General features: G+C 59.9%; 169 protein-coding genes, 1 tRNA gene and 14 pseudogenes. 87 read left to right on the forward strand and 97 right to left on the reverse strand.

Going from position 1 to position 183,484, the window contains the following annotated elements; translation table 11 throughout:
- The first annotated feature begins 22 nt into the window (after positions 1 to 22).
- The gene (locus AC3WKX_RS05805; RefSeq protein ID WP_003208975.1) at positions 23 to 925 is read left to right on the forward strand and encodes a LysR family transcriptional regulator; all 903 of its coding nucleotides are present in this window, start codon (positions 23 to 25) and stop codon (positions 923 to 925) included.
- Between the two features lie 9 nt (positions 926 to 934).
- Here the strand turns inward: AC3WKX_RS05805 and AC3WKX_RS05810 are convergent, their stop codons facing one another.
- The 7 genes from AC3WKX_RS05810 to AC3WKX_RS05840 form a co-directional block, all read right to left on the reverse strand.
- On the reverse strand, positions 935 to 2,281 hold the full coding sequence (locus tag AC3WKX_RS05810; RefSeq protein WP_102368688.1) for an OprD family outer membrane porin: 1,347 nt from the start codon (positions 2,279 to 2,281) through the stop codon (positions 935 to 937).
- Positions 2,282 to 2,382: 101 nt separating this feature from the next.
- Positions 2,383 to 3,735 carry a citrate-proton symporter gene (locus tag AC3WKX_RS05815; protein WP_008436037.1) on the reverse strand — a complete coding sequence of 451 codons (1,353 nt, stop codon included), beginning with the start codon at positions 3,733 to 3,735 and terminating at the stop codon, positions 2,383 to 2,385.
- A 95-nt stretch (positions 3,736 to 3,830) separates the two neighbouring features.
- On the reverse strand, positions 3,831 to 5,219 hold the full coding sequence (locus AC3WKX_RS05820) for an amidase (RefSeq protein WP_087694889.1): 1,389 nt from the start codon (positions 5,217 to 5,219) through the stop codon (positions 3,831 to 3,833).
- A gap of 181 nt (positions 5,220 to 5,400) precedes the next feature.
- Positions 5,401 to 6,228, reverse strand: coding sequence for a hypothetical protein (locus tag AC3WKX_RS05825; protein WP_087694888.1), 828 nt, complete (start codon positions 6,226 to 6,228; stop codon positions 5,401 to 5,403).
- A 3-nt stretch (positions 6,229 to 6,231) separates the two neighbouring features.
- Positions 6,232 to 6,420: a hypothetical protein gene (locus tag AC3WKX_RS05830; RefSeq protein WP_003208968.1), complete on the reverse strand. Its 189-nt coding sequence runs from the start codon at positions 6,418 to 6,420 to the stop codon at positions 6,232 to 6,234.
- A gap of 122 nt (positions 6,421 to 6,542) precedes the next feature.
- Positions 6,543 to 7,121, reverse strand: coding sequence for a helix-turn-helix domain-containing protein (locus AC3WKX_RS05835; protein WP_023658720.1), 579 nt, complete (start codon positions 7,119 to 7,121; stop codon positions 6,543 to 6,545).
- Positions 7,109 to 9,064 carry an oxidoreductase gene (locus tag AC3WKX_RS05840; protein WP_102605441.1) on the reverse strand — a complete coding sequence of 652 codons (1,956 nt, stop codon included), beginning with the start codon at positions 9,062 to 9,064 and terminating at the stop codon, positions 7,109 to 7,111. The genes AC3WKX_RS05835 and AC3WKX_RS05840 overlap by 13 nt, the downstream gene beginning before the upstream one ends.
- Positions 9,065 to 9,195: 131 nt before the next feature.
- Between AC3WKX_RS05840 and AC3WKX_RS05845 the strand changes: the two genes are divergently transcribed.
- The 11 genes from AC3WKX_RS05845 (at position 9,196) to AC3WKX_RS05895 (ending at position 22,407) form a co-directional block, all read left to right on the forward strand.
- A complete protein-coding gene (locus AC3WKX_RS05845; protein WP_102605442.1) occupies positions 9,196 to 9,954 on the forward strand; it encodes a class II aldolase/adducin family protein in 759 nt (252 codons plus the stop codon).
- Positions 9,955 to 9,995: 41 nt separating this feature from the next.
- The gene (locus AC3WKX_RS05850; protein ID WP_102605443.1) at positions 9,996 to 10,634 is read left to right on the forward strand and encodes a TetR family transcriptional regulator C-terminal domain-containing protein; all 639 of its coding nucleotides are present in this window, start codon (positions 9,996 to 9,998) and stop codon (positions 10,632 to 10,634) included.
- Positions 10,635 to 10,788: 154 nt separating this feature from the next.
- Complete coding sequence (locus AC3WKX_RS05855; RefSeq protein WP_102605444.1) at positions 10,789 to 11,580, forward strand: enoyl-CoA hydratase/isomerase family protein; 792 nt, start codon at positions 10,789 to 10,791, stop codon at positions 11,578 to 11,580.
- Positions 11,581 to 11,621: 41 nt separating this feature from the next.
- Positions 11,622 to 12,782 carry an acyl-CoA dehydrogenase family protein gene (locus AC3WKX_RS05860; protein WP_008436052.1) on the forward strand — a complete coding sequence of 387 codons (1,161 nt, stop codon included), beginning with the start codon at positions 11,622 to 11,624 and terminating at the stop codon, positions 12,780 to 12,782.
- Positions 12,783 to 12,800: 18 nt separating this feature from the next.
- On the forward strand, positions 12,801 to 14,900 hold the full coding sequence (locus tag AC3WKX_RS05865) for an acetate--CoA ligase family protein (RefSeq protein WP_102605445.1): 2,100 nt from the start codon (positions 12,801 to 12,803) through the stop codon (positions 14,898 to 14,900).
- Positions 14,901 to 14,911: 11 nt separating this feature from the next.
- Positions 14,912 to 16,522, forward strand: a complete 1,611-nt coding sequence (locus AC3WKX_RS05870; protein WP_102605446.1) for a 5-guanidino-2-oxopentanoate decarboxylase — start codon at positions 14,912 to 14,914, stop codon at positions 16,520 to 16,522.
- A 12-nt stretch (positions 16,523 to 16,534) separates the two neighbouring features.
- On the forward strand, positions 16,535 to 18,121 hold the full coding sequence (locus tag AC3WKX_RS05875) for an ABC transporter substrate-binding protein (RefSeq protein WP_102605447.1): 1,587 nt from the start codon (positions 16,535 to 16,537) through the stop codon (positions 18,119 to 18,121).
- Positions 18,122 to 18,286: 165 nt separating this feature from the next.
- Positions 18,287 to 19,246 carry an ABC transporter permease gene (locus tag AC3WKX_RS05880; RefSeq protein ID WP_102605448.1) on the forward strand — a complete coding sequence of 320 codons (960 nt, stop codon included), beginning with the start codon at positions 18,287 to 18,289 and terminating at the stop codon, positions 19,244 to 19,246.
- Between the two features lie 3 nt (positions 19,247 to 19,249).
- A complete protein-coding gene (locus AC3WKX_RS05885) occupies positions 19,250 to 20,077 on the forward strand; it encodes an ABC transporter permease (protein ID WP_102368693.1) in 828 nt (275 codons plus the stop codon).
- A 2-nt stretch (positions 20,078 to 20,079) separates the two neighbouring features.
- Positions 20,080 to 21,699, forward strand: coding sequence for an ABC transporter ATP-binding protein (locus AC3WKX_RS05890; RefSeq protein WP_008436058.1), 1,620 nt, complete (start codon positions 20,080 to 20,082; stop codon positions 21,697 to 21,699).
- 9 nt (positions 21,700 to 21,708) lie between these two features.
- Entirely contained in the window at positions 21,709 to 22,407 is a 699-nt protein-coding gene (locus AC3WKX_RS05895) for an NAD(P)H-dependent oxidoreductase (protein WP_008436059.1), read from the forward strand.
- A 124-nt stretch (positions 22,408 to 22,531) separates the two neighbouring features.
- Here the strand turns inward: AC3WKX_RS05895 and AC3WKX_RS05900 are convergent, their stop codons facing one another.
- Both AC3WKX_RS05900 and AC3WKX_RS05905 read right to left on the reverse strand, forming a co-directional pair.
- Positions 22,532 to 23,608 carry a 3-deoxy-7-phosphoheptulonate synthase gene (locus tag AC3WKX_RS05900; protein WP_003208943.1) on the reverse strand — a complete coding sequence of 359 codons (1,077 nt, stop codon included), beginning with the start codon at positions 23,606 to 23,608 and terminating at the stop codon, positions 22,532 to 22,534.
- A gap of 338 nt (positions 23,609 to 23,946) precedes the next feature.
- On the reverse strand, positions 23,947 to 24,081 hold the full coding sequence (locus AC3WKX_RS05905; RefSeq protein ID WP_003208942.1) for a hypothetical protein: 135 nt from the start codon (positions 24,079 to 24,081) through the stop codon (positions 23,947 to 23,949).
- A gap of 145 nt (positions 24,082 to 24,226) precedes the next feature.
- On the opposite strand from AC3WKX_RS05905, the gene AC3WKX_RS05910 reads away from it, so the two are divergent.
- Entirely contained in the window at positions 24,227 to 24,979 is a 753-nt protein-coding gene (locus AC3WKX_RS05910) for a carbon-nitrogen hydrolase family protein (RefSeq protein ID WP_102605459.1), read from the forward strand.
- A gap of 13 nt (positions 24,980 to 24,992) precedes the next feature.
- Positions 24,993 to 25,427, forward strand: a complete 435-nt coding sequence (locus tag AC3WKX_RS05915; protein ID WP_102368696.1) for a GNAT family N-acetyltransferase — start codon at positions 24,993 to 24,995, stop codon at positions 25,425 to 25,427.
- A gap of 64 nt (positions 25,428 to 25,491) precedes the next feature.
- Here AC3WKX_RS05915 and AC3WKX_RS05920 read toward each other — a convergent pair whose 3' ends face one another.
- On the reverse strand, positions 25,492 to 25,731 hold the full coding sequence (locus AC3WKX_RS05920) for a DNA-binding protein (protein WP_003208935.1): 240 nt from the start codon (positions 25,729 to 25,731) through the stop codon (positions 25,492 to 25,494).
- A gap of 81 nt (positions 25,732 to 25,812) precedes the next feature.
- Here AC3WKX_RS05920 and AC3WKX_RS05925 point away from each other — a divergent pair, with 81 nt between their 5' ends.
- From AC3WKX_RS05925 to AC3WKX_RS05960, 8 genes and pseudogenes are all read left to right on the forward strand, one after another.
- A complete protein-coding gene (locus AC3WKX_RS05925; protein ID WP_023658724.1) occupies positions 25,813 to 26,178 on the forward strand; it encodes a helix-turn-helix domain-containing protein in 366 nt (121 codons plus the stop codon).
- A gap of 151 nt (positions 26,179 to 26,329) precedes the next feature.
- Positions 26,330 to 26,971, forward strand: a complete 642-nt coding sequence (gene gacA, locus AC3WKX_RS05930) for a response regulator transcription factor GacA (protein ID WP_008436066.1) — start codon at positions 26,330 to 26,332, stop codon at positions 26,969 to 26,971.
- 1 nt (position 26,972) lies between these two features.
- A complete protein-coding gene (gene uvrC, locus AC3WKX_RS05935; protein ID WP_032899474.1) occupies positions 26,973 to 28,811 on the forward strand; it encodes an excinuclease ABC subunit UvrC in 1,839 nt (612 codons plus the stop codon).
- Between the two features lie 32 nt (positions 28,812 to 28,843).
- Positions 28,844 to 29,404 (forward strand): CDP-diacylglycerol--glycerol-3-phosphate 3-phosphatidyltransferase, encoded by a 561-nt coding sequence (pgsA, locus tag AC3WKX_RS05940; protein WP_003208929.1) that lies wholly within the window; start codon positions 28,844 to 28,846, stop codon positions 29,402 to 29,404.
- Positions 29,405 to 29,467: 63 nt separating this feature from the next.
- Positions 29,468 to 29,543 (forward strand) — tRNA-Gly (locus tag AC3WKX_RS05945).
- Between the two features lie 226 nt (positions 29,544 to 29,769).
- Positions 29,770 to 31,611 (forward strand): tyrosine-type recombinase/integrase, encoded by a 1,842-nt coding sequence (locus tag AC3WKX_RS05950; protein ID WP_057976730.1) that lies wholly within the window; start codon positions 29,770 to 29,772, stop codon positions 31,609 to 31,611.
- Positions 31,575 to 32,273: pseudogene (locus tag AC3WKX_RS05955) on the forward strand (NAD(P)-dependent oxidoreductase); the annotation flags it as partial. The gene AC3WKX_RS05950 and the pseudogene AC3WKX_RS05955, both read left to right, overlap by 37 nt.
- A gap of 60 nt (positions 32,274 to 32,333) precedes the next feature.
- Positions 32,334 to 32,462, forward strand: a complete 129-nt coding sequence (locus AC3WKX_RS05960) for a hypothetical protein (protein ID WP_255312017.1) — start codon at positions 32,334 to 32,336, stop codon at positions 32,460 to 32,462.
- Between the two features lie 124 nt (positions 32,463 to 32,586).
- Here AC3WKX_RS05960 and AC3WKX_RS05965 read toward each other — a convergent pair whose 3' ends face one another.
- Positions 32,587 to 33,375, reverse strand: a complete 789-nt coding sequence (locus tag AC3WKX_RS05965; protein WP_057976741.1) for an SDR family NAD(P)-dependent oxidoreductase — start codon at positions 33,373 to 33,375, stop codon at positions 32,587 to 32,589.
- Between the two features lie 111 nt (positions 33,376 to 33,486).
- Here AC3WKX_RS05965 and AC3WKX_RS05970 point away from each other — a divergent pair, with 111 nt between their 5' ends.
- From AC3WKX_RS05970 to AC3WKX_RS06000, 7 genes and pseudogenes are all read left to right on the forward strand, one after another.
- On the forward strand, positions 33,487 to 34,398 hold the full coding sequence (locus tag AC3WKX_RS05970) for a LysR family transcriptional regulator (protein ID WP_197678989.1): 912 nt from the start codon (positions 33,487 to 33,489) through the stop codon (positions 34,396 to 34,398).
- 60 nt (positions 34,399 to 34,458) lie between these two features.
- On the forward strand, positions 34,459 to 34,935 hold the full coding sequence (locus AC3WKX_RS05975) for a hypothetical protein (protein WP_178083045.1): 477 nt from the start codon (positions 34,459 to 34,461) through the stop codon (positions 34,933 to 34,935).
- A 245-nt stretch (positions 34,936 to 35,180) separates the two neighbouring features.
- Positions 35,181 to 35,555: a heme-binding protein gene (locus tag AC3WKX_RS05980; RefSeq protein ID WP_223816886.1), complete on the forward strand. Its 375-nt coding sequence runs from the start codon at positions 35,181 to 35,183 to the stop codon at positions 35,553 to 35,555.
- A gap of 33 nt (positions 35,556 to 35,588) precedes the next feature.
- On the forward strand, positions 35,589 to 35,864 hold the full coding sequence (gene frmR / locus AC3WKX_RS05985; protein ID WP_102605449.1) for a formaldehyde-responsive transcriptional repressor FrmR: 276 nt from the start codon (positions 35,589 to 35,591) through the stop codon (positions 35,862 to 35,864).
- 65 nt (positions 35,865 to 35,929) lie between these two features.
- On the forward strand, positions 35,930 to 37,039 hold the full coding sequence (locus AC3WKX_RS05990; RefSeq protein WP_060765788.1) for an S-(hydroxymethyl)glutathione dehydrogenase/class III alcohol dehydrogenase: 1,110 nt from the start codon (positions 35,930 to 35,932) through the stop codon (positions 37,037 to 37,039).
- 76 nt (positions 37,040 to 37,115) lie between these two features.
- Positions 37,116 to 37,685, forward strand: coding sequence for an S-(hydroxymethyl)glutathione synthase (gene gfa / locus AC3WKX_RS05995; RefSeq protein ID WP_060765787.1), 570 nt, complete (start codon positions 37,116 to 37,118; stop codon positions 37,683 to 37,685).
- A 145-nt stretch (positions 37,686 to 37,830) separates the two neighbouring features.
- Positions 37,831 to 38,612 (forward strand): annotated as a pseudogene (locus AC3WKX_RS06000) (NAD(P)/FAD-dependent oxidoreductase); the annotation flags it as partial.
- A gap of 70 nt (positions 38,613 to 38,682) precedes the next feature.
- Here AC3WKX_RS06000 and AC3WKX_RS06005 read toward each other — a convergent pair.
- The 3 genes and pseudogenes from AC3WKX_RS06005 to AC3WKX_RS06015 form a co-directional block, all read right to left on the reverse strand.
- A complete protein-coding gene (locus AC3WKX_RS06005) occupies positions 38,683 to 41,679 on the reverse strand; it encodes a Tn3 family transposase (protein ID WP_102605450.1) in 2,997 nt (998 codons plus the stop codon).
- Between the two features lie 23 nt (positions 41,680 to 41,702).
- Positions 41,703 to 41,936 (reverse strand): annotated as a pseudogene (locus tag AC3WKX_RS06010) (putative toxin-antitoxin system toxin component, PIN family); the annotation flags it as partial.
- The gene (locus AC3WKX_RS06015; protein ID WP_102605451.1) at positions 41,936 to 42,175 is read right to left on the reverse strand and encodes a ribbon-helix-helix domain-containing protein; all 240 of its coding nucleotides are present in this window, start codon (positions 42,173 to 42,175) and stop codon (positions 41,936 to 41,938) included. The pseudogene AC3WKX_RS06010 and the gene AC3WKX_RS06015, both read right to left, overlap by 1 nt.
- A 314-nt stretch (positions 42,176 to 42,489) precedes the next feature.
- On the opposite strand from AC3WKX_RS06015, the gene AC3WKX_RS06020 reads away from it, so the two are divergent.
- The 3 genes from AC3WKX_RS06020 to AC3WKX_RS06030 all read left to right on the forward strand — a co-directional run bounded on the left by AC3WKX_RS06020 (position 42,490) and on the right by AC3WKX_RS06030 (position 43,483).
- A complete protein-coding gene (locus AC3WKX_RS06020) occupies positions 42,490 to 42,732 on the forward strand; it encodes a hypothetical protein (protein ID WP_102605452.1) in 243 nt (80 codons plus the stop codon).
- Positions 42,733 to 42,899: 167 nt separating this feature from the next.
- Positions 42,900 to 43,217 (forward strand): hypothetical protein, encoded by a 318-nt coding sequence (locus tag AC3WKX_RS06025; RefSeq protein ID WP_095030924.1) that lies wholly within the window; start codon positions 42,900 to 42,902, stop codon positions 43,215 to 43,217.
- A complete protein-coding gene (locus AC3WKX_RS06030) occupies positions 43,214 to 43,483 on the forward strand; it encodes a hypothetical protein (RefSeq protein WP_095030925.1) in 270 nt (89 codons plus the stop codon). Before AC3WKX_RS06025 ends, AC3WKX_RS06030 begins: the two co-directional genes overlap by 4 nt.
- Positions 43,484 to 43,558: 75 nt before the next feature.
- On the opposite strand, the gene AC3WKX_RS06035 is transcribed toward AC3WKX_RS06030, so the two are convergent.
- Positions 43,559 to 44,179, reverse strand: a complete 621-nt coding sequence (locus AC3WKX_RS06035; RefSeq protein ID WP_173883064.1) for a glutathione S-transferase family protein — start codon at positions 44,177 to 44,179, stop codon at positions 43,559 to 43,561.
- Positions 44,180 to 44,521: 342 nt separating this feature from the next.
- Between AC3WKX_RS06035 and curR the strand changes: the two genes are divergently transcribed.
- The 9 genes from curR to AC3WKX_RS06080 all read left to right on the forward strand — a co-directional run bounded on the left by curR (position 44,522) and on the right by AC3WKX_RS06080 (position 53,145).
- A complete protein-coding gene (curR, locus tag AC3WKX_RS06040) occupies positions 44,522 to 45,115 on the forward strand; it encodes a TetR family transcriptional repressor CurR (RefSeq protein ID WP_095030926.1) in 594 nt (197 codons plus the stop codon).
- Positions 45,116 to 45,229: 114 nt separating this feature from the next.
- On the forward strand, positions 45,230 to 46,264 hold the full coding sequence (gene curA / locus AC3WKX_RS06045) for an NADPH-dependent curcumin/dihydrocurcumin reductase (protein WP_095030927.1): 1,035 nt from the start codon (positions 45,230 to 45,232) through the stop codon (positions 46,262 to 46,264).
- A 117-nt stretch (positions 46,265 to 46,381) separates the two neighbouring features.
- Positions 46,382 to 46,606: a hypothetical protein gene (locus AC3WKX_RS06050; protein WP_095030952.1), complete on the forward strand. Its 225-nt coding sequence runs from the start codon at positions 46,382 to 46,384 to the stop codon at positions 46,604 to 46,606.
- 98 nt (positions 46,607 to 46,704) lie between these two features.
- Positions 46,705 to 47,166 carry a (2Fe-2S)-binding protein gene (locus AC3WKX_RS06055; protein ID WP_095030928.1) on the forward strand — a complete coding sequence of 154 codons (462 nt, stop codon included), beginning with the start codon at positions 46,705 to 46,707 and terminating at the stop codon, positions 47,164 to 47,166.
- A gap of 1 nt (position 47,167) precedes the next feature.
- Positions 47,168 to 49,360 (forward strand): xanthine dehydrogenase family protein molybdopterin-binding subunit, encoded by a 2,193-nt coding sequence (locus AC3WKX_RS06060; protein ID WP_102605453.1) that lies wholly within the window; start codon positions 47,168 to 47,170, stop codon positions 49,358 to 49,360.
- 10 nt (positions 49,361 to 49,370) lie between these two features.
- Positions 49,371 to 50,591 (forward strand): cytochrome c, encoded by a 1,221-nt coding sequence (locus AC3WKX_RS06065; protein WP_095030930.1) that lies wholly within the window; start codon positions 49,371 to 49,373, stop codon positions 50,589 to 50,591.
- A 13-nt stretch (positions 50,592 to 50,604) separates the two neighbouring features.
- Positions 50,605 to 51,813, forward strand: coding sequence for an XdhC family protein (locus tag AC3WKX_RS06070; protein ID WP_102605454.1), 1,209 nt, complete (start codon positions 50,605 to 50,607; stop codon positions 51,811 to 51,813).
- A gap of 28 nt (positions 51,814 to 51,841) precedes the next feature.
- The gene (locus tag AC3WKX_RS06075; protein WP_095030932.1) at positions 51,842 to 52,180 is read left to right on the forward strand and encodes a putative quinol monooxygenase; all 339 of its coding nucleotides are present in this window, start codon (positions 51,842 to 51,844) and stop codon (positions 52,178 to 52,180) included.
- On the forward strand, positions 52,177 to 53,145 hold the full coding sequence (locus AC3WKX_RS06080; protein ID WP_102605455.1) for a GTP 3',8-cyclase MoaA: 969 nt from the start codon (positions 52,177 to 52,179) through the stop codon (positions 53,143 to 53,145). Before AC3WKX_RS06075 ends, AC3WKX_RS06080 begins: the two co-directional genes overlap by 4 nt.
- Here AC3WKX_RS06080 and AC3WKX_RS06085 read toward each other — a convergent pair.
- From AC3WKX_RS06085 to AC3WKX_RS06110, 6 genes and pseudogenes are all read right to left on the reverse strand, one after another.
- Positions 53,123 to 53,722: a nucleotidyltransferase family protein gene (locus AC3WKX_RS06085; protein ID WP_102605456.1), complete on the reverse strand. Its 600-nt coding sequence runs from the start codon at positions 53,720 to 53,722 to the stop codon at positions 53,123 to 53,125. The genes AC3WKX_RS06080 and AC3WKX_RS06085 overlap by 23 nt on opposite strands.
- Positions 53,723 to 53,965: 243 nt before the next feature.
- Entirely contained in the window at positions 53,966 to 55,090 is a 1,125-nt protein-coding gene (locus tag AC3WKX_RS06090) for an alkene reductase (protein ID WP_095030935.1), read from the reverse strand.
- Positions 55,091 to 55,185: 95 nt separating this feature from the next.
- A complete protein-coding gene (locus AC3WKX_RS06095; RefSeq protein WP_102605457.1) occupies positions 55,186 to 55,863 on the reverse strand; it encodes a type 1 glutamine amidotransferase domain-containing protein in 678 nt (225 codons plus the stop codon).
- A gap of 85 nt (positions 55,864 to 55,948) precedes the next feature.
- Entirely contained in the window at positions 55,949 to 57,106 is a 1,158-nt protein-coding gene (locus tag AC3WKX_RS06100; RefSeq protein WP_102605458.1) for an iron-containing alcohol dehydrogenase, read from the reverse strand.
- A gap of 27 nt (positions 57,107 to 57,133) precedes the next feature.
- Positions 57,134 to 57,619 (reverse strand): SDR family NAD(P)-dependent oxidoreductase, encoded by a 486-nt coding sequence (locus AC3WKX_RS06105; protein ID WP_256579817.1) that lies wholly within the window; start codon positions 57,617 to 57,619, stop codon positions 57,134 to 57,136.
- Positions 57,620 to 57,913: 294 nt separating this feature from the next.
- Positions 57,914 to 58,120, reverse strand: a pseudogene (locus AC3WKX_RS06110) (transposase); the annotation flags it as partial.
- Here AC3WKX_RS06110 and AC3WKX_RS06115 point away from each other — a divergent pair.
- From AC3WKX_RS06115 to AC3WKX_RS06125, 3 genes and pseudogenes are all read left to right on the forward strand, one after another.
- Positions 58,092 to 58,507, forward strand: a pseudogene (locus AC3WKX_RS06115) (EamA/RhaT family transporter); the annotation flags it as partial. The pseudogenes AC3WKX_RS06110 and AC3WKX_RS06115 overlap by 29 nt on opposite strands.
- Positions 58,508 to 58,988: 481 nt before the next feature.
- The gene (locus AC3WKX_RS06120) at positions 58,989 to 60,545 is read left to right on the forward strand and encodes a methyl-accepting chemotaxis protein (RefSeq protein WP_102604613.1); all 1,557 of its coding nucleotides are present in this window, start codon (positions 58,989 to 58,991) and stop codon (positions 60,543 to 60,545) included.
- A gap of 252 nt (positions 60,546 to 60,797) precedes the next feature.
- Positions 60,798 to 60,914: pseudogene (locus tag AC3WKX_RS06125) on the forward strand (lysis protein); the annotation flags it as partial.
- A 602-nt stretch (positions 60,915 to 61,516) separates the two neighbouring features.
- Here AC3WKX_RS06125 and mobH read toward each other — a convergent pair.
- Positions 61,517 to 63,373, reverse strand: a complete 1,857-nt coding sequence (mobH, locus tag AC3WKX_RS06130; RefSeq protein WP_057978232.1) for a MobH family relaxase — start codon at positions 63,371 to 63,373, stop codon at positions 61,517 to 61,519.
- Positions 63,374 to 63,668: 295 nt separating this feature from the next.
- Between mobH and AC3WKX_RS06135 the strand changes: the two genes are divergently transcribed.
- Genes AC3WKX_RS06135 through AC3WKX_RS06145 form a run of 3 tightly spaced genes read left to right on the forward strand, consistent with a single transcriptional unit; the run spans position 63,669 to position 64,836 of the window.
- Positions 63,669 to 63,989: a type II toxin-antitoxin system PrlF family antitoxin gene (locus AC3WKX_RS06135; RefSeq protein WP_057978243.1), complete on the forward strand. Its 321-nt coding sequence runs from the start codon at positions 63,669 to 63,671 to the stop codon at positions 63,987 to 63,989.
- Positions 63,989 to 64,447 carry a type II toxin-antitoxin system YhaV family toxin gene (locus AC3WKX_RS06140; RefSeq protein WP_057978230.1) on the forward strand — a complete coding sequence of 153 codons (459 nt, stop codon included), beginning with the start codon at positions 63,989 to 63,991 and terminating at the stop codon, positions 64,445 to 64,447. Before AC3WKX_RS06135 ends, AC3WKX_RS06140 begins: the two co-directional genes overlap by 1 nt.
- Positions 64,448 to 64,476: 29 nt before the next feature.
- Positions 64,477 to 64,836 carry a DUF3742 family protein gene (locus tag AC3WKX_RS06145; RefSeq protein ID WP_057978241.1) on the forward strand — a complete coding sequence of 120 codons (360 nt, stop codon included), beginning with the start codon at positions 64,477 to 64,479 and terminating at the stop codon, positions 64,834 to 64,836.
- 8 nt (positions 64,837 to 64,844) lie between these two features.
- On the opposite strand, the gene AC3WKX_RS06150 is transcribed toward AC3WKX_RS06145, so the two are convergent.
- The 16 genes from AC3WKX_RS06150 to AC3WKX_RS06225 all read right to left on the reverse strand — a co-directional run bounded on the left by AC3WKX_RS06150 (position 64,845) and on the right by AC3WKX_RS06225 (position 78,782).
- Positions 64,845 to 66,368 (reverse strand): conjugal transfer protein TraG N-terminal domain-containing protein, encoded by a 1,524-nt coding sequence (locus AC3WKX_RS06150; RefSeq protein WP_057978227.1) that lies wholly within the window; start codon positions 66,366 to 66,368, stop codon positions 64,845 to 64,847.
- Positions 66,369 to 66,383: 15 nt separating this feature from the next.
- Complete coding sequence (locus AC3WKX_RS06155) at positions 66,384 to 66,722, reverse strand: hypothetical protein (protein WP_057978225.1); 339 nt, start codon at positions 66,720 to 66,722, stop codon at positions 66,384 to 66,386.
- The gene (locus AC3WKX_RS06160) at positions 66,719 to 68,110 is read right to left on the reverse strand and encodes an integrating conjugative element protein (RefSeq protein ID WP_057005376.1); all 1,392 of its coding nucleotides are present in this window, start codon (positions 68,108 to 68,110) and stop codon (positions 66,719 to 66,721) included. Before AC3WKX_RS06160 ends, AC3WKX_RS06155 begins: the two co-directional genes overlap by 4 nt.
- A 10-nt stretch (positions 68,111 to 68,120) precedes the next feature.
- Complete coding sequence (locus AC3WKX_RS06165) at positions 68,121 to 69,056, reverse strand: TIGR03756 family integrating conjugative element protein (protein WP_057005375.1); 936 nt, start codon at positions 69,054 to 69,056, stop codon at positions 68,121 to 68,123.
- Positions 69,053 to 69,472 (reverse strand): TIGR03757 family integrating conjugative element protein, encoded by a 420-nt coding sequence (locus AC3WKX_RS06170; RefSeq protein ID WP_057005374.1) that lies wholly within the window; start codon positions 69,470 to 69,472, stop codon positions 69,053 to 69,055. Before AC3WKX_RS06170 ends, AC3WKX_RS06165 begins: the two co-directional genes overlap by 4 nt.
- Before the next feature lie 194 nt (positions 69,473 to 69,666).
- A complete protein-coding gene (gene radC, locus AC3WKX_RS06175; RefSeq protein WP_231990967.1) occupies positions 69,667 to 70,146 on the reverse strand; it encodes a RadC family protein in 480 nt (159 codons plus the stop codon).
- Between the two features lie 193 nt (positions 70,147 to 70,339).
- Positions 70,340 to 71,089 (reverse strand): DsbA family protein, encoded by a 750-nt coding sequence (locus tag AC3WKX_RS06180; protein ID WP_057005372.1) that lies wholly within the window; start codon positions 71,087 to 71,089, stop codon positions 70,340 to 70,342.
- Positions 71,090 to 71,105: 16 nt separating this feature from the next.
- Complete coding sequence (locus AC3WKX_RS06185) at positions 71,106 to 73,970, reverse strand: conjugative transfer ATPase (RefSeq protein WP_057978224.1); 2,865 nt, start codon at positions 73,968 to 73,970, stop codon at positions 71,106 to 71,108.
- Entirely contained in the window at positions 73,970 to 74,404 is a 435-nt protein-coding gene (locus AC3WKX_RS06190) for a TIGR03751 family conjugal transfer lipoprotein (RefSeq protein WP_057978221.1), read from the reverse strand. Before AC3WKX_RS06190 ends, AC3WKX_RS06185 begins: the two co-directional genes overlap by 1 nt.
- Positions 74,385 to 75,821, reverse strand: coding sequence for a TIGR03752 family integrating conjugative element protein (locus AC3WKX_RS06195; RefSeq protein WP_057978220.1), 1,437 nt, complete (start codon positions 75,819 to 75,821; stop codon positions 74,385 to 74,387). The genes AC3WKX_RS06190 and AC3WKX_RS06195 overlap by 20 nt, the downstream gene beginning before the upstream one ends.
- The gene (locus tag AC3WKX_RS06200; protein WP_057978218.1) at positions 75,811 to 76,719 is read right to left on the reverse strand and encodes a TIGR03749 family integrating conjugative element protein; all 909 of its coding nucleotides are present in this window, start codon (positions 76,717 to 76,719) and stop codon (positions 75,811 to 75,813) included. Before AC3WKX_RS06200 ends, AC3WKX_RS06195 begins: the two co-directional genes overlap by 11 nt.
- A complete protein-coding gene (locus AC3WKX_RS06205) occupies positions 76,716 to 77,408 on the reverse strand; it encodes a PFL_4703 family integrating conjugative element protein (RefSeq protein ID WP_048350987.1) in 693 nt (230 codons plus the stop codon). The genes AC3WKX_RS06200 and AC3WKX_RS06205 overlap by 4 nt, the downstream gene beginning before the upstream one ends.
- Complete coding sequence (locus tag AC3WKX_RS06210) at positions 77,405 to 77,806, reverse strand: TIGR03750 family conjugal transfer protein (RefSeq protein WP_028622317.1); 402 nt, start codon at positions 77,804 to 77,806, stop codon at positions 77,405 to 77,407. The genes AC3WKX_RS06205 and AC3WKX_RS06210 overlap by 4 nt, the downstream gene beginning before the upstream one ends.
- 10 nt (positions 77,807 to 77,816) lie before the next feature.
- Positions 77,817 to 78,143, reverse strand: a complete 327-nt coding sequence (locus AC3WKX_RS06215) for a TIGR03745 family integrating conjugative element membrane protein (RefSeq protein ID WP_082631599.1) — start codon at positions 78,141 to 78,143, stop codon at positions 77,817 to 77,819.
- A gap of 52 nt (positions 78,144 to 78,195) precedes the next feature.
- Positions 78,196 to 78,429: a TIGR03758 family integrating conjugative element protein gene (locus tag AC3WKX_RS06220; protein ID WP_057978215.1), complete on the reverse strand. Its 234-nt coding sequence runs from the start codon at positions 78,427 to 78,429 to the stop codon at positions 78,196 to 78,198.
- Complete coding sequence (locus AC3WKX_RS06225) at positions 78,426 to 78,782, reverse strand: integrative conjugative element protein, RAQPRD family (RefSeq protein WP_057978213.1); 357 nt, start codon at positions 78,780 to 78,782, stop codon at positions 78,426 to 78,428. Before AC3WKX_RS06225 ends, AC3WKX_RS06220 begins: the two co-directional genes overlap by 4 nt.
- A 376-nt stretch (positions 78,783 to 79,158) precedes the next feature.
- Between AC3WKX_RS06225 and AC3WKX_RS06230 the strand changes: the two genes are divergently transcribed.
- On the forward strand, positions 79,159 to 79,482 hold the full coding sequence (locus tag AC3WKX_RS06230) for a helix-turn-helix domain-containing protein (RefSeq protein ID WP_024718120.1): 324 nt from the start codon (positions 79,159 to 79,161) through the stop codon (positions 79,480 to 79,482).
- The gene (locus AC3WKX_RS06235; RefSeq protein WP_173883009.1) at positions 79,479 to 80,768 is read left to right on the forward strand and encodes a type II toxin-antitoxin system HipA family toxin; all 1,290 of its coding nucleotides are present in this window, start codon (positions 79,479 to 79,481) and stop codon (positions 80,766 to 80,768) included. Before AC3WKX_RS06230 ends, AC3WKX_RS06235 begins: the two co-directional genes overlap by 4 nt.
- Before the next feature lie 15 nt (positions 80,769 to 80,783).
- Here the strand turns inward: AC3WKX_RS06235 and AC3WKX_RS06240 are convergent, their stop codons facing one another.
- From AC3WKX_RS06240 to AC3WKX_RS06315, 16 genes and pseudogenes are all read right to left on the reverse strand, one after another.
- The gene (locus tag AC3WKX_RS06240; protein WP_057978209.1) at positions 80,784 to 81,533 is read right to left on the reverse strand and encodes a TIGR03747 family integrating conjugative element membrane protein; all 750 of its coding nucleotides are present in this window, start codon (positions 81,531 to 81,533) and stop codon (positions 80,784 to 80,786) included.
- On the reverse strand, positions 81,530 to 83,701 hold the full coding sequence (gene traD, locus AC3WKX_RS06245; protein ID WP_102604611.1) for a type IV conjugative transfer system coupling protein TraD: 2,172 nt from the start codon (positions 83,699 to 83,701) through the stop codon (positions 81,530 to 81,532). Before traD ends, AC3WKX_RS06240 begins: the two co-directional genes overlap by 4 nt.
- A 10-nt stretch (positions 83,702 to 83,711) precedes the next feature.
- The gene (locus AC3WKX_RS06250) at positions 83,712 to 84,263 is read right to left on the reverse strand and encodes an integrating conjugative element protein (RefSeq protein ID WP_102604610.1); all 552 of its coding nucleotides are present in this window, start codon (positions 84,261 to 84,263) and stop codon (positions 83,712 to 83,714) included.
- Entirely contained in the window at positions 84,260 to 84,790 is a 531-nt protein-coding gene (locus AC3WKX_RS06255) for a transglycosylase SLT domain-containing protein (protein ID WP_231984252.1), read from the reverse strand. Before AC3WKX_RS06255 ends, AC3WKX_RS06250 begins: the two co-directional genes overlap by 4 nt.
- 35 nt (positions 84,791 to 84,825) lie before the next feature.
- The gene (locus tag AC3WKX_RS06260; protein WP_102604609.1) at positions 84,826 to 85,563 is read right to left on the reverse strand and encodes a TIGR03759 family integrating conjugative element protein; all 738 of its coding nucleotides are present in this window, start codon (positions 85,561 to 85,563) and stop codon (positions 84,826 to 84,828) included.
- A 9-nt stretch (positions 85,564 to 85,572) separates the two neighbouring features.
- Positions 85,573 to 86,229 carry a hypothetical protein gene (locus AC3WKX_RS06265; protein WP_102604608.1) on the reverse strand — a complete coding sequence of 219 codons (657 nt, stop codon included), beginning with the start codon at positions 86,227 to 86,229 and terminating at the stop codon, positions 85,573 to 85,575.
- Positions 86,226 to 86,810 (reverse strand): PFGI-1 class ICE element type IV pilus protein PilL2, encoded by a 585-nt coding sequence (pilL2, locus tag AC3WKX_RS06270; protein ID WP_173883008.1) that lies wholly within the window; start codon positions 86,808 to 86,810, stop codon positions 86,226 to 86,228. The genes AC3WKX_RS06265 and pilL2 overlap by 4 nt, the downstream gene beginning before the upstream one ends.
- A 226-nt stretch (positions 86,811 to 87,036) precedes the next feature.
- Positions 87,037 to 87,345 (reverse strand): hypothetical protein, encoded by a 309-nt coding sequence (locus AC3WKX_RS06275; protein ID WP_048350974.1) that lies wholly within the window; start codon positions 87,343 to 87,345, stop codon positions 87,037 to 87,039.
- Positions 87,346 to 87,795: 450 nt separating this feature from the next.
- Positions 87,796 to 88,623 (reverse strand): DUF932 domain-containing protein, encoded by an 828-nt coding sequence (locus AC3WKX_RS06280; protein WP_048350973.1) that lies wholly within the window; start codon positions 88,621 to 88,623, stop codon positions 87,796 to 87,798.
- Between the two features lie 263 nt (positions 88,624 to 88,886).
- On the reverse strand, positions 88,887 to 89,438 hold the full coding sequence (locus tag AC3WKX_RS06285) for an STY4534 family ICE replication protein (RefSeq protein WP_102604607.1): 552 nt from the start codon (positions 89,436 to 89,438) through the stop codon (positions 88,887 to 88,889).
- 319 nt (positions 89,439 to 89,757) lie between these two features.
- Positions 89,758 to 90,599: pseudogene (locus AC3WKX_RS06290) on the reverse strand (adenine nucleotide alpha hydrolase family protein).
- A gap of 144 nt (positions 90,600 to 90,743) precedes the next feature.
- Positions 90,744 to 91,106, reverse strand: coding sequence for a DUF3085 domain-containing protein (locus tag AC3WKX_RS06295; protein ID WP_048350971.1), 363 nt, complete (start codon positions 91,104 to 91,106; stop codon positions 90,744 to 90,746).
- 83 nt (positions 91,107 to 91,189) lie between these two features.
- On the reverse strand, positions 91,190 to 91,990 hold the full coding sequence (locus tag AC3WKX_RS06300; RefSeq protein WP_102604606.1) for a GTPase: 801 nt from the start codon (positions 91,988 to 91,990) through the stop codon (positions 91,190 to 91,192).
- A 309-nt stretch (positions 91,991 to 92,299) separates the two neighbouring features.
- Complete coding sequence (locus AC3WKX_RS06305; protein WP_048350969.1) at positions 92,300 to 93,013, reverse strand: DUF5983 family protein; 714 nt, start codon at positions 93,011 to 93,013, stop codon at positions 92,300 to 92,302.
- Between the two features lie 1,603 nt (positions 93,014 to 94,616).
- Positions 94,617 to 96,641 (reverse strand): DNA topoisomerase III, encoded by a 2,025-nt coding sequence (locus AC3WKX_RS06310; protein ID WP_048350967.1) that lies wholly within the window; start codon positions 96,639 to 96,641, stop codon positions 94,617 to 94,619.
- A 309-nt stretch (positions 96,642 to 96,950) separates the two neighbouring features.
- Complete coding sequence (locus AC3WKX_RS06315) at positions 96,951 to 99,377, reverse strand: ATP-binding protein (RefSeq protein ID WP_048350966.1); 2,427 nt, start codon at positions 99,375 to 99,377, stop codon at positions 96,951 to 96,953.
- 422 nt (positions 99,378 to 99,799) lie between these two features.
- On the opposite strand from AC3WKX_RS06315, the gene AC3WKX_RS06320 reads away from it, so the two are divergent.
- A complete protein-coding gene (locus tag AC3WKX_RS06320) occupies positions 99,800 to 100,039 on the forward strand; it encodes a DUF7740 domain-containing protein (RefSeq protein ID WP_082136479.1) in 240 nt (79 codons plus the stop codon).
- 201 nt (positions 100,040 to 100,240) lie between these two features.
- Here the strand turns inward: AC3WKX_RS06320 and AC3WKX_RS06325 are convergent, their stop codons facing one another.
- The 10 genes from AC3WKX_RS06325 to AC3WKX_RS06370 form a co-directional block, all read right to left on the reverse strand.
- Positions 100,241 to 100,636, reverse strand: coding sequence for a single-stranded DNA-binding protein (locus AC3WKX_RS06325; RefSeq protein WP_019689279.1), 396 nt, complete (start codon positions 100,634 to 100,636; stop codon positions 100,241 to 100,243).
- Positions 100,633 to 101,148 (reverse strand): DUF3158 family protein, encoded by a 516-nt coding sequence (locus AC3WKX_RS06330; protein ID WP_048350965.1) that lies wholly within the window; start codon positions 101,146 to 101,148, stop codon positions 100,633 to 100,635. The genes AC3WKX_RS06325 and AC3WKX_RS06330 overlap by 4 nt, the downstream gene beginning before the upstream one ends.
- A complete protein-coding gene (locus tag AC3WKX_RS06335; RefSeq protein WP_048350964.1) occupies positions 101,145 to 101,972 on the reverse strand; it encodes a PFL_4669 family integrating conjugative element protein in 828 nt (275 codons plus the stop codon). The genes AC3WKX_RS06330 and AC3WKX_RS06335 overlap by 4 nt, the downstream gene beginning before the upstream one ends.
- A 515-nt stretch (positions 101,973 to 102,487) precedes the next feature.
- Positions 102,488 to 103,675, reverse strand: coding sequence for an STY4528 family pathogenicity island replication protein (locus AC3WKX_RS06340; RefSeq protein ID WP_048350963.1), 1,188 nt, complete (start codon positions 103,673 to 103,675; stop codon positions 102,488 to 102,490).
- Positions 103,675 to 104,235 carry a DUF2857 domain-containing protein gene (locus AC3WKX_RS06345; protein ID WP_048351254.1) on the reverse strand — a complete coding sequence of 187 codons (561 nt, stop codon included), beginning with the start codon at positions 104,233 to 104,235 and terminating at the stop codon, positions 103,675 to 103,677. The genes AC3WKX_RS06340 and AC3WKX_RS06345 overlap by 1 nt, the downstream gene beginning before the upstream one ends.
- An 11-nt stretch (positions 104,236 to 104,246) precedes the next feature.
- The gene (locus AC3WKX_RS06350; protein WP_102604605.1) at positions 104,247 to 105,953 is read right to left on the reverse strand and encodes a ParB family protein; all 1,707 of its coding nucleotides are present in this window, start codon (positions 105,951 to 105,953) and stop codon (positions 104,247 to 104,249) included.
- On the reverse strand, positions 105,946 to 106,206 hold the full coding sequence (locus AC3WKX_RS06355; RefSeq protein ID WP_048350961.1) for a hypothetical protein: 261 nt from the start codon (positions 106,204 to 106,206) through the stop codon (positions 105,946 to 105,948). The genes AC3WKX_RS06350 and AC3WKX_RS06355 overlap by 8 nt, the downstream gene beginning before the upstream one ends.
- Positions 106,190 to 107,053, reverse strand: a complete 864-nt coding sequence (locus tag AC3WKX_RS06360) for a ParA family protein (protein ID WP_102604604.1) — start codon at positions 107,051 to 107,053, stop codon at positions 106,190 to 106,192. The genes AC3WKX_RS06355 and AC3WKX_RS06360 overlap by 17 nt, the downstream gene beginning before the upstream one ends.
- Before the next feature lie 36 nt (positions 107,054 to 107,089).
- The gene (locus tag AC3WKX_RS06365) at positions 107,090 to 107,299 is read right to left on the reverse strand and encodes an AlpA family transcriptional regulator (protein WP_048350959.1); all 210 of its coding nucleotides are present in this window, start codon (positions 107,297 to 107,299) and stop codon (positions 107,090 to 107,092) included.
- Between the two features lie 495 nt (positions 107,300 to 107,794).
- Positions 107,795 to 108,688, reverse strand: coding sequence for a LysR family transcriptional regulator (locus AC3WKX_RS06370; protein ID WP_048350958.1), 894 nt, complete (start codon positions 108,686 to 108,688; stop codon positions 107,795 to 107,797).
- Positions 108,689 to 109,003: 315 nt separating this feature from the next.
- On the opposite strand from AC3WKX_RS06370, the pseudogene AC3WKX_RS06375 reads away from it, so the two are divergent.
- A pseudogene (locus AC3WKX_RS06375) lies at positions 109,004 to 109,253 on the forward strand (hypothetical protein).
- Positions 109,254 to 109,507: 254 nt separating this feature from the next.
- Here the strand turns inward: AC3WKX_RS06375 and AC3WKX_RS06380 are convergent.
- Positions 109,508 to 110,206 (reverse strand): pentapeptide repeat-containing protein, encoded by a 699-nt coding sequence (locus AC3WKX_RS06380; RefSeq protein WP_048350957.1) that lies wholly within the window; start codon positions 110,204 to 110,206, stop codon positions 109,508 to 109,510.
- Between the two features lie 190 nt (positions 110,207 to 110,396).
- Between AC3WKX_RS06380 and AC3WKX_RS06385 the strand changes: the two genes are divergently transcribed.
- The 8 genes from AC3WKX_RS06385 (at position 110,397) to AC3WKX_RS06420 (ending at position 121,370) form a co-directional block, all read left to right on the forward strand.
- A protein-coding gene (locus AC3WKX_RS06385; RefSeq protein ID WP_088500423.1) for an IS3 family transposase occupies positions 110,397 to 111,547 on the forward strand; the annotation gives its coding sequence in 2 pieces (ribosomal slippage) (positions 110,397 to 110,631 and positions 110,631 to 111,547; 1,152 coding nt in all).
- Between the two features lie 804 nt (positions 111,548 to 112,351).
- Positions 112,352 to 113,473: an alcohol dehydrogenase catalytic domain-containing protein gene (locus tag AC3WKX_RS06390; protein ID WP_102604603.1), complete on the forward strand. Its 1,122-nt coding sequence runs from the start codon at positions 112,352 to 112,354 to the stop codon at positions 113,471 to 113,473.
- 48 nt (positions 113,474 to 113,521) lie between these two features.
- Complete coding sequence (locus AC3WKX_RS06395) at positions 113,522 to 114,802, forward strand: acyl-CoA dehydrogenase family protein (protein WP_102604602.1); 1,281 nt, start codon at positions 113,522 to 113,524, stop codon at positions 114,800 to 114,802.
- A 12-nt stretch (positions 114,803 to 114,814) separates the two neighbouring features.
- Positions 114,815 to 115,564, forward strand: a complete 750-nt coding sequence (locus tag AC3WKX_RS06400) for an SDR family NAD(P)-dependent oxidoreductase (RefSeq protein WP_102604601.1) — start codon at positions 114,815 to 114,817, stop codon at positions 115,562 to 115,564.
- 108 nt (positions 115,565 to 115,672) lie between these two features.
- Positions 115,673 to 116,425: an SDR family NAD(P)-dependent oxidoreductase gene (locus AC3WKX_RS06405; protein WP_102604600.1), complete on the forward strand. Its 753-nt coding sequence runs from the start codon at positions 115,673 to 115,675 to the stop codon at positions 116,423 to 116,425.
- 112 nt (positions 116,426 to 116,537) lie between these two features.
- Entirely contained in the window at positions 116,538 to 117,899 is a 1,362-nt protein-coding gene (locus tag AC3WKX_RS06410) for a carbohydrate porin (RefSeq protein WP_158244065.1), read from the forward strand.
- Between the two features lie 33 nt (positions 117,900 to 117,932).
- Positions 117,933 to 119,372 (forward strand): MFS transporter, encoded by a 1,440-nt coding sequence (locus tag AC3WKX_RS06415; RefSeq protein ID WP_158244064.1) that lies wholly within the window; start codon positions 117,933 to 117,935, stop codon positions 119,370 to 119,372.
- A 372-nt stretch (positions 119,373 to 119,744) separates the two neighbouring features.
- Entirely contained in the window at positions 119,745 to 121,370 is a 1,626-nt protein-coding gene (locus tag AC3WKX_RS06420; protein WP_102604597.1) for a methyl-accepting chemotaxis protein, read from the forward strand.
- Between the two features lie 16 nt (positions 121,371 to 121,386).
- Here AC3WKX_RS06420 and AC3WKX_RS06425 read toward each other — a convergent pair.
- The 3 genes and pseudogenes from AC3WKX_RS06425 to AC3WKX_RS06435 form a co-directional block, all read right to left on the reverse strand.
- A pseudogene (locus tag AC3WKX_RS06425) lies at positions 121,387 to 121,571 on the reverse strand (IS66 family transposase); the annotation flags it as partial.
- Between the two features lie 793 nt (positions 121,572 to 122,364).
- Positions 122,365 to 123,006, reverse strand: a complete 642-nt coding sequence (locus AC3WKX_RS06430) for a TetR/AcrR family transcriptional regulator (protein ID WP_102604596.1) — start codon at positions 123,004 to 123,006, stop codon at positions 122,365 to 122,367.
- An 80-nt stretch (positions 123,007 to 123,086) separates the two neighbouring features.
- Positions 123,087 to 123,665 carry a flavin reductase family protein gene (locus tag AC3WKX_RS06435; protein ID WP_207241476.1) on the reverse strand — a complete coding sequence of 193 codons (579 nt, stop codon included), beginning with the start codon at positions 123,663 to 123,665 and terminating at the stop codon, positions 123,087 to 123,089.
- 1,331 nt (positions 123,666 to 124,996) lie between these two features.
- On the opposite strand from AC3WKX_RS06435, the gene AC3WKX_RS06440 reads away from it, so the two are divergent.
- The 7 genes and pseudogenes from AC3WKX_RS06440 to AC3WKX_RS06470 form a co-directional block, all read left to right on the forward strand.
- A complete protein-coding gene (locus AC3WKX_RS06440; RefSeq protein ID WP_102604594.1) occupies positions 124,997 to 126,052 on the forward strand; it encodes a maleylacetate reductase in 1,056 nt (351 codons plus the stop codon).
- A 44-nt stretch (positions 126,053 to 126,096) separates the two neighbouring features.
- Positions 126,097 to 127,053, forward strand: a complete 957-nt coding sequence (locus AC3WKX_RS06445; protein ID WP_102604593.1) for a VOC family protein — start codon at positions 126,097 to 126,099, stop codon at positions 127,051 to 127,053.
- An 11-nt stretch (positions 127,054 to 127,064) separates the two neighbouring features.
- Positions 127,065 to 127,700, forward strand: coding sequence for an alpha/beta hydrolase (locus AC3WKX_RS06450; protein ID WP_102604592.1), 636 nt, complete (start codon positions 127,065 to 127,067; stop codon positions 127,698 to 127,700).
- Between the two features lie 6 nt (positions 127,701 to 127,706).
- Positions 127,707 to 128,405: a 3-oxoacid CoA-transferase subunit A gene (locus AC3WKX_RS06455; protein ID WP_219736685.1), complete on the forward strand. Its 699-nt coding sequence runs from the start codon at positions 127,707 to 127,709 to the stop codon at positions 128,403 to 128,405.
- The gene (locus AC3WKX_RS06460) at positions 128,402 to 129,043 is read left to right on the forward strand and encodes a 3-oxoacid CoA-transferase subunit B (RefSeq protein ID WP_102604591.1); all 642 of its coding nucleotides are present in this window, start codon (positions 128,402 to 128,404) and stop codon (positions 129,041 to 129,043) included. Before AC3WKX_RS06455 ends, AC3WKX_RS06460 begins: the two co-directional genes overlap by 4 nt.
- A 10-nt stretch (positions 129,044 to 129,053) precedes the next feature.
- Positions 129,054 to 130,250, forward strand: a pseudogene (gene pcaF / locus AC3WKX_RS06465) (3-oxoadipyl-CoA thiolase).
- A 390-nt stretch (positions 130,251 to 130,640) separates the two neighbouring features.
- Positions 130,641 to 132,030, forward strand: a pseudogene (locus AC3WKX_RS06470) (tyrosine-type recombinase/integrase); the annotation flags it as partial.
- Between the two features lie 87 nt (positions 132,031 to 132,117).
- Here the strand turns inward: AC3WKX_RS06470 and AC3WKX_RS06475 are convergent.
- The 4 genes and pseudogenes from AC3WKX_RS06475 to AC3WKX_RS06490 form a co-directional block, all read right to left on the reverse strand.
- Positions 132,118 to 133,086: a Dyp-type peroxidase gene (locus tag AC3WKX_RS06475; protein ID WP_102604590.1), complete on the reverse strand. Its 969-nt coding sequence runs from the start codon at positions 133,084 to 133,086 to the stop codon at positions 132,118 to 132,120.
- Between the two features lie 352 nt (positions 133,087 to 133,438).
- Positions 133,439 to 134,662: an MFS transporter gene (locus AC3WKX_RS06480; RefSeq protein WP_173883007.1), complete on the reverse strand. Its 1,224-nt coding sequence runs from the start codon at positions 134,660 to 134,662 to the stop codon at positions 133,439 to 133,441.
- A pseudogene (locus AC3WKX_RS06485) lies at positions 134,659 to 135,471 on the reverse strand (alpha/beta hydrolase); the annotation flags it as partial. The gene AC3WKX_RS06480 and the pseudogene AC3WKX_RS06485, both read right to left, overlap by 4 nt.
- Before the next feature lie 9 nt (positions 135,472 to 135,480).
- Positions 135,481 to 135,930, reverse strand: a pseudogene (locus AC3WKX_RS06490) (SDR family NAD(P)-dependent oxidoreductase); the annotation flags it as partial.
- A gap of 817 nt (positions 135,931 to 136,747) precedes the next feature.
- On the opposite strand from AC3WKX_RS06490, the gene katG reads away from it, so the two are divergent.
- Positions 136,748 to 139,018 carry a catalase/peroxidase HPI gene (gene katG, locus AC3WKX_RS06495; protein ID WP_102604588.1) on the forward strand — a complete coding sequence of 757 codons (2,271 nt, stop codon included), beginning with the start codon at positions 136,748 to 136,750 and terminating at the stop codon, positions 139,016 to 139,018.
- Between the two features lie 44 nt (positions 139,019 to 139,062).
- On the opposite strand, the gene AC3WKX_RS06500 is transcribed toward katG, so the two are convergent.
- Both AC3WKX_RS06500 and AC3WKX_RS06505 read right to left on the reverse strand, forming a co-directional pair.
- A complete protein-coding gene (locus AC3WKX_RS06500) occupies positions 139,063 to 140,823 on the reverse strand; it encodes a sensor domain-containing phosphodiesterase (protein ID WP_102604587.1) in 1,761 nt (586 codons plus the stop codon).
- 216 nt (positions 140,824 to 141,039) lie between these two features.
- Entirely contained in the window at positions 141,040 to 141,879 is an 840-nt protein-coding gene (locus AC3WKX_RS06505) for an EcsC family protein (protein WP_003208925.1), read from the reverse strand.
- A gap of 163 nt (positions 141,880 to 142,042) precedes the next feature.
- Here AC3WKX_RS06505 and AC3WKX_RS06510 point away from each other — a divergent pair, with 163 nt between their 5' ends.
- From AC3WKX_RS06510 to AC3WKX_RS06530, 5 genes are all read left to right on the forward strand, one after another.
- A complete protein-coding gene (locus tag AC3WKX_RS06510; RefSeq protein ID WP_102604586.1) occupies positions 142,043 to 143,170 on the forward strand; it encodes an alpha/beta hydrolase family protein in 1,128 nt (375 codons plus the stop codon).
- Between the two features lie 142 nt (positions 143,171 to 143,312).
- Positions 143,313 to 144,182 (forward strand): isocitrate lyase/PEP mutase family protein, encoded by an 870-nt coding sequence (locus AC3WKX_RS06515; protein ID WP_003208921.1) that lies wholly within the window; start codon positions 143,313 to 143,315, stop codon positions 144,180 to 144,182.
- A gap of 165 nt (positions 144,183 to 144,347) precedes the next feature.
- The gene (gene tauA, locus AC3WKX_RS06520; RefSeq protein ID WP_087694293.1) at positions 144,348 to 145,334 is read left to right on the forward strand and encodes a taurine ABC transporter substrate-binding protein; all 987 of its coding nucleotides are present in this window, start codon (positions 144,348 to 144,350) and stop codon (positions 145,332 to 145,334) included.
- A gap of 2 nt (positions 145,335 to 145,336) precedes the next feature.
- A complete protein-coding gene (gene tauD, locus AC3WKX_RS06525; RefSeq protein ID WP_102607480.1) occupies positions 145,337 to 146,170 on the forward strand; it encodes a taurine dioxygenase in 834 nt (277 codons plus the stop codon).
- Between the two features lie 14 nt (positions 146,171 to 146,184).
- Positions 146,185 to 147,198 carry a GNAT family N-acetyltransferase gene (locus AC3WKX_RS06530; RefSeq protein WP_102604584.1) on the forward strand — a complete coding sequence of 338 codons (1,014 nt, stop codon included), beginning with the start codon at positions 146,185 to 146,187 and terminating at the stop codon, positions 147,196 to 147,198.
- A gap of 2 nt (positions 147,199 to 147,200) precedes the next feature.
- Here AC3WKX_RS06530 and AC3WKX_RS06535 read toward each other — a convergent pair whose 3' ends face one another.
- The 13 genes from AC3WKX_RS06535 to paaG form a co-directional block, all read right to left on the reverse strand.
- Entirely contained in the window at positions 147,201 to 147,752 is a 552-nt protein-coding gene (locus tag AC3WKX_RS06535; RefSeq protein ID WP_102604583.1) for a GNAT family N-acetyltransferase, read from the reverse strand.
- A 258-nt stretch (positions 147,753 to 148,010) separates the two neighbouring features.
- Positions 148,011 to 150,065 carry a phenylacetic acid degradation bifunctional protein PaaZ gene (paaZ, locus tag AC3WKX_RS06540; protein ID WP_102604582.1) on the reverse strand — a complete coding sequence of 685 codons (2,055 nt, stop codon included), beginning with the start codon at positions 150,063 to 150,065 and terminating at the stop codon, positions 148,011 to 148,013.
- Positions 150,066 to 150,094: 29 nt separating this feature from the next.
- A complete protein-coding gene (locus tag AC3WKX_RS06545; RefSeq protein ID WP_003208909.1) occupies positions 150,095 to 151,741 on the reverse strand; it encodes a cation acetate symporter in 1,647 nt (548 codons plus the stop codon).
- A complete protein-coding gene (locus tag AC3WKX_RS06550) occupies positions 151,738 to 152,046 on the reverse strand; it encodes a DUF485 domain-containing protein (RefSeq protein WP_003208907.1) in 309 nt (102 codons plus the stop codon). Before AC3WKX_RS06550 ends, AC3WKX_RS06545 begins: the two co-directional genes overlap by 4 nt.
- A 161-nt stretch (positions 152,047 to 152,207) precedes the next feature.
- Positions 152,208 to 153,284 (reverse strand): 1,2-phenylacetyl-CoA epoxidase subunit PaaE, encoded by a 1,077-nt coding sequence (gene paaE, locus AC3WKX_RS06555; RefSeq protein ID WP_003208905.1) that lies wholly within the window; start codon positions 153,282 to 153,284, stop codon positions 152,208 to 152,210.
- Positions 153,285 to 153,317: 33 nt separating this feature from the next.
- Positions 153,318 to 153,851 (reverse strand): 1,2-phenylacetyl-CoA epoxidase subunit PaaD, encoded by a 534-nt coding sequence (gene paaD, locus AC3WKX_RS06560; RefSeq protein ID WP_102368708.1) that lies wholly within the window; start codon positions 153,849 to 153,851, stop codon positions 153,318 to 153,320.
- Entirely contained in the window at positions 153,838 to 154,599 is a 762-nt protein-coding gene (gene paaC, locus AC3WKX_RS06565; RefSeq protein ID WP_003208901.1) for a 1,2-phenylacetyl-CoA epoxidase subunit PaaC, read from the reverse strand. The genes paaD and paaC overlap by 14 nt, the downstream gene beginning before the upstream one ends.
- An 8-nt stretch (positions 154,600 to 154,607) precedes the next feature.
- A complete protein-coding gene (paaB, locus tag AC3WKX_RS06570) occupies positions 154,608 to 154,889 on the reverse strand; it encodes a 1,2-phenylacetyl-CoA epoxidase subunit PaaB (protein WP_003208899.1) in 282 nt (93 codons plus the stop codon).
- Between the two features lie 27 nt (positions 154,890 to 154,916).
- The gene (gene paaA, locus AC3WKX_RS06575; RefSeq protein ID WP_003208897.1) at positions 154,917 to 155,906 is read right to left on the reverse strand and encodes a 1,2-phenylacetyl-CoA epoxidase subunit PaaA; all 990 of its coding nucleotides are present in this window, start codon (positions 155,904 to 155,906) and stop codon (positions 154,917 to 154,919) included.
- Between the two features lie 412 nt (positions 155,907 to 156,318).
- Positions 156,319 to 157,644, reverse strand: coding sequence for a phenylacetate--CoA ligase PaaK (gene paaK / locus AC3WKX_RS06580; protein WP_102606076.1), 1,326 nt, complete (start codon positions 157,642 to 157,644; stop codon positions 156,319 to 156,321).
- A 101-nt stretch (positions 157,645 to 157,745) separates the two neighbouring features.
- Complete coding sequence (gene pcaF / locus AC3WKX_RS06585; RefSeq protein ID WP_063029023.1) at positions 157,746 to 158,957, reverse strand: 3-oxoadipyl-CoA thiolase; 1,212 nt, start codon at positions 158,955 to 158,957, stop codon at positions 157,746 to 157,748.
- Complete coding sequence (gene paaI, locus AC3WKX_RS06590; protein ID WP_008431049.1) at positions 158,950 to 159,399, reverse strand: hydroxyphenylacetyl-CoA thioesterase PaaI; 450 nt, start codon at positions 159,397 to 159,399, stop codon at positions 158,950 to 158,952. Before paaI ends, pcaF (AC3WKX_RS06585) begins: the two co-directional genes overlap by 8 nt.
- 14 nt (positions 159,400 to 159,413) lie before the next feature.
- Positions 159,414 to 160,205: a 2-(1,2-epoxy-1,2-dihydrophenyl)acetyl-CoA isomerase PaaG gene (paaG, locus tag AC3WKX_RS06595; RefSeq protein WP_003208887.1), complete on the reverse strand. Its 792-nt coding sequence runs from the start codon at positions 160,203 to 160,205 to the stop codon at positions 159,414 to 159,416.
- Between the two features lie 361 nt (positions 160,206 to 160,566).
- On the opposite strand from paaG, the gene paaY reads away from it, so the two are divergent.
- The 3 genes from paaY to feaR (AC3WKX_RS06610) all read left to right on the forward strand — a co-directional run bounded on the left by paaY (position 160,567) and on the right by feaR (AC3WKX_RS06610) (position 163,135).
- Complete coding sequence (gene paaY / locus AC3WKX_RS06600; RefSeq protein WP_003208885.1) at positions 160,567 to 161,157, forward strand: phenylacetic acid degradation protein PaaY; 591 nt, start codon at positions 160,567 to 160,569, stop codon at positions 161,155 to 161,157.
- Between the two features lie 63 nt (positions 161,158 to 161,220).
- Positions 161,221 to 162,144 (forward strand): phenylacetic acid degradation operon negative regulatory protein PaaX, encoded by a 924-nt coding sequence (gene paaX / locus AC3WKX_RS06605; RefSeq protein WP_003208883.1) that lies wholly within the window; start codon positions 161,221 to 161,223, stop codon positions 162,142 to 162,144.
- Positions 162,145 to 162,220: 76 nt separating this feature from the next.
- Entirely contained in the window at positions 162,221 to 163,135 is a 915-nt protein-coding gene (gene feaR / locus AC3WKX_RS06610; RefSeq protein WP_003208881.1) for a transcriptional regulator FeaR, read from the forward strand.
- Between the two features lie 130 nt (positions 163,136 to 163,265).
- Here the strand turns inward: feaR (AC3WKX_RS06610) and AC3WKX_RS06615 are convergent, their stop codons facing one another.
- The 6 genes from AC3WKX_RS06615 to AC3WKX_RS06640 all read right to left on the reverse strand — a co-directional run bounded on the left by AC3WKX_RS06615 (position 163,266) and on the right by AC3WKX_RS06640 (position 168,246).
- Positions 163,266 to 163,787: a cytochrome C gene (locus AC3WKX_RS06615; protein WP_102606077.1), complete on the reverse strand. Its 522-nt coding sequence runs from the start codon at positions 163,785 to 163,787 to the stop codon at positions 163,266 to 163,268.
- 124 nt (positions 163,788 to 163,911) lie between these two features.
- The gene (locus tag AC3WKX_RS06620; RefSeq protein ID WP_003208877.1) at positions 163,912 to 164,433 is read right to left on the reverse strand and encodes a methylamine dehydrogenase light chain; all 522 of its coding nucleotides are present in this window, start codon (positions 164,431 to 164,433) and stop codon (positions 163,912 to 163,914) included.
- 19 nt (positions 164,434 to 164,452) lie between these two features.
- The gene (mauD, locus tag AC3WKX_RS06625; protein WP_003208875.1) at positions 164,453 to 165,073 is read right to left on the reverse strand and encodes a methylamine dehydrogenase accessory protein MauD; all 621 of its coding nucleotides are present in this window, start codon (positions 165,071 to 165,073) and stop codon (positions 164,453 to 164,455) included.
- A gap of 3 nt (positions 165,074 to 165,076) precedes the next feature.
- On the reverse strand, positions 165,077 to 165,616 hold the full coding sequence (locus tag AC3WKX_RS06630; RefSeq protein WP_003208874.1) for a MauE/DoxX family redox-associated membrane protein: 540 nt from the start codon (positions 165,614 to 165,616) through the stop codon (positions 165,077 to 165,079).
- A gap of 12 nt (positions 165,617 to 165,628) precedes the next feature.
- On the reverse strand, positions 165,629 to 166,777 hold the full coding sequence (locus tag AC3WKX_RS06635) for an amine dehydrogenase large subunit (RefSeq protein WP_003208872.1): 1,149 nt from the start codon (positions 166,775 to 166,777) through the stop codon (positions 165,629 to 165,631).
- 344 nt (positions 166,778 to 167,121) lie between these two features.
- A complete protein-coding gene (locus AC3WKX_RS06640) occupies positions 167,122 to 168,246 on the reverse strand; it encodes a sensor histidine kinase (RefSeq protein ID WP_102606078.1) in 1,125 nt (374 codons plus the stop codon).
- 211 nt (positions 168,247 to 168,457) lie between these two features.
- Here AC3WKX_RS06640 and AC3WKX_RS06645 point away from each other — a divergent pair, with 211 nt between their 5' ends.
- The 9 genes from AC3WKX_RS06645 (at position 168,458) to feaR (AC3WKX_RS06685) (ending at position 176,301) form a co-directional block, all read left to right on the forward strand.
- A complete protein-coding gene (locus AC3WKX_RS06645; RefSeq protein WP_003208868.1) occupies positions 168,458 to 169,606 on the forward strand; it encodes an acyl-CoA dehydrogenase family protein in 1,149 nt (382 codons plus the stop codon).
- A gap of 17 nt (positions 169,607 to 169,623) precedes the next feature.
- The gene (locus AC3WKX_RS06650; RefSeq protein WP_003208867.1) at positions 169,624 to 169,995 is read left to right on the forward strand and encodes a hypothetical protein; all 372 of its coding nucleotides are present in this window, start codon (positions 169,624 to 169,626) and stop codon (positions 169,993 to 169,995) included.
- A gap of 3 nt (positions 169,996 to 169,998) precedes the next feature.
- Entirely contained in the window at positions 169,999 to 170,469 is a 471-nt protein-coding gene (locus tag AC3WKX_RS06655; RefSeq protein ID WP_008431069.1) for a nuclear transport factor 2 family protein, read from the forward strand.
- Entirely contained in the window at positions 170,466 to 171,593 is a 1,128-nt protein-coding gene (locus AC3WKX_RS06660) for an amidase (protein ID WP_102606079.1), read from the forward strand. Before AC3WKX_RS06655 ends, AC3WKX_RS06660 begins: the two co-directional genes overlap by 4 nt.
- Before the next feature lie 24 nt (positions 171,594 to 171,617).
- A complete protein-coding gene (locus tag AC3WKX_RS06665; protein WP_102606080.1) occupies positions 171,618 to 172,901 on the forward strand; it encodes an aromatic ring-hydroxylating oxygenase subunit alpha in 1,284 nt (427 codons plus the stop codon).
- Entirely contained in the window at positions 172,898 to 173,389 is a 492-nt protein-coding gene (locus AC3WKX_RS06670) for an aromatic-ring-hydroxylating dioxygenase subunit beta (RefSeq protein WP_008431075.1), read from the forward strand. The genes AC3WKX_RS06665 and AC3WKX_RS06670 overlap by 4 nt, the downstream gene beginning before the upstream one ends.
- Before the next feature lie 139 nt (positions 173,390 to 173,528).
- Entirely contained in the window at positions 173,529 to 174,269 is a 741-nt protein-coding gene (locus AC3WKX_RS06675) for an SDR family NAD(P)-dependent oxidoreductase (protein ID WP_003208858.1), read from the forward strand.
- Positions 174,270 to 174,369: 100 nt separating this feature from the next.
- On the forward strand, positions 174,370 to 175,320 hold the full coding sequence (locus AC3WKX_RS06680; protein ID WP_102606081.1) for a PDR/VanB family oxidoreductase: 951 nt from the start codon (positions 174,370 to 174,372) through the stop codon (positions 175,318 to 175,320).
- A 60-nt stretch (positions 175,321 to 175,380) separates the two neighbouring features.
- Positions 175,381 to 176,301 carry a transcriptional regulator FeaR gene (gene feaR / locus AC3WKX_RS06685; RefSeq protein ID WP_023658728.1) on the forward strand — a complete coding sequence of 307 codons (921 nt, stop codon included), beginning with the start codon at positions 175,381 to 175,383 and terminating at the stop codon, positions 176,299 to 176,301.
- Between the two features lie 147 nt (positions 176,302 to 176,448).
- On the opposite strand, the gene AC3WKX_RS06690 is transcribed toward feaR (AC3WKX_RS06685), so the two are convergent.
- Positions 176,449 to 177,054, reverse strand: a complete 606-nt coding sequence (locus AC3WKX_RS06690; protein ID WP_087695222.1) for a response regulator transcription factor — start codon at positions 177,052 to 177,054, stop codon at positions 176,449 to 176,451.
- Between the two features lie 219 nt (positions 177,055 to 177,273).
- On the opposite strand from AC3WKX_RS06690, the gene hpaC reads away from it, so the two are divergent.
- Positions 177,274 to 177,786 (forward strand): 4-hydroxyphenylacetate 3-monooxygenase, reductase component, encoded by a 513-nt coding sequence (gene hpaC / locus AC3WKX_RS06695; protein ID WP_003212611.1) that lies wholly within the window; start codon positions 177,274 to 177,276, stop codon positions 177,784 to 177,786.
- 130 nt (positions 177,787 to 177,916) lie between these two features.
- On the opposite strand, the gene AC3WKX_RS06700 is transcribed toward hpaC, so the two are convergent.
- The 3 genes and pseudogenes from AC3WKX_RS06700 to AC3WKX_RS06710 all read right to left on the reverse strand — a co-directional run bounded on the left by AC3WKX_RS06700 (position 177,917) and on the right by AC3WKX_RS06710 (position 181,434).
- On the reverse strand, positions 177,917 to 178,747 hold the full coding sequence (locus AC3WKX_RS06700) for a methyl-accepting chemotaxis protein (protein WP_371132386.1): 831 nt from the start codon (positions 178,745 to 178,747) through the stop codon (positions 177,917 to 177,919).
- A gap of 24 nt (positions 178,748 to 178,771) precedes the next feature.
- Positions 178,772 to 180,058: pseudogene (locus AC3WKX_RS06705) on the reverse strand (HAMP domain-containing protein); the annotation flags it as partial.
- A 53-nt stretch (positions 180,059 to 180,111) separates the two neighbouring features.
- Positions 180,112 to 181,434 carry an alginate export family protein gene (locus AC3WKX_RS06710; protein WP_102606083.1) on the reverse strand — a complete coding sequence of 441 codons (1,323 nt, stop codon included), beginning with the start codon at positions 181,432 to 181,434 and terminating at the stop codon, positions 180,112 to 180,114.
- 226 nt (positions 181,435 to 181,660) lie between these two features.
- Here AC3WKX_RS06710 and AC3WKX_RS06715 point away from each other — a divergent pair, with 226 nt between their 5' ends.
- Positions 181,661 to 182,050, forward strand: coding sequence for a c-type cytochrome (locus AC3WKX_RS06715; protein WP_003212617.1), 390 nt, complete (start codon positions 181,661 to 181,663; stop codon positions 182,048 to 182,050).
- A gap of 13 nt (positions 182,051 to 182,063) precedes the next feature.
- Positions 182,064 to 183,484, forward strand: a 1,421-nt coding sequence (locus tag AC3WKX_RS06720; protein WP_102650955.1) for an aldehyde dehydrogenase family protein, incomplete at its 3' end; no start/stop codon positions are given.

Here is a 183,484-nt window from a genome sequence, read left to right on the forward strand (position 1 = left end):
CCCCAAAAAAGGAGCACCCCCCATGCAACTACGCGCCTTGCGATATTTCCACGAGGTCGCCCGCTGCGCCTCCCTGCGTAAGGCCGCCGAACGTCTTTACGTCACCCCCACCGCCGTCAGCCGCCAGATCGAACACCTGGAACACTTCTTCGGCGCCGCCCTGATTGAGCGCGGCCCCCGCGGCATCCGCCTCACCGCCGAGGGCGAATGCCTGGCCGAACAAGTCACCTCAACCCTGCGCGGCCTCGACCAGGTACGCGAAGTCATCGCCAGCCGCCAAAGCCAGGTGGCCGGTAACATCAGCATCCATGTGTCAGAAAGTATCGTTTCCACCGTGCTCGCCCCGGTGCTCGCCACCTTCTACCGCGCCCACCCCAAGGTCACCTTCAACATCGTGATCGCCAGCGCCTCGGCCACCCTCGACGCCCTGTGCAGCGGCGAGGCGGACCTGGGCCTGGCGTTCTACCTGCAAGAGCGCGCCGACGTCGAAGTCACCGCCCACTGCCAGTTATGGCACCGGGTGCTGGTCAGCGCCGAACACCCCTTCGCCCAGCGCGACAGCATCGAATTGAGCGAACTGCAAGGCCAGCCCCTGGCGATTCCCGACTCGGCCTACGGCGTGCGCCAGGCCCTGGAAGTGGCGGCAAAAAAACGCGGCGTCACCCTCGAGCCGGTGTTCACCACCAGCTCCCTGGAAGTGCAGAAGAGCCTGGCCCGGCAACGGGCAGCGGTGCTGATTTTGCCCCAGGTCGAGGCAGACGTGCGGGACCTGGGCGACGGCCTGGTCGCCGTGCCGATCGCCGATGAAGACCTCGGCCGCATCCGCATCGACCTCTGCGTGTACCGCAACCGCCCCCGCTCGGTGGCGGTGCTCAAGTGCCAGGAAATGCTGGCGGGGGCGATGCAACGTTGTTCGCTGAACTGAGCCTGAGCCTCAGAAGATGTTGATCGGCACATTGGCGACGAGGCGGAACTCATCGTAGCTGCCGTCAATCTGCCCGCCGCTGGCGCGATGGTTGTAGACGATGGTGCGCAGTACGGTGTTCTTGAGTGTTCCGGACTGAATCACATAGGCCAGCATCAAGCCGTTTTCGTTGTGCTTGGCGCCATCCAGGCTGCGCACGTTGTAGCCGGTGTTGTGGCCGTTGCGGTCGCCATCGTAATGGGTGCCGTCGATGTCCCAACCCTTGGCGTGCCACAGGCTGGCGGTGAGGCCGGGCACACCGTAGGCGGCGAAGTCCAGGTCGTAGCGCAACTGCCAGGACTTTTCGTTGGGGCCGTTGTAGTCCGAGTACAGCGAGTTGGCCATGTAGTTGCCGGTGGACTCCCACACGTAGTCGAAGTATTCGTTGCCGAATACCTGCTGCCAGGCAAGGGTCAGGCTGTGGGCCAGGTGCGTGGCGGTGAAGGCCAGGCTGGCGGCGTTATTGTCGATGTAGCCGAGGTTTTTGTCGCCCGAGTCGCTGGTGTGGTAGTAGTTGAAGGCGGTCTTCAAGGCGATGTCGCTTTTGTCACCGATGCGGTGGGTCAGGCCGACGTAGGTCTGGTCCCACATGTCTTCGAAACGCGACGCGTAGACGCTGGCTTCCAGCCCGTAACCCGGTTTTACCGTGGCTCCCAGGTAGCTGATGCGTGCGCCGCTGTAGGCGCGGTTGCCGAAGGTGGTGGTGAGCTTTTCGGCGCCGGTGCCGGTGCGTGGAATCGCCCGCTCGAAGCTGCCGCCCTGCACCGACAGCCAGTCGAATTCGTTGCTGAACAAGCCCACGCCCTGGAAGCTGGAGGGCAGGGCGCGGTTGTCCTTGTAACGCAGGATCGGATTGTCGGTCATCAGCCGACCCGCCTTGATCTCGGTGCTGGACAGGCGAAAACGCACGTCGCCCACCCCCAGCCGGCTCCAGGTGGGAATCGCATCGCCGTCGCCGTCCACCAGCACCCGGTCGCCGCCATTGGCCACCTTGCCGTGCCCGCGCTCCAGGTTGACCGCGCTGAAGATCCCCGCGTCCACACCCACGCCAATCAGGCCCTGGGTGTAGCCGGAGCTGTACTTGAGCATGCTGGTCTGCACCCAGGTTTCCCGCACACGCGTGGGCTCGACGCCGCCGGCTTTCTTGATGCTCAAGTGGGTGGTGCGTTGGGTGTGCTGGTTGGAATAGTAGTGGCGCAGGTTCAGGTCCAGGGTGCTGCCTTCGAGGAAGCCCGGTGCGCTGGCCTGGGCGTTTTCCTGGGCGAAAGCCTGGGTGCTGGACGCCAGGGTGACGGCCAGCAAAAGACGTGGATACATGGTAAATCCCCATACAAATCAGACGTAAGGCGACCGTCCCGGCAGGCCTTCAGGTGCTGCCGGTCGGTGGCGAAAAGACGCGGGACAGTGGGAAAAGGTATTCAGCGAACCGAAGCTTCTGTGAGCCGGGTTTCGCGGGCCGGGCTGCCGGGCAGCGGCGGACGGGTTTCCTTGGCGAACCAGGCGGCGGTGAGGCACACCAGGTTGGCGATCAGCAGGTACCAGACCGGCGACATCGGGTCGCCGGTGGTGCCGATCAACCAGGTGATGATGATCTGCGCGGTGCCGCCGAACGCTGCCACACCGAAGGCGTAGACGATGGAGAAACCGGTGGAGCGCACGGATTTCGGGAAGCTTTCCACCAGCAACACGATCAGCGCCGCGCCACTCATGCCGTGCAGGCCCGAGAGTACCGCCAGGGTCAGCAGGAAGGTCGCCGGGCTTGGGTGCTCGGTCATCAGTTGCAGGGCCGGGAACAAAATCAACAGCAACACCACCCGCGGTGTCATCAGGATCGTACGGCGCCCGAAGCGGTCGCAGAGCATGCCGCCGGCCACCGCGCACACGGCCATCGCTGCGCCGGCCACCAGGGTCGAGAGCATCGAGATGCTGGTGGGCAGCTTCAGTTCGGTGAGGGCGAAGGTGGTCATGTAGTTGAGGAAGTACTGGGTGATGGTGCTGCCGGAAAGGATCAGCAACCCCAGCACCAGTGCGCGCCGGTGCTTGCCGCAGACTTCTCGCACCAGGTCGCCGGTGCTGGTCTGCTCGCCGTGGCCGTGGAAGGTTTCGGCGAGGTTGCGGCGGATGTAGATGCCGATCGGCAACACCAGCAGGCCGAACACGAACGGCACGCGCCAGCCCCAGCTGTTGAGGTCTTCCGGGGACATGACCTTGGTCAGGGTGAACCCTACCAGCCCGGCCACCATGGCTGCGACGCCCTGGGCGACTACTTGCCAGCAGGCGTAGGTCCCGCGTTTGTGGGGTGGCGCCGCTTCGAGGATGTAGGTGGTGGCGGGGCCGGCTTCACCGCCCCAGGCCAGGCCCTGGATCATGCGGGTGAGCACCAGCAGGATCGGCGCCGCGATACCGATGGTCTCGTAACCGGGCAATATCGCGATGCTGCCGGTGCCCACGGCCATCATCACCAGGGTCAACAGCATCGCCGGTTTGCGCCCGACGCGGTCGGCGTAGGCGCCGATCAGTACTGCGCCCAGGGGCCGGACGATAAAGCCGATACCGAACGCCGTGACCGACAGCATCAGGCTGACGAAAGCGCTGTCGGACGGGAAGAACGTGTGGCCGATCATCACCGCAAAGGTTGCGTACACACCAAAGTCGAAAAACTCCACGGCGTTGCCCAGGACCACGGCGAAGATGCTCTTTTTGCCGGCGTCCGGGGACGGTGTTTCGGGTGCGTGATCAGGATCGGATCGTGTCAATTGCTCAGTGTGCATACCAGCCCCTCGATTTTAGTTATAGGTCGTCCGAGCTCCAGGCCAAGAGGGCCCGGAGCTGGCGTGTGGGTGGGCAGTTCTTACAGCGTCAAAAGTCAGGAAGGATTCGGCCAGTGGTGGATTGCGCCACGCCAGCTCTCGTAGGTTTTAGCGATTTGCAGCAGCCATTGATCGGCAAAACGCGGGGCGATCATCTGCAGGCCGATGGGCATGCCATCGGCGGCGAAACCGCAGTTGATCGACAACGCCGGTTGCTCGCCCATGTTCCACGGCACCGTGAACACGATGTGTTCGAACGGCAGTTGCGGGTTGTTGCTCGGTGATGGCCACTCGGCCGGGAACGCATTGACCTGGTTGGTGGGGGACAGCACCAGGTCGAGTTCGGTGAACACCTGCGCGGCGCGGCGGCGCATTTCAAAGGTCTGGTTGAAACCCTTTACGGCTTGTACGCCGCTGATCTCGGCGCCCGGCGCGGCCCAGTCGCGGATGTACGGCAAGACCTTGTCGAACTGCTCGCTGCTCAGGGCCGACAAATCGCCCCACTGGCGGGCGCGCCAGAAATGGTCGAGGCCATCGAGTTGTGCGCGGTCCATGATTGGCGGGATCAGCGTGACCTTGGCGCCGTGGGCTTCGAACAGCCGCGCGGCTTGCTCCACGGCTTCACAGACGAAGCCTTCAGGCTGCATGCCTGCGCCGGGTTCAAGCATCAGGCCGACGCGCAGGCCCTTGACCGAGAGCGGCTGGTTACTCCACTGGGTGGTGAGCGGCGGCAGGCTGGTGGCATCGCGGGCATCGGGGCGGGCCAGGTGTTGCATCAACAGCACGCAGTCGTCGACGGTGCGGGTCATGGGCCCGGCGGCGCGGCCGGTGTAGTACGGGTCGATGGGGATGCGGCCCAGGGTCGGCTTGAATCCCACCAGGCCGCACCAGGCGGCGGGCAGGCGCACCGAGCCACCGATGTCGGTGCCCACGTGCAGCGGGCCGTAACCGGCGGCGGCCGCTGCGGCGGCACCGGAGCTGGAACCGCCGGTGTTGTTGGCGGTGTTCCACGGGTTGCGGGTGATGCCGTGGAAGCTCGACAGGCCGGAAGACAGCATGCCGAAGTCCGGGTTGGTGGTCTTGGCCAGGATTATCGCGCCCGCTTCACGCATGCGGGCTGCGGGCGGTGCGTCCCTGAGGGCCGGGGTCAGGCGGGTGGCCGCGCTGCCGAGGGGAATGGGCACGCCTTCGGTGGCGATCAATTCCTTGAGAGTCACCGGTACGCCATCAAGGGCGCCGTTGGGTTGGCCCTTGTTCCAGCGCTCGGTGGAGGCCTGGGCCTGCTGGCGCACCTGTTGCGGGTCGAAGGCATAGAGCGCGTTGATCTGCGGCTCCCAGCGGTCGATGTGGGCCAGGAGTTGGTCGTAGTAGTCGATGGGCGCGAGTTGCCGGCTGGCAAATTGCGCCAACAGTTCGGCGGCCGTAAGGGTATGCAGGTCAGTCATCGAACGCTTCCTTGTGATGGGCCGGCTGGCTCATGGCGGGTTGCAGTAGGAACGACTATATAAACCCCGGTGTGAAGCGGCCATCACAATTGGTGCAGTTCAGTGTTGCGTTTTTGTGTGCACTGAAACCGGCGGGTAGATGTGGGAATGGCTGGAAGATTTACTGTTTGGCGGGAGGACCTCAGGCGCAGGCACCTGGCGTCTTTTTCCTGCGTGCCGACTCACGACGATAGCTCCGGATAGGCTGGGGTTTCGCCCGTATGCGGGATTGGAAAGACATCCACGTCGCAGGGTCAAAGCGGGTGGCTGATACCACCGCTTCCTGGAGCAGCATGATGGAAATAGCGTCTGACGCATCCGGGTATTCAGTATCGAGGATGATTTCCAAGGTGTCCTTGTCGCGATAGCCGCTGCAGGTCGGAATCAGACTGAAGGCGTGATCTATACCTTCGGACTCATTCGGCTCGCAGATGGATGAAACAACGCCCACATAAACATTCCGATCGTTCAGCGTGAACATGCATTGAGAGCCGCGCGCAATGGATTCCCTGAGTAGGGTCCTGAGGGGGCGCCCCGTTAGAAGCTCGAGCATCAATTGCTGGTTCAGTTCCTCCTCTGAAGCAAGTTGCAGTCTTCGTCGACGCCAACGCACAAATAATCGCGCCCAGCAGTAGGGAATGATCATGGCTGTCAGGCCGACCTGGAGCAAAAATACCCAGAGGCCATGATTTCTCTCGGTGGCAATATCCAGCTCTATCAGCAGCTTGCCTAGATAAGCACTGTAATCAATGGGGATTGTCTGGCCAGCCAGTTGCAGCGGCTGTTTGGACAGGCAAAGAATCAAAGTGGTCAGTACGAACGACAGTACGAGGCAGGTCCAGCCTAATCTTGCGACCTGTAGATAGAGTAACTGGCCCTCAAAGCGGTGGAGGCGGCAGTAATGGCCGGGGTGTTTCAAACACACCAAATAGCCACTCACCAGTAACGGCAGTATCAGTAGTAGCCCCATGGGTTATTTGAATATCAGTTCACGTATCTTGCGCTTGTGTTCCTTGAACTCGGGTGAGTTGGCGATTTCCGCCGGGTCGACAGAAATACCCCACTCACCCACTATCCTCATGGTTTTGTACCGCTTGATAGCCCTGATATTTTCCAGATCTTCCTCAGTGGGTTTCTTGAACCAGGCAAACGACTCAAACATGACCGGCACCCTCATAAAAAAGTAGTCGGTTTTATAGCAAGAGCCGTTTTTACCGACTACTGATGGCCCCCATCCAGAACTCCCCGCGTATCGTAGGAAACGTCCTTAGTTGCCCCAACGGTCTAAAACGTCGGCGGCGTAATCACCCAGATCACCACCGCATCCACCTTTCCGGGGTTGCCATAGCGATGGGGCTCACTGCTGGGGAAGCTGAAACTGTCGCCTTCAGCCAGCTGAAAATGCCGCTCGCCCACCCATAACTCAAACGTTCCGCTCAACACATAACCCGCCTCTTCACCCTCATGGCTATAGCTCTGCTGGCTATAGGTGCCCGGTGGAAAGCGCGAGTGCAGCATCTCCAATTGATGATTGGGCAGGGGCGTCAGCAACTGGTCGACGATCCCGTCCTCATAGTGAATGCTCTGGCGATTGTTCCTGCGCACCACAAAACCTTCATCCTCCGCTGCCGGCGTGGTCTCGCTGGCAAAAAACCACTGGATCGTCACCCCCAGGCTGCGGGCGATGTTGAACAGGGCCGGGATCGACGGGTAGGCGAGGTTGCGTTCCAGTTGGCTGATATAGCCGGCCGTCAATTCGCTCATCTGCGCCAATTCGGTAAGCGTCATGCCCCGGGCCTTGCGCAAGCCGCGGATGCGGGTGCCGAGAAACAGCTGTGGAGGTTGGTCGTTCAAATGTCCCACGCTACTTTCAATCCTTCATAAATCGCCTCTTCGGCGGTACGCGGCGCCAGGCAATCGCCGATCCGCGTGAACGCCACCAGGCCTTCCAGTTCTGCGCCCAGAGTGTCCACCGGCTGGTGGCCCTGGCACAACACCAGGGTGTCGATATTTTCCAGCAGCATCGGCTCGCCGCTGGCGGTGTGTTGCAGGTAGACGGTAGTGTCGTCGCAGCCGTACAAACGGGCGTATGGGATGATCGGAATGCCCAGCCGATGCAGTTCGCCGGCCAGTTGGTCACGCACGTACAACGGCAGGTTTTCCCCGCAATGGGTACCGTTCACCGCCAGTTGCACCTGATGGCCGGCACGGGTGAGGCGCTCGGCAATGCCCGGGCCGATCCAGTCGCAACGCCAGTCCACGACGACCACCGAACGGCCCAGTTGCACCTCATCGCGCAGCACTTGCCAGGCATCCACCACCTGTAGCTCGCCGCCGCGTTCGAAGGCCGGCCAGTAGGGCTCGGCGCCGGTGGCGATGATCACCCGGTCAGGTTGTTCGCGTTCCACCAATGCGCGGTCGACGCGGGTGTTGCGCACCACGCGGACCCCGGCCAGTTCCATCTCGCGCTGCAGGTTGGTACTGGCCCCGCCGAACTCGCTGCGTCGGGGCAGTAACTGCGCCAGAAGCACTTGGCCGCCCAATTGGGCACTGGCTTCATACAAGGTCACCTCATGTCCGCGCTGCGCCGCCACCGCTGCCGCTTTCATCCCTGCCGGGCCGCCACCGGCGACCATGATCCGCTGGCGTCGCAGTGCCGGTTGCAGTTGGCCAAACTGCAATTCGCGGCCGGTCTCGGGATGCTGGATGCAGGAGATCGGCAGGCCTTTGTGGAAGTGGCCGATGCACGCCTGATTGCAGGCGATGCACGCCCGTACATCCTCGGCATGGCCGCTTGAGGTCTTGGCCGGCATGCGCGGGTCGCAGATCAGTGCGCGGGTCATGCCGCACACATCGGCCTGGCCGCGTTGCAGCATCAATTCGGCCTCCTGGGGCTGGTTGATGCGCCCGGTGACGAACAGCGGAATCGACAGGTGCGTCTTGAACGTCGCCGCTTCTGTCGCCAGGTACGCCGGGGCAATGGCCATGGGCGGCACGATATGGATCGCGCCGCCGAGGGAGGCCGAGGTGCCGGCAACGATGTGCACATAATCCAGGTGTGATTGCAGCTGTTGCACGGCGGCCAGGGAATCCTCTTCGGTCAGGCCTTCGGGGTCGCGTTCATCGGCAGAAATGCGCAGCCCGATGATGAAGTGCTCGTCGGTTTCGGCACGCACCGTGGCGATGATTTCCCGCAGGAAACGCAGGCGTTGTTCCAGCTCGCCGTTGTAGCCGTCGGTGCGGCGATTCACCCGCGGGTTGAGAAATTGCGCAGGCAGGTAACCATGGCTGGCGACCACTTCCACACCGTCAATCCCGGCCTGATACAGGCGCCTTGCCGCAGCGCCGTAGCCGGCGACGATCTCGTCGATCATTGTCTGGTCAAGGGCGCGTGGCATCACCCGGAAGCGTTCGTTGGGCACCCCGGAAGCCGAGTAAGCCACCGCCAGCAAACCGTCGGCCGACTCCATGATTTCCCGCCCTGGATGGAAAATCTGCGACAGCACCACGGTGCCGTGGGCGTGGCAGGTTTCGGCCAGTCGGCGATAGCCGTCGATGCAGCTGTCATCGGTGGCCATCAGCACATGGGAGGTGTAGCGGGCGCTGTCGTGCACCCCGGCCACCTGCAACACAATCAACCCCACGCCGCCTTCGGCGCGTGCCCGGTGGTAGGCGATCAACTGCTCGTTGACCTGGTTGTCGGTGGGCATCGAGGTGTCGTGCCCGCTGGACATGATGCGATTTTTCAGGCGTTTGCCACGCAGTACCAACGGTTCAAAAAGATGCGGAAAGGCATGGGGCGACATGGTGCGGATACTCCAGGCGCTGTTGTTATTATTTTTCTATAGGAGGTCAGCCTCAGTAAAAAATCAACTTGTTTTTTTACTGGCGACTGGATTAGCGTCAACCACATCACCCACCCGCCTGGAGAATAAAAATGCCTGGGGCCACCGAACGACAGCTGCGCGAAGAGCTTGCCGCCTGCTACCGGCTGATCGCGCACTTTCGCATGAGCGATTTGATTTTCACCCATATCTCGGTGCGTATCCCGGGGCCCGAGCATCACTTTTTGATCAACCCCTATGGGCTGATGTTCGAGGAGATCACCGCCTCCAGCCTGGTGAAGATCGGCCTGGACGGACGTGCGGTCGAGGCTTCGGCCCATGGTGTCAACCCGGCGGGGTTTGTGATTCACAGCGCGATTCACGGCGCCCGCGAAGATGTGCAGTGCGTGCTGCACACCCATACCCGCGCCGGCTGTGCGGTGGCGGCCCTGGAATGCGGGCTGTTGCCGGTGAACCAGATTTCCATGGAGTTCTACGGCAAGGTCGCCTACCACGACTACGAAGGCGTGGCGCTGGACATGGACGAGCAACAGCGACTGGTGCGCGACCTCGGCGACAAGCCGGTGTTGATGCTGCGCAACCATGGTTTGTTGACGGTAGGGGAGACGGTCAGCCAGGCGTTCCTGCGCATGTATTACCTGGAGAAGGCCTGCGATATCCAGATCGCCGCCCAGGCGTGCGGCAAGCTGATCCTGCCGCCTGCGCACGTGTGTGAGTACACCGAGCGGCAGTTCAATGAGCCAGGCCGGCCACTGGAAGAGGGCGAACTGGCAGACCCGGACGCCATGCAACTGGCATGGGCGGCATTGCTGCGGTTACTGGATCGGGTGTCGCCGGGGTTCCGGGAGTGAGGTAGAGTCGTCCAGCCGACTCAACCCAAGGACACCGCCTCATGACCCAGGAATCCCGTTTCTCCCGCATGGAACCGGAGTTGCGCAAGGCCAATCTGGTGCAGGCGACGTTGGCCTGCCTCAAGCGCGACGGCTTCCAGGGCGCGTCGATCCGCAAGATCAGCGCCGAGGCCGGGGTGTCGGTGGGGCTGATCAGTCATCACTACTCGGGCAAGGATGAGCTGGTGGCCGAGGCCTATCGGTCAATCACCCGGCAGGTGATGGACCTGCTGCGGGATGCGATGGCCAAGGCGCCGCCCAGTCCGCGGGAGCGGCTGTCGGCGTTCTTCCGCGGCTCGTTCTCCCCCGAATTGCTCGACCCGCAACTGCTGGATGCCTGGCTGGTGTTCTGGGGGGCGGTCAAGACGGCCCCGGCGATCAACCAGGCCCACGAACACTCCTATGGCGAGTACCGCACCATCATGCGTACGGCCTTGGTGGACATGGCCGGGGAAGAGGGCTGGAAGCAGTTCGATGCCGATTTGGCGGCCATCGCCTTGAGCGCCTTGCTCGACGGCTTGTGGCTGGAATCGGGGCTCAATCCCGGCACCTTCACCCCGGAGCAGGGCATCCAGATCTGCGAAGCCTGGGTCGATGGCTTGCAGTCGGGCGGGCGCAAGCGCTTCCAGATCAAACCCTGAACTGACGATTCCGCGCCGCCTGGACGCAATGTCCGGGCCGGCATTTTCCCCTCGAAAAATATTTGCAGTTACCCGATTGCCTCCTTACTGAACACTCGTTTAGTATCGCCCCATGTCGCACCCCTCAAGCCAATTAAAATAATTCGAGGATTCCATGACTACAGATCCGTCCGTGCTCACTCAGGTGCAGGCAGGTGTTGCCTGGATCACCCTCAATCGCGGCCCCCAGCGCAACGCCCTGGACATCCCGACCCTCAAGCACCTGCATGCCTTGCTGGACGGTTTCAACCGCGACCCGGCTGTGCGCGTGGTGGTACTGACCGGCAGCGGTCGCAGCTTCTGCGCCGGTGCCGACCTTGCCGAATGGGCCGATGCCGAAGCCCGTGGCGCCCTCGAAACCTACGGCTGGACCGAAACCGCCCACGCCCTGATGACCCGCCTGCACACCCTCGCCAAACCCACCCTCGCCGCCATCAACGGCACGGCGGTCGGTGCCGGCATGGACCTCACCCTGTGCTGCGACCTGCGCGTCGCCGCGCAATCGGCACGCTTCAAGGCCGGCTACACCAGCATGGCCTACTCGCCGGACGCCGGCGCCAGCTGGCATCTGCCGCGCCTGATCGGCAGCGAGCAAGCCAAGCGCCTGCTGTTCCTCGATGAATTGTGGAGCGCCGACCGCGCCCTGGCCGCCGGGCTGGTGGGCGAAGTCGTTGCCGACGAGCAACTGCATACCCACGTCGCCGAGCTGGCCACGCGCCTGGCCAACGGCCCGACCTTTGCGTTTGCCCAGACCAAAACCCTCATCCGCGAAGGCGCCGGGCGCAGCCTGCCCGAGCAGCTCCAGGCGGAACTCGCCGCCGGCCTGCTGTGTGGACGCAGCGCCGACGGTGCTGAAGCCCTGCGCGCCTCGATGGAAAAGCGCCCACCGAACTTCTCCGGCAACTGATTCCCCTTCAAAACACCCTCGAACGATCGACAGGTAGCGCCATGAATTTCCAGCCCAGCCAAGAACAAGACATGTTGGTGGACGCGGTACGCAGTTTTGTTGCCAAGGAGTTGTTGCCCCACGAGGAGGCGGTGGACCGCGCCGATGAAGTTTCGCCGGAGCTTGCCGCGCAGATTCGTGACAAGGCCATCGCTGCCGGTTTCTATGCCTTCAACATGCCGGAAGACGTCGGCGGTGGCGGCCTGGATTACCTGTCACAGGCGTTGATCGAGCGTGAGTTGTCGAAAGTCTCCTGGGCGCTGCATGTGTTTGTCGCCCGGCCGTCGAAAATCCTCATGGCCTGCACCGGCGCGCAGATTGGCGAGTACCTGTTGCCGTGCGTGCAGGGCAAGAAGATCGACTGCTTTGCCCTGACCGAACCGGGTGCCGGTTCCGACGCCAATGCGATCAAGACCCGCGCCGTGCGCAGCGGTGATGACTTTGTGCTCAATGGCAGCAAGCACTTCATCAGCCACGCCGGCCACGCGGATTTCGCCATCGTGTTTGCCGTTACCGACACCTACGAACACAACGGTCGCCAACGCAATGCGGTGACCTCGTTCCTGGTGGACCGTGGCACGCCGGGCATGACCATTCGCCGGGGGCCAAAATGCGTCAGCAACCGCGGCTACCACACTTATGAAATGTTCTTCGACGACTGCCGCGTACCAGCCTCCAAAGTCCTCGGCGAAGTCGGCAAAGGTTGGGAAGTCGCCAATGCCTGGCTGACCGCAGGCCGGGTGATGGTGGCTGCCAACTGCGTCGGCCAGGCCCAGCGTGCGCTGGACGTTTCCCTGCAATGGGCGGCCGACCGCAAGCAGTTCGGCCAGCCCATCGGCACCTACCAAGGCATCTCGTTCAAGCTCGCCGACATGGCCACGCAAATCCGTGCGGCCGAACTGCTGACCCTGAACACCGCCTGGAAAATGGACCAGGGCACCATGACCGACGGCGAGGCCGGCATGGCCAAGTTGTTTGCCAGCGAAGTACTGGGCAAGGTTGCCGATGAAGCAGTGCAGATCTATGGCGGCATGGGTTTGATGGACGAAGGCCCGGTGGAGCGCATCTGGCGCAACGCGCGGATCGAGCGGATCTGGGAAGGCACTTCGGAAATCCAGCGCCACATTATTGCCCGCGAACTGTTGCGGCCACTGTTGCGCTGATCGGGTCGGAGAACGCTTATGTCCCAGGCTATTCGCGACAATCTCAAGCGCCTGCTGGCGCCCCGTCACCTGGCGTTTGTCGGTGGGCGCAGCATGGCCCGTGCCCTCAAGCGCTGCGCCGAGGGTGGTTTTGCCGGCCAGATGTGGCTGGTCAACCCGCAACATGACAGCCTCGATGGCGTTCCCTGCGTGCGTCGCGTGGCCGATTTGCCGTGCGGTCCGGATGCGGTGTTTATCGCTACCAATCGCGAGCTGACCCTGACCTGTGTCGCCGAACTGGCGGCCATTGGCACCGGTGGCGCCATCTGCTACGCCTCCGGGTTTGCCGAAACCGGCGCCGAGGGCCAAGCCTTGCAGCAACAACTGCTCAAGGCCGCTGGCGAGATGGCACTGCTGGGCCCCAATTGCTATGGCCTGCTGGATTACCTGCACAGCTCGGCGTTGTGGCCGGTGGCCCATGGCGGCAAGCCGGTCGAGAAGGGCGTTGCGGTGCTGACCCAGAGCGGCAACTTTGCCTACAACCTGTCCATGAGCGACCGTTCGCTGCCGGTGGCCTATATGGCGTCGGTGGGTAACCAGGCGCAGTTGGGGGTTGCCGAGTTGATGGACGTGCTGCTCGACGAGCCGCGCGTTACAGCGATTGGCTTGCACCTGGAAGGCTTGAAGAATGTGCCGGGGTTCGCCCGTGCGGCCCACAAGGCCCTGGAGAAAGGCATTCCGATCATCGCCCTGAAAACCGGAGTGTCACAGATCGGCGCCGAGTTGGCTTTGAGTCATACCAGTTCGTTGTCGGGTTCCGATGCGCTGTACGACAGTCTGTTCGCGCGCCTGGGTGTGATCCGGGTCAGCGGGCCGGTGAGTTTTGTCGAGACCCTGAAGGCGGCGGCCTGCGGTAATCTGCCGGCGGGCAACAGCCTGATCGCCCTGGCCTGTTCCGGTGGTGATGCCGGGTTGATTGCCGACTACGCCGAGCGCAACGATTTGAGCCTGCCGAAGCTCGACGAAGGCCAGCGTGAAGAGTTGGCGCAGGTGCTGCCCAGCTACGCCAACCTGGTCAACCCGCTGGATTTCACCACGGCCATCTGGGGCAACAGCGACGCGCTTAATACGATGCTCGACACGGCACTGCGCACCGAAGCGGATGCGGCAATGCTGGTGCTCGACTACCCGGCGGAATTTACCGGTGAGCGCAAGGAGTGCGACCTGCTGCTGGAGCTGTTTTGCTGTGCGCTGACTCGCCACGGCAAGACTGGCTTTGTCACCTCTGCATTTCCTGAATTGCTCCCGGCCCACGCTCGCGAGCGTCTGCATGCCCAGGGCGTTGCCGCGTTGCAAGGCGTGGAAGATGCGCTGGCGGCCTGGGGCCGGATTGCCGACTATCAAGACAATCGCCGGGCGTTGTTGGCGCGGGGTGAGTCGATACTGGTGCCGCTGTGCCCGCAAGCGCTTGAACAACACGGACAGTCGCTGGATGAATGGGATTCCAAGCAGGCTTTACGGGCTTTCGGCCTGACCACGCCAGCCGGTGTCTTGAGCACTCCCGAGCGGGCCATCGCCGATGCCAAAGTGCTGGGTTACCCGCTGGTACTCAAGGCCGTCAGTGCCGACTTGCCGCATAAAACCGAAGCCGGCGCCGTGGCGCTCAACCTGCAGGACGGCTTCGCCTTGACCGCCGCCCTGGCCCATATGCGTGAGCGGATTGCGGCCTATGCACCGAATGTACCTTTCGATCATCTGCTGCTGGAGTCCATGGCTACGTCGCCGCTGGCCGAGCTGATTGTCGGCATCAAGCGCGAAAACGACTTCGGCCTGGCGCTGGTGATCGGCGCTGGTGGAATCCTCGTGGAGTTGCTCAAGGACAGCCGCAGCCTGCTGCTGCCCACCACCGACGACGCAATCCGCAACGCCTTGCTCAGCCTGCGCAGCGCCGCATTGCTGCAAGGCTTTCGCGGACGCGAAGTGGCCGACATGGAAGCCCTGGTGGCGGCGATTCGTGCGGTGGCCGACTACGCCTGCGCCAACGCCGGGCAATTGCTGGAACTCGATGTAAACCCATTGCTGGTCAATGCCCGGGGCGCCACGGCGGTCGATGCATTGATCCGTCTCGCCCAGGCGTGAAGGAGATGACAATGCAAAGCAAAACCTTGACGGGCGGCCAGGCCCTGGTGCGATTGCTGGCCAACTATGGTGTCGACACGGTGTTCGGGATTCCCGGCGTGCACACGCTGGAGCTGTATCGCGGCTTGCCGGGCAGCGGTATTCGGCATGTGCTGACCCGCCACGAGCAGGGCGCCGGCTTTATGGCCGACGGTTATGCGCGGGTCAGCGGCAAGCCGGGGGTGTGTTTCATCATCACCGGGCCGGGGGTGACCAACGCCGCGACGGCGATCGGCCAGGCGTATGCCGACTCGATTCCGCTGCTGGTGATTTCCAGCGTCAACCACACCGCCAGCCTCGGCAAAGGCTGGGGCTGCCTGCATGAAACCCAGGACCAGCGGGCGATGACCGCGCCCATCACTGCGTTTTCAGCGGTGGCGTTGAGTGCCGAGGATTTGCCGGAGTTGATCGCGCGGGCCTACGCGGTGTTCGACAGTGAGCGACCGCGCCCGGTGCATATTTCGGTGCCGCTGGATGTACTGTCGGCGCCGATCAAACGGGACTGGAGCAATGAGGTGGTGCGCCGTCCCGGGCGTGGCTTGCCATCGGCTGAAAGTCTTGATCAGGCGGTGGCAAAACTGACCGCGGCCAAGCGCCCGATGATCATTGCCGGTGGCGGTGCGCTGTTGGCGGCCGATGCCTTGCAGCGCTTGAGTACGCAGTTGGCGGCGCCGTTTTTCAGCAGTGTCGCCGGCAAGGGATTGTTGCCGGTGGAGCATCCGCTGAATGCCGGTTCGACCCTGTGTGTCGAGCCCGGCTGGCAGCTCATCGCCGAGGCGGATGTGGTGTTGGCCATCGGCACCGAAATGGCCGATACCGACTTCTGGCGTGAACGCCTGCCGATTAATGGCGAGCTGCTGCGGGTGGATATCGACCCGCGCAAGTTCAACGATTTCTATCCTTGCGCCGTCGCGTTGCACGGTGATGCCCAGCAAACGACGCTGGCTTTGCTGGAACGCTTGCCAGCCACGCCGCGCAACGCGGATGCCGCCACCGCTGCGGTCGCGACGTTACGCCAGGCAGTCAGCAGCGGCCATGGTCCGTTGCAACGGATTCACCAGGCGATTCTCGACCGCGTCGCCGCCGAGTTGCCCGCCAATGCCTTCATCAGCAGTGACATGACCCAACTGGCCTACACCGGCAACTACGCCTTTCCCAGCAACGCCACCCGCAGTTGGCTGCATCCCACCGGCTACGGCACCTTGGGCTATGGCCTGCCGGCCGGTATCGGCGCCAAGTTCGGCGCACCGCAACGGCCCGGCCTGGTGCTGGTGGGCGACGGCGGCTTTCTCTACACCGCCCAGGAACTGGCCACGGCCGTGGAAGAACTGGACAGCCCGCTGGTGGTGTTGCTCTGGAACAACGACGCCCTGGGGCAGATTCGCGACGACATGTTGAACCTGGACATCGAACCCATCGGCGTACTGCCGCGCAACCCGGACTTCGCCGCCCTGGCGCGGGCGTTCGGCTGCACGGTCAGCGAGCCACAGAACCTGGATGAGCTGCAGACGGATTTGCGTAACGGTTTCAAGCGCAACGGCGTGACCTTGATCGAGTTGAAGCATGCCTGTGTGAACCTTTAGAGGAGCAACACCATGAGCGAAAACAACAACAAAATGACTCAAGCGATGCACCGGCGGGACTTCCTCAAGCACAGCGCCGCAGCCGGTGCCGTGGCCGCCGCGTTTTCCATGGGCCTGCCGCTGCAGGCCTTTGCCGAGGAGGCCACGCCCAAGCCGGGCGGCGTGCTGCGCATGGGCCTGGCCGGCGGCAGCACCACCGACTCCCGCGACCCGGGATCCTGGGTCGACACCTTCACCTTCGTCGGCTTTTCGGCGGTGTACAACACCCTCACGGAAATCGCGGTGGACGGCAGCGCCATCCCCGAATTGGCCGAAAGCTTCGAGTCGACGCCCGACGCGCGCACCTGGACCTTCAAGCTGCGCCAGGGCGTGACCTTCCATAACGGCAAAAGCCTGACCGCTGACGACGTGGTGGCCTCGATCAACCATCACCTGGCAGCCAACTCCACCTCGGCGGCCAAGACGGTGATCGGCGATGTGGCCAGTGTCAGCGCCAAGGGCAGCGATGCCGTGGTGTTCGAACTGCACTCGGGCAATGCCGATTTCGCCTATGTGGTCGCCGATTACCACCTGGTGATCATGCCCGCCAAGGACGGCGCCGCCGACTGGCAGGCCGGGATCGGCACCAGCGGTTATCGCCTGAAAAGCTTCGAGCCGGGCGTACGCATGGACCTGGAGCGCAACCCTGATTACTGGAAGCCGGGCAGGGCACACTTCGCCAGCGCCGAGCTGTTGGCGATTGCCGACGGCGCAGCGCGGGTCAATGCGCTGGTCACCGGGCAAGTCGACGTGATCAACAAGGTCGACCTGAAAACCGTAGCCCTGCTCAAGCGCAATCCCACGCTGGTCATCGAAGAAACCAAGGGCGCCCAGCACTACACCTTCCCGATGTTGTGCGACAGCAACGAGTTCAAGAACAACGACATCCGCATGGCGATGAAGCATGCGATCAACCGCGAAACCCTGCTGGCCTCGGTGCTGCATGGCTATGGCCTGGTGGGCAACGACCATCCGATCCAGCCGGGCAGCCGCTTCATCAACGCCGCCCTGGAGCAGCGCACCTACGACCCGGACAAGTCGCGATTCTACCTGCGCAAGGCCGGTGTGGAGTCGCTGAAGGTGCGCCTGCAAGCTTCCGATGCCGCCTACACCGGCGCGGTGGATGCTTCGGTGCTGTTCAAGGAGCAGGCGCGCCAGGCCGGGATTGATATCGACGTGGTGCGCGAGCCGGCGGATGGCTATTTCTCCAACATCTGGATGAAGCAGCCGTTCACCACCTCGTTCTGGTACAGCAGCCTGACTGCCGACCGCATGTTCAGCATCGGCTACGCCAAGGGCGCGGCGTGGAACGAAACCCATTGGGATAACGACCGCTTCAACCAGTTGCTCAACGCAGCGCGAGGTGAGATGAACGCGCCGCTGCGCCAGGAGATGTACAACGAAATGCAGAGCCTGTGCCGGGACGACGGCGGGGCGATTGTGCCGTTGTTCGCCAGCTCCGTGGCGGCCCGCTCGAACCGCGTCAGCCATGGACCGCTGACGGCGCCGTATGGGGAACTGGATGGGTTGCGGTTGATCGAGCGATGGTGGCAGGCGTGAAGATTTCAGAAACGCCACAAATCAATTGTGGGAGCGGGCTTGCTCGCGAATGCGGTGGGTCAGTCTCTATCTGTATTGGCTGACACACCGCTTTCGCGAGCAAGCCCGCTCCCACATTGGTCCTGTGTCGCCTTCGAGAACATGCCCAACTCATGAGAACCGAACATGAATAGCCTATTCAAACTGGTACTCCAACGCCTCGCCCTTGGCCTGCTGTCGTTGTTCGCCGTCTCGGTGATCATCTTCCTGGCGGTCGGCATGCTCCCCGGTGATATCGCCCAGGCCATGCTCGGCCAGTCCGCCACGCCGGAAACCGTCGCCGCCTTTCGCGCCCAACTGGGCCTGGACCTGCCGCCCCTGAGCCGGTTCGTGCAATGGTTGCTGCGCCTCCTGCACGGCGACCTCGGTGCGTCCCTGGCCAACCAGCGTCCCATCGCCGAACTGATCGGCGCACGCCTGGGCAACACCTTGCGCCTGGCGGCACTGGCGGCGTTGGTCTCGGTGCCCCTGGCGCTGGTGCTGGGGATGCTCGCCGCGCTGTACCGCAACAGCTGGTTCGACCGCCTGCTCAACACCTCGGCCCTGAGTGCGGTGTCGTTCCCGGAGTTCTTCGTCGCCTACCTGCTGATCCTGGTGCTTTCGGTCAAGCTGGGCTGGTTTCCCAGCCTGTCCAACCTGGCGCCGGATGCCTCATTCGCCACCATTCTCGAACGTTCGGTGTTGCCGGTGGCCACCCTGAGCCTGGTGGTGATCGCGCAGATGATGCGCATGACCCGCGCCTCGCTGATCAACCTGCTGGCCAGCCCGTATATCGAAATGGCCCGGCTCAAGGGCATCAGCCAGTCGCGGATTATCTGGCGCCACGCACTGCCCAATGCCCTGGCGCCGATCGTCAACGTGATCGCGCTCAACCTCGCGTACCTGGTGGTGGGCGTAGTGGTGGTGGAGGTGGTGTTTGTCTACCCGGGCCTCGGCCAGTTGCTGGTGGACTCGGTGTCCAAGCGCGATATCCCGGTGGTGCAGGCGTGCAGCCTGATCTTTGCCGCCACCTACATCCTGCTCAATACCGGCGCCGATGTGCTGTCCATCGCCACCAACCCACGCCTGATGCATCCCAAGGGGTAGACCATGAGCCTTCTCACACAAGTGGCCCGGGCGCCGTTGAGCGCGAAGTTCGGCCTGCTGGTCATCGTGCTGTACGTGCTGGTGGCGTTATTTGCGCCGGTGCTCGCACCTTACGGGGAAACCCAGGTGGTGGGTGACGGGTTTGCGCCCTGGAGCGGCCAGTTCCTGCTGGGCACCGATAACCTTGGGCGGGACATGTTCAGCCGCCTGGTGTATGGCGCGCGCAACACCCTGGGCATCGCTTTTTTGACGACGGTGCTGGCGTTTTTACTGGGTGGCTTGAGCGGCTTGATTGCGGCGATCAAGGGCGGCTGGGTCGATCAAGGGTTGTCGCGGGTGGTGGACATTCTGATGGCGATCCCGCAGCTGATCTTCGCCTTGCTGATTCTCAGCGTGGTGGGCACCAATGCCACCTCGCTGGTGCTGGTGATTGCACTGCTGGATTCGACCCGGGTGTTTCGCCTGTCCCGGGCCGTGGCGATGACCGTGGTGGTGCAGGACTTCGTCGAAGCCGCGCGCTTACGTGGGGAAGGGCTGTGGTGGCTGGTCACCCGCGAAGTGCTGCCCAATGCCGCCGCGCCATTGATTGCCGAGTTCGGCCTGCGGTTCTGTTTCGTGTTCCTGTTTATCAGCGCGCTGTCGTTCCTTGGCCTGGGCATTCAACCACCCACCGCCGATTGGGGCAGCATGGTCCGCGACAATGCGGTGCTGATTACCTTCGGCGACATCAGCCCGTTGCTGCCGGCCCTGGCGGTGGCGTTGATCACCGTCAGCGTGAATTTTGTCGTCGACTGGATGCTGCATAAATCCAGCGGCCTGAAGGAGTGTTGAGGATGGACAAGCCACTGCTGGAAATCCGCAACCTGCAGATTGAAGGGCATTACGAAGACGCCTGGCATCTGCTGATCAAGGGCATCGACCTGACGTTGCAACGGGGTGAGGTACTGGGGCTGATTGGTGAGTCTGGCGCGGGTAAATCAACCCTGGGCCTGGCGGCCATGGGCTTTGCCCGCGACGGTTGCCGCATCACCGGTGGCTCGGTGTGCTTTGACGGTATTCAGCTGTTGCAGGCCAAGCCAGAAGCGCTGCGCAAGCTGCGAGGACTGCGCATTGCCTACGTGGCGCAAAGCGCTGCCGCGTCGTTCAACCCGGCCCACCGGCTGATTGACCAGCATGTGGAAACCGCCGTGATCAACGGTGGCATCAGCCGCGCCCAGGCTGAACGCGAGGCGGTGGAGTTGTACCGCGTGCTGCGCCTGCCCAATCCGGAAACCATCGGCCAACGGTATCCGCATCAGGTCTCCGGTGGGCAGCTGCAACGGGTGATGACCGCCATGGCGATGGCCTGTCACCCGGACCTGATCATCTTCGACGAACCCACCACCGCCCTCGACGTCACCACCCAGATCGAAGTGCTGGCGGCGATTCGCGATGCGGTGAAAACCTTCGGCAGTGCCGCGCTGTATATCAGCCATGACCTGGCAGTGGTCGCGCAGATGGCCGACCGCATCATGGTGCTGCGCCACGGCAAGCTGGTGGAGGAGGCCGAGACCCGCGCCATGCTCAGCGCCCCGCAGCAGGACTACACCAAATCCCTGTGGGCGGTGCGCAGCTTTCGCACCGAGCCCAAGGCTTGCCCGCAGCAGCAGGTGCCGTTGCTGGAAGTGCGCCAGGTGTGCGCCAGTTACGGGCATCAGCCGGTGTTGCATGACGTGTCGATGAGCTTGCATCGCGGCCAGACGTTGGCGGTGATCGGTGAGTCCGGCAGCGGCAAAAGCTCCACCGCACGCTTGATTACGGGGTTGCTGCCGGCTACGGCGGGGCAGGTGCTGTATGACGGTGAAGCGTTGCCGGCGGACTTTCGCCGGCGCAGCAAGGAGCAGTTGCGACGGATCCAGATGATCTACCAGATCCCCGATACCGCGCTGAACCCGCGCCAGCGCATCGTCGACATCATTGGCCGGCCACTGACCTTCTACCTCGGCCTCAAGGGCAAGGCCATGCGCGCCCGAGTCGCCGAGTTGCTGGAGATGATCGAGCTGGACCCGGCCACCTTCATGGAGCGTCAGCCCCGTGAGCTGTCCGGCGGCCAGAAGCAACGTATCTGCATCGCTCGCGCCCTGGCGGCCGACCCACAATTGATCATCTGCGACGAAGTGACCTCGGCCCTGGATCAGTTAGTGGCCGAGGGCGTGCTGAAACTGCTCAACCGCATTCAGCAGCAGTTGGGCGTGGCCTACCTGTTTATCACCCATGACGTGGCCACGGTGCGCGCCATCGCCGACGAAGTGGTGGTGATGCAGCGGGGCAGGGTGGTGGACCAGGGCAGCCGCAGCGCGATCTTCACCCCGCCGTATCAGGACTACACCGGCTTGCTGTTTTCATCGGAGCCGGAAATGGACCCCGACTGGCTCGACCATTTGCTGGCCAAACGGGCCGCGCTTACTTCTTGAGGAGTTTTTATGAAGGTGTTGATTGTCCACGCCCATCCCGAGCCGCAGTCGTTTACCGCGGCCTTGCGTGACCAGGCCACGGCTACCCTGCAAGCGCAGGGGCATGAGGTGCAGGTCAGTGATTTGTACGCGATGAACTGGAATCCCGTAGCCAGCGCCTCGGACTTCACCTCGCGGGAGAACCCCGACTACCTGGTGTATGCCCTGGAGCAGCGCCTGGGGGTGAAAAGCCAATCCATCGCGGCGGATATCCAGCAGGAGTTGGACAAGCTGCTGTGGGCCGATCTGCTGATCCTCAATTTCCCGATCTTCTGGTTCTCGGCGCCCGCGATGCTCAAGGGCTGGATTGACCGGGTTCTGGTGTCGGGCGTGTGCTACGGCGGCAAGCGGTTCTATGATCAGGGCGGGCTCGCCGGCAAGAAAGCGCTGGTCACGGTGACCCTCGGCGGGCGCGAGCATATGTTTGGCGAGGGTGCGATTCACGGGCCGTTGGAGGACATGCTGCGGCCGATCCTGCGTGGCACGCTGGCGTATGTCGGGTTTGAGGTGCTGGAGCCGTTTGTGGCGTGGCATGTGCCGTATATCAGCGCCGAGGCCCGGCAGGATTTTCTGCGCAATTACCAGCAGCGGCTGGAAGGGCTGGCGGATGACCAGCCGTTGGTGTTTCCGAAGCTCGAGCAGTTTGATGAGGCGCTGTACCCACTTTAGTCAAGTGAATGAAGATCCAGTGTGGGAGCGGGCGTGCTCGCGAAAGCGGTGTGCCAGTTGATGCATGTGCTGGCTGGACCACCGCATTCGCGAGCAAGCCCGCTCCCACATTTGATCTTCATTGTCAGGCGCGATTGTGTACCCGCAACCGCTCGGCAGCGCTGCGCAGCAGCTGTTCCGTGCCGTCCCAGCCCAGGCAGCCATCGGTGATCGACACGCCGTATTTCATCGACGGGCTCAATGGTTGGCAGCCTTCAAACAGGTGGCTTTCGATCATCATGCCGATCAGCGAGGTGTCGCCCTGCAGGCGCTGTTCCAGCACGTCGTTGAACACCGCCGGTTGGCGCAGCGGGTCTTTGCCGCTGTTGGCGTGGCTGCAGTCGACCATGATCCGCGGCGCGACTTTGCTCTTGGCAAGGTCGGCGTGAACCTGGGCCACGCTCTGGCGATCGTAGTTCGGCCCACGATGGCCGCCGCGCAACACGAGGTGAGTGTCGGGGTTGCCCGGGGTCTGGATGATCGCCGGATGGCCCTGGCTGTCGACACCGAAGTGACGGTGCGGGTGAGCGGCGGAGCGCATGGCGTCACAGGCGATGGCCACGCCGCCGTCGGTGCCGTTCTTGAAGCCCACGGGCATGCCGAGGCCGCTGGCCATTTCGCGATGAATCTGCGATTCGGTGGTGCGCGCGCCAATGGCGACCCAGCTCAGCAGGTCATCGAAGTAGCCGGCAGCCATCGGTTGCAGCAGCTCGGTGGCGACCGGCAGGCCCAGGCGCAGCATTTCCCGCATCAGTTCCCGGGACAGGGTCAGGCCGGCGGCCATGTCGTCGCTGCCATCCAGGCGTGGGTCGTAGGCCAGGCCTTTCCAGCCGATGGTGGTGCGGGGTTTTTCGACGTAGGCGCGGATCACCAGCAGCATCTGGTCACTGACTTCATGGGCCAGTTTTTTCAGGTTGCGTGCGTATTCCATGGCCGATTCCGGGTCGTGGATCGAGCACGGGCCGACGATCACCAGCAGGCGTGAGTCTTCACCCTTGAGGATGGCGCGCACGGCTTGGCGATGGGCGTGGATCTGTTCGTTGAGGAATGGGCTCAGGGGCAGTTGGTGCTTGAGCTCAAGGGCACTGGGCAAACGCTGGGTCAGCGCTTCATTGGCGCAGGACAGGGTGGAAACAGGCAGAGCGGCGATCGAGGCGTTCATATTTGGGCTTCCTGGGCAAGCGGCGGGCTGTTCCCGCACGCTCTGCCCTACTGGGGTGTTCGACAATTGGCCGTATTGGCTACGTGTGCTGGCTTGCCACCAATAGGTGACCGATCGGAGGCGGCAGGCTGTCCCGAACGGAGCTTGCTAAATCGCCAGGCGGTGGAGGTGTCGTAGCGGTAATAGGTGGCGTAGTTCATGGCGTGAGTCCTTTAAGTGTTCGGTGTGTGGCAAAAATAATAAGGGCTGAAAAAACAAAACCCCCGGTCGGGGAGCCGACCGGGGGTTAGATTTCTCTGGTAGGCGACCCCTTGAGTAGTGGGCGCCGATTTCAGGTATCAGGCGCGCCAGTGGCTAAACCAATACCCAAAATAAAAGCTGACCAGTGCGCTCAAACCGCTCACGCGGGCAGCCACGACCGAGCGCTGGGCGCTGGCAGCAGGGCAAACCTGAGTGTGGGTGAGTTGCAACATGGTGTGTCTCCAAATGATGGGGGGAGCTTAACTGAGGCGAGCGGGTGGATTCAATCAGTAATTTCTATTGAGGTTGGGTACTTACGGCTATGACCCAAGTGTCGATATGCTGCACGGACTTCACGATGATTGCCTGGATGCGACCATGACGGCCTTGACGATTGCTGCTGCCCAATCCATTTCCATTGCGGGCGACGTACCCGGAAATATCGCGCGTCACTTGGCTTTCATGCGCGTGGCGGCGGAGCACGGCGTGCAGTTGCTGGTGTTTCCGGAACTGTCCCTGACCGGCTATGAACCGTCACTGGCCGCCGGGCTGGCGATCGCGCCCGGGGATGATGTAGTGGCGCCGCTGCGGGAGATGGCCCGTGAGTTGCGCATCACCGCGGTGGTGGGCATGCCGATTCGCCTGGGGGGCGCCAGTGAGGTGTTGATCGGTGCGCTGGTGCTGGGGCCGGATGGCTCGGTGGCGGTCTATACCAAGCAGCATCTGCATCCCGGTGAAGGCGTGGCGTTTGCTGCGGGGCAGGGCGGGGCGGCCCTTGAATGGGGGGACGACCGGATCGCCCTGGCGGTATGCGCGGATTTTTCCCACGCCAGCCACCCTCGACAGGCTGCCGAGGACGGGGCGAACATCTACGCTGCGGGTGTACTGATCAGCGAAGGCGGCTACGCGCCGGACACCGCCTTGCTACAGGGCTATGCCGCCGAGCACCGGATGCTGGTGCTGATGGCCAACCACGGCGGTCCATCCGGTGGCTGGGCCTGCGCCGGGCGCAGCGCAATCTGGGGCGCCGACGGTGGTTTGATCGCGGCTAGCCCGGGTGTAGGCGATACGCTGGTGATTGCACGACGCGACACCGGCGGCCAGTGGCAGGGAGAACAGGTGGCAATCTAGGGAGTTCAGGCACATGGCGTTTCAACTGCAGGCCGCGACCAGCCAACACCTGGCCTTCGCCCGGACCCTGACCCACCAGGCAATGGGTAATTATTATCGCCAATACGACTTGTCGTGGTCCGATGCCGGTTTCGATACCGCCTGGGCCGGACGAGAAAACTGGCTGATCTGTCGCGATAACGAGGTGCTGGGTTTCATCAGCATCAGTCGTGACCCCAAGGCACTGTATATCCGCGAATTGCACATCCTTGAGGCGTTTCGTCATCAAGGGGCTGGCGGCTGGGTTATCGAGCAGATGGTGTACAAGGCGCGCGCGGAAGGGCTGGGTCTTTTACGGTTGACCGTTTTCAAGACCAACCCGGCGCGACGGCTGTATCAACGCAAGGGCCTGGAAATCGTAGATGCGGAGGATTGCTTCTGGCGCATGGAGCGCAATTGCCGGCCGTGATCAGGTGTGAGTACTGCCAATTTTGGGAAAACAGGCACTTGGTTTTAATAAGCGCATACTGACTTCAAGAAATGACTTCCTGATCTTGCCTTACGGTTTCGTCCTCAACCGGGATGATCCCGTCCTTCATGCCTAACAGGACCGCGACCTTGTGGGCTTCTCCCCGCCGTCCCTTTTTGCGCCCAGCGAGCACTTGATAAGTGGTTGCCGGGTCCACGCCATGTTCCCGGGCGAACGCTTGAACAGACTTACCTTGATGTTCCAGCCAAGCCTTGGCTTGTGCAGCAGTGCGAATACCGGGCATAGTTCAAAACCGTTCAAGTTTGTGTAAAACGAGATGAGTGTGTCACCTCTTGGGGTGTGCCAAATAGGATCATACATCCAAATGAGTGGAATCGGTTTCCGGTTAAGGCAAGAAAGAGAGCGACTTGGCCTGTCGCAGAAAACTTTTGGTGAAATAGGAGGTGTAGAAGCTAACGCACAGGGGAAATACGAAAATGGCGGCCGTGCGCCCAAGGCCGATTACTTGTCCCGGGTGGCAGAAAAAGGTGTCGATATCCTGTACGTGTTGACCGGCACGCCGACGCCGACCCAACTGGAAAATCTGAGCCAAATCGAAGAAAAAGTGCTGGGCAACTACCGTGCGATGTTCAAGGAAGACCAGGATGCAATCCATCGCCTGACTTCTACCCTGGCCGAGCATTCACTCTCCACCAATGGAAAAAACCGGTCATCGGCCCCGGATTCCTGACCTTTTACCCAGGAAATTGAGCCGCCCGCCACTCGGCGGCGGCCCGTTGTGCATTGAAACTCTATATATATGACGCTTGCAGCTAGGTCTGCGCCGTGGTTTTTTGCTAAGGTGTTCAGCAACCTATAAGACCATATCGCGAGGTGTCTGCTTGATTAGGGTGCTAGTAGTCGATGACCATGATCTCGTTCGTACAGGCATTACACGAATGCTGGCTGACATCGATGGCCTGCAAGTAGTCGGCCAGGCCGAGTCAGGGGAGGAATCCCTGATCAAGGCCCGGGAGTTGAAGCCCGATGTGGTTTTGATGGACGTCAAGATGCCTGGGATCGGCGGTCTTGGCGCCACTACAAAGTTGTTGCGCAGCCATCCGGATATCAAAGTCGTGGTAGTGACCGTGTGTGAGGAAGATCCTTTTCCTACACGGCTGCTACAAGCGGGCGCGGCTGGCTATCTGACAAAAGGCGCGGGATTGGCGGAAATGGTCCAGGCCATTCGCCTGGTATTTGCCGGCCAACGCTACATCAGCCCGCAGATTGCCCAGCAGCTGGCGATCAAGTCGTTCCAGCCCACCAGCGACTCGCCGTTCGATGCGCTGTCGGAGCGGGAAATCCAGATCGCCCTGATGATTGTCGGCTGTCAAAAAGTCCAGTCGATCTCCGACAAGCTGTGCCTGTCGCCGAAAACCGTGAACACCTACCGTTATCGGATTTTCGAAAAGCTTTCCATCAGCAGTGATGTTGAATTGACCCTGCTGGCGGTACGCCACGGCATGGTAGATGCCAGCGCCTGAAATGACAGCTCCTGAAATAAAGGTCCAATTCGATCCGAGTGCGTTCCTTGCAACCTGCAGTGGCCGTCCCGGCGTGTATCGCATGTTCGACAGCGAAGCGCGCCTGCTCTACGTCGGTAAAGCCAAGAACCTGAAGAGCCGCCTGGCGAGTTACTTCCGCAAGACCGGCCTGGCAACGAAGACGGCGGCACTGGTGGCGCGTATCGCCCAGGTGGAAACCACCATCACCGCCAACGAAACCGAGGCGCTGCTGCTTGAGCAGACGCTGATCAAGGAATGGCGGCCGCCCTACAACATCCTGCTGCGTGACGATAAGTCCTACCCGTACGTGTTTCTCTCGGACGGCGACTTTCCGCGCCTGAGCATCCATCGCGGCGCCAAGAAGCAGAAGGGCAAGTACTTCGGGCCTTACCCCAGCGCCGGCGCCATCCGCGAAAGCCTGAGCCTGCTGCAAAAGGCGTTTTTCGTGCGCCAGTGCGAAGACAGTTTCTACAAGAACCGCAACCGCCCGTGCCTGCAGTACCAGATCAAGCGCTGCAAGGCGCCGTGCGTGGGCCTGGTTGAGCCTGCGGAATATGCCGAGGACGTGCGTCACTCGGTGATGTTCCTCGAAGGCCGCAGCAATGCCCTGGCCGATGAGCTGTCCGGCGCCATGGAGCAAGCGGCCAGCACCCTGGATTTCGAGCGCGCCGCAGAGCTACGCGACCAGATCTCCCTGCTGCGTCGCGTGCAGGACCAGCAGAGCATGGAGGGCGGCACCGGTGACGTCGACGTCATCGCCGCCTTCGTCAACCCGGGCGGCGCCTGTGTGCACCTGATCAGCGTGCGCGGCGGCCGGGTGCTGGGCAGCAAGAACTTCTTCCCCCAGACCGGTATAGAAGAGGAGGTCGCCGAAGTCATGGCGGCGTTCCTCGGCCAGTACTACGTCAGCAGCCCCGAGCGCGACCTGCCGAGCGAGCTGATCGTCAACGTGGTGCATGAGGACTTCCCGGCGCTGATCGAAGCGATTCACGAATTGCGCGGCCGCGAGCTGGACATCAGCCACCGCGTACGCGGCACCCGGGCCCGCTGGCAGCAACTGGCCGTGACCAATGCCGAACAGGCCCTGGGCGCACGTCTGGCCAACCGCCAGCACGTCGCCGCACGGTTTGACGCTTTGGCCGAAGTCCTCAACCTTGACGAGCCGCCCCAGCGCCTCGAGTGCTACGACATCAGCCATTCCAGCGGCGAAGCCACCGTGGCCTCCTGCGTGGTGTTCGGGCCTGAAGGACCGATCAAGTCCGACTACCGGCGCTACAACATCGAAGGCGTTACTCCGGGCGATGACTATGCCGCCATGCACCAGGCCCTGACCCGCCGCTTCAGCAAACTGAAGGACGGCGAGGGCAAGCTGCCGGACATCCTGTTGGTGGACGGTGGCAAGGGTCAGCTATCCATGGCCCGCGACGTGCTCAATGAACTGGCGGTGCCCGACCTGATCCTGCTCGGCGTGGCCAAGGGGGCCACCCGCAAGGCCGGTTTTGAAACCTTGTACTTGAATGATGCCGCCCATGAGTTCACTTTGAAGGGCGACTCCCCGGCGCTGCATCTTATCCAGCAGATCCGCGACGAAGCCCACCGTTTCGCCATCACCGGCCACCGCGCCCGACGTGGCAAGACCCGGCGTACCTCAACCCTGGAAGGGGTGGCGGGGGTCGGGCCAACGCGGCGGCGGGACTTGTTAAAACATTTTGGTGGCTTGCAGGAGCTGTCCCGTGCCAGCATCGAAGAAATAGCCAAAGCTCCCGGTATCAGTAAAAAGCTCGCAGAGTTGATTTATGCAAATCTGCACAGCGAGTAGAATGCCTTCTCACCTCGTAGCCAGTTGTGCCGATGAATATCCCTAATCTGATCACCGTACTACGCGTCCTGCTCATTCCGATTTTCATTTTGCTGTTTTACCTGCCGTACGAATGGAGTTACATGGCATCCAGTTCGGTCTTCGCCTTCGCGGCTGCCACCGACTGGCTGGACGGCTACCTGGCCCGCCGCCTGGAGCAGAGCACGCCGTTTGGCGCGTTCCTGGACCCGGTGGCCGACAAACTGATGGTAGCGGTCGCCCTGGTGCTGCTGGTGCAGGAACATGGCAACCTCTGGCTGACCTTGCCGGCGGCCGTGATCATCGGTCGCGAGATCGTCGTCTCGGCCCTGCGGGAATGGATGGCCGAAATCGGCGCCCGTGCTCACGTGGCCGTGTCCAACATGGGCAAATGGAAAACCGCGGCGCAGATGCTTGCCCTGGTGATCCTGCTGGCCAACCCGTCGGATTTCTCCTTCTGGGTATTGCTGGGCTACGCCTTGCTGCTGATCGCCGCGGGGCTGACCTTGTGGTCCATGCTGCAATATTTGCGCGCCGCCTGGCCGCATCTGCGCACTGAGGTTGAAAAGAAATAAAACTTTTTTGAATCAAGGGGTTGACGGGTGATGAGGATTCTATAGAATGCGCATCACCAAGACGCGGGAATAGCTCAGTTGGTAGAGCACGACCTTGCCAAGGTCGGGGTCGCGAGTTCGAGTCTCGTTTCCCGCTCCAAATTATGATCTACAGAGTTCCGTTGAGTTCTGTAAGTCGTTGAAATCAGGACCTTAGGGTCCTTTTTTCGTTCCAGTGAGTTCCACTGGAAACCACCGACAGCCACGACTTTTAAGTCCATTTTTAAGTCCATCAATACGGGTGTCACGGTTTCCGGATTGTTGCTGGAGGGGCGAGGCCTACGCGACCAGTATCTAGTCCTGACCAAGAGTTCAGGAGCTAGGGCATGGCACTCTCAGATCTGGCTGTCCGGCAAGCAAAAGCAACCGGAAAGCCCTACACCCTCGGCGACCTTGATGGGCTATCCCTGGCGGTGGCACCTGAAGGCGGCAAGTCGTGGCACTACCGCTACTACTGGGCCGGTAAGCAGAAACGCATGTCGCTGGGCACTTATCCCGAGGTCAGTCTCCGGGAGGCTCGTTCTTTGCGCGACGAAGCCCGAGCTCTTTTGGCCAAGGGCATCAACCCCCGAGCACACCGTAAGCAGAAGCGGCAGTCCGTCCGTCTCGCGGACGAAAACACATTCAAGGCAGTGTTCGACACGTGGGTAGAGCATCGTAGACTCGTTCTCAAGGAAGGACGGCAGAGCACGCTCTCACAGATCCAGCGTATTTTTGTCAAAGACGTACTTCCTGCTCTTGGGAAGCGCTCAATCTACGAAATCCAGCGGTCCGACCTGCTGGAGGTCGTGGCGAGGATAGAGCGCAGAAAGGCGCTCACTAGCGCCGAGAAGGTCCGGACCTGGTTCCGGCAGATGTTCCGTTACGCATTGATCATCGTCCCCGGGTTACCGCTGAATCCGGCGTTCGACCTGGACGTCGTCGCGTTGCCCCAGCCACCTGTGCGCCATAATCCATTCCTGCGCATGCCCGAGCTCCCGGCCATGCTCCAAATACTACGTCAGTATCCCGGTAAGCTGCAGACCCAGCTTGGCCTTCGGTTGCTATTTTTGACGGGAGTGCGTACGGGGGAGTTGCGGCTGGCGACGCCGGATCAGTTCCACCTCGATAAAGGCCTCTGGATCATCCCCCCTGAAGTGGTGAAACAGCTGCAGCTTGAACTGCGGAAGGAGGGCAAGCGTTCCGGTGGTATCCCGCCCTACATCGTGCCGCTCTCTGTGCAAGCTGTGGAGGTCGTTCGCCACCTGCTCGATCAAGTGAAGCCAGCCCAGCGGTACCTGTTCGCTCACTACAGTGACTTGAAAAAGCGTATCAGCGAAAACACGCTTAATGCCGCGTTAAAACGGATCGGGTACAAGGATCAACTGACAGGTCATGGCATCAGGGGAACTATTTCCACCGGCCTCAACGAAATTGGCTACCCGAAGATTTGGGTCGATGCGCAGCTCTCTCATTCAGATCCCGATAAGGTGAGCTCGGCGTACAACCATGCCGAGTACGTGGAGCAGCGGCGGCGCATGATGCAGGATTGGGCCGATAGACTGGATCTCTTCGAGCAGTGCCGGGTTGAAGCGGCTAGCATGCCGATCACCATTCGCCTAGAAGGTGTTCCGCAGTTGGCGGGAGGTTTTGACGAAGTGGTCCCTACCGCGACGCGCGCTCCCATCCTGGGGGCGACAAGCGCAGGAAGCACAATGCCGACGCTGCCTGCAGCCGCTCAACGCATATCGGCTGTTTCAGGACTAGCGCTTGGGCTTTCGGATATACAGCGAGAGCGAATGGAAATGCTGGAGATGTTCAACGCACCACATAATCTCCCGGTGGCGGTGTTTGCTGAGATGGCTGGTAAATCACGCAGATGGATCAGTTACGAGGTTCAGGCCAAAAGAGTGCTTGCGTTGAGCCTGGGTAACCAGGGGCGGCGCGTTCCAGATTGGCACCTAGATCCCCTGAAACATAAGCTGGTGCAGGCTGTTCTGAAGCATTCGCAGGACGCTGATTCCTGGGCGATTTACCGAGCATTACTGAATCCCCATGGAGTGCTGGATGGCCGCACGCCGATTGAGGGCGTTACGTCAGCGAATTTCCATGAGGCTGTTATGGCCGCGTGCTTTACTTTGAAGAGTAGCGAGACCTTGCACACGCAGTTCAACGCGGTGTTCAGGTGACGACTACGCCTGGTGTGCTGACCGACGACGTCGCAGACATGGGCATGGGCCTGCTGATCATGACCTTACGTGATCTGGGCACCGGCGACCGCATCGTGCGCGAAGGCCACTGGGGCTCCGTCGTACAACCACTGGCGCGAAAAGTTACCGGCATTCAGCTGGGTATCGTCGGGCTGGGCCGGGTTGGACATGCCATCGCCAAACGCGCCTTAGCCTTCAACATGACGGTGAATTACACCGATCTGCGTGAGCAGCCACAAAGCGGCTACACCTTTGTTCCGGATCTGATCGAGCTGGCGCGCCGCAGCGACGTGCTGATGCTAGCGGCATCTGCCGATCAAGGCAGCGCAATCATCACTCCAACGGTACTCGAGGCACTGGGCGCCAATGGCTATCTGATCAATGTCGCACGCGGCAAGTTGGTTGATGAGCCAGCGCTGATTGCTGCCTTGAGCAACGGCACCATCGCCGGTGCAGGCCTTGATGTTTTTGTCGATGAGCCTCGCGTTCCGGATGCCCTGCGCTCGTTGAACAATGTGGTGCTGCAGCCGCATCGCGCCAGCGCTACCGAGCAGACCCGATTGGCCATGGGCGAAATCGTGTTGGTCAACCTGCAGGCCTGTTTTGCGGGTTCACCGCTGCCTGCTGCGGTCGCTTGCTGAGACACGCTCTACATATCATTCCAACAATAAAACTTCCCGCGAGGGAAGCCGGAGAGCCCCATGACCTCCAAGACCGCACCGTTAGAAATCCCGCTTGAAAAGGCCCATGTCGGGCGTCGCCGGTTCGTCATTCTCGCGCTGATTTTCATTGTCACCGTCACCTCCAAGTCACCAGCGTGGCCACCATAGCCAAACTGGTTGCGCTTGCGCGCAACGCGCCATGCCTGGCGCACCCCAAAAAAACATGGTTCTTGAACCATGGGGCATCAGTTTTCTGGCTGTTCAAACCACCAGAACGAGGTGCGATGAAGGCTTAAATGCTGTCCACAATCCCGCCTTCCACTCGCAGTGCCGCGCCCGTCGTAGCCGACGACAGGGGCGAAGCCACGTAGGTCACCATGTTCGCCACTTCGTCCAGCTGCGCCGCGCGGCCGATGATCGAGGAGGGACGGTGCTGTTGGACGAATGCAATGCCCGCTTCTTCCAGTGTCTGGTCGGCAGGGGCATTTGCCATCAGCATCTGGGCCGCGCCTTCAGACAACGTAGGGCCGGGCAATACGCTGTTCACGGTCACGCCTGTGCCTGCGGCCATCTTGGCCAGCCCGCGAGCCAAGCCCAACATGGCGGTCTTGCTCATGCCGTAGTGCACCATGTCCGCCGGGATGTTGTAGGCCGACTCAGAGGCAATGAAGACCACGCGGCCCCAGTTGCGTTCCAGCATCTGCGGCATGTAGGCCCGCGACATGCGAACGCCAGACATCAGGTTCACATCCCAGTAGCGCTGCCACTCGTCGTCGCTGATGTCAAAAAACGGCACGGTGCCATAGATGCCCAGGTTATTGATCAGAACGTCGCAGTGCGGCGCTTGCACCGCCAACTGTTGGCAGCCTTCGGCCGTGGCCAGGTCAGCAACCACGCCTTGCACCTCAACGCTTGGTGCGTGGGCCTGCACGGCGGCTACAGCCTTGTCCACCGCTGCCTGCGTGCGGCCGTTGACCACAACGTTTGCACCAGCCTGAGCCAGAGACTTGGCAATCGCCAAGCCAATGCCAGCAGTGGAACCCGTGATGACGGCAGTCTTACCGTTTAAGTCGATGTTCAGCATGGTGAGTATTCTCAGTGAGTGGTTGCTATGCAGTCACTGTAGAAACGACCCGATAAAAGATAAATGCGCGCATAATATTTTGATTAAAAACTATTGGTTTCTAATCCTGTGGACAAGTTCAGCAGCATGATGGTCTTCGTCAAGGCGGTAGAGAGTGGCTCCTTCGCAGCTGCCGCTGATGCGCTGGAGCTCTCTGCCCCCATGGTCGGCAAGCATGTGCGCCAGTTGGAGCAGCAGCTCGGTGTGACCTTGCTCAACCGCAGCACCCGCCGCCAAAGCCTGACGGAAGTGGGGCGCAACTACTACGAGCGCTGCAAGATCGTGCTGGTGGAGGTGGAAGCAGCCGATGCCATTGCCCGCGACAGCCGTAAATTGGCGCAAGGCCATTTGCGTATCAGCGCTTCCATCAACTATGGCACCCATTGTTTGGCTCCCGTGCTGGCCGGTTACCGTTCCAGTCACCCGCAGGTCACACTTGGGCTGGAGTTGAGCGACAGCGTGGTGGACGTGATTGCCGGTGGCTATGACGCAGTGTTTCGCGTGGGTACGATGCCCGACTCAGGCCTACGTGCGCGGCCCTTGGCGCCGTACCGCATGGTGGCTTGTGCGGCTCCGGCCTATCTAGTCGAACATGGCGCGCCACAAGCACCGGCTGACTTGGCGCAGCACCAATGCCTTGGCTTCACCCACTGGTCTCCGCGCGAGGTCTGGTATTTCGATGGGCCCAATGGCCGCGAAAAAGTTGCCATTCATGGGCCGCTCTCTGCCAACGTTGGCCACGCGCTGCGTGTGGCGGCGTTGGGGGGCATGGGCATCATCTTGCAGCCCGAGGCACTGGTGGCCGACGACTTGCGGGCGGGTTGCTTGCAGCGCGTGCTGCCCGACTACGCCGCCCCAGCTCTGCCCGTGCATTTGGTTACGGCGCCGGGGCGGCTGCGTACCCAAAAGCTGCAAAGTTTTTTGGACTATATCGTCGAAGTGCTGGGGCCGCAGTCGGGCGGGAGAGGCACCAACAGGTGATTGTGGGGAGCGAGAAACCGGTCAACCGAGCGATCTCTATTTCATCAGGCGGTGAAAGCGGTGGTCGAAGGGTTGCCCCCGCAGTTCAAGGCGGTGAAGGCACTGATCAACAACGTCGGTCTAGCTCTGGCGCCCAGCGCGGCGCAGAACGTCGATCTGAATGATTGGCACACCATGATCGACACCTGGTCGCAGAAACTGCCCGACTGGCTGGGCTTGCACGTACGTTGCTTCGCTTTTCTCGGCGGGACGTCAGAAATCCTGGTGCCGGATTATGTGGCGCGCCACATAATCCGGCTTTTGTTCCCTTCGCCGTTATGTTCCCAGCGCGGGCGTTTGGCCGTACTTCAAGGCGACTGCGCCGGTAAACGCCACATAACGTTTCACTCTGGTCGGATGATGACCTTCCACCCTGTTTCATGGAATGGAGGTTGTCATGTTGGAACGTTATTTCTTGAAGCCGCAAACTGTCGATCGGATTCGCGGCAATTGGCTTGTTCAACCGGTTTTTCTCCCGAGCGCAGAAATGCACCATAAATTTTCTTAGCCATTGCGGCTCTGTCTTGTGCATTTGCTCAGTCGGTAAAATGCCGACTCTCAAGCAACCAAACCAGTCATCACCTTGCACTCTGCGAAAGCCGCAATCAATCGAGAAACAATCCTCATGAAAACGCGACTCCATCGTCATCTGTATCGTAGGTGATGGGGTCGGGAGTGGGATGGTCGAAGCCTCGATCCCAAAGTAGAAGACGGCCTCGATTTAAGGTTTCATCACGAAAGCATTGGAGGAGCAAATCGTCCAAGGCCATCTACACTTCCAAGAGCTGCCTAGAATCCTACCGATGAAAGGTGGCGTCCCTGTCGCGCTCAATGAACACCTTGCGGGAACTATCCGCGTCGCCGGTGACATGTCACGTGATGATGGGATGATCGCCGAAAAACCGCTGTCAGACTCGCTAGCCCGAAACCTCGACAATGAATCTCTTGTTCGTTCTGAGTCAAGATGGCCGCCCCGCTATCTGCCCATTAAACAGGTAGTAGGCGTGCAAAAGGCTGCAGCGACTGTGAGCCGCACGATACAGCTGTATACTCCGGGGGAGTTTCACAATATACTCCCAGCCAGTATCTTGATATGTTCCCTGCCAGCACCAATGTAAAATTCCTGCTTCAGACTGCCAAAGGGTTATCACATGCCACATTCACCTGAAGAGAAGAAGCGCGTTCTGGCTAGAGTTCGCCGTGTAAGAGGTCAGCTCGATGCACTGGAATCAGCGCTGGAAGCGGGTGCTGACTGCGCGCCTGTCCTGCAGCAAATTGCTGCAATTAGGGGAGCAGTGAACGGGCTGATGGCTGGGGTACTGGAAAGCCATCTAAGAGAAGAATTCACGACATTAGTAGATTCAACTGAGGCGCAGCGGTCTACTATTGATGAGGTTATTTCCCTGGTGAAGACGTACCTGAAATAGCAATCAATGGCCTACCGCGATGACAGCCCAGACTAAATGAGCACCATCCTCTGGAGAAAAACCATATGAAATCTCGTGCTGCAGTAGCCTTCGAAGCAGGTAAACCGCTTCAAATCGTAGAGATCGACGTCGAACCACCTCGCGCAGGCGAAGTGCTGATCAAGATCACCGACACGGGTGTTTGCCATACAGATGCCTTCACCCTGTCCGGTGATGACCCTGAAGGCCTCTTTCCTGTCGTTCTGGGCCACGAAGGCGCTGGCGTTGTCGTTGAAGTGGGCGAAGGCGTAACTAGCCTCAAGCCTGGCGATCACGTAATCCCTCTGTACACCGCAGAATGCGGTGAGTGCCTATTCTGCAAGTCTGGAAAGACCAACCTATGCACCGCAGTGCGTGCGACCCAAGGCAAGGGTGTTATGCCGGATGGTTCTACGCGCTTCTCCTACAACGGCCAGCCTCTGTACCACTATATGGGGTGTTCGACTTTCAGCGAGTACACGGTGGTTGCTGAGGTGTCGGTCGCAAAGATCAACCCAGATGCCAATCATGAGCACGTCTGCCTGCTGGGCTGCGGCGTGACTACCGGTATCGGCGCTGTGCACAACACCGCCAAAGTACAGCCAGGCGACACCGTGGCTATTTTCGGCCTGGGTGGCATTGGATTGGCAGCAATTCAGGGTGCACGTCAGGCCAAAGCCGGTCGCATCATTGCTATCGACACCAACCCTGCCAAGTTCGACCTAGCTCGCCAGTTCGGTGCGACTGACTGCATCAACCCTAAGGATCATGAGCAGCCGATCCAGCAAGTCATTATCGAAATGACTGGCTGGGGCGTGGATCACTCCTTTGAGTGCATCGGTAACGTGCACGTCATGCGTGCTGCGTTGGAGTGCGCCCACCGTGGCTGGGGTCAGTCCATTGTCATCGGTGTTGCCGGTGCAGGCCAGGAAATCTCTACACGCCCATTCCAGTTGGTTACCGGGCGCACCTGGAAAGGCTCCGCATTCGGTGGCGTGAAAGGCCGTAGCCAACTGCCGAAGATGGTTGAAGATTCGATGAAGGGTGAGATCGAACTCGCCCCGTTCGTGACCCACACCATGCCCTTGGAGCGCATCAACGAGGCGTTCGACCTTATGCACGAAGGGAAGTCGATCCGTACGGTAATCAAATACTGACGGGTTCCCCCCTTGGGCATATGCCCAGGGGGGGGCTGTCGTATTCCCCCCACCCACGCAACGTTGGAGATACAAAGTGAGCAATGTAAAACTGCATCCTTCTCTGGATAACGGTATCAAAACTGCCATCGACGGGTTCGCCGGTGGCACCCTTCAGTGCCTATGCGCAACCAACAAGGTTGAGGTCGAGGTAGGTGCTCAAACTCTGCACAATCATGCGTGCGGTTGCAGCAAGTGCTGGAAGCCTGCAGGCGCGAAGTTTGCGGTGATCGCGGTTGTTCCTCGTGACAAGGTCAGCGTGACTGCTAACGCCGGAAAACTTGCTATCGTCGACGCAAACGCCACTATCCAGCGTCATGCTTGCAAAGACTGCGGTGCGCACCTGTTTGGTCGGATTGAAAACACTGGTCACGCCTTCCACGGCCTGGACTTTGTTCATACCGAACTGTCGCCACAAGCCGGTTGGGCTGCTCCAGGCTTTGCCGCGTTCGTTTCTTCGGTAATCGAAACCGGCACTCCGCCAGCAGAGATGGATGGAATCCGTGCCCGCTTCGGCGAAATCGGCCTTCCTACCTATGACTGCCTGTCCCCGGCACTGATGGACGCCCTGGCTACTCATACCGCCAAGCAGAACGGCGTGCTCTAAACTGTTTGCAACACCGTAGTCGATAAGCAATACCTCCGATAACACATAGTGCTATCGAGCGTACTCGCTCGCCCGTAAAAAGGCGGGTGAGCGAGTACATCCTTTTTTTTCAGTGCATCTTTCAAATTTATTTAGAGCGACTTCAATGAAACACAAAATCGTTATTGTTGGGGGCGGTGCAGGTGGATTAGAGCTGGCGACTAAGCTAGGTAAGCGCTTTGGGAAATCAGACAAGGCGTCTATTACTCTGGTCGATACCAATCTCACACACGTTTGGAAACCGCTTCTTCACGAGGTCGCTGCGGGTGCGCTCAGCTCGGCTACCGAAGAACTTAATTACCATGCTCAGGCTAATGGAATCACTTTTCCTTTGAGCTAGGCACGATGGAGGGCCTTGATCGAAAGGCCAAGACACTGAGTCTGGCCGCTGTTATGGATGAGGACGATAAGCCTCTCATCGCTCCTCGAACTCTCTGCTACGACACATTGATCGTTGCAGTTGGAAGCAACTCAAACGATTTCGGTATCACTGGAGCCAGAGAACACGCGGTTTTTCTGGACACCCGAAAACAGGCTGATTTTTTCCATCGCAAGTTGTTGAATGCTTATCTCTCCTCCACTAGGCACCAAGATGCTACAGGGGCGATCTCCATCGCTATTGTGGGCGCTGGCGCAACAGGTGTAGAACTCGCCGCAGAACTACGCCATGCGGCTGAAGAGCTTTTTAGCTATGGTTTGGGGCAGGTTAAGCCGGACAATCTTAAGATTACTGTGATCGAGGCTGGCCCTCGGATCTTGCCTGGACTGCCAGAGCGTATCAGTAACTCGGTGTTGAAACAGCTGACTCATCTGGGCGTTAACGTCTTGGTGAACGCTGCAGTATCTGGCATCGACGAAACAGGTCTCACGACACGTGAAGGCGGGGTTTGGGGAGCAACGGAACAGAAAGTGCACTTAAGCTCGGATGTCCTGGAGGCGACCTTTCACCGAAGAGATGTCACTGATCGTCGTCTGGATTGCGCAGCGGTCTCAGCTCACCTCGAGCAACCTCTTCCGGTACCGCGAAGGAGTACCGACCCAGCATGTTGATGTGCTCATAGATCAGCGGCGACAGCCGAGCCAGATCCTCCTCCTGCACCGGGTAGCCGTGCTGCCTTAGCCGTTCCACGGCGGCGGTCATGTAGAGGGTGTTCCACAGCACGATGATATTTACCACCAGGCCCAAGGCGCCGAGTTGGTCCTCCTGACCTTCGCGGTAGCACTGGCGAAGCTCGCCGCGTTTGCCATGGAACACGGCACGGGCCAGGCTGTGCCGGCCTTCGCCGCGATTCAGCTGGGTCAGGGTGGCACGACGCTTGGATTCGTCATCAATGTAGGTCAGCGTGTGCAGAGTTTTCTCGATCCGTCCGAACTCTGCCAATGCCTGGGCCAGACGGGTCGGACGATCCCCCATTTGCAACGTGCGCATGATGCCGGTCGCCGGTACCCGACCGAGCTTGAGCGACCCGGCGAGACGCAGCAGGTCATCCCAGTGCTCGGCGATCAGGTCGATTTTTACCGACTGGCGTGCCAGTCCGTTGAGCTTGCCATAATCCGCGTCTGGGCTCGTGCGCCAGAAGCGGGTACCGCCGACATCGGCTAGGCGCGGGCAGAAGTGATAACCGAGCAGGCGGAACAACCCGAACACCACATCGCTGTAGGCACCGGTATCGGTCATGATTTGTGTTGGCTGCAATTCGGTCTGTTGTTCCAGCACGACCGCTAGCAATACCAGGCTGTCGCGCAAGGTGCCAGGCACCGTGATGGCGTTCAGGCCGGAGAACTGATCGGAAATCAAGTTGTACCAGGTGACTCCCCGTCCGGTACCGAAATACTTCGGGTTGGGACCGGCATGCACGGTGCGCACCGGTACGACGAAACGCATGCCATCGGCGGAGGCCACCTCGCCGCCGCCCCAGACCTGAGCCAGCTCCAGTTGGCTTTGCGCAGACACCAGAATGGCATTGGCTGCTGACAGGGTGTCGTCGCGGAGATAGTTCTGGCTGACCCAGGACAGTCGGTCACGGCGCAGCGCTTGGTTATCATTGCGTATCAGTGGCTCCAGGCCGGTGTTGCAGGCTCCCCCCAGGAGTACGGCACACAGGCTTGTCACTAGGTTATCGGCCCGCGCATTGCGTTCGGACACATGGGTGAAGGCTTCAGCAAAGCCGGTGCGGGCGGCGATTTCCAACAGGATTTCTGGCAGATCGACACGCGGCATCAAGTCGGCCACGGCCGCACGCAGTTGCAGTAGCGAGTTCGGTTCCTCCAGCTTGTCCAGCGCTCCGAGGGACAGCTCAGTTTTACCATCAGCGCTCTCGCTCAACTGGATGGCAGGGTTTTCGGGCAAGCGGGCAGCGACTGCCTGCCACGTTGCATCCAGCTCGACAGACAAGGCGTCCAAGGTGGTTTTGGCATCGATGGTCAGGCCCAGCGAGCGGCAGATGATCGGTCGTGCCGTCAGCCATTCAGCGCCATCGAGCAGACCGATACGCGGGTCGGCATAGCGCCAACTGGGTGAAACAAAGACATCGCGACGACGTAGGGCAGTGCGCAGTGCATCAAGCGTACAGAATACATAGGCACCCATGTCGAGGGAGCCATCTTCGCGGGTGATGTGCTGCTGCCAAGCCTTGGCCACGATCTCCTGTGGAGCATCGTCTTCCGGTTTTCTACGAGGTAGGTTCAGTTGCAACCAGTCCAGACTAGCCGCCACACCCTTGCCAGCTGGACTGAAGCCAAAGCGAATATGCTTCAATAGGTCGGGGAGGAAACGGCGCACGCTGCGGTAGCGCTCCTCCAGGGCGAGGTAATACACATCGTTGGCCGGACGGATCAACGCGGTGACCTCTTCGAGGGCTTTCTCCAGAGTGATACGTGGCAGTTCGTTGAACAGCCGGGCGCGGACGTTGTCATCGCTAATTGAGCTATCCAACACCACCTTGCAGGCGGCGGCGAGCGTTGCTGCCGAGCGATCCAGGTCTTTTAGGCTACGCAACCGAGCTTTCTTGTCGGCCCTCTCTGCGTTGCTGAACAGGTCGCGCAGTAAAGCTTCCAGAACTTCCAGGGCGTCGTCATGCGCAGTCGCCTCCAGACAAAGCGCAAACGCCACCAACGTTGCCATCCGCCACGATGCCGGCAGCCGGTTGATCGCTGTGACCTTGGCCGTGTTGGCAAAGCGTGCCAGGGCCGCGATTCGGCTGGGCGGGATATGCGCCGCTGCGGGCAAGGTGATGCCGATGCCACGCACGTCATCGAGCCGCCGCAGCGCTCGGATCAGTGCAGGCCCACTGATCATCACCGGGCCGAAGCGCAATTGATCCAGGCGGGAGTAGCGGTTACCTTCGACTACTACCAGTAATTCTTGCAGGTGCTGTCTCTGTTCATCGGTCACGCTGCGGCCCAAGGTGAGCCAGAGGCGTTCTTCGACCCGACTGCGCAGTTGCGCGATAAACCGCTCCAGTACGGTTACGCCAGGCAGTAAAACCTTGTGCGTCAGCAACCAGGTCGTCGCCCGATTGAACAGCTCACCAGGACGATCTGTCCCTGTCCAGCAGAGCGTATATAGCCAGCGAGCAAGTCGAAAGCCGACGCTGGAGTCAGCAAACACTTGATAGCCATAACGCTCCTGAATCTCGCCGGCATGACGTTGACGCTGACGGGTTTCAGCATAGGCCAGGATGCAAGTCGGATCATTGATGCCGAGCTGACGACTGAGCGCTTGCAGCACCTCATCCGGAACGGCTGAAAAGTCTTCAGGGAAGGTGCCCAGGTAGCGGACGCTGGTCAGTTGCGTGGCGTAGCCGAGGCGGTTGTGTTCGCCGCGCAGCGGCAGGAGGGCTTTGTGGTCGTCATCGCTCAGGTGAAAATAGCGTTCCAGCTCTTCGCGGCTAGGAGGATCGACATAGCGACCAAAGCCGTCGCGTTGCTCTTGAGTCAGAAAGTCAACCGGCATCGATCACAGTACCTCGGTGCAGACCGCTCCAGTACCATCGCCCGTTGCAGGTTATTGATCATGGCACCCACGTTGGCAAGCTGCAGGATAGCCTGAAGCTTGGGGTAACGACTGGCGCGACGAATTTCATCGAGCTGTGCCCGTGAGGTCACTACCTCGAAACGTGCCGCCCGCCAAGCCTGGTAGATCGCATCGGGCGCGCCATGCGGTGAAATCAGCGCGCTGAACAAGATGTTGGTATCCAACACGACCCGCATCAGCGCCTACGTGCCCAGTGGAGCGCTTGATCAACTGCTTCGGTCAGTTCTGCCTCATTCAGAGGGGCGTTAGCGGCCTTGGCCTGTTCGGCGCTCAGTACAAGGATGTGTGCCCGCACCGTTTCTTCGATGAAGCGCGACAGATCGCCCTTATGCCCACCGCCTTGGCTGGCTAGAAACATGCGAAGCGATTGGTCAGTGTCGGTGGAGACAGCGACGTTCCAGCGAGTGGTTTTCATGATTTTCTCGTCGAAAGGTGTTTATGTGCCTATACACTCACCATACGCCACTCTGCAACAGTTCGAATAAACCTTAGTTTTGTCTAACTTTGACGCGACATGACTCATATCAATTTAAGAGAACAGCACCAATTGATGAGCTCTGACCCACCTTGTGCATGGGATTTCTGACAAGCAAGCATTCAGAAACGCTATGCATCATCTTTGTCTATGCTCAAAACTCCCCTTCAAGAAAGTGAGGCATGGAGCATGGCGCCGGAGACACTGTTCATTACCGAGCGTGGTCTGTTGACGAACAGAAAGGACCCCACGACATGACCCAGACCGAGAAAACCCCTGAGCAACTTCAAGCGCGCATTGCCGAGTTGAAAGCCCAGTATCAGCAGCTGCAGGACAATTACGACGATGAAGTTCTCTTGTGCTCAAGCCTGCTGCGCGCCTTGGTCAACGCTGACGCTGGCTTCTGTGAGACGCTGGTCAAGCATGCCGATTGCTCGGCTGAGCGTAAGGCCGACGCGCTGGATTACCTCGTCGATGCACGCGCGGGGTATGGCTGAGTGGACTGATCATAACGGCGTTTTCGTTCAATCGCCCCCCACAAACAGGCCCACTGCGGTGGGCTTTTTTGCGTCGGCTGGACGCCACAACCCTATAGACTGGTCCATCAGTCATAGGGCGAGTGGTTAATCCACAGGTCGTCCCTTCCCCGATAGGAAACGCTGTAATGCCATTAACCATCACTAATCCTTACCGTCTGCGTTTGGAGTGCCTCCGTAACGTGTCGCCAGGCTGCGCGGACTTGGCCGGACGCATTGTTGTGGCGTTACGTACTGAAGTCATGACCCTATCCACCGCGACTCTAATCGAGGATTTATTCGATCACCTGGACGCAATTGCCGCGCAGCACAGCGGTAGTGTCACGCGTCTGGGTATATGGATGATGGGCTTGATCCACGCCAAAGCGTTGCTAAGCACGGAGGTAGAGACGTTCCTCTCTGACGCCGCCACTTTGGGCGGCCCATCCAGTGTGGGGCCGGCATGAGGGAAGGCATTCACGAAGACGCGCTACGGGCCATGCTCGAGGGCGGCGCGGTGCGCGAGGTGCTGGTCAGCCGGCACGGCGAAAAATGGGGTTTGGGGATTCGTCTGGGCGGCGCCGGATCACGCTGGCTGCCGATCCGCTCGCGGCGCGAAGCACTGCGCACCTGGGCCAGTTTGACCGCCGTGGGACGCTTTGCCGAAGCCCAGGGCGTGAAGGGGTTTATGGTAAATCAGAGCAGCATCAGAGCAGCAAGGGCGCGGCTCTGATGCTCCGCTTCCGACCAACAAAGGTCGGTGGCGATAGTGAGAAGCGTACTAAAAGTGGACCGTACTAGGAGCGATTCAGTTTGCGTCGATTCTCAGTGCGCGTATATAGCTATTCTGATTTTCAAGGTTGCGAACATAGCGCTCAATATGTAATTTGCTCCCAGGTTTTAGCCAATTGAGTGCGCCTTTCACGACAAACCCCAGCATGAAGTCTGCTCCTGTGAGTCGATCTTCGACTAAGAATCTCCTATCCTTTAGATAGTCGTCTAAATATGAAAAAACTTTATCAAATTCCGCTCCGGCGTAATCTTCGAGAAACTTGAGATCAGTTCCAGATTTAATTTCAAATTCGTTAAATACCTTCAACAAAAATGGCAGCATTGCTGAGCTTTCTGAAAAGTGAATCCATGTTAGGTAATCGATGTACTCAGCTGAATCTTCATCAGGCGCTAAGTGAGGCGCAAATCGCTTTATCAGAATTTCCATCATCGCACCCGACTCAGCAATAACCTTGCCATCTAACTCAATAACCGGCGATTTGCCGAGTGGGTGCATGGCCTTGAGTGAAGCGGGTGCTAAATGGGTTTTTTCATCGCGCTGGTATTTGATCAACTCATAAGGCTGGCCTATTTCCTCCAGTAGCCAGAGGATACGAATCGAGCGTGAAGCATTCAGGTGGTGAAGTTTTATCATCATTTTAACTCCGACGGGGTGTGCGCTGGCCCATTAGGCGCAGTGCTGATGGTGTGGTCATTAGACGGTGGCTCGCATGCTACTCGGTTACTAGTCAACCGGTCTACTACTGCTTAATTAGGCTCAGCGCTGCATATTTTGCCTACGGATTGGACTCCCTATGGTGCGATTTACGTTAAGGCTTGGGGCTGCTGTAAGCGCCGGAGGGTGGCAGGCGCGTCTAGATTTAGCTGAATCGAGCTTTTCGATGCCGCATGAGGTGGGTGGCGGATTGGCAGTGTTGCTATAGTAGAGCATTGACATTCAAAGTAGACGACTGGTCTAATTTTTTGGTAATCTTCCGCAATGAAGCAGACTTACGATGATACGCGCCAACATTTACTCGACACCGGCCATCGCATGATGGTGGTTAAGGGCTTTACGGGTGTGGGACTTAACGAGATTTTGCAGGCGGCCAGCGTGCCGAAAGGCTCGTTCTACCATTACTTCAAGTCCAAGGAGCAATACGGCCAGTCCTTGCTGGAGGATTACTTCCGCACTTATTTGGCGAACATGGACGAGCGTTTCGCGGTAAGGGGCAATACTGCCCGCGAGCGGCTCATGGGCTATTGGCAGAAGTGGCTTGATAGCTATTGCGAGCCCTGCGATGAGCAGAAGTGTCTGGTCGTGAAGCTGAGCGCCGAGGTGGCGGACCTGTCCGAGTCAATGCGCATTACGCTGCGTGATGGATCAGATCAAATAATTGAACGTATCGCTGGCTGTATCGAGCAGGGGCAGCGCGACGGCTCGTTGCCGCAAGGTGATGCTTACCGAACAGCGACAGCCCTTTACCAGCTTTGGCTCGGAGCCAGCCTGCTGAGCAAACTCCACCGTAATAGTCGGTCGCTGGAAAACGCCAAAGCTACGACCTTGGCCATGCTGGCGTTTAATCAAGCCTGATGATGAGATTTCCCACCCGTAGGTGGGTGTTCTCTATCATATTTGTAGCAGACTGGTCTAATTAATTTGTGGCACCCCTAACCATTTCTCCAACACCAGCCCTGGAATTTGAACATGCCCCAGTCAAAGCAAGTGAATCGCCGCGTTGTTCTGGCGTCGCGTCCGCACGGTGCGCCTGTCGAAGCGAATTTTCGCATTGAACAAAGCCCCATTCCTCAACCTGCAGAAGGCCAGGTGCTGTTGCGTACCGTTTATCTGTCGCTCGACCCTTACATGCGCGGCCGCATGAGTGATGCACCGTCCTATGCTCCTCCGGTGGAAATCGGTGGGGTCATGGTGGGTGGTACTGTCTGCCGTGTGCTAGCTTCGAAAAATCCGGCCTACAAAGTCGGTGACTGGGTGCTGTCCTTCAGTGGCTGGCAAGACTATGCCCTGTCCGATGGCAGCGACCTGACTCCTTTGGGTAATTCGCCGACTCATCCGTCTTATGCCTTAGGCATATTAGGTATGCCTGGCTTTACCGCTTACATGGGCTTGCTTGACATTGGCCGTCCCCAGACTGGTGAAACGCTAGTGGTTGCGGCGGCTACCGGTCCGGTGGGAGCGACTGTGGGGCAGATCGGCAAGATCAAAGGCTGTCATGTGGTCGGAGTAGCAGGCGGGGCGGACAAATGCCGGCATGCCGTCGAGGTGCTGGGTTTTGATACCTGCATAGATCACCGTGCGCCGGACTTCCCCGAGCAACTGGCCAAGGCCTGCCCTGCGGGTATCGATGTCTATTTCGAAAACGTCGGTGGCAAGGTTTTCGCTGCGGTTCTACCGCTGTTAAACGCCAAAGCCCGTGTGCCGGTCTGCGGCATTATTGCGCATTACAACGATACCGATTTACCCATGGGGCCAGATCGTTTGCCATCTTTGATGGGTGCCATTCTGCGCAAACGCATCAATGTCCAAGGCTTTATTATTTTTGATGATTATGCGCACCGTTACGACGAGTTCTTTAACGAAATGTCGAGCTGGTTGGCGCAGGGGCGGATCAAGTATCGCGAGGAATTGGTGAGTGGTTTGGAAGAGGCGCCCAATGCCTTTATTGGGCTACTAGAAGGTAGAAATTTTGGCAAATTAGTAGTTCGCGTCAGTGACCACTGAATGCCTATTGTTGTGCTGACATAATTTTTGCTCTGCCACTTCACGTTCCTGAGTGGTAGGGCTTTTTTATTTATATATTCCAGTCCAATGGACGCAGCACTGGCTGCAGAGAGCTTTATGACTACACGCAGTAAAGATTTAGGTTGGCGAATTTTGGTGGGCTGTCTGGGGCTATACCCAACGCTCTTATTGGTACTGAGTTTATTGGGGCCGCTGACCCATGATCTGAGCTTTCCGCTGATGGTCTTGGTGGAGGTGGTGGTTTTGGTGCCTTTCACTCAGATCATCTCCTTTCCGCTGGCAGGGTGGCTGGTTTCTCGTTTAAGGCGAATTAATCAGTGAGTACGTGGACTGTTTCAGTCAGCGTCACGTGCCATTAACACATTAAAAAGCGATGACTACAGTTGTCGGCATTAACCCAATTAGGCAGAGGAAATACCATGCAAACGTTAATCATCAACGGACAGTCGCAGCAGGTTGACGTTGCAGCGGATATGCCTCTGCTGTGGGTCTTGCGCGATGTGCTCGGCCTGACAGGGACAAAATACGGCTGTGGCATTGCTCAGTGTGGGGTGTGCACCGTGCATCTCGACGGCCAGCCGATCCGTTCGTGTGTGACTCCTATTTCGGCTGTGGCAGGTCGCTCAATCACCACCATTGAGGCCATCGGTGAGACGGCCGTGGGCAAAGCCGTGCAGCAGGCCTGGCTAGCGCATGAGGTGGTGCAATGCGGTTACTGCCAGTCAGGACAGATCATGGCAGCAACTGCTCTTCTGAATAGCCAGCCGACGCCCGATGACCAGGCGATTGATGCGGCCATGGCTGGTAATCTTTGTCGCTGCGCCACTTACACCCGCATTCGCACGGCCATTCACAGTGTTGGCCGTGTAGAGGAGGCGTGAGATGAAAAAGCCTAACGAAATGAATGTTCATATGTCTCGTCGTCGCCTCCTGCAGGGCAGCGGCATCGCCCTCGGCGGCTTGGTGTTGAGTACCTGGCTACCGCCCTTAGTGTCCAAGAGTGCAGCCGCCGAGGCGGCTGCCGCAGGCCGGCTGGGTGATCGCTCCGCTGAGGGTTACGGAGCCTTTGTTCGGGTTGGCCACGATGGCGTGGTCACGGTGATCTCGCCAAAAATTGAAATGGGCCAAGGCGCACAGACCGGTATTGCCATGATGGTGGCGGAGGAGCTTGAAGTAGGCCTCGATCAGGTCGTTATTCAAGAGGCGCCACCAAACTCGGCGCTGTATACTGACACCTTGCTGCAGTTTCAGGCCACCGGTGGCTCGACTTCTACCCGCTACACCTGGGAGCCGCTGCGTCGGGCGGGCGCCACGGCGCGTATCCTGTTGATCCAGGCTGCAGCGCTGCAATGGCATGTAGCGCCGAGCCTGTGCCATGCGCAGAACGGCCAAGTGTTTGGCCCTGGTGGCTTTCAGGCTAAATACGGCGAACTGGTCGAGGCCGCGGCTACGCTGCCACTACCCACTGACGTACCCTTGAAAACCCCCGAGCAATTCAAGCTGTTGGGCACCCCCGCGCAGCGCCTGGACACGCCCGCGAAGGTCAATGGTAAGGCGCGCTTTACCATCGACCTACAAATCCCCGGCATGCTGGTTGCCTCCACCATCACCTGTCCTGTGTATGGCGGGCGATTGCGTACGGTTGATGATGCTGCGGCACGGCGAGTGCCAGGGGTTCGCGACATCGTGCGATTGGACAATGCCGTGGCTGTTACCGGGAGTCACTTCTGGGCCTGTCAGCAAGCCATCAAAGCGCTGAAAATCGAGTGGGACTTTGGGCCGAATGCCTCTATTGGTTCTACGCATCTGGACCAAGAACTACTCGCGGCCAGTAGCCGTGATGGCGTGGTCGCTAAACGCACCGGCGACATTGAACAAGCCAAGCTACAAGCGGCCAGCCAGTTCGAAGCTGTTTACGAGCAAGCGCTGTTGTCGCATTCGCCGCTTGAGCCCATGAGCTGCGTGGCCCATGTGCGCAAAGATGGCTGCGAGCTGTGGGTCGGCACCCAAGTGCCAGTTTTCGCTCAACAGACAGCAGCCAAAGTCACCGGGTTGCCAGTTGAAAAAATCCAGGTGCATAACCAACTGATCGGAGGGGCATTTGGCCGGCGTTTGGAGTTTGACTTCATCACTCAAGCGGTGGCCATCGCGCGGCAGGTTGATTACCCGATCAAGCTGATCTGGAGCCGTGAGGAGGACATGACCCACGACCTCTATCGGCCGCTGTATGCCGATCGTATGAAAGCCGCCCTCGACGACAAGGGGCGTCCGCTAGGATGGGAACATCGCATTGCCGGCGCCTCAATTCTCGCCCGCTATGCCGGCAGCTTGCCACCCAACGGCGTGGATGCCGATGCCGTTGAAGTTGCGGTGGACCCTATCTATAGCTTGCCGCATTTGCAGGTTCGTTATATCCGCCAGGAGCCTAGCGTCGTGCCTGTGTCGTGGTGGCGAGGCGTGGGCCCGCTTCGCGGCACCTATGCCCATGAGTGCTTCATTGATGAACTGGCGCACAACGCCAAAGCCGACCCAGTGGCCTACCGCTTGGAGCTGATGGCTGAACAACCACGCGCCCAGGCAGTGCTGCGTTTGTTGGTTGAGAAGACTGACTGGAATAAGCCTTTGCCACCCGGACAGGGTCGAGGTGTGGCGGTCAGTGCGGTGTTCGGTAGCTATGTGGCCACTTTGGTTGAACTGGAGATGCAGGGCGACTTTGGCGTGCGCATCAAGCGCCTGGTCAGCGTGGTCGATTGCGGTTTTGCAACTAACCCGACGTCGGTTAAGGCACAGATCGAGGGCGGCACCTTGTTCGGCCTTTCCGCTTCGCTGTTCAACGAAATCCTGATCGAAAACGGTCAGGTGCAACAGACCAACTTCCACAACTACCGACAGCTACGTATCAACGAAGCGCCTGCGGTGGAGGTGCATTTGCTTGCGAGTCTGGAAACGCCGGGTGGCGTGGGCGAGGCCGGTACTGCGTTGATCGGCCCAGCCTTGGTCAACGCCCTTTACGCAGCATCGGGCCAGCGTATACGTCGTTTGCCGCTTAGCCGTTTCGGCTATTACCCGGTTTAAGGAGCTACTGATGAAATTAATAAGAAGCCTACTGATGTTCGCCAGCGGGGCTTTACTGGCGCAAGCGGCCAATGCACAAGAGGATTCCCTCGCTAAAGGCGAATACTTGACGCGCGCCGCCAACTGCGTAGCTTGCCATACCGTGTCAGGTGGTAAACCGTTCGCAGGTGGCGTCGAGTTTAAGCTACCGTTCGGCTCGCTGTTTTCGCCCAACATCACCCCGGACACGCAAACAGGCATCGGCGCATGGACGAATGAAGAGTTTGTAAGCGCGTTGCAGACCGGCGTGGGCCGTGATGGAAAACACTACTACCCGGCGTTTCCCTATACTTCCTACAGCAAAATGTCTCGAGATGACATCCTCGCCATCAAGACCTATCTCGACAGCCTAGAACCTGTCGAGCAGGCACCGCGCGAAAACCAAATTGGCTTCCCGTTCAACCAGCGTTGGGGCATGGTTCTTTGGAATTCCCTCTTCCTTAACGATGAACCATTCCAAGCGGACAGCCAGTACTCTGCCGAGCGCAATCGCGGCCAGTATCTAGTAGAAGGGCCCGGGCACTGCGGTGAATGTCATTCGCCGCGTAACTTGTTCCAGGCGGTCAGTAACGATCGTTCGCTGGCCGGCAACCTTATCCAGGGTTGGAATGCTTACAACATCAGCGCTGACCCGGTGCATGGCATCGGTGCCTGGCCCACGGACGTACTGGCCAACTACTTGAAAGACGGGGCAGCGCCAGGCTTGGGTTTGTCCGCTGGGCCTATGACCGAAGTAGTCGAGCACAGTTTGCGCTATCTGACCGACGCCGACCGTCACGCGATCGCCGTGTTCCTCAAAGACTCACCCGCGCGCAGCGAAGGTGTGGCTCGTCCGCAGCAGGCAGCGCTTGCGGAGCAGGGCAGTGGCAATCCACTCGGCAATAAGTTGTTCGCTGGAGCTTGCGCCAGTTGCCACCTCTGGAACGGCACTGGCAGTCAGAGCCAAACGGCTATGCTGCTAGGTTTGAAGACAGTCAACGACCCTACCGCAAGCAACTTGCTCGGCGTCCTGTTGAGCGGGCATGGCTCGGCCGACGCCCAAGTAAACCGGCGCATGCCGTCGTTCGGGCGCATTTACACCGACCAAGAATTGGCTGCGCTGAGCAGCTTCATCCTGCAGCGCTTTGGGGATAGTGGTGCGCAGGTATCGGCACCGGCTGTGGCCAAGCGACGGACTGAGTCCCTTCATTGAGTGGAGGTATGTAATGTCGGGCCTGAATGCACTGTTGGACGCACTCTTGGTGGAGCGCGAAGCTGACCGAGAGGCGGTGCTTGCGACTGTGGTAAGGGTCGAAGGCTCTGCGTATCGGCGGCCGGGGGCGCGCATGCTGGTTTCGCGTTTCGGCAGGCCTGAGGGCACCATCAGTGGTGGCTGCCTGGAGGCGGAAGTGGCCAAAAAAGCTTGGTGGCTGACCGAAACCGGGCCGACGTTGCGTAGTTACAGCACCGCAGAAGCGGACGAAGCCAGCGAGGAAGCGCTGAGCTTCGGCCTGGGCTGCAACGGTAAGGTTCACGTGCTGTTCGAGCGTCTACCGGCCAGCGGCCCGTGCGCGTTGGTCGATGCCTTGCTCAGCGTGCGCTATACCCATCAACCGGCGGCCATTGCCACAGTGATTGCCAGTCCAGCGGGTGTTTCGCCACGGTTAGGCGAGCGCTTGTTCTTAGTGCCCGGGCAGCGCGCCGCGGGTGAGCTGCGGCACTCGGTGTTGGCTGAGCAGATCAGCTCGGATTTGCAACAAACCCTGGTACGCGGCAAGTCATCCCGCTGTCTCTACCCGAATGGTTCTGACGAGGTGGACGTGCTCCTGGAGTACATACCGCCTGTGCTGCGTCTGGTGATATTCGGTGCGGGCCACGATGCCCAGCCGCTGGTGCGCATGGCCAAACTGTTAGGCTGGCATGTCACGGTGATCGACGGGCGGGCGCACTTCGCCCGAGTCGAGCGCTTTGCCGACGCTGACCAGGTGCTGGTTGGCGATGTCGAACAGCCTTTCGCCTACCGCGAACATGTGCGTGGGGCCGCGGTGGCGGTGATGACCCACAGCCTGGTGCAAGACGCGCATTGGTTGCAGGGCGTGCTGCACAGTGAACCCTGCTATGTCGGCCAGTTAGGCCCGCGCGAGCGCACCGAGCGCCTGTTAGCCGGCATCCACGAGCATTTGGCTAAACCACAGGACGAGCTGCCGGGGCTGGATTATTTGCATTACCCGATTGGCTTGGACCTGGGCGGCGACACTCCGGAAAGCGTAGCCATGGCCATGCTCGCGGAAATTCAGGCGGTGCTCAATGGCCGCAGTGGCGGCAGCCTGCGCTTCAGGTCTGCGAGCATCCATGACAGCGATCCTGTGGTGGTTGGCCGGGATGAAACGGATGTTGTTGCAGAGGGTTGTCGGCATTTCGCCGTGCAGCGTTGACGATTTATAAAGCGAGGAACCCATCAGCATGAGTGAAGCCATAAGTGTTGTAGCGATATTGACAGCCAAGGAAGGTAAAACCTCGGAGGTTGAGCGGGTCTTGCGCGCCTGCGTGCAACCATCGCGCGCCGAAGACGGTTGCCTGTCTTACGTCCTGAGTCGTTGCATTGAGCAGGCCGGGCGTTTTGTCTTCGTCGAGCGCTGGGCCAGCCACGAGGCGATAGCGCGCCATCGGCAGATGTCGCATTACACGGTCATGGCCAAAGCGCTTGACGAGCTGCTGAGCGATCGTCAGGTTTATGTGCTTGAAACGCTGGCGGAGAACATCGAACCCTCCACTGATTCCCACGCGGGCGTTGTCGGGTGATTGTTGATCGACATGGCCGGCGTTTCCGCAAACTGCGCCTGAGCCTGACCGCTGCCTGCAATTACGCCTGCACCTACTGTGTGGCCGATGGCCGTCGGTTAGTGGCGGCGCGGGATGAATTGACGGCCGCGTCGATGCTGCGGGCCGTTGAGTTGCTCAGGGATGTTGCCGGTGTTGAGGAGCTGCGCATTACCGGCGGCGAGCCGCTGCTGAGCGACAGGCTGGAGCCCTTTCTCCGGGGGATAGGCGTATTGGGGTTGCAGGACATTAGCCTGACCACCAATGGCCAGTTATTGGCGGGCAAGCTGCAGTTATTGCGCAGCGCGGGTATCCGGAGGCTCAATGTTTCCCTTGATACGCTTGACCCGAGCGCCTTCCGCAAGATCGCCAAGGGCGGCGACCTGCAAACTGTGCTGAGCGGGATCGAGCAGGCGCGCCGAGCCGGCATGATCATCAAGATCAACATGGTCCCGATGCGAGGCAGCAACCTCGACCAAGTTATGCCCATGCTGGGGTTCTGTTTGGAGCACGGATACGAATTGCGCTTTATCGAACTTATGCGGATGGGCCATTTGGCCCAGCATGCAGAGGCTTTCTGCACACAGTTCGTCGGCCAGCGCGAGCTGCTGGAGCTTATCGGTGAGCGTTATGAATTCACCCAAGCTGAGGCACCAGTAGACTCCACCGCGCTGCGTTATAGCGTTGGCGAGAGTGGGGCATTTGGCATTATTGCCAACGAAAGCGTGCCATTTTGCCGTAGCTGTAGCCGCCTGCGTTTGTCGTCTACAGGCTGGTTATACGGATGCCTGTCCTCGAACCGCGGACATTATATGGGTGAACTGTTGGAGCTGCCGAGTGAACAGGCGCACCCGCAGCTGGCCGGTTTGCTCAGCCAAGCGCTGGGGGACAAACAGGACGCAGCGTTTACCGGCAGCGCGCTGATTATGAAGTCGCTGGGTGGCTGAGGTCAGCGGGCTTGTCGACGTCTTGCAGAATGCCGCTGTCATTGAACGTCACTTCAATCACATGCTGCGCATGGGTGGCTATTAAACCCTTGGCCCCATTCTCCCCTTGCAGTTGCATCAGCTCCGGCCAAAAGCGCCGGCCGAACAACACCGGGTGTCCGCGCTGGCCATCGCAGTAAGCGACAACAATATGTTCAGCGTGCGCATGCGCGCGCAGCTGCAGCAGCGTTGCGAGAGAAACCCACGGCATATCCCCGAGCAGCACCGCCACCGCGTCGGCCTGAGAGTGTGCAAGACTCTTAATACCTGCCGCTAGGCTTGAGCCCATCCCCTGTTTGGCCTGTGCCGCACGAACCACCTGAATGTACGGCGGAATAGCCAGGGCCTGCGCATCGTCTTCAGCCTTCAATACGATCCGAACATCACTGAAGGCTTCTTGCGCCCGCAGCAATGTTGCCACCAGTAGGTTGTTACCGTCGGCCAGCTTGGCCAGGCGTTTGTCGCTGCCAAAGCGTTGTCCGTAACCGGCGGCGAGTACTAAACCGACACACTCCGGGTAGCTGTGCAGTTCTGTCATGTTGAGATGTCCCTCATGGTTTGCCAGGTTATTTATCTCCGCAGCGCTGAGTGTGGACGGGTAGGCAAGGTGTTGAGTGGCAATCAGGTGTGTCTCGCGAGTAAGGCTCCATTATCCAGACGCGGCATGACGGCGTAAGTAATTCTGCGCTACAGCGAAGTCGCTAGCGAGGTGGCGACCGCTTTTGTTGTGCCTGAAGAATACGGCCGTCAGGGTTAAGCCGTGACGGCCGGTGGAGCGGATTTACTCGGCGTAGGTCGGGTAATCGCTGTACCCCTTTTCCGTGCCGCCGTACATGCTGCTTGGGTCGACCGGGTTGAGCGGCCAGCCATTGGCAATGCGCTGCGGCAAATCGGGGTTGGCAATGAACGGGCGACCAAAGGCAATCAAGTCGCCCAGGCCAGCCTCCAAGGTTTCCGCGCCGCGTTGTGCGGTGTAGCGGCCGGCGTAGATGATGCGCCCGCTAAATACCTGCCTGATTTCGCGGCGGAAGCCTTCGGGAAGCGCCGGGGCATTGTCCCAGTCGGCCTCGGCAATCGACAGGTAGGCGATGCCGGCCTCTTCGAGCACCTTGATGGCCTCGATGTAGGTGCTGTGTGGGTCTTCTTCGACAAGGCCCAAATAGACCCTGTCCTCTGCTGTACTTTCAAACAACGGCGCGAAACGCACGCCTAGGCGGTCAGCACCGACAACTTCGGATACGGCCTGGATAATCTCGCGCAGGAAGCGCAAACGGTTGTGCAGCGAACCGCCATATTCATCGTCGCGCTGGTTGCTGTGGGCGGAGATGAACTGGTTGACCAGATAACCGTTGGCGCAGTGAATTTCCACACCATCAAAGCCTGCACTCAATGCATTGCGCGCGGCCTGCGCGTACAGCTGCACCAGTTCTTTTACCTCGGCATTGGCCAATGCGCGAGGTACCGAAGGCTCGGCTAAAGTACCTGCACCTGGACCGGTTTCAATAAATACTTTGACGTTGTTCGCAGCAATAGCCGAAGGCGCTACTGGCGCGGCACCATTAGGCTGCAGCGAGATGTGCGATACCCGGCCGACGTGCCAGAGCTGGGCGAATATGATGCTGCCAGCGGCATGCACGGCATCGGTGACGTTGCGCCAACCTTCGATTTGTTCTTGGCTATGAATGCCTGGCGTCCAGGCATAACCTTGGCCACGGGGTTCGATCTGGGTGCCTTCTGTCACCATAAAGCCCGCCCCAGCGCGTTGCTGGTAATAGGTGGCCATCAATGGGTTCGCGATATTACCTGGCTGTGTGCTGCGCGAGCGGGTCAAGGGTGGCAGAACTATACGGTTGTTGAGCACATAAGGGCCCAGCTGCACTGACTGAAAGAAACGACTTGTATCCATTTTGTGAATTCCTGGTTAGGCCCGCGGCAACCGAAATGGCGCGGGCGAAAGTTGGTATATGCCAGTACTGGTAGAGGCATTAGCCTTACGCGGCCTTAGGCCAGTAGTTTCAGCAAGGCGTGCGCAGTGGCTGCGGAGGAAGCCGGGTTCTGGCCTGTGACAAGCAGCCCGTCGGTTACAACATGGACCTGCCAGTCGGTGTTTTTGCTGTAAATACCGCCCTGCGCCTTGAGCATGTCCTCGACCAGAAACGGCACCACCTGAGTCAGGCCCGCGGCGTCTTCCTCGCTATTGCTGAAACCGGTGACCGCTTTGCCTGCGATCAGTGGCTTACCGTCGCTGCCCTTGACGTGGAGCAATACCGCCGGCGCGTGACAAACAGTTGCGATCGGCTTGCCGGATGCGTTGGCGTGCTCGATCAGGGCGATGGACGTGACATCTTCGGCAAGATCCCACAGCGGGCCATGGCCGCCGGGGTAGAACACAGCATCAAACTCGGCGCTGGAGAGGTCACTGAGCGTTCGCGTATTTGCCAACGCTTTCATGGCGGCGGTATCGGCCTCAAAGCGACGAGTGGCGTCGGTCTGGAAGTCGGGCTCGTTACTCTTCGGATCCAGCGGTGGCAGGCCGCCTTTTGGCGATGCCAGAGTCAACTGCGCACCGGCATCGAGGAAGGCGTAGTAAGGCGCGGCAAGCTCTTCAAGCCAGAAGCCGGTCTTTTCGCCCGTGTCGCCCAGTTGGTCGTGGGAGGTTAAAACGACGAGGATTTTCATGCGGTTTACCTTTTGCTTCAATACGCGGGTTGGCGTTTTTCAGTTAATTGCTGCGCCGCTAATTAATGGGCGCATCGAAGAGGGCTTAGAGACTCGCCTCTAAAATCTGGCGGCTGACGTCTAGGGTGACGTTGCTGTGTTCACCCAGTGCCGTCAGGCGGTGAGCATCTAGCTGCTTGAGCAATCCGTCGATGTCGTCCGCGTCGAGTTGGTAAGCTGCTAGGCGCGTGGGTAAGCCCAGGCTCTCGAAGAACGTCCGGGTCTTCTGGATGGCGGCATCAATGCGCTGCTCGTCATTACCTTGACTGATGTGCCATACCCGCTCGGCGTATTGCAGCAACTTGGCGCGCTTGGCCTCACGGCGAACCTCTAGGTTGGCGGGCAATACGATTGCGAGCGTGCGTGCGTGATCGATGCCGTGCAGTGCGGTCAGCTCATGGCCGATCATGTGGGTGGACCAGTCCTGCGGCACGCCCGCGCCGATCAGGCCATTGAGCGCTAAGGTAGCGGTCCACATGAGGTTGGCGCGGGTGCTGTAGTCCGCGGACTCTTTCAGTATTTGCGGGCCGATTTCGATCAGTGTTTGCAGCAGCCCCTCAGCGAATCGGTCCTGAACCCGGGCATCCACCGGGTAGGTCAGGTACTGCTCCATCACATGCACGAACGCGTCGACCACACCGTTTGCCAGTTGGCGAACAGGTAGGGTTTGCGTCTTACTGGGGTCGAGAATCGAGAACTGCGGGAACACATGGACGCTGCGAAAGGGCAGCTTGGCTTGCGTCGCCCGGCGAGTGACCTCTCCGTTATGGTTCATTTCAGAGCCGGTGGCGGGAAGCGTCAGCACGTTAGCGAACGGAAGCGCTTGGCGGATTCCTGCCCCGCGTGTTTCCAAAATGTTCCAGGCATCGCCCTCGTAACCGACCGCAGCCGCGACGAACTTGGTGCCGTCGATCACCGAGCCACCACCCACTGCGAGCAGGAAGTCCAGCTGCTGCTCACGGACCTGCGCCACGGCCTGCATCAAGGTTTCGTAGCTTGGGTTCGGTTCTATACCGCCGAACTCCTGTACATGCCGGGCACCCAGCGCTTCATTTACTTGCGCCAGGGTGCCGGTCTTGCGAGCGCTCTGGCCGCCGAAAAGCACCATTACGCGTGCATCGGTCGGCACCAAATCATCCAGGCGGGCGATCGTGTCGGGGCCAAAGACAATGCGGGTGGGATTGTAGAAGTCGAAATTAAACATGCAGTTACCTATAAATAGACCAGTCTGCTATTCGATGTGCAGAGCTAGATGCGCTACCTGTCGCGGCTTAGCCTTATTCATTGGCTGATGCGAGCATTCGTTGGTCTGGATTAGGCAGCTGGCTACAATATAGGTAGAAATAGACCAGTCGTCTATGGCAAAGTGGGTTACGTTGAACGTGCCATTGAGGTTGACTTGAACCACCTTCGCCCACTCAGCCGGATCCAATTTCTCGACAGGAGCGGTAGGCCCTGAGATACCAGCGTTATTAACCAGGACGTCCAGGCCGCCCAGGGTCTTGGCTGCCAGCGCGACCATTTTTTCAATGTCAGCTTGACTGGAGATGTCGCACAGGGTGGTTTGTACTCCTGGGAAATCCGTTTCGAGTTTTGCTAGGCCATTGGAATCAATGTCACAAACAAAAACCTTGGCACCTTTGGCCGTGAAGGCTTCGACAATGGCACGGCCGATACCACCCGCCCCTGCTGTAATCAAAACACGTTGCGCCGTCATGCTTAGTCTCCTATCACGTAAGAACAGGCAGAGCCGTAAATCCGGACTCTCTAGGGTTACTCAGTCACGTATACGATAGCTCCCGAGTTTTAATAAATGAAATCTATGATTGATATATGTCATATAATTAGACCAAATAGGTTTAGGGGAGGTCTGAAGTCCCCCCCCCCGATTTATTGACATTCCAGCCATTGGGAGTTCAAAAGTCGGTGGACAGCCAAAAATCAGGTGTTGGTTCTACTTAATTTATTGTTTTTCCTTTGAATAACACCTTTTATCCGCGCATTTCGCGAATCACAGGCGCACCACTTCCGCAACCAGCAGCCGTTTTCGCATCTTCAGGTTCGACAAGGCAAATAGCGTGGTCTGTTGCGCGGTGTTTTTCATCCGTCCGCGATAGCGCACTTTCGTATTGCCAAACTGGCGTTTGATCACTCGAAGTGGATGTTCAACCTTGGCCCTTACTGTAACTACGCTCGGCCTAATACTTCTGGTTGGCTTTCTAGGGTATGGCGTCAGCTTGGTGTTGTTCGTCCTTGCCCTTCGCGGACTTGGAAACGCTCGAGTCGGTGCGTGCTTCTCAACGCCTCCATTTCTGGGGGCGGTTATCTCGATTCTGATCCTGGGTGAGTCAGTGTCGCTTTTGTTCTTATTCGCTGCCGCATTGATGGCCATCGGTGTCTGGATTTATCTCACCGAAAATCACGCTCACGAACATCAGCACAACCCCTCAAGCACAGCCATCGTCATATCCATGACGAGCACCACCAGCATGAGCATGAATTCGACTGGGATGGAGTGGAACCACGTAGCCACTTACATGAGCACGCCGCGATCCAGCACACCCACTCGCACTTCCCCGACATCCATCATTGTCACAAACATTGATCCTATTGGGCAGATCGACAGTATTCACTTTGACGGGCACCGACTCGGCTGCTGGCCAAATGCGATATCAGCGTAATATGGGTTTATCCCGCATTTTATCCGAGAGCCATGTCAGCCGGGCCTTCCTGCTGGCTGGTGTTGGCCAGGGACGGCGAATCCGTCTCATGCCTGTCCCACCTCTGTCCGCCATTCCGTCAAAGCGTGGTCAAAGTGGCGGACACCAGGGCATAGGCATACCCCATAACCTTGTCACTCTCCGACACACCGTGTTGATTCCTATACTGAGTGTCATTTCCTACACGCCGGAACCTGAGAAAACCTGATATTCAAACCGCAGGTGGCGGGTCATTCATGGGGGTTTGAGCCTCTGAGCCTCGAGACACATTCCGCAATATGTTATTGCTCAAGCCTATCGACGAGCCAACCGATAAACATCTGTGATAAATCCGTAGGCAAACTCAATCTACTGCTTGGAGTATTTATGTTCGGCTGGATCAGCAATATCCGTGTAGGTACCAAGCTCGGTCTTGGGTTCGGCCTGGTATTGGCGCTGACTTTTTTCCTTGCTCTCACCGGCTGGATAGCCATCAATGTTCTTGCTGAACGCGGCGTCAAAGTACAGGACATCGCTCGTGTCAGCGAGATGACCAAGGACCTGCGAATTCATCGTTTGCAGATGGAGCTCAACCCAAAGGGGGAGAGCTCCCGGATGATCCTCCAGACGCTCGACGAACTGGCTGGGTATTTGAACTCTGCGCGTGTCCAACTGACTGTGCCCAGCGATGCGGCGCTGATTGATCAGCAGAAAACCGCGGTCAAGGTGTATCGCGATGCCTTGGGCGCCTTAAACCAGGTGGGAACCAATCTGGCTCCGGTGTTCGCCCGAATGGGCGCGCAAGGCGACATTTTGCTCAATACCACCCAGCAGTTGATAGCGTCGCAATCTGCCAAGCGCGATGCCGATTCGTCTTTTGCTAAAACTCTGCTTGCTAGTATCGCTGCGCTGGCGTTGCTGCTCGGCGCCGTCGCGGCTTGGATCATTACCCGGCAAATCGTTACACCGTTGCAAAATGTCCTCAAGGACGTCGATCGTATTGCCTCCGGCGATTTGAGTCAGGATTTGGAGGTTAATCGCCGCGATGAGCTGGGTCAACTGCAGAGAAGCCTGCAACAGATGACCACCAGCCTGCGCGAACTGATTGGCGGTATCGGCGCCAGTGTCATCCAGATTGCTAGCGCTGCTGAAGAGTTGTCAGCCGTCACCGAGCAGACCAGTGCTGGTGTGAACAGCCAAAAAGTCGAAACTGATCAAGTTGCTACTGCCATGAACGAAATGACCTCCACCGTGCAAGAGGTCGCGCGTAATGCGAAAGAGGCCTCTGACGCCGCCGCTACCGCAGATAAGCAGGCCCGCGAAGGTGACAAAGTTGTTGGTGAGGCCGTGGCTCAAATCGAACGCCTGGCTATCGAAGTCGGCAACTCCACCGTGGCTATGAGTAATCTCAGAGAGGAAAGCGACAAAATCGGCGGCGTGCTTGATGTTATTAAGGCGGTCGCACAACAAACCAATCTACTCGCTCTCAATGCCGCCATTGAGGCAGCGCGAGCGGGTGAAGCTGGACGAGGTTTTGCGGTAGTTGCCGATGAAGTTCGTAGCTTGGCGCAGCGTACCCAGCAATCTACCGAGGAAATTGAAACGCTGATCTCCAGCTTGAAAAACGGCACTCAAGAAGTCTCCGCCGTTATGGAGAGCAGTCGTATATTGACTGATAACAGTGTTGAATTAACTCGTCGTGCCGGAACCTCTCTGGAAAATATCGCCCGCACGGTGTCTACAATCCAGTTGATGAATCAGCAGATTGCCTCAGCCGCTGAACAGCAGATCGCAGTGGCTGAAGAGATTAACCGTAGCGTGCTGAACGTGCGTGATATTTCTGAACAAACCGCTGGCGCGAGTGATGAGACAGCCGCCTCAAGTATCGAGTTGGCACGCTTAGGTCATGAACTTGACGACTTGGTTAAGCGCTTTCGACTATAGGGCTGGTCTAAAGCGCACCCCAATCAGCTATCCAGGATAGATTGAGGCTGACGAGCATGACTGCATGGGGGCGCTTCACAAATTGGAGTAGCGCTTTACGCAACACCTCCGCAGGCTTGTTCCGCAACTGGCCAAGCTGCCAGTGAAAAACACTGCAATATCGTGAAAACCATAGTGGAAACCAGCGTCTGGAAACCATGACTTTTGACAGCAGGTGCGCCGCTGTCTGGTTTGCTGTAGTGCCGTACCCAGCGGGCCAGATTTGCCCCAGCACATGCTCAACGAATTATCGGAATCACCGACGCCAGCGATCAAGGACTGATCGCGTTACGGGCTTGCCAGGCGTACGTCAGGGCCGTGGTGCGCTAAGCTGATCTTGAAGGTTAAGCCATGCACAAGGAGCGGCGATGGATCAGCATTTTATTTGGATGGGAATACTACTGATCGTTTCCTGGGTCGTAAGCGTGTCGCTGATTATGTACGTGCTCGCCAAGTAGAAAAGCAAAGCCCCGGAGGTTCGCGGCTCCAGGGCTTCTATTTTCGCCTCCATCCCTTAATGTTTGGCGAACGTGGTCAAGAGATTACCAGCGGTCTCTGGATATTTCACTACGACTATAGGTGATTGTGTTCGGTCAGCGGGGTGTCGAGGGAGGAAGTGCGAAATTCGCACGCCCTTTTAACCATCTTCCTTGTTAGCCGCCGATGGCATCGTGAAGCACGACCTCATGCACTAACTATCCCTCACCGCTGGTGGAAAACCCCGGAGACTCGTGGAGCAGTCGTCGATGGCTATCCAACGTCCCCCGCTGGGGGAGTTGTCCGTCGCCAGCCGAGACTGGAGACTTCCGGCAATGGCGGGAGTTAGCTTCCTCAAATTGTGGGCGTTGGCCAGCCCGCAGTGCGGGGCGAGGTTTTGTCACTCAACCGTGGGGGGATCATCGCAGGAAGAATATCGTTTACGTGAGAGCCTTTCATATCGCGCCCTTGTGCTTCGCGGCAGAGTTCGTCGTTGACAACACCGTGAGATAAGGGTTGTTCATAGGGATGTCATTGAACAGTCGCAGAGGGTCATTCAGCAGATAGCCATGCAGCCTGCGTGATTTGCGCGGTCCGGTGACTTCACAGGACCAGATGTTCAAGCCGTTCTCCTGCTTTCGGTGCAAGTCCAGCTTCTCGAAGCGCTTTTGCACCCACTGCCAGTCTGTCGTCTTTTCTTCTTTGGCGAAGACGGCTGACTGTGGGTGTTCCTGTGCGTAACGTTGAAACAGCCCAGGACTCACCAGGTACACGGTATCGGCTACGGTATGGACCAGAGCTTTCGCGTCATTGATGATCAGCTTGCGGCTATCAATGTGCTGGTGCAGCCAAATCATGAAGTGTTCGCCTGAGAGCCGCGTCCATGGGGCTTGCTCCTGTATGACAGATACTGGTGACGTAGCAGGCGCATTGGATTCTTGTTGAACTGGCGTTCGTTTGGGTTCGTTGTTGCCCGGTGGTGAAGGTCTAATGTGTGCGTTATCCGGCGTGGCGAACAACTCCAGTAGATCATCCAGTCCATCAGCAGGGACCGCGGTTGCGGCTGGTATCACTGGTGCGGATGAAGGCCTTCCGTTCACCGTCATCGCAGCGGCTTCGCCACTGGGCGGTATGCAGGCGGTAGACTCTATTGACGCAGCTTCTTCCTGTACGACCTTCACAGTGCCGCTAAAGGGCGAGGGCCGCTCCCCGGTTTCCCAGATTAAGGCTGGGGCCAGCCGTAGCAAGGTGAACGTATGCGACCATCCACCCTCGCTCGTGATGACTGCCTTCCAGATGGCCTTGTCATCGGCTGTTGGCTGAAGCATGCCGTGATCTTGCAGAACGTTGAATACTGCGGTGTTACTCGATGGGATGCCTTCGATGCCTTGCGAAAGCAGGTGCGCGCGCAGCTTGTCTGAGACGGTCTTGCTGACGAGCCATAAGGCGTCCTGTGTCAGCCAGCCATCTGATGCTTGGGGCTGGTTCAACCTCAGCTCCTCCTTAAGCAGGAAGCGCAGTCCCTCCAGCAGTTTGCGTTGCAGTGCGTGTTTCGGCGCGGCCATCGCCCTGGCTGGATCGCCACCCAACTCCTGAGCGACAGAGGCACGGTCGGCCTGGGTTACGAGCTCACCGAGCACGCCGGCATGTTCATATTGGCCTGCCAGCACATACAGTAACGACGACCACAGCGCGGGATAGTCGCTGAGCCAGTCCAGGATGTGACCATCAAGCAGGCGGTTGTAGAGTAGTCCGGTTGCGGCACTGTGCAGCCGGTACTCACGCTCCTTGCGATAGCGGAAGCGGTACGGATGCAACAATGGTCCGTGCCAGGGGTGCCAGGTGTTGCCGTCGGCATATTCCACATGAAGGTCGACGGCGATCTTGCCAATATCGTGCAGGAGCGCTGCGTAGGCAATGGCGGCTGTCCAGGCTTCGGCTTGTGCTACTTGGTCCTCAGGTGTTGTGCCTGCTGGAAGAAGGTGCGATTGCCGCAGCTTGAGCGCGTAGGCGACGATTTCCAGCCCGTGGTCGAGCATGCCGCCTGGATAGGCATGGTGATGGCTTTCCGACGCGGGGAACTGCTGGACCAACTCGGCGTAACGTTCCAGTGGTGCGAGATACAGGGACCTGAACTGCTTGCGTGAGAGCGAAGTACGTTGCCAGATGTGTTCTAGCAACTTCTGCCGGCGTGGGGTGGCCAGCAGCGATGCGGCCGACTCCGGCCGCGTCAGCCCCTTACCTTTTACAGCCGCTTCCGTGGGCGCCATCGGTGCCGACGCCGAGCGTTTTCGTTGGAACAGCGCGAACATGATGTCACCTGACGTTGCGGTGGATGGGAGAGCCTTTTCCTTTTACGGGTAGAGCCTTTCCCCTTGCCCCCATTCCATTGACCCTTCCCAGCCCTTTTACCTTTATCGAAGCCTTTACATGTAGCTCGGCTCGGGGAGTCGCTCTACAAGCTATCCGACACGGGGTCAGTCCTTTTTTTTTTGAGGTAAGCGCGATCCGCCTACCGGCGTCTGAAGATCTCGCCAATCTGTCTTGACGAGGAAAGGAATGTTCCTTACCATCGAAAAAACTGTCATCCAAGGAGCACGCCACGCCATGCCAGCCATTCATGAACTAGCCACGCTCACATCGAAGGGCCAGATCACGCTGCCCAAGCCGATCCGTCAGGCGTTGGGCGTCGATACCGGCGGCAAGGTAGCGTTCGACCTGGGCGAGGATGGACAGATTGTTGTCACCCGCGCGAATGCCGAGCACGAAGATCCGGCCATCGGCGCGTTTCTGAGTCTGTTGGCCCGCGATATCGAGGCTGGTCGGCATGTTCGCGGGTTGCCGGACGAACTGGCTCACGCCATGCTGATGCAGGCTGGGCGTGATGTGAATCTGACCAACGAGATTGACGGCGATGTGGCGCTCTGATGCAGCGGCACGGATGGACGCTACTCTTCCACGACTGTGTGATCGAGCAGTTGCAGAGGTTGTATACCGCCGCGCAGCGCGCGGAGCAGAATGACCCGATAGGATTTGCATCCAATGCCAACGTCAAGCTGTTCCGAGCCCTGAGCCAACTGGTGCTTGAAGTCGTTCCCGATGAGCCGGCGCGCGATGAGTACCGTCAAGGAAACACACTGGGGCCGGAATACCGCCACTGGCGAAGGGCCAAGATTGGGAGACGGTTTCGGCTATTCTTCCGTTATGACTCGAGGGCGAAAGTGATTGTCTACGCTTGGGTCAACGATGAGCAAACGCTGCGTGCATCGGGGAGCAAGTCCGATCCATATGCGGTGTTTGAGAAGATGCTGGGTCGTGGAAATCCGCCAGACGACTGGGACGCGTTGGTGACAGCCAGCCGGCAGAATTGGAGCAAACTGGAGTAATTGTTCAACGCGCTTAGCAGGTGATGACTATGAGCACAAGAACTCGCATCAGCAATGCAGAACGCTTTGGCCGCTGGCTCGGCCGCAGATGGCGTGCTTATGTGTGCAGAGAGCGGCGGGTATCGGGATGGCTGATTGGGCAAGGCGTGCCTACGTCAGCGGCGGCTGTGTTGATCTGGGGCGTCAAGCTCGCGGTACTGGCTGTGCTGCTCTATACCGCGTTCTGGCTGGCTTTGCTGCTGATATTCGGCGTGGTCATCTCCCGGGTGGCAAATAACGCAGAATTAGATGAAACGTCTGAGCCTGAGTGGAAAAACGGACCAGCCGGCTTCGGACTTTACACGTATGATGGCTATCGTATCGATCCGCACGTTCATGATGACAATTGACTACCCGCTCATTTCTTTGAAACGGCCTTCATCAATGCATTGGGTCCCTTTCCACCGGCGGCTTTTGCATCTCCTGTAGCGCCAACAAGCCCCTGAAGAATGTTCCCTGCTTGGATACCCGCCCAAGATAGCGCCATCACCCAGAAGGTTGGCAGCACAATGAACATCGTCCCCATGACGAAGTTCAGCAACAGATCGCCAAAGGCGTTGTTCAACCCCATCACTGGATCGAAATTAGTGACGGGCCGGTTCCAACCCCAGCCCGAGCCATAGAGCGCGTTGAGGATGGTGCTGTCGATCCAGCGAGCGAGCTGGAACCAGAAGTCGACGAAGAACAGCGCGAACTGGACCACGCTGACGGTGACCACGGTCTTCAGGTCGTAGGTGCCCATCAACAGCACTAGCGGGATGCAGATCACCAAGGCCATCTTCAGCAGCGACAACACCATTGGCAGGGCCTGGCGCACCACGTCCATCGCCGGAAATGCAGGAATGGCTCCCACCGCAAGACCTACGTCGCCCGCCGTGCGGGTAACGATGTTCGGCAGGGTCTTGTCGATCTGGCCACCATAGTCGGTGTAAACCGTTCCCTGATTGAGCTTCTGTTGGCGCGGGGAGGCGATCGCACGGACCACCGAGTTATCCACTTCGGCACGACTCAAGAATCCGGCCCATCCTGCCATTCGGTTGAGCAGGTTGGGGTCGACTTGGGCCAATAGCCGTGTGCGCAACCCGTTACTGCCATCGCTCCACCACTGATGACATGTTGGATAACCCGCTCCGCTCGGCACCTGTGCGAGTCCGGCGTCTCGGTTGCTATCGTAGGGCCAGCCATCACGGGGTGTCTTAGCATGGTAGGTGTCGTAGAAACCGTTGGTGTTGACGAAGTAACTGGAGCCGATCCAGGTCACGTCATGCATCTGTGCTTCATCCAGTTCCGGTCGACTCATGAACAATTTCGCCCTGGCGGGTCCATAGCAGTCGTGGGTGAAGTCCGCCACGTCCTGTGCGAGGAGGGGGTCGTCAATGCGCGTAGTGTTGATGTCCATCCTCATTTGTCGCAGATCTGTTCCGCACGGGATCGCCGCAACCGAGGCCCCCGTCACCGCACGCGAGAGTGCATGCATGAATGCCCACCACACCGGCACCTTGGCACTCTGGTTGTTGAGCGTGCTGAATGACTGCGACCAGCCGGTATCCGTAGGTTGCGGAATATTAACCTGGCACTGTGCCGATCGCGCCTGGTCGTACTTGATCGTGCCGAGGTCAATATCGATAAACGGGATGCCGGCGAACATCAGCACGACGATGGCCACCCAGATGCGGTTCTCGATGCGCATCGAGGACAGTACGCCCTTGTTGCCTTCGTCGGCCCCTTCAGTACGTGCTTTGAGCCATTCCTGGATAATAATGGCTATAAAGGGAATGGCGAACACGCCGCTGGAAACCAGCACCGCCCAGATGCCGTTGTGGACGATCCAGCCCACGAGGGTCAGGTAATACTCCAGATAGTCAGTGGTGAAAAGCGTCATGTTCCAGGTCTCCCGCTAGACCGCCTGCATCAGCAGGCTGGCCTCCAGTGCGACGATCGCAGTGACTCCGGCGATTTCGGTACGTAGCAGCCGGCGCTGTGTCGAGGCATCCGATTCGCGTGCCAGCAACCGACGGCGCATCCACACCCAGCCATAGACAGTCGCCCCGTAGAGGCAGAGCCGCCACAGCAGGAAGTAGCCAGCCGCGTTCGCCAGCCAGAGTTCCCAGCCGGCAATGCTGCCGACCCGATAGAGGCCAGCGATGTTGGCCGCCACTGCCAGCGCAACGAGCAGCAGCATCCATAGCAATGCCCTGGCGACGCGCCAGCGCGGCCGTAGCCATGCTGCGTTCATGGCGGGTCTCCTGGATGGGAGCGCTGTAACTGGTCGAGGCGATCCGGCACCGGGTCGCCCTCGTAGATACCACGCGAGCCTGACGCGCGCGTGCCATGGCGCTGAATGATCGTCATCGGCGAGTTGTTTGCCAGCTCGCGCCTGATCTCCAATTCGGTTTTGAGGTTGAGGATTTCGCGGTCGAGCGTGTCGCTTTCATGATTGACCGCTTCGACGGCCAATTGGTTAGCCGCGACATTGGGTTCTTTCTTGCCGGTCAATAGTGTGCGCTGCAGCAGCAGAGCCTTTTCCAGTACCGACGCCAGCGCTACCTCGGACGCTAGGCGGTGGGCGAGGACATCTTGGTCGGGTTCATCGCGCAGCGCTTCGATCACGCCGCGGGTAACCGGCAAGGATGTACTGCCGGCTGCACGCAAGTTCTCAGCGGTGGTATGGCGGGCGCCGCTGATCAATTCCTGCAGCGTTTCCAGCTTGGCCTCGTACTCTTCCTGAATCAGCGGCGTCAACCCGACGCCTGGCACGGTCTGGGTCTTGGTGCAGATCGCGCAGGTGCGCTGCTCCTGTTCGCCGAGCACGCGTGTGGCCCAGTCGGTGGCCGCTTGCGGCGACGACCAGGTCTGGCAGGCCAGGCTATTACAGCTCGTCGGGTCGATGGATGTTGGGTCGGTTGCACTGCGGCCATTGACCAGGTTGTAGCCGGCACGCGTTACATCGCCGATCACTTTGATCGACGGCTGGCCGGCACCGCCAGCATTGCCGCCGCCCACCCACGGCACGCCATCCTTGCCCCGGCTGGTCTCAGCCTGTTCGATGGCTGACACCGCGTCAGTGCTCGCCACCGCCTGGCGCAACGCCATCCCCTCGGCGAGCTGGCTCCAGCTCATCTGTCCGCCTGCCGTGTCGGCCATCTTCTCGGCCATCGCGCGGCAGGTCAGTTTGGAACGATCGAAATCGAGCCTGGCCTGAAGAATACCGTTGGTCAACAGGTTGTAGAGGCCGGGGTCTGCCCGCTGAATGATCAGCGCCGGCAACGACGCGACCGCGCTCGTCGCGTTCTGGATCACGCTGCTCATGATGTTCTGAAAGCCATTGGTGAGGCCGTTGAGCTGATTCTGGATCGTGGTGCTGATGTTCATGTCGCCGCACATCAGGTTGCTGTTCCAGCCCGCGCCCACACCGAGCGAATGCATGCCGGCCGCGCGGCTCATAGACACCGCGCTGCCGCCACCGATCGAATACATGAGGTCGTCGCCAATCACGCTGCCGCTGTTCTGGAAACCGTCAGTTTGGGCCGATACCAGGTTGCTGACCAGCACCAGCGCGCTGGCCAGCAGGGCCACCTGCCACCGCAACGGCAATGGGTGGAAGAGGGTGACAGGACGCTTCATTGTTTTCCCCTCAGTTGAAGTCTGTACTGCCGAGGAACGTCTGCCCGCGGCGTTCGCAACAGCTGTATGGGCGCCAAAGCGCCCAGGCATAATCACCTTGCTGGGCCTGGGTCAGCGGTTCGCTGTGGGGGAACACCGCGCAGCTGTTGGAAAGACGCGGCGTCAGCTCCTGCCACTTGCCGGTCGAGGCATTGCTTTCCTCCAGCGCTCCGGCCGGCCAGTAACCGGGCTGCGAGTTCGCGAGCAATGGCTGATAGACATGCAATTGCCCCCGCCGGGTGACGATGTCGCCGGCGCGTTGGGCGACCACGGCACCGGTCTTATAATCGTCGGTCTGATGCAGAAATCCGCCGCGCGGATAGACGGCGCCCCACAGGTTGAACGTGCTGCGCGCGCCGATCTCGCGCATGCCCGGAATCAGGGCCTCTGGGTACACGGCTTCGGGCACGTTGTAGCGCCAGGCCACGGTGTCGAGCGTGCTCAGCAGGTACGGCATGAACGCGGTGCCGGCACCTTTGCAGGCGTAACCTGAGGTGCTGGCAAATTGGCCGAACACATGACCGCCGGGATGGCCGATCACGTCGGCGTTCTTGAACTTCGCCATGTTGCTTTCATTGTCATGGTTCGTCGTGCCGTCGCCACCGGCCTGGGCCGTCACGTTGGGTGCGCTCATGGCCCGCACTTCGAGCCACGGGTTCTCACCGGTATTGGAGTAACTCGAAACCACGGCATCCGGAATGTAGTGGCGCACCTTGGTGGACGTCCGCACCGAGCAGCCGAACGGCGTGCAGAACAGCCAATAGCAGATCCCTACCACCCGGTATTCCAGGCACGATGGGGACAAAGTGGAAGACACGATGGTCGCGGTGTTGAGCGCGAACGATGACGAGGCGGTCATTAACAGAATGGTGGCGATGCCGGTACGCCGAAGCCGGGCACACTTCATGGTTGAGTCCTCCGGTAGGCCTCGATGCGTGCGATCGCCGTGGCGACGCCCGGCTCGCCATAAACTACGTAGCGTTGATCCATGACGATGGCGGGGAGAGAGGTAATGCCCAAGCTCCAGGCATCGGTCACGTCCTGGTAGGTCCTGGCCAGACGCTGCTCCAGCGCGGGGCCGCCGTGCTTGAGGCGCTGCTGTACCAAGAGTGACGCTTGCTGGACATCACTTGGAAGATCGGTCGACAGTTCGGCTTCAATACGCGCGGGTGCATCCAGCTCGATCAGTCGGTCAGGTGTACCTTGCACGGGATGTTGGCGGTCGGTGATGACCCAGATATCCATTGCACTAGCCGCAGAGGCACACAGCGCAATGGCCAAGGCCAGGCAACTGATCGGGCCGGGCGAAAGAGAACACAACATGGCGCAGCATCCGGTGGTTCATGACCTCGGTAGTGCAACGCATCGCGCTTAACGCGACAACAAACAATCGGAAAAGGGAGGTGCCCGGTTTCCATGCACCGATGAATCGCGGTATTTCGTGGACCGCAGATACCCCATCGAAAGCATCGCTTCCGATGGGGTGTTGGAGCGTCAGCAAGCTGGCGCGAGGAGGATCAGATCAATCCGTGTTCGGCGAACGAATAAGGATCGCCTTTCCCGATGATGAAGTGATCCAGCAGACGGATATCGACCTGTCCCAATATCTCCTTCAATCGCTGGGTCAACGTTTCGTCCGCCGTACTGGGTTCAGTACAGCCGGAAGGGTGATTGTGGCAGAGCACCAGAGCGGCGGCGTTATGGTCCAGGCAGCGCTTGAGCACCACCCGTGGATAGACGCTGGCGCTGTCGATAGTGCCTTGGAACAAAGGCTCGTAGGCCAGCACCTGATGCTTCGAATCGAGGAACACGGCGCCAAAGACTTCATGCGGCTGTGCTGCGATTTTCAGCTGCAGGAAATTGCGCACATCCTCCGGGCTTTGCAGCGAGGGGCCACGAGTGAACACTCGCTGCTCAAGGATGACCAACGCCTGTTCGATGATTTGGTCGTCGTCCGGTGTGCCGACGGGATTGAGTGACGCATTACCACTGATCATGGCGAGGGATGTGGACATGGGAACCTCCTTTAGGAATTGGAGGCAGCCGTCCCTGGAGGGCGGACCCTCCGGAGACAGTGACGATAGGCATCCGCCATCGCTTGCGCAGATGACCGTTCGCTCGGGGGATGCGTGGCGAACTGGCGTGCAGTCAACGCGGTCGAAACCGCGCCATAGCCTTGAAGACCGCGGGCTATCTGGGCATGTCGCCGACGACGTCGGCAGGCATTTGGTGATGAAGTTGTGCTGCGTATGGCGCCGTACCGTTGGACACCAATAGGTCCAATGCCGACAGCAACGCGTCGCCTTCGGCCGGGCCGGCCAGGGTCAGTGACTGGCCGCTGTGGTGGTCGATCAGACGCAGGGTCGGGGTGGCGCTCACGCCGCCATGGCGTGCTTCGTTGGCCTGCCCCTGGATGATGGTGTCGGGCCGCTCACTGGCGAGGCAGGCTTGCACGGTTGGGTCCTGGCCGTGGTACTCGGTGTCGGGCGGCAGGCCCTGGCCGTCGCTGCGGGTGTGCTGGTAGATCCAGGTGATGGCTTGCCAGAACGCATCATGGCCGTGGGACTCGCCGATGCATTCGGCCAGACGCGCCTGTCGAGTCGCTGCCGGCTCGTGCATGGCTAGCGGCAGGTGGTGCCATTGCAGATTCACCTCCGGGTGCTGGTCGATCCAATGCCGCAGTATGGGGTCATAGGCCTTGCAGTAGGGGCATTCGAGATCGGCGTATTCGACAATGGTGAAGCGCGCATTCATGCGTCCATAGCGCCAAGGTGGGCCGGCCGGGTGCTGGGCAGCGGTGGTGTCCGACGTGTGGGTTGACTCATGCGACTCGTCGGCCCACGACCAAAGCCAGAGCACGAGCAGGCCAGCAATCACCCACCCCAGCAGCCAGACCCCGCACGGCCACCGACGGTAGAGGAGGAAAGTGGGCGAAGGCATGGCGGAATCCTCGACGTCAATCAAACAGGTCGTAGCGCAGCGGCTCGATGCCCCGCGCTCGGTCGATCTGGTCGGCAACGCGTAGCGCGGCTTCCAGTTCACTGATGCCGTGCTGCTGCATCAACTGAAAACGTTCGGCTTTCTCTTCGGGTTCCGTCATTGCCAGCGCCAGGTACAGGCTGGGCGGTACCGCACGGAACAGCAACTCCATTGATTTTGACAAAATCACCCCCTCCGTGAATTTTCCGGCTTCCTTGCGTGCGGACAGCATCAGGGCCTTCTGCGAGGCGTTCAGTTCACGAAACCGGGCAATCTTCTCCACCTCGTCGGGCGGCATGCTCAGGCAAATCCACCACTCGATCATGTTGAGCATGGGCTCGGCGGCTTTCGGCAGGTCGTCCAGGTTCTGCGTTGCCAGCCAGTACCAGGCGCCCAGTTTGCGCCACATCTTGGTGATCTTGACCACATAGGGCGCGAGCAGCGGGTTCTTGGTGATGATGTGGCCTTCATCGGTGACATTGATGATCGGGCGGCCGAGGAACTGGTCGCGCTCGGCGATGTTGTTGACGGTGTTGATCAGCGAAATGTAGGCAATCGACAGCTGCGCGTTGTAGCCCTCGCGGGCGAACGTGGCCAGGTCGACAACCGTGATATCGGCCTCCGGCCAAGGCGTACCCGGCCTGTCGAACATCTCGCCATCGACGCCCTGGCAGAACATGTCCATCGCATCGGCCATTTCCAGCAGACGAGTACGACGTGTCTCGGGTAACGTCGAATCGCAACCGCGTTCGCGCAGCGCATTGCGTACATCACGGGTCAGTACCGTGCGTTTTTCTATCACGCAGCGATGGGCGGCCTCGAGGATGCACTGACGGATCAGGCTGCGATCGGCACGGGTCATCCTGGCTTCCTCTCTGTCCTCCCCGCCGGTGATCATCAATCGTGCGGTGATCTCCAGTTCACCCAGCACATCACGTTGCTCGTCAGCACTGGCATCGCCCTCGGCGGATTCTTCATCGAGCGCGTCGGCATCGAGTGTCTGGACCTGGCTGGGCGTGTCGACCAGGCGCCAGGCGTCGGCGAAGGGCGCAAGGCTCACGCCTGCACCGGGCGAAAGCCTGACGCGATGCACCGTCAGCCCCAGACGCGCGGCGAACTCACCGTAGAGGCCAAAGCTGTTACCGGCTTCCACGATGAACAGCCGTGGCCGGTAGATGGCGGTGATCTGGTTGAGGATGTTGTTGAGCGTGGCCGACTTGCCTGAACCGGTGGGGCCGAACAGGAACAGGTGTGCATTCATCTGGCGGTCGAGTCGGTTCAACGGATCAAAGGTGATGGTGCCGCCGCCACGGTTGAAGAAGGTGATCCCGGGGCGGCCGGTGCCGGCACTGCGCCCCCAAGTCGGTGCCAGGTTGGCTACATGCTGCGCGAACATGAGTTGGGTGTACCACTGACGCTTGTCTTTGCCCGGGTCATAGACACAGGGTAACCAACGCAGATAGCTGTTGAGCGGCGCGACTTCATCTTCTTCGCGCACCGGTTGCAGGCCTGCGTTGAGCAGGACGTTGCCCAGTTGCAGACCGCGGGTATCGAGGTCTGCCATGTCCCGACCCCGAAGGTAGAACGCCAGCGAGGCGCGATACAGCTTGTGTGCACTGCCAATCAGCCCGCGCGCCTGCTGGACGTCCTTCAATGCCTGTTCCGAGGCCAGGGTTTCACCAACTGCCTTTTTCGCCAGGTGATTCAGGTGCGCCTCAAGAATGTCCTGCGGCGTGACGACCATCGTCAGGCACATCACCGTGTCTTCGGGCATCTGATCCATCAGGGCATTGATCGCATCACCGCCCTTGCGGGTTTCACCGGTGATGTGCCCGGTGTTGGGCGGCGTGCGCAACCGGTCGACAACAACGGTCCGGTGGGGCAGGTCGTCGAAGTACCACAGGCCGTTTTCGACGTCAGAGCGGGGCTGGCCGAAAAACAGGCGCTGCGCGAAATCCGTACCACTGGCCAGTTCCAGCTCGCCGGGTTCGGACTCCGTCGGATAGGACGTGAGGCGGTAGAAGCGTTCGCGGTCGTCTAACGTGGGGCCGAGCATCGTCGGCCGCGGGTTGAACCAAAGCACCAGCCAGGCATGAATATCTGCCGCCTGCAGGCGACGGGCGCGTATGCCCGCATTGGACAGGCCGCCGAGCAGCCGGTCGCAAATGACATTCAATGCCTGCTCGGGGGATTGCCCGCGTCGGGCGGGCGTACTCCCAGCCCGCCGATATACCACCAGGCGGACGCGGCGCGTTTGGCCGCGCCAGGGTAACTTGGTGACTGTGCGGTCCTCGAACAGGCCGCCCTGCTTGGCAACGGCCCGCAGATGGTGACCGAAAAAGCGCAGGTAGAACTCGCTGAAGGCGCTGCCCTGTGCCCGTGGCTGGAGATAACTGCGCAGGGAGGCAAGGTACGGGTTCCAGTCGGTCTCGTCCTGAGCGTAGAGCTGCATCACCCAGGGCGAGTCATCCAGTTCATCGAAACTGTCCTGTAGTGCGTTTTCCAGGGCGTCGCGCGCCTGCGCAAGCCAGGCCGCCTCACGGCCCTCCGTACCGACGGGCATCAATTCAAAAAATGCCGCGACGGAGACGCCGTCTTCGAGCAGCATGCATTTTGAGTCGGACAGGTATTCGACCCAGGGCAACAGATCGGCAAACGAGGGCGCGACGTCATAAAGCGCCTGCTCGTCAGCCTGTGTGGCAGGACGCCGCCGCGTGGCACCGGGCTTGCCCGGCGTCGGAATGCCGTGAGCCTGCAGTTCGGCAACATGGCGTTCCCAGGCATCCGGCGTTGGCCTGTCTGTCTGAGTTGTCTCAGGTACGCGGGAAAATGGCCAGCGCATCAGTAGTTCTCGACCCGTTCACCGGGCATGGCGTACTGGACCCGCTGGTACAGGGGAAAGACGGTCGTGTACCCGGGAACGGGAGCGGGATCAGTGCCTGCCAGATGGGGGAAGACGTACATCACAAGGTCTGGATTGGGCAGGCGGTGGAACTGCCGGTAGATCTCGTTCTGCGCGGTGCGGGTATAGCTTGCGTTGACAGTCGGCGCCGCGTTCACATCGTCTTGCGTGAGTGACCGACGCAGCGACTGCCGGGCGTCCAGCAACTGCTGGGCACTCTGCCCGCCACGCGCGGCACCGCCGGTCTCCTCGTTCCAGATATCGAGCATGGTGTTGCCGTCATGCGGCAGCATCTTTTCCTTGCTGGTCGAGCAGCCGGCCAAGGCCACGGCCACCATGAGGACCGTCAGGCCGTTAATCCAGATCCTGCGCATGGGGAGCGCCTCCTAAACGGTGATCGACGCGACGACCTTTGGGGGCGTAGTCGATGCTGAGGGGTTGTTCGAGATGGACGGCGACCTGGGCACCGGGCTTGACGTAGACGGCTGCGAAGGCCTGCCCGTAGAGCTTGTTCACCCACTGCGACATGTCCTGCACACCGCCCGCGAGGATGCGGCCCACCGCTTCGTTGCCGGTAATACCCACGGTGCCCATTGAACCGTTGTTGTTAGCCACCACAGCGACGCTGTCGTTGTCCGATTTGATCAGCGATGCGACGCCGGCACCCGCCGCCGTAATCAGCGCCTGACTGCCGAGGTACTGCTGGGCGTTGCTGCGGCGTTCACCTGAAACGCACGGGATGCCATAGGGATCGCTGATCCAGCCCAGGCCTTCCTGGGTAGCGTTGCTGCCCCTGTTGTCCTGCTGCTGGTTGCCACCGAGCTGGCCCTCTTCGGGCACGGTGCGGATGGTGCCGTCATGGAACACGAACGTCACACTGCGGATCTGGCCGCGCACGCAGGACAGCGTCCAGTCGCCTGATGCGGTACCGCTGACCACCGCGCCGGACACCTCGGGGAGGTCGATGCCGTTGGCGGTGAGGTTGTCGGGACCAATGAGGACCTTGAACGGGTAGGGGTCATTCACCGTACCGTCCACCGGCACGCGCCCGATCAACGCAGTCATCGCAATCGAGCCCATCAGCGTTGCGTTGGTTGGCACGGTGTAAACCGGCGTTGCGGTGGACACACCCGTCGCCTTGCTGCCAGCTTCCACGACGGTCTCCCGGGTCGCTTCCAGCGTCTTCTGCGCGGGCCCGAAACGGGTGGGGAAGCTGAAGCTGTCGCGCTTGCCAGAGGCGCTACTTTTACCATCGCGCCTGGCATCGTCCGGTTCAATCCAGTGAATACCGTCACTGCCGAGTCCATCGCCGTCCCCGGGTTTCAGGCCCAGACCGATGGGAAGGTCGGCATCGCCACGCTGACTGGACAGCCCTTCGATTTGGCGCTGCAGGTCTTGCAGCAAGCCCTGAGCTTGCTGCCGCTCGCCGGAGACCTGCTCACGGTCGTTGCGCAACTGGTTGCGTTCAGTCTCCAGCGCACTTTGGATGCGCCGGTCAATTGAGCCTTCACGCTGACGCAACCGCTCGTTTTCAGACTTCTGCGTTTTGTTGTCCGCCATCGCACCCTGCAATTCGGTACGCAGTTGTTTGACCTGACCTACCAGCGTCGCCACGGTGTCGCGGGGCGTGTCGCCTTCGATACCCAATGCCTTTGCCTCTTGCGGCGTCAGCCGGGGAGTGCCGTCATTGACCGGTTGGACGTTACCGTCGGAAAACAGCTTGATCCCGACGAACACCAGCAAGAGCGCCATGGGCACCATCAGCCACTTCAGCAGACCGTTACCTTTCATGACGAACTCCGTCCTTCGGGGCAGGCGTTGAGGGGGACGGCAGATTCAGCGCTGCATTGATCGGGCTGACTGCCGGCAACAGAGATTCGGCCAGGCCATGCCCTCGGGTCACCAGGTAAACCACCGAGGTGTCTTCCGGGGTACCGACAGGGCCCAAGGCTGAATGCTGAAACGTTGCGTTCGTGAAATCACCCAGCAGTTCGCGCGGATCCAGGGTGAGCCAGTAGGTCGACCTGTTGGCCAACCTGACGGCGGTCACCCACAGATCATCCAGCCGCCAGGCGGCGATGGCTCTGGCCTGAACGGGCAGGGTGGGCAGCAGCGCGTCTAGGGGCTGATGGCGGCGCAGGTTCACGCGCGTCACGCCAGGAACGGATTCGACTGTGCGCAGTGGGGCGTACAGGTGCTGCGCGGCGTAGCGGGTCAGAACCACGGGCACAGGTGTTTCACGGGCAGCACGAGGCGGGCTGGTCGTGTCGGCGCTGTCATGACTGTCCTGAGATGTCTGCGCCTCGCCGTAGCGTTGAGCAGGGCCCTCAGCCTCAACAATGCGCACGGGCTCCATCGCTGCCTGGCCTGCCCGAGCGGGCTCAGCCGCGATGTCCAGCAGGATCAGTGTCCCGTTGTCAGCATCCTGCAGTTGCAGGCGTGTTGGTTCGATGGGCTCACTGGCGCGCAGATAGAGTGCACCACCGGCACTTTGTACCCGCAGGCGTCCGGCGAGTGAAGCAGGCACACCCACGCGGACGTTGCGGTCGATGAACACGATCCGCTCCTGATCCACGACCAGGGAAACCGCCAGGGGCAGGCGCTCCCAGCGAAGGATCTCCACGGCGTGGACTGTCGGCGACAGCACAACGGTGAGCAGCAGGCTGAAGGCACAGAGCAGGTGTTTCATGGCGTCTCTCCCATAGCGCCACCCAGCCCGCCCGGCGTGGTGCTGGCAGGTGTGACGGGGTCGGGGCTGATGATGCGTTGCGGCGCGCCGCTGTAGCAGTCCAGGGCCAGGCCGAACGGGTTGCGCTCGGGGTCGACGTCCACCCGTACGACCTTGAGCGGGTAACGAACCAGCGCTCGTTTGACCTGCTCGGCGCCGTAGTACTCATCCGCCGTCACATCAAGCGTGACGATCCAATCGCGGTCGGAGACGACTTTCACCCGCTGGGCCGGGTTCTCGCCGTAGCCACGCCCCGGAATTTCATAAATGCCTCGTACCCGCTGGCGTAACTCACCTGCCGTACGGCGGTATTCATAGTCATTGCGCAGAAAGGTCTGGCAGGCGGGGGTGAAGTAGGGCGCCAGTACATGAATGTTGCGCGCATAGTCTTCGTCACCGTTGGTGGGCCAGCGCTGGAGTTGCTGCCAGATGTAGAACGAGAAGGCGTAGACGCTTTCGGGTGGCACTTCCCACCATTTCCGGGTACTGCCGGAGCGCAGGTCGGGCGGGACGTGCACGGTCAGGTCACGCGGTGCGCTCCACCAGCCGCCGCCCATCACCAAGGCGATAACAAGTAGTGCGCCAAGCCCCAGCCGCAAGGTCTTGATGTGCGACTGGAGGTGAGTGATTTCGTTCTTGAACCGGCTCACGCTGCCTTGCTCCTGCGCGTGCTCCAGTAACCCGATCGGATCACTAACGCGTGCGCGCCCACAAAAGACGCTAAGGCTGGATGACGCTGTGCAATACGCCACTGCAGTTGGCGATACAGCCAGGTATCGGGTCTGCCACGTTTCTGGCGACGCAGCATGCCTCCACCTGCAAACACCCCGGCAGCGATGCCCAGCATGATGGCCGTGGGCACGATGGCGATCGTCGAAAATACAAAGGCCAGCGGCACGCCAACCACCAGGCTGCCTGCCGCCGACAGCCCGGCGCAGATCCACAGCTCATCCGCGGTAAGGCCGCGGACGACCACGGGGTGACGGTTGAGACGGTGTGGAAGAAACACCACCGTCCCGTCAGGCCGAATGTCCTGATGCGTGCTCATGGCATGACTCCTAGAGCACGCCGGTGGCTTCAGTGAGCAGCCAGACACCAACGACCAGCAGGACGGCGCCCACGGCCACCGTCAGGCCGAATTGCCCCCAGGTTTTGCGGCCCGTGTGGATTTCCGCATAGGTACCGTAGGCGTGGTAGCAGACACCGACAAACATCGAGGCGACCACCAGCAAGGCAACGAGCATCACGATGTCGTAACCGTAATTGCGCAGCGTCTCCATGATGCCGGAGCCGGTGCCCCTCGACGGATCTTCCAGGGTTGGGAGGTCGGCCCGGACAAACGTCGGCAGCATGGCGAGTGTGGATGCCGAGGTCAGGACGGCCATACGTGCCGAATGCAAGCGATACGAGAGCAGGTTCATGATGTGAGCCTTTGCGTTAGGAGAGCAGGAAAAAAGTCAGCACCACGTACATCGCGATAAACCTCACCGCAACGCCGACGAACTGACGCTGGGAAATCCGCTGTTCCGACCAGCCGACATAGGCTGTGCGCAGGGCCCATACGCCCCACAGCAGCAGGGTTGCGAACACGGCGCCGAGCAGTACGCCGGCGACAGCAGAGGGGGTGAAGCCTGCATTGGCCTGAAAGGCGGCAAGCTGGTTGGCGTTCATCGGTCATCCTCCTGTTTGGCGTCCTGGCGGTAATCGCCAAGCAGTGCAGAGGGATCGCGTGGCTGTGCACGCTGAGGCGTCAGGTAGTCGTTGATGCCCGACCGCATGCGCTGCAGGTCGGCATCCAGACGCCGATAGTCGAAGTGATAGCGGGAGCGTGACTCGGGGGCGGTGCTGGCGGATTGTTTGGCCAGACGGTCAAGCAGGTCGAGCTGGCGGGCGACGGCCGCCAGGTGTTCACGCTCATACCCATCGTCAGCTGCGGCGGCGAGCTGTGTGATGAAGATACTGGTGAGCAGCAACGCTACGACAGGACGTCGCCATGCGTAAGCCGAATTGTGAAACCTTGCCATTGCGCCATTTCCGATGGACTCGAATGGCTCGATGCTGCGGGGATAGCTGGTGGAAAGCCGCAAACAATGGGGAGTTACTCCTCACCACTTTCCTTACAACATTTTTTTGGTGGTGTTGCGTTGTGCATTCTGAAGAGAGTGGCAGGGGCGATTGTTTCATCGCAGAACAGCTATCTCTTCATCTGTGTCTCTGCGTATCGAAATCGTGGACGCTCAGGGCGGATATCTTGTCAAATTTCACTTTAGCATTCTGATTGGAGTGCTAATCGCTTATTAGCGCTCCCGTGGGATGTTTATTGACAACAGTAACAAGGCGTGAGGTAATTGTTCTCATGGGAACTGATAATAGCCTTAAGCGTTCCTATGAGGATGATAAATGAGTACACCATTGCCGTTGCCCGTCGAGCGGGCGCTCCGCAAGCTCGGCAGCGACATTGAGCTTGCACGCAGGCGTCGACGGATTTCACAGGCCTCGCTTGCAGAGCGAATGGGAGCTTCTGTGTCCACTGTTCGGCGCATGGAGAAAGGGGATATGCGGGTGCCTATTCATTTCTTCGCCCGCGCCTTGCACGTGTTCGGTGAGGTACAGGCGCTGGCCAACCTGCTGGATACGGCGCACGACGACATCGGGTTGACGCTGATGGATGAACAATTGCCTAAACGTGTACGCAGTAAACCGCCGGCATCGGGGGCATTATGAAATCGGTTACTTCAGTTCGCCAGCAAGTCCAGGTCTGTCTTGGTAAGGCGGGAATACCTGTTGGCACTCTTATTTACGTCAAGCAGGGACGCCGTGAGAACACCACCTTTGCCTATGAGCAGGGATGGTTGGGGAATCAGGAGGGGTTCAATGTTTCTGCCGATCTCAGCCTGATCTCGGGTTATCAGCCACGTAGAGCTCCCTCAGCTCACGATTCGGTCTTTCATTTCGCCATTGCCGATACGACACCGGACGCTTGGGGACGCCGGGTCATCGCACGTGACCATGCCAAGCGTCGTAAGGGTAATCCATCGCTCGCGTCGCTGACAGAGATGGACTACCTGCTGGCGGTTGACGATTTCAGCCGGATCGGCGCGCTGAGACTGCGCGATCAGAACGGACATTATTGCCGGACGATTGAAGATGGACGGCGCGCTACACCGCCACTGCTGGAATTGCAGCGCATCTACCAGGCCAGCCGGGCAGTTGAGAAAGGTCAGGAAAGCACTGAAGATTTGCGTTACCTTCAGGGCAAAGGCACATCGCTCGGCGGGATGCGCCCCAAGAGCACGGTGGTCGATGAGGATGGCGCACTCGCCATTGGAAAATTCCCAAGCGTGGGCGACACCCGTAGCGTGACGCGCGGCGAAGTGCTGGCCTTATGCTTGGCAAAACAAGCAGGTATCAATGCCGCGCCGGCCCGTATCATAGAGTTGGACGGCGTACCGGTCGCTATCATCCGTCGTTTCGATCGCGATAGTGCTGATGGGCGTATTCCATACCAGTCCGCCGCGTCTTTGCTGCAGGCGTCGCGCGAAGAGGATCGAAGCTATACCGAAATTGCCGATGCTATCCGTTCCGTGGGGTATGCACCGACCGCAGATGTGCAGCAGCTGTGGCGGCGACTGGTTTTTAACCTACTGATCACCAATGTGGATGACCACCTGCAGAACCATGGCTTTCTTCATGTGGAAAAGGGGCTCTGGCGGCTGGCACCGGCATTCGACGTCAATCCCTTCCCGGACAAAGAGCGAGAGTCGAAAACCTGGCTGTCGGAGGAGGATGGACCGATCACCGATCTTGAGATGCTGCTGGCGCGGAGCACCTATTTTTCGTTGAGTCGGGAGGATGCGTTGGCCGTGCTGGCAGAAGTGTATGACGCCGTGCTGGACTGGCGGCAGATTGCGCTCAGTGCAGTGGTGGGGTTGCAAGCGAGCGAGTTGGACGATTTTGCGCCAGCGTTTGAGCACGAGCAAATGGAGGCGGCGCAGGCATTACTGGCCTGAAATACCGGTCAGCACTTATAGGTATTTTTTGAAGCTGCCTGCTGCGAGGTCTGTTGCGGCACCTAACAGAATTGCGCAGGGAAGCAAGATAAGAAGCGGGTGTGCGCTGACGGGCAGGGTCAGGTAAAGGACCCAAGGCATGACGGCGAGAGGCATCAGACTGGCCTTTGCCCGGTGGTAGACAAAGCCTGACTCACGGCCCGCACCAAAGCGCCTGATGTCCCGCCGCACCAGGCCATCGACCAGTCCGACGAAAGCTGCCATCAGGAATAGTGGGATGGTCAGTACCAGCACCAGCAGCCGGACGAGGAACACCAGTAGCGTGTACGCACTGGCGATCAGATCGTTCTCCAGGTACACATAAACCTGACTCAGATAAAAACGGAAATCCCGACCCGCTCCCTGGCTGGGTGAACTGGCTTTGGCCGATGCGTCGCGCATCCAGTCAATGAGCCCGCTTTTGACGAACACCCATTGGTAAGCCGTTTCTACCAACCAGGACGCCGTTTGTCCCGGTTCCTGCACCACGGCGCTGCGTGTGAAGTGTTGTGAGAGTTGCGTCAGTTCGTAGTCCAGCATGCCTTGCGCGTGCCGCCAGCCTTGATCGGCCCAGAACAGGTGCATACCCACACATTCGATCACGATGGACAGAAACAAAGACCCCAACAGCACGGCCACAAACCGGAATGGCAGCGTGATGATGCCGGTGATCAAACCCTGCTGTTGGGTCTGCTGGCGCTGCGCTGTGTTGGCCGGGTCACTCACGGTTGCGCCTCTTCAGCATCCACTTCGGCGGTCGCCATATGCCGGATCCCGTCAAGCAGGTCATCAGGCAGAGGGGCATCCTGCAGGCCCGGTAGTGCTTTGCTGTCCCACCAGTCACCCGCCTCGACGTAGTGTTGGCGCATGTACCCAGCAAGCTGCTGCAGGTCCCTAGGCATCACTTCGTCAGGGTCGGGTGCCGGCAGCGGCATGCGAATCTTCCAGAGGTTGCCGCCTTCGATCAGTGCAAAGCACTGCCCCTTGGGCAGGCCGACAACATGGGCGGGTTCGATCAGGGGCACACTCGTCGTCGTGATGCGGTCCTGGGTGTTGCTGGTAAAATCGGTCTTGCCGTGAATGTCGGAGCTGTCGGTGGCGCCGCTCATCAGTGAGGTGGTGTACACCTCAACCTTCGGCAGTTGTTTCGTGAGTAATTCGGCGGTCGCAGTTTCCCGCACCCTCAACATAAACAGATTGTTGAAGTTACCGACCACTTGACCGGCTTTGGCGCGGTTGCCAATACGCGCTTCAATGTCACTGAGCGTTTGCGTGTAGGCGGTGACCTGGAGACCGGCACCGCCGCCTTTGTTGACCATGGGGATGAACTCATCACCCATCAGTTCGTTGAACTCGTCGGCGTGCACGTTGATCGGTACTTTGACCCCAGACGCCGTGCCGGGTAGACCATCGTCAATACCGAACTTGTAGATGTGTCCAGCGACCGACACCAAGTCGCTGAACATGCTGTTGCCCACGGCGGCTGAAACCTCGGCATCCGAGAGCGCATCGAGGCCCACATACACCACGGCCTTCTTCCGGATAATCTGCATCCAGTCGAAAATGGGCCGGGGGTCGGCCAGATCGGCATAGTCCGGGGCCAGCAACTGAGAAATCTTGCCGGTCGTGAGCTTTTCCAGCAGGGGCAGCAACGAGGCGACAATTTTGTCAAAGTAGGTGCGGTCATAGCGTACGGCAGATCTGAGCCCGTCCAGCACCGGATCGTAGACCCTGACCTGTGACAGGTATTGTTCGAGCGCAATGACGCGCTTCTCGCGGCCGATCATGTTGCGGGGAGTGTTCTTGTCGTTGAGCCTGGCCTCGATCTGCACGATGACTTCCCAGGCCTTCGGCTCGTTGCTCGCGAAGTAGTGCTGGGCGTATTCGATAAACAAGGCATCGATGTTCACCACGTGCCGCTGGATCAGCAGGTAGTCGGGCCGCTGCCCCAGCTCGACGAGTGCACGGGCGATGATGTTGACGAAGCGCCAGGCGAACTCGCGAAACGCCGCGGAATTACCCTCGCCGGAGAGTTGGCCGGCAATGCGCGTGGCCACCTCGCTGATGCGACCAAACCGTCCCACGGCGTTGTAGCGGGCGGAAATATCTGGCCAGCCGAGGTGAAAAACATAGAACTCGCCCTCGCGCCCGGCGCGTTTGGCCTCGACATACATGCGCTTGAGCAGGTCCGCATCGCCTTTGGGGTCGAAGACGATGACCACTTCATGCTCGCCGGCTGCGTTACGCCGCCGGATGTCCTGGGTGATGAACAGCTCGGCGAGTCTTGTTTTGCCCACCCGCGTGGTGCCCAGGACGAGTGAATGCCCAACCCGTTCCCCCAGCGGCAGCGTAACGTCCACTTCATGCGGTTCAATGCCATGCAGGCGCGGCATGCCACCGACTGGAGGTAGCGGCCGCGCCGGATTAAATGGGCTGTCCCAGGCCGTCAGTCGGGCAAGCTTTGAGAGTGGGAAGGGTGCGAATTCCACCCGCTCTTCCAGGCAGCGGGCGATGCGGTAGGCAGCCGTGGGTTCCACATAACGACGAAACTCGGGGCGGTACGTTTGCATCAGCCGATGCGTGTGCCGTTGATCCCAGCGAAACCCCCGACCGATGAACAGGCGCTGCTGACTGACCGGCACAGCACGGCTGGTCATCACGTACTTCGGCAGACGGCGGATATTGCGGCGGTAGCGCAGGATGGCCCAGGCTTCCCGCAGGCGGATCGCGCCAAAGGCGAAGAATGCCAGGGCCGAGCCCAGGCCGAGCAGCGGATTGAGCGCGAGCGACCATGGCGCCACCAGGCACAGAAGCGTGGCAGCGGCGCAGACGGCCACGGTGTACAGCTCCACCGCTGGCCGTAGTAGGACTTCCACCGCATGAGGCTGGGCCATGGCGAGTGGCTCACTGCTCAATGCCGGTGGCAGTGACCAGTACGGGGCAATGGTGCAACCCCAGGCGTTCTGCGAGATCGTCGCCTGATACCGGCGACAGTGTCAGGTCCGGGACCAGTCCGCGCAAGGTGGCAAGGGCGTCGGCAGATGCCACGTTGACGACCAGGCCGACCGCCTTCAACTCGCCCAGGATTGCTGCACGCTCGCGTAACCATTGGCGCGAGTGGTCGTCATCGCCGACCAGAAACATTGGCCGCAGCCCGGAGGCCTGGATGACCCTGCGCGGCTCCTCCCCCGGCGACAGCCGCCCGGAACGAACCGGCAGCATGTCTGTTTCGCTGAAACGTTGCTGTGACGGATGAGGTGCGGAGAGGGAAGGGGCTAACGGCTGGTCCTGGCGTGGTCGTAGATTCAGTGATTGGTAGTAGGGCCATGCCGAAACACCGCCACGGTCTTCGACCACGATCAACGAGGCGGCGTCTGCGAGCGCTCCCCCGGTGGCCAGGCATAGCAGGCCGAACAGCGATGGGGCGGCGATTCGCAGAGGAGGATGGAGCTTCATAGTGGTTTTCTCCTGAGGGAGTTTTCAGCGAGGGCGCCGCCGAGCACGCGCTGCAGGTGCTTGTGCACACTCATGCGGTAGCGGGCAGCCGGTGCCCCACCTGCCGGGCGGTGGTAGCGTCCAATGGCGAGCAGCCAGTCCTCGCCGTCGGTGTGCTGTTCGCGCAGAATTTCCGCTGCGATAGCGAGGTTGCGATACGGGTCGAGTAGATCGCAGGGCTGCGGGTAGCGGTGCTTCTGATAACCCAGATTGATCTGGCCGAGGCCGACGTCGACCCGTGTGTGGGGAGCCTCCCACAGCGCCTTTTGCAAACCCGCACAGGCTTTGGCGCGGGAACTGAAGCGGTGCGGCACGCCCGCCACATTCAGGGTCCAGGGCCACGGCACCAGCCGGCCATCGCGTTGCAGGCCGCTCTCCTGCAACGCCACCGCATACAGCACCGCAGAGGGAATGCCAGCCCGGTGAGCTGCGATCTGATACGCCGGAGGCGGTACGTCCTGCGCGCCGGCGGGGGCGATTATGGTCATCCAGGCCAGTACCACGAGCCGATGACGCCAGCGGGTCACTGCCGTTGCCATTGGCCATTGACCTGTCGCACAACGGCAGGCAGGCCCCCCGGCAGGCCCAAAGACAGCCAGCGACCGGCATCGTGGTTGAGCGTGATTGAACCGTTGCGTACGCGATCTGGATTGATACTGGCGCGTTTTGCCCAGTCGCGAATGAGCGCGTCGTTGGCGCGGCTGCCAACCATGTAGAGGTCGAAGCCGACATCGGATACCTGCAACTGCTGAACCGCCAGGCCACATGGCGCGCAGCCGTCCTTGATGAACACGGCGATGCGGTCGGTGCTGTTGGCGGTGGTGGAGGAGTTGTCAGGAGTTTGGCTGGGCAGGATGACACGCTGCATGCCCGGGTGCAGGCGTTGCCAGGCGGCGTCGTAGGCCCGCTGGTATGCCAGCGTCTTTTCGACGCGGCGGGCTTCAACCTGAACCTGCAACTCGGCATAGCGGTCGCCTTCTTCCTCGGAGCGCGCTTCGATGCCGAGTGCGGTCAATGGGTCGAGGTTGGGCGAAAAGATGCCCAGCGGTCCCTGCATCAATTGGCGATAGCGAGCCCATTCCTCTGTGTGCAATCCCCAGTCACGGGCCTGTTGTTCGTCGCTGACGCGTGAGGTCGTTGTTTGTTCCTCGCTGGGCGAGACGGTAGAGGCGATCGTGCGAGCGTTCTGTGCGATTGCCGGAGAGAGAAAGGAGACGGCCAGGCTCAGCGTTAACGCGCGGAAGACGAGAGTGTTGTTCATTCCGAGCTCCTACGGCAGCGTCAAACGATGCATCTGGCCACCGTTCTCGCGCTGAAACACGGCGGCCTGGCCATCGATGGCTTGCAGGCGCCAGCCGCTGTCAGTTTCACCGGGACGCAGGACGCGCATCTCGGAAAAGGCGGCATTGCCGGTTGGCAGGATCGACAGAAATCGTTCGCCGCCGCGAAGCTCGATCCCCATAACCGTAAAAGGTAGGCCCGCTGCTTGGGTCGGTTTTGTCGGGGGTGTCACACGGGTGCGCACCGGTACTGGAGTCGTCTGGTTGGGTTTATCCAGACGGGCGGTCAACTGGTCGATGCGTGTTTCCAGAGAAGACAGGCTGGCTGCTGTCAGACGCTGCTCGAGTCCGATTTCGATGGCGGTCATTCGTTGCTCAAGTGTTTTGCTATCAGTATCATAACGGGCTTGGGTCAAGGTAACAGGCCGTTTCTGCAGAACGTCGAGGCGCTGGCTCAGATCAGTCAGCCGGGCTTCCAAGGTAACAACCTGGCTGCCCTGAGCGCTGGCGCTGGTCTGGGTGGCCAGACTCGACAGCGAGACGTGGTTGACGATCGTGGCTGCGCTAATCAGGATCAGCCATGCGATGCTGGCCGCACGCAACAGCATGCTGCGGGAGTCGCCTGGGGTGGATTGAAATTCCCTCATGGTCTGGCCTCCGTTTTCAATGGAGGCCGCGCTATGTCGACAGGGGCGACCGGTCCGGATTGGGAAAGTGCACCATCGGTGGTGGGCTGCACTGCGCGTGTGAAGCAGATCCGGCGTGCGCCGTCGTCGACCTCCAGATCCCAGGCAGGACCGGCCAGCGTGAGCAGGGCATCACGCAACAACAGCGGGCCCAGTCGGTAGTGCGAAGCCGGTAGCGGGAGCACATTCAGCGCTGCGATATCACTGCTGGAACACAACTGGTAGCCAGAACGGAGCAGGACATGACGCAGGGCGCCCCCAACGGTGGCTGTGCGTGTGTCGGGAACGGTCACGTCGACGACCTGAAACAATAGGTCCTGTTGCGCTAATACCGGAGCCAACTCGACCAGGGTGTACCTGCCATAACGCACCACTGAGATGAACTCCGGCATCCCGCGCGCGGACGCGCTGGGACCTTTCTCTGCGGGTTTAACCGGAGTGGGTGGAGTCGGAGCGGATGCCGTCGTGCAACTGGCCAGAGCGGCTGTCATCAGCAGGCAGAGTAAGACCTTGCTGGGGTGATTTTGGCTGAATGCTGGCATCGGTCGATTCTCTGGAGCGTGGAACCGACACCATCGCCTCACAAGGCCGGTGTATCAGCAAACAATAGGATTCGCCGAGTCACCAGATTAATCATGCCTTTGGCCTCGCTCGGAAACTCTGCCTTAGGCCAAGGGGGACAGGGGCCGAGTTAGGCCCCCGGGCGGTGAAAAAAGTGACTGACCGGTACTGGCGACCGGAAGTCGGTAGATAATGGCAAGAACGGCCTCAGCGTTCCGACGGTAGTCGGATCATGGTGGCACTGCGGTCGGCCTCGGACATGATGCTAAGGCTGATTTCACGGGTGACCACGTAGAATGAATTGAGCTGCCCGTCGATCTTCAGCGCGGCGTTGTTGGCGTACCAGGTCTCGTCGGAAACCTGGCCCCAGTCACCACGCGCATGACGTTGAAAGAACGGCATTGGATCAAGGCGACCTTCACGCATCAGGCGATCGACGCCCTTGCTGAAGATCAACGCGCCAACCGGAAACAACAGCTTGGAGTGGTGGCGGTGATATCTGGATGAATGTGCCATGGAAGTCTCCTTGTTGAGGACCACAGCACCCTTGGGGGGATGGGCCCCAACAGGTGGATAAACCGACAATCTCGGCCTTCAGGGGGCAACTGCCTCGACGAGTAATTGAATGGTCGTGAGACTGCGTTGCTCGTCAGTGATAACCACCAACGCTAAATCACCACTGATGGCACGGTGCTCCTTGGGCGGAGAAGGGCTGCGCGGAGCGCAGATGTGGGAGGTATCGAAGGTTCATGGTAAAGCTCCTTTGGGATAAAAGAAGTCGGTCCGTGGATGCGCAGTAGCGGTTGGATGGCGGATGCATGGGGCATGGTGATGTCCTTACGAAGAAGCAGGGACGGCACCAGCCCGTGAGGCCAGTACAGTCCCTTGGGGATTGAAGAGCGCTCTGGCAGGAGCAATGTGTGAGAATCGCAGACTCTGCCCGGAGTGGGCAAAGTCAGCGAGCGGTCAAGCTTTGAGCTGTCGCAAACCTTCGGCCAGCAACCACAACGCCCGATTGAGGCGCACGTTCTGGTCGATGCCTTGCACAGGGCGTGTGCGTTGATGGCGACCGTTGGCGGTCCGACTAGACAGACCTCCTTTGACCAGATTTTCCTGTACTCGGTTAAACACCGACCACAGATCCGTGCGTTGGTCATCGAACCGGCGTGTCGCCAACACCTGGCTTTCAGTGATCGGCAGCACCTTGTCCGGGCTGTCGTACTTGAGCATCAGTGCCGAGCGCGCAAAGACCTCTGCTTCGCCATCGTCGAGCATGATAGCTCGCATGGCTTCGTGGGAGTCCTGTACTTGGTCGAAGCCACGCAGGACTTCATAGGCGCCCTCGATGACATGTTCCGTCACGTTGCCCTTGTGAGGCACACGGACGTCACCGACGATGTTGCCGCACACCAGACCGTTTTGGCAGACAAAGCGGAACATGCCCGCCAGCATCTGATAGCTGCTCGTACCGTCGTGACTATTGAGCAAGATAATTTCATTGGCCTCTTTGCCATTGATCTGGCTCGCATGACGAAGCCGGAGCATGTGCTTGGTGAATTCACGACGGTCTTCGTGACGCACGCGGGTCTGGCATACCATGAAGGGCTCGAACCCTTCATCGCGTAGTTTCGCCAGTACAGCGCAGGTCGGTATGTAGCTGTACCGCTCGGAACGGCTTTCATGCGGGTTTTCCGCGAAGATGGAAGGGGCGACTGCGCGGATCTGGTCATCGGACAGCGGATGATCAGTACGTAGCACGGGGGAACGTGATGCAAAACGAGAGGCAAGTTGCATGACAAACTCCTTGAAAATTGAGCAGCCGACAACGACTGGCTAGGAGCCAGGCGAGCACGAGTGCATAGGACAAAAAGCCCCGCGATGCAGGGGCTGGACGAAACTTGGCAGGAAGAAGCCCATCTGCATGTCGGTCGTACCGATGCGGATGGATACGCCAATGGCGTAATAACCCAATAGGCAATGAAGGAAGGCCGGGGCTTATGTTGGCCCGATATCAACCGCACGAGGGTTGAATCGAAGGACCACCCCGGCGTTACGGATCAGAACGACTCGGCCAGTGCCGGTGTTTGTGCATCGGTGGCTTCGTCGACAGGTTCTGCAACAGGCTCGGAGGTTTCCGAAGCGGGTGCTTCCTGGCTGACAGGCGATTCGGAAGCCGCAGGGGCTTGCGATTCGCTTTCATCGGCCTTGGTCGATTTCGGCTCGGCCTTGTAAACCAAAGCACTGTCGACCTTGATCCAACTGATGAACAGCAGACGGGCCTTGAGGCTCACTCCCTGTTCGCCTGCACGTTTACCTTTGGTGTAGGTGAACGTATCAGCCCACAGGTCGCTGAGTCGGAACCCGATCATCACTTTCTTCTCCGCCTCGACGGCCTCGATGCAGCGACGAACCAGGTGTTGTGCTTCCGAGCCCGATACGCGCGTATCAAAACGCACGTACGAGACGTCGTCGCTCGGACCATTGAGCGCTGCGATATCGCAGGCCAGGAACGGATCACCTTTCTTTGGCTTCACTTCGCGAACGCGATTGAGATAACCGAGGCCGGTGATGTGAAGATCGAAAAAGGTTTTTTCGGATGAAGTGGTCATGGTGAATCTCCAGACTTGCAGGACAAGAGTGCGGAGACACACCGACCTGGACGGGAGGTGTGTAACCCCCGCGTGGGTTGATGGATCCTGGGATCCGGTACAACTAGACTGGCATCACCATCGAAGACTCGATGGGCGTTCGCATCTGGGATGCCGAGTGCGAACTGGATTGATCAACGCGGACGGAACCGCGCCGTAGTCTTGAAGATCGTGACCACCTGGGCATGTTGCTGACAACGTCAGCGGAACATGGCTGAAACGTGGCACCCGTGGGATGTGCCCGCTACCGGAAATCGGTACTGGCGCGCATCCCCATTGTTCAGTCACCACAAAAACAGGCGATGGACGCTTCGTCGGAATCGAACATGTCGCGCTGGTGGGCGGCGAATCGGGCCAGGTCGGCATAGGTCGGGCCATCGTTGCGAAAGCGGGCGCCGCTGGGTTTGCTGGCAAGACTCAAAGACTCCATACGTATCCACCAGACGGCGGACCCCGGTTTGGCCTTGAACAGTGCCAGCCGCTGTCCCTGTGGCTTGAGAAGCACAGGTCGCAGTTGCCTTCGAGCGTGCGGCCGTTCACGGTCAGCAATTCCAGATCGAAGGGCTGGGCCTACCAGAAGGCGGTCACCTCGCGCATGCTCACGCCAGCCTCGGCCAACGGCATGCACATCGTCTCTCTGCTGGACTCTGTGGAATGACCGCGCGTCCTGATCTTCGCCACGCGGCGCTGCTCGTCAGCCCGGATGCCGATGAACTGATCCCAATCGGTCCAACCCAAACTGCTTACGAACTTGTGCATTGCACGGATTTTCAGGGAGGTGGTGCAACCCAGAGCTACCGGGTTGGGCAGGTGCTGGCGCTTGCGGATTAGCGCCTCGAAGGGTTCGCCTTGCCGGCTGGCGTTTGCGAAATTGACCACCGCGAAGCCGGGCAACGCATCGCGATATTCGAGCCATTGGATCGGCACCTGCCACCGTACGCTGCACTCGCGTACGAAACGCAGCGTGGCCTCCACTTCCTTGCCGGTGTTGGCGAAGCAGACTACGGTATCCGCAGGCAGGCCCGCATTGGCTTGCAGCACTCGCCACAGCATGTAGGCGCTGGTGCGACCGCCGCTGAAACTGATACAGGTGGGTTGGTCAATCTTGAATGGGTCGCGCATGTGAGCTGTCTCCAGGCTGGTGTGCCGACAGGCACCGACGGCAGAGGGAACTCCTTGTGAAAGGAACGAGAGACAGGCATGCGGTCACATGGCCGTTGTTCAGAAAAAGGCCCCCGGATGGAGGCCTTGTGATCAGGTGGTGAGCTAGCCTTTACCAGGCTTGGACGCAACGGCTTGCAGCGAAAGCTGTGTCGGCGTGGCCGACAATTCAAGATCGTCTTCACTGTTGAGGATGCGGGTGAAGACAGTATCGTGGGGATCAAGAAACTCCCCGAAGTCATCCCCGCCAAGCTCGGTGCGGGCGAGTTCCCACCAGTCATCGAACGGATCAATGTCGGGATTGCAGCCGACGGCGTAGGCCAGCAGTTTTTGCTGCCCTTCAGGTGTACGCTCGCCGAACTCGGCCAGGAAATACACCCCATGATCCTTGGCGAGGATGAGGCGGCTCTTGTGAGCGATAGCCTCGGCCAGCACGGGACGCAAATTTGTACCTTTGAATCGCAACATGGTGATCTCCATTGCTTGAGGAAAATGCTTCCCACCAGGAAGGCAGGAAGCTGGACAGGTAAGGAGTGGTGTTGGGCGACTGATCAATGCCGGATCGGCTTGCGCCCGTCCGACAGGATTTCCACCTGGATCTGCCGCCAATGCCCGTCGTCGATCAGGTGTTCCAGCGTTTCGCCGAGCATGTCGAAGTACACCTCGTCCACGCGCTGGATGAGTTCATCAGCGTGGCGCAACTCCACGGCGTAATGGTCGCCGGCACGGTCATAGAGCACCGTGACGCGGCCCTGGAATTTCTCCGTGGAGACCGTGAAGCTGATCGCGGGTGGCGTCTCGATGATGTTGTTGGGCAACGGGTCGACCCAGGTGAAATCCCTGGCCTTGGCATCCACCAGGAGGTGGGTGATGCGCCGGAAACCATCGGGAGCGGGCAGTTGCTCCAGTTGATGAACGAGTTCCTGCAACTCCGGGCAACGCAGTTCAGGAGCCGGCAACTTGGCCGGTGCTGATCCGAGAATGTGTGTCTTCACCGTGTATGGAGTGCCGTCTGAGGCCACTTCTGCGCGCTCTTCGGGCGTATCCGCGCGAAGACCGTCGAAGCGACGACGAACATAGGGTTGGACTTGTACCTTGGTGCCTTCGTCGGGTTCCTGGCTCACCTGCTGGCGATCCAGTACGGCGAATTCGGCACGACCGATCTTGACCACAATGACCTGATCGGTCTTGGCGACAATTTTGCCCTCGAAGGGCTGCGGGTCCATACGGACGCCGAGCGAGAGTTCCTGCGGAAGGTCTTCGTAGATGCGGAACTTGAAGCTGCGAACATTGCGCGGAACATGGGCCGACACCAGCTCTGGTATCTGCGTGCGAATGGATGAGTGATCCATGGGGAGACTCCTTTGAGGAAAACAAGGGACTCCTGCCCGCAAGGGAGGGTATCCCTTGGGGGGTGGGTAAATAGATGCTGCGTGCATCAGGGAGCACAGTGACCAGCGCGCAAAACCGCACCGAAGTCTTGAAGGTCTCGACTACCTGGGATGGTGCCGGCTACGCCAGCAAACCTGTGCGCAGAATGACATCGCCACACGGCGGTAGGCCCGCGTCAATCGGCAACCGGTGTGCCCCGCATTTGTCGTTTCATCCGAGCAGAAAAAAGCCCCTCGGTTGAGGGGCTAGAAGGTATGTCGTGGTAAGGGTCATTCTTCGTACAACGGCAAGCCGTCAAGTACCGGTGCGTCGGCGTCGAAGATCAGGATGCGGACATCAGCCAGTGCGGCCAGAAGAAGAACATTCACCAGCGACTCCGGCATGCCTTTGTCGCATTGTTCCTGCCGCAACTGCTCGGCGGTGATGCCTTCGACGTACTGCAGGTTGGCATCGGTCCAGGGCGTGGCAATCACCTTGACGCCGATCGCCGGGCTGTATGGGATCCGGAAAGCGACGAACAGAAAGCCGATCGGCGTGGCGATGTCTGCAAGCTCTGTCAGGTAGCAACCCGCTTCTTCGGTGATGTGCGCCGTGCTGATTTCCCAGCATCGGCTGTAGAAGCCAGTCTCAAAAGTCAGGCGCCGTACAACTTCCCGCGCGTCCTCAGCGGCGTAGGTATCGCCGATGTGGATGGGCTGCCCGGCATCGCCGCCGAGGATGGCGTGGACCACCGAGCGGACGATTCCTTCGGTTTGGCACTGTGCCTCAAGGTCGTCGCCGACCTCCTGGCCTTCCGTGATCAGCGCGAAGTCGTTGCACAGGATGCAGGGAAACTGCGCGATTTGATCGTCCAGAAGGTGTGCTTGGCTGGGATGAAGTTGCCGCCATACGGGCGGGCTGTCGTCTTCATAGGTGATGCAGAGAGTACGAACGACATGCAGGTTTTGGTAGCCTCGGATGAAAGGATTGGGAGTCTGAGACATGGTATTTCTCCAGCAGAGGTTAGGCGGAACCCATCCCCAACTGGGGATCGGGTCCCAGTGGGTGAATAAATGCAGGCGCTTCAGTCGAAGCACTCAGCTCGGAGGTATCAAGCAGAAGCTGCGCAACGTGCGCTCGCAGGATCGCTTGAATATGCAGGTCGGAGATGCCGACAAGTAGGCTCACCGTCTAGCGCTTGAGCAGGCACGATGTTTCATCGATCTGGTTCTGCGGCGCGGCCTCGCGCAGTTGTTCGCCGAGATTCAGTGCCTGTGTTGAGTCGTGGGTGGAATATCACCTCGTTGCTGATGACGCAGCCATGGCCGCAGAACTCGAATAGTCGTGATTTGCTGCACAGTGCCATGGGAGCCTCCAGAAGACGATGCGCCATAGGCGCGGTGGATTGAATTCGCGTAAGCCGACACGACGGCAGTTCTGAACTGGTCAGTGCCATGCGTCGAATGAAGAAACGCGGGGTTGCGCGGGAATGAAGAGCATCGGCGCTAGGTGTGGCGCACGTCCGCGTAAAACGATGCGAAACGGACTGGATCGGTCTACGTGGAACCTCCACGTCGCAGCCTGAGGACCGTGGCTGCTGGCATGGTGCTGACCGGAGTTAGCAACAGATGGTGGCAGAATGGCAAAGCGGCTTCATGGCGTCTGCCGACAATGGGCTTTTTGCGCGCCCCTGTTATTGCAAGACCTGTTGCAGGTGTCGTCCGAGCTAGGCCGCAAGGCACGGCCATTGAGTTGCCAATGGCTTTGCAGCGAGGTGCACGCGATACGGCACCAGGGTGTAGTCGTCCGGTATGCCTTAAAGGCGGCACTCCTTGGGCATTAGCCGGAGCCCCCGTCATTGGTACCTGTCCGCTGTGCCGGGGTATTCCCGTAGTAGCAGAAATAGGGTTTCGTAGTTCGGCACCGGTATGGGGCTTTCGTCCTCATTACCGGTGCTGACGCCTAATTATGGCGACATGCCACTCTCCCTGTTCGGCGGCCAAGTTCATGACTTTGATGTGGCGGCACACGCTGCCGTACCGAAGGGGTTGAAGGTGCATGTGTCCATCTTCTGTTCTGGTTGTGGCGAAGTCACCCGGTTCTGGACAGGTCGCAGGCAGACGGCGTTCAAGATGCAGAGAGGAACAAGGCGCTGGAGGCAGTACGCCTCCAGCGGGGGACAGGGATACCACCTGTGGCTGTCGCAGGGACTCTGGCCGTCGTCAACGCCTGTCGCTGGAGCAGATCGCACCCGACCCGTTTCGTGGCTGGGGTCGATATCTTTCGGCGCACATCCGCGCACAAAAGGAGCCCGTTGTTTCACCGGCGGGCACCGGAGGCGAGCACCGTCGTCCCCGAAGGGTCTCCTGGCATCTCGCGCGCAAGGCGCCAGGAGACCCTTCGGGCCGGACGTAGAGAGTGCCGATCAACAGGCCGTGCATCCGGCCGGGCAGGAAAGCACCTTCAATCCTCCCGACGACACGAGCCGCTGGAGAGGTACATGCCATTGCAGAAGGCGGGGGCATGCTTGGGATGCCCCGCGGGTAGCGGGGCCATGCCTGACAACCGCTGGAAAACGCGGCTGGGGCAGGACGTGTCTGGCAGGCGTCAGGAAGCTCTGGGAGCGGTCCGCCGCTTGCGCGAAGCGGCTCGCTTGCCACCGGACGATTCGATTGCTACGGTGCCTTTACAGTCAGGATAACGGTTGCACGACCAAAAAGGACCTGTTTTGCCGGTGCGCTGCCGCGTCGCTGCACCACACAATGGGCAAGCCGGACCTTCGGGAATCTGGATGGACAAGGTGATGTCACGGTACTGTTGCACGAGTTGCGTGATCCAGACCGATTGCTTCTCGATGAAGGTGTCCAGGGTCAACTGACCGGTTTCGATCAGGTCCAACGCCTGTTCCCAAATGGCGGTCGTGCCCGGGTCGGCGATGGCCGCTGGAACTGCGTCGATCAGGGTGAAAGCCGCCTCGGAGGCGCGGACGGATCGACCTTTTTTGACCAGGTAGCTTCGGCCCAGCAAGCCGTTGATGATGTTCGCACGGGTGGCCTCGGTGCCGATGCCCGTGGATTCCTTCAACTTCTGCTTCAGGCGTGGGTCGGTCACCAGTTTGGCGACACCCTTCATGGCTTTGACCAACTCACCCTGCGTGAACGGTTTGGGCGGCAGTGTCTTCAGCGCTTTCAGATCGACAGAGCCTACCAGGCAATGTGTGCCCTCGGATAGCAGCGGCAGGATCTGGCTGCGTTGGGCGGGCTCGTCGTCCGCACCGTCGGGTGTGCCCGGCCCGCTGTTGATTAGTGCCCGGTGCCATCCCAGGACGGCAACCTGCTTACCCGTTGCCTGCAGTGTCTGGCCGCCGGCTGACACCGTGGCGACTGTTCTGTCGAACTCATGGTGAGGTAGAAACTGGGCCAGGTAATGCGAACGGATGAGCCGATAAACGGCCCGCTCCTTCTCCGACATGGCAGAAAGGTTGGTCGGCTCCAGCGTGGGAATGATGCCGTGGTGAGCAGTGACTTTCGCATCGTTCCAGGCGCGTGAGCGTTGGGTGCGGTCGAGTTGGTCGAATAAGGGGCGCAGGCTGGGATCAGTGGCGAGGATGGCGTTGAGTACCGTCGGCACTTCGGCCAGCATGCTCTCCGGCAGGTAGCCGGAGTCCGAGCGGGGATAGGTGGTCGCCTTGTGCGTCTCGTACAGCGATTGCGCGATGTCCAGTGTCTCCTGAACGTCGAGAGCAAACTGACGCGAGCAGACTTCCTGCAGCGTGCTGAGGTCGAACGGGAGAGGCGCGACTTCGCGGACCCGCTCGGTTTCCACCGACAGCACCTGCGCCTCACGAGTGCCGCCGATTTGGCTTACTGCCTGCCGGGCCGTTCGTTGGTCCAGGCACCGACCTGCAGCATCGGTGGTGGCATCGGGCGGCATCCAGTTTGCGGTGAAAGAATTGCCAGCGTGCGATAGCTGCACGTCGACGGACCAAAACGGAACAGACACGAACCGGGCGATCTCGCGGTCACGATCAACCACAAGACGCAGCGTGGGCGTCTGCACACGACCGACTGAGAGGACACCCTGGTAGCCGGCTTGGCGGCCGAGCACCGTGAACAACCGGCTGAGGTTCATGCCGATCAACCAATCGGCGCGAGAGCGGGCGAGTGCCGAGTAATACAGCGGCAGGGTCTCATTCGAAGGATTGAGCGCGTCCAGTGCCTTGCGAATGGAAGCGTCATTCAGTGCCGACAGCCACAGCCGTTGAATGGACCCACGGTAGCCGCACAGATCGATAATCTCGCGAGCGATCATCTCGCCTTCGCGATCGGCATCAGTGGCAATCACCAGTTCGGTGGCGTGGCCGAGCAACTGTTTGACGACCTTGAATTGCGCGGCAGTGGAGGCCTTGACCTCGCTGCGCCAGCGCTCGGGGATAATGGGAAGCTGTTCCATGGACCAGCGTTTGTACTGCTCGCCGTACGCTTCCGGTGGTGCCGCCTCGAGCAGATGGCCGATGCACCAGGTCACGACAATTCCTGGTCCGTTGTAGCAGCCAGTTCCGCGCTGTTTCGCACCCAGCACACGCGCTATGTCTTTGCCCTGCGAAGGTTTCTCGCACAGATACACGCGCATGCAGCCTCCTCGGAAATAGCGTGGTGTCCATCGAATGAGCACCAGCATGTCCGGGGAGACCACGAGAGACCGCAAACAAGGTGGACTCGACAATGACCGGCTTTTTGAGCGGGGGGAGTAAGGTTGAGTCCAGGGTCGTTTAGGAGATTGCCAGAGAAGGCGCTTCGTTTCGCGCGCGCGGGGAACTCAGTGGATGTCCATGGCGCTATACCCTGGGTATAGCGGTGTCCGCTGGAAGCCGGTATTTGGCAGGCCGACAGGCGCTGGCGCATTGAAGGCGACCATCGACTGCTACAGCCGCCACTCGGATCAGGCATCCGGTTCTTCACGCCACTTCAGATAATCACCCACACAAAAGAAGCCAGCAGCGGCCGCATTGCGCTCAAGCGTCCATGCAGTCTCGCCGGGACGGATCAGCACCTGTAGGTCTTCGGAGAAGTGCGCCGTCGAGTCGGCATGAGAGCCCCCTTGACGACCATCGGGCGGGTCGGCGTCTTTGAGGTCGCCGTCTTCAAATTCATCATCGCCAGAGTATTCCTGGTCGTCAGCCTCCCAGGGCTTTGCGGTCCACAGAGCATGAAGCAGGTCATCGCTCAGATCCTCGCGCAGCAAGTAGCACAGTGCGTCAGGATGGACCTCGTCGACCTGTACATGGAACAGCGTGGCGAATCGACGCCGTGCAGCCTCTTTGGCCTCGGTCTGGGCTTTCTCATAGGTTTCGATTTCGGCCCAATACGTGGCTTCTTCCTCGTCGTACTGGATCTGCGCTGAGGCACATTGCGCCGTGTCAACCCGGTGCTGCGCCTCGATGAGCTTCTGGTCAGCCTCGGCACGCGTCAGAACCTCCGACCAGTCGGGTGTCGGGGAACCGGTGCCAGCGACAGCAAGAAGCGTGTTCTGGTAATCGATGAAGGCCCTATTTTCGTCAGGAACCGGGTCGACGACGACAGGGTCGTTGCTGACATCTTCGATGGTCGGTGGTAGGTCGCGCTTCTCGCGACCGCTGCCGGCACGGTCGACCAGAAAGCGTTCACGCCAGGCCTCGCCACGCGCACGCTTCCCATCGCCCTCGAGGCTCATGGTGTACTTCATCAGCCACATGTGCATGTAGCGCTGGCGTTGCGCGCTGTGCTGCAGGGCGAGGTCATGGAAGCGCTGATAGAACGCGTCATCATGGCCACAGTCGAGGCTATCGCCTTCGTGGGCAACCTCGTGCTCGATAAGGGTAAAAATGTAGGCAGCGGTCCTGAGTGGACTCGATTTTAGCCGCTTCACAAGGGTGACGTCGACGGCGATGTAACTGCTGCCGTCGGTCCACGCCTCGGCGATGTTGGACTGCCCGAGAAGAATGTGTAGCGATTTACCCTCACGCACATGGCCTCCGTATCCAGGCCGGCCACCCGTGCACAGGGCGGCGTAGTGATGCAGGCACCAGCGCAAAGCAGTCCAGGCGCGGCGTGTCTCGCGATCGAGCGCATCTTTTTCCATCAAGATATGGGTCCGCTCAATGAACGCGTCGCGCAGTGTTGAAAACGCGAGCAAGTCCGGAACGTAGAGGCCGTTCAGCCACCAGTACTGTGTGCCGTTCTGCTCCACGTCGTGGTGAAGGTTGGCATGGACCCGAACGATACACTCGACAAAATCCTGTGCGTTGTAGCAGCCGAAGCGGTCGAGTGTGGTGGGGTGAACGATCACGGCGATACCTTCGCGGGCGATGGCTTCACCCTTCGGGACATCGAAGGCGTTGTCGACGACCGCGAACCTGCCGCCTTGCCGCTTGTTGTGGCTATAGCGGCATTTGCGCAGAAAGTCCTCCAACGACACGTGCCGCTTGCCGGGCAGAAGCGTGACGACCTCTTCCTGAGAGTAGATCTGAACGATGTTGGCATCGCCCGAAAGCAAGGCCCGCGCGGATTTTTCACGGCGAGCCTCGGTTTTACGGTGGTCACCAAGACGGGACGCCATCTGGTCAGCCATCTGGCCAAATTGTCTGGCAACTGATTTCCACACCGGGCAGGTCTTGCGCAGGATTTCGGTACGGGAGACGTTCAGGCCAATGGCCTTTTTGGAAACGATGAGGCCGCCCGCGCCCCACGTGTGAGCGGGATCGTGGCGTACCAGTACGCCCTGGTTGTAGATGGAGACGGCACCGTCCGCTTTCACGCGATACCAGGCGAATTCGTCCTCGGCATCCCAGCGCTCGGTGCGAGGATCGCGTGTGATGCACCGGCCATTCAGCTCAACAATGACGGGGGTGTAACGCACCAGGTCCCGAACCTCCTGGATGGTCGACATCAACTCCGCATCACTCAGGACTTCGTACCAGTCGCCAGAGATCGAGCAGCCCGGCGATGCGTCCTGGAGGTCGTCAAGATCGTAGTGATAGCCCATCTCACGTGTATCGACGGTCATCATCCAGGCGTTCGAGCGCCAGACTGTTGTGGCATGGGCCATGATCTGGCCGCGCCCGAGCCGGAAACGGCCGTAGGTGGCGTCGCCTTCATCGTGTGGCGTGCCGAACCGACCAAAGTACCGAACGACATCTTCGCGGCGGGCAAAGCCCTGGCCGTCGTCGCTGCAGGTGAAGCCGGTGCGGGACATCGAAAGATGCACAGAGCTGGCCCTGGCATCGACCGAGTTCATCAGCAACTCGATGATGGCTTTGCCGATGGAGCCCGCCTGGCTGTAAATGATGTGGTGGATGATCTGCGGATCGAGTTCGAATGGCAGACGCATGGACCCTCCTTGTAGCGTCAGGTCAAAATATTGATGAAAACGCCGTCCATCTCATTGCCGATGCGCAATGAAGAGCCCGGCATTCGACCTGTGCACCGGGAGAGGATGGATACGCGATCATTGATGCCGGCGATTACCGGGTTTGTCGAAAACCTAACCGTGCCACTGCTCATCCGTATTCAGCGTGAGCGGGTGTGATCAGACCGGAGTAAGCGGCGTGTGATGGAGTTCTCAGGAGGTTCAAACGTGTCGTGAGATGGCACGTCGGGAGCACTGTCATGTACCGCGGACTGCGACCTCAGTGGACGTCAGTGGAGCTATTTGACATGATCCAGACCCAAGCGGGTGGGTGCAAAGTGGCGAGACAGCGAGTGATGGCCATTAAGCTGCCCCCCTGATAAGCCGAAGAAAGACACTATGCAATGGGTCAAGTGTTAGTGGCGATTTGCAGCGAGAGTGAGGTGATGGCGAAGACGCTGACCGATGCATATCTAGTGCTGCTGTTAGCGGCGACCATCCACGGTACGGATGCCGCCGTGCGTGATACAGCGAAGCGCTGTGCCAAAACGCTGCCGAGAAGCAAGCGGCATGTGATGTACCAGATAGTGGACAGCAAGGAGCCGCTCAGGCTTGTGTTCCACATCGCGGAGAATCTGGACTGATGTAGCAAGCGAGGAGAGTCTGCAAGAGTCGGAAGCCATGAGGCCGCGAATGGAGGCCGTAGGTTGGTTCTCCGGGAGCTTCTCCATGTGCCGCGAACTGTGGATCTCAGGGGAACTCCATGGACGCTGGCTGTTGTCCGGTGAGCGACTGGTGGTTGGCGCAATCGCTCAGCGGGAAAGGTGCACGCAGGGCGGGAATGATCACTCGTTCTCGGCTGGCTCCGCCGCAGCGGGCTTGGCCCCGAGCACGACAGACTCAATGCGATAAGGCAGGATGCCAGCGCGGCGGGCTTCGATCTTGAAGGTCACACGCTCGTTTTCGTCCGCATCCTCCCAATCGTCTTTCACCGCCCGACCTTCGACCAAGACGCGCATGCCCTTTTGGTACAGCGCGGCCCAGCGTTCGGCGTCGCGATGCCAGATTTCGACCGGCGCCCAGAACCCACCGCGATCTTCAAAGCCCTCCTTGGTAGGCACGGGATTGTCGAAGTAGACATTCAGGCGCAACAGCCTGCGCGGCTCATTGTTGCCGTTCGGAAATTCGCGGAATTCTGGCGCCGAACCGATGTTGCCCTCACCGTAGAAATGCGTGCTCATGAGTGTGACTCCTTGGGGTTGGTGGCGTGGACACGCCGTTGGTAAGCCCCCTCGGCATGGGCCAACATGCTGGCACACTCCAAGGTTTGGCGGGCGATACTGTGAGTGAGGCTGATCTGCAGGTTCAGAACGATGCGCTGCACCTCGATGGCGAAGAGGTCGTCGATCAGCGATGCCGGTGTGCCGGGGCTGGCAAGCAGCTCCTCCCACAAAGCAGTACCCATGCGCGAACGATCGAGGTTGCGCCAACGCAGAAAGGTCGTGCCTGCGCCAGTGGTTTGCTGGGCCAGTTGCACGGCAAGCAGGTTGAAGGGGTGGCTGCGGGCCTGCGACAGCACCTTGCGCTGCGCCAGTCCGATCAGATCGTCCCGCAGTGCTTGGCACTGGCTGGCCCAGGTCGCAAGCTCCCCATTACCTTTAAAAGGCTTTAAAAGGCCTTTTAGGTAGCCTGCGTGTTCCAGCCTCTGGAAGTCAGCCTGTTCCAGTGCCAAGAAGCGGTTGGATGCGGTCATTCTGGGTGGTCCTCGCCGTCCAACGACACGGAAGAGTCGTCGCCCAGAGGCACCCCGTCAGATACGGCTGGCTCAGCCGCGTTGGGTTCACCGGCTGGCGCAACGTCGGAGGTAGTTGACCGGGTTGGCGCCGATGCCAAAGGGGCGCGACGGATGAGCGGTGGCGCAAAGCGTGAACGGCGTGTGCCATCGAGCACGTCCTGCGGTAGTTCACCGTATTTCTCCAAGGCGGCACGCGCCGCGGCATTGTTGGCAGCGAAGTCGTCGCGCTGGGTACCGGAGTAGCGGTACTGCTGCGCCAGGCTGAAAAGGCTGCGCAGCGCATGCGCGCCTTCATTGAGCCAGCGTTCTAGGGTGCTGCGGTCGATTAGGGCGGTGTGGTGCGCCAAGATCAGACGCCGGGCTAGGTCGTCGTAGTCGGCCAGCAGATAGACCGCCATGAAGCCGAGCTGCGAGGCCACGAACAGCGGCAGCTTTACTGGCTGGACGTTGAGGTTCTCGCCCAGGCTGAGTGCGGCCGGTACATCGGCCAGCGCCTGATCAACCTGTTCGCGCAGGGTCTGGAGTTGTGCCTTGGTGGTGCTGAGCTTGTCTTCGATGCGCAGCATCCACCAGTCGGAGTAGGGGTCGTCTTGCTCAGAACCTCGCTTGAGCTTGGTCATGATGGCGACAAAGCCGTTGAGCCCGACAATGCCGGGCTTGCCCTCGGAGGGCGTACGTCCGTGCCAGATACGGGACGCATGATGGGTGTGCAGCGTCAGCGACATCGCGCTGCGCAGCGAGCCAAGGTTCAACTGCAGGGAAGATTCGAGTTCGGTGGCCATCGTGACGACTCTCGCTGAAGAAACGAGTCGCCAGCATCGGCATTGGCCGGAAGGGTGTCAGTCATCAAATCGCACCGCCTGAACGCCTGTTTGTGAATTCACACTTCCGCAGTGAAATCTTGCACCTCGCTGCGGATGAGAGGGTTGCGTGAGGCGATCTACGTTTGTTGCCCGCCACCGTTGCCGGAAGGCAGTGTGTTCAACTATACCAGTGGTATAGGCGACAGCGGCCTTCGGTGGACTCTTCAGGCGGATGACCTGGGGCTGGAGGTGATGCGTTGCCGGAAGGCAGTCTGTTCAACTATACCAGTGGTATAGGCGACGGTGGCCTTCGGTGGACTCTTCAGGCGGATGACCCCGGGACTGGAGGTGATGCATTGCAAGGAAGGCAGTGTGTTCAACTATACCAGTGGTATAGGCGACCATGGACATCGTTGGACTTGCTTGCGGAGATATGGGACAAACCCTGATGTTGAGCATTGCAAAACGCCATTGATAGCACGTGAGCGCTGCTTTCACCTGCCGAGCAGTGAGCGTAGCCGTGCGATGTTCTCTCGGGCGACTTCTGGGCCGACAGCCTGCATTGGCTGCGGCTGCGGCTGCGGCTGTGGGGGCGGGCTTACCGGGGGGCTGGATTTTTCCTGGCCGGTCCATGCGCGAAATTCACCCTTCATGGCTTTCTGAATGATGCCAAACAGGTAGCCCGCAGGGTTACGCACCGAGCTTGCCCGACAACGTGCATCCCATTCGTCGATGATGGCCTGGTGCAACTCGGCATCCACGGGCTGCAGTGCGGTCAGCGCGCCTGATTGCTGCTCTGCTTTGAGTGTCATGAAGCGTTCGGGTAGGCGAAGTTTTCCCCGCTCGCGCGGTACTGTACGTACTTCTTTTAGTTCTTTTTCTTTACGTACAGTACTATCGGTCTTCGGAATCCGAAGCGAGCCGGTTTTTTTGGGTTTTGCGCCTGCTTCGGATTCCGAAATCGGGGGGGCAGGATTCCGAAGTAAGTCTTTGAGGCCTTCTTTGGATTCGTGGTCATCCCCAGGTTGTGGATAACTTTTCTCCTCGGTCCAGCCTCGTGCCGCCAGCCGTTGTGATAACACCTGGAGCCTGCTCGGCAGTGCCCGCGCCCTGAGCAGGGGGTCGTCGCCCATTTCTTTGAGGGTGTGCACACCGACGCGCTGGACAGATTTGCTGGCGTGATTCAATGACTGGCTGACCAGACCCAGATAGTCCGGGTCCAGCTGAATGGCTTCATAGGGCGTCAGAGGCTCGTCGTGCAGCACATAGAGGTTGCCCTGTATTCGTCCTGTTTTCGGATCACGATGGCGTCTCACCAGACTGATCCAGCGCGTCAGGCGCAGCAGCGTTAGCGCGCGGGCGACGGTCTCATGGGATGCGCGCGCCGTACACGGCATTGAAGCCAGATAGGGGCAGAGCTGGTCGTAGGTGGGAAAAGCAGTGATCCCGTCGTCGTTGAGCAGCAGACGAAAGACCTGCCAGGCGTTTCGTTCAAGCGGAGTCAGACGGTTATCCAATAGCAAGGCACGGGGCACGCTGGCATGACGATTGCCGCTGAAGATGAATCCATCAGAGTGAGTGGGTACCGGTGTCGCGTCCGGGGGCGGTTGCATGTGCTGCAGTGTCCGGTCGAACAGTTCTCCCAGCGATATGGGACCGTGTGAATGACGTGGACTGTCCATCAAACCAGCCCTGCATCAATCCACCCTTGGATAGCGCTCCAGATCACTGAGATGGGCAGGCCCGTGGGTTCTGCAAGATCGGCTGTAATCGCAAGCATTGCCATGTCGTCGGTCAGCGCAGTGCCACGCTCTTTTATGGTTTTAGACCAGCGATACCACAGATCGGAATCCTGAGCCTCTGTCAGGACCGGATGCCGACCCTTACGTTTTGGGAGTCCGATGACGTCGCGCCTGAGGGCGATCTCCTGGTGGGTCAAACCGTAGAACTTGCTGATGAGTTCTGTGCTCGCGCCCAGTCGCAGGAGTCGGTCGATCTCCTCGATTTCCCGTGCGAGATCCTCCACCTGGCTCAGGAGACGTCGAAGCACTTCCGGGTTCACGCTCACGGAGCACCATGAGACGGTGGCGTTGGCCAGGAGGCTGGCCATGGCCGGATGCTTGAGTGCATCCAGAGCAGCATCGTCGAATCCCATGGACTTGGCCCGGCGCAACTGGCCATTGCGCAAATCGTGGAGCGCTTGCGCGATGACGGCCTGATTGAGCGGATGCGGTTCGGGCATGGCGGCCGCCCTCATGATCCGTTCATGGCGGTATTGCCATCAGTGATGTCGGCCTTGATGTCCAGCAACCGCCGGGCAAGTCTCAATAAGCGGAAAAGCTTCACCAGACTCGTATCGCTCAATCGAGCGGCATGTTGTGATGACGGGGTGCGTTCCAACCCCAGCAGAAGAGTGCCCAAATCTCCAGGCATTCGTAAAGGCGGAGTCCCGTCCGGCTGGTAGGGAGCGCTCAGGCTATGCAGCAGTAGTAATGCACCACGGAGATTTGGGGGCGTGTCCGCATCGCCAGATGTTCCCGCGCATGTGAAGCCTATGCCCTCGTCGCAAGCGACAATGGCATCTTTCAGACCCGCTTCGGTGGCGATCTCATGCGCGAATTGAGCGATGTGGATGCGCAGTCGATCGGGCGTGTCGAGGCTGGGGTCGATGTACCAGACATCCGAGATGGGATAGAGACCTCCAGCCTGAACAGGGATGGCCTGTAGTACGTTATTTCCGAAATCGGGTGGTGTCTCGCCGACATGGTCGGTCACCAATCGTTGGATCGACTGTAGGCGCTCGGTGGTCTCGGCAGGCGAAACGATATGTTCCTCAATCAAGACCGAGCGATCGTCCTTTTCCTGTTGATCCTCATTCGCGTCGGCCGGAGGGCGTGTTGCCGATCCACCTGGTAGCGTATGGGGCTCGCTTGCAGATGTTCGGGGTGTCTCCGTCGTCCGCGGTGTGGATGCTGACGGCGGCGGTGCGGTCGTCGATGGCAATGTAGGCTGGCGCGTGGGTGCCTGTCCGGTCGTCGCCGTGCTGGACGTGTTGTTGGGGTCACTATTTAGCAGTTGCCAGCGCTTCTCGGAATCGGTGATTTCGAACGCCAACGTGTCATAGTCCACCCCGAGCAAGTCGGCCATTTGACCGATCAGCTCATCCTGTACTCGCTGCGCCGCAAAGCTCCCAGGGGAGTCAAATACCATCAGCACGTCTTGGAACAGCGTCGCAAAATCAATGCTTAAACTGTTCGTGGTCACGCGCGCATCCCAGATCCGGGAACCGGCTCTACGCAGGCTGGTCAGTTGCTCGACTTGGGGGCGTCCCAGGCCGGCATAGAGCACGTTCGGTATCGCTGGCAGCAGGAACTGGATGGCCTCCTGCATGCGGCTGATGTGGGGCTGAGGCACGGGGTAGCCGTCAGCCTTGAGGCGTCGGGCAAGCTCTGACTGCGACAGCGATTTACCATCCTCCTGTTCATAGAGCTCACGGACTTTTTCAACACCCAGGGCACGTTCGATAAACGACAGGCCACCGTGAAGTTCGTTTTCTGCGAGATGTCCCGTCAGGGCGACGATCTCACCGCGCTCCGGCCATGGGCGGAACAGGCAGCCGATACGGAAGAATCGTTCGTCTTTGCTCTCACTCCACAGATCGCGCAGTATCGCCAGGCGCGTGTTGCCGCCGTTACGAATGATGTAGTGATCGGCACCGGGGCGACGGGTGATCGGCGGCGGGGCATCCAGCCCACGCTGGCGGATGGACGCTTTGATCTCCTCGTACAGCGGATTGCGCGTCAGCCTCGGATCGAGCTCATAGGGGCGCAACTGGTCCAGCGTCACCATCATTGGAGTATCGGCGATCGGCTCCGTCAGGGTATCCGCAACGGGTCCGGAGCGTCCAAAACCGTCGCTCATCAGTTTATTGGCTATCTCTTGAGGGGAGGCATCAGTCATAGTCGGCCCCCTCCTGAGCAGGGTGCTCCGCCGTCATGGCGTGACGTTGTGCACGACGCAACATGGCGCGCGCATTGCGTTCTGCCCGGTGATCGCTGGCTGTCGCGCTGGTATAAATCGGCGGTAAGCCCGGCTTGACGAATTTGAGGTGCCCGCCAGGTGTTCGGGAGACATTCCAACCCTCGCTCAGGGCATGTTCAATCAGCGGAAGTAGTCGCTTGTGGCCACGGGCTAATTCATGGGCGTTCGACATGAGAATGTCTCCCCTCACACTTCCCGGTGACCAGGGCGAACTGTTCCTGCCATTGCGGGCACAGTTCGCTGGCCAACCCGCGCACAATGTCCAGCGCGGCTGCCGCGACTCGGCCAGTGGGCCGTCGGTGCTCAACCCGATGGACCGGCAAACCACGCGTTGCCGCTCGGGGAAATGCCTCGATTGCGGGGATCTCGGTACGCAGGACGTGAACCCCTTCCTGATCTCGGAAGATCAAACGCAGTGTCTGCTGGATCAGCTTTGCATTGGCAGACACAGCAGGTACGCGGTTGAGCAGGAGATTAAGGTGCGGAGGGTTAATGCCCAGATGCCTATAGAGGGCGATGTCTTCGATGAGCTGCAAAGTGCCTCGGCGCATTTCACGCGCGGCGAGGATTTCGGGGGTTACGGGCGAGACCGCCTGCTCGGAGGCCAGCACGGCCATCTCCAGCAGCACACTGCGAGCGCCTTGAGTATCGAGTAGCACTAGGTCGTAGTGCGGCCGAAACACCGGTAGCAGGTGCCGCAGTCGAAGTCGCCCATCCGGTGCATGAAGCAAGAGGGTATTCAACTGCCGATGCTCGTCATTGGACAGAATGACGTCCAACCGGTCTATGACGGTGCGCGATACCAGGCGCGCAATGTCGCGTTCGTTGAATGCCAGCAGCTCATAGATCCCGTATGGAGCCCGACTTGCAAGCTCGTAGTAGGATGACAGCGTCGGCTGCATATCAAGATCAAGCAACAGAACCCTTAGGCCGGCATCGGCGATAAAGCCGCCGAGGTTCGCGGCTACGGTGGTTTTTCCTACGCCGCCTTTGGTCGAGATAACAGAGATCACCTGCATGGCTTGCTCCTCTTTGGCAAGGAATGGGGAGCTCAGTCAGACGCGTTCTTTAAGACGGTCAGTGATCCACTGGTCGATCTCAGTGGAGTCCCAGCCAACGGCACGGACGCCAAGTTTTATGGCTTTGGGGAATTGGCCCGCTTTCATGAGGCTGTAAAGATAGGCGCGCTTGAAGCCTGTCTTGGCCTCAACTTCAGGCCGGCGGAGAATGCGTCGCTCCGCTGGAGCCGAGTTCTGTTCAGACATAGCAGTCACTCCTTAATGCTCAGTGGCACTTCTCGGGTTGACCTGTATTGAATCGCTGCCACCCCTGAAGCACATCAAACAATAGGACTGTGCTGACCACCGTATTGATGCTCCGTCATCCAAACTAAGGCTGCGAGGCAAAGCATTGCGGCCAACGCTATCCGTGGAGCTGACACTGTTAAAAGGTTCGGCGTCTTGATAAATAGTCTGTCTGGCGGAGGCTCGCTGTTCAAATCATAAGCGAGTGAACGCGGCATTTTTTGTCATGCGGGCGACAGAAAATGTCCGTCAGTAACGGTAGGTTGTGATTGACAAGCGCTACACGCTAGCGCGCTTGTGCATGAGCCGGTGCACACCAACTGAACTCAATGGCTAGCCCCTTTATCTCGCGACGATGAAGGGGATATTTGGGTCGTGCTCCAGACAAAAATGTATGGAACTTAATGTGAGAGTCCAGAACTGAGGATGGGGTGATCATTCTTGCTCACGCATCGGTCATGCTTCCCCGATTTGTTGCGCTCTTTTCATGAAGCGCTCCAGCTCTGCTGAAATTGGCCTCTCCGGTACAACGATGAATGTTGCCGTGTCGGGGATATCGTCGATCACCTGCCGAACAATGACGTCAGGGTGGTTGTAAATGGAAAGCTGCGATTCCAACCCGATACCAATGCCATAGCCAGCGGCCACCAGCATCATCATGGGCTCATGACCAGAAACCTGTTCAGCAATGGTGGGAGAGGGCAGCGAGTCGTCCTCAAACCAATGATTAATGACATTGCGTCCTCCGGCGCAACGTTCAGGATGGCAAAGAATCAGGGGGTGCCGGAGTGCTTCCCCAAGAGGCACTTTATCCAGGGAAAGCAGCGGATGGTGAGTGGGAATAGCAATGGCAGGGCGTTCGGCCCAAACCCTTAACTTTGTGAAGCCATTGGTGGCGTCTGTGCTGTCGACAGTGAAACCCGCATCTATCTCGTCGTGTAAGAGCGCTTTGTGCATCTCGTTGACTGTCATTTCACTGATTCTGATTTCCGTACTTGGCTCCTCCTCACGGCAGCGCGCGAGCAACCGTGTCAAGCGCGGTTGAGCCAAGCTGTCCGACAGACCGATGCGCAGCCGGCCGTGAAATCCCCGCGATGCTGACTGTACCCGGCTCTTGGCGCTATCTATGAAATCAAGGATTCGGCGAGCTTCCTCGCGAAACACTTCCCCTGCCCAAGTAAGACGAATACGCCCTTTGGTACGATGGAATAACTGAACTCCCAGATGATGCTCCAGCTCTTTGATGGTGCGAGACAGAGGTGATGGTTCGATGTGGACTCTGGCAGACGCGCGTGCGAAGCTCTGTTCCTCTGCGACCACCAGAAAGTAATTCAAATGTCGGACTCTCATTCGACTTGCTCCTTTTACTCCATTGGTTGTTATTAATTGCCCTGATTGCTGGCAAAGCTTCCCTGCTCAGTGTGCGACGAAGCCCTATGATTGCCTCGGTAGGCTCACCTTCCGCAGGAGGAGCAGGTGTGAGCGAGTAGGCTAAGCAAAGAGATCCGAGAGCGATTGAGCAGCGGGCGTGACGCCGCGAAGCATCCATAGATGCAATGCTGCAGATAATATGAGTAAGGCTGTCCTGATCTTTGGGGTTCATACCGGCGGGTTTCGCTATCGCACACGGGGCGAGGTCCAGCATTGGCAGTCATGGGGGGCGTTATGACAATTCGCAGTGATTTTTTCTGGAGGTGGGCTGATCCAAATCTCCATCATAGGATCCATGAAGAGATCCTTCACGATGGAAAGCACATCGATGTTCAAGTGCGGCTTTCCCGTACAGGGGATGCCAGATGTTTATCAGTGTGTATGGCCGTCAGGGAGTCCGTTGTATGAAGAAGCTTTTGTTGCTCGCCCAAATGAGTCGATGACTGCAGCTATGGCCTGGGGGGCGGGCTCAAATGATGGCTGACAGATAAATGCTGCAGGCCGATGTTCAAACAGTGATTCGAGCTGGCCTATGAGGATTTTGACGGGGGTGACGCAGGGACTGAGCGCCACTAAAGCTCCACGACACCACCACATCCGAATCAGCCAAGCACCTCGACCGAGAATCATTGGCGCGGGTTTTGGGGACAGCACTGAGTCGTTATTTCTATGACAGCGACCTGCCCATCTACAATGCTATCCGTCACCGATGGACTACTTGCCGTAGCCCACGCTTGTTTAGAGCACTGTCAACCCCAACCCGCCGAGCAGCATGGATGCTTGCGTGCGGGAAATGATCGCCCCCTTGAACAGTTTAGCATCGACTAAGCGAAGCCCATCAAGGCTGGCTTCCCGCAGATCGGCCTGATCGAAGCGGGCGTCATTAACCCGTGCCAGTGAAAGACTGCCTCCATTGACAAATACGGCCTTGCGAAAATCGCAGTGGCTTAGGTCAGCCTCAGCGAAGTCCAGGTTGTTTAACTCGCTCTTATAAAACGAAATGCCCGGCAAGCAGGCGCTGCGGAGTACGCAATCGTTGAATTGAAGCCCCAGCGAGGACACATCGATAAAGTTGGCACCGGTGAGCTTACACGCCTCGAAGCTGACATGTGCCAGCTTGCTACGCTGCCATTTGCTGTTGTTGAGGTCGCAGCGTTGGAATTTTGCATCGGTCAACGTAGCCGAGGCGAAAATTACCTGAGCTCCACGGCAGTTGAGCCACTGGGTGGCATCCAGCTTCGCGGCAGTGAGGTCGCTGTTGGCAAAAAGGCATCGCTCGAAGCGCGCACCACGCAAATCTAGACGCGATAGATCTTGCCCACTGAAATCGACGTTGGTGAATGCCAGCCGCCTATCCTGAGCCGCGATCAATGCGGCCAGGCCACATCTATCAAGCTCATCTTGGTCAACGCTGCAGTAGGCCTCTTCGTGATCCATAAATTTCCCGTAGCTGTATGTTGGTTTACGTCTATGAAGTGATGCACTCAGTCGATCATTTTGTCGAAGCATAGATATCTGGCAAGCCAGCTGTAGAATCGCACGGTAAAGCATTCAAACATCACAGGTGAATCGCCCCTAGTTTCGTAGACACCTCCAAGCCTTAAAATGAGGCCCATTAGGAGGTGCCATGAGCAACCAGCGATATCCCGAAGAATTCAAAATCCAGGCGGTCAAACAAGTGACCGAAAAGAAGCTTCCTGTCTCGGAGGTGGCTGCACGATTGGGTGTGTCCGTGCACAGCCTCTATGCCTGGGTTAAGCGCTACACCAAGCCCCAGGAACAGCGCGTTGAGGAGGATGATCAGAGCGCTGAGGTTCGTCGTCTACGGGCCGAGCTGAAACGGGTGACGGAGGAGCGAGACATCTTAAAAAAGGCCGCCGCGTACTTTGCCAAGGAGTGCGGCTGAAGTACGCCTTTATTAAGCAGCAAGCGGGTCATTACGCGATTCGACGGCTTTGCCTGACGCTCAAGGTTCATCCCAGCGGCTACTACGCGTGGCTATCAGAACCAAAATCTGCGCGAGCCAAGGACGATCAGCGACTGCTTGGACTGATCAAACACTCCTGGTTGGAAAGCGGTGGTGTTTATGGCTATCGCAAGATCCATGATGACCTGCGAGAGGTTGGTGAGAGCTGTGGCCGTCACCGGGTAGCTAGGTTGATGCGCCTTGAAGGTTTACGTTCTCAGACTGGGTATCGACGGAGGCCGGGAAAATATGGCGGTAAACCAGCCGTTGCCTCACCGAACTTACTGAAGCGCCAATTCGATGTCAGAGAACCCAACAAAGTCTGGGTCACAGACATTACCTACATCCGAACATATGAAGGCTGGCTGTATTTGGCCGTGGTGCTCGATCTGTTTTCACGCCAGATCATTGGTTGGTCAATGAAGTCGCAGATGACCAGCGACGTAGCCATTGATGCACTGCTGATGGCGGTTTGGAGACGTAAGCCGAAGCAAGAGGTGATGATCCACTCGGATCAAGGCAGTCAGTACAGCAGCTCAGACTGGCGAAGCTTCTTGAAAGCTAACAACCTGGTAGCCAGCATGAGTCGTCGAGGTAACTGCCACGACAACGCTGTGGCGGAGAGCTTTTTCCAGCTGCTAAAGCGGGAGCGGATCAAGCGTAAAATCTACACTACACGCCAGGATGCTCGGGATGATGTGTTCGATTACATCGAGATGTTTTACAACCCAAAACGACGCCACAGTTTCAACAATCAGCTGTCACCGGTAGAGTTTGAAAAGCGTTACGCAGCGAGCCTGGAGAGTGTCTAGGAAACCCGGGGCGATTCAAGGCCTGCCATGGCTGCCTTGCCAAAATGGCTTAGTCGGCAAGTGTATCTAAACGGCCCTAGCTTCCTAGAAAGAAAACGTCGGGCTGATGATAGGCGGCAATTCTATCCTGCACGATCGAGCGGTTCATCGCCTCGGCGGTGCTCTTAAGTATGAGAGGTTTGAGGTGAATCGGGGAAGGACCGACGTGAGCGGAACTCCATATCAGTATCGTCTCACCCGACACCGGTAGGTTGTCGGCGTGCAGCCTGTATCACGCGGTGCTCCCGCAGCCCAAGGTGCCGGCTTCCTCCTATGCCGGATCATCGGCACCTCAATGATGTATTCCTTGGTAAACACAGTGAACACCGACAGCATTCTGTTCTGGATTCCTGGAGTGCCACTGTGGGCGCTTGCTGCGGTATGACGCCACCTCGCGAGTTCTGGAAGTGATACCGGCCCCTCCACGCAAATTCTCCTCATCGGGGCCTGCGGCAATGATCTCGACAACGCCATCTGGACTCCGGATTTTGGCGAAAACTTCCGCTTTTGTACGAAAGATCGCGATCTCGCGATTCCGAAAGAAATTCGCCTGGCTGCGGGGTAGTTCCCCCGCTTCACTGTGCGCACGTCCCGCGGGCTAAGTGATGGCTCGCGTGCGTCCAGTTTCCTGATCCTGCCCCTATCGCGACGCGCAGCAAGAATGTTGCACATCGAGATTGACGAATGTCTAGACAGTTGTATATATTTCGGGTCAGTCGCGTGCCTTTGGTAGCGAAAATAAAAATAAATTGAGAGGAGAGATCTATGAAGGCAGCTGTTTGGCGCGCTGGAGAAGAGCCCGCCATATCCATTGAAGAGGCCTCCCTATTGCCTCTCCGGCCTCGAGATGTCGTGGTGCGTGTAGAGGCATCAAATGTGTCGATCTCGGATCATCTATTGCTCGCGTTCGATCCCATCCAGGTTGGATGGCCTGCCCCGCAGGTCCTCGGTCATGCCGCAGCCGGGACGGTAGAGAAGATTGGAAGTGATGTGCGCCGCGTCAAGATTGGCGATCGTGTCATCGTCACAAGTACACCCAACTGTGGAGAATGCTATTTCTGCCTGCACGGTCGTCCGGATCAGTGCGCCACTATGGTGTTCGTCGGTCCGGCCCATGCGACCTTGTCGGACGGTACCCTGATCTATCCAAATGCCAGTGTCGGCAGTTTTGCCGAGCTGGCCGTCGTACCTGAAACTCAGCTCACCGCTGTCAAGACTGATCTACCCAGTGATCAGCTCTCACTACTAGCAAACCCGGTGGGTACCGGTGTCGGCGCCGCGCTACGCACCGCACCGATCAAGTCCGGTAGTACGGTTGCAGTAGTCGGTTGTGGCCCGGTTGGCCTGGCCTACATTCAGGGCGCCCGGATCGCTGATGCTGCGCAAATAATCGCTATCGATCCACTCCCCGAGCGGCGCGCATTGGCGATGAGATTTGGCGCCACACACAGTATTGACCCAGCCCAGGTTGACCCTGTCGAGGCAGTTCTCGATTTGTCAGAGGATGCCGGTGGCATGTTGCAAGGCCGCGGTGCTGATTATGTCTTCGAGTCGGCGGCCGAATCGCATGCGATCGAGCAGGCTTGGGCTATGGCGAGAGCGACCGGCCATGTGACGTTTTCAAGCGTCTGTCTGGACATGATGACCGCAAAGATCACGTTTCCAGCGCTGCCCTTCGCCTTGGCCGGTAAGACAGTTCATTCCTGCCAGTATGGCTCGTTAGACCAACGTCGCGACTTGCCATGGCTCATCGGCTTGGCTGAGCGGGGAAAGCTTGATCTCGTAGGCATGATTGACCGCCGCTATCCACTGACTCAGTTGTTGGATGCCATGCGCGATGCAGGTACGAGGAGCGTTATCGGTCCGACGCTCATGCCCTTTGCCTGAAACGATTCCCAACCCCATACACATGCGACAACCCTAGGAGAACGTGACATGCCGGTGAATCAACCGTTGAAGTCTACCGCCGAACTACCCATTGTGCAGGCAACCCGAGAGCAAGCAATACCCAATGCGGACACGCTGGTGTCCAGGGCCCTAGCCCTACGCGATACTATCCGCGCGCAGGCAGAGGAAGCCGAAGGACTTGGCCGCTATACGTCGGCGATGCACGAAGCTTTTTTGAATGCTGGCTTCTATCACATGCTGACGCCGAAGATGTATGGCGGCTACGAAACCGACTTGCGGACTTTCGCCAAGGTGATCATTGAGGTCGGACGAGGTGATCCCGGAACTGGCTGGTGTCTCTGCCTTGGTCATGGCCATGCACTCACTACCGCAGCGCGCTGGAATAAGACAGCACAAGACCAGGTTTTCAACGATGAGGCGGGCTATTTCCGCGCGTCCCACTCCCTGGTGCCGGCAGGCAAGGCATTTCCGGTCGAAGGTGGATACCGTATTCAGGCTCGTTCGCCTTACCAGTCCGGCATTCCCTATTCCACTCATGCAACAGTCAATGTTCAGTTGGTAGAGAATGATACTGCCCCAGGAGCAGCGCCACGCTTCCTGCAGGTTCTGATACCGGCTGGCCAGTTTCAGATTCTCGACGATTGGGGCGGTGACAAGGTCGTCGGCATGCGCGCCAGTGGATCCAACACCGTCGTGGTCGACGATCAGTTCGTGCCCAGCGAATTCGCGATCGAAATCGACTGGCTTGCCGAGGCCGAGCTGTCCGAGTCCGAAGGTACACGCCTGCATCACAATCCGATGTATCTAGGTGTATCACAGGGCTTCCTTAACCTGGAGCTTGTTAGTTGCATAGTTGGTGCTGCACGAGCCGCCATTGACGAATTCATGCGGCTGATGCGTTGTAAGGCTATCCCGATGCCGCCATACACGCCGCGTGTTCAGGACCCGATGTACCAACGCGATCTTGGAACGGCCGTGCTGAAGACCAATGCCGCCGAGGCGCTGGTACTGCATGCTGCAGATGTCTATACCCAGCATTGTGCCGATGCGGTTAACGGCATTCGTCCCTTCGATCGAAAGAGCGATATCGACGTTTTCGGCTTGCTCCAGGAGGCAGGAAAGATGGCCTGTGAAGCAGTTGAAACGCTGTTCCGCTCCGCAGGCTCCTCGGCAGCGACTAAGGGGCAGCCGATGCAGCGCTATATGCGGGACGTACTAATGTACCGCACGCACACCACCGCTCAGTTCGAACTCATGGCCCAGCGTATCGGTGCCGTGCAGATCGGCGAACGTAACTCGGTTTGGTAAGCGGAGGCGGCCATGGCATTACAAGGACTCGCTTCCAAGGTTTTTATCGTGACTGGCGGTGCGTCGGGTATTGGGCTCGCCGCCGTGTATCGCCTGGTCCAGGAGGGCTGCAAGGTCGCCGTTGTCGATCGATCGCCGCTGGCTCTGGAAACGGCGCTTCGCGACTTCGATCCTGAGCAGGTGCGGGGGATCACTGCTGATATCGCCAATCCAGCTGACGTCGAGCGTTATTTCAACACCACACTCGATTATTTCGGGCAGGTCGATGGGTTGTACAACAACGCCGGGACCACCGGCCAAAACGGTGAGCTGGTCGATATACCACTGGCTGCGTTCGAGCACATTCTGCAAGTCAACATCGTCGGGACACTGCTTGGCATGCAGCGGATGTTGCAATTGGCGAGAGCGAGTGGGACGCCCGGAGTGATCCTGAACACCGCCTCAGGCCTGGCCTTGCGTGGCGCCGCGCAGCAAGGCGCGTATGCAGCTAGCAAAGCCGCAGTTATCTCGATGACTCGTACTGCCGCGCTGGAGGCGGCTCCCCTAGGGGTAAGGGTGAATGTACTGCTACCTGGTCCCACGGCTACACCGATGCTGATGGATAACCCTAGGGAGCTGCTCGAAGGATTCGAACAGCAAATGCCGTTCAAACGCTTTGGCGAGCCAGATGAGCTAGCTGCTGCGGCGGCCTGGTTGTTGAGCGAGGAAAGTTCCTTTTGCACCGGGTCCGTGTTTGTCGTGGATGGCGGGCAGGGCGCTTGAAATTCTAATGATCGGCCTCGTACGACTCGCTAGCGGCAGCACCTGCTGCCGCTAGCGAGCGGGCAGGCTCAGATTGTGGTGATAATTAATAAGAGGAAACACCAGATCATGCGTGATTTGACCGGAAAGATCGCGGTTGTCACTGGCGGGGCCCGCGGGATTGGACAAGCCATCATCAAACGGCTGGCCGAAGACGGCGCAGACATCGTTTCGATTGATCTCTCACCTTCAGATGAGACCTGCGAAATAGTCAAGGGCCTAGGCCGTAAAGCTCTTGGGCTCATCGCGGATGTGTCGTCCTTCGACGCGCTGGCCGCTGCCGCCCAAGAGGTCGTAGAGCACTTTGGCCCCGCACATATCCTCGTCAATAATGCCGGCTTGCATCCGCACATGACTATGTTCGACAAGCTGACGCCGGAGTTGTGGCGCAAGACTATGACGGTCAATCTCGATTCGATGTTCTATGCGGCCAAGGCTTTTGTCCCCCAGATGCGCGAGAACGGTTGGGGCCGGATCGTCAACATGTCATCGTCGGTGGTCAACGTGGCGCCGCCGGGGGGGATCCACTACATCACCTCGAAGGCCGGCGTCCTTGGGTTGACGAGGGGCTTGGCAAGAGAACTGGGTGTCGACGGCATTACAGCCAACGCCCTTGCCCCTAGCATCGTCGAGACGCCCGGATTCGAAGCCATGGGACTTTCTCAGGAGATGCTCGACGCTGTCATTTCCCAGCAGTCAATCAAGACACTGACCCAGGTCAGTGACTTGACCGGAACGGTCTCATTCCTGTGCTCGGACGAAGCTCGTCTCTATACCGGGCAGCATGTGCATATCGATGGCGGGATCGTTTTCGCGGATTGAGGTCCTCGCTATCGCTCAAGTCCAATCACAAAGAGGAATTTGCTCGGTTCATTAAGCGACAGATCGCCGCACAGAAATGGTGGCGATACATCATATCCCTGGGAGGGGAACCATGTATAAAAATAAGATCCAGCCTTGGGGGCTACGAGCTTCTGGGATGATGTCCGTGTGCTTTTCGTTTGGTCTGCTGCTGCAAACTTCTGTCGTTCACGCCGAGGCCCCGTTCGCAGATATCGGTGCGAATCTCAAGGATGCAGGGATAACTCCGCACCTATTTACGTGGAATACCTTTATCAAGAACGTTTCTGTGGGACCGCGCGAAGGTGAATCGGCGCTGTCCACGAACATCCTAGCCGGTGCGGACTTTGATCTTGAGAAAAGTCTGGGAGTACCAGGCGGGACATTTCTTCTCCAATATATTTTTTTTCCTGCAAATCGTAACGTCGATGCAACGTCTCCGACGGGTGATTACTTCGGTGCTGCCGGTGGAATGTATGCTGGACAACAGCAAAGCGATATTTCTACGGGATATTTGTCCCAATTTGCCTATCGACAAAGTTTGTTCGATGACAAGGTAGAGCTTACCGTCGGCCGTTTCAGCGCAGGTGTCGAGTTCTATCACAAAGGAACGCTGGACTGTCTGCTCAAGGTCGATTGCGTCGACCCAGTCTTCGAAAAATCAAGTGGCTCATTGCCGCCGCCGTATGGCAGTTGGGCCGGTATGGCAAAGGTCAAGTTTACCGATCGCATTTATGCCAAGGCCGGTATCTTCCAGCTCGATCTAAACCAGTACCTGGAGAAGAAACACGGATTCAATTGGAGTACACATGATAGTCTCGCCAACAATACGAACCTCGAAATAGGCTATGAAACCGACTTTTCCCAGGTTCGCTACCCTGAGCATTATTGGGCCACTATCTTCAACAATAGTTATGACCTAGTGTCCGACGATGGCAGTGGTGATCATGCAAATGGCACCACGGGGTTCATGCTTAACGCACGCAAGACGGTGTGGCGGGCCGACGGGGGTGAAGGGAACTCTCCCTTCCCAGAGTCTATTATGCTATACGGATCGTACAGCCAACTGATCAATCCTGACTCAGTATTGAGTGTTCAGCAACGTCCCTTCAAGCGGTCAGCCGAAGCCGGTGCCAGTTATATCGGTCCATTCAATCGCCCGATGGATGTCGCCAGCGTTGCCGTATCGATGAGCCAACTATCGGACCGCTACCACGATTTCGTCACAAATATGGTCCCCGATGCAAAGTCGACCAGTGTCGCTATACGTGCGAAATATAACTTCATGCTGTCTCATGGTTTTTTCGTTGAGCCGGGACTCTCCTACGTCTTCAATCCAGACGATACTGCCAATGCCTATGGGTTGTTCCGGTCTTCGTCGACCGAGCAACTTGATGACGGTTTAATGGTCCGTCTGACGGTGGGTTGGAATGTCGGCCAAGCGCTTGGTCTTTGATGCCACGCATACATGCTCTCTGAGGAGCTTCATATGAGTACGACAAAATTTACCCCACGCAGCACCAGCGGTTGGATTGGCATTCTCGTCATACTTCTGTTATTGACCGAACAGACAGGGCTGGCCACCGCGTTGTTTGCATCAGCTTTACCTAAATTGGGAGGGCATTTCCAAACCCCGCACATTGTCTGGGTACTCTCCATGACCACGCTGGTCGGCTCCATCGTCACTCCGCTCGCTGGCAGGTTGGCGGATTTGTACGGTAAGAAACGTATTCTGGTGGCGCTCTCAGCTATCGCAACGGTCGGATCAATCATTAGCGCTACGGCGAGTTCTTGGGAAGCGATGCTGTTCGGGCGCGCTCTGAGTGGTGTCTCGATGGCCTTCCTACCATTGGGATATTCGTTGATACAGGATATTTTCCCCGAACGACTGAGGAGCATTGCCATTGCAGCCTCTACCAATGGCTTGGGCCTTATCACGGTCGTCGGGCCCCTGATCGCCGGGGTAATGATCGACACGCTTGGGGTGATGTCGATCTTTTGGCCGATGGTGCTGTTATCTCTGGCGGGTATGATTCTAATGATCTTATTCGTCCCAGAAACGACGGTGCGTGCCAAGGGGAGTGCCGACTGGTTCGGCGCAGTACTTCTCGGTGCAGGGCTGGGAGGTATTCTCTACGCGTTGGACATGGCGCCGTCGTGGGGGTGGGCAAGCAATAAAACTCTCATTTTCAGCGCCGCAGGGCTGGTCTTGATCGGAGCATGGGTGGCATGGGAGAGGGTCTGTTCGGCACCGCTTGTCGACATTCGGGTGCTCACCAATCCGGTCGTACTAAAGCTCATGCTGGCTGCCGCTTCTGCCATGACCGTTATCCCCGGCATTGCCAGCATCTTCCCGCTAATGCTGATGACGCCCCCGTCGCTCGGAATAGGCTACGGCTTGGGCGTTAACGCAACGCAGGTTGCCTTCCATACGCTGCTCGGTGGTACGCTATTGGTTCTAGGTGGGCTTTGGGTTGGTGCGACCTCGCACCGTATCCAGCCAGCTGTACATATCGCCATCGGCGGTATTTGCCTGGTAGCCGCATCAGTATTTTTTGCTTGCCTTCATAGCAGCTCATGGCATTACGTCATTGCCTATGGGCTGATGGGGCTGGGAGGTATGATTCTAGCAGCCTGTCCCATCTTGATCGTGACGGTGGTGCCCGCTGAGTTCCGTGGCGTTTGTGCGGCGTTACTAGGCGCAACAACGTCAGTTGCCGGAACACTTGGCACCCAGCTGACATTCTCAATCATCGGTACCGAGATGGTGTCCTTTTCTGACGGATTTCCTATCTATCGTAGTGCGGGATTTACGATGGCGTTTTCGATACTGGCAATCATTGCCCTTATTGCGATCGTGGTAGGTGTGTCCTTAGGCAAGTCACATGGCGTCGAGCGTACCTTGTCAAGTGCCTCCCCGGTACCTTGAAGTCTGTGCAAGATCTAGCAAGCAATAAGCAGAGATAAAAATCAGCAGTGATTCATCGTCGATGCGGTTGTAACTTTTTCCGAAAAGCTGATACCGCTTCGTAGCTAAAGGCGATGATACTGCGGTAATGCACTCGAACGAGTGGCGAGAGTTGTGTTTCTGTTTTGTTAAGCAAAGATTTTTCTTGGTCAAGGACGACTTAGCTGTCGGAGATCGAGTCTGGGTTTCATTGCGCAATGAACTAATAGCTTGATTGTTGATGGTGTAAATCTCTAAAGGGTTGCGTATTTGGGTTGGGTAGTCGTTTAAGAGAGAAGGTGGGGTGCAGCCGACGTTGGGTTATTAACGAGCCGATATACGAGGATAAAAATTATGAATTTAAGAGCTTTGAGCATTGGTAAGCGTGCTGCGGCGATTTTTACTATAATCGCAATTCTTATTTTGGCAGTGGGGATAATATCTCTATTCCAGACCAAAAAAATGGATCTCGCGAACAATGAGATTCGTACGGCATGGTTACCTTCAATGATCTCTTTGGGGGATATAGGTGCTCAGGTCGGCTGGATTAGAGCATTAACTTTGCGAAGCGTAATGCTTGAAAGCAGAGCTGAGCGAGAAAAAATATTTCAAATGGTTAAGGATGTGAATTTATCAATAGGAAGGCAAGTTGAATCTTACGAAAAGACGATCCGGACGGAGCAGGAGAGGGTTCTTTTTGATAAATTTTCCGCCGCTCTTTCCACGTATCAAGAATATCAAGATCAAGTGTTGGGCGCGAACCTATCTGAACAGCGCGAAAATGAGACAACTGTGATAAATGGGCCTCTGGATCAGTATGCTGATGCGTTAATGATTGCAATGCAAAGCCTAAATAAATTCAATGTGGACGGAGCCTTGGCTGGCGCTCAAGTTAGTAGTGATACCTTTGGTGCTTCAACGCGTATCATTACTATGTCGATAATTGTAATGTTGGTTGTTGTAGTTGTGATTGCTGTACTGCTGGTTCGTAGTATCGTTTTCCCATTGGCTGATGCTATAGCCGTCGCAAATCGTGTTTCAAATTGTGATTTAACTCAAGAGGTTGTAGTAAGTGGGAAGGATGAGCCAGCACAACTGCTGATGGCTTTGCGAAAAATGCAGAATAACTTACGAGACACAATTCATCAGATTTCAAACTCGTCGGATCAACTGGCATCTGCGTCGGAAGAGCTTCATGCTGTAACTGAGGACACCAATCGGGGTCTTAACCAGCAAAGTGTTGAAATTGACCAAGCAGCAACTGCAGTAAATGAAATGAGCGTTGCCGTTGAAGAGGTGGCAAGCAACGCCGTTAATACAGCTGACGCATCAAGAGAAGCAGATCAAAAAACGCACGAGGGACGCGCCAAGGTAAATCAAGCGTTAGACTCGATAAGCGTGCTCGCCAATAACGTCTCGGATACTTCTCGAGAGGTTCAGCAGCTTGCTGAAAATATCAATGAAATTGGTCAAGTATTGGACGTAATTCGGTCAATTGCTGATCAAACTAACTTGCTTGCTCTAAACGCTGCTATTGAGGCGGCACGAGCTGGTGAGGCCGGTCGTGGTTTCGCTGTCGTAGCGGACGAGGTCCGAGCATTGGCTCATCGAACCCAAGAGTCGACTGCGGAAATTGAAAGAATGATTGATAGTATTCAATCCGGCACTGAGCGTGCCGTAGTGGCAATGGCTGAAAGCCAAGAACGAGCCGCTACTACTTTGGAAGTTGCGAAAGCGGCGAATGAGGCTCTCGAAACTATCAGTGAGGCTATTGCCTCTATCAATCAAAAGAATTTGGTTATTGCCAGTGTCTCGGAAGAACAGGCCAAAGTTGCCCGTGAGGTAGACCGAGCCATTGTCAATATTCGGGAATTATCTATGCAAACTTCTGCGGGCGCTAACCAAACCAGTGCTGCTAGCCAAGACTTGTCACGCCTTGCTGTGGACCTCAATACGATGATTTCAAAATTCAAAGTTTGATTAATGAAGTTTGGCTAGCATGCATGACATCGGCAAACGGGCCAGCTTTTGGTAAAACCATTTCGATGAGGTGTGGTACTACCGGTGCCAGGTTCAGCGTTTCGCCCTGCTCATAAATCCACTTCCCTCGGATGTGGCGCTTAACCTTGACACGCTGAGCGTGTAGTCAAGCTTATCGCTGGCATCTTCGCCGATGCGTTTTCAAGCGTAACTACATACCAAGCCCCAAGAGTCACACCTATACTTTGAGGATCGCTTCGCGTCACGTACCCAAGGCAGAAGCCATATAGGTAGTTCCGCACGCACGGATCTGTGCGAGGGGCGATAGGTAGTTGCCGTCCCTAGCAACCATTCAAGAAGCTCTCATTGCAAGCGCGGCCGACGGACTAGTCGAAGGCACAGGTTTGGGTGCAGACTGTATATGAGGGGCAACGGGAAGGAGTTGCAGACTGTCCCGGTGACAGGGGTTGTAGCCAGCTGATGCTAACAGCGATGTGCATGGCTACCCGTTGGTTCTCTCGACGAGTGCCTGCTTCCTGGTAATAGAGTCTAAGCGTTGGGAGGAGAGGAATTTTTTCCTAATGACCGAGAAACCGATGCTTTGCGTATGAGGGAGCAATCGTGGTTAGCTAATAACCCTGCTGGCATCCTCCGCTCGGCAGCTCTACCGCCTTGCTTAATCCAGGTGCAAGCAAACAGAACCGAAGCTATAAGCCACCAGCCATATTTTTGGCTATCCAGATCCCAATTCAGATTTGTGTGATGTGCTCGACGAGACCCTCGCGAGGGTTTACAACAGCAACCATGAGGTTGCGTTTATTGTGGAGATTCGCTGGGAACCGATCTGTGCATGTATTTTATCTGAGAGCACGTGATATCGGTGCAGCGGTGGCGATTCACGATATCACGCCACTTGCGCCACTGCGCTCTGCGCCCACCAACGAACCAGGGCCGTGGGAATCTTGTCGCCGAAGAAGACGAGGATGGGATGCTATCAATGGTCCTTCCGCAGTTCATCCGACTCAGGTTTGAGACAGTCCCACCAAATGTCAGTCAAGGCTTCGAGCAAGACTGTACGCCCATGGGGAAGCTCACCGCGGTTTAGGATAAAGCACATCCTGTCTAGTTGCAGAAGCATCATGCCCATCCGCATGCGGGCTACGGGCAACTGCTCGGGAGTGAAGCGACTCAAGTAGCTGGGCATCGCATCAACTGCCTGGATGTTGCGCTCGATCCAGGGACGGGTCATTTGCGGTTCGAGGGCAATGACCTGTTCTGTGATTTCAACAAGGTCGGCTGATTTCTCCCAAAACGAAACGGCCTTTTCGATCCACTCGTGCAATCCAGTTCGAGTAGGATAGGCGCCGAGCGCATCAAAGTCCGAGATGATATTAAGGATCTCATCATCGATCGAGGTATGCCAGATCTCGATCAACACTTCGACCTTGTTAGTAAAATGAATATAGTAGGTCGCGCGACTTACGCCGGCGCGACGAACAATGCTGTCGACAGATGCTGCTTCGTACCCCACCTCCAGAAACTCTGTTCTCGCCGCCTGCGCAATCTTGGCCCGAGTCTTCTGGCGTGGACTAGCTAGGGCTCTCTGTTTTTTTTGAGGGGGTAGTGGAGTCCGCATGAAATCTCGCAAAAGGGGAATCGGCAACCTGGGAGGATCGCACGCTGACAACGTATCAGTAAAGGCGCCTCCCAGCGTATTCAGGCCTGAAGTTTCGTTACTTCGCAGAGAGAATGCCAGCACCGGTCATGGTAAATCAACGGCCTAGCAGAGTCGCTTCGCCCGGCATCTTCTACTGTCCCGATCTCTACCGCTTGGACAGCAACGACCGTGGATCCAGCGATTTCCATTTGATCGATGATCATGCCCCGAATCCATACCGGAGCTGCCAGGAATACTGGCTCCCCCGAGGCTAGTCGTCCCCACTTCGACGTATCACCGAATCGGTCAGCGCCACGTTGTGCACATAGCTGTGCAATGTCCATCTGGCCTGCCTGCAGTAAATGAACGACCAGCGAATTTGCCGCTTTGATGCTCTGGGCGCTTCCGGAAAAAGCTGACAGTGAGAACGCCAAGATTGGTGGCTCTGCGCTCACGGATATGACCGAGGTAACCGTCAGTGCGGTTGGGCCCTCGCCAGAGTCGGCCGTAATGACAGCAACTCCCGCAGCATGATTACGGAATGCATCTTTGAATTGTTCGGTCACAGTCGCCGACTCGGCGGATTGGAACGTCCGATCCACGCTTTTCATGGGTGACACCTCTTTAATCGTGCTCACGATGAGCTCCTTGCGATGATGCGCCTAGCATGCAGGCTTGGTTAAAGTCTCGATCAAGGCCACGATGTTGACACTAGTCTAGACACGTGTCTATTTAAATTTTTGCGATGCGCCCTACCTCGTCGTCGATAGGGTAAAAACGTTCACCGCTGATTTCTGCTCATCCATGCTTTCGAGGCTCGATTTTTCTAGCTTCTAGAGCATGGGCATGTGGAGGGGAAGCCAAGTGAGGCGCTGGGTCTCTGTGGGATCCTAGGCAGGCCTGTGTCCTTGTATCTCAAGCGTATGCAGGGCCTCTTTATTGGAAGCAATGCTGAGCCCGCTGCCCGAGGCATGACACCTCGACTCGCAGAGTTCGTGACCTGTCGTCGTTTGCTTGTCGTGCTTTCATGTACTCCGCCATCGCGAATGTTTCACGTGCCGCGCGGTTCAAGGTTGGAGAAGCTAATTGGATAGGGCGATATCAGTGGAGTATTGCGCGGCTTGCCGACGATTTGGGTCAGTTGCTTACTTGAGCAACTGCGCGCGGTGACCTGGTTCTTCAACTCAATTGGCACACATGTTGGTAAGCCTGAGAGGGCAATTGCAGCGAAAGGCCGTCCGAGAGCTGGTTGGAGCCACGCTCGATATTGGCGATGGATGATTCGTCCTACCCGCAGCCACTACTACGCCGCTCTGGTGGGTCGATCAGATCCAGCATCAGGTCTTTTGAATCGGCTGGAGCGTTCAAGTGATACCGACCGACCCTGTACGGGCAATTCCCGTCAGCATCGGTCAGTAGATTTGCTCCGTGACGACCGACATGACGACGGCCTACGTGCTGAAGAGCCGGATGCGCTACCTGGCTCGCGAAACCATTTTCAACCTATTCCAGGGCAGTCACCAAGCGCAAGGTTCCCTGGCGTAGCGGGCCATCAAGCCGAGTTGCTGGCCTGCAGCGAGTCCGAGAGCTTGGCGCATGCAAGGAAGGGCGGTTTAAGGAGAAATACTACCTGCTATTGCTTGATCGTAGAGCTGGGCACCTCAGAGTTTTGATTGGCACGGACCGAACGTAATGGATCGCTGTTGTTCGTGCGCGAAGTCTTTTGCAGGCCAGCCTTCTCCCTGAAGCACACTTTCAAGACATGCATTGTCGAACCTCAAGGTCACCAAATGCCGGGCGTACGGCGACCGCGTCTAGAAATATTTTTTTCTCAGGATCCGTGACGTCTTCCCAGGCGCTCCGCCGATGGAATCCCCAAAACAAACAGAAACTCTGCAGACAGGTAAGCACTGGAAGTTGACATGTGTCTAGACACGTGATTATATTTTCCGAAACGGAGGAGTCATGCATGTATTCATTCACCTATGACGTGTTACCGGCTCGTGTTGTATTTGGAACGGGTACGTCTAAGAACATCAGTGACGAAATCAAAAGATTGGGATGTCGCCGGGCGCTGGTGCTGACAACGCCGCAGCAGAGCGGATTGGGTGAACGTGTCAGCACTGAGCTAGGCGAGTTTTCGGTCGGCATGTTTAACGGCGCCGTCATGCATACTCCGACTGACGTCACTGAGATAGCTGTAAAGGTTGCTCAGGAGTTACGAGCGGATTGCTTGGTCGCTGTGGGAGGCGGATCGACGATCGGTTTAGGGAAAGCTATCGCACTGCATACCGATCTGCCGCAGATCGTGGTTCCTACAACGTATGCAGGCTCCGAGGCGACACCGATCATTGGTCAGACCGAGAACGGCCTGAAGACCACTCAGCGCACCTTAAAGGTGTTACCGGAAGTCATTATCTATGATGTCGACTTGACACTGGGCTTGCCGGTGCAAATGACCGTGACAAGCGGCCTGAATGCCATCGCCCACGCCGTGGAAGCGCTCTACGCAAAAGACACCAATCCACTGATCTCCATGCTTGCTGAGCAAGGCATTGCTGCCATCGGTCGTGCGCTGCCACGTATCTACGCCAATCCGGAAGATCGCGAGGCTCGCTCCGATGCACTGTTCGGCGCTTGGGCATGTGGCACCTGCCTGGGCGCTGTGGGCATGTCGATCCATCATAAGCTCTGCCACACCTTGGGGGGCAGCTTCAATCTGCCCCATGCCGAGACTCACACCGTAGTGCTGCCCCATGCCGCCGCCTACAACGCCAAGGCAGCACCCGAGGCAATGGCGCGCATTGCCCGCGCCCTGGGCGTGGACGACGCGCCGCGCGGGTTGTTCGATCTGGCCGCCAAGCACGGCGCACCGACCAGCCTCGCGCAGATTGGTATACAAGCGGGAGATATTGGCCGGGCCGTGGAGATCGCTTGTGCCTCGCCGTATTGGAATCCACGACCAATAGAACCCGCAGCTATTCGTGAACTGCTTGACAACGCTTTTGAAGGCAAACGCCCTTAATCCGCAGCACCTCGTTCGTAAAGCTCAAACAATAGGAGAACGTCATGCAACTCAACCCGCACATTCAACGCCACCACCACATCACCCTCAACGTCGGCGGTGCCCAGGAAGATTACGACTTCCACACCAAAGTGCTGGGGCTCAAAAGCGTGAAGAAGACCGGCCTGTACGATGGTGCCGAGCCAATTTATCACCTGTACTATGGCAATGACATGGGTGAAGAAAGCACGTTGGTGACGTGTTTCCCCATGCGCCAGTCCGGGCGCAAGGCCAAGCGTGGCACAGGCCAAGTCAAGACCCTGGCGTTGTCTGTGCCGGTGTCGTCTCTGGGCTTTTGGGCTACGCATCTCACCAACAATGGGTTCAAACCTGAGCTGCTTGAACGATTTGGTGAGCAGCTGCTGCACTTCGCGCACCCTTGCGGCATCGAATACGAGTTGGTGGGCATCGCCGATGACGATCGCAAACCGTACTCCAATGGGGTCATCCCAGAAGGGTTCGGCATTCGCGGCACCCACGGGATCACGGTTTCCGTGCGCGATATGGAAAATTCTGCGGAGTTCATGCACTACGGTTGGAGCGGAAAGCTGGCGAACACCGATGGTGCCTTCACTCGCTTCCATGTCGGTAAAGGTGGCAGCGGCACCATCATCGATTTCCAACACGAACCTCAGCTTGAGCAGGGCACCTGGGCATACGGCGAGGGCACGGTCCACCATTGCGCTTTCGAGGTCAGTGACCTCAGCGTTCAGAAGAGCGTGAAGTACCATCTGGAAGGGATGGGCTACACCGACGTGTCCGACCGCAAAGACCGCGGGTATTTCGATTCGATTTACGTGCGCACTCCAGGCGGCGCACTGTTTGAGGCCACCGTCTCCAAGCCGCAAGGCTTCCTGGTCGACGAACCTTATGAATCGCTCGGTCAGACCATCCAGATTCCTCCCCAACTGGGCGATAAGGCAGAGGAAATCTCGGCGTACCTCGAACCGCTGAAATACTGAGGGCGCGCAGGATGAACGATAACGTCCACCTGCGCCTACCGACCTACGCCTCGGGCCCCGCGCCCGAGGCCGTGGGCATGGTGGTCATCCTCATACATGGGCGCACCCAGAGCCCGGCTGACATGTTCGCCATCGCCGAACGCGTCGACCTGCCGGATGTGCCTTACATCGCCATCGAAGCCGCAGGTAATTCCTGGTACCCAGACAAGTTCATGGCGCCACTGAAAAACAACCAGCCTCATCTGGACTTCGCCCTGGAGCGCTTGGAGGCGCTGGTCATCGAGCTGGAGGAGCGCGGCATACCGCGTGAGCGCATCATCCTGCTCGGTTTCTCCCAGGGCGCTTGTCTGGCCTGCGAATACCTGTACCGTCATCCACGACGCTGGGGCGGATTGATTGCTTTCACCGGTGGCCTGATTGGTCCGCCAGAGACGCAATGGCCCGCCCATAGCGATCAACTGGCCGATATGCCCGTACTGATTAGCAACGGCTCCACCGACTCATGGGTGCCGATGTCACGCTCGCGCGAAACGGCTGATGTCTTTCGCCTGATGGGCGCCCGGGTGACCGAACATATTTACCCTCCTCGCGAACACGGCGTCATTGACGACGAAATCGCTCAGGCGCGGGCTCTGCTTCAGCCCTAGGCCTATTTGTCCCTATTTCTTCGGAGTTTCGCGTCAACGATCGACAAGACCGTATCTTCGTTCGAGGCCGCTGTGGCCGGCATCCAGGATGGCGCCACAGTGATGATCGGCGGCTTCGGCACCGCCGGCATGCCGGACGAATTGATCGATGCACTGATCGCGCATGGAGCGCGTGAGTTGACCATCGTCAACAACAATGCCGGCAACGGCGAGACTGGCCTGGCCGCGCTGATCAAGCACAAGCGGGTGCGCAAGATCATATGCTCGTTCCCTCGCCAGGCCGATTCGCAGCACTTCGACGCCGCCTACCATGCCGGCGAGATCGAGCTGGAGCTGGTGCCACAGGGCAACCTGGCCGCGCGCATCCATGCCGCCGGCAATGGCCTCGGCGCGATCTTCACCCCCACCGGCTACGGCACCGAGCTGGCCCAGGGCAAGGAAACACGCGAAATCGACGGTAGGCACTACGTACTGGAATACCCGATCCATGCCGACTTCGCACTGATCAAGGCGCACAAGGGTGACCGCTGGGGCAACCTGGTGTACCGCAAGACCGCGCGCAACTTCGGTCCGATCATGGCGATGGCAGCCAAATGCACGATCGTTCAGGTGAGCGAGGTGGTGACATTGGGCGAGCTGGATGCGGAGTCGATCGTGACCCCCGGTATCTTCGTGCAGCGCGTGGTCGCTAAGGAGGCCGCATGAACCGTTTGAACCGTGAGCAAATGGCCGCGCGTGTGGCGCGCGACATTCCCGAGGGCGCCTACGTCAACCTCGGTATCGGCCTGCCGACCAAGGTCGCCAACTACCTGCCTGCCGACAAGGAAATCTTCCTGCACAGCGAAAACGGCGTGCTCGGCATGGGCCCGGCCCCGGCACTCGGCGAGGAAGACCCGGAACTGATCAATGCCGGCAAACAGCCGGTGACGCTGTTGACCGGCGGCTGCTATTTCCACCACGCCGACTCCTTCGCGATGATGCGTAGCGGGCGTTTGGACATATGCGTGCTGGGTGCCTTCCAGGTCTCCACCCAGGGTGACCTAGCCAACTGGAGTACCGGTGCGCCGAAGGCGATTCCGGCAGTGGGTGGCGCGATGGATCTAGCCATCGGTGCGCGCGACGTGTTCGTGATGATGGAACTCTTGACCAAGACCGGCGAGAGCAAGCTGGTAGCTGAGTGCAACTACCCGCTGACGGGCCTGCGTTGCGTCTCGCGCGTCTATACCGACTTGGGCGTATTCGCAGTCGGCAAGAACGGTGTAACGGTAATCGAGACCATAGACGGAGTGTCGCTGGACGAACTGCGGCGCTTGACCGGCCTGCCGCTAGAAATGGCTGCCTGAGGAACATGCAATGAGCGAAACTTACATCATCGACGGCATCCGTACCCCGATCGGCCGCTACGTCGGCGCGCTGGCGGGCATTCGCGCCGACGACCTCGGTGCGCGTTGCGGGCGCGGCACCCGGACATGGATCCGGCGCTGATCGAGGACGTCTATCTTGGCTGCGCCAACCAAGCCGGCGAGGCCAACCGCAACGTCGCTCGCATGAGCCTTCTGCTGGCCGGCCTACCGGTAACGGTGCTCAGCAGTACGATCAATCGCCTGTGCGGGTCGGGCCTGGATGCGCTCGGCACGGTCTCGCGGGCGATACGCGCTGGCGAGCCCTGTCTGGCCATCGGCGTCGAGTCGATGTCGCGTGCGCCGTAAGTGCTGGGCAAGGCGGCCAGCCCGTTCGCTCGTGACCAGATCATTGAAGACACCACCATGGGCTGGCGCTTCGTCAATCCGGCGATGAAGCGCCTGTACGGCGTAGAGCTGATGGGCGAGACTGCCGAGAACGTCGCTGAGCGCCATGGCATATCGCGCGAGGATCAGGATGCGTTCTCGCTACGCAGCCAGCAGCCAGCAGCCAGCAGCGCGCCGGTGCGGCGCAGGCGGCTGGCTATTTCCACGGTGAGATAGTCGCGGTCAGCGTGCCCGGTCGCAAGCGCGGCGAAACGCTGGAAGTATCGCAGGACGAGCATCTGCGCCCGGACACCAGCGCCGAAGCGCTGCCCAGGCTCAAGCCGATCTTCCGCCAGGCCGGCACTGTCATCGCCGGCAACGCCTCGGGTATCAACGACGGCGCCGTGGCGCTGCTGCTGGCACCCGGCGAGCAGGTCAGGAAGCTCGGGCTGACACCGCGCGCGCGTGCTTGGTTTCGTTAGCGTCGGAATCGAGCCCGATGGGCATCGGCCTCGTACCGGCCACCCACAAGCTGATGGCGCACCTGGGGCTGCGGATCGATGATTTCGATTCGATCGAACTCAACGAGGCGTTCGCCGCCCAGGGCCTGGCCTGCGTGCGCGAACTAGGCTTGGCCGACGATGCCGGGCACGTCAATCCCAACGGCGGCGCGATCGCGCTCGGCCACCCATTGGGCATGAGCGGTGCACGCATCGTGCTGACCCTGCTGCGGCAACTAGAGGCCAGCGGAGGCAGGCGCGGCCTGGCGACGATGTGCGTCGGCGTCGGCCAGGGCGTGGCCCTGGCGATCGAGCGTGTTTGATTCTGATACCCCCCTGGCGCTCGCCGGCATCGAAGCCGATCCTTGCAGTTTCGACCTCCTCTCACCGGCCGGCGGTAAGCCCCATCAGCCTGTCGGCATCCTCCACGCCGTCCAGCGACCAGAGCAAGTTTAGCAACGGCTGCCCGACACACCCTGAGCCACCGTATGCCACGAGCTCGCGAAGTTTGGCCTCCAGATCGGCATCGCGCTCTCAACCGCGCGATCGGGCTGCCACATGCTATCTCTGCACGCTGGGTCAACACTCGGCCGCCTTCGAAGCGAGCGGCCGCGCGCGCATTTTCAGTAAAACAGGCCAGTTGTCGCATCACCGCCGGGCGGCGGGGATAGGGCGTCTCATAGTCATGCATCGGCGTCTCCTCCAATGAGCGGATCGGCAAGCAAAAGCGCATCTCGCTGGGCAACCACTCTGAAATCGGACTGCACGAAGCACACACCTTGCGTGACGAAGCGCGGGTGCTCCTGGACAAGGGCATCAATCCCCATACCGACCGCAAACAGAAGCGACACGTCGTCAGGCTGGCTTCGGACCATACGTTCAAGACCGTCTTCGATAGCTGGGTCGAGCATCGCGCCAAGGAACTCAAGGAAAGCCGGAACAGCACGATGTTGCAGATCAAGCGAATCTTCGGGAAGGACATGTTGCCCAGCCTTGAAAAGATGTCGATCTACGACATTGGCCGGCCTCAGTTCTTGGGCGTCCTGGCGCGCGTCGAGGGACGCAAGGCCTTCACCACGGCCGAGAAGGTCCGCACCTGGCGGGGCCAGTTGTTCCGCTACGCCCTGGGCATCGTCGAAGGTATGGAGGCCAATCCGGCCACCGACCTCTGGGTGGTGGTCGAGCCCAAGCCCCCGGTGAACCACAACCCGTACCTGCACCTGCACCTGCCCGAGCTTCCCGAGTTTCTTCAGAAGCTGCGGCTCTACAACCCGCGTGGCTGGCAAACCCAGCTCGGCATTCGGCTGCTATTTCTGACCGGGGTGCGCACCGGCGAGCTGCGACTGGCGACCCCGGATCAGTTCGACCTCGATCGCGGCCTGTGGATCATTCCACCGCAGATCGTCAAACAACTTCAGGGCGAGATGCGCAAGGTCGGCAAGTGTCCGCAGGACGTGCCGCCCTACATCGTACCGCTGTCGGTCCAAGCCATCGAAGTCGTGCATCACCTCTTGGGCGAGATGAAGCCGGCGCAGCGTCACTTGCTGACGCACCGTAGCGACCTCAAGGAGCGTATCAGCGAGAACACCCTGAATGCCGCCTTGAAGCGGATGGGCTACGAGGGCCAATTGACCGGCCATGGCATCCGCGAAACCATCTCGACGGCGCTCAACAAAGTCGGCTACCCCAAGATCTGGGTGGATGCGCAGCTTTCACACTCCGACCCAAACAAGGTGAGATCGGCCTACAACCACGCCAAATATGTAGAGTCGCGCCGCCGGATGATGCAGGACTGGGCCGACCGGCTCGAACAGGGCGAAGTGGAAGCTGCCAGCGCGCATCTCACCATTCGTATCCAAGGGGGGCGGGCGATGGCAGAAGAAGAGCCTGCCGCAACCGTCGCTGTGTCCCCTGAAGCCTCTGTAAACCCTCGTCGTGACGCCGAACGACGCCGGAATCACGCTCCAGCAGCTGCCGCAGGTGCCTCCACCGCCCACCCGGGCACCGGAGCCGGAAGTGTCTGCCATCCAACGCGAGCGCGAGGACATGCTGGCGATCTACGAGTCGCCACGCAGCCTGCCGTTCCCACTGTTCGGCAAGCTGTTGTCCATCGGCTTGGGAACCGGGACAGCGCGGTAGCTCTGGAAAGCGCATAGGGCGCATAGCCCACGTGGGGGCTGCGCCCCCGCCCTACGTTTGCACCGCCTGCACGAGTTCGCTCAGCGTGCGGGGCGCGGGAGCGAAGAACACGGCGCCGGTATGCGCGGTCGAGAAATCGAGCAGACGGTCGTGCATGCCCGGCGGATCGCCGAGGAACATGCGCTCCAGCATCTTTTGCGTCACCCACAGATGCCTGGAATAGCCGATGAAGTAGGTGCCGTATTCGCGGTGGCCGGGGCGGCCGAAGGGCATGTTGTCGCGCAAGATATCGTGCTCGGTGCCGTCGTCGTCCACGATGGTGGCGAGGGTCTTGTGCGACTTCTGGCCGCTCGGCGCATCGGGCAACTCGACATTGCTGACGATCTCCCGACCGATGATCTGCTGCTGCTCATCCTTGGAAAGCCCGGCCCACGGCTGCATTTGGTGCAAATACTTCTGCACTACCACGTAGCTGCCGCCGGCAAACTCCTGATCCTCACTGCCGACCAGTGTGGACGCGCCAATGTCGTGGCCAGTCGGATTGGCGGTCCCATCGACGAAGCCAAGCAAGTCGCGTGAGTCGAAGTAACGAAAGCCCGCCACCTCGTCGGCCAGCGTTACACTGCTGCCCAATTGGTCCAGCAGCAAGCGCTCAAATTCAAATGCGAGATCCTCGCGTTCGGCCCGGATATGAAAGAAAAGATCACCCGGCGTGGCCGGCGCCGTGTGCTTGGCACCCTTAATGGGCGCGAAGGGCCGCAGTTCCTTCGGGCGCTTGCTGGTTTGAAAACGGTCCCACAGTTCCGACCCAAGAGCGGTGATGCACGACAGTCGGCCGTTGAGATCGCGAAAGCCGACGGTCTTGATTAGATCGTCGAGTCCGTCCAGGACGCGGGCGACTGCCTGCAGGGACTCGCGGCCCTCGGCGACCGTTAATGTAAGAAACACCGCCGCGCGCGATAGTGGCGCATCAATGCTTTGTGAGTCGATTGGCACTCTATCCCAACTATTTTCAGCCATTTTCACCTTCCTAATACCGGTTTGTCAGGCAGTCGCGGTACGACGCGATCTAACCCTTTTCTGATTCATCATATAGCCAGACATGGAAACGCCATCAGCTCTTCTTTCCATGGTGCCCTCATCCCGCGTGGGTACAATTCCCCAAAGTTCGCGAACTCCCCGCCGATTGCCGATGTCGCAATTCCACGAGTGAACCTCCATTGGTGGATGTCAATTAGTCAGCGCATATTTACGAGACTTGGTGACAGAAATGACAGGCACTCATAAGGTGCATTCATGAATCGGTGATCGGAGTAAACTTTCCGTTCTCAGATGATTACTAAATTCACCGGGCTGTTGGCTCCCATGTCACTCAAGCAGCGTGCGCCGCCTGCTTATGAGAGGTCAGGAGTGCCAGCAAAGCCGCGAGCAGCAGCACGGATGCACTTGCGATGAAGGTGATGCGATAGCCGCTCCCATCGAACAGCATGCCGCCAACAGTCGAACCCAGCGCGATCGAGAGTTGAATCACTGCCACCATCAGGCCGCCGCCTGCTTCGGCGTCCTTGGGCAGCGACCTGGCCATCCACGACCACCAGCCCACGGGCGCCGCCGTTGCGACCAGTCCCCACAGTCCCAGGAGCACAAAGGTCGCCAGCACGCTGCTGCCAAAGGCAATCAAAGCCAGCGCGATGGCTGCCATCACCAGAGGAATCAAAACCAGAGTGCGATACATGCCCATCTTCAGGAACGTGCCGATCAGCGTGGTGCCGATGAAACCCGCGATGCCGATCACCAGCAGGATCATCGACAGCGTGGTGACGTCCACGAGGGTGACCGTCTCCAAGAAAGGGCGCACGTAGGTGAACAGTACAAACTGCCCCATGAAGAAGGCCCCAACGCCCAGCATGCCGAGCGTGACCAAGGGTCTCTTGAACAGTCGAAAGACGTTGCCGGAGCCCGCCGTGCGTGGCTCGGCCTTCATGGATGGCAGGCTGACCCACTGCCAGGCCATGGCGATCAAGGCCACGGGAACCAAGCAGAAGAAGGCGCCACGCCAGCCGATGACGCCGCCGAGATAACTGCCCAACGGCGCGGCCACCACAGTAGCCAGCGCGTTACCGCCGTTGAAGATCGCCAGCGCCTTGGGCACGCTGTGGGGCGGCACCAGTCGCATGGCGACAGCAGCCGACATGGACAAGAAACCACCGACCACCACACCGATCAGTGCGCGGCCGATCATGTAGATCACATAGTTCGAGGCTAGTCCGACCACCAAGCCCGAGATACACATCAGGCCAGTCAGCAGCAGCAACAGGGTCTTGCGGTTCATCGAGCCAGCCAGCGATGACATCGAAAGGCTGGTCAGCACGGCGAAAGCGCCGGAGATAGCGATACCGTAGCCCGCCAGGCCTTCGCTGACCTCAAGCTCCGTCGCCATAAGCGTCAGCAGGCTGACGGGCATGAACTCGGAGGCGATCAGGGCGAAGACGCACAGCGTCATCGCAAAGACGCCACTCCAGAAAGCGGGCTGATTCCCGCTCTCTTGGGGTACGGGCTCGACGCCCGCAGATAAATCAGAAATTTGAGCAGTCATGAACTTTTATACCAAGTGCTTATTTTGAAGACGGAGGTCAGCTTGTCCCACGGAATCATGGTCACGCTGTCATACAGATTGACATGGCCAGCACCGGGAACCCAGACCAGTTCCTTCGGCTCTGTAGCCCGCTTGTAGACGTCTTCGCTGAATTCATTGGGGTGCGCCTGATCGCCTGTGATGAACAGCAGCGGGCGCGGGGAGATCGTCTCGATGTCGTTGAACGGATAGAAATTTACGAACCGGACTTCGCTGGTCAGCATGCGGTTCTGCGTCTCGCTCTAGTGTGCGGCCTTCAGGAATAGCGATCCCGCGCGGTGTGCGGTAGAAGTTCCAGAACTCGCGTGTCACAGGATCGGTGCTCGCGTCCGGCTTTGTGGGCAAATAGCTGAGGAAGATCCCTTGCCAGTGGAAAACTCCTCATAGCGCTGCACTGCGGCTTTGGCGAGCATGTCTTTGCGCTACTGCAGCGTCAGCGCATGGTTCAGCCCGTTGCGAGTGACCGCGCCCATGTCATACATGCTGACAGTGGCAATGGCTTTCAGGCGCGGGTCCATTTTTGCGGCACTGATGGCAAAGCCGCCGCTACCGCAAATGCCCAACACGCCAATGCGATTGCGGTCGATAAATTCCTGCGTACCGAGATAATCGACGGCTGTGCTGAACGCTTCCGAATACAGTTCCGGCGCTACGAGATTGGGAGGCTGTCCCTCGTTTTCACCCCAATAGGGCAGATCGATTGCCAAAATGACAAATCCCTGCTCCGCCAGTTTTTGGGCATAGAGCATTGAGCTTTGCTCTTTGACCGCCCAGTCTTTTTCGGTGACTTCGCTGATCGGCCCCACCGGTTGCTCGATACCGGCGTTGTTGAACGCGAGGTCGATTCGACCGAACTTCGCTACCGCGAGTTCTACTGCCTTCTTGACCTGTTCGTTGCTGCGTACATCGCAAGCGACAACGAGAGATTGGCCACCAATCCGCTAGATGACCCGTGCCGTCTCCTGCGTACCTTGTTCAGAGATGTCCACCAGGACGACGATTGCGCCTTCTTGCGCAAAGACGATGGCGGTGGACCGCCCGATACCGCTCGTGGCGCCAGTGACAAACGCCACTATCCCTGCAAACCGTTGGCTGTGCTGGATGTTCATAAAAATTGCTTGTCGGTTGAAATGCGTGCAATAGCTGCCGCTAAAGCCGCCACCAATCATCAAGAGCGGCGGAAAGGAATGCTTCGACTGTGTATGGAATCGCACGCGATAGCAGTGCATGGCTCATGATTAGAAGGGCCATCAATTCCGATAAATGGGGGTGGTTTTCATGTACTTGTGAAAAAACTCAATAATTGAGAGGTGTCCGGTGTCCGGTGTCCGGTGAACGGTGAACGGTGAACGGTGAACGGTGAACGGTGAGAGGTGAGAGGTGAGAGGTGAGAGGTGAGAGGTGCTGCTACCACCCATGGACCCTCGCCAGATCAGCGGCTGCTTATGCTCACTGGAAGTCTGTTTGACTCGCTGTACCAGGCCCACCACAGCTCAGCATGGAATTATTTTCCCCTGGCTGTTGACAGGATGGTCGAACAAGTCCAGAATTGCGTCCATTCCTGAGATAGGAAAGCGGAAAAACCTTTGTTAATCAAATGGTTAGAGGCTAGATTAGAGTCTCGTTTCCCGCTCCAAACACAAAGAAAAAGCCACTCAATAGAGTGGCTTTTTTTTGCCTGCGATTTAAGGAATAGACGCTTCGGCGTCTTTTTCGTTTCTGCGAGACGCTTGGCGCCCGCAGGCTCCGGTGCGCTATCTACTCTTCGACGAACTCGGATTTGTAGGGTTGCCATTTCTCACACGCATCGGTAGTCGCCTTCCTATAGACGTTCACCCGGCCTCTCTCTGAAGTGAATGGCCATTCTGCACGCCCGATCCGCAGGTAAAGATGGCTTCAACGCAAATAGGCTGCCTATCAAGCGATAACGTTCTGACTATTAGAGTTTTCCGCGATCGAAGCTAATCTCAGCACTCAGCCATCAATGTCTGAGGTGCGCCAGTGGCGCGATGGTACGGATGAACATGACTAAAAGGTGTGCCAAGCATGTCAACTGAATCGAAATGCCCTTTCAACCACGCTGCGGGTGGCGGCACCACGAACCGAGACTGGTGGCCCCAGCAACTGAACCTGAAGATCCTGCATCAGCATTCCTCCCTCAGCGACCCCATGGGTCAGGGCTTCGATTACGCCAAGGCGTTCCAGAGCCTTGACTTTGAAGCGGTCAAGCAGGATTTGCGCGATGTCATGACGCAATCCCAGGACTGGTGGCCGGCGGACTTTGGCCATTACGGCCCGCTGTTCATTCGCATGGCCTGGCACAGCGCCGGGACCTACCGTACCGCCGACGGTCGCGGCGGTGCCGGTTCCGGTCAGCAGCGCTTTGCACCGCTCAACAGCTGGCCTGACAACGTCAGCCTGGATAAGGCGCGTCGCCTGATCTGGCCGGTCAAGCAGAAGTACGGCCGGCGGATTTCCTGGGCCGATTTGATCGTACTCACCGGTAACGTCGCGCTGGAGTCCATGGGGTTCAAGACCTTCGGGTTCTCCGGCGGTCGCCCGGATGTCTGGGAGCCGGACGAGGACGTTTACTGGGGCGCCGAGACCACGTGGCTGGGGGGAGAAGAGCGTTACGGCGTGCAAAAGAAAATGCAGCAGCCGGGTGATGGTCCGTTGGTGGCTGAACCGCAGAACCATGGCAACGAAGAAAGCCGCACCGGAGGCGGTGAGCGCAACCTGGAAAATCCCCTCGCCGCTGTGCAGATGGGCTTGATCTACGTGAACCCGGAAGGGCCTGAAGGTGTTCCGGATCCGGTTGCCTCGGCGAAGGATATCCGTGAAACCTTCGGTCGCATGGCGATGAATGACGAAGAGACCGTAGCCCTGATCGCCGGCGGTCACGCCTTCGGCAAGACCCACGGCGCAGGTCCGGCGGATAACGTCGGCCCGGAACCGGAAGCGGCTGGCCTGGAAGAGCAGGGGCTGGGCTGGAAAAACAGCTTCGGCAGCGGCAAGGGCGGTGACACCATCACCAGCGGGCTGGAGGTGACCTGGACTTCGACGCCGACAAGATGGAGCAATGAGTACCTCGAAAACCTCTTCGGCTTTGAATGGGAACTGACCAGGAGCCCGGCGGGCGCCCATCAGTGGACACCGAAGAACGGTGCCGGCGCCGGCAAGGTTCCGGATGCCCATGATGCCGGCAGGCGGCATGCGCCGAGCATGCTGACCTCGGACCTGGCGCTGCGTTTCGATCCGGCGTACGAACAGATCTCCCGACGTTTCCTGGCCAACCCGGACCAACTGGCAGACGCCTTTGCCCGTGCCTGGTTCAAACTTACCCACCGCGACATGGGTCCGCTTGCGCGTTATCTCGGCCCGGAAACCCCCGCGGAAGAGTTGCTGTGGCAGGACCCGATTCCTGCGGTCGATCATCCACTGGTGGATGAGCAGGATGTGGCGGCGCTCAAGCAGAAGATTCTCGCCGCGGGGCTGACGGTCTCGCAGCTGGTTTCGACGGCATGGGCAGCGGCGTCCACCTTCCGCGGCTCCGATAAACGCGGAGGAGCCAATGGCGGGCGCCTGCGCCTGGCTCCGCAGAAGGACTGGGCGGTCAACCAGCCTGAGCAACTGTCGGGCGTACTGAAGCGTCTCGAAGCTATTCAGGGCGACTTCAATGCCGCACAGACGGGAGGCAAAAAGATTTCCCTGGCCGATCTGATCGTGCTGGCGGGCAGCGTGGGAGTTGAGTTGGCGGCAAAAAATGCCGGCCGCCAGACCACGGCGCCTTTCACGGCAGGGCGCACGGATGCTTCCCAAGAGCAGACGGATGTCGAGTCGTTCGGTTTCCTTGAACCGGTCGCCGATGGCTTTCGCAACTACCAGAAGGGGCACTACAAGGTGTCGGCCGAAGCGTTGCTGATCGACAAGGCGCAACTGCTGACATTGACCGCACCCGAAATGACGGTGCTGTTGGGCGGACTGCGGGTCTTGGGTATCAATGTCGGGGAAAGCAAGCACGGGGTGTTCACCGAGCGCCCGGGAACCCTGACCAATGACTTCTTCAGGAACCTGCTGGACATGGGCGTTGAATGGAAGCCAGTCACCGGCAGCCACGATACCTTTGAGGCGCATGACCGCAAGACCGGTGCCGTCAAGTGGACTGGCACCCGGGTCGACCTGGTGTTCGGTTCGCATGCCCAGTTGAGGGCGCTGTCCGAAGTCTATGGCAGTGCCGACGCCGAGGAAAAGTTCGTCGAGGACTTCGTGGCGGCCTGGACCAAGGTGATGAACCTGGATCGCTTTGAACTGGCCTGACACTGGCGCCTGACGTTTACAGGCCCACGCTGTGGGCCTGTTCGCTAGCGGCCTGGGCTTATCCAGGTTTCCAGGTCCGTTGCGGTCATGGGCTTTGCTATCAGGTAGCCCTGCGCTTCGGAACATCCCCACTGTATCAAGAGGTCGAGGATTTCCTGGTTCTCTACGCCTTCGGCAACGACTCGGTAGCCGAGCCCTTTCGCCAGGCCTATCAGGGTTTTAACCAACTGCTTGTCATTTTGATTGCTGCCCAGCCCGCTGATCAATGATTGATCCAGCTTGACGGTAGTGGCCGGCAGTTCCTTCAGGTACGCCCAGTTGCTGTAGCCCGTGCCGAAATCATCAACCGCGACCTCTATGCCAATCTGCCGAACGCGCTGCAGTTGCCGGATGACTTCCTCAGGGTTGGTCATCAACATGCTTTCGGTAAACTCAAGTTCAAAGTCGGCAGGGTCAAGGTCATGCCGGTGAAGCTCATGAATCATCGCGTCCACGAACTCGGAGCTTTCCAGATCGCTGACGGTAATGTTCATCGCTATTCGCAGGCGCACGCCTTGTGCTTTCCAGGCTGCGGCTTGCCGGATGATTGCCTTGAGCACCCATAATCCAACGGACGGTATCAACGCGGTTTTTTCGGCCAGGGGGATGAACTCGGCAGGGCTGATGGGGCCAAGCAACGGATGGTTCCAGCGTAGCAATGCCTCTACCGAATCACAGCTTCCCGAGGGCAGTTTGATTTTGGGCTGATACACCAGGCTGAACTGTTTGTCGCAGCTGACCGCTTCCGGCAATGAACTCAACAGCATGAACGCGCGTTGTTGAGCTGCATCAAACTGGGGTTCATAAAGAGACCAGCCCAGCTTGCGGTCACGCGCCTCATCTGCCGCACTCACCAGCAGGCGTAGCCAGTCTTGCTGGCCGGAGTGGTGAATGGGCAGCACGCCAATCCCGACTTGCATGAGGATGGGGATGCCGTGGCATTCAACAGGCTTTTTGAAGTCCTTGAGAATACTTTCGCAGATGTGCTCGGTGGTTTGATTCTCCTCTAGGATGAAGCCAAACCGCGTCGGGCTGATTTTGTAAAGCAGGCACTGCGCGGGTAACAGGTTTTGCAGGCGAGATTTGATCGCCAGAACCAGGTCTCCGGCAAAGCTGTAGCCCAGGGCCTTTACAATATCGTTGAGAAACTTTGGCGAGATAATGTCAACTGCGTACACATGGCACGCGTTTTCAAGCTTAAGCGCTTGACGTATATCTTCCTCAAGCCTGAGTCGATTGAATAGCCCAGTCGGTTGGTCTACGAAGTTGCGGGACCGCATGCCCTGTATGCGCATCATGACCAGCTCGGCAAAGTCGTTGAGCATTGCACTGTCACGCTCGCTCATGGGAGGGCGGGGGACAGTATCAATGATGCAGAGACTTCCCAGGGTAAAGCCATCCTCCGTGATCAATGGCGCGCCCGCGTAATAACGAATATGCGGCGGCCCCGTGACCAGGGGATTGTCTTTGAAGCGGGCATCCAGCGTTGCGTCCGACACCTCCAGCAGGGCGTTGTCCAGGGTAGAGTAGGCGCAAAAAGACACTTCTCGCGGTGTCTGCGTTTCTGTAATTCCCACCCGTGCCCTGAACCATTGCCGGTGTTTATCGACAATTGAAATCAGTGCGATGGGGGCGTTGTAATAGGCAGACGCCATCTCGACGATCTTTTCAAATACATCATCACTATCGCTGTCGGTTGGACAAAATTTCGCGACCTCTTTTAGCCGTTCAATTTCATTCGGCGGAATAGGAGCGCCTTCGCCCATGACAATCCTCAAAGTGGTTACGTTCGTACAACAAGGTATCAGACAGTGCCATCATTATGATGTTGTTTTTCTATTCATCAGATAGCTCAAGGGTATGGCGTCCGGGTGATCTCTTCCTGCGTATCTCCCTAATTCTTGCGCCCTGCGGATGAATGTACGCGCGGGGCAGCGAAGTGGATGCACGGCATTAAAAATTTTTCCGGCATTTCCGCGCTTCTAGTTCACCCGTGGCGCCGCCTTGATGGCCATGTACGCATCCTTGATGGGCTCAAAACCATATTTCTCTTCCAGCCGTTTCACGATGAAGTGCCCCCGCGCCATGTCCTGGTAGAAGTGGGTGAACAGCGTATTGATCGTCGCCCCGGTAAAGGCGCCCATCACCGGAACGGCCTGGGCTGCGAACTTGCTGGAAATGGTAAAGCCAAAACGTGTCGCGACTTTATCGATGAGGATCGCCAGCCATTTCCCGGCTTGGCCCGGGGACAAGCTGCTGATGGCCTTGGAGCCCTGCTTGGCGGCGATCCCCGCCAGTTCCTTGGACAGTTGTTGCATGGCCTGGGTGGTGAAGCTGCGGGTCATGTAGTAACCGGTCTCCGTTGCATCGTCGGCCTGGCTGGTGCCACCCATGGCAAACACCTCGATGCAGGCTTGTTTGGTCGAAAAGTCGCCCAGGTCGAAACCCTCGCTGCGCGCCACGTCGGCGACCGCGCGCATCATGATGGTGGTGGAGATCGGCAGCTCGATAAACAGCGCCGCGAAACCGAAGGCCCCGCCGATGGCGCCCGAGGTGGCCGCAAAAGCCTTGTGCAGCCGGGTCGAGGCCGGTTTTCTCGGACTGTTGTCCAGGCTTTTCAGCGCCGCGCCGGCGGATGAATGCAGCGCTGCCGCCACCGCGCCATTGATCCGTTTGGAAACCACCCCCGGCAATGCCTTTACCGCGCTTTCAATCGGGGAGCCGATCATGCCGGACAGCCTGGCCGTCAGGGAGGGTGACTCCAGCAAACCGACGGCCCGCTTGAGATCCTGATAGTCCTCGGGATTGTCTCTGATGCTCACAGGCGTCTCCTTGAAATTTTTCCGGCTTTGATAAAACAAAGACCCGCGAAGAGGGCCATCGTGCCGTCACGCTTTACCCATTCTTTACCTGCGCGGGTGCTGCGTTCGCCGGCGGGTCGGTTAGGCTGCCAGTTACCTTGAACTGAACGGCGGTGTGAATCGAATGAACCTTCAACCTCGGTACTGGCTGGCGGTGAGCGCCCTGGTGGGCAGCCTGGGATTGATTGCGGGGTGTGCGGGCGATCCGCCAAACCCGCGGGCCGAATTCAGCGAGCGGGTCAACAAGGAACTGAGCACCGCGTATCAACCGTCCCATTATGAAACGTCCGGCTGGGGCGCGACCTGGCAGCTCGACAAGCAATCGGTGAACGTTGCGTGGCTGGCACCGGTGACCCATGAGCGCCTGCCGCTGATTATCTACTTGCCGGGTTTGGGTGAGCCGGCCTCGGGCGGGGTGGCGTGGCGCAAGGCTTGGGCGCAGGCCGGTTATGCGGTGTTGTCGGTTCAGGAACCCGCCCATGATCAGTCGATCTTTGCCTCGCAGCAGGCGTTATATGGCGACTTTCGCGGGATGGCGAGCAGTCATTACTCCGCCGCCGCCCTGCGTGACAGGCTGTCGACCTTGCAGAAAGTCCTGAGCGAAGTTCGGGCACGGGCCGCCAAAGGCGACGCGCAACTGGCGGCCATCGACTGGAACCAGGTGGTGGTGGCCGGCTTTGATTTTGGCGCGCAGACCGCAGAGGCACTCGCCGGGGCGCTGGAGCCCGGGGCCACCCCGGGCGTCGGGATTCAACCCAAGGCGGTGTTGCTGCTCAGCCCTTATGTAGACGCCGATGCCCGGCCGGACGTGTTTGCCCGGATAACGGCGCCCGTGCTGTCGATGACCGGCCAGCAGGATGAAGATCCGTTCAACTGGGTCAGCTCTTACCGTCAGCGAGAGGTGTTGGGCGAGTCGGTGACAGCGGCGGGCAGTGTTCAGCTGGAGTTGAACAGCGCGACGCACAAGACCTTGTCCGGGAGCGAGCTGTTCAGCCGGCCGGCGAAAAGGACCGACAAGGGCAGTGCTTCGTCTGGCGACGCGCCCAAGGGGCGAGGGCACAAGCACGGCGCCAAACCTGGCGGCGGCGGCCCGATGGCGGGCGAACCGGCGCCGGACCCCAAGCAGGTGGCCGCGATTCAGGCCATGGGTTTGGCGTTCCTGGATAGCCGGGTCAAACACAATCCCGCCGCCACCGAATGGTTGCGACAGGGCGCGTCAACCTGGCTGGGTGAGGCGGGACGGTTGAAGTAATGGCGGCGGGCTTCCCCCCGCCAAGCGTGATGTATAAGTTTCTCAAACGTCATCAACCATCTTTTTCCGGCGTGATACGCTAGCCTTACTTTTGAATTGGCACTGGTCGTTCCCGCGTATACGGCGACAGTGAGGAGTGAACATGTCGAAAATTTCCCACCAGGATCTACGGCGCTCGTTTCGCGAGCTGCTGGCCTCCCAACACTGCTTTCACACCGCCTCGGTGTTCGACCCGATGTCCGCCAGGATCGCTGCAGACCTGGGCTTCGAAGTCGGCATCCTGGGAGGCTCGGTGGCGTCATTACAGGTCCTGGCTGCACCGGACTTCGCGCTGATTACCCTGAGTGAGTTCGTCGAGCAGGCCACCCGCATCGGCCGGGTGGCGCAGCTTCCGGTGATCGCCGACGCCGACCACGGCTACGGAAATGCACTGAACGTGATGCGCACCGTCCAGGAACTGGAGCGTGCTGGCGTCTCGGCGCTGACCATTGAAGATACCCTGCTGCCCGCGCAGTTCGGGCGCAAATCCACCGACCTCATCAGCACGGAAGAGGGCGTGGGCAAGGTCAAGGCGGCCCTGGAGGCCCGGGTCGATCCGCAGCTTTCGATCATCGCCCGGACCAACGCCGCCGTGCTGCCGGTGGAGGACGTTATCCATCGCACCAAGGCGTATCAAGAGGCTGGCGCAGACGGCATCTGCATGGTGGGTGTCCGTGACTTCGACCACCTTGAACAGATCGCCGAAGGCCTGACGGTGCCGTTGATGCTGGTGACCTACGCCAACCCGCATCTCAATGACAACGAACGCCTGGCCAAATTGGGTGTGCGGATTGTGGTTGCCGGGCACGGCGCGTACTTCGCCTCGATCAAGGCCACCTACGACAGCCTTCGCGAACAGCGCAACCTGACGCGCAGCACGTCAAACCTGACCGCCAGCGAACTGACCCACACCTACACGTTCCCCGACACCTACGTGAGCTGGGCCAAAGAGTTCATGGATGTCCAAGAGTGACATGACCCTGCAGGAGCGAGCTTGATCGCTCCTGCAGAAGCTCTAAGCTAATTCCATAAAATTATTTATTTTATTTTTTATAGATCAATATCATCTAACTGAGTTGACCCTTGGAGAGCCGGAGTCCGCGCTGTTCAAGTCTTATCCGCTCAGGAATCTATAAAAATGAACACGCTGAAACTGGCCCGCAACCTCCTCTCGGCCGTGGGCCTCGCTGTCCTCTCCCTAAGCGCTCAATCCGCTGACCTCACCATCGGCTACATCAACGGCATCGACCCGATCAAACGCGCCATCGCCGATGGCGAATATGAAAAAGGTATCGGCCAGAAGATCGATTGGCGCAGATTCGACGCGGGCCCGGCCGTCCTGGCCGCCATGGCTTCCGGTGATGTGCAGATCGGCAACCTGGGTTCCAGCCCGTTGGCCGCGGCGGCTTCGCGAAACATGCCGCTGGTGGCGTTCATTGTCAGCGCGCAGATTCGCAGTTCCGAGGCCCTGGTGGTTCGCGACGGCAGCGGGATCAAGACCCCTGATGACCTGATCGGCAAAACCATCGCCGTGCCCTTTGTGTCGACCTCCCATTACAGCCTGCTGGGCGCGCTGAAGCACTGGAACCTGGACCCGCGCAAAGTCAACATCGTCAACCTGACACCGGCACAAATCACCGCCGCCTGGGCCCGCGGCGATATCGACGGGGCGTTTACCTGGTCGCCTGCCCTGGGTGAAATCCGCAAGACCGGCAAGATCCTCACGGATGCTGCCGAAGTTTCCAACTGGGGCGCCCCGACCTTTGAGGTGTGGGTAGCGCGCAAGGATTTCGCTGAAAAGAATCCGAAGGTCGTTGCCGATTTTGCCAGGGTCAGCCTGGCGGCGATTGCCGATTACGCCGCGCATAAAAAAGACTGGACCGCTGATTCTGCCCCCGTGAAGAGCATCGCCCGGCTCACAGGCGCCAACGCTGCGGACATTCCCGAGCTGCTCGAAGGCTCGTCGTTCCCGACGGCCGCCGAACAAAAAAGCGCGCAATACCTCGCCGGTGGCACCGCCAGGGAAATCGGCAAGACCGCCGAATTTCTGAAAGAGCAGGGAAAAATCGAAAAGGTCCTGCCTGACTATTCCGCCTTCGTCAGCGACAAGTTCATCGGAGAATAATCATGGGCCTGACGCTTCATCCCCTTGGCCCTACCATCGGCGCCGAGGTTGAGGGGCTGGATATGACCCTGCCTCTGACGGATCAACAACACGACTGGGTGGAGCAAGCACTGCTGCAGCACCAGGTGTTGTTCTTCCGTAACCAGGCCATTACCCCCGGGCAGCACGTGGCATTTGCCGCGCGGTTTGGTGATTTGCACCGGCATCCGATTTACCCGCACGTTGACCGGCACCCGGAACTGCTGCTGATCGACACCGCCGTGACCGATGTCCGCGACAACGCCATCTGGCACACCGATGTGACCTTCCTCGCCGCACCGGCGATGGGCTCCGTGTTGGCGGCCAGGCAAGTGCCTGCGTTCGGCGGGGATACGTTGTGGGCCAATGGCGTGGCTGCGTTTGAAGGGTTATCGGCCCCCGTCAGGCAACTGCTCGACGGCCTGACCGCCACCCACGAATTGACCAAATCATTTCCCACCGAGCGCTTCGGCAGCACGCCCGAAGCATTGGCGCGCTACGAAAAAGCCCGGAAGGATCACCCGCCGCTGTCACACCCGGTGGTCAGGACGCATCCTGCCACCGGGCGCAAGGCATTGTTTGTGAATGAAGGCTTTACCACGCGGATCAATGAGCTTGAGGCGGCGGAAAGTGATGCGTTGTTGCGGTTATTGTTCAGCCACGTGAGCCGTCCGGAATTCACCGTGCGTTGGCGATGGAAGGCGAATGATGTAGCGTTCTGGGATAACCGCATTACCCAGCATTACGCGATTGATGATTACCGACCGCAAAGGCGGGTGATGCACCGCGCGACGATTTTGGGTGACGTGCCTTTTTGATGGAGGATCGGTCGATGGACTTGCCCTTGGTGATCAACCCTGACGACTATCTGGAAACCGAGTTCGGCAGGGAATTCACGCCTGAACGAAATCGACAGGCATGGCAGCTCGCGTATGCGCGGTTGAGGCACGAGCTGTCACAGGCGGCAAAGGGCACTCATGTGTACGTGGTCATGGGCGTGCAGGGGGCGGGCAAGTCTCGCTGGGTGGCGGAAAACCTTGAGCGATTGGGGCACGGCGCAATCGTCTTCGATGCTGCTTTGCCGGCGCGGCGTCATCGGGAGGAGCTGCTGTCCATCGCGAGGGAATATGCAGTCCCGGTGATCGGCATCCTGGTGAGTGCACCGCTGGAGCTGGCGTTATCGCGAAATGCCCAACGCAATGCCGACAAAAAGGTGCCGGAGGACGCGCTGAAAAGCGTGTTCAGCATGCTCGAGCCACCCAGTGAAGACGAAGGATTCGTGTGGGTGCAAACCATTGAACAGCAGGCGCCGCTGCCCACAACCCTGCAAACTGACCGGATGACCCTGGTTGCGCCCGACGTGGCGCTCGCTGAAAAACTCGCCGATGCCTTGAACGCCAGCTACGCACTGCACCGCCGGTTTCTCGTATGGAGCAAGCCGCACTGGACGCGGGAGGACACGCAGGAAAGCCTGCAGCGCGCGGCAAAAGACTTCGATGCGCCTGTCGGGGAGAAACGGTATTTCCTGTTATCTCGCGACGAGCCCCAGGCATTGGTGGGCTGTATCGGCCTGCTGCCGCTGGCCGATGAGATTCACAGCTACGAAGTTGGCTATTGGGGCAATCAGGCACACGCCGGTCATGGGCTGATGAGGGAGGCATTGACCGCTCTGGTTTCGCAGTTGAGCGGGCACACACTGCGCCTGACCACTTCTTCGGCGAACATATCCAGTCAACGACTGGCTGAGGCAACGGGGTTTGAATGGGTGGAAACCCTTCAAGGCGCGCGGCGCTGCGAGTACTTCGGCGTACGCGATACGCTGGTTTACCGCCGGACCGCGCGCTGACACTAAAGGTACTCACACTCCCCACGCAGCAGCGAAAGCTGAACCAGGTCTTGATGAGCTGCGTTCCAGTAACCCGCCTGCCTCAACGTTCCTTCACGCACGAACCCGGCTTTCTCAAGCAGGTTCAGTGACCGAGCGTTGTCAGGATGAACCAGCGCCTCGATCCTGTTGAGTTCCATGTGCTGGAACGCCCATCGAAGGGCGGCGTAAACCGCCTCCTTCATGAGCCCCTGTCCCTGTGCCGATTGCGCCATCTCAAACCCTATGGCACAACTGCGCCACGCACGATTCCATTTGAAGAAACCACAGGTGCCGATCAGCGCTGCCGTGGCTATGTCCTCAATCCCCCAGCGAATCCCCGGATTGGGTGAGGTGCGCCAACTGGCAAACAGCTCGATCAGTTGCTCCGCTTGATGAGGCTCGGTAATTGGGTCGGCACCGAACCACTTCATTGCTTCAGCGTCGCTATGAATCGCAAACAACCCCACCGCATCCTCCTGTGTAAGTTCTCTGAGGGTCAGGCGTTCGGTTTTGAGAGTCGGAAAATCGGACACTGCGGGCGTCACCTTTTAGAAAAACGATTCGCTAAGGTGTGTCGTGCGGAATAAAAAATCAATCTGTTCAGTGGTGACGCAGGGCGTCACGGGATACGAATACACGCTCCTGATCAACTGAGATCCACTGAGACCAACTGTGGGAGCTGTCGAGCCCCAGCGAGGCTGCGATGCAGGCGCCGCGGTCTGGCAGGTACGGCGCGGTGATCCCATCGCAGCCTCGCCGGGGCTCGACAGCTCCCACATTGGTTTCAGCACTCACTCCTCGCGTTTGACCACCAACGTCAAGATGTCATAACTGGCCACCAGCTCACCCAACTGGTTGGTCACCTCCACATCCCACGCCACCACGCCTTGCGGAATGCCCTGGGGGCTCTTCTTGCCCTGGTCGATCTTGCGCTTGCAGGTCAGCCGCGCCTGGATGGTGTCGCCAATGCCCACCGGGTTGATAAACCGCAGGGTGTCCAGTCCGTAGTTCGCCAGCACCGGCCCCGGTGCCGGGGACACAAACAGCCCGGCCGCCGCCGACAGCACAAAGTAACCATGGGCAATGCGTTTGCCGAATTGCGATTCCTTGGCTGCGATGTCATCGAAGTGCATGTAGAAGTGATCGCCCGACAGGCAGCCGAAGTTCACCAGGTCGGCCTCGGTGACGGTGCGGCGGTGGGTCAGCAGCGATTCGCCAATCTGCAGGTCCTGGAAGAAGCGGCGGAACGGGTGCACTTCGGTCTCGATGACCTTGGCGCCGCGTACGTACTCGCCGGTGACCGCCGCCAGCATGGTCGGTGAGCCCTGTACTGCTGCGCGTTGCAGGTAGTGTTTCACGGCGCGCAAGCCGCCGAGTTCTTCGCCGCCACCGGCGCGGCCCGGGCCGCCGTGCTTGAGTTGCGGCAGGGGCGAGCCGTGGCCGGTGGATTCGGCGGCGGATTCGCGGTCGAGCACCAGCAGGCGGCCGTGCCACGCGGCAGCCACCGGGATGGCTTTGGCAGCGATCTGCGGGTCTTTGGTGATCAGGCTCGCGACGAGGCTGCCTTTGCCGCGTGCGGCCAGGGCCAGGGCTTCGTCGAGGTCGTCGTAGGCCATCAGCGTGCTGACCGGGCCGAAGGCCTCGATGTCGTGGGCGCCGCCTTCCGCATACGGGTCGCGGGCTTGCAGCAGGGTCGGGGCGAAGAACGCGCCCTGGCTGACGTTTTCACCGCGGGGTTCAAAGCCGTCGCGGGCGCCGAACAGCATGTCGCTGCTCTGCAACAGGCTTTCCAGGCGGTCGGCCACGTCTTTCTGCTGGTCGTGGGAGGCCAGTGCGCCCATGCGCACGCCTTCCACCGACGGGTCGCCCACCACAACTTTTTTCAGGCGGTCCCGCAGGCGGGTGGCGACGGCGTCGATATGTTTGGCCGGCACGATGGCGCGGCGAATGGCGGTGCATTTCTGCCCGGCCTTGGTGGTCATTTCCCGGGCGACTTCCTTGATGAACAGCTCAAACTCTTCGTCGTCCGGGCTTACGTCCGGGGCGAGGATCGCGCAGTTCAGCGAGTCGGCCTCGGCGTTGAACGGCACCGAGTTGCGGATCAGGTTCGGGTTGACCCGCAGCTTGGCGGCGGTGTCGGCGGAGCCGGTGAAGGTCACCACGTCCTGGCCTTGCAGGCGGTCGAGCAGGTCGCCGGTGCTGCCGATCACCAGTTGCAGGCTGCCGGGTGGCAGCAGGCCGGATTCGTCCATCAGGCGCACCACGGCTTCGGTCAGGTAGCTGGTGGCGCTGGCCGGCTTGACGATGCATGGCATGCCCGCCAGGAAACTCGGGGCGAATTTTTCCAGCATGCCCCAGATCGGGAAGTTGAACGCGTTGATGTGCACCACCAGGCCGCCACGAGGCACCAGGATATGGGTGCCGGCAAAGCTGCCGAGCTTGCTCAGCTGCATCGCCGGGCCTTCGTGGACGATATTGCCCGACGGCAATTCCCGCGAGCCCAGGCTGGCGTAGGTGAACAGCGTGCTGTTGCCGCCTTCGATATCGATCCAGCTGTCGGCACGGGTCGCGCCGCTGTGGTGGGAGAGGGCGTAGAGCTGTTCCTTGCGCTCGCTCAGGTACAGCGCGATGGCCTTGAGGCGCTGGGCCCGCTGCTGGAAATCCAGGGCCATCAGCCCGCTGACTCCCTGGCGGCGCCCGTGTTCGATGGCTTCGGCGAAGTCCGGGCGCTCCTCGTGAGTGCGTGCCAGCTCGTGGCCGTCAATGGCGCTGCGCAGCACCTGGGCGCCGTGTTGGCCGATCCAGCGGCCAGCGATAAAACTTTGCAGGGTAGGGGCGTGAGACATCACGATTCCTCCGGGTTGGAAAATGAGAGTTAGTGTTTGCTGGCGCCTGCGGCACCAATGCCGGTCATGGAGCGAATGAACTGCGCCAGGTAACGCCCGCGTTCAACGGCAGCGCGGGGCGAGCGGTCGGTGACGGAAAAGACCCAGGCGCTGAAAAACGCCAGGCTCATGGAAAACAGGGCAGGGTTGGAATAGGGGAACAGCGCCTTGTCGTAATGCAGTACGTTGACCCACACCGCCGGGCTCAGCACCAGCAGCACGATGGCCGAGACCAGTCCCGCCAGGCTGCCGGTCACCGCGCCACGGGTGGTCAGGCCCTTCCAGTACATCGAGAGGAACAGCACCGGGAAATTCACCGAGGCGGCGATTGCCAGTACCAGGCCGGACAGGAACGCAATGTTCTGCGACTCAAACAGCAGGCCGAGGATGATCGCCAGCACGCCGATGCACAGCGTGGCGATGCGCGACACGCGGATTTCCTGCTGCTCGCTGGCCTGGCCCTTGCGGATCACGCAGGCATACAGGTCGTGGGACACCGCCGACGCGCCGGACAACGCCAGCCCGGCGACCACGGCCAGGATGGTCGCGAAGGCCACCGCCGAAATGAACCCCAGGAACAGGTTGCCGCCCACGGCCTGTGCCAGGTGCACGGCGATCATGTTGCCGCCGCCGATGATCGCGCCGTTGGCATCCCGGAAGCTTGGGTCAGTACCCACCATGACGATGGCGCCGAAGCCGACGATGATCAGCAGCAGGTAGAAGTAGCCAATGAAACCGGTGGCGTAGAACACGCTCTTGCGCGCTTCCTTGGCGTCGCTGACGGTAAAGAAGCGCATCAGGATATGCGGCAACCCGGCGGTGCCGAACATCATGCCCAGCCCCAGGGAAATCGCATCGATCGGGTTCGACAGCAAGCCGCCCGGCGCCATGATCGCGCTGCCCTTGGCGTGCACGGCGGTGGCCCCGGCGAACATCGCCTCGGTGCTGAAACCAAAGTGCTTGAGCACCATGAATGCCATGAAGGTGGTGCCGAACAGCAACATCACCGCCTTGATGATCTGCACCCAGGTGGTGGCGAGCATGCCGCCGAAGGTCACGTAGAACACCATCAGCACGCCCACCAGCATCACCGCGTACAGGTAGTCGATGCCGAACAGCAGCTCGATCAGCTTGCCGGCGCCCACCATCTGCGCCACCAGGTACATCAGCGCCACGGTCAGGGTGCCGAAGGCCGAGGTCAGGCGCACCGGGGTCTGCTCCAGGCGGTAGGACACCACATCGGCAAACGTGTACTTGCCCAGGTTGCGCAGGCGCTCGGCGATCAGGAACAGGATGATCGGCCAGCCGGCCAACACGCCCAGGGCGTAGAGCAGGCCGTCATAACCGTTGAGGAACATCATCGCCGAGATGCCGAGGAATGACGCCGCCGAGATCATGTCGCCGGCAATCGCCAGGCCATTCTGGAAGCCGCTCATGCCGCCGCCGGCGGTGTAGAAGTCGCTGGCGGAACGGGTGCGCAGGGCGGCCCAGCGAGTCACGCCGAGGGTGAACAGCACGAACACCAGGAACATGCCGATGGCGTTCCAGTTCAGTGGCCGGGATGCGCCGTCGGCGGCGACTGCAAGGTCCGTGGCCAATGCCAGCGGCAGGAGAAACCACGCTACCAGCCGGCTCATGCTGTGCACTCCTGCTTGAGCTTGTCGTTCAGCGGGTCGATCACGTGGTTGGCGCGGTACACATAAAAGCCGGTCAGCGCGAACGCCAGCAGCACAATCACCACACCCACCAGCATGCCCACGGTGGTCACGCCGCCGCTCAACGACTGCCCGAGGGTAGCCGGGGAGAACGCCACCAACAGCACAAACCCGAAATAGATCACCAGCATGATCAGCGACAGCGACCAGTACAGGTTCTGTTTGCGGCGTACCAACTGGATGAAATCGGGATGTCGACGGATGCGCTCGATATCGTCGGGGGTCATGGTGGTGTGCTCCTTTTTATTGTTGTTGTGGTTAAACCAGCGTCCTGTAGGAGCGAGCTTGCTCGCGAAAAACCTGAGGGCGCCGCGTTGATTCAGGCTATCCGCGTCATCGTTAACGATCTTCGCGAGCAAGCTCGCTCCTACAGGGGAGCGGTGTGTCCTTAAAGCTGATCGAAATCCAGTACCACCTTGTCGCTGACCGGGAATGCCTGGCACGACAGCACATAGCCGGCGGCCACTTCGTAGTCTTCGAGGGCGTGGTTGCTGTCCATCTCCACTTCGCCTTCGATGACTTTGCATTTGCAGGTGGAGCACACGCCGGCCTTGCACGAATACGGCAGCTCGGCGCCCTGGGCATTGCCCGCGTCGAGGATGCTCTGAGTGTTGCGGGGCAGGTCGAAGGCGAGGGCGCGGCCATCGCTGATCACCGTGATCTGGCTGACCGCCGCATCCACTTGCCGCGCCGCTTCGCGGGCCTCGCGCTTGTGCTGGCTGCCGGCGGCGGCGAACAGTTCGAAATGGATGCGCTCCGGCGCCATGCCCTTGGCCTTGAGGCTGTCGCGCACGGTCTCGGTCATCTCCTGCGGGCCGCAGATAAAGGCCGCGTCGAGGGCTTTTACGTCGAGCCAGCGGGAGAACAGTTGCTCGCACTTCTCGGCGTTAATGCGGCCGTTGTAGAGGTCGACATCCTGCTGCTCGCGGCTGAACACGAAGATCAGGTTCAGGCGCTGCAGGTAGCGGTTCTTCAGGTCTTCGAGCTGTTCGCGAAACAGCGCGCCGGAGCTGGAACGGTTGCCGTACAGCAGCGTCACGCGGCTGTGGGGCTCGGTTTGCAGGGTGGTCTTGATGATCGACAGGATCGGCGTGATACCGCTGCCGGCCGCCACTGCCAGGTAATGGCCGTGGCGAGCGGGATCAAGGTCCACATGAAAATGCCCGGCGGGCGGCATCACTTCCAGGCTGTGCCCGGCCTTGAGCTGCTCATTGGCAAATGCGGAGAACCGTCCACCGGCCACGCGCTTGATGGCGATGCGCAGTTCGCCGTCATTGACCCCGGTGCAGATCGAATAGGAACGGCGCACTTCCTCGCCATCCAGCTGGGTGCGCATCACCAGGTGCTGGCCCTGGGTGAAGTGGAAGCTGTCTTGCAGATGCTGCGGAATCTCGAAGGCGATGGACACCGCGTCACGGGTCTCGTTGCGCACATCCTTGATGGTCAGGCTGTGAAATTTGCTCATTGTTGTTCTCCAACCAAGCGGGCCGCTGGCCCCTCAGATGCACTTGAAATAGTCGAACGGTTCCAGGCAATCGCGGCAGCGGTACAGCGCCTTGCAGGCGGTGGAGCCGAATTCGCTGAGCACTTCGGTGTGGGTGCTGCCGCATTGCGGGCAGGCAATCACCGGGCTTTCTCCCAGCAGGCTGCGTTTGCTGCTACTGCCTTGGGGCGGTGCGATGCCGTAGGCCCGCAGGCGTTCGCGGCCGCTGCTGGTGATCCAGTCGGTGGTCCAGGCCGGGGTCAGCTTGCGTTCCAGTTGCGGCGCGCGGAAACCTGCCAGCTCCAATGCATCGCGGATATCGCCCTCGATCACTTCGGTGGCGGGGCAGCCGGAGTAGGTCGGCGTGACCACCACATGCAAGTGGCCGGCCTGCCAGTCCAGGTCGCGCACTATGCCCAGGTCGACCACGCTCACCACCGGCACTTCCGGGTCCATGACCTGCGCCAGGGTGGCCCACGCGGCAGCCAGGTCGGTGGGTTGCGCCGGGCGTGCGCCCTGGTCGCTGGCGATCAGTTCACCAGGTTGCATCGGGGTACGCTCGGGGCAAAAACTGCATTTCCGCCAACAAAATTCCCAGGTGCTCGCTGTGCAAACCGCGGCGTGCATCCAGGTAGAAATAGCTCGCAGCAGGCGGCAGGGGCAGGGTGGCGCTGGTAAAGATTTCGCTGACCTGGGTCTGCCACGCTGCGGCAACCTGAGCGGCGTCCGGCGTAATGCCGGCGGCGTGCAGGCGCTGTTCACTGTCGTCGGCGCCGGTCAGTTCCACGGTGAACCGCCACAGCTCGGGGATCGCCGCGAGCATGCGTTTATGGCTTTCCTCGGTGCCGTCTCCCAGGCGCTCCACCCACTCGCCGGAGCGGCGCAGGTGATAGGTGACTTCCTTCACCGCCTTGGCCGCGATGCCGGCGATGCGTTCGTCGCTGGATTGGGCCAGGCCGCTCAACACCGGCAAGTGCCAGGCGTCATACAGGAATTGCTTGAGGATGGTCACCGCGTAGTCGCCGTTGGGTTGTTCCACCAGCAGCAGGTTGCGATAGGCCCGCTCATCCCGGCGGAAGGCCAGGTGATCGGCGTCGCGCCCGTCGTCCAGCAGCTCGGCGGCGTATTCCAGCCAGTTGCGCGCCTGGCCCACCAAGTCGAGGCCGACGTTCATCAGTGCCAGTTCTTCTTCCAGCGCCGGCGCATGGCCGCACCACTGGCACAGGCGCTGGCCCTGGATCAGGGCGCTGTCGCCGAGGCGCAGCAGGTATTCGATCAGATCGGTTTCAGGGTTCATGGTCGACCTCACATATGCCCGACTTCGGCCGGCAACTCGTAGAAGCTGGCGTGGCGGTAGACCTTGTCATCGGCCGGGTCGAACAGCGGGTCCTTCTCGTCCGGCGACGAGGCGGTGATCAGCGCGGAAGGCACTACCCACAGGCTCACGCCTTCACTGCGGCGGGTGTACAGCTCCCGGGCATTCTCGATGGCCATGGTGGTGTCGGCGGCGTGCACGCTGCCCACGTGCTTGTGATTCAGGCCGTGCTTGCTGCGCACGAAGACTTCAAACAGGGTCCATTCAGACATAACGGTAACTCCACATCAGGTGGCCGATCAGGCGGCGTTCTTGTTCTGTTTTTTACGGGCGTGGGCGACGGCGGCTTCGCGTACCCAGGCACCGTCTTCAATCGCCTTGCGGCGGGTGGCGACGCGTTCCTGGTTGCACGGGCCGTTGCCCTTGAGCACTTCGTAGAACTCGCTCCACTGGATCTCGCCGAAATCGTAATGGCCGCGTTCGGCGTTCCACTTCAGGTCCGGGTCGGGGCAGGTGCAGCCCAGCAGCTCCAGCTGCGGGATGGTCTGGTCGATGAAGCGCTGGCGCAGTTCGTCGTTGCTCTGGCGCTTGATTTTCCAGGCCATGGATTGGGCGCTGTTGGGGGAGTGTTCGTCGCTGGGGCCGAACATCATCAGCGATGGCCACCAGAGGCGGTTGATCGCGTCCTGGACCATGTCTTTTTGCGCCTGGGTGCCCTGGCGCATCATGGTCAGCAGCAGTTCGTAGCCCTGGCGCTGGTGAAAGCTTTCTTCCTTGCAGATGCGCACCATGGCCCGGGAGTAGGGGCCGTAGGAGGTGCGCTGCAGTACCACCTGGTTGACGATGGCGGCGCCGTCTACCAGCCAGCCTACTGCGCCCATGTCGGCCCAGTTCAGGGTGGGGTAGTTGAAGATGCTGGAGTACTTGGCCTTGCCGCTGTGGAGCTTGGCGATTTCTTCGTCGCGGTCGGCGCCCAGGGTTTCCATGGCGCTGTAGAGGTACAGGCCGTGGCCGGCTTCGTCCTGGATCTTGGCCATCAGTTGCAGCTTGCGTTTGAGGGTGGGGGCGCGGGTGACCCAGTTGCCCTCGGGCAGCATGCCGACGATTTCCGAGTGGGCGTGTTGGGAGATCTGGCGGATCAGGGTTTGACGGTAGGCGTCGGGCATCCAGTTCTTGGCTTCGATCTTGATTTCGGCGTCGATTTTTTCCTGGAAGGCGCGTTCCTGGTCGGACATCTCGGAGAGGTCCTTGATGCGCTTTACTCCGGTTTCTACAAGCTGTGCGTACATGGGGGGTCTCCCGCCTTGTGTTTTGTCGTAGGCATGGAGGACTTTATAAGCGATACGGAAATTAATATCAAACACAAAATATGGTGTCGTTATTTGATTTTGTATCGCTTTGCGGGAAGGGAGCAGATATTTGTCGCTACGGTAACGGCGGCATAGGGTTCCCGGTCATCGTGGTAAGCAGGACCAGTAGGCAAAAAACAGGGCCGCTTTATGTGGGAGCGGGCTTGCTCGCGAAGAACCTGAGTGCGCCGCGTTGAATCAGGATGCCCGCGTCATTGTTAACGACCTTCGCGAGCAAGCCCGCTCCCACATTTGAACCGTGTGCGCCTTTGATTTTGCTGGTGCTCTACCCCCACCCCAAAAAACGAGCAAAAAAAAGCCCCGCAAATGCGGGGCCAAAAAGGTGCAGCAGTCATGCCTTAGGGCGACGATCCATCACATGGCAAGCCTTGCCCTCAGACCGCTTGATCGAATGCAGCGGCTGCAAAACGATGCGCGAGCTGATCCCGATATACGTCTTGATGTGCTTGCTCAGTTCGCTGGAGACGGCTTTCTGTTGTTCAGCATTGAGGTGCTGATGCTCAGCCTTGAGCTCCACATGCACATCCACACTGTCCAGGTTGCCATTACGATACAGATGTATCTCATAACACTCTGAAAGCTGTTTTATTTTAAGCACCTGCTCCTCGATCTGCGTGGGAAACACATTAACCCCGCGAATGATCAGCATGTCATCACTGCGCCCGGTGATCTTGTCGATCCGCCGCATCGGCCGCGCTGTCCCCGGCAGCAACCGCGTCAAATCCCGGGTGCGGTAGCGAATCATCGGCAGCGCCTCCTTGCTCAAGGAGGTAAACACCAGTTCTCCCATCTGCCCATCCGGCAGCACCTCACCCGTCACCGGGTCGATGATCTCCGGGTAGAAGTGATCCTCCCAAATGGTCGGGCCATCCTTGGTTTCCGCACACTCCATGGCCACCCCAGGCCCCATGATTTCCGACAGCCCGTAAATATCCAGCGCCGTAATCCCCAGTCGCGCCTCGATTGCACTGCGCAGCTCGGCAGTCCACGGCTCGGCCCCAAAGATCCCCAGTCGCAACGCCAGCTTCTGTGGATCAATGCCCTGGCGCTCGATTTCATCGGCAATGTTCAGCATGTACGAGGGCGTGACCATGATGATGTCCGGCTGGAAATCCTTGATCAGTTGCACCTGTTTTTCCGTCTGCCCGCCGGACATCGGAATCACCGTACAACCCAGGCGTTCCGCGCCGTAGTGGGCACCAAGGCCGCCGGTGAACAGCCCGTAGCCATAGGAAATATGCACCTTGTCGCCACGTCGCCCACCGGCCGCGCGGATCGAGCGGGCCACCACGTTGGCCCAGGTGTCGATGTCGTTCTGGGTGTAACCCACCACCGTCGGCTTGCCGGTAGTGCCGCTGGACGCATGCAGGCGCACCACCTCGTTCATCGGCACGGCAAACATGCCGTAGGGGTAACTGTCCCGCAGGTCGCCCTTGGTGGTGAACGGGAACCTGGCCAGGTCGTCCAGGGACTTGATGTCATCCGGGTGCACCCCCAGCGCGTCGAAGCGCTGACGGTACAGCGGCACATTCTGGTAGGCGTGGCGCAGGCTCCAGCGCAAGCGCTCCAGTTGATGGGCGCGCAGTTCGTCGACGCTGGCGGTTTCCAGCGGGTCCAGCACAGGGTTAAGCACGGCGTTTGGAATAGGCATGTTCATGAGTTCACTCGAATTATTTTTGTGTATCAGCCCACCGCACACCGTGGGCTTTGAGTGCATGCCCCAAGGATACCGCTAGGCTCCCCGGGAATCGCGAATCTTTAGTCGGACAGGCGCTCGATGATCAGCGCGATGCCTTGGCCCACGCCGATGCACATGGTGCACAGGGCGTAGCGGCCGCCACGTTCCTCCAATTCATGCAGGGCGGTAGTTACCAGCCGTGCGCCGCTCATCCCCAGTGGATGGCCGAGGGCGATGGCGCCGCCGTTGGGGTTCACCCGTGGGTCGTTGTCCCCCAGGCCCAGCTCGCGCAGCACCGCCAGGCCCTGGGCGGCGAAGGCTTCGTTGAGCTCGATCACGTCCATGTCCGCCAGGCTCAGGTTGGCCAGTTCCAGCACCTTGCGGGTCGCCGGCACCGGCCCGATGCCCATGATGCGCGGTTCCACGCCGGCGGTGGCCATCGCCACCACCCGGCCGCGGGCGACCAGGCCGTGACGCTTGGCAACTTCCGCGCTGGCCAGCAGCAGGGCGCAGGCGCCGTCGTTGACCCCGGATGCATTGCCGGCTGTGATGCTGCCACCCTCGCGGAATGGCGTGCCGAGTTTCTGCAGTTGTTCAAGGGTGGTGTCGCCGCGGGGGTGTTCGTCGTGTTCCACCACCTTGGCCGGGCCTTTGCGCTGGGGGATTTCCACCGCGACGATTTCCCTGGCCAGGCGCCCGCTGGCCTGGGCGGCGGCTGCACGTTGCTGGCTGCGCAGGGCAAACGCGTCCTGGTCGGCACGGGAGATATTGAACTGCTCGGCGACGTTTTCAGCGGTCTCCGGCATCGAGTCGATCCCGTAGGCCTTTTTCATCAGCGGGTTGACGAAGCGCCAGCCAATGGTGGTGTCGTATAGCTGCGCATCGCGGGAAAACGCCTGTTCGGCCTTGCCCATTACCAGCGGTGCCCGGGACATCGATTCCACGCCGCCCACCAGCATCAAGCCGGCCTCGCCACAGCGAATCGCCCGGGCCGCGCTGCCGATGGCGTCCAGCCCCGAGCCGCACAGACGGTTGAGGGTGGTGCCCGGCACGCTCACCGGCAGCCCGGCCAGCAGCGCCGACATGCGCGCCACGTTGCGGTTGTCTTCGCCGGCCTGGTTGGCGCAGCCGTAGATCACATCGTCGACGCTGCTCCAGTCCACTTGCGGGTGGCGGCGCAGCAGTTCGCGCAGCGGCACCGCTCCGAGGTCGTCGGCGCGCACGCTGCTCAAGGCGCCGGCGTAGCGGCCGATCGGGGTGCGGACTGCGTCGATGATCAAGGCGTCATTCATTCGGATTCTCCTGCGCCAGCACCGTGCCGCGCACTTTGTAGGATTTGCCATGGAACAGCGCAATCAGCTGGCCCAGTTGGTTTTCGATACGGACGTCGTAGTTGCCGGTGCGACCCGAGCGGCTTTGCTCGCGGCAATCGGCACTCAAGGTGTCGCCCAGGTGGGCCGGGGCGATGTAGTCGATGCTGCAGCCGAGCGCCACGGTGGCGTCGTTGTAGCTGTTGCAGGCCAGGGCGAATGCCGAGTCCGCCAGCGCAAACAGGTAGCCGCCGTGGCAGGTGCCGTGGCCCTGGATCATGTCGGCGCGCACGCTCATGCCCAGTCGTGCGCAACCCGGCGCCACCGAGAGCAGGCGCATGCCCATGCCCTGGCTGGCGGCATCGCGGCTGAACATGGCCTGGGCGCACTGGTTGGCCAGGTTCATGGCTTCATGGTTGGTCATGTGGTGCGCTCCTTTCAGCGGCCCTTGAAGCTTGGGCTGCGTTTTTCCATGAAGGCGGCGACGCCTTCGCGGTAATCCTCGCTGCGCCCGGCCAGGCGTTGCAGGTCGCGCTCCAGCTCCAGCTGTTGGTCAAAGCTGTTGCTCAGGCTGGCGTTCAGGCTGCGCTTGATCAGCGCCAGGCCGTAGGTCGGTTGCGTGGCCAGGTGGCGGGCCAGGGTCAGGGCTTCGTTGCGCAATTCGGCGTCGTCCACGCAGCGGTAGATCAGGCCCCATTGCTCGGCCTGCTCGGCGCTCAGGCGGTTGCCCAGCAGGGCCAGCGCCTTGGCGCGGGCCATGCCCACCAGGCGCGGCAGGGTCCAGGTGCCGCCGGAATCGGGGATCAGGCCGATCTTGCAGAAGGCTTGGATGAAGTTCGCCGAGCGTGCTGCCAGCACCAGGTCGCAGGCCAGCGGGATGTTCGCGCCGGCACCGGCCGCCACGCCGTTGACCGCGCAGATCACCGGCAAAGGCAGGTCGCGCAGTTGGCGGATCAGCGGGTTGTAGAACTTCTCGATGGATTCGCCCAGGTCCGGCACCGCGCTGCCGGGTGCCACGTTGCGATCGCTGAGGTCTTGCCCGGCGCAAAAGCCGCGGCCTTCACCGGTCAGCAGCAGCACGCGCACGTCGGGGTTTTCCTGGACTTGCTTCAACGCCTGCTGGACTTCGCCGTGCATCTGCGTGTTGAAGCTGTTGAGCTGGTCGGGGCGATTGAGGCTGAGCAGGGCGACGCCGGCCTCGATGGAAAACAGGATGTGTTCGAAGTTCATGGTCGTGAGGCCCTCACGGTGCACGCTCGGCGGTCAGCCGGCTCATTATTGGATCGGCGTGGTCAGCCGGTTTTGCCGGAGTATAGCTTTAACGTGATACATAAACGCAACGATAAAATTGATTTGGTGTGTCTTGTTTTGAGTTTGATGAAAATGAACTGCTCGCTGTGCTGGTCGGTAAATACCTGATAAATCCTCTATTTTATTGGCTTTACGTCGATTATCAGCGGCACCGTATCAAGCCACGGCGACACATGATTCAAGCGATACGCTTTTTCAGCTTTGTGCTTGTAAAAATGATGTGATACAAAATAAGCCAAGATCGGCATCGCTTTGCGAATACGCCATAAAAGGAATCCCCATGACTTGCTACAGCCTCGACGGCCTGACCCCGGTGGTCGACCCCACGGCCTACGTCCATCCCTCGGCGGTACTGATCGGCGACGTGATCATCGGCCCCCATTGCTATGTAGGGCCGCTGGCGAGTTTGCGCGGCGACTTCGGGCGCATCGTCCTCGAAGAAGGCGCCAACCTGCAGGACACCTGTGTGATGCACGGCTTCCCGGACAGCGATACGGTGGTCGAGCGCAACGGCCATATCGGCCACGGCGCCGTGCTGCACGGTTGCCGGATCGGCACCGATGCGCTGGTGGGCATGAATGCGGTGGTGATGGACAACGCCCGTATCGGCGCTCGCTCATTCGTCTCGGCGGCGGCGTTCGTCAAAGCCGGTTTCGAGTGCCCTGAGCAGTCGCTGGTGATGGGCGCGCCGGCCAGCGTCAAGCGCAGCCTCAGTGATGAAGAGGTGCACTGGAAACAAACCGGCACCCGTGAATACCAGCGCCTGGCTCAGCGTTGCCTGGAGCAGATGCAGGAATGCGCACCCCTGAGCGCACCGGAAGCTGATCGCCCACGCATCAGCGACAGCGGCCTGCGGCCCAAGGGCAGATGAATCGCCTGCATCCCGACGCCGCTAAAAACGGTATATTTTCTCTTTTTTTGCCTCGGTACGCCCATGTCGTCACTGACACCCCTGAACCAACTGATTACCCGCTTCCAGGAGCAGACGCCGATTCGCGCCAGTTCCTTGATCATCACCTTGTACGGGGACGCCATCGAACCCCACGGCGGGACGGTGTGGCTGGGCAGCCTGATCCAGTTGCTCGAACCCATCGGCATCAATGAACGGCTGATCCGCACCTCGATCTTCCGCCTGACCAAGGAAGGCTGGCTGACTGCCGAAAAAGTCGGGCGCCGCAGCTACTACAGCCTGACCGGTGCCGGGCGTCGGCGCTTCGACAAGGCCTTCAAGCGGGTCTACAGCTCCAGCGTGCCGGCATGGGATGGCTCGTGGTGCCTGGTGATGCTCACGCAGTTGACCCAGGACAAGCGCAAACAAGTGCGTGAAGAGCTGGAGTGGCAAGGTTTTGGTGCGATTGCCCCGACCGTGCTGGCCTGCCCACGCAGCGACCGCGCCGACGTCAACGCCACCTTGCTCGACCTCGGCGCCCAGGAAGACACCATCGTCTTCGAAACCACCGCCCAGGATGTACTGGCCTCCAAGGCCCTGCGGGTGCAGGTGCGCGAGAGCTGGAACATCGAGGAGCTGGCGGCCCATTACAGCGAGTTCATCCAACTGTTCCGACCGCTCTGGCAAGCGCTTCGCGAGCAGGAACAGCTACAGCCTGCGGATTGTTTCCTGGCACGGGTCCTGCTTATCCATGAGTACCGCAAACTGCTGCTGCGCGACCCGCAATTACCCGATGAATTGCTCCCCGGCGATTGGGAAGGCCGCGCCGCCCGCCAGTTGTGCCGCAATATTTACCGGTTGATCTACGCCAAGGCCGAGGAATGGCTGAACAGCGCGCTGGAAACTGCCGACGGCCCGTTGCCGGACGTTGGCGAAAGCTTTTACCGGCGGTTCGGAGGCCTGAAATAAGGAGCGACGCTGTTCAGGAGAACGGGTGGAGTGATGTGGCGTAGAGAATAAAAATAAGCCTGCGTGAGGCCTGAACATGATGTCTTCAATTGCACAGCGCTGTGATGGGTTCGACCAATGGATCCATCAGATCAATCAGATCTGTGGCGCATTCGATGGGCAGATCCTGGGGGATGGTTTTTCCGGGCAGATCCGCGAGTACCAGAGCGGCGCGCTGAAACTCAGCTTTGTCGACGCCTGCCAGGCTCGCTTGTTTCGTACCCCCAGCCAAATCGCGGCGGGCGAGGGCGGCAAGTACTTTGCCGTGTTCCAGCTCGACGGCACGGCCGGCATGGCCCAGGGTGACAGCAAGGCGCTGTTGCGCGCCGGCGACATTACCCTGATCGATGCGGCGCACCCCAGCGACTTCACCTACAGCGAGAATTCGCGGCAGTTGTCGTTGATCCTGCCGTCGTACCTGGTGGAGCAGACCTTGCGTTTCAACCCGGTCAAATGCGGGCACCGGATCGAGGCGACGTCGCCGATGGCGATGCTGTCCCGGCAGCTGATTCTGGAGGCTACCCGGCAAGACAACCTGACCTTGCAGGAAAGCGAGGCGACGCTGGAGGCGATCATCAACCTGCTGCGCCCGGCGATCAGCCAGGCGGGCGAGGGCAGCGACGCCCATGAGCGAGTGTTCCGCAAGACGCTGGAGTGCATTGACCAGCACATTCGCTCCGAAGAGCTGTGCCCCGAGTGGCTGGCGCGGGAGGTGGGGATGTCGGTGCGCGGGCTGTACCGGATCTTTGCCCGCAAGGGCCTGGTGGTGGCGCGGTACATCAAGAACCGACGGCTGGATTTGTGTGCTGAATCCCTGCGCCAATCCAGGGTGGAGGAAAAGCTTTCGGTGCTGGGGTACTCGTGGGGGTTTTCGGATTCGAGTTATTTTTCGACGGCGTTCAAGTCACGGTTCGGCATTGCGCCGGGTGAGTACCGCAAACAACACGCCTGATCAGGGGAAACGCCGATCAAAAATGTGGGAGCGGGCTTGCTCGCGAATGCGGTGGTTCAGATGATGCATTGGGTGACTGACACACCGCATTCGCGAGCAAGCCCGCTCCCACATTTGGATCGCGTTTCGTTCAGTTGGGCATTCCGTCTTCAATCGCAATCCCTTGCGCCCGCATTTCCTTGATCAACCCCGCCCTTGTGCCCGGCAGATTGAGCATCGCCTTCTGCCGTAACTCAGTCACTTCCGCAGCGCTATAGGGCTTGTAATCCACCGGCGTACTCTTGCCCGCCATCCCGTCCGGGCGCATCAGCCAGTTCAGCAAATCCGCCAGTTGCCCATCGTTCAGCGCCGACTGCGACATCCCCGGCACCCGTACCAAAAACTCCCGCCCGCCTGGCACCTTCAGAAAGTTGCCGACAAACCCGGTCATCCTCGGTGTGTCGTTGGCCGCCGAGCCCATGCCGCTGCCCAGATGGCAGCCGGCACACTGCAGCTGATAGTTGGTCGCCACGCTGTACCCGGCCTGGGCGATCGGCGTTTGCGGCGACTCATTGCCCGGTGCGTGCTTCTGGTTTGGATTGGGAATGGCCCGAGCCTGGGCGAGCGGGGTGGCGAAGACACACATCAAGCTCAGCAAAAACAACGTACGCATGACAAGCCTCTTGCACTGACCTGTGGCGAGGGAGCTTGCTCCCGTTGGGCTGTGCTGCGGCCCCAAGATCTTTGGGAGCGCTTCGCACTCCAACGGGAGCAAGCTCCCTCGCCACAAGGGTGAGTTAAACCGCGACGCCGCGAATGATCGAGACCGTGCAGTGGTAGATGTGGGATTTGGCCGCCAGGCACCAGTTCACATCGTTGTTGTTGAACGGCCGGTATGCCGGTTCCTCACTGTCGTTACGCGTGCACGCGCACTGGGCGCAGCTTTGCTTACCGCAGCAGTCGTTATAGGAAATGATGTAGTCCTTGCCATCCGCCGGGTTGCGGCAGGTGCCGATCCAGGTCACCTGGGACGCCTCGGTGCCCGGTGGGCAGGAGGTCACCGAGCCGCCACAGCAACTGCACAGGAAACCGTCGATGGAGCAGTAGCGCCAGTAGTCGCAACTGTTCGGGTCGCCCGGGTCACCGGCTTTCGGGTTATCGGCAGCCAGCGCCTTGCTGGTGCGGTCCAGGGGCAGCAGCAGGGGCAACGCGGCGCCTGCGACCATCAGCGAACCCATACGGGCCAACAGTTTGCGTCGCGACGTGGTGTCGGCCAGGCGACGGGTCGAGCGCTCGAATAACAGATCCAGCAATTTCATGAGAGTCTCCCTGCCTTAATCAGTGGCTATGGCCGTGGCTGTGGTCGTGGGGCTGCGGCTGGCTGTTGAGGTATTCCTGCAGCGTCGCGCTTTTCAGGTGTTCGACTTCGAACAGGCTGTCCAGGTGCTCGCGGGAATTGACCAGGCCCTTGGCGCGCAAGGTGCCGCTCTTGTCGATCAGCGCGGCATACGGCAGCTTGCCGATCTGGTAGGTCATGCCGACTTCCGGGCCGACCACGTAGGTGACGTCGTCCAGCTTGTGTTCGGTGATCAGCGCGTGCTGGGCTTCCATGTCGCCGTCGCTGATAAACACCACATCGAGTCGGTCAGCCTGTTCCCTGGCGATGGACTTGATCGCCGGCAACAGGGATTTGCAGATCGGGCAGGTGGGCGAGAGGAAGAACAGCAACTGGTTCTTCTCACCGGCATAGCCGAAGTTCACCGGGCGGCCTTTACGGTCGGAAGCGGTGACTTGCGGGGCCGGCTCATTCACCGCCACGCCCTTGTCGACCATCAGTGCGCCGGCCGGGGCGATGCGCCCGTGCAGCACACCAATCTGGCGCACCAGGCCCATCACGGCAAACGCCAGCGCCAGCAGCAGTACCCACAGCAGTACGTTGGAAACAATAAGGCCTTCCATTGATCACCTACCAATCAGTTTGAGCAGAAGAGGGGAGTTCGCCAGCAGGCCATCGGCTGCGGCGTAAATCAGCAGCGCGACGGCGCTGGCGGCGACGGTCACGAAGCCGTCGAAAAAACCCAGGTCACGGGCAATCGGCAGCACGCTGGCCAGCAGGGCCACGGCCACCAGTGCGCCGTTGCGCAATAGCAGGATCGGCCGCAACGGCTGCGCCTGGTCGGGGCCTGCGCAGCCGCAGTCGATGTCCCGGCGGCCGCGCCACAGGTTGATGCCAATGGCGGCGGCGTACAGTGCAATCAGGCCGGCGGCGCCGAGGGCGGCCCAGGAACGGCTGGCCGGCACCAGCAGGGCAAAGGCAATCACCAGTTCCAGCACCGGGATTACCCGGGCGGCGGGGCGAGTCACTGCCTCTGGCAGCAATTGGTAATCGGCCAGTTGCCGGGCGAAGCGTGCCGGTGCGCGCAACTTGTGGGTCGCGGCACTGGCCAGCAACACCGCGATGGCGAGGGCGCTGGCAATGATGAAGATCGGGTCGATATGCATGGCCGAACCTCTTTAGTAGCTCATGATCTGGGTCGCGGTCTTCGCTACCTTGGCCATGCTACCGGTGAGTTTATTGGTCTTGAGGTCGAAGATCTGCAAGCCGCCTTCGACGTCGGCGCCCAGCAACAGGGGCTTGTCGTCGCCGGTGGCCTGCATGCTCCAGACCGGGGTCGGGGCTTCCAGGGTGGCTATCTTCTTCATGGTCTTGAGGTCGTAGGCCCAGATGATGGTGCTCGGGTCTTCCCACTTCATCGGCTCGTGGTTGTCGTGCATCAGCACGTACATGCGGTTGAGTTTCGGTGCCACGGCCATCAACTGCCAGCCACCCGGGGCCCAGCCGGTTTTCTTTTCCGCGTCGGTGGTGAGTGACCAGGACGGCAGGATTTTCGGCTCATCGCCGGAGAAATCTACCGGGCGGATGGTGCCGGTGGTGGTGGTGAAGTAGTAGGTGTCGCCCACGTTCACCGCGCGTTCGTTGAGCTTCTCGGCGTTGGGGTCGAAGAAGTGCGTGCGGTTGCGCGAGGTTTCCTGGCCCTGCTCGTTCAGCGTCACCACTTGCAGGCTGCCGTCACCGCACAGGGAGGCGAAGCGGCGAGTGCCGACCGGGTAATTGAGTACGCAGCCCGGGATCGCGATTTCGGCGGTGACGGAGCGGGACTGGGTGTCGACCACGGTCACCGAGGTGGAGGGTGTGAAGTTGTAGACGTAGACGAAGCGGTCATCGCCGCTGGTCTTCAGCCCATAGCGCTGGGTCAGGGATTCGGCGCGTTTGTTCGGGATCAGCACTTCCCAGGCGGGCGACAGGCTGGAGCTGTCCCAGGCGGTGAGCACATCGGTGCGATCGCCCCGGGTGCCGCGGGAATAGTAGATGTCGGCGCTGTACAGGGTCTTCTGGTCGTGGCTCAGGGCCGAGGGCGCGGCGAAGCCGGTGGGGACCATGCCGAGGACGCGCTTCTTGTCGGGATCTACCACGGTGACGCGGCCGACCACGAAGCTTTCGAATTCGACGTCTACCACGAATGCGCGGTGGGCTTCCGGTGGAAAGGCCAGGGTGGTCTGGCCGATGGTGTCTGGCGGTAAATCCGCCTGGGCGCTGTTCAAGCCGAGTACAAGCAGGCCCAGACCCAGCGCTGACTGTACGTTGATCCTGTTGCTTCGCATTAGGGGCACTCCCTGAATTATTGTGTTTTGCTAATCGCGGGTGCTTTGGCAGATTCTTGCAAGTGGATTCTGCCTTGTGGGGCGATTGCAAGAATTGTTGTGTCTGCCAAGTGGTTGTGTGTCTGTGCCAATGGTTTGGGGAGGGGGGTATATCGGTTATTTTTGTTATGGCAGAAACGGGTTCCGCTCTTGCAGCGGCTCACTTTTGAACAGCCCTGTAGGCGCTGGCTTGCCGGCGATGGTCGTTAACGATGACGTTGGCATCCTGAATAAACGCGGCGACCTCACGTTTTTCGCCGGCAAGCCGGCTCCTACAGAAAAGCCGCTTCGCAAATGCCCCAATCTCACGACCCCACCAAAGGCAACGAAAAACTGAACACCGCCCCACACGGCTCCAGATTCTGCGCCCAGATATCCCCCTGATGCCGACCAATGATGTTCTTGCACAACGCCAGCCCAATCCCGTTACCACTCACCTTCGACGAAAAGAACCCGTCAAAGATTTTCTCCCGCGCCACGGCCTGAATCCCGCGCCCACAATCCTCGACACTCAACCGCGCCACGTTTCCATCCCGGCAGGCATGCAACCGCAGCACCCGACGCTCCACGGGCAGCTCACTCATCTCTTCAATGGCATTGAACGCCAGGTTCAGAATCACCTGCCCAATCAGCACCCTCTCGCACTGCACCATCAGCGGTTGCGCGCTCGGGACGATCTCCAGCCGCACCTGACTCGGCTCGGCCCGCAGGCTGATGAAATATCGGGTTTCCTGCAGCAACTCATTGAGGTCCACCCACTCCGCGCTCTGCTCCAGCTTGACCACATAATCACGCACACTCTTGATGATCGTTGACGCATGCTCGACCTGCCGCACGGCACTTTGCAGCCCCCAGTTCACCTCCTGGTCGGCACTGTGGGTATCGCCCAGACGAATCAAAACCCCCTCGATAAAATTGCGCGTGGCCGCCAGTGGCTGGCTCAACTCATGAGCAATCGCCACCGCCATCTCGCCCATGGCGTTGTATCGGGCCAGGTATTCAAGCTGCTGTTCACTGACACGCCGGGCTTCCTCAGCGCGGATCAGGTCCCGCTTCACCTTGTCTTCCCGGGAAATATCCCGGAACTGCACCATCAGCACGTCGCGCCCGTCCAGGTGCACCAGCGTCGCGACCGCTTCCGAAAGAATCTCCACCCCGGCCTTGGAGCGATAACACCACTCGATGGTGCGCTGGCCACTGCGGGCCGCGCGCTCGAGCCAACGCAGGCCGATGGAGCGCTTGTACTTCGGTGCGTCCCGGGTCATGTCCGGGGCCTTGAGCGGGATCAGTTCTTCCAGGGTAAACCCCAGCGCCGACAGCGCCGCGGTGTTGGCCCAGAGGATGTCCTTGCTCTGCGCATCGTGAAGGATGGTGCAGATCGGCATGGCTTCGATCAGGGTGTGGAAATCATTGTTATTGGGTAGGTACATCGCGTAGCCCTTGGCGGTGGAGGGGACGACTACGGTGGCAAGTTATACCGGTTTGCATCCGCGGGCACGCTCAGAAGTAATCGGGGGCGCACTAGGGGATTTCTTTAGCCGGTGGGCTGCACGCCCCAATAGTTGACGGTGGTCGGGCTTTTTACACTGGACCTATCAACGCCCGACACGGCGTCCATAACAACTACAACGGAGAAAGCCCATGCTGCGTTCGGCCCTCGTGCAACCAGACGCTTTACCCGACGTGCAGCCCACGCTGTTCCAGCAGGTGCTCGATGAAGTGCGCCAGCGCCGCGACGAGTTCGACGCCGGCTCCCACGTGCCACGGGACATGATCGAACGCTTCAAGCAGGTGGGCATCTACCGGGCGGCCACGCCCCGTTGTTTCGGCGGCGATGCCCTGGCCCCCGCAACGTTCTTGCAGATGATCGAGCGCATATCCGAAGCCGATGGCTCTGCCGGCTGGGTCGCCAGCTTCGGCAGCGCCGGCGTCTATCTTGCGGCCTTGCCCCAGGAAACCCTCGCCGAACTGTATGCCGACAGCCCCGATCTGGTGTTTGCCGGTGGCCTGTTCCCGTTGCAGCCGGCGGAAACCGTCGAGGGCGGCTGGCAGGTCAACGGCACCTGGAAGTTTGCCAGCGGCTGCAAAGGCGCCGACCTGCTGGGCGTGGGCATCGGTGCGGCGGGCGGCAAGCCACGCACTGCCGTGTTCAAGCCCGGCCAGGTTGAAATCATCGAAAACTGGGACGTGGTCGGCCTCAAGGGCACCGGCAGCCATGACCTGCGAGTTACCGACCAATACATCGACGAGCGCTGGACCTTCATCCGTGGCGGCGCCGCCACCATCGACGAGCCGCTGTTTCGTTATCCCTCGATTGCCTACGCCGCCCAGGTGCTGGCGGTGGTCAACCTCGGCCTGGCCCGCGCGGCCCTCGATGAAATCAGCGCCATGGCCAGCGGCAGTGGCATCACCGGCGCACCGAAACTGGCGGACCGCGCCTACGTGCGCATCGAAATCGCCAAGGCCGAAGCCCGGCTGAGCGCCGCTCGGGGCTTTTTCTACGGCGCCACCGAACAAGTGTGGAACTCGATCCTCGCCGGCAACCCGGTCACGGCCGAGCAAACCAGCTTGCTGCGCCTGACCGCCATTCACGTGTCCCAGGCCGGCGCCGCCGTGGTGCAGAGCGCCTACAGCCTGGCGGGCACCACCGCGATCTACCTGCGCCACCCGCTGCAACGCTACCTGCGCGACGCCATGGTGGTGACCCAGCACGCCTTCCTCAGCGAAGGCCTGTACGACGGCGCGGGCTCGGTGTTCCTAGGCGTCCCTCCATTTCCTGGCTACATCTGACTTTCAAGGATCAACCCATGTCCCAAGCCACTCAAGAACCGCTGCGCGTCGTCTTCTGCATCGGCATCACCCAGAACTTTTTCGACCTGCCTACCGGCGAAGGCCTGAGCGTGTGGAAAGGCTTCAGCCAGATGATGGGCGACCTCGGCGCCATGCCGGGCATCAACGTGCTGGGGGCGATGGATGACGACCGCTTGATGGTCGGCCCGTCGACCACCTCGCCGTGGACCGTCTACATCATGGCCGACGTCGACTGCCACCAGTCGGTGATCGACGCCTGCAACCTGTTCCGTACCACGCCGGTGGGTGAATACAGCCTGTGGCGCTACGCCAAGGTCGAAGCACGGATCGGCCGCCCGCTGACCATTCCCGAAGCGGCCAGGGTGTGAGCCATGGACCTGTTGCAGCGTGTTGAAACCCTTGAAGGGGAGAGCCAGGTAAGGCGCTTGATGGCGCGCTACATGGACCTGTGCGACGTGCCCCGGGCGGCGACCAACGTTCGCGAGTTGGCCGAGTTGTTCACCGTGGATGCGGTGTGGGAAGGCATTGGCACAAGTACCGCGCAGACCTTCGGCCAGCATCGGGGGCGCGACGCGGTGGCGGCGTTTGTCGGCAGCTACCTGCCACCGTCGGAACACTTTGCGCTGAACCTGCATTACCTCACCAGTGAGTCGATCCAGGTAGACGGCAGCGCGGCTGCAGGGCAGTGGATCATGCAACAGATTTCCACCTACGCCGACCAGCGCAGCGAGTTGTTCGGCACGCGGCTGACCATCGATTTTCGCCGTGTCGACGGCACCTGGCTGATCGCGCATTTCCGTACGCAGCGCCTGTTCAATAGCATGTTGGGGGTGAACCCATGAGTACCTTCGTCAGCGAATTTTTACTCGGTGGCAGCGGCCGACGCGTGGCCATCAAGGATTCCATCGACATCGCCGGGTATCCGACCCGCTCGGGCAGTCGTGCCTTTGCCGATGCTCCGCCGGCGACCCGGCATGCGCACGTGGTGCAGGCGGTCCTGGATGCCGGCTGGCAGATCGTCGGCAAGACCAACCTGCATGAACTGGCATTTGGCGTCACCGGCATCAACGACTGGAGCGGTACGCCCGTCAATCCCCAGGCGCCGGACCGGGTGCCGGGCGGCTCCTCCAGCGGTTCGGCCGCGGCGGTTGCGGCGGGCCTGGCGGATATCGCCATTGGTACCGACACCGGCGGCTCGGTGCGGGTGCCGGCGGCGTGCTGCGGGATTGCCGGGTTGAAACCGACCTATGGCCGAGTCAGCCGCATTGGCGCGCAACCGGCGGTATCCAGCCTCGATTGCGTCGGGCCGTTTGCCGCGAACATGCAGGACCTGATTGCCGCGATGCAGGTGATTTGCCCGGGTTTCCAGGCACAGGCGGCGCCGTCCGGCAGCGTGCCGGTGGGCTTTCTGGATGTGGCCTGTGAGCCGTGGCTGAAGGCGAGCCTGATGGCTGCCGTCGACGCGGCCGGCTGGCGTCAGCAGCGTCTGCATCTGGACGACTTTGACACGGCGTTCGGCGCCGGCCTTACGGTGATTAACGTCGAAAACTGGGCAGCCTTCGGTCACCTCACCGGCAAGGGCCTGATCGGTGCGGATGTCGAACAACGCTTGTTGGCTGCCAGCCGCACCAGCGCTGCTGATTTGGCCGAAGCCGAAGTCGTGCGCACCCGCTTCAGTCATCAGGTGGACGCCGCGCTCGAAGAATTCTCCGTGTTGCTGCTGCCGACGATGCCAGACCTGCCGCCGACCCTGGCCGAAGCCCGCAACGGCAGCCAGGCCGTGGCCCGCATGACGCCATTGGTGCGGCCATTCAACCTCAGCGGCCACCCGGCGCTGACGGTGCCGGTGACCCTGGCCGACAGCGGGCTGAAGGTCGGGCTGCAGATTGTCGGCCGCAAGGGCCAGGACGAATGGGTGTGTGCCCTCGGCGCACAACTGCAACAGAGCATCACGGCTCGCCAATAAGAACAACGCCTTGAGGAGGGCTCCATGAGTACCCATGAATACCGGCTGATTGCCAAATCGAAAAGCCTCGACGAGTTGGTCAAGCACGATCGCGTCGACGTCTCGCTGTACAACGACCCGGCGCTGTTCGAGGCCGAACTGGAAAAGATCTTCTACCGCACCTGGGTCTGGGTCGCCCATGAAAGCGAAGTGAGCAACAGCGGCGACTTCAAGACCGCGACCATTGGCCGGCGCCCGGTGATTGTGGTGCGCGACAAGAAAGGCGCGATCAACGTGCTGGAAAACCGCTGCCGCCACCGTGGCGCCACGGTTTGCGAGAAGCACAAGGGCAACGCCACCGGCTTCACCTGCCCGTATCACAGCTGGTCCTATGGTTTGGACGGCAAGCTGCGGGCGCTGCCTTACCCGGACGGCTACGAAGGCATCCTGGAAAAGTCCGAGTTACCCCTGACCAGCCTGCGGGTGGACAGCTACGCCGGGATGGTATTCGCCAGCTACAACGACGATATCGAACCGTTGGCCGACTTTCTCGGCGGCGCCAAACACTGGATGGACCTGTTCATGAAGCAGGGCGCCGGCTACCCGATCAAGACCCAGGGCGAACACAAGTTCAGCTTCAAGGGCAACTGGAAGATCCAGCTGGAAAACACCACCGACGGCTACCACTTCCCGATCGTGCACAAGTCGTTCATGTCGTCGGTGGACGCCGAGACCTCGGAAATGCTCTCGTTTATGACCGACGAGCAGGCCGTCACCCATTCCCTGGGCAATGGCCACAGCGTGATGGTGATGGTGCCCGAGCATGTCGACCTGGACCACGACGACGGTACCGAGCAGTTGCAGGAGCGTTTCGCCCACGTCACCGAAGAACTGTCGAAAACCATGGAGCCGGCCCAGGTGCGACGCATCGTGCGCTCGCTGCACGGCGCCGGGTTCAACCTCAACCTGTTTCCCAATGTCGCCATGTCGATGTCGTTCTTCCGGGTGCTGCGCCCGGTGTCGGTCACCGAGACCGAAATCCGTCACGTCGCCCTGGGCATGGAGGGCGGCCCACAGGTTGCCAACCGCGAGCGCCTGCGCATCCACGAACACTTCCAGGGCCCGTTCGGCTTTGGCAGCCCCGACGACGCCGAGGCCTGGGACCGGGTGCAACGCGGCTCGTATGCCGGCGTGGACGCACCGATCCTGGTCAACCGTGGCCTGAACCGCGAAGTGCTGGCCGACAACGGCGACAAGGTATCCCACGCCACTGATGAAGGCGGCATGCGCGGGGCCTATGACATGTGGAAAAGGATGATGAGCCAATGAACACCCTGACTGGTTTTACCGCACCGCTGGCCCAGGCCATCGAATTCATCTGGCGTGAAGCCGAACTGCTGGACCACAAGGACTACGTGCAATGGGCCGCGTTGTGGAGCGAGAGCGGGCGCTACGTCGTGCCGATCGATCCGGACACCGAGGATTTTGAAGCCAACCTCAACTATGCCTATGACGATGCGCGCATGCGTGACCTGCGCATCGAACGGCTGACGGCGGGGTATTCACCGTCGGCGGTGGATGCGGCGAAAACCGTGCGCAGTGTGTCGCGATTCACCCTGGTGGAAGCGGCGGGCGAGGTGGTGGAGGTTAACTGTGCGCAGCTGCTGTACGCCTACAAGCGCGGAGTACACACGCCGTTCGTGGCCGACCTGAATTACCGCATCCGGTTCAGCGCCGGGGTCGCGACCCTGGAGCGCAAGGTGGTGCGGCTGATCAATTCCACCGACAGCCTGAGTGCACTCGGCTTTCTGTTGTAAGCACGATTCAAACAACGACACAAAACCAATGTGGGAGCGGGCTTGCTCGCGAATGCGGTGGATCAGTCGCCACATGCATTGACTGACACACCGCATTCGCGAGCAAGCCCGCTCCCACAGTTGAGATGAGGACATCCTGATGAACCGAATCGCGCTTGTAACCGGCGCCTCCCGTGGCCTCGGCGAATGCATCGCCCGGCGCCTGCACGCCGCAGGCTACCGCGTGGGCCTGGCGGATGTGCACCTGGACGGCGTGCAGCGCCTGGCCTCTGAACTCGACAACCGCGGCGAAACCGCCGTCGCCATCGAGCTGGATGTGCGCAACAAGGCCGATTTTATTCGCGCCCGGGACCTGCTCAGCGAGCGCTGGGGCGGCACCGATATCCTGGTGAACAACGCCGGGGTGTCGAAAGTTGCGGCGCTGATGGACATCACACCCGAGGAGTTCGACGAATCGATGGCGATCAACCTGCGGGGCACGTTCGTGGCCTGCCAGGTGTTTGGTGCGCATTTCGCCGAACGAGGGTTCGGGCGCATCGTCAATATCGCCTCCCTCGCCGGGCAAAACGGCGGCACTGCCACTGGCGCGCATTACGCCGCAGCCAAAGGCGGCGTGGCTACGCTGACCAAGGTCTTCGCCCGTGAACTGGCGCCCCGGGGCGTGACGGTCAACAGCATTTCGCCAGGCCCGCTTGATTTGCCGGTGGTGCGCGAAACCGTGGCGCCGGAGCGCCTGGAGCAGATCCTCAAGATTATCCCGACGGGCACCCTCGGCGACCCGCACACCATCGCCGACACCGTGCTGCTGTTGATCGCCGACCACGCCGCCTCGATCACGGGCGCGTGCTGGGACATCAACGGCGGGCTGTTCATGCGCTAGTCATCGCCGAAGAGAGTGGGCCTGCTGCGCAGTCCAGCGGGAGCAAGCTCCCTCGCCACAGGTTAGCGTTCAACCGAAACAACAGGATTCAGGTGCTGCAATGATGAAGGTGAAGATCGAACGCATCGTCGATGAAGCGCTGGATATCCGTTCCTTTCGCCTCGTGCGCAGTGACGGCCAGCCCCTCGACAGTTATGAGCCCGGGGCCCATGTGGACCTCACCGGGCCAACCGGCGTCACCCGCCAGTATTCGCTGTGCAGCCCGCCCCACGATGGCCGCGCGTACCTGGTGGCGGTGAAGAAAGAGGCGCAATCCCGTGGCGGCTCCCTGGCCCTGCATGAGCAGGTGCAGGAGGGCATGGAGCTGGAGATGGGCGCGCCGCGCAACCTGTTCCGCCTCGACCCGGAGGCGCCGGCCCATGCGCTGTTTGCCGCCGGTATCGGGGTGACGCCGCTGTTGAGCATGGCCTATCGACTGGCCGACAGCGGCCAGCCGTGGCGCCTGCACTATTTTGCACGTTCGGCGCAGTACGCGGCGTTTACCCAGCTGTTGGCCGATACATTCGGCGAGCATGTGCAGTTTCACTATGGCGTCGAGCCGGGCGCGCTGGATGCGGCCTTGAGCGCCTGCCTGGAGCAGGCGGGCGCGGCTGCCCACGTCTACACCTGCGGCCCCGCACCGTTCATGCACAAGGTGGTGGAAGTGGCGGCCCGCAGCCGTCCCGAGGAAGCGATCCACCTGGAGCACTTCCAGGCCGACCCAGCGGCGAATGTCGGGCCCAGCGGTGGTTTCGAGGTGGAGCTGGCCAGCTCCGGCGTGGTGCTGCAAGTACCGGCGAATACCAGCCTGGTGGACGTATTGCAGGCCCACGGTTGCGACATCGACACCGAGTGCCGCGAAGGCCTCTGCGGCACCTGCATTGTCGAGGTGCTGGAAGGCGTGCCCGAGCACCGTGACAATTGCCTGTCGACCAAGGAGAAGGCCGCCAACCGGCAGATTTGCGCGTGTGTTTCCCGGGCGGTTTCCGCTCGTCTGGTATTGGATATTTGATCGGCGCTACCCGTAAGATTGCTGGGACCAAAAAAATAAAAAACGTGAGGCCTTGCGGTCATGATGAGTTCAACGGTGCAACGTAACGAATCGTTCGAGCGTTGGTTGCAGCAGGTTAACCAGGCCTGTGGACGCTTCGATGCCCGCGCCCTGGGCGCGGGGTTTTATGGGGAATTGAGCGAGTTTCGCAGCGGCGCGATCAAGCTCAGCGTGGTCGATATGGCCCAGGTGCATCTGTATCGCAGCAGCAAGGAAGTCAGTACGGGCAATGAAGGGCACTACTACGCGGTGTTCCAGTTGCAGGGCAGCGCGCAGCTGGAACAGGGCGACAACCGTGCGCAACTGGGCTGCGGTGACATCGCCCTGATCGACGCCTGCCGCCCCAGTGACATGACCTACCACGACAACTCCCGGCAATTGTCGCTGATCCTGCCGCGCCAGGTGGTGGAGCGCGGTTCGCACTTCACGGCGGTCAACTGCGCGACGCGGATCTCGGCGCGCACGCCGTTGGCGCTGATGGCCAGCCAGATGGTGCTCGACACCCGCCAGCAAAACGACCTGGGCATGCAGGAAAGCGAAGCCGTGCTGGATGCATTGGTCAGCCTGCTGCTGCCGGGGATCAGCGCCCGGGACAACGGCGTGGACACCCAGGAACGGCAGTTTCGCAAGACCATCGCCTACATCGATGCGCACATCGGCGCCGAAGAACTCTGCCCCGAGCTGATCGCCCGGGAAGTCGGGGTGTCGGTGCGCGGGCTGTACCGGATGTTTTCCAAGCGCGGGCTGGTGGTGGCGCAATACATCAAGCACCGACGCCTGGATTTCTGCGCCGAAACCCTGCGCCATTCGCCGGCGGAGCAGAAGCTGTCGGCACTCTGTTATGCCTGGGGCTTCTCCGACTCCAGCTACTTCTCATCGGCGTTCAAGTCGCGCTTCGGCGTGTCACCGGGCGAGTACCGCAAGCGCTATAGCCATCATTGATGCGTGCCGCTCCCGAACCTGGAATGCATTTTCCTGTGGGAGCCGGGCTTGCCCGCGATGCAGGCCACTCGGTCTGACAGGTACACCGCCGCGATCCCTTTGCAGCCTCGCCAAGGCTCGACAGCTCCCACATTCAATCATCGCGCGCTACGGATACAGCACCTCGCGGACCAGCATGGCGATGCTGGTCACGCCCATCTTTTCCTTGATCTTGGTGCGGTGCACGTCAACGGTCTTCACGCTGATGTTCAGCTCGCGGGCAATCACCTTGCTCGCCTTGCCGTCCACCACCAGCATCAACACTTCTCGCTCCCGGCTCGTCAGCAGCGCCAGCTTGCCTTGCAGGTGCTCGCGCTGTTCCTGGTCGGCCTGGGCCTGTACAGCGGTCTTCAGCGCGGCCTGGATGCGGTCGATCATCTGTTGCGGGTTGTAGGGCTTCTCGACGAAATCCAGCGCGCCGTTTTTCATTGCGGTGACCGACATCGGTATGTCGCCGTGGGCCGACACGAAGATGGTCGGCAAGGTGCTGCCGCGCCGGTTGAGGATCTCCTGCAACTGGAAGCCGCTGGTCTGCGGCATGCGCACGTCCAGCACCAGGCAGGCGGGCTGGCGCGGGTCGTAGTGCTCAAGGAACTCTTCGGCCCCGGCGAAACATTGGGCCTTTACGCTGACCGACTCCAGCAGCCAGGCCAGCGAGGTACGCAGGTCTTTGTCGTCATCAACGATGTAAACAATCGGTGTGCGAATTTCCATCAGGGACTGCCACGAGAATTTCTAATTGTTGTTTTCGCACGCGGGCACGCTGCGGCGGACATTGGCTCATCTGTGGAGCCTTGCCAGCAGAATACCCAGTGTGAACGGCCCTGACGATAAAGAAACCACCTAGTCGGCATGGGGATCGTCTGAATGGTCGCGCCGCACGGGGCGTCTTAGTCTTGTGGCATCACCCACGGACCGTAAAGGGGCACCGACATGGCCGACCTGAGCCAGCAGCAAATCGACTTTCGCAACGCCATGGCGCAACTGCCGGCCGCGGTGAACATCATCACCACCAACGGCCCGGGCGGGCGTTGCGGGATCACGGCGAGTGCGGTGTGCTCGGTGACGGATTCGCCCCCCACGGTGTTGGTGTGCGTGAACCGCGGGAGTGCGACCCATGATGTGTTCCGTACCAATGGGCAGCTGTGCGTGAACGTGCTGTGCGGGGAGCAGGAAGAGCTGGCGCGGCACTTTGCCGGGATGACCCAGGTGCCCATGGCGGAGCGGTTTGCCTGGGACCTGTGGGACGGAGGCGAGGCGGGGGTGCCGGTGCTGCGGGATGCGCTGGTGCAGCTGGAAGGGCGTATCAGTGAGTGCAAGGAGGTAGGGTCGCATTCGGTGATGTTCGTGGAGTTGTCGCGGGTTGGGGTGCGGGGGCAGGGCGACAGTCTGGTGTACTTCAACCGGCTGTTTCACCGGATTGAGCATGCTGGCGCCCATTGCTGAAGGTTCAGGAGATCAAATGTGGGAGCGGGCTTGCTCGCGAAGGCGGTGTATCAGAAACCTATTCAGTGGCTGACACTCTGTCTTCGCGAGCAAGCCCGCTCCCACATGGGGCCTGCGGGGCAGTTGTTGGTCAGATGCGAAAGCTGCCCACCAGCTGATTCAAGCGTTCCGCTTCACGCTCAAGCTCGGTACAGGCCTGCAGCGTCGACTGCAGGTTTTCCACCCCGGCCTGGTTCAGCATATTGATCTCGGTAATGTCCACATTCAGCGCTTCCACCACCGACGTCTGTTCCTCGGTCGCCGCCGCCACCGACTGGTTGACGTTATCAATCTCGCCAATCCTCTGCGTCACACTGGCCAGCCGCGTACCCGCCAGGTTGGCGATGCTCACGCTTTCCTCGCTGTGCTGCTGGCTCTCGGTCATGGTGCTGACGGATTCCCGTGCGCCCACCTGCAGCTCTTCGATCATCTGCTGAATCTCCAGCGCCGACTCCTGGGTGCGATAGGCCAGGCTGCGCACCTCATCGGCCACCACCGCAAACCCGCGCCCGGCCTCACCGGCCCGGGCCGCTTCAATGGCGGCGTTCAGCGCCAGCAGATTGGTCTGCTGGGAGATGCCCTTGATCACCTCCAGGATTTGCCCGATGTTCACCGTCTTGTGATTCAGCGCATCGATGTGCACGCACGAGGCGCTGATCTTGCCCGACAGTTCATTCATCACGGCAATCGTGCGCTCCACCACCTGGCGCCCGTCCTCAGCCTGTTGCCGGGCGCCGGAGGCTTGCTGCGAAGCATCGGAGGCATTACGGGCGATTTCCTGGGCGGCGGCGCCCAGTTCGTTGATCGCCGCCGCGACACTGTTGGTGCGGGTCGCCTGTTCATCGAAGTTGTTCAGCGAGGAATTCGAGGCCAGCAACACCCGCTTGACCACCTGGTTGACCCCGAGCCCAGCTGAAGACACTTCGCGGATCGACTGGTGGATACGTTCGACAAAACGGTTGAAGGCGCTGGCCAACTGGCCGATCTCGTCCCGGGATTGCACCTCCAGCCGCCGCGTCAGGTCGCCTTCGCCCCGGGAAATGTCCTCCATCACCCGGGTCAGGGTTTGCAGCGGCCGGGTGATGCGCAGCGCGGCGTACCAGATCAACAGCAGGCCGAGCAGGGCCGAGCCGCCACCCAGCAGCAGTTCCAGGGCGGTGCTTTTCACCCCTTGGGCATCGAGTTGCTGTTGCAGCGCAGTGACCGGCGCCAGCAGCACCGACTGCGGCACGCCCACCAGAACGCCCCACGGTGCGGCACCGGCAATCGGTGCCAGCGGTTCGAGTAGCTTGATTTGCTGTTGATCGACAAAGGTTTGCGGTTGCCCCTGGCGCAACGCGTCCAGTACCTGGGCGCCATCGTGCATGACTTCGCTGATCGGCTGCCCGAGGCGGCTGGCGTCCTCGCTGTAGGCGGAAATCACGCCTTCGGGGCTGACGATGCTGACTTGCCCGTGGCCGTCGAAGAGTTGCCCGGCGCTGGTATGGCTGGCCTGTTGCAAGGCCGCCAGGTTGATGTCCAGGCCAATCACCGCGATCACCTTGCCGTGCTCCATCAGTGGGAACGCAATGCTGGTCACCAGCTTGCGGCTGCCGGAAGCCTCGTCGAAATACGGCTCCAGCACACAGGCCCTGGCGGTGTCGCGGGCGCAGGTGTAGAAGGCGTTGTACGGCGCGCCGCTGGGGCCGGGCGAGGTATTGGCCAGCAGCGCTTCGTCGCCGACTACCGCTGTCAGTTCACCCGGGGTGGCCTGCACCCAGTATTGGGCGAAGCGCCCGGCCTCGTTGCTGCCGACGGCGGCCTGGTCGACGAAGTGGGCATCGTCACCGTCCAGGGCATTGGCTTCGAAAATGACGTAAATCCCGAGCAGGTCGGGCTTGTCGACCAGGGCCTGGCGCAGCTGGGTATTCAGCTCCTGGCGCAACTCTGGGCGGGTCAGTTTGCCCTGTTGTTGCAGTTGCCGCAGGTACAGCACATAACGCGACAAGCCCTGGCCGTATTCATGGGTTTGCATGAAGGTGCGTTGCACCTGCATGGCCTGAACTTGCCCCAGGGCCTGCATGTGTTCCTTGGCGGCGGCAGCGAGCATGTCGCTGCTGGCCTGGGCCACGTGCTGGCTGCTCTGGTGGGTCTGGTACAGCGACAGGCTCATCAGCAGGCCGACCACCAATAACAGGCAGAGGCCGGCGAGCAGGGCGATCTTGCTCTGGATCGTGAGGAATTTCGTGTGCATTGCGAAGGCCTTGGCCAGGCGGGGCGATGGCGGCGCCACCGCCCCGGCCGGGCTTAGAAGTTAGTGGCGAACACCACTTGGCTGTAGAGGTTTTTATCGTGGTTGCCCAGCTGCGTGCCGCCTTGCTCGGCGCTCTTGTCCGGCTGGTACAGGCCGATCAGCGGCATCACTGTCAGGTGGTCGTTGACGTGCCATTCGGCATACAGGTCCAGCTCGTGGCCGTCGCTGTTGCCGAGGTTGCGGTCGATGGTCTTGAAGTCGAACAACACCGCGCCGACGTTGAGGTTCTGCAGGGGCGAAACCTTGAACGTGACGTTCTGGATGCGTGAGTTGTTGTTGAACGGCCCGGCGTAGTTGCCCGCCACTTCACCCTGGAACCAGGTGCCGTAGCCACGGCTGAAACCGTAGAACAGCGGGTCGAAGCCTTCCGAGAAGCGGCTGTAGCGGTAGCTCACATACGGCGTCCAGGTCACGTCGGAGAAGGTCCAGCCAGCTTCCAGGTACCAGGCGTCTTCGTTGCCGGTGTGGGGCTTGTCCTGCCAGGCGTATTCGCCGGACAGGAACAGGTTGGTCACCCCGGCATTGCCCGTGGCCCGCAGGCTGTAGGTCTTCATGCCATCGCGTTCCAGCTGCGTGGGGGAGGCGTACTGCTTGTCGACGTCGGTGGTGTCGATGTACGTCAGCCCCACGGTACCTTCGGCGGCCACGTGTTCGAGGGTGGCGACGTACATCTCGGTCTTGGCCTGGGCACGGTTATCGGACTTGAGCCACATCAGGTCGCTGCGCCAGCCGTCCTTGCCGCCCAGGCGCAACACGGCGGTTTCGTCGAAGGCCTTGCGGGCGGCGATGTAGTAGCCGCCGCCGCGATTGAGGTCGCCATCGGCCACGCCCTTGCCGAAGTTCAGCGCGTCGCCGTCAATCAGGAAACCGTCGCCGACCACGATGTTCTGGCGGCCGAAGGACAGGTCCACGCCATTCTCGCCCAGGGCCTCAAACAACTTGCCCGAGCGCCAGCCGAGGTAGGCGTCTTCGAATTTTGTGGTGCGCTCCGAACCGTCGCTGAAACCTGCGGCATCGCCGTCGCCCCAGGTGCCGGAACTCAGCAGGTTGGCCGCACCGTAGGTGGTGCCGGCGCCGCTGAAGCTTTTGTCGAAGCTCAGGCCGTACTTCACGTAGCCCTCGCGCCAGGACGAGGAGCCCTTGGCCAGGCGGCCGGATTGACTGTAGTTCTGCTGGCTGTGGAAGGCACCGAATACCGCTTCCAGCGTGGTGTTCAGATGACTGCTGTCATCGGCGTACAGCTCATAAGCGCCGGCCGGGTTGGCGCCGATCATCAGCGCGAGGGTCGAGAGACGAAGCAAGGGGGACTTGAGCATGGTGTGGCATCCATTCTTGTTCATGACCACAGGGTTGGGGTCTGCCGCGATACTAATGCTGGCGAAGTGACGTGCCTTTTGTCTGGTTGCCAAAGACTTGACTGTGCTTGCCAGAATCCACGGTTTGGCAGCCCGGCCAATACGACTGGCACGCAGGGCAAAACCCGAGCGACCTTGAGCCCTGACAATCGTCGGCAACTTCGATGATTTCCAAGGTCGTTTTTCTATGTTCACTGCACACAGATTTTCCCTGGCCGGCCTGCTGTCGCTGGTCCTGGCCCACAGCGCATTCGCCGCTGAATGCAGCCCTGACCAGAGCCGTGGCGCCCAGGTTTTCGCCAACGAATGCAGCGTGTGCCATGCGGTGGCGAAGGGCGGCGCGACAATGATGGGGCCAAACCTGGCGGGCGTTTACGGACGTAAATCCGGCTCCCTGGCGGGCTTCAGCTACTCCCAGGCGATGCGTGACAAAAACGTCGAGTGGCAAGCCGAGACCATCGCGCAATTCATCACCCAACCCCAGGCGTTTGTGCCCGGCACCTACATGCCCTACATGGGCCTGGCTTCGGCCGACGATCGCCAAGCGGTCGCCTGCTTTCTCAAAGAACAGCATTGAATACAGGTGAATCATGAGCAACGTTGAAATCCTGCCGCAGGTGGCTGCATTCCTGGACCGTCGTCATGGCTGCTTTATCGATGGCCAATGGGTATTTGCCGAGGGCGAACACATCAAGGTGATCAACCCGGCCACCGGGCAAACCCTGTGCGAAACCCTCGACGCGCCGCTGCACGTGGTGGAGCAGGCGGTGCAGTCTTCCCATGCGGCGTTCAAGTCCCGCGTATGGTCTGGATTGCGCCCGGCCGACCGTGAGCGGATTTTGCTGAACTTCACCGCGTTGGTTGAGACCCATGCCGAGGAGCTGGCGCAGCTGGAAACCCTGAGCCAGGGCAAGTCGATCAACCTGGCGCGGGGGCTGGATCTGAACGCCACGGTGGAGTTCATGCGCTACATGTCGGGTTGGGCGACCAAGATTGAAGGGCAGACCTTTGACGTGTCGATCCCTTTGCCGCCGGGGGCCAGGTTTACTGCGTTCACCAAGCGCGAGCCAGTGGGCGTGGTGGTGGGCATCGTGCCGTGGAATTTCCCGCTGCTGATTGCGGCCTGGAAATTGATGCCGGCGCTGGCGACCGGGTGCACGGTGATCATCAAGCCGGCGATGGAAACGCCGCTGACGGCGATGCGCCTGGCGGAGCTGGCGCTGGAGGCGGGGATTCCGGCGGGGGTGTTCAACGTGGTGACCGGCGGCGGGGCCTCGGTGGGGGGCGTTCTGACTGCTCATCCGTTGGTGAGCAAGGTGTCGTTTACCGGTTCGACTGCGGTGGGCAAGAGCGTGGGGGTGGCGTGCATGGAGAACATGACGCGGTTTGCCCTGGAGTTGGGGGGCAAGAATCCGATGATCGTGTTGGCGGATGCGGATATTGATAAGGCGATCCAGGGGGCGATCCTGGGTGGGTTGCTGAACAACGGACAGGTGTGTGCGGCGGCTTCGCGCTTTTATGTGCATCGTTCGGTGTATGACCGGTTTGTCGAGGGGTTGGCGGCGGCGGTGTCGGCGATGCCGTTGGGGGCGGGGATGGATGGTGAGGCGGCGATTAATCCGTTGGTGTCGCGCAAGCAGCAGCAAGGGGTACTGCGCCATATCGAGCAGGCCCGGGCTGAAGGGGCGCGGGTGGTGATCGGTGGGGATGAGGTTGCGGGTGAGGGGTTTTATGTGCGGCCGACGATTTTGGCGGATATCGATCATGGGATGGCGGTGGCCCGGGAGGAGGTGTTTGGGCCGGTGTTGGGGGTGATGGCGTTTGATGATGAGGATGCGGTGATTGAGTTGGCCAATGACAATCGGTATGGGTTGGCGGCCAGTCTTTGGACCAATGATCTGGGTAAGGCGATGAACCTGGTGCCGCGGATCGAGGCGGGGACTGTTTGGGTGAATGCGCATGTGTTGCTGGACCCGGCGATGCCGTTTGGCGGGGTGAAGCAATCGGGGAT

The organism is Pseudomonas sp. GP01-A4 (assembly GCF_058780865.1).

Coding starts and splice junctions, on each gene's coding strand:
- AC3WKX_RS06250 (WP_102604610.1), bottom strand. CDS start 84,263: ATGAAGCTCCATCCTCCTCTGCGAATCGCCGCCCCATCGCTGTTCGGC.
- AC3WKX_RS05820 (WP_087694889.1), bottom strand. CDS start 5,219: ATGACTGACCTGCATACCCTTACGGCCGCCGAACTGTTGGCGCAATTT.
- AC3WKX_RS06075 (WP_095030932.1), top strand. CDS start 51,842: ATGAGTGAAGCCATAAGTGTTGTAGCGATATTGACAGCCAAGGAAGGT.
- AC3WKX_RS06235 (WP_173883009.1), top strand. CDS start 79,479: ATGAAATCGGTTACTTCAGTTCGCCAGCAAGTCCAGGTCTGTCTTGGT.
- AC3WKX_RS06405 (WP_102604600.1), top strand. CDS start 115,673: ATGCGTGATTTGACCGGAAAGATCGCGGTTGTCACTGGCGGGGCCCGC.
- mobH (WP_057978232.1), bottom strand. CDS start 63,373: ATGTTCGCGCTGTTCCAACGAAAACGCTCGGCGTCGGCACCGATGGCG.
- AC3WKX_RS06295 (WP_048350971.1), bottom strand. CDS start 91,106: ATGTTGCGATTCAAAGGTACAAATTTGCGTCCCGTGCTGGCCGAGGCT.
- paaX (WP_003208883.1), top strand. CDS start 161,221: ATGTCGTCACTGACACCCCTGAACCAACTGATTACCCGCTTCCAGGAG.
- AC3WKX_RS06180 (WP_057005372.1), bottom strand. CDS start 71,089: ATGCCTTCGCCCACTTTCCTCCTCTACCGTCGGTGGCCGTGCGGGGTC.
- AC3WKX_RS06315 (WP_048350966.1), bottom strand. CDS start 99,377: ATGCGTCTGCCATTCGAACTCGATCCGCAGATCATCCACCACATCATT.
- AC3WKX_RS06135 (WP_057978243.1), top strand. CDS start 63,669: ATGCCAGCCATTCATGAACTAGCCACGCTCACATCGAAGGGCCAGATC.
- AC3WKX_RS05845 (WP_102605442.1), top strand. CDS start 9,196: ATGCCTGGGGCCACCGAACGACAGCTGCGCGAAGAGCTTGCCGCCTGC.
- AC3WKX_RS06655 (WP_008431069.1), top strand. CDS start 169,999: ATGGACCTGTTGCAGCGTGTTGAAACCCTTGAAGGGGAGAGCCAGGTA.
- AC3WKX_RS06365 (WP_048350959.1), bottom strand. CDS start 107,299: ATGTCTGAACAGAACTCGGCTCCAGCGGAGCGACGCATTCTCCGCCGG.
- AC3WKX_RS05830 (WP_003208968.1), bottom strand. CDS start 6,420: ATGTTTGAGTCGTTTGCCTGGTTCAAGAAACCCACTGAGGAAGATCTG.
- AC3WKX_RS05925 (WP_023658724.1), top strand. CDS start 25,813: ATGAGTGGAATCGGTTTCCGGTTAAGGCAAGAAAGAGAGCGACTTGGC.
- AC3WKX_RS06070 (WP_102605454.1), top strand. CDS start 50,605: ATGTCGGGCCTGAATGCACTGTTGGACGCACTCTTGGTGGAGCGCGAA.
- AC3WKX_RS05815 (WP_008436037.1), bottom strand. CDS start 3,735: ATGCACACTGAGCAATTGACACGATCCGATCCTGATCACGCACCCGAA.
- AC3WKX_RS06710 (WP_102606083.1), bottom strand. CDS start 181,434: ATGCTCAAGTCCCCCTTGCTTCGTCTCTCGACCCTCGCGCTGATGATC.
- AC3WKX_RS06645 (WP_003208868.1), top strand. CDS start 168,458: ATGCTGCGTTCGGCCCTCGTGCAACCAGACGCTTTACCCGACGTGCAG.
- AC3WKX_RS06340 (WP_048350963.1), bottom strand. CDS start 103,675: ATGGACAGTCCACGTCATTCACACGGTCCCATATCGCTGGGAGAACTG.
- AC3WKX_RS06690 (WP_087695222.1), bottom strand. CDS start 177,054: ATGGAAATTCGCACACCGATTGTTTACATCGTTGATGACGACAAAGAC.
- katG (WP_102604588.1), top strand. CDS start 136,748: ATGTCAACTGAATCGAAATGCCCTTTCAACCACGCTGCGGGTGGCGGC.
- AC3WKX_RS06185 (WP_057978224.1), bottom strand. CDS start 73,970: ATGCGCTGGCCATTTTCCCGCGTACCTGAGACAACTCAGACAGACAGG.
- paaC (WP_003208901.1), bottom strand. CDS start 154,599: ATGAACCCTGAAACCGATCTGATCGAATACCTGCTGCGCCTCGGCGAC.
- AC3WKX_RS06190 (WP_057978221.1), bottom strand. CDS start 74,404: ATGCGCAGGATCTGGATTAACGGCCTGACGGTCCTCATGGTGGCCGTG.
- AC3WKX_RS05860 (WP_008436052.1), top strand. CDS start 11,622: ATGAATTTCCAGCCCAGCCAAGAACAAGACATGTTGGTGGACGCGGTA.
- uvrC (WP_032899474.1), top strand. CDS start 26,973: ATGACAGCTCCTGAAATAAAGGTCCAATTCGATCCGAGTGCGTTCCTT.
- AC3WKX_RS06225 (WP_057978213.1), bottom strand. CDS start 78,782: ATGGCAAGGTTTCACAATTCGGCTTACGCATGGCGACGTCCTGTCGTA.
- AC3WKX_RS05810 (WP_102368688.1), bottom strand. CDS start 2,281: ATGTATCCACGTCTTTTGCTGGCCGTCACCCTGGCGTCCAGCACCCAG.
- AC3WKX_RS06350 (WP_102604605.1), bottom strand. CDS start 105,953: ATGACTGATGCCTCCCCTCAAGAGATAGCCAATAAACTGATGAGCGAC.
- AC3WKX_RS06345 (WP_048351254.1), bottom strand. CDS start 104,235: ATGCCCGAACCGCATCCGCTCAATCAGGCCGTCATCGCGCAAGCGCTC.
- AC3WKX_RS06170 (WP_057005374.1), bottom strand. CDS start 69,472: ATGTTGTGTTCTCTTTCGCCCGGCCCGATCAGTTGCCTGGCCTTGGCC.
- AC3WKX_RS06195 (WP_057978220.1), bottom strand. CDS start 75,821: ATGAAAGGTAACGGTCTGCTGAAGTGGCTGATGGTGCCCATGGCGCTC.
- AC3WKX_RS06060 (WP_102605453.1), top strand. CDS start 47,168: ATGAAAAAGCCTAACGAAATGAATGTTCATATGTCTCGTCGTCGCCTC.
- AC3WKX_RS06640 (WP_102606078.1), bottom strand. CDS start 168,246: ATGTACCTACCCAATAACAATGATTTCCACACCCTGATCGAAGCCATG.
- AC3WKX_RS06015 (WP_102605451.1), bottom strand. CDS start 42,175: ATGAAAACCACTCGCTGGAACGTCGCTGTCTCCACCGACACTGACCAA.
- paaD (WP_102368708.1), bottom strand. CDS start 153,851: ATGCAACCTGGTGAACTGATCGCCAGCGACCAGGGCGCACGCCCGGCG.
- AC3WKX_RS06090 (WP_095030935.1), bottom strand. CDS start 55,090: ATGGATACAAGTCGTTTCTTTCAGTCAGTGCAGCTGGGCCCTTATGTG.
- AC3WKX_RS06415 (WP_158244064.1), top strand. CDS start 117,933: ATGAGTACGACAAAATTTACCCCACGCAGCACCAGCGGTTGGATTGGC.
- AC3WKX_RS05805 (WP_003208975.1), top strand. CDS start 23: ATGCAACTACGCGCCTTGCGATATTTCCACGAGGTCGCCCGCTGCGCC.
- AC3WKX_RS06430 (WP_102604596.1), bottom strand. CDS start 123,006: ATGCGGACTCCACTACCCCCTCAAAAAAAACAGAGAGCCCTAGCTAGT.
- paaZ (WP_102604582.1), bottom strand. CDS start 150,065: ATGTCTCACGCCCCTACCCTGCAAAGTTTTATCGCTGGCCGCTGGATC.
- hpaC (WP_003212611.1), top strand. CDS start 177,274: ATGGCCGACCTGAGCCAGCAGCAAATCGACTTTCGCAACGCCATGGCG.
- AC3WKX_RS06035 (WP_173883064.1), bottom strand. CDS start 44,179: ATGATGATAAAACTTCACCACCTGAATGCTTCACGCTCGATTCGTATC.
- AC3WKX_RS06255 (WP_231984252.1), bottom strand. CDS start 84,790: ATGACCATAATCGCCCCCGCCGGCGCGCAGGACGTACCGCCTCCGGCG.
- AC3WKX_RS05910 (WP_102605459.1), top strand. CDS start 24,227: ATGACGGCCTTGACGATTGCTGCTGCCCAATCCATTTCCATTGCGGGC.
- AC3WKX_RS06615 (WP_102606077.1), bottom strand. CDS start 163,787: ATGCGTACGTTGTTTTTGCTGAGCTTGATGTGTGTCTTCGCCACCCCG.
- AC3WKX_RS06670 (WP_008431075.1), top strand. CDS start 172,898: ATGAACACCCTGACTGGTTTTACCGCACCGCTGGCCCAGGCCATCGAA.
- AC3WKX_RS06620 (WP_003208877.1), bottom strand. CDS start 164,433: ATGAAATTGCTGGATCTGTTATTCGAGCGCTCGACCCGTCGCCTGGCC.
- curR (WP_095030926.1), top strand. CDS start 44,522: ATGAAGCAGACTTACGATGATACGCGCCAACATTTACTCGACACCGGC.
- AC3WKX_RS06025 (WP_095030924.1), top strand. CDS start 42,900: ATGCCATTAACCATCACTAATCCTTACCGTCTGCGTTTGGAGTGCCTC.
- AC3WKX_RS06220 (WP_057978215.1), bottom strand. CDS start 78,429: ATGAACGCCAACCAGCTTGCCGCCTTTCAGGCCAATGCAGGCTTCACC.
- AC3WKX_RS06030 (WP_095030925.1), top strand. CDS start 43,214: ATGAGGGAAGGCATTCACGAAGACGCGCTACGGGCCATGCTCGAGGGC.
- AC3WKX_RS05870 (WP_102605446.1), top strand. CDS start 14,912: ATGCAAAGCAAAACCTTGACGGGCGGCCAGGCCCTGGTGCGATTGCTG.
- AC3WKX_RS05895 (WP_008436059.1), top strand. CDS start 21,709: ATGAAGGTGTTGATTGTCCACGCCCATCCCGAGCCGCAGTCGTTTACC.
- AC3WKX_RS06230 (WP_024718120.1), top strand. CDS start 79,159: ATGAGTACACCATTGCCGTTGCCCGTCGAGCGGGCGCTCCGCAAGCTC.
- frmR (WP_102605449.1), top strand. CDS start 35,589: ATGCCACATTCACCTGAAGAGAAGAAGCGCGTTCTGGCTAGAGTTCGC.
- AC3WKX_RS05865 (WP_102605445.1), top strand. CDS start 12,801: ATGTCCCAGGCTATTCGCGACAATCTCAAGCGCCTGCTGGCGCCCCGT.
- AC3WKX_RS06445 (WP_102604593.1), top strand. CDS start 126,097: ATGCAACTCAACCCGCACATTCAACGCCACCACCACATCACCCTCAAC.
- AC3WKX_RS06360 (WP_102604604.1), bottom strand. CDS start 107,053: ATGCAGGTGATCTCTGTTATCTCGACCAAAGGCGGCGTAGGAAAAACC.
- AC3WKX_RS05855 (WP_102605444.1), top strand. CDS start 10,789: ATGACTACAGATCCGTCCGTGCTCACTCAGGTGCAGGCAGGTGTTGCC.
- AC3WKX_RS06050 (WP_095030952.1), top strand. CDS start 46,382: ATGACTACACGCAGTAAAGATTTAGGTTGGCGAATTTTGGTGGGCTGT.
- mauD (WP_003208875.1), bottom strand. CDS start 165,073: ATGGAAGGCCTTATTGTTTCCAACGTACTGCTGTGGGTACTGCTGCTG.
- paaB (WP_003208899.1), bottom strand. CDS start 154,889: ATGTCTGAATGGACCCTGTTTGAAGTCTTCGTGCGCAGCAAGCACGGC.
- AC3WKX_RS06380 (WP_048350957.1), bottom strand. CDS start 110,206: ATGGATCACGAAGAGGCCTACTGCAGCGTTGACCAAGATGAGCTTGAT.
- AC3WKX_RS06515 (WP_003208921.1), top strand. CDS start 143,313: ATGTCGAAAATTTCCCACCAGGATCTACGGCGCTCGTTTCGCGAGCTG.
- AC3WKX_RS06545 (WP_003208909.1), bottom strand. CDS start 151,741: ATGAGCCGGCTGGTAGCGTGGTTTCTCCTGCCGCTGGCATTGGCCACG.
- AC3WKX_RS05990 (WP_060765788.1), top strand. CDS start 35,930: ATGAAATCTCGTGCTGCAGTAGCCTTCGAAGCAGGTAAACCGCTTCAA.
- AC3WKX_RS06395 (WP_102604602.1), top strand. CDS start 113,522: ATGCCGGTGAATCAACCGTTGAAGTCTACCGCCGAACTACCCATTGTG.
- AC3WKX_RS06320 (WP_082136479.1), top strand. CDS start 99,800: ATGGGTCAAGTGTTAGTGGCGATTTGCAGCGAGAGTGAGGTGATGGCG.
- AC3WKX_RS06460 (WP_102604591.1), top strand. CDS start 128,402: ATGAACCGTTTGAACCGTGAGCAAATGGCCGCGCGTGTGGCGCGCGAC.
- AC3WKX_RS06140 (WP_057978230.1), top strand. CDS start 63,989: ATGCAGCGGCACGGATGGACGCTACTCTTCCACGACTGTGTGATCGAG.
- AC3WKX_RS06630 (WP_003208874.1), bottom strand. CDS start 165,616: ATGCATATCGACCCGATCTTCATCATTGCCAGCGCCCTCGCCATCGCG.
- AC3WKX_RS06280 (WP_048350973.1), bottom strand. CDS start 88,623: ATGCAACTTGCCTCTCGTTTTGCATCACGTTCCCCCGTGCTACGTACT.
- AC3WKX_RS05890 (WP_008436058.1), top strand. CDS start 20,080: ATGGACAAGCCACTGCTGGAAATCCGCAACCTGCAGATTGAAGGGCAT.
- AC3WKX_RS06200 (WP_057978218.1), bottom strand. CDS start 76,719: ATGAAACACCTGCTCTGTGCCTTCAGCCTGCTGCTCACCGTTGTGCTG.
- AC3WKX_RS06500 (WP_102604587.1), bottom strand. CDS start 140,823: ATGGGCGAAGGCGCTCCTATTCCGCCGAATGAAATTGAACGGCTAAAA.
- AC3WKX_RS05905 (WP_003208942.1), bottom strand. CDS start 24,081: ATGTTGCAACTCACCCACACTCAGGTTTGCCCTGCTGCCAGCGCCCAG.
- AC3WKX_RS06005 (WP_102605450.1), bottom strand. CDS start 41,679: ATGCCGGTTGACTTTCTGACTCAAGAGCAACGCGACGGCTTTGGTCGC.
- paaE (WP_003208905.1), bottom strand. CDS start 153,284: ATGAGCAAATTTCACAGCCTGACCATCAAGGATGTGCGCAACGAGACC.
- AC3WKX_RS06325 (WP_019689279.1), bottom strand. CDS start 100,636: ATGAGCACGCATTTCTACGGTGAGGGCAACATCGGTTCGGCGCCAGAA.
- AC3WKX_RS06665 (WP_102606080.1), top strand. CDS start 171,618: ATGAGTACCCATGAATACCGGCTGATTGCCAAATCGAAAAGCCTCGAC.
- AC3WKX_RS06095 (WP_102605457.1), bottom strand. CDS start 55,863: ATGAAAATCCTCGTCGTTTTAACCTCCCACGACCAACTGGGCGACACG.
- pcaF (WP_063029023.1), bottom strand. CDS start 158,957: ATGAATGACGCCTTGATCATCGACGCAGTCCGCACCCCGATCGGCCGC.
- AC3WKX_RS06480 (WP_173883007.1), bottom strand. CDS start 134,662: ATGACTGCTCAAATTTCTGATTTATCTGCGGGCGTCGAGCCCGTACCC.
- AC3WKX_RS06450 (WP_102604592.1), top strand. CDS start 127,065: ATGAACGATAACGTCCACCTGCGCCTACCGACCTACGCCTCGGGCCCC.
- AC3WKX_RS05880 (WP_102605448.1), top strand. CDS start 18,287: ATGAATAGCCTATTCAAACTGGTACTCCAACGCCTCGCCCTTGGCCTG.
- AC3WKX_RS06660 (WP_102606079.1), top strand. CDS start 170,466: ATGAGTACCTTCGTCAGCGAATTTTTACTCGGTGGCAGCGGCCGACGC.
- AC3WKX_RS06265 (WP_102604608.1), bottom strand. CDS start 86,229: ATGAGGGAATTTCAATCCACCCCAGGCGACTCCCGCAGCATGCTGTTG.
- AC3WKX_RS06550 (WP_003208907.1), bottom strand. CDS start 152,046: ATGACCCCCGACGATATCGAGCGCATCCGTCGACATCCCGATTTCATC.
- paaI (WP_008431049.1), bottom strand. CDS start 159,399: ATGACCAACCATGAAGCCATGAACCTGGCCAACCAGTGCGCCCAGGCC.
- curA (WP_095030927.1), top strand. CDS start 45,230: ATGCCCCAGTCAAAGCAAGTGAATCGCCGCGTTGTTCTGGCGTCGCGT.
- AC3WKX_RS06305 (WP_048350969.1), bottom strand. CDS start 93,013: ATGTCTCAGACTCCCAATCCTTTCATCCGAGGCTACCAAAACCTGCAT.
- AC3WKX_RS06275 (WP_048350974.1), bottom strand. CDS start 87,345: ATGGCACATTCATCCAGATATCACCGCCACCACTCCAAGCTGTTGTTT.
- radC (WP_231990967.1), bottom strand. CDS start 70,146: ATGATCAGTGGTAATGCGTCACTCAATCCCGTCGGCACACCGGACGAC.
- tauD (WP_102607480.1), top strand. CDS start 145,337: ATGGGCCTGACGCTTCATCCCCTTGGCCCTACCATCGGCGCCGAGGTT.
- AC3WKX_RS06635 (WP_003208872.1), bottom strand. CDS start 166,777: ATGCGAAGCAACAGGATCAACGTACAGTCAGCGCTGGGTCTGGGCCTG.
- AC3WKX_RS06410 (WP_158244065.1), top strand. CDS start 116,538: ATGTATAAAAATAAGATCCAGCCTTGGGGGCTACGAGCTTCTGGGATG.
- AC3WKX_RS06100 (WP_102605458.1), bottom strand. CDS start 57,106: ATGTTTAATTTCGACTTCTACAATCCCACCCGCATTGTCTTTGGCCCC.
- AC3WKX_RS05915 (WP_102368696.1), top strand. CDS start 24,993: ATGGCGTTTCAACTGCAGGCCGCGACCAGCCAACACCTGGCCTTCGCC.
- AC3WKX_RS05825 (WP_087694888.1), bottom strand. CDS start 6,228: ATGGGGCTACTACTGATACTGCCGTTACTGGTGAGTGGCTATTTGGTG.
- AC3WKX_RS06440 (WP_102604594.1), top strand. CDS start 124,997: ATGTATTCATTCACCTATGACGTGTTACCGGCTCGTGTTGTATTTGGA.
- AC3WKX_RS06160 (WP_057005376.1), bottom strand. CDS start 68,110: ATGAAGCGTCCTGTCACCCTCTTCCACCCATTGCCGTTGCGGTGGCAG.
- paaG (WP_003208887.1), bottom strand. CDS start 160,205: ATGAACTTCGAACACATCCTGTTTTCCATCGAGGCCGGCGTCGCCCTG.
- AC3WKX_RS06120 (WP_102604613.1), top strand. CDS start 58,989: ATGTTCGGCTGGATCAGCAATATCCGTGTAGGTACCAAGCTCGGTCTT.
- AC3WKX_RS06165 (WP_057005375.1), bottom strand. CDS start 69,056: ATGAAGTGTGCCCGGCTTCGGCGTACCGGCATCGCCACCATTCTGTTA.
- AC3WKX_RS05950 (WP_057976730.1), top strand. CDS start 29,770: ATGGCACTCTCAGATCTGGCTGTCCGGCAAGCAAAAGCAACCGGAAAG.
- AC3WKX_RS06355 (WP_048350961.1), bottom strand. CDS start 106,206: ATGTCGAACGCCCATGAATTAGCCCGTGGCCACAAGCGACTACTTCCG.
- AC3WKX_RS06155 (WP_057978225.1), bottom strand. CDS start 66,722: ATGAACGCAGCATGGCTACGGCCGCGCTGGCGCGTCGCCAGGGCATTG.
- AC3WKX_RS06330 (WP_048350965.1), bottom strand. CDS start 101,148: ATGACCGCATCCAACCGCTTCTTGGCACTGGAACAGGCTGACTTCCAG.
- pilL2 (WP_173883008.1), bottom strand. CDS start 86,810: ATGCCAGCATTCAGCCAAAATCACCCCAGCAAGGTCTTACTCTGCCTG.
- AC3WKX_RS05850 (WP_102605443.1), top strand. CDS start 9,996: ATGACCCAGGAATCCCGTTTCTCCCGCATGGAACCGGAGTTGCGCAAG.
- AC3WKX_RS06260 (WP_102604609.1), bottom strand. CDS start 85,563: ATGAACAACACTCTCGTCTTCCGCGCGTTAACGCTGAGCCTGGCCGTC.
- AC3WKX_RS06020 (WP_102605452.1), top strand. CDS start 42,490: ATGACCCAGACCGAGAAAACCCCTGAGCAACTTCAAGCGCGCATTGCC.
- AC3WKX_RS06065 (WP_095030930.1), top strand. CDS start 49,371: ATGAAATTAATAAGAAGCCTACTGATGTTCGCCAGCGGGGCTTTACTG.
- AC3WKX_RS06150 (WP_057978227.1), bottom strand. CDS start 66,368: ATGACGCTTTTCACCACTGACTATCTGGAGTATTACCTGACCCTCGTG.
- feaR (WP_003208881.1), top strand. CDS start 162,221: ATGATGTCTTCAATTGCACAGCGCTGTGATGGGTTCGACCAATGGATC.
- AC3WKX_RS06145 (WP_057978241.1), top strand. CDS start 64,477: ATGAGCACAAGAACTCGCATCAGCAATGCAGAACGCTTTGGCCGCTGG.
- tauA (WP_087694293.1), top strand. CDS start 144,348: ATGAACACGCTGAAACTGGCCCGCAACCTCCTCTCGGCCGTGGGCCTC.
- AC3WKX_RS06105 (WP_256579817.1), bottom strand. CDS start 57,619: ATGACGGCGCAACGTGTTTTGATTACAGCAGGGGCGGGTGGTATCGGC.
- AC3WKX_RS06215 (WP_082631599.1), bottom strand. CDS start 78,143: ATGGCCGTCCTGACCTCGGCATCCACACTCGCCATGCTGCCGACGTTT.
- AC3WKX_RS06675 (WP_003208858.1), top strand. CDS start 173,529: ATGAACCGAATCGCGCTTGTAACCGGCGCCTCCCGTGGCCTCGGCGAA.
- AC3WKX_RS06300 (WP_102604606.1), bottom strand. CDS start 91,990: ATGGATCACTCATCCATTCGCACGCAGATACCAGAGCTGGTGTCGGCC.
- AC3WKX_RS06310 (WP_048350967.1), bottom strand. CDS start 96,641: ATGCGCGTGTATCTGTGCGAGAAACCTTCGCAGGGCAAAGACATAGCG.
- AC3WKX_RS06510 (WP_102604586.1), top strand. CDS start 142,043: ATGAACCTTCAACCTCGGTACTGGCTGGCGGTGAGCGCCCTGGTGGGC.
- AC3WKX_RS06400 (WP_102604601.1), top strand. CDS start 114,815: ATGGCATTACAAGGACTCGCTTCCAAGGTTTTTATCGTGACTGGCGGT.
- AC3WKX_RS05900 (WP_003208943.1), bottom strand. CDS start 23,608: ATGAACGCCTCGATCGCCGCTCTGCCTGTTTCCACCCTGTCCTGCGCC.
- AC3WKX_RS05920 (WP_003208935.1), bottom strand. CDS start 25,731: ATGCCCGGTATTCGCACTGCTGCACAAGCCAAGGCTTGGCTGGAACAT.
- paaY (WP_003208885.1), top strand. CDS start 160,567: ATGACTTGCTACAGCCTCGACGGCCTGACCCCGGTGGTCGACCCCACG.
- AC3WKX_RS06715 (WP_003212617.1), top strand. CDS start 181,661: ATGTTCACTGCACACAGATTTTCCCTGGCCGGCCTGCTGTCGCTGGTC.
- AC3WKX_RS06370 (WP_048350958.1), bottom strand. CDS start 108,688: ATGAGAGTCCGACATTTGAATTACTTTCTGGTGGTCGCAGAGGAACAG.
- AC3WKX_RS05840 (WP_102605441.1), bottom strand. CDS start 9,064: ATGTCGCCCCATGCCTTTCCGCATCTTTTTGAACCGTTGGTACTGCGT.
- AC3WKX_RS06475 (WP_102604590.1), bottom strand. CDS start 133,086: ATGGCTGAAAATAGTTGGGATAGAGTGCCAATCGACTCACAAAGCATT.
- AC3WKX_RS06055 (WP_095030928.1), top strand. CDS start 46,705: ATGCAAACGTTAATCATCAACGGACAGTCGCAGCAGGTTGACGTTGCA.
- paaA (WP_003208897.1), bottom strand. CDS start 155,906: ATGTACGCACAGCTTGTAGAAACCGGAGTAAAGCGCATCAAGGACCTC.
- AC3WKX_RS06085 (WP_102605456.1), bottom strand. CDS start 53,722: ATGACAGAACTGCACAGCTACCCGGAGTGTGTCGGTTTAGTACTCGCC.
- AC3WKX_RS06530 (WP_102604584.1), top strand. CDS start 146,185: ATGGACTTGCCCTTGGTGATCAACCCTGACGACTATCTGGAAACCGAG.
- AC3WKX_RS06420 (WP_102604597.1), top strand. CDS start 119,745: ATGAATTTAAGAGCTTTGAGCATTGGTAAGCGTGCTGCGGCGATTTTT.
- paaK (WP_102606076.1), bottom strand. CDS start 157,644: ATGAACATGCCTATTCCAAACGCCGTGCTTAACCCTGTGCTGGACCCG.
- AC3WKX_RS06210 (WP_028622317.1), bottom strand. CDS start 77,806: ATGAGCACGCATCAGGACATTCGGCCTGACGGGACGGTGGTGTTTCTT.
- traD (WP_102604611.1), bottom strand. CDS start 83,701: ATGGCCCAGCCTCATGCGGTGGAAGTCCTACTACGGCCAGCGGTGGAG.
- AC3WKX_RS06285 (WP_102604607.1), bottom strand. CDS start 89,438: ATGACCACTTCATCCGAAAAAACCTTTTTCGATCTTCACATCACCGGC.
- AC3WKX_RS06390 (WP_102604603.1), top strand. CDS start 112,352: ATGAAGGCAGCTGTTTGGCGCGCTGGAGAAGAGCCCGCCATATCCATT.
- AC3WKX_RS05960 (WP_255312017.1), top strand. CDS start 32,334: ATGACCTCCAAGACCGCACCGTTAGAAATCCCGCTTGAAAAGGCCCAT.
- AC3WKX_RS05875 (WP_102605447.1), top strand. CDS start 16,535: ATGAGCGAAAACAACAACAAAATGACTCAAGCGATGCACCGGCGGGAC.
- AC3WKX_RS06680 (WP_102606081.1), top strand. CDS start 174,370: ATGATGAAGGTGAAGATCGAACGCATCGTCGATGAAGCGCTGGATATC.
- feaR (WP_023658728.1), top strand. CDS start 175,381: ATGATGAGTTCAACGGTGCAACGTAACGAATCGTTCGAGCGTTGGTTG.
- AC3WKX_RS06650 (WP_003208867.1), top strand. CDS start 169,624: ATGTCCCAAGCCACTCAAGAACCGCTGCGCGTCGTCTTCTGCATCGGC.
- pgsA (WP_003208929.1), top strand. CDS start 28,844: ATGAATATCCCTAATCTGATCACCGTACTACGCGTCCTGCTCATTCCG.
- AC3WKX_RS06335 (WP_048350964.1), bottom strand. CDS start 101,972: ATGGCCACCGAACTCGAATCTTCCCTGCAGTTGAACCTTGGCTCGCTG.
- AC3WKX_RS05885 (WP_102368693.1), top strand. CDS start 19,250: ATGAGCCTTCTCACACAAGTGGCCCGGGCGCCGTTGAGCGCGAAGTTC.